The sequence below is a fragment of the Bradyrhizobium sp. CSA112 genome (genome assembly GCF_029051645.1).
Taxonomy (GTDB): domain Bacteria; phylum Pseudomonadota; class Alphaproteobacteria; order Rhizobiales; family Xanthobacteraceae; genus Bradyrhizobium.
The window spans coordinates 113,977-338,773 of sequence record NZ_JAACFS010000004.1; the positions used below are offsets into that span (position 1 = coordinate 113,977).

Sequence of the window (224,797 nt, forward strand, 5' to 3'; positions counted from 1 at the left end):
GTGCACGGGAATGCGGATGGTGCGGGCCTGGTCGGCGATCGAGCGCGTGATCGCCTGCCGGATCCACCACGTGGCGTAGGTCGAGAACTTGTAGCCGCGGCGGTACTCGAACTTGTCGACCGCCTTCATCAGACCGATGTTGCCTTCCTGGATCAGGTCGAGGAACTGCAGGCCGCGGTTGGTGTACTTCTTGGCAATCGAGATCACGAGGCGAAGGTTGGCCTCGACCATTTCCTTCTTGGCCTGGCGCGCCTCGCGCTCGCCCTTCTGCACGCCGTGCACGATCTTGCGGAATTCGCCGATCTCAAGACCGGTGAGGGCTGCCAGCGACTGGATCTCGTGGCGCAGATCCTTGATGCGGTCCTTCTCGTGATGGACGAAATTCTTCCAGCCTTTGGCTGACAGCTTCGACACACGGTTGAGCCAGCGCGGATCGAGCTCCGAGCCCTGGTAGTTGCGCAGGAAATCCTCGCGCGCGACGCCGTGGCTGTCGCCGAGGCGCAGCAGGCGGCCTTCGAAGGAGACCAGCTTCTTGTTGATGTCGTAGAGCTGCTCGACCAGCGAATCGATGCGGGCCTGATTCAGGCGCAGCGACTTCACCTCGACGATGATCTCGTCCTTCAGCTTCTTGTACTTGCGCTCCTGCGAGGGCGAGAGCGACTCGCTCTGAAGCTGGTTGGCGATGTCCTGTTCCTGCAGGCGGCGCAGCTTCTTGTATTCGGAGGCGATCTTGTCGAACGTCTCGACCACCTTCGGCTTCAGCTCGGCCTCGATCGCGGCGAGCGACATCTGGTTCTCGAACTCGTCGTCTTCCATGTCGCCTTCGGCGGCGGCTTCGGCCGGATCCTTCTCCTCGCCGTCGCCATCGGGCGCGGTGCGGAACGGGGTCGCCGACGGGGGAGCAGCCGGCGGCGCTACATGCGCGGGCGCGGCAGCCGTGCCGTTGGCGACGGGCTGGCCGTCGGCGCCGGCGGGCGCGCCGATCAACGCCGGGTTCATGTTGTTCTTGGCGTCAGGGCCGGCATAGGTGGCTTCGAGATCGATGATGTCGCGAAGGAAGATCTTTCCTTCGTTCAATTCATCGCGCCAGATGATGATGGCCTGGAAGGTCAGCGGGCTTTCGCAGAGGCCTGCGATCATCGCCTCGCGGCCGGCCTCGATGCGCTTGGCGATCGCGATTTCGCCCTCGCGCGACAGCAATTCCACCGTGCCCATCTCGCGCAGATACATGCGGACGGGATCGTCGGTGCGCTCGCCGGGCTCGGACTTCTTTACTTCGGTGACGGCCTTCTGCGTGACCTCGACAAGCTCGTTATCGGTGTCGTCGTCGGCCTCTTCCTTCTCGGCCTCCTCGTCGGCCTCTTCGGCTTCGGAGACGTTGATGCCCATGTCCGAGAGCATCGACATGATGTCCTCGATCTGTTCGGGCGAGGTGGTGTCGGACGGCAGCACTTCGTTGAGCTGATCGAAGGTCACGAAGCCGCGCTTCTTGGCCTGCTTGATCATCTTCTTGACGGCGGCATCGGAGAGGTCGAGCAACGGCGACGGCGCGTCGGCAGAATCCTTCTCCGGGGCGTCCGCTGCCTTGTCGTCTTTTTCCTTGTCCTTAACCTGCAGCGTCTTTGCCTTGGTGGCCATTCATCAAGCTCCCGAAACGCGCTCGTGCGGAATGGCGTGCAACGCCATCCGCCACTGAATTACTGAAGTCGTCAGCGGGGTGTCTTTTGTTTGAAAAGCCAACCCGCTAGATCCTTGCTCTTAGCGCGCGATCCTTTTCGGAAAATTGATTCCACTTTTCCGGATCACGCTCGTGCCCCTGAGTATTCGCATCCTCACGACGCGCAAAGGGCGGCGCAGACCGTCGCCACCCCTTAACCCGCCATCGTCGGTGTTATGCCAACAGCCCTTGGGTGCCTATATGTGTAACCTTCGGACTGTTAAGCTTCGCTTAACCCTGTTTTTGCCGCCAAACCAAGGATTTGGCGAGTCTTTTTGCGGGCTCGGCCGCCGCCGTCCGCATCATTTTTCTTTTCACACGCTCTTCCGGAACCGGCCCGAAAGCTCGCCAAAACCCTCGATCAAGGCCTCGGTGCCGTCGAGCGACTCCAGACGGGCGCTGACATCCTTCAGCCATGCCAGATTGGCTTCACTGGACTCATCGCCCAACGCCAGCTCGGCATCTTTCTTCTCCCTAAGTAGGGCGTGCGTTTTCTGATGCAAGACAACGAGTTGCTGCCAAGTGGCCAAAACGTCTTCGCGCGCTGCGCCGGGCTTGGCGCCCCAGACCGCCGCGGTCGTGATCGCCCGCTCAACCCTTTGAAGAACCTCGCCTAATCCGCGCGCTTCGAGATCGGCGCGCATTTTCTCGGCCTGCTCTTCGACGTCGGGGGAATGGTGATGGTCGTTGGCGAAGGCTGCGATGACGGCGGCGCGGAGCTTATTGGCTTCGGGATGGGCCAGTTCCAGGGCGGCCACTTCCTCCAGATGGTCGTGCAACAGCCAGGGGTGGTTAATCAGGGATTGCAGGATCAGGGCCTCGCGGCGGGACATGGCGCTGCGCTGGCCGCGCATGATCGGACTGGTCGCAAGCTGGGGGCTCGCCGCCTGGTAGGGGCCGGAGCTGATTCCCGGACCCGCTCCCGGCGGGCGGTTGCCGCGGGGGGCGAATCGGCCGGCCGAGCCGCTCGGGAAGGTCCCGCGAGGGGCAAAACGGCGGGGTGATTCGCCCTGCCCGCCCCCACGGAAATTGCCCCGGCCGTAGCCGCCGCGCCCGGCGTCGGGTGCAAAGGTGCGCTGCAGCCGCTCGGCCAGATCCTGGCGATAATAGCGGCGCACGACCTCGTCGCGGATGCCGTTACTGAGTTCGTTGATTTTGGCTTCCAGCGCCGCGCGCCGCTCCGGCGTGGCGAACGTTCCGCCCTCGATCTCGCGCGACCAGATCATGTCGGCGAGTGGGCGCGCCGCCGAGATCACTTCCTCGATCGCGACGCGGCCGCCGGTGCGGGCGAGATCGTCGGGGTCCTGCCCTTCGGGCAGCAGCGCAAAGCGCAGGCTCTTGCCGGGCAACAGATTCGGCAGCGCGAGATCGGCGGCGCGATAGGCGGCCTTCTGTCCGGCGCGGTCGCCGTCGAAGCAGAGGATCGGCTCGTCCGCCATCTTCCAGAGCAGCGCGAGCTGGTTTTCGGTCAAAGCCGTACCGAGCGGGGCCACCGCGCCGGCAAAGCCCGCGGTGACCATGGCGATGACGTCGACATAGCCTTCGACCACGATCAGCGGGCTGCCGTTATGCGTGGCCTGCCGCGCGGTTGCGAGGTTGTAGAGATTATCGCCCTTGTGAAACAGCGGCGTTTCCGGCGAGTTTAAATATTTGGCCGGAACGTCCTTTTCCAGCGCGCGGCCGCCGAAGGCGATGACGCGGCCCCGCGCATCGGTGATCGGAAACATCACGCGATCCCTGAAGCGATCGAACGGAACGGGCTTGTCCTCCCCCGCCACCAGCAGCCCCGCTTCCACCATGTCCTCGGTCGAAATGCCCTGCGCGCCCAGATATTCCTTCAGCGCGAAGCGATCGGGGGGCGCATAGCCGAGGCGAAACTGGAGCTGGGTCGCCGGCGAAATGCTGCGGTCGCCGAGATAGCCGCGCGCCTTGGCGCCGTTGCGCGACGCCAGCGTGTCGGCAAAGAATTTTGCCGCGAGTTCCATTACGTCATGCAGCGTCTTGCGCCGCTGCTCGTGCCGCGCGGCGTCAGGGGTCGCCGCCGGCAGCGGCAGGCCGGCCATGGCGGCGAGGCGCTCGACGGCCTCCGGAAACGAGACGCCTTCGGTCTTCATCACGAAATCGAAGATGTTTCCGTTCATGCCCGACGAGAAGTCGAACCACCCCTGCTTCTGATCGTTGACGAAGAAGGATGGCGTCTTCTCCTGCTGGAACGGCGAAAGCCCCTTGAACTCCTTTCCTGCCTTCTTCAGCTTGACGCGCCGGCCCACGACTTCCGAAACCGGAAGCCGGGCGCGCAGTTCGTCGAGGAATTGGGGCGTGAAGCGCATGGGTGATTTGGGCCTTAAGTCGCGGCGCGGTTGCCAACCGATCATGGATATAGATGGGCCGGGCCTGAAAGCGAAGTTTATCTGGCTTCTTGCCGCTATACACAGGGGCCGTCATTCCGGGGCGATGCGTAGCATCGAACCCGGAATCTCGAGATTCCGGGTTCGCTACGCGCCCCGGAATGACGGCGAATAACTTGATCCGAACCCGGTTCCGCGCTTCCATGTCGGCATGTTCACGGTTTTCCGGGGCGGCAGGAGCGGGGCGTGGCGGGTGACGCGGTTTGCGCCAGTGAAGGGCGCGTCGCTTTCGCCGACGCCGGCCCTGTCGGTCGTGCATTCGCTGACGATCGCGCTGCCAATGATGCCCTCGCCGACCTCCTGGCGCCTGGCCGGCGTCGCCAGCCATCTGCGCTATGCCGAGCGCGCCGAAAAGAAACAGCTTGACGCCTCACCCGCCGAGATCGGCCGGCCGGAGAGGCAACCTATGCCGCGCTGATCCCGATCAAGAAATCGGCGGCGTGGTGGGAATTGACGCAGGAAGAGCGGCGGCAGGTCTTCGAGGACAAGTCGCACCACATCGCGAATAGCCTGAAATATCTGCCGGCGATCGCCCGCCAGCTCTATCACAGCCGCGATCTCGGCGAGCCCTTCGACTTCCTGACCTGGTTCGAATACGCGCCCGCGCATGCGGACGAGTTCGAGGAACTGGTCCGCACGCTGCGCGCCACCGAGGAATGGCGCTATGTCGAACGCGAGGTAGATATCAGGATGGAGCGCGAACGGCTGGATGCGGGGTGATCAGCTCTCGTGCCCCGGATGCTGCGCAGCGCGAAAGTGCTGCGCTGCTAAGCCAGGGCCTATGGCTGCGATATAACACGTCGGGCATGGGTCCCGGCTCTGCGGTGCAACGTACCGGACGATGCTCGCATCGCCAGGGAACGCTACGCCGCGTCCGGGACAAGAGATTCATTTCTCCAGAAATTTCCCAGAGGCGATCTGCGGCAGGCCGGTGACGGGCCAGTTGTAGACATAGGTCCACGCCTCGCCTTCCGCGCCGTCCACCTGCGTCACGGTCAGCATGAGACGGACATATTCGGTCGGCTCCGGAAAGCCGGCGCCGCAGGCTTCATACATGTCGAGTTCGCCGAGCAGCGCGTCGCGGTCGCGCAAGCGGTACAATTCGCCGAACACGATGTCGGCAGGTTCATCCGACAGCACCAGCCCCGGATAATGCTTGATGAGATAGAGCCGGCCGCGGCAGGTGGCGTTCCCCAAAAAATCCGCGCTGCGCGACAACAATTGCGCCATCGGATGGTCGAAGCCGCGCATCAGCGTGCCGTAGACGAACAGTCGATCTGAAATCATGGGCTTCCTATGTCATTGCGAGCCAACGGGTCGCGCGAATGCGCGCCCGATGACAGGCTCCGCGAAGCAATCCATAGGCTGCACGCGGGGACATGGATTGCTTCCGGCTTCGTGAGTTGCGGCTGACAAGTCGTCGCTAATGCCATGGTCAAACCTTCTCCGCTTTCTGCTCCGCCTTCGCTTCACCAACCGAAACGACGTTGATGTCGACCTCCATCCCGGCGAACGCGTCCGGAGAGCCGAGATAAGTGCCATGCAGCGGGATCGCCTGGCGCGGGTCGCGCGCCACGGCGACGCGGATCAGGTCGCGGGTGCCGACGATGCCGTTGGTCGGATCGAACTCGATCCAGCCGGCGCTCGGCAGATAGACCTGCACCCAGGCGTGCGTAGAGCCGCCGCCGACATAGCCATGCGCGCTGTCGCCGGGAATGAAGACATAACCGGAGACGAAACGCGCAGCGATGCCTAGCCGGCGCAGCGCCTCGATCATGAACAGCGCATAGTCGCGGCAGGTCCCGGAGCCGGTCTGCAGCGTGTCGAGCGGATGCTGGGTGCCCTGCTCGTACCGTTTGCGGTAGTTGAAGGCCTCGCGGATGCCATGCGTCAAGCCGCTTAGAATACTGAAAGTCGGCGTTGGCCCCTCCGCGTCGAGAAATTTCCGCGCCCATGCCGACAACTCGCCATTGGGATCGCCATACTGCGGCGTGATGAACTGCAAGAGATCGGGGAGTTCCTCATCATCGTAGAGGAATGGATAGAAATAGGCGGGATCCTCGGCGGTCAGCGCAAACTCCTCCGCCGGATTGTGCTCGACGGTGGCGGTCGCGGTGAACGAGAGCGTATCGGCGCGCTCGTCGAAAGTCGCGATCGCGACGCTGTTGCCGAACACGTCGTGGATCCAGCGGAGTTGCATCGGCTGCGGCTCGATCGCGAGGTGGCTCGTGAGGATGCGCAGATCATGTCCCGGCAGCGGCCGCAACATGATGCGATGTTCGCCGAATGCGACCGGGCGCGTATAGCGATAAACGGTCTTGTGATGGATGGTCAGGCGCGGCATCGTCAGACAATCATCGATTCTGCACTAAACATCCAGACGCCCCCTGCCCAATTCCGGATCGGTATGCCGCTTCGCTAGGCACTGCTTGAAGGAAAATGCTTTGGACGACGCCACCGATACTGCCCTGCTTCTTAGCGCCGAAGACGTTCCTCCGGTCCGCGAATTCAACGCAGCGGGGCGGTCGCCGTTCCTGTTGACCTGCGACCATTATGGACGGCTGATCCCGCGCGCGCTCGGCGATCTCGGCCTGCCCGAGAGCGAACTGGTGCGGCATATCGCCTGGGACATCGGCATTGCCGGCGTCGCGGAGGCGCTCTCAAGACATCTCGACGCCCACCTGATCGTGCAGCGCTATTCGCGGCTCGTTATCGACTGCAACCGTCCGCCCCACGTCGCAAGCTCGATCCCGCGCATCAGCGAGGCCACCACGATTTCAGGCAATGAGGGCATTTCGCGCGAGGCCGCCGCGATACGGCGCGCGCAGATCTTCGATCCCTACCACCGGCGCATCGGCGAGATCATCGACCAGCGCGGCAGCGCTGATATGCCGACGGTGCTGCTGTCGCTGCACAGCTTTACGCCCATCTATGCCGGAATCGCGCGGCCCTGGCACATCGGCACGCTCTATCATCGCGACACGCATCTGCCGCCGCTGCTGCTGCAATCGCTGCGCGCCGAGGGCGATCTCGTGGTCGGCGACAACGAGCCTTATGCGGTCAGCGACGAGACCGACTACACGATCCCCGTGCACGGCGAGGCGCGCGGGTTGATGAATACCGGGATCGAAATCCGCCAGGACCTGATCTCGGATCAGGCGGGTGAGCAGGCATGGGCGGAGCGGCTGGCAAGGATTTTGGGTGAGATTGAAACCATGATGCGGGCGCAGCAATTGTTGTCGGCCTAGCCTTGAACGGCGGCGTAATACGCCACGCCCCAAATCGCTGCAGCGGCGAGCCATATCACCCACACAAACCCGGCATGCGGCTCCAGCGTCGCCTGCGCCGGATTGTCGGGATTGACCCAGACCTTCACGGTGGCACCGTTGTGGTAATCAGTCGTGGATTTGCGGACCAGCCAGATCGAGTTGGAAGCGACACTGCTTGCAAGCGTCGCATGCGTGTTGGTGTAGGTGAGGTTGTTGTACTTGTAGGTGTAGGACACCCGGCGCTGGTACATGACCTGCCCGCGCGACCTCCCCTCCGTCGGCGCGGCGCAGTACTCCTCGATATCGGAGAGTTTTATCGTGCCCGTCACGACAGGCCATTTCATGGCCAGCGACGCCTGCCGGTGCAGGATAAGCGCAAACAGCGCCACTACGGTACCGAACGCACCGAAGGCAACGGATGCGGCGGCGTTTCCTTGAAGCGGAATTCGCGCCGTCACGAATTCGGTGATCTTGTGCAGGCCGATGGCCGAGCCGAACACGATCGCCAGCACGATTGCCGTGCCGATCCCAAGACACCCCCACATGCCCTTGGGCAGCTCGCGCTCCAGCACCGCCTGATCCGGATGCAGCGGATTGTAATAGACGGTGACAACGGCGCCGACCGGATATTTGGCGATGGTTTCGGCAAGCTGGAAATCGCCGCGGTCCTCGCCGATGCTGACGCGGTTGTTGCGCAGCTTCTGTCCGGCCACCGAATATTCGTAAATGACGTTGGCGAAGTTGCGCTGCTCCATCCGAAAGCCGTCTTCGCGCTCGCTGTCGATGACCTTGACCTCGCGTACCTCGGCTTCCGAGGCCACTACCTTGCCGGCGATCGACGGCCACTCGCGCGCGGCGCGCACCTGCAAGGTCTTGTAGACGGCAGCCCCGAGGATCAGCCCGAGGGGGGCCAATAGCATCAGATAGACGAACCACGGCAGGTCGGGCAGCACGGCTTGTTCCCCAGAGACGGCTGGCGGTTAGACGCGACGCCGCCGCCCTGGGTTCAACAGCGCATCCGGATTTACTTCGCCCGCGTCAGCGCCAGCCAGATTCCGCCGCCGATCATGAAGCCGCCGGAGATGCGCGACAGCAGCCGCGTCCGCTGCTTGGAGAAGAACAGCCGCGCCCGGCCGGCGAGCAGCGCGTAGACCGCATCGGTCGAGGCGGCGATCACCATGAAGGTGATGCCGAGCAGCGCCACTTGCGGCAAGTGGGGCTTCTCCATGTCCATGAACTGCGGAATGAACGCGCCGAAAAACACCAGCACTTTGGGGTTAGAGAGCAGCACCAGAAAGCCCTGCAGGAAGAAGCCGCCGCGCGGCGGAGGCGGCGGTTCATCGGCGTTGACGCCTTCGACTGGGGACCGGATCAGCTTGATGCCGAGCCAGATCAGGTAGGCGGCGCCTGCAAAGCGCACCCAGTCGAACCAGTAGCCCATGGTCGCCATCAGCGAAGTCAGGCCGACCGCGACGATGCCGATCACGATCGCGAGGCCGGTTTGCGCGCCGGCGCAATTGATCAGCGCCGCGCGTGTGCCATGCCGCAGACCGTTCGCGATCAGAAGCGTCACCACCGGACCCGGCAACAGAGCTAGCGCAATGCAGGCGGCGACAAAGGCGAAATAGGCTTGAAGGGACATGAGGAGATTCCGGTGAGAGGGCGATTGGCGTCATTATGCATGTGAGGGGATGAGATGGAAGCTGTGCTTCCTCATTCACGACTGCTTCTGCTCCTTCTCCCCGCACTTGCGGGGAGAAGGTCGGGATGAGGGGCGTCTCTCCGCGAATGCTGTGGTCGTTGATAGACCTGTACCCCCTCTCCCGCCGCGCAAAGAGCGCGGCGACCTCTCCCCGCAGGCGGGGCGAGGTAAGAAGGCAGCAAGCTACCGACCTTCCATCGCAGCCGTCATCCAGCGCGTCATTTCGCTACTCGCCAGAAACGCCAGAGCCGCGCGCCGCATCTCGGGTGCATCGGCCCTGCCGTGCGCGAGCGCAACGAGGAGATCGCAGCGGCGCGAGACCGCAACGCCGACGGCGATGTGCGGGGAACCGTTAGGCATTTTGAGGTCATAGGCCCTGATCCGTCCGGGCATATCGCCGAGCCGGACCGTCTGGCCCGGCGCCAGCGCCGCAAAATGCTGGCTCATCAGATCGAGATCGGCGACGCGATCGACCTCATCGTCGTCGGCGACGCCGCGGTCGCAATTGCAGAAACCCATCTTCGGCCGCACGTAGAGCTCCACCTCGCCGCCGCACGCCGCCGCACGACAGCGGAACGCCTTGCCTGCGGGCCAGCCATCGCGGGGAAACGGCCAGGCGATTTCCTGCCACGCGCCATTTCCTTCGTGCTGGCGCGGTGCCGCATGCTGATACGCCGCAGCGCCTGACAACGCGCCGAGCGCCACGACCGCAAATGAAATGACCGGCCAGCGACGCATCGCGCGTCCTCACTGAATGCCTGCGACGGCGCGCGCCGGTCCGGCCAGTTCCAGAATGTGCAGGCCGGTATTGGCGCGATCGACGATGTAGATGTAGCCGCGCTCGTCGGTTTCGACATTGTTGGTCTGGATTGCGACCTTGCAGCGATCCTTGCCGTCGACCTTGACGCAGCGCTTGTCGGTCGCCGCCGTGATCGCCGGAATGAAATAGCCCACTTCCAAGGGGTGATAGGGATCGCGAATGTCGAGCGCGCGCACGCCGGCATTAAAGAAGGATATGAACGCCATCTTCTTGTAGAAGACCGGCGCCATGCTCTCGTTGGAGGAATGCGCGCCGAACCGCCCGCCCCGCTCGCAGAACGATCCGCTCGCCTCCGGCACCGTATAGTTCGAGATGATCATCGGCCGGTTCTCGACCGTGACATCGGCGAACCACACCATCTGCCGCGGCTCGTTGCATTCGTTCAGGATCGCCTCATCGACGATCATGACGATGTCGCGGGTCTTGCCGTCTTTATCTTTCGCGAATTCCGCAATCGGCATGCCCGGCATTGGAAACGTCGTGTGGGCGCCGTTGAATGCCGACATCGTCAGCCGCGCAATTTCCGGGATGCGCAGATTGTCCGGCGTCGGCTCCCTGGGACCATCAAGCAGTTTCTCGCGATCGACGATCTGCAGGATTCCGCCCTTGTTGGTGCCGTAGCCGAAATAGACCCGGTTGCCGGAAGGACCTGTCGAGATCGGTCCATGCAGCTCGGTCGGCACCGCACCTGTCGAGCCGGGCTCCTGGCCGGGAAGGCCGAAGTCACGGATCTTCTGCGGGTGCGCGGGATCGGAGAGATCATAGACTTGCGTCATGCGCCGCGTGCGCCAGTCGGGCGCGCCCGACACCAGGAAGCCAATGCCGGTGTCGCACTCCCACCAGCTCTTGTGCGTGTCCTTTAATCCCGCGATCCGCGTCACCGGCACGGGATTGGCGGGATCGGCGACGTTCCAGATCTCATGCGCCGCGCCGCCAAAGGTCCGCAGCATGTAGACCGCATTGCGATCGCCCTTCGGCAAGGCTTTGCCGTCACAGATCCGCACCATCTGCGCGCCGCCCGCTTCATACTTGCCTTCCTGACCCGGGAGATGGCGCAAATATCTGGGCTGCGAGGGATCGGTGACATCGACGATCGACGTGCCGTTCGGCTCGGCCTTGCCGGTCTGCGGATTGACCGGCGCCGGAATCTCGTCGCTGCCGCCGTGATGGCCGATATAGGCGATCCAGCGGTCGCCCTGGTGATGGATGGTGGGCTGATAGGCGCTGCGCGCCTGCAGGTCGCTGGTTCCAACCAGCTTCATGTTGAGCGCTTCGGGCGGCGCGCCGATCACTTGCTGCTGCGCGCTCGCGATGCCTGAGCCTGCGAGGAGATAAATCGAGAAAAGGGCTGCGAGTTTGAGGCGACCGCTCATGTTCCACCCCGACTGTTCAAGGCCAATCTGCGCTGGCTGAACGCACGATAACACAGGATGTGGGCCGCGCCCAACACACGCCCTTGACATGCAACCATTTGGTTGCCTATTATCCAAGCCATGGATGAAGTCTTCAAAGCGCTTGCCGATGCGTCGCGGCGCTCGCTGCTCGACAGGCTTCACGCCAAAAACGGACAGACGCTGAACGAGCTCTGTGACGGCCTCGCCATGACAAGGCAGGCGGTTACAAAACACCTTGGGGTTCTCGAAGCGGCCAACCTCGTCACGACGCTGAGGCACGGCCGGGAGAAGCTGCACTACATCAATCCGGTTCCGATCCATCAGATCGGCGACCGCTGGATCAAGAAATTCGAGCGCGGGAAACTTGGCGCCCTCAGCGAGTTGAAACGAAAGTTGGAGAAGCGTGATGAGTAAGCCGGAATTTGTCTACGTCACCTATATCGAGACCACGCCGGAGAAATTGTGGGAGGCACTGACGTCCAGCGAATTCTCCAAACGCTACTGGTTCGGCACCGAGCTGAAATCCGACTGGAAGGTCGGCTCGCCTCTGGCGCTGGTCATGAACGGCACCACGACCGATACCGGGGAGATCCTCGAGGCCGACCGGCCGCGGCGGCTCTCCTACACTTTCAAGCATGTGACCAATGAGGCGTACCGCAACGAGAAGCCTTCGAAGGTCGTGTTCAATATCGAGCAGCACGGCAAATTCGTGAAGCTGACACTCACGCATGAAGGCTTTGCAGAGGGCAGCAAGCTGTTGGACGGCATCTCCAAGGGATGGCCGGCCATTATGTCCAGCCTCAAGAGCCTGCTGGAATCTGGAACCGCGCTGGAAATTCCGGTTTCCGCGCTCGGCATCGAGGGCGTGTCATGAACATAGAGAATTTCAAGCCCGCCATTGTCTACACCATCTACATCGCCTCCACGCCGGAGAAGGTATGGGAGGCTCTGACCAGTGCCGAGTTCAGCCGAAAGTATTTTTCCGGCCATTCGGTCGAAGTCGATCAGAGGATCGGCGGCGCCTTCATCATGCGCACACCTGACGGCGCCCTGCATATTTCGGGCGAGGTGATCGAATGCGAGCCGCCAAGGAAGCTCACCGTCACCTTCAACGTCAACTGGCCGGCGCTGGTGGAAAAGCTCGGGCCGACGCTCGTCACCTACGAGATCGAACCGGCGGGCCAAGTGGTGAAGCTGACGATGCTGCAGTCGCACGATCGCGAGATCAGCGACGATATCTTGTCCGGCGGCCGCACCGGCTGGCCGGCGATCCTCTCCAGCCTGAAGAGCCTCCTGGAAACCGGCAACGCACTGACGATCCAGATGCAGCCGCCGGAGCGGATGCTGGCCGCGCTGAAGAAAATGGGGATCGGAACGCCGTAGGCAATTGTCGTCCCTGCCCAGTGCGCAGTTGCGCACGGGCGCAGGGACCCATACTCCGCGGCAGTCGTCGTTGGAAAAGACAAGATAACAACTGGCCTGCAAAACAATTGCCGCCGGTGGTTATGGGTCCCTGCGTTCGCAGGGACGACATTGGGAAAGGCCAGAACCCATCAGGTCGTCGCCCCTGCGAACGCAGGGGCCTATACGCCGCGGCTGGTGTAATGGGCAGGGAGGGAGACGGCTTTGCCTCAGCGATCTGCGGCGGTCGTTGGCTAACGCCGAGTGTCCGCGATCCGCTCTTCCTCGATAGATCACGCGGTATGGGTCCCTGCGTTCGCAGGGACGACGGCGAGAGTTTGCGACGACGGTGAGGCCTGCCCTACCCCAACGCCCTTAGCTCGCGCCGCAGCACCTTGCCCGTCGCCGTCATCGGCAGCGTCTCGGCGAACTGCACGAAGCGCGGGTATTCGTGGGCGGCGAGCTGCACCTTGACGAACTCCTGGATCTCGCGCGCCAGCGCGTCGCTTGCCGCAAAGCCCGGGCGCAGCACGATCCAGGCCTTGATGGATTCAGTGCGGATCGGATCGGGAATGCCGACCACCGCCGACATCGCCACCGCCGGATGCTTCATCAGCGTGTGCTCGATCTCCGACGGGCCAACGCGATAACCGGCGGTGGTGATGACGTCGTCCTCCCGGCTGACATACCAGAAATAGCCGTCCTCATCCTGCACGCCGAGATCGCCGGTCAAAAGAAACTCGCCGGCGTATTTCTTCGCGGTTCCTTCCGGATTGCGCCAATATTCGATCATGGTGCACGGACATGGCTGGCGCACGCCGATGATGCCGCGCTCACCCCTCGGCAACTCCTCGCCCTTGTCATTGACAATACGGACGTCGAAGCCGGGCGTCGCCTTGCCCATCGAACCGGGCCGGATCGGAAACAGGTTCGAGTTGCTGCCGATCACGAGATTGCATTCGGTCTGGCCGAACACTTCATGCGCGTCGATGCCAAAGGTTTCGCGCACCCAGCCCAGCAATTCGCCGCCGAGCGACTCTCCGCCGGTGAAGATGCTGCGCAGCTTGACGCCGGCATTTTTCACGCCGGCCTGCCGCATCAGCTTCAGCGCGGTCGGCGGCAGGAAGGTATTGCGGATGCCGAGCTCGGCCATCATCGCCATCGCCGCCTGCGGCTCGAATTTGCGAGCGCGGTGGCCGACCAGGGGAATGCCGTGATACCAGAACGAGAGCAGGCCGTTGATCAGCCCGCCGATCCAGGCCCAGTCGGCCGGCGTCCACATCAGGTCGCCCGGCTTGGGGAGAAAATTGTGGCACATCTCGACGTTCGGCAGATGGCCGAGCACGACGCGATGGGCGTGCAGCGCGCCCTTGGGATTACCCGTGGTGCCCGAGGTGTAGATGATCAGGGCAGGATCGTCCGCCGAAGTATCGACGGTCGCAAAATCCGGCGACGCCGCCTTCAACGACGTCCAGAACGGTTTTGCCTCGGCGGGCGCGCGATCACCGATCACGTAGATGTTCGATAGCGCAGGAAGACGATCGCGAATTTTCTTGAGCTTCTCCCAGCCGCTTTCGTCGGTAACGACGGCCTTGGCCTCGGAATTCGACAGGCGGAATTCCAGCGCGTCCTCGCCGAACAGCGCGAATAGTGGAATCGAGATCATGCCGGAGCGGAACGCCGCAAGATGGGCGATCGGCAATTCCAGGGATTGCGACAGGAACACCGCGACGCGGTCACCGCGCGAAAGGCCGTCGGCCTTCAGCACGTTGGCGAAACGGCGCGACTGCTCTGCGACCTCGTCGAACGAGGTGCGCGCGGTGGCGCCGTCCTCGTCGACATAAACAAGCGCGAGCCGGCCGGAGCCATCGGCGTGACGGTCGCAACACGCGGTCGCCATGTTGAAGCGCTCGGGAATGTCCCAGCGGAAATTGCGGTAGAGCTCGTCGTAGGTTGAAGCTTCGGTGAGCATGACCCTGATCGTTCCTCGTCATGGCCGGGCGTGTCCCGACCATCCACGTCTTTGCTTGTTTGCTTGTCGATAGTTTAAAGACGTGGATGCCCGGGACAAGCCCGGGCATGACGAGGAGAGACGTTTTTGTTACCCTGACTTAAAGTAACAGCGCCTTCTCCATCGCAAGCTCGGCCCCGAGGCTTGCGATGTCGCGATAGATCGAGGCGACGGCGAGCACGCGGCCGTTGCGCTTGTACTGGAGCAGGCAATCCCTGCCGGCGATGTTGCCGTCCACGGCTATCTCGTCCCATTTCTCGGCGTGGCCGACATAGTTGATCGGCACATCGTAGTGCTGGCTCCAGAAGAACGGCACGGCATCGAACGGCTCGCACTGCCCGAGCATGTTTCGCGCGGCGGTCTGGCCCTGACGCTCCGCCACCACCCAATGTTCGACCCGAATGTTCTCGCGGGAATGCGGATCGGGCCAGCGCGCGATATCGCCCGCGGCATAGATGCCGGGCACGCTGGTTTCGAGATAGGCATCGACGGCGACGCCGCGATCGATCGCCAGCTTCGCTTTCTCGGCCAATCCGAGGCGGGGGCGCACGCCGACGCCGACCACGACGATATCGGCCTCGATCGCGCCGCCGCTTTTCAGCGTCGCGCGCTTGCCGTCGATCGCGGTGACGGTATCGCCGAGATGAAAGATGACGCCGTGCTCTTCATGCAGGGCGCGGACGAAGTCGCCCATCTCGGGCCCGAGCACGCGCTCCATCGGCCGCTGCTCGAGGCCGACGACGTGGACCTCGACATTTCTGGCGCGCAACGACGCCGCGGCCTCTAATCCGATAAAGCTCGCGCCGATCACAACCGCGCGCCGCGCGCCATCGGCCGATGCAGTGATCGCGCGGGAATCGGCAAGCGAACGCAGCACGTGAACATGAGGCTGGTCCATGCCCGGTATTGGCAGGCGCACCGGCTCGGCGCCGGTTGCCAGCAGCAAGCGGTCGTAGGAGATGGTCTCGCCGCCTGCGGTGACGACATGGCGCGCGTTGACGTCGATTGAGGTGACCTCGATGTTGAGCCGCAGGTCGATCTTCGCCCCGGCGTAGAAATCATCCGGCCGCAGCGGCAGCCAATCCTCCGGTGCGCTGCCGGCGAGATAGTCCTTGGAGAGGTTCGGCCGGTCTACCGGCGCCGCGGCCTCGTTGCTCAGCATCACGATGCTGCCGCGATAATCCTGCCGGTGCAGCATCTCGGCTGCGGCAAAGCCGGCCGCGCCGCCGCCGACGATCACGATTTGGCCGGGCCCGTCGGCGGCGCGCTTCACCTGCGGGTTTGGCGCCTCGCGCTTTTCCCGAACGAAGACGCGGTCACCTTCCAGCTCGACCTTCCAGACCGCGACCGGGCTGAGCGCGGGCACCCGAGTGGCTTCGCCGGTGCGCAGATCGAAACAAGCGTGATGCCAGGGACAACGGATGCTCTCGCCGGTCACGAGGCCTTCGGCGAGCGGCCCGTGATAATGGCTGCAGTGGGCGCCAATCGCAAAAATCTCCGATCCCGACCGCACCAGCACAACTTCATCGTCGCCGACATGAGCAAGCAAGGTCTCGCCCGTGAATTCGGACAGGGATACGCCCTTTGACAGATCGGGACCGGCGGGCGGAGCTTGCTGATCGGCCATCTCGTCCTCCGCTCTCGTTGCGCCATGTCGCCATTTCCAAAAATTTGCTTTGATAATCACGCCGACGCCTTGCGGTTCCAGGACGTCAACAAGCAGCGTTGTGGCCTGAGCTTGGCTGAAGTGCTAAAATGAGACATTCAACAAAGCACCGCACGATCATGAAGACGTTGCTGTTGCTAGTGCTTTCCATGATTGCCGCCGCGCGGGATGCGACGGCACAGGACACAGAGTGTGTCCGCGAGCGCGCCGCCATGGTCGAAACCATCAAGGCCTACGCCCGGTCCCACGCCAATGTTGTGGTGCAGCAGGGCCTGTCGGATCGGGTCCTTGAGGCCATGGGGCAAACGAAACGCCATCTGTTCGTTCCCGAGCGATCTTGCTCCATCGCATATGCGGATAGGCCTCTACCGATCGGCCTCGGCCAGACCATATCGCAGCCGTTCATCGTGGCCTTGATGACAGAGTTGGCCGAGGTCGCGCCCGATCATGTCGTGCTCGAAGTCGGCACGGGTTCGGGATATCAGGCCGCCATCCTTGCGCGCCTGGCGCGAAAGGTCTGCACCATCGAGATTGTCCCGCAACTGGCTGAGACCGCCACGAAAACACTCAAAGACCTCGCGTATGACAATGTGAGCGTCCGGCTGGGCGACGGCTATGCTGGCTGGCCCGAATGCGGTCCTTTCGACGCCATCGTGGTGACCGCCGCGCTCGGGCAGGTACCGCCGCCGCTGATCGAGCAGCTCAAAGTGGGTGGTCGGCTCGTCATGCCGGTGGGAGCCGAGTACGGCACTCAGCACCTCACGGTCGTCGAGAAAATCGCCCCTGACAAGACGACAACTCGCGCCGTTGTCCCCGTGCGCTTCGTGCCCTTCACGCGTTCACAGGGCCGATAACGATCTGGTTCTTGAGGAGCAGGAACAGGCCAGACTTATCGCCCATGGAACCCTCGGTGTTCTTGCTCGTTGAACCTCCAAATCAAGCCAGGGAGGACCCCGCATGATGAAGATCGCTCTTGCCGTGGCGACAGCCGCGGCTGTGCTGACGACTGCCCCGCTCGTTACTCCGGCCAAGGCCCAAGACGTCAAGCAAGGCGTCAAGATGGCCCAAGTCGATGTTCAGGTCGGGCGGGACCGCGATGACCGCTATTATAGGGACCGTCGCCGGTACGATTCCGACACTACAGTTGGCGTCGGCCCTGGTGGTGTTACCATCGGCCCGCGACAACGTTGCCACTGGGAAACTAGGACGATTGAACGGGACGACGGCCGCAGGATCACGCGCAGGGAGCGCGTCTGCGACTGAAACCGCGAGCAACACAGAGATAATTGTTCGGATCTCGCGCGACGTCTGCTTGCAGTGCCGTAGCCTGGATGGCGCGAAGCGCAATCCAGGAAGGTGCCGGTACGGATCAAGAGCCCCGGATTTCGCGGAGTTCCATGCGGGCTACGGAAAGCAAGCTCATCCCGTCAGCGCCGCCTTGACCATGCCGCTGGCCTTGCCGAAATCCATCTGGCCGGCGAATTTCGCGCGCAACACGCCGATCACCTTGCCCATGTCCTTCATGCCGGCAGCGCCGGTCTCGGCGATCGCGGCCGTGATCGCAGCCCTAACCTCGTCCTCCGACATCTGCTTGGGCAGATAGGCGGAGATCACCGCAATCTCCGCGCGCTCCTGCGCGGCCAGTTCGGCGCGGCCGCCCTTGTCGTAAAGCTCGACCGATTCCTGGCGCTGCTTGATCATCTTCTGAAACACGCCGAGCAGGTCAGCGTCTGATAGCGGCGGCTTGCCCTGCCCGCGCGCCTCGATGTCAGCATTCTTGATGGTCGAATTGACCATGCGCAGCGTGGAGAGCTTGCGTTCGTCCTTGGCCTTCATGGCCTCCTTGACCGCATTGTTGATGTCATCGCGCAGCATGGTTGCCTCACTAAAATGGTGCCGCCGGAAGGCATTTGGTCTATCGGAAGATTCCGCGTCTATATAGGGGCTGCGCGCGCCACGCCACTGGCATCATCGGGTGATCCGCCGGCCGGCTGACGAGCCAAGAACGGCTATGGGCATCGAATTGGTTAAGCCGGGGGCCCGCCCGATTCGGCTCGATTTGGCCAAAAACCGCTGACGCGGCGGAACCGGTTGTCAAATATGCGGCAAACGCATGTGAATCCCGCGCTTTTCCTGGGCTTCCGGCTTTGACGCGCGGGGTCGCTTGCGACTATGAAGTGCGCTCATGACAACATCTGTAAACGCCTCAGCCTGGCCGGACCTCAAACCGACCGCGCTCCTCGTGCTTGCCGACGGTACCGTGCTGGAGGGTTTTGGCCTCGGCGCGGAAGGCCACGCCGTCGGCGAGGTCTGCTTTAACACCGCGATGACCGGCTATGAGGAGATCCTCACCGATCCCTCCTATGCCGGGCAGCTCATCACCTTCACCTTCCCGCATATCGGCAATGTCGGCACCAACGAGGAAGACATCGAGACGGTGAACATGGCTGCGACGCCAGGCGCGCGCGGCGTGATCCTGCGCACCGCCATCACCGATCCCTCGAACTACCGCGCGACAAAGCATCTCGATCAGTGGCTGCGGGCCCGCGGCATCATCGGCCTATCAGGCATCGACACCCGTGCGCTCACCGCGCTGATCCGCTCCAAGGGCATGCCGAATGCGGTGATCGCCCATTCGAAGAACGGCGCGTTCGACCTGCACGGCCTGAAGGAAGAGGCGCGCGAATGGCCCGGCCTCGAAGGCATGGATTTGGTGCCGATGGTCACATCAGGCCAGCGCTTCACCTGGGACGAGACGCCGTGGGCCTGGGAAAAGGGTTTTGGCCGGCAGAGCGAGCCGGAGTTCAACGTGGTCGCGATCGACTACGGCATCAAGCGCAATATTTTACGGCTGCTCGCCGGTGAAGGCTGCAAGGTCACGGTGGTGCCGGCGACGACGTCGGCCGAAGACATCCTGGCGATGAAGCCGGACGGCGTTTTCCTGAGCAACGGTCCGGGCGATCCGGCCGCGACCGGCAAATACGCCGTGCCGGTCATCCGTGAGGTGATTGAATCGGGCACGCCGACCTTCGGCATCTGTCTCGGCCACCAGATGCTGGGCCTCGCCGTCGGCGCCAAGACCATGAAGATGCATCAGGGCCATCACGGCGCCAATCATCCGGTGAAGGACGAGACCACCGGCAAGGTTGAGATCACCTCCATGAACCACGGCTTTGCCGTGGACCAGGCGACGCTGCCGGAGGGCGCGATGCAGACCCACATCTCGCTGTTCGACGGCTCCAATTGCGGCATCGAGCTCAAGGGCAAGCCGGTGTTCTCGGTGCAGTACCACCCCGAAGCCTCGCCGGGCCCGCGCGACTCGCATTATCTGTTCAAGCGCTTTGCGGATCTGATGCGGGCGAATAAGCGAGCGTAGGGCGTTCACTTGTCATTGCCGGGCTTGACCCGGCAATCCATCTTTTCTTGAAGAGTGATGGATGCCCGGATCCCGGCTCCGCCAAGGCTTCGCCGCGGCTTTCTCCGTTGGCGCGCCGAAGCTTTAGCGGAGGCGGCAAGTCCGGGCATGACATACTGCCATGTGGCAAGCCTACTGGCTCAGTCAAACGTCCTTTGGTATGATAATCATCATCATAAATCAGGATGCATGGTCATGGACGCCAAGCCTATCGTTCCCGCGGTCGAATACGGCGTGACGCCCACCCATGTCATGGCGTCGATGTCAGGCCTCGACTTCGTCCGCGCCATCTTCGACGGCAGATTGCCCTGCCCGCCGATCATGCAGAACGTCGAGCCGTTCGATTCCACCGCCGAGACCGGCCACGTGGTGTTCCACAGCGTGCCGGGATTCCGGCATTACAATCCGATCGGCTCGGTGCATGGCGGCTATGCCGCGATCCTGCTTGATTCCGCGATGGGGCTTGCGGTTCACACCGCGCTGCCCGCCGGCACCGGCTACACTACGCTCGAATTCAAGATTTCCTTCATCAAGGGCATGACCAAGGATACCGGCCCGGTCCGCACCGAGGGCAAGACGCTCAGCGTCGGCCGCCGCGCCGCGACCGCAGAGGCGCGCATCACCGACGCCAAAGGCCGGCTGCTCGCGCATGCGACCACGACGTGCCTGGTCTTCGAGATTCCGAAGGGAACGTGAAGCGCTGACTTTGGTTTGAAGGGGTGGTGCCAGACCAGGAGCGGCGTCTTCGCCGCGTCTCGAAGGATGAATGGCACCAGCGGGGCCTCGTGGTTCGAGACGGCGCGGAGCCTGTCATCGGGCCGCGCTACGCGCGGACCCGTTGGCGCCTCCTCACCATGAGGGTTTAATGGTTACGACGATTGCGGAGAGCCACATGTCCGTCGTCAGCACCGATATCGAACCGCTCACCTTCGTCTTCGAGGACGATGGCCTCGTACCAAATAACCCGATGCCGTTCCTGGTCTACAAGGGCGCGGTCGACGTCGCGAACGATCACCCGGAAAAGACCATCGAGGGATTGTTCGGCGCCAATGGCTGGGGCGCGATGTGGCGCGACGGCGTCTATGATTATGCGCACTACCACGCCACCGTGCATGAGGCACTCGGCGTCGCCCGTGGCCGCGCGCGTGTCCGCTTCGGCGGTAACAGCGGCCAGGAGCTCGAGATTGCGCCCGGCGACGTCGCCATCCTGCCGGCCGGCACGGGGCATCAATGCGTATTCGCCAGCCCCGATTTCTGCGTGGTCGGCGCCTATCCGCCGGGACCGCCGATGCAGATCACGCGGCCGACGCCGGAGAATCATGCGAAAGCGTTGAAGACGATCCCGGAAGTAAAGCTGCCGAAGACCGATCCGGTCAGGGGCGCGGATGGCCCGCTGGTCAGGCTGTGGAAGCGCAGCCGAGCCTAAGTGAACCGCCACTCACCGGGGCGGCCGCAATTCACTGTTGATCCAGCCGAAGGCGTCGGACCGGAGTGGATCGGCGGCCAGCGTCATGGTTTCGGTGCGGCCGCATATTGCGCATTGGAACGTGCGTTGCTCCAGGCCCTCCGGTCCATCCGAAACAGCGGATGTGATCATCCGCGCCTGGCAATCGGGACAACGCGGACGGCTTATTGGCAAGAGTTCTGGAGGTGGTCTTTCCGTGCCGAACATGACATTCACCCGGTGTTGGGGTGGAACCTGTCGGCGGGTCGCAAATGTGAACGCCGACGGCCATTCACGAGGCCGGAACTGTGGGGCCTCGATCGCCCGCTTCCGGCGCTCAAGGTTACAAACACATTCCCTCGCAAATATATCCCTCGAACTGTCTGGTACCCGACTATCAGCCCAGAATTAATTAGCTATTGCCGGTACTTGCGCCCACTGTGGGTCTATCGCCGGATCTCTTCCCAGGCATCGGTGACAGAGAGAGTTGAAGCTCCCGCCTAACTTGCGTTGGAGCTCCTCGTGGCCGCTGAAAATCACCTCCTGCGTTTACTGGATGCCTCAGCACTGGCCCTGCTGAAACCACACATGCGGACGATTACCGTTGAACATGGCGAGTTGCTCCACAGCTCATCTTCCGACATCGAGTTCGCCTACTTCCCGCGTTCCTGCATCATTTCCGTCCTCGCCACTACCGAGCAGGGTGCGACCGCCGAGACCTCCATCGTCGGCCGCGAAGGAATGATCGGATCGTCGACTATCCACGGCATCACGACGTCGTTTGCGGATTCGATCGTGCAGGTCGCCGGCGAAGCGGTTCGCATTCCCGCCGCGGAAGTTCATCGCGTCGGACGGGACAACGACGGCTTTCGAAAAACCGTTGCGCTGTTCGATCTATCGTTGCTCGCGCAGTCGCAGCAATCGACCGCCTGCCAGGCGTTGCACCAGGTGGAAAACCGCGCCGCGCGCTGGCTCCTGCAATGCAGGAAGCGGCTGGGCAGCAACGACATCCGCCTGACCCAGGAGTTCTTCGGGCAGATGCTCGGGGTTCAGCGCACCACCATCAACCTGGTCGAGCGCACCCTGCAGAATGCCGGCCTCATTCAGATCGGGCGCGGCCGCATCTCCATCCTCGACGCCGAGGGACTGCAGGACGTCGCATGCGACTGTTACGATCGCATCGAACGGCGGTATGAGGAGCTATTGGGCCCTCTCGAGTAATTCAACGGCGACTGGCGATCGGCAAGTTTGAACTGGCTGAATCCGGTATCGGCTCACCTGAAGACAGCCGCATCGCGGCGACCCTGGCGACGAAAAGCCCGATGACGAGATTTGCCCGCTCGGTCTCCAGCTTGTCGCGGATCGGCCCGTTCGGCTCGGTCGCGCACATCGTCTTGATGCAATCGAGGGTGCGGGACAATGAATCGACCACCGCCAGGATCGGTTCTATGGATGGCGGCGCCGCCGCCGGCTCCGACGCGGCTTCAGACTTCGCGCCCCGCAATTCAATTACCTTCTGCATCGCTCGATTTCCAAACCTGAAGAGCTGTGGCACACAACCAAGTTGGACCCGCATCGTTCTGGTCGGGATCATTGGCCGCCACCGATCATACCGGCGCCTCCCACATGCTCGCTTAAATTGATTATCGGAATCTTGCAGCGCAGCATCTATGCGCAGGCTTTTTTCGACGCTGTTGAGCCGGCGCGGCGCCGATCCGTTTCATCGGCGAGACGGACCGCTGGCAAAACTGAGAAAGTGCGGCTGACCGTTTTGCCAGTTGGCGCATGGCATCCCAACTCATGCGAAACAATTCAAAAGCGCACGAAATTTAGCGACAATCAATCCATCCGCGAGCACTCGGTGCGACGAGAAAACAATGCATCTTACTGGACATTGTGCTAGAGTGTTCCCGTGGAGGTAGTCAGCAAGCCGCGCTTCTGCAATTGACTCGATAGCATCTCATTTCAGCACCTTTGCCTCCATTCTGCAGACGCCATGCGGCGTTTTATGCAGCTGATTTTGTACGTCCTCTTGCATGCGTGACTTCCCGATCGCGAAGTCGGAAGGCACCAACAGTGGGGAAGACCAAACCAGCCACAAATCACGACAGCCACATCAGTAGAGGAGCGTTCTATATGTTTCGACGGATGATTCTGACGTTGACATTGTCCCTTTGCCTTGGCGCGGCGGCTGCGCCCGCGGTGCAGGCCCAGTCCGCACCGGCAATCACCGAAGAGGAGGCGCACGCTATCGCAGTGGACGCCTACGTTTACTTCTACCCCATCATGTCGATGGACGTGTCCCGCAAGCAATTTACAAACGTCGAACAAGGCAAGGAATCCTTCAAAGGCCCGATGAATACGTTCGTCAATGTGCGCGAATACCCGCCGGCGGACTTCAAGGGTGTCGTGCGATCCAACTTCGACGCGTTGTATTCCGCCTCATGGCTGGACATGACCAGGGAGCCCGTCGTCATTTCCGTTCCGGACACCAATGGACGCTACTACCTGTTGCCGATGCTCGACATGTGGACCGATGTCTTTGCGTCACCAGGCTGGCGGACGACGGGCACCAAGGCCGGGACGTTCCTGATCACTCCCCCGGGCTGGAGGCCGGATCTGCGCGAAAGATTTGCCGAGGAGTTCAAGCTTCCAAAGGACACGCAGCGGATCGAAGCGCCAACGCCCTATGTCTGGGTCATTGGGCGCACCAAGACGGATGGCCCGGCCGACTACGCTGCGGTTCACAAGATCCAGGCCGGCTACAAGGTCACCCTGCTTTCAGAATTCGGCAAGACGCCGAAGCCGGTCGAGATCAAGATCGACCCGAGCGTCGACATGAAGACGCCGCCGAAGGTCCAGGTCGATACAATGTCGGCAGGCGTGTATTTCGCCTATGCCGCCGAGTTACTTAAGCTTCATCCGCCTCATATCACCGACGAGCCGATCATCGCGCAGATGAAGAGGATTGGTATCGAGCCCGGCAAGAGCTTTGACATCGGTAAGCTCGATCCGGTCGTGCAAAGGGCGCTGGAGACCGCACCGCAGGACGGGCAAAAGCTGATGGCCTGGAAGGTGCCGACGCTGGCGCGAGTCGCCAACAACTGGTCCATGAACACGGACACAATGGGTGTTTACGGCAACTACTACCTGAAGCGAGCCATTGTCTCGCAACTGGGGCTCGGTGCAAACCTGCCTGAGGACGCCATCTATCCGCTCAATCTCGGCGACGAATCCGGCAGGCCGCTCGATGGCGCGAACAAATACACCATTACGTTCGAGAAGGGCGCCGCCCCGCCGACCAATGCGTTCTGGTCGATCACTCTCTACGATCCGGAAGGCTTCCAGGTCGGCAACGTCCTGAACCGCTTCGCCGTCTCTAGCTGGATGCCGTTCAAATACAATGCCGACGGCTCGCTCGATCTGTATTTCCAGAACCAGAGTCCGGGCAAGGACAGGGAAGCCAACTGGCTTCCGGCGCCGAAGGGAGCCTTCAACCTGACCATGCGTCTCTACAGTCCAAAGTCCGAGGCGCTGACCGGAAAATGGAATCCGCCGCCGGTTGTGAAGTCGCCGACGACGGTGGGCCTGTCGGCCCAGTAAGAGTGACAGAACGTCGGCGGCCGACCTTTCGCCGGCCGCCGGATTGCAACGCTTCAGACTTGAAATCTCAAACCCGATTTCCGGATGAGGAGAGGTCAACTCGCGCTCACGCCGTGTCAGCTACTCATGGAAAATCACATCGGGCATTTCATCTGGCCCACTGCCCCAACTGGAGGCATGTCTGCAAACTGACATAACTTGGCGTGCCGCCGATGCTCTCTTGCGAGATGCAGCTTGCCCGGCTTGGCGCGGTGAATTTCGACCATTGGCTTGCGAGCTGCCGCTTCGCTTTCTGTTCATCGTTCACGCAGCTCTTTGTCGACTGGTCAACGGAGAGGCCGGCGGTGGCGGCGACGTCGAGCTTGCAGCTCCGGGCGATGTCGAATTTGGGCACACCGTCTGCGACCGCGACGACCAACTGCGAGCTCAAAACGATCATCGAGAAAGAGATAGGCATCTCCGGCCTCCTTCCGATCGCAGCCAAGCTTCCGGGCTGCCGCTTCTATTTAAAGCTGCAGCGCCAGTCTATGCCAAAACCGGGCGGGACGCGACCGAGAATGTCAATCGGAAGGCAGTCGCCGCAGAACGCAGGGACGGCAAAGCCCGCCCTGCGAATCCGCGAACGCATATGCGCACTCACGCCGCGTTGGCGCCTTCCTGGCGGCTGGCCTCGAACAGGAACCAGGTGCGGCGCTCGGTCTCGTCGATGAAGACTTCGAGCAGGCTTGCGCTGCCGGAATCCGCATGATCGTCGCAAAGCTTGTGGGCTTTGCGCATCGCCGCCGCCATGTGCTTGTTGTCCTGCATCAGTTCGCGGAGCATTTCGCGCGGCGGCACATAGGCCTCGTTGTTGTCCTGGATGGTCTGCAGCTTGGCGATCTGCCCGATCGAGCGCAGGGTGGTGCCGCCGAGCTTGCGCACCCGTTCGGCGAGCTGGTCGGTGGTGGCGAAAATCGCCTCCGACTGCTGGTCCAGCATCAGATGATAGTCGTTGAAGTGCCGGCCGCTGACATGCCAGTGAAAGTTCTTGGTCTTCAGATAGAGGGCGAATGCATCCGCCAGCAACGAATTGAGCGACGCCGAGATCTTGTCCACCGCGGCCTGCGGCAGGTCGGTCGGCGTATCGAGTTCGGGGGATACCTTGTCGGATTTGTTGTTGGTTTTGCTCACGTTGCACCTTCCTGTTAGGAACCGGATAGCGACGGCGGTGGACATCGGCCGTCGGACGACCTAACGCATCACCTTCAGGCTGGTTCCGATGTCGGAACCCGCCGCTTTGCCGGACGCGCGCATGGATGAATGGATCGACTATTACGATTCCACGCATACGATTTATGCGAGCAAGCTGCATCGCGACCTGCATTTCCAGATCATCGCGCGTGACATTATCGGCTACATCTCTTCGCCCGATTCCGTGGTGCTGGACTATGCCTGCGGCGAGGCGCTGTCCGCTGCCAAGGTGGCGGACGCCTGCGCCAAGCTCTACCTGGCCGAGCCTGCCCCCGGTGTCCGCGGCCGGCTGATCGCGCGCTTTGCGCCAAACACCAAGATCCGCGTCCGATCGCTCGAGGATCTCACGCGAATGGCGGAAAGCTCAGTCGATCTCGTCATCATGAACTCGGTCGCGCAATATATGACGCCGGCGGAACTGGATTCCGCTTTTATCGTCATCCGCCGGCTGTTGAAGCCCGCCGGGCGGCTGGTACTGGGCGACATCCTGCGGCCGGAAGTCGGCATGGCCAGGGACGTGCTGGCGCTCCTGAAATTCGCCGCCTCCCACGGCTTCCTGAAAGATGCCCTCTACGGCCTCGCGAGCACGGCGCTATCGGACTACCGGCAGTTGCGGACCCGCGTCGGGCTGCAGCGCTACGGCGAAGCCGAGATGATCGAGAAGCTCGCCGCTGCGGGCTTTTCAGCCTCGCGCGCCCCGTTCAATATCGGCCACAACCCATGGCGGATGACCTTCGTGGCGCGGCACGCTTTCCAATGCAGTTGAATGCCAGCGCACGCTGAGATTGTTAACCCTAAGGTGCGGTAGGTATGGTTCACCGCGCCGTGATCGGCGATGATGACCGCGGCCCGGTGGCGGAAGCGACGACGCGAGAGCAGTGCAATGCTCTTTATCCTGGTTCAAATCCAGGCCGGGCCTCCAGCCTTCGCTGCTCCGCAGCTTCGGCTCGGCAAGCCAGCGGTGGCGAAGGCTGTCGCGCCGTAGCGGAGCGAAGGCGGACCTCGGCTCGGCAAGCCCTATCGTAGCGAAGCCTGCCGCGGCGTAGCCCAAAGGGCGAAGCCGGGCCTCGGCAAACACACCCCCTGATTTCCCCTAAAATCGCGGTTGATGGGGGGCTTTTGGGGGTTTCGCGGGTGCGGAATCTGGTCTAAAGACCACCCGCGCGCGAGGGTGACCCGCGCTCTTGGCTTAGGGGACGCGCGGCATGCGCGCCCTTTTTTTGTGCCCAATTTCCAGTCTGAGAGCTGATGCCCAAAAGAACAGATATCTCCACCATCCTGATCATCGGCGCCGGGCCCATCGTAATCGGCCAAGCCTGCGAATTCGACTATTCCGGCACCCAGGCGGTGAAGACGCTGAAGGAAGAGGGCTACCGCATCGTCCTCGTCAATTCCAATCCGGCCACCATCATGACCGACCCGGAACTGGCGGACGCCACCTATATCGAGCCGATCACGCCCGAAATCGTCGCCAAGATCATCGAGAAGGAACGCCACGTCATCCCGGGCGGGTTTGCGCTGTTGCCGACCATGGGCGGCCAGACCGCGCTGAACTGCGCGCTGTCGCTGCGCCGGCAGGGCACGCTCGACAAGTTCGACGTCGAGATGATCGGCGCCACCGCCGACGCCATCGACAAGGCCGAAGATCGCCAGCTCTTCCGCAACGCGATGGAGAAGATCGGCCTGCAGACGCCGAAATCGCGGCTCGCCAACGCCTCGGCGCTGAAGAAGTCCTATCGCGACAAATACCTCGCCGATCGCGAGAAGCTGTCGGGCGAGGCGCTGGAAGAGTGCGAGCGGCAATGGACGCTCGGCGAGAACGAGCGCCGCAAGCGCTACCAGGAGCACGCGCTCGGCGAGGCGCTGATGGCGCTGTCCGAAATCGGGCTGCCCGCGATCATCCGCCCCTCCTTCACCATGGGCGGCACCGGCGGCGGCATCGCCTACAACAAGGAAGAATTCCTCGACATCATCGAACGCGGCCTCGACGCCTCCCCGACCAACGAAGTGCTGATCGAGGAATCCGTGCTCGGCTGGAAAGAGTTCGAGATGGAGGTTGTGCGCGACAAGAAGGACAATTGCATCATCGTCTGCTCGATCGAGAACCTCGATCCGATGGGCGTGCACACCGGCGATTCCATCACGGTGGCGCCGGCGCTGACGCTGACCGATAAAGAATACCAGATCATGCGCGACGCCTCGATCGCGGTGCTGCGCGAGATCGGCGTGGAGACCGGCGGATCCAACGTGCAGTTCGGCGTCAACCCCGACGATGGCCGCATGGTCGTGATCGAGATGAACCCGCGCGTGTCGCGTTCCTCCGCACTGGCCTCAAAAGCCACCGGCTTTCCGATCGCCAAGGTCGCCGCCAAGCTCGCGGTCGGCTACACGCTCGACGAAATCGGCAACGACATCACCGGCGGCGCCACGCCCGCCTCGTTCGAGCCGACCATCGACTATGTCGTCACCAAGGTTCCCCGCTTCGCCTTCGAGAAATTTCCCGGCGCCTCCACCACGCTGACGACGTCGATGAAGTCAGTCGGCGAGGTCATGGCGATCGGCCGCACCTTCCAGGAAAGCCTGCAGAAGGCGCTGCGCGGGCTCGAGACCGGACTGACCGGGCTCGACGAGATCGAGATCGAGGGCCTCGGGCGCGGCGACGACAAGAACGCGATCCGCGCCGCATTGGGCACGCCGACGCCGAACCGCATCCTGCAGGTGGCGCAGGCGATGCGGCTCGGCTGGTCGGACGAAGACATCTTCAATTCCTGCAAGATCGATCCGTGGTTCCTCGCCGAGATGCGCGGCATCATCGAGATGGAAGCGAAGATCAAGGCGAACGGCCTGCCGCCGAACGGCTACGGCATGCGCATGCTGAAGGCGATGGGTTTTTCCGACGCGCGGCTTGCCGTGCTGTCAGAGTCTACCGAAGCGGAGATCACCGCGAAGCGTCATGCGCTCGGCGTGCGCCCGGCGTTCAAGCGCATCGACACCTGTGCGGCCGAATTCGCTTCCCCCACCGCCTATATGTATTCGACCTATGAAGCGCCGTTCGCCGGTGCGCTGGCGGATGAAAGCGCGCCGTCGGACAAGAAGAAGGTCGTCATCCTCGGCGGCGGCCCGAACCGGATCGGCCAAGGCATCGAATTCGACTATTGCTGCTGTCATGCCTGCTTCGCGCTCGACGACGCCGGCTACGAGACCATCATGGTCAACTGCAATCCGGAGACGGTGTCGACCGACTACGACACCGCCGACCGGCTCTATTTCGAGCCGCTCACCGCCGAGGACGTGCTGGAGATCATCGCCACCGAACGGCAGAACGGCACGCTGCACGGCGTGATCGTACAGTTCGGCGGCCAGACCCCGCTGAAACTCGCACGCGCGCTGGAAGCGGCCGACGTGCCGATCCTCGGCACCTCCCCCGACGCCATCGACCTTGCCGAGGACCGCGACCGCTTCAAGCGCGTCCTCGACAAGCTGAGGTTAAAGCAGCCCAAAAACGGCATCGCCTATTCGGTCGAGCAGGCGCGGCTGGTGTCGGCTGATCTCGGCCTGCCGCTGGTGGTGCGCCCGTCCTATGTGCTGGGCGGCCGCGCGATGCAGATCATCCGCGAAGAGACCCAGCTCGACGATTACCTGCTTGGCACCCTGCCCGAGCTGGTGCCGTCCGAGGTCAAGGCGCGCTACCCCAACGACAAGACCGGGCAGATCAACACGGTGCTCGGCAAGAACCCGCTGCTGTTCGACCGCTATTTGTCCGATGCCACCGAAATCGACGTCGACTGCATGTGCGACGGCAAGGATACCTTCATCGTCGGCATCATGGAGCACATCGAGGAAGCCGGCATTCACTCCGGCGATTCCGCCTGCTCGCTGCCGCCGCATTCGCTGGACGGAAAGATGATCGAGGAGCTCGAGCGGCAAACCCGCGAGCTCGCGCTCGGCCTCGACGTGGTCGGTCTGATGAACGTGCAGTATGCGATCAAGGACGGCGAGATCTACGTGCTCGAAGTCAATCCGCGGGCGTCGCGCACCGTGCCGTTCGTCGCCAAGGTCGTCGGCATGCCGGTGGCGAAGATCGCCGCCAGAATCATGGCCGGCGAGAAGCTTGCGGATTTCAAGCTGAAGAAGAAGCAGCTCGGCCATGTCGGCGTGAAAGAGTCTGTCTTCCCCTTCGCGCGCTTTCCCGGCGTCGACACCGTGCTCGGTCCGGAGATGCGATCGACCGGCGAAGTCATGGGCATCGACCGCTCGTTCGAGATTGCCTTTGCCAAGAGCCAGCTCGGCGGCGGCACCCGCGTGCCGCGCAAGGGCACCGTATTCGTCTCGGTGCGCGAGACCGACAAGCACCGCATCGCGGAGGCTGTCCGGTTGCTGCACTCGCTGGGCTTCAAGGTGATGGGCACATCGGGCACCCAGCGCTTCCTGACCGACAAGGGCATTCCGACGGAAAAGGTCAACAAGGTGCTGGAAGGACGGCCGCACATCGTCGACGCCATCACCAATGGCGACATCCATCTCGTCTTCAACACGACCGAAGGGCCGCAGGCGCTGGCCGACAGCCGTTCGCTACGGCGGGCTGCCCTCTTGCATAAAGTGCCGTATTACACCACTCTTTCGGGTGCTGTGGCGGCCGCCCAGGGCATCCGCGCCTATCTGGGCGGGGACCTTGAGGTCCGCACGCTGCAGAGTTACTTTTCCGAAAACTGATCGTTAGTCGGGCGCAAATGCCCGCTAAACGATTGGTAACAAAGCCGTATGGCCGGAACTCACCCGCGCGCCTGGATGAATCGGCCCTTGAACGGGCCGAAAATCAATAGGCTGGCGGGCTCGCATTGGGCCATGAAAGCCCGAATCGAAATCTAAAAAATGCCTCGTGCGCACGACGCCCCGGGCGGCTCGCACGATGGAAGGACGGAAAAGATGATGGAAAAGGTTCCGATGACAGCGGGTGGCTATGCCGCCCTGGAGGTCGAGTTGAAGCAGCGCCAGTCGGTGGAGCGTCCGCGCATCATCGAACACATCGCCGAGGCGCGCTCGCATGGCGACCTTTCGGAGAACGCGGAATATCACGCCGCCAAGGAAGAGCAATCGCACAATGAAGGCCGCATCGCCGAGCTCGAAGACAAGCTCGCGCGCGCCGACATTATCGACATCTCGAAGCTCTCCGGCGACACCGTCAAGTTCGGCGCCACCGTCACGCTGATCGATGAGGACACCGAGAAGAAAGCCGTGTGGCAGATCGTCGGCGAAGTCGAGGCCGACGCCAAGAAGGGCCGCATCTCCATCACCTCGCCGCTCGCCCGCGCCCTGATCGGCAAGAAAAAAGGCTCGACCGTGGAAGTCGTGGCGCCCGGCGGCGCCAAGGCCTACGAGATCACCAAGGTCGAGTGGCGCTAGTCACCTGCAAGTTACTGTTGCGACAAAGCCGCGTTTCGACGCGGCTTTTTTGTTGCCGCCCTGCTGACAGGATTGTGAGTGGCGGCGCGGCAGGCTTCCGTCGTACGCAATTTTTGTAATTGGTTATGCAATATAACTAAGCGTGCATTGTTCATTCGGCAAGGCGCGCAGAGGCGGGCTCTGGTGTGTCGCCTGAAGTACTTGCTGCGCTGCAATCACGGCAACCCTTTGCCACACGGTGACGCGCGACGGGAATGATTCAATTTCAGGGGTGTTGTGTCAGCATCACACGCGATCTGCCAACACTGTGTAATCTGGTCACGCTAAGTTCTAGCGTGCCAAACAAGGGGGACGATGACATGGACCAAATCGACAAGATGCTCGCGAAATGGCAGCCGACGGCGCTGAGCCTGTTTCGTTTCATCACCGGGCTTCTGCTGTTTCAGTACGGTGTCGCGAAGATTCTGAAGTTTCCGACAATTCCGGAGGGTAACGCTTACGCCTTCCTCAACAAGGTGCAATTGATGTCGCTACCGGGAGTCGCCGGTGCGCTTGAGTTGATTCTGGGCGGGCTTTTGCTGCTCGGACTGCTCACGCGGCCCGTCGCCTTCATTCTTGCCGGCGAGATGGCCTTTGCCTATTTCATCGGTCATGCGCCGAGGAGCTTTTTTCCGCTCATCAACGGCGGCACGCTCGCGATCCTGTTCTGCTTCGCCTGCCTTTATCTTTCGACTGCAGGCGGCGGACCGTACAGCCTCGACGCCATGATGCGGAAGAAGTGAGCTGAAGCGAGCGCCTTCACTCAACGTCATTCCGGGGCGCGTCGAAGACGCGAACCCGGAATCTCGAGATTCCGGGTTCGATGCTTCGCATCGCCCCGGAATGACCTACGAACTCACCCCGCCACCTTCGCATCGAGCGGCACCGCCGCTTCATATTTCGAATTGTGCAGCACCAGCGACGTCCGCACATTGCGAACGTGCGGCGCCGCGGTCAGGTGCGTGACGAAATCCTGAAACGTCGCCATGTCGGGCGCGACGCATTTGAGGATGAAATCCACCTCGCCCGACAACATCCAGCATTCCCGCACCAAGGGCTCGGCGCGGACGAATTCCTCGAACGCGCGCAAATCCGCATCCGCCTGGCTCGACAGATGAACGGAAGCAAACACGGTGACGTCGAAGCCGAGCCGGCGCGGATCCAGGAGGCCGCGATAGCCCTGGATATAGCCTTCCTCCTCCAGGGTGCGGACCCGGCGCAGGCAGGGGGGCGGCGAAATACCGACGCGTTTGGCCAGTTCCACATTGGTGATTCGGCCATCGGCCTGGATTTCGGCGAGAATTCTGAGGTCGATTTCGTCAAGATTCTTCGACACGCGCGTCGGGTTCCCTAATTTTTGCTGCGCTTAAGCCGGCTGCTGGCAACTCTTTAGCGCACGCCGCGCGGATTGCGCAATTTTATTGCGCGTGCATCGCCACATTTCCGATTATTACTTCTGTTCCGGGGAAAATTCGCTGGGATGAATTGCAATTCTTGCATAGCTACCCAGATATCTTAGACTTGGATTTGACACTTTCAGCGCCGTCGCGACGTCCTTCCAGGCGCTTTCTGCTTAAGTCACGAACAAACCCCCGAATAAGAGAGGGATCCGCCGATGCCCGCGCCTATCCATGCCAAGGTCGTCATTATCGGTTCCGGCCCCGCCGGTTACACCGCGGCGATCTACGCGGCGCGCGCGATGCTTGAGCCGGTGCTGATCCAGGGCATCCAGCCCGGCGGACAACTCACCATCACCACCGACGTGGAAAACTATCCGGGCTTCGCCGACGTCATCCAGGGGCCCTGGCTGATGGAGCAGATGGAGAAGCAGGCGGCGCATGTCGGCACCAAGATCGTCACCGACCACGTCAACAAGCTCGAACTCGGGCAGCGGCCGTTCCGCCTGACCTGCGACTCCGGCGATGTCTATCTCGCCGAGACGGTGGTGCTCGCGACCGGCGCGCAGGCGCGCTGGCTCGGCATCCCCTCCGAAGAAAAATTCAAGGGCTTTGGCGTCTCGGCCTGCGCGACCTGCGACGGCTTCTTCTACCGCGGCAAGGAAGTGATCGTGGTCGGCGGCGGCAACACCGCGGTCGAGGAAGCGCTGTTCCTGACCAACTTCGCCTCGCAGGTGACGATCGTGCATCGCCGCGATCATTTCCGCGCCGAGCGCATCCTGCAGGATCGCCTGTTCAAGAACCCCAAGATCAAGGTGGTCTGGGACTCAGCGATCGACGAAATCTGCGGCGTCGAGAACCCAAGCAAGGTCACCCATGTGCGGCTGAAGAACGTCAAGACCGGCACACGTACAGAAGTGCCGGCGGACGGTGTCTTCATCGCCATCGGCCACGCGCCGGCAACCGACCTCGTCAAAGGCCAGATCAAGCTGAAACCATCCGGCTATGTCGAGGTGGCGCCGAACTCGACCGCCACCTCGATCCCCGGCCTGTTCGCTGCCGGCGACGTGGCTGACGAAACCTACCGGCAGGCGGTCACGGCGGCCGGCCTCGGCTGCATGGCGGCCCTCGAGGCCGAACGTTTCCTGGCTTTGCGCGCGAGCGATCGCGCGGCGGCAGAATAATCATGCCTCGAATGCGCAACGGATCAACGGACATGGATTGGGACAAGCTGAAAGTCTTTCACGCGGCGGCGGAAGCGGGAAGCTTCACCCATGCCGGCGAGCAACTCGGGCTTTCGCAGTCGGCGGTATCGCGACAGGTCAGCGCGCTGGAGCAGGAGCTCGCGGTGTCGCTGTTCCACCGCCACGCGCGCGGGCTGATCCTCACCGAACAGGGCGACCTGCTGTTCCGCACCGCGCATGACGTGTTCATGCAGTTGCAGGCGGCGCGCGCCAAGCTGACCGACAGCCGCGAGCGGCCGAGCGGCGACCTCAAGATCACGACGCCGCCGGCGCTCGGCATCAACTGGCTGATCCCGCGGCTCGACGAGTTCACCGCGCTCTATCCTGACATCCGCATCTCGCTGATCGTCACCGACGAGGATCTCGACCTGTCGATGCGCGAAGCTGACGTAGCGATCCGGACCCGCAAGCCGACCCAGCCCGACCTGATCCAGCGCAAGCTGTTCTCGATCGGCTTCCATGCCTATTGCTCGCCCGAATACATCAAGCGCTTCGGCACGCCGCGGACGCTCGACGACCTCGACTCGCACCGCATCATCATGCTGGGCGATGCGCAGGTTCCGCCGCATCTGCAGAACCGGAGCTGGCTGATCGACGCCGGCCGCAACGGCTCGGGCCCGCGCGAAGCCTATTTCAAGGTGAATAATATCTTAGGGCTGGTCCGCGCTTGCCAGCAGGGGCTCGGCATCGCCGCCCTGCCCGACTATCTGGTCGAGGAAAACAACCGCCTGGTGCAGCTCTTCGGCGAAACCGACTCGATCGCGATCGACACCTACTTCGTCTATCCCGAAGAGTTGAAGACCGTCGCTCGCGTGCAGGTGTTCCGCGATTTCGTGGTGAGCAAGGCGCAGCGCTGGCCCTCATAGAGCATGATCCGGATCCGAAGGGCGGGCGTCAGCGCAAAGCGGGTACCGGTTTTCCGAAAAGATCATGCTCAAATCAAAGAGATAGAGCGGGATGACACTCGAAGAAAAGTCATCACGCTCTATGAGCGGAGTGACGTTTCATCGTCCCGCTTTTCCGAATTAGCCGATTTTATAGAGGGCCCGCCCACCGCATGACTGACATGCGGCTCGGACGGTTGCTGCAAGCCACTGATGGGGATCATAGTGCTCAAATGCTGAGCGGCCGCGTCGCGCATATGTCCTCCTCCTCCAGTGGCGCGGCGGTTCAGTAATCCCTCTTGGAAGGTGATTGTGTCGGCCTCACGTGGCCAATACCTCAAGCCGGGCTCTTTCGGGCCCGGCTTTTTTTTGTGCCCAAGTCTTTTTCATACCCAGGTCTTTTTCATACCCAGGTCTTTTTCATACCCAAGGCTTTTTCTTTTTCATCGACACATCATGTCGCTGCGCTGATTGACATCGAGGCCCTCCACAACCATGATCCGCAAATGATCACGAGTTCGTGCGCAGCTTTGTCGTCGAAAAAAGGTCCCCACCTGGGGACCCGAGATCGACGCGCGCACTAGACTGCCGCAACCCGCGATCCCGAAAAGCCCCGCCGTTTGGACGGGGTTTTTTTATTGGTCCCGTCTCCGGCTTACCCCATGAGGAGATGGAACGATGACTGACCATTCGACAACCGATCTAGCAAGCCGCTTGCAGGGCCTGTGGCTGCCGCTCATCACGCCGTTTCGCGATGGCGAACTCGACGAAGTGTCGTTACGCCGGCTCGTCGGGCACTATGCGGCTCGCCCGGTCGACGGCTTCATTCTCGCGGCGACATCGGGCGAAGGCATGTCGCTCCGCGCGGGCGAGCTCGAGCGGCTGGTGACGGTGACGCGCAGCGAGCTGTTGGGCATCGGGCGCCACATGCCGATCCTGCTCGGCCTGTCCGGCGCCTCGACCGCGAAGATGATGGATGCGCTGGACGAGACGGCGGCCTGGCCGATCGACGGCTATCTGATCGCAAGCCCCTATTACATCCGGCCGTCGCAGCGCGGCCTGGTGCAGCATTTCACCGCGCTTGCCGATCACGCCTCACGGCCGATCGCGCTTTACAACATTCCCTACCGGACCGGCGTCAGCCTCACCAACGAGACGTTGCTGCAGCTCGCTGCGCACCCGAACATCGTCGGCATGAAGGATTGCAGCGCCGACCGTGCGCAGTCGATCGATTTCTTAAGCAGACGGCCGCCCGGTTTTCGCGTGCTGACCGGTGAAGACGCGCTGTATCACGAAGCGCTCACCGACGGCGCCGACGGCGCGATCCTGCTGTCGGCGCATCTGGAGACCGAGGCCTTCGCATCGGTACAGACGCTGTTGAAGCAGGGCGACCGCGATGGCGCGCGCGCGTGCTGGAAGGCAATTTCTGTTCTGACCCGGCTGTTGTTCGCCGAGCCGAGCCCGGCACCCGCGAAGTATTGGCTGGCGCGCGGCGGACTGATCGACAGCGCCGAGGTTCGCCTGCCGATGGTGGAAGTGAGCGCGGAACTGGCGGCGTTGCTGAACGAGGAAATCGAGCGGTGCAGGCCGCCGCTGCTGCGGCGGGCCTGAACGGCGCAAAGAGAGCAAGCTGCCTAGCTGACCAGCACGCGATAGGTCATCACGGGAGCAAAGCCGAGCAGCATCGCCCAGACAGCAAATGACGACGCCAGCAGGACGTCATGCGTGCTCTGGGCGTACTCGCCGATCGGAAATTTCTTGCCGTGCGCGGCCATTGGTATCCCCCCGTTGTTTTTCTGAGAGGAGGTCCATACGCATAAAATTCTAACGTTGCGGACAAGCCTTCGCTCGACTTTGACGCCATGCAGTCACCAGGCGTTAACCAGGCTATCGCGGTGGTTAATCCGTGGTAGCACGTGTGGTCAAATGCAAACGAAATCGCAACCGGGTTCTTAAAACCGATCGCGTAACCAAGATGTCAGGAGCAACAAAAAACGCGGGGGCGCGTCGTGCATTTCGAAAACAACAATACCATTTCTAAACAACAAGGCTTCAGCACCGAAGACATTCTCTGGGCCGTCGGTATCTGGTCGGTGATCCTGACGCTGTCGCCGGTCGTCGTGCTCTACGTGCTGATGGTGGCGTAAGGGAAGCTGTCATTCCGGGGCGATGCGAAGCATCGAACCCGGAATCTCGAGATTCCGGGTCTGGTGCTAACGCACCATCCCGGAATGACGGAGACAATAGTTCACAAAAAAGAAAAACGCGCGGAGCGCCGCGCGTCTTTGTCAGTCCCGGAAAAGAAAGCGGCGTGTTACGCCGCCTGCTTGTGCATGGCGCCCGATGCCGAAGCCGTTCCGCGGATCGCCTTGATCGAACGTTCGATCGCGCCCCACAGCCTGGCGATCTCCGCCGCAGCGCGGCCTTCGGCGTAATATTCGCGGGCGCCTTCGCCCTGACTCAGCGCCATGATCAGATCGGCGCGATTGGTGATCTGGCCGCTCCACACCGGCGCACGGAATTTCGCCAGGGCTTCGCGTGCAATAGTGACGATGCGGCTCTCGGCGCCGTCACGCTCGGCAGGTGCGCCGTTGACCACGACCGCGTAGGGCTTGCGCGCCGAGCGGCAGGTCTGAATCGTTTCCTGTACCGCGTTGACGTCGAACACGCCCGGCCGCGCCGGGATGATCACCATCGTGGCGTTGCGGATCGCGTCGTCGACGACGGCCGACAGGTTAGGCGGCGTGTCGATGAACACCCATTCGATGCCGTCGCGCTTGGCGGCAGCGACGATGCCGCTGACGGAATTCACCGCGGCCTTGATCGGCGGCTCGTTGGTGCCGCGCAATTTATGCCAGAGAGTAAGCGATCCCTGCGGGTCGGCATCGACCAGAAGGATGGGCTTCGTTGCCTTGTGAACATGGGCAGCGAGGTGAGCAGCCAGGGTACTCTTTCCCGAGCCCCCCTTACGTGATGCGAAAACAATTACGTTCATACCTTGGCCTCCGGTTGACCCCAGAAGCTGAAAATGAATCAGCGCGGTGATTCGTGAAAGAAAAATTTATCGTGTGCCGCGATGAAGCCACTTAATTGCCAAGAAGGCTGGTTTTTGAGTCACACCGTGCGACCCCGGTGACCGAACGGGAATCGGCAAGGCCGCCTTGCAGGACAGCCTTGAAAGGCCGCCCTAATTGGCTCATTGCGCGCTTTTTGCGCGCTCGCGTTCGAGTCTTGCACGCTCACGTTCGAGCCACTTGCGCTCGATCCATCCGAGCCCTTGCGCCATCGGCTTCTGCAGCGGCGGCACGTCCTGCGCGAACAAAAGGAGGCCGAGCGGCAGCATCCAGAGTCCGAGCACTGGCAGGAAGCTGAGAAAGCCGCCGACAACCAACAGAAACGCGAGCGGAATACGGACGTAGATCGATGTCGGCTTGCGTACCCAGCTAACGAACTTCGCCGGCCCCGGTGGCAGCTTTTTCTCAAACCAGGCAAAATGCCGGTCGAGCTCCTTTTGATGTGCGCTCAATGAACCCTCTCCTCTTGCCCAAAGCAGATGTTCATTGCAGACGGCGTAAACAAGGCGTCAGTCTGCCGCGTAGGAACCTTGAAATTTCGTAATGCGCGTCAGGCCGCCCGCGCCGTCAGGCCGCCCGCGCCGTCAGGTCGCCCGCGCCGTCAGGTCGCGCGTTTCGCCGGCTTTTTGGTTTTGCGCGACTTGGCGCTCACGGCCTTGCGCGGCGTTGCGGGCCGAATGACCGTCGGCCGGCCCACGGGCCCGGCCGCGGCCGGCTCGGGATCCGGCCTGAAATGCGCCCGGCAGGCCGGAGAGAGCTGGGGCGGAATGAAAGATGGTACAGTTGGGTGGGCTCGAACCACCGACCTCCTGTTCCACAGACAGGCGCTCTAACCAACTGAGCTACAACTGCATCCTGCGCGGGGCCCCTTCCAAAGGGGGCCTGCGAATGGGCCGGAAACTAGGTGCAACGCCTCGCTTTGGCAAGGCCGCGGAGTGACTGATTGTAGTCGTCCGCAAGGCGTTTTGCGTTCAATCGCCGGGAGCCTCGGGCCGGTCCGGCAGCCGGTAAAATCGTTGCCGGCAGCAAAAAGCCCGGGTCGACCCACCCGGGCTTTTCGTCATCAATCCCGGAGCGGTCAGGCGGCCGGCTTGTAGAACTTCGAGGCGGAAGCCTTGATCGGTTCGACGGTCTCGGTCGCGACCTTCTGGCCGAGCTCGGTGAGCTCCTTGGCCTGGGCGGTGAAGGTCTCGTACTGCTTGCGGGCATGCGAGGTCCACAGCTCCAGCGCGGCGGCCGGCGTCTTCACGCCGAACAGCTCCTGCGCGAAATCCAGCTCGGCAGAGGTGTTGGCCTTGAAGAACTCGATCAGCTTGGCGGTGTACGCACTGGTGCCCTTGCTGGCCGAGGTGAACACGGCCTCGATGGTGCCGTTATGGGTTTCGGCCGCATCCTTGAACTTGGCGTAGCTGTCGCGGGCCTGCGAAACGCCCTTTTCAGCGAGCGCACGCATCTGCTCGGGGACTTCGAAGGGAATGATGGAGGCAGAGAAGGGATCGGTGGAGCTGGTCAAGGCTTGCATCCTTCACAATGGGGTTAAACGATGTTCCCCTTGCGGACGCCGGGCGGGCAATCGGCCGAGACGCCGAAGGGATCACTTACACACGCACTCACGGAAGTGCCCATCCACGGGCTCGCCTAATAAGCACCCATATCATGTCAAATTTGTGCAACGCAATGCAATCTCTGGTGCGATGCCACATGCCACCGCACACCGGGTGCACGTGCAGCCCAGATTTCCCATTGGTTGTACCCTGCCAGGGCGGCAGGTCAGGTTTTCGGCTTCGCCGCGTCCAGGGCGGCCTTGGTGACGGCCTGGCCCATCTCGCTGGCCTGCTCGGCCAGCGACCGCATCAAGCCTTGCACATATTCGCTGTGCAGCCGCGTCACTTCGGCCACATCCTTGGCTTTCAGCAGCGATTGCGCGTGGTCGAGGGAAGTCTGCACATTCCTTTCGGCATTGGCGATCGCCTTGCCGCTGATCTCCTTGGCACCGGCGCGAACTGTGGCATTGCGCTCCTCGATCGAGCCGGCGGCAGCCTGCGCGGAGGCGACGAATTTCTCAAAAGCCTGACGGGCTTGCTCGAAGCTTGCCTCCGCCATCGACCGCATTTCCTTGGGTATCTCAAAACGGTCTCGCACTTCGCTCATGGTGCGCTCCCTTTGTGTTGGCAGGGATTGGTGTCCAGATCCCGCCAAGGCGCCCCGCCGGAACGATACGGCAGCCGGGGAAGTTCCCCGTCGTCGGCCTTGGCCGGTTACAACCACCCAACGCGGCGAGAGGGCCAAGGGTTCAACCGGGTTAATGTTATCCTCGGCTTTAGTGAGGTGCGCCCGGCCGGGCCGTGGACCTGCCGCGCAGCGCTTGCGATAGTAACGATTCATTAAGGCTGTCATTGGTTTGAAGGCTGTCATTGGTTTAGCTGCCGGTTTGGCGACGGACGGTGCTGTAGTTGCGATGAATGACGCGGAATTTCAGCCTGGGGTGATCCGCGATCCGCGATTGGCGGCCTATGCTGCGAGCCCCCTGCCCGCATGGTTGTGGACGGCCGACGGCAGGCGGATCCTGTGGGCCAATCCCGCCGGCGCCCGCGTGTTCGGCGCAGCCAGTGCCGCAGCCCTTGCCGAAAGAACCTTCGGACCGGCTGACCGGCACCGGCGGCAGATCGCGCGGCTCGCGGGCCGGTTGATCGCAAACGGCGCCATCCGGCTGGAGCGCTTGCAGGGATTTGGCGCTGCGCCCGGCGGGCTTGCGACCTGCGGCTGTTCGCGGTTCGACTTTCCCAATGGCAGCCACGGTGTTCTGATCGCCGCCGGCAACATCGCGCTGATCGCGCCGCGACCGGCACAGGCGCATGCGCTGCCCGGCAACGAGATGCGGCCAGACATCCCAGCAGCGCCAGCCTCGCAGCCAAGCGCGCCTGTCAAGCCCGTCATGGAGGAACCGGTCGCTCTGCAACCGCCTCCCGATTACGAACAGCCGGCGCAATCGGGCGAAGCGCCCGCGGAGTTCGCGCTGTTCGACGCTTTTGCCGAGCCTGCCGCTGCCGAGGAACCTGCGGTCACGGAGGAGCCGCCTGCGGCCGAAACCACTTTCCGCGCGCCATTCTCTTCGCTCGAAGCATTTGGGCTCGAAGCATTTGGGCTCGAAGCATTTTCCGGCCAGCACGCGCGCCGCCTGCCGCTGCGCTTCACCTGGCAGATGGACCCTGAAGGCCGCTTCTCGCTCGGCACCGACGAATTCACCGGCTTGATGGGCCCGCGCACCACGGCCGTTTTCGGCCGGCCCTGGCGCGAGATCGCCGAGACCTTCGGATTCGATCCCACCGGCCGGATGATGCAGGCATTTGCGACGGGCGCCACCTGGAACGGCATCACGCTGAACTGGCCGGTCGATGGCGGCGATACGTTGCCGGTCGAACTGTCCGGCTTGCCTATCTTCGATGGGGCGCGGAATTTCATCGGCTATCGCGGCTTTGGCGTCTGCCGCGATTTCGATCGTTTGGCGCGGCTCGCCGCGCTGCGCTTGGCGGAATTGTCCGGCGAGGTGGCAGCGCCGCAAGAGACGCCGCAAGAATCGCCCGCCGCGCCATCTCCCGATCCGACCGGCGTTGCATCGCCTTCATCAGACCAATTGCCTGAACCGATTGCGGCCGAGACTTCACATCAAAGAGATTTGGAAACGCCCGTGGAACCTCCCAAGGAAAGCCTAGAGGAAAACCAGCAAAGCCTCGAGGAAAGTGTTGAGGAAAGCGCGCAAGAAAGCGCCAAGGAAAGCGCCAAGGAAAGCGACAAGGACGCGGTGACTGAAACCGCAACGGAATTGCCGGCCGACCCACTCCAGAACGTCGTGCCGTTCCGTGTCCCCGGCGAGGCCAGGCCGCAATCGCTGACGCCGGTTGAAAACAGCGCCTTCGACGAACTCGCGCGGCAATTGTCGGCGCGGCTCGACACCGAGAACGGCAATGAGCTGGACGCCACCGGCGAAACCATCTTCGAACCGCTGGCCGCATCGCCTGCACGCGAAGCGGCTCACGCGCCGCCGGAGTGGCTTGCGCAGCCCGAGCCGCCCGCCCGCGGCGAAACCGCGCGCGACAAGGCGCTGCTCGATCTTCTGCCCGTCGGCATCCTGATCTACCGGCTCGACCGGCTGCTGTATGCCAACCCGGCCTTCCTGACGCAGATGGGCTATCCGACCCTGCATGCGCTGGAAGATGCCGGCGGCCTCGACGCGCTCTACGTCGAACCCGGCGCCTCCAACGCCTCCTCGACATCGGACACCGGCAGACCGGTGACGATTTCCGCTAGCCTGCCTGGGGATGCCGATGCGCAATCATCGGCCGCCGACGCCCGCCTCTACACCATTTCATGGGACGGCGATTCCGCCCTCGCCTTGATCTTCTCGGGCACGCGCCATGAAGGCGCGGCGATCGCGGCCGCCATCGCGCGAGCCGAGCCGGCATCGGCGCCTGACGTCTTTGAACCGGAGCCTGACACTTCCGAACCGCCTGACGTCGGCCATGCCAACGCCGAAGACCTCGCCGCCATCCTCGACACCACGGCCGAAGGCATCCTGATGTTCGACGCCGAGGGCAACATCAATGCGGCCAACCGCAGTGCCGAAGCGCTGTTCGGCCATGACGGCGACGAACTCGCGCGACGTAATCTCGCCGATCTCTTTGCGCTCGAAAGCCAGCACGGCGTGTTCGAATATCTCGCCGGCATCAAGGCGTCCGGCGTCGCCAGCCTGCTCGATCACGGGCGCGAGGTGCTGGGCCGCGAAAGCAGGGGCGGCATCATCCCGCTGTCGATGACCATGGGCCGCACCCGCCCCGACGGCCCGAATTTCTTCGCGGTGTTCCGCGATCTGTCGCACGCCAGGAAGACCGAGAGCGAATTGCGCGAGGCGCGGCGGCTGGCCGAACGCGCAACCAATGCCAAGGCCGACGTGCTGGCGCGGATCAGCCACGAGGTGCGCACGCCGCTGAACGCCATCATCGGCTTTTCCGAAGTGATGATCGGCGAGCGTTTCGGCGCGCTCGGCAACGAGCGCTACCTCGAATACATGAAGGACATTCGCGCCTCCGGCGAACGCGTGGTCGCCATCATCAACGACCTGCTCGATCTATCAAGGATCGAAACCGGCAAGCTCGATCTCGCCTTTACCAACCAGAACCTCAACGAGCTGGTCGAAAGCTGCGTCGCGGTGCTGCAGCCGCAGGCCAACCGCGAGCGCATCATCATCCGCACGTCGCTGGCGCACACGCTGCCATCAGTGGTCGCGGATGCGCGGGCGCTGCGCCAGATCACGCTCAACCTGATCGGCAATTCGATCCATCTCGCCAATGCCGGCGGACAGGTCATCGTTTCGACCGCTTTGTCCGATTTCGGCGAGGTGATGCTGCGGGTCCGCGACACCGGCCACGGCCTCAACGATAATGAGGTCGCCGCCGCGCTCGAGCCGTTCCGCACGCGGGCGCCGTCGGATCAGGCCGAGAGTTCGAGCTTCAGCCTGTCGCTGACCAAGGCCCTTGTCGAAGCCAATCGCGCCAGATTCCAGATCAAGACCGGCGGCCGTTCCGGCACGCTGATCGAGATCGTGTTTCCGCACGCGATCGCGCGGGCCTGACCGAACTAAAGCATGATTTGATTGCGACCACGAAGAAGGTGCGCTCCCTCTCCCGCTTGCGGGGGAGGGCTGGGGCGGGGGTATCTCCGCGGGCGACACTGCCCGAGTGGAGAGAGCCCCCCGGCGCTTCGCGCCGACCTAAGAGCGAGCTTCGCTCGTCTCCACCCCGCAAGCGGGAGAGGTGAAGCGCGTCTGCGGCCAAGTCGATCTAACCAAAAATCATCATGCTCCAAGGCGCGTGCCCGCGGCATCGATCACGTCGCTTTTGACGGAAGAAATGCCGGAACGCTGAGACCCTGGCCGCGCAAGTAATCGGCCATCGGTCCGACGACCTTGAGGACGGCCGGTCATGCCGTCATGCGCTGCCGCCATTGCAGAAGCCTCGGCGTTTCGCTGGTCATGTCGGCGCCCCAGCGCGCGCCGAACAGCTGGGCCATATAGAACGCGATATCGGCAAACGAATACGCGCCGCCGAGAAACTCGCGCTCATCAAGCACGCTCTCCATTGTTCGATAATAGGCGGCAGCGCCAGCGCGCGCGAGCTCTGCGGCGGGATCGAGCGGCGTCTTCCAGAGCTGCATCAACTTGATGATATGAGGAAAATAGACCTCATCCGACTCATGCTCCAGCCGGCGAGACCAGGCCCGTGCTGCAGACGTCGCAGGCCACAGCGCAGGCTGCGGCTTGATGTCTTCAAGATACTCGAAGATCTGGGTGGAATCGAATATCTCGAGGTCACCGTCGATCAGCACGGGGACCTGTCGTTTCGGATTGATGCGCAGCACTTCCGGATGCTTTGGCGCGTAACCCTCCTTCATGGTGAAGGGGACCATGACCAGTTCGAAATCGATGTTCTTCTCATGCGCCGCGATCTGGACCTTTGCGCCGAACATGCTCAGGGGGCCGGAGAACAGCCGGATTTTGCGGTTGCTGCTTTGATGCGCTTCTTGATCGGATCGAACATTCTCGGGCATCGATTTTCCCCACTCTACAACCATCACATTACGCTAAAACAAACAGGTTGCCCTGTTTTTGTCAATTCGATAGATAGCTCTATGCCGACAGCGGTGGGAGTCCTTCATGACCAAAAAGCCGGCCAGCGGCCGCTCGCGAACCAACGATCCCGCCGGAGTGAGAAAACGCATCCTGGATGCAACAGCAGACGCCTTCCAGAAGCGTGGCTATCACTCGACCAGCACGCATGACATTGTTCGCGCAGCCGGTGTGACAGCGGGCGCCCTCCACCATCATTTCCCCACGAAGAAGGCCCTTGCGCTCAACGTCATCCAGGAGCGCGTCGCACAAGCCGTCGACAAGCATTGGCTCGAGCCGGTCAGGTCCGCACGCGGCGCGGAGGAAGGGATACGCACGGCGTTCGAGCAGATCGCATCAAGCCTCGATCGGTCCAGGACCATTCTGGGATGCCCACTCAACAATCTGGCGCTTGAGCTTTGCGCGGCAGATTCCGAATTTCGAGAGGCGATCGAGGGCATCTATGACAATTGGCGCAAGGTGATTGCCGACAAACTGCGGGCGGATTTCGCCGGCGCTTTCGACGCCGAGGCCTTGGCCACCTTCGTCATTGCGTCTTATTCAGGCGCTATCGCCCAGGCCAAGGCCAAGCAAAGCACGGCTCCTCTTCGAACGTGTGCCGCGCAATTGGCGCTTCACTTTCGCTCAAGGCAAATGCCGAAGGCGAAAGGTGCGCGCGCTTCAAAGCCGTAGCGAAATTTTCCGGATCCGGTTCGGACAACTATAGGTCCTTCTGGACAGCGACGCCTTTTCCGGCTGATATGCGGCGAATTGACACACAGCTCTGTGTGAGCCTGGAGGAAATCCCATGATCCCGTTTCATACGCGCCTGTTCGGCGCGGTCGTCGCGCTGACCCTTGCAGCAGGCGGCCCTGCCCTCGCGCAGCAGCTCGAGCTCAAGATAATGGCGCCCGCCGCACCCGGCGGCGGCTGGGATCAAACCGCCCGCTCGATGCAGCAGGCGCTGGTCGCCGCCAAGATCGCCCGCAGCGTCCAGGTGACGAACGTTGCCGGCGCCGGCGGCAGCGTCGGCATCGCGCAGTTCGTCAACGGCGCCAAGGGCGACGGCAACCAGATGATGGTGAACGGCTTCGTCATGGTGGGCGCGCTCGCCATGAACAAGTCGCCGGTGACGCTCGAACAGGTGACGCCGATTGCGCGGCTGACCGAGGAAATCCAGGTGATCGTGGTGCCGGCGAATTCACCGATCAAGACGGCGCAGGATCTCGCCGCCGCCGTGAAGGCCGATATCGCGAAAGTGACCTTTGCCGGCGGCTCGGCCGGCGGCGTCGACCATGTGATGGCGGCGCTGTTTGCGGGCACGATCGGCGCCGACGCGAAGAAGATCAACTACATCCCGTTTTCCGGAGGCGGCGAGTCGCTGGCGGCGATTCTCGGCGGCAAAGTCACTGCCGGCATTTCCGGACTGAGCGAGTACGAAGGCCAGATCAAGTCAGGCAAACTGCGCGCGCTCGGCGTGACGTCGGAGAACCGCATCGCCGGCAGCGACATTCCGACCTTCAAGGAGCAAGGCATCGACCTCGTGCTCGCCAACTGGCGCTCGGTCGTCGCGCCTCCCGGCATCACGCCGGAACAGCGCAAGACCCTGAGCGATGCGGTCGAGAAGATGGTCAAGTCCGACGCCTGGAAAGATATCCTCAAGCAGAAGGGCTGGGATGACGCCTATCTCGGCGGCGATGCGTTCACGGATTTCCTGAAGAAAGAAACGACGCGCGTCACTGACGTCTTGAAGTCGGTCGGCCTCGTCAAATCATGACGGACCTTCCGCGGGGGCCGGCGGCGCGGCGCGTCGATCGTGCCGGCGTCGTCATTGCGCTCGCGCTCGCAGCACTTGCCGCGGTGCTGGTATGGGACTCGCGTCAACTGCCGGCGACCACGATGTACGGCATGGGGCCCGAGGTGATGCCGGTCGTCATCGCCATCGGGCTTGGCCTTCTCGCGATCGGCAATCTGATCGACGCGCTGCGCGGTGACCTGCCGCCGCGCGAGAGTGCCGACCCCAGGGCGGTACTTTTGATCTTCGGCGGGCTGGTGCTGCTGATCGCCATCATCGGCCTCGGCGGCGGCTTCATCCTTGCGACCTCGGCATTGTTCGTCACCACCTCGGCAGCCTTCGGACGACGCGCCATCCTCGCCGACTCCGCCATCGCCGTCGTGATGAGCACCTTGATCTATCTCGCTTTCGATCGGCTGCTGACGTTGAGCCTCCCCGCCGGGCCTCTGGAAAGACTGCTGTAATGGAAACTTTCGCCGCGCTCGCGCATGGCATGGCTGTCGCCGTGCAGCCGATGAACCTGCTCTACGCGCTGGTCGGCGTGTTCCTCGGCACTGCGGTCGGCGTGCTGCCCGGCATCGGTCCGGCGCTCACCGTCGCCTTGCTGTTGCCGGTGACCTACAAGCTCGATCCCGGCGGCTCGCTGATCATGTTCGCCGGAATTTATTACGGCGGCATGTACGGCGGATCGACCACCGCTATCCTGATCAACACGCCCGGCGAGAGCGCATCGATGGCGACCGCGCTCGAGGGCAACAAGATGGCCAAGGCCGGGCGCGGCGGTCCGGCGCTTGCGACCGCGGCGATCGGTTCGTTCGTCGCGGGCACGCTCGCGACCATCGGCCTCGCCTTTCTGGCGCCGTGGCTGGTCGATTTCGCGGTACGCTTCGGGCCTGAAGATTATTTCGCGTTGATGTGCGTGGCCTTTGTCACGGTGTCGGCAACCTTCGGGGATTCGCCAATCCGCGGACTGACCAGCCTGTTCATCGGGCTGACGCTCGGGCTTGTCGGCATCGACAAGCTCACCGGCCAGGCGCGGCTTGCGTTCGGCATCCCCGAGCTGCTCGACGGCGTCGAAGTGACGACGCTCGCGGTCGGCCTGTTCGCCGTCGGCGAAGCGCTCTACGTCGCCTCGCGGCGCCATCACGCCGAGGAGAAGATCGAGCCGGTGCGCGGCTCGCTGTGGATGACGATGGAAGACTGGAAGCGGTCGTGGAAGGCATGGCTGCGCGGAACGATGTTCGGTTTTCCGATCGGCGCGCTGCCGGCCGGCGGCGCCGAAATTCCGACATTCCTGTCCTATTCCACCGAGAGGCGGCTGTCGAAACATCCGGAGGAATTCGGCAAGGGCGCGATCGAGGGCGTCGCGGGACCGGAAGCCGCCAACAACGCCTCCGCCGCCGGCACCCTGGTCCCGCTGCTGACGCTCGGGCTGCCTACCTCGGCCACGGCGGCGATGATGCTGGCGGGCTTCCAGCAATACGGCCTGAATCCCGGACCGCTGCTGTTTGCCGAGCGGCCAGATCTGGTGTGGGGCCTGATCGCCAGCCTGTTCATCGCCAACGTCATGCTGCTGGTTCTCAATCTGCCGCTGGTCGGCCTGTGGGTGAAACTGCTCGCGATCCCGCAGCCGTGGCTGTACGCCGGCATTCTCGTGTTCGCGACCATGGGCACCATCGCGGCAAAACCCTCGGTCGTCGAGCTGTCGATGCTGGCAGGTTTTGGCGTGCTGGGCTTTCTGATGCGCCGGTTCGATTTTCCGATCGCGCCTGTTGTGGTCGGTCTCATCCTGGGTCCCATCGCCGAAAGCCAGTTGCGCCGGGCGCTCGCGATCAGCCTCGGCGATCCCCTGGTGCTGCTGCAAAGCCCGATGTCGGCGACGCTGCTTGGCATTGCACTGATCGCGCTATTGGCGCCCTTCGTGCTGAAGGGTCTCGACCGGTTCAGGGCGAGCGAGGATTAGGGCGTGGACTCATTGGCGCGCAGCCAAATTCGGATTGAGGCGAGTTTGAATTGACTTCCGCGTTCGACGTCGCAGCGGACATGGCTGAACTTGCCGCTGGGTCGCCGCTGTAGCGAATGACCCAAAGCCGCTGGTCGGACAATTGAAAAGCAGACGTTCGGGTCGATTAACGAATGAGTTCAGTGGCGCGGGGCTTTTTGCGCGTCCATTGGAGCGACGGGATGGACGATTTTCTGCAAGGCATGGAAAATGAAAAATAATGCAAGAGCGAGAAGGGCAACACTTGGCCAGAAGTAGAGGGCGTGCGCTTCATAGTAGCGGCCAGGCACATATGGGAATTCGCCTTGCAGTAGAAAGGTGCCGATTATGGCAATTGGAAACGTGTAGATTGCAATCCAAATATTGGCAAGGCCATCAGGGTTCGATCTAAAAAAATCCAGCCAGATCACTATTGCTCCCGCGATGTAGAGGGCGGGCACGATAAGTTTCATTACCATCAACAGTCTAGACAAGAACATTCTCATGTTGTCGCCCAACGACCGAGTTGAGCGGCCGGCCACCACCGCTGTGCCGCGGTCAGACGCGGCCCACGATGCTTCACGGTCCGCTCGAATGCGTTGTTAGAAGGCAGCACGTTTACCCCTCACCAGTCGCGCCAATCCCCATACTGGCACTGCAAGAACAGCACCCCAAAGAATGCTGTTTCCAAGAACGACCGCCCACTGTAGCGGGGACGATAACCCCTTGGTTTGGACGTGTGAGATGGGCGAAAGGAGCGTGTCCGAAAGCGCCGTGGCCAAACTTTCGAGTTGGCTCATATCGCCACCCGAGTCGAAGCGCCCCATTCCCAAGGAAAAACTGACGAGAAGAGAACTCAACGCCAACAATAAATGAACGGTTGCCAAAACTGCGGCAATCGTGAGGTATCTCAGGCGATTCATGCCGCCTCCTAACGCCCTGGTTGACCGGCGGCAAAATTAAACGGGCTCATGAACATTCGTACCTTTCCTTGTTTGCGGCAGTCGATAGGACATCATACAACTTGTCTCCGCCGATCACGCCAAGCCGGTCAATCGATCGCGGGCGGGCGAGAACGACTGCTTTGGAGAAAAGGCTCGAACTTCCGATTTTGGCACTTAGCGTCGTTTCGCTGAGATGCGGCATTTGGTCCGCCATCGGCGCATATCGGACATCGAGTAGCCATCAAGCTCGATTTATGGGTGCGCGCCCTGATCCTTTCAGCGGGGGAGCGATCCCGTCTGAACATCAGGGTCGGCACAATTCTTGCTCGAATCCAGTCTGCCTGAGTGCATCCGCCTGCGGATCGCCTGTTTTCCGGGCATTTTGGATTTGATTCTTATGCGTTGCCTGGTCGTTGCCGATTTACATTATTCATTGCCGCAGTTTGACTGGCTGCTTGCGGCAGCGCCGCAATTCGACGTCGTCATTTTCGCCGGCGACGCGCTCGACGTCGGATCGTTCGTCGATTTCCGCGCGCAGATTCTGGTGGTGAAGAAATATCTGTCGCTGCTGTCCCAGGTGACGCGCGTCATTCTCTGCTCCGGCAATCACGACCTCGACGAGCGCAGCGCGGAAGGCGAAAAGATCGCGCGCTGGGTCGGCGAGGTCCGTGAACTCGGCGTCGCCTGCGACGGCGACAGCCTCACCGTCGGCGATACGCGCTTCACCGTTTGTCCGTGGTGGGACGGGCCGCTGGTCAAGGGCCGTATCGAAGCCCAGCTTCGCGACGCTGCGGCGGAACGGGCGCAGCGCTGGATCTGGGTGCATCATGCGCCGCCGGCAAATTCGCCGACGAGCTGGGGCGGCAAGCGGTTCTTCGGCGATGTCGAGTTGGTGCAATGGATCGCACAGTACCAACCGTCCATGGTGATCTCAGGCCACGTCCATCAATCGCCTTTCATCGCCGACGGCTCGTGGTTCGACCGCATCGGCACGACCTGGGTATTCAATGCCGGCCTGCAGCACGGCCGTCCGCCGGTCTGCATCGTGCTCGACTTCGATGAGGGTGCGGCGTTCTGGATTGCGGCCGGCGAAGCGCAACGTATCGACCTGTGCGCGCCCTTGCTGCGGCCGGCGGCGGGAATCGAGAACCCGCCGGCCTGGCTTACATCCTTGGGTCGGATTGCCGATCCGAGCCTGGCGAGACCTGCGACGGCGGCAGGTTGATCATGCTCTGCAGGAGTTCGCCGACCATCGAGAGATGGTTACCGTGGTCGCCATACTGATGCATGAGATCGGCGAGATAGGTGGTCGCGACATTGAGGCGCTGCGCCAGCAACCGCGCGATCAACAGCGCCACCGCCGGCTGGTCACGCAGGAACGCCGCGGCATCGTCGAACTCATAGACCACTGAATCGGAAGCCGCGCGCACGGTTGCCGTATGGGGCTGCTGGAGCAGCACCGACATTTCGCCGAGCATCGCCCCCGGCTCGCTGAGGACGGCCACGACGCTGTCGCCCTTGACGACTTCCAGCCGCCCCCGAATCAGGACAAACAGATGCCCGGTCTTGCCGCCCTCGTGAATGAGAATCGTGCCGGCCGGCACCTCCCGTTCCACTCCTCCGGTGCAATAGTCCAGTACCGCGCGCATTGGCATCATCTCCGCTTCAGCCGAGACTAGGCACTCATGATGCCAAGGTCGAACGGATAAGGTGCGCTTCGCTGCTCAAAATGTCAGCACGGAGCGCCCAGCGTCGGCGCGCGCTGGCGCAGCCCACGACCGAGCATCAGATCTTTTCGAGCATGGCGGCTTTCAGCTTGGCGATGCGCGCTTCATCGCGCTTGTAGAATGTCCACTGCTTGACGCGCTTGGCGCTTACCAATCCCGCCTGCGACAATATCTTCAGATGCTCGCTCACGGTGGGCTGGCTGACCCCGAGCTTCTCGGCAATCAAGACACCGCAGACCCCGTCCTTGACAAGGTCGCCGTCGATCTGCGGACGAAAATGCGCCCGAGGACGTTTCAGCCATTCCAGGATCAACAGCCGGCGATCGCTGGCGAGCGCGCGAAAAGCAGACTCGACGTCATCCTCGAAAGAAGCCATATTGCTAATTAGCTAAATGACTAATTTCTGTCAATCGGGCCCGTCTCGGCTTGGGCTTATCGATTTCGCCCTGTTCGATTTCGCCTTGTTCGATCTTGCTTGGGAGTGCGTTGCAATGGATGCGTCAGCGGATGCCGTAACGTCGGAAATGATCGCGCGATGCGAGCGGCTGATCCGGCCCTTTATCCGGCGGACGCCGGTGGTCGAGCTCGATGGCGCCGAGTTCGGTCTTCCCGGCCATCCCCTCACGCTCAAGCTCGAGCTTCTGCAGCATTCCGGCTCGTTTAAGGCGCGCGGCGCTTTCGCCAATTTGCTGACCCGCGACGTGCCGAAGGCCGGCGTGGTGGCGGCGTCCGGCGGCAACCATGGCGCGGCCGTCGCCTATGCGGCGATGAAGCTCGGCAAGCCGGCCAAGATCTTCGTTCCCAGCGTCTCTTCGCCGGCGAAGGTGCAGCGTATCAGGGACTACGGCGCCGACCTCACGATCGAGGGCGAGCGTTATGCCGATGCACTCGCCGCCAGCGAGGCATGGGCGCAACAAACCGGCGCATTGCCGGTGCCGGCCTTCGACCAGAACGAAACCATCATGGGACAGGGAACGCTCGGCCTCGAGCTCGCCGGCCAGGCGCCAGATATCGATACGCTGCTGGTGTCGGTGGGCGGCGGCGGACTGGTCGCAGGACTTGCCGCCTGGTACGCCGGCCGTATCAAGGTAGTCGGCGTCGAGCCGCTTGCATCGCCGACGCTGACGCGGGCTTTTGAGGCCGGCCGTCCGATCGATGCGGAGGCCGGCGGGTTGGCGGCGGATTCACTGGCGCCGAGACGCGTGGGTGAACGGGTTTTTCCGATCGTCCGGAAATACGCCCGACAAACGGTGCTGGTTTCCGACCCCGCAATAGCCGACGCACAGGCGACGCTTTGGCGCGCCCTGCGCATCGTGGCAGAGCCGGGTGGCGCGGCTGCGTTTTCCGCGATCCTGTCGGGCGCGTACAAGCCCAGTGCGGACGAACGAATTGCGATCATCGTCAGCGGCGGCAACACCGCCGCTGTTGATTTCGATCGCACCCGTTGATTGCCCGTGACCGCTTGCTTCCGGCCCCGGAAGCCCGCCACATTTGGAATCACTCTAAATCAGATACTGGAATCGCTCTAAATGAAGCCGTTCGCGACATCCGGTCGCTGACGGCACGGTGGTCGCTGCGCTACTGAAATCGGCACCTCAACCATCTGCCGGGCAGCTTTCATGATGAACTTTCGCGCTACCGCCGCAACCGCAGCGTTGCTTTGTTTCACCGCGTTTGGAGCGTCGCCGGCGTCCGCCGACGGCGAAGTCAACGTCTACACCTATCGCGAAGCCAAGCTGATCCAGCCGCTGTTCGACGCCTTCACCAAGGACACCGGCATCAAGGTCAACGTCGTCTCGGCGAGCTCGGGGCTCGAGCAGCGCATGAAGACCGAAGGCGCCAACAGCCCCGCCGACGTGCTGCTGACGGTCGACATCGGCCGCCTCGACGACGCCGTGAAGGCCGGCGTCACCCAGCCGATCAAGTCGGTGGTGATCGACGAGATCGTTCCGGCGCAATATCGCGATCCCGACGGCCACTGGGCCGGCATCTCCATGCGCGCGCGGGTGATCTACGCCTCGAAGGATCGCGTCAAGCAGGACAAGATCACCTACGAAGAGCTCGCCGACCCCAAATGGAAGGGCAAGATCTGCATCCGCTCCGGCCAGCACATCTACAACAACGGCCTGTTCGCGGCCTACACGGCCAAGTACGGCGAGGCCAAAGCCGAGGAATGGCTGAAGGGCGTGAAGGCCAACCTGGCGCAGAAACCCTCCGGCGGCGACCGCGAAGCCGCGCGCGACGTCGCGGCCGGCAAGTGCGACATCGGCATCGGCAATACCTATTACTGGGCGCTGATGATGAACAACGACCCCGAGAAGAAGCCGTGGGCGGAAGCCACCAAGGTGATCCTGCCGACCTTCGAAGGCGGCGGCACCCACGTCAATCTCTCCGGCGTCCTCCTGGCGAAGAACGCGCCGAACAAGGCCAACGGCGTCAAGCTGATCGAGTGGCTCGTCGGTGACAAGGCGCAACAGATCTACGCCGATTCCAATTACGAATACCCGGTTCGATCAGGCGTCGCCGTCAACCCGACGATTGCGGGTTACGGCAAGCTCACAGCCGATCCGCTGCCGATCGCCAAGATCGCCGCCAACCGCAAGGCGGCCTCGACGCTGGTGGACAAGGTCGGATTCGATAATTGATCGCGACCGTCGGCGAAGCATTAGAACCGTGATCGCGCGCCGTACACAACTGCGTCCCCTCCCCCCTTGCGGGGGAGGGTTAGGGAGAGGGGTAAGCCACACGGGCAGTGTCGCTCGTGGCTACCCCTCTCCCCCGCCCTCCCCCGCAAGGGGGGAGGGAGCTCACCTGCGGAAGCGGATAAACCTCGGCTCATCTCGCCGACGTGTGCGGACGTGAGTCCCGTCACGCGCTCGGGCCGCATCGCCGCGGCCATCGCGGTTGCCACCGCCATTCTCGTCGCAGCGCCCGTCATTTCCATCATTGCGCTGGCGATGCAGCCCGCGCCCGACGTCTGGCCGCACCTCATCGATTACGTGCTGCCGCGCACGCTTCTTGACACTACACTCCTGCTCGGCGGCGTCGGCGCCCTGTCGCTTGCGATCGGCACCGGCACGGCGTGGGCGGTCTCGCTGCATGAATTCCGCGGCCGGCAAATGCTGCTATGGCTGCTGCCGCTGCCGCTCGCGATCCCCACCTACCTCGCGGCCTACGTCTATGTCGACCTGTTCGAGCCGCTGGGCCTGGTCCACCGGACGCTCGCGCTCTGGCTTCCGTTGCAGGATGCGGTGCGCGTGCTTCCCAATCTGCGCTCGCTGCCCGGCGCCATCATCGTGATCGCGCTGGTGCTTTACCCTTACGTCTATCTTTCAGCGCGCACGATGTTCCAGTTCCAGAGCGCGGAGTTCGCCGAGGCCGCGAAGACGCTTGGCGCCGGCCGCTGGACCACTTTCTGGCGCGTCTCGCTGCCGATGGCGCGGCCGGCGCTGGCGGTCGGCGTTGCGCTGGTGTCGCTGGAAACACTGAACGACATCGGCGCCAGCGAATATCTCGGCGTCCGCACGCTCACGGTGTCGGTATTCACCACCTGGCTCAACCGCGGCAGCCTTGCCGGCGCGGCGCAGCTGTCCTGCTTCATGCTCGCCATCGTGGCCGGGCTGATCGCGATCGAGCGTTACGGCCGACGCAATGTCACGACGGAATTTTCCGCCGAAAGCCCGCGGCTCACGCAACGGACCTCGCTCACCGGCCTCAAGGGCGCTTGCGCCTTGGCCGCCTGCCTGCTGCCCGTCTGCCTCGGATTTCTGGTGCCGCTTTTGTATCTCGCGCATCAGAGTTTCAAGCGCGGGCTGTTTGCGAATTTCGACATGGCGCTGTGGCGCGATGCCTTCAACTCGGTCGCGTTCGCGAGCCTTGCGACGCTGACCGCGCTGCTGCTGGGATTTGCGACCATCCTGGCCTGGCGCTGGCGGCCGAATACGCTGCGCTTCGTCGCGATGAACATCGCACAGACCGGCTACACCTTGCCCGGGCTGGTGCTGGCGCTCGGGCTGCTTGCGCCGGTGCTCGCCATCGACAACGCGCTGAACACGCTCGCCGGATGGCTCGGACGTTCGCTTCCGGGACTGATCATCGTCGGCTCCGGCGCCGCCGTTGTCATCGCCTATGTGATCCGGTTTCTGGCGGTGCCGACCGGATTCATCAAGGCAGGCTTTGAGCGGATTCCGCGCGACTACGACGACAGCGCACGCGCGGTTGGCGCCGGCCAGACCACGACGATGCGGCTGATCCATCTGCCGCTGCTGCGCCCCGCCATGGTCGGTGCCGTCATCGTGGTGTTCGTGGATTGCCTGAAAGAGTTGCCGGCGACGCTGCTGCTGCGGCCGCTCAACGTCGAAACGCTGGCAACCTCGATCTACCAGTACGCCAGCCGCGGCAGCTTCGAGGAAGGCGCGCTCGCGGCGCTGTTGATCGTCGCCGCCAGCATCGGCCCGGTAGCGTGGCTGACACGGTTTTCGGACATCCCGAGCGGGCCGGCGTAGGTTGAACGACACTCTCGTCGTCCCTGCGAACGCAGGGACCCATAACCACCGGCCGTTGTTGTTACGAAGGCAACTGGCTCCAGCGCCCAAAAAAGAAAGGCCGCGGAGTATGGGTCCCTGCGTTCGCAGGGACGACAACAGTTGTAGGGTGGGCAAAGCGCAGCGTGCCCACCATTCAGGATCGAGATCGAGGATAGATGGTGGGCACGGCGCAAGCGCGCCTTTGCCCACCCTACGAGACTGCCTCACATCGCGCGCGCAAAGCGGCGGAAGCCCGGCGAGCCCGTGATCGCTTCGAACGCGGGATCGCGTTTCTCTTCGGCGAATGCGAAGCCGGCTTTGGCATAACAGCGCTCGGCCGCCTCGTTGCCGATCAGAAACGAGATCGAGGCCTGCTCGAACCCTGCCGCCCTGCCTTTGGCCAGCGCGTGATCGATCAGCGCCTGCACCAGCCCGCGGCCGCGATACTCCGGCAGCGTCGCGACATGCTCGATCAGCCAGTCGCCCTCACCGCCCTGCACCCAGCAATTCGCTCCATAGGCGCCACGCCGGAGAATCGCCTTCAGATCGGTGGCGCTCATCCCTATCGCGGTCGCCACCTCCTGGATCGCCGCCCGCGCGGCGGCCTCGGTGCCTTCAGCGGGCAGCGCGCAGAGCGATGCCGCCGGCTCACCCTCGACTTCAGCGACGATGAATTGGGTGATGTGCCACCACGATTGCGTTGGCGCGATCGCGATGCATTCTACGAACGCAAGGCATTGCGGCTCGTCCCAGCCAAGCGCGATGTCGAACCAACCGCGCGGGAACGGGCCGCGCTGCGAGGACAGGATATTGCGGGCAATGAAGCTTGCGTCGTCGAGACGCGCTGGACGGATCGCAGGTCGCGACCGCCCCGCCATCATGTCAGGCATTCTTCAGCGCGACGCGGAACTCGGCTTCGGTCTTCGCCTTCACCTCGTCCAGCGTGACGCCGTCGGCGAGCTCGATCAGCGCCATGCCGTCCTTGCCGTGCTTGTCTATGGTGAAGACGGCGAGATCGGTCACCACCATGTCGACGACGTGCTCGCCGGTCAGCGGCAGGCTGCACTTCTTCAGAAGTTTTGGGCCGTCCTTGGCGGAGTGCTCCATCACGACGACGACGCGCTTGACGCCGGCGACGAGATCCATCGCGCCGCCCATGCCCTTCACCATCTTGCCGGGGATCATCCAGTTGGCGAGGTCGCCGTTCTGCGCCACCTGCATTGCGCCGAGGATCGACAGATCGATATGCCCGCCGCGCACCATGCCGAAGGAATCGGCCGAGGAGAAATAGCTGGTCGACGGCAATTCGCTGACCGTCTGCTTGCCGGCATTGATAAGGTCGGCGTCCACCTCATCCTCATAGGGGAACGGGCCCATGCCGAGCATGCCGTTCTCGCTCTGCAGGTTCACGTCCATGCCCTCGGGGATGTAGTTCGAGACCAGCGTCGGAATGCCGATGCCGAGATTGACGTAATAGCCGTCGCGCAACTCTTTCGCGGCACGAGCGGCCATCTGTTCACGTGTCCAGGCCATGTCAGTTCTCCTGTGTCGCGTAATTATAGTTGGCGCATAATCTGATCGGAAAACCGGCTTCCACTTTTCCGGACCATTCGCTAAGCGGCGGGCCGCGGGCGGGTGTTGCGGAACTCGATCCGCTTCTTGCCGGCGCCGACCTCGATGATGCGTTTGACGAAAATGCCGGGGGTGTGGATGTGGTCGGGATTGAGTTCGCCGGCGGGAACCAGATGCTCGACCTCGGCCACCGTGATCTTGGCGGCGGTTGCCATCATCGGGTTAAAATTGCGCGCGGTCTTGCGATAGATCAGGTTGCCGGCGGTGTCGCCCTTCCAGGCATGAACGATGGCGAGGTCCGCGAACAGGCCGCGCTCCATGATGTATTTCTCGCCGTCGAATTCCTTCACTTCCTTGCCTTCGGCGATCAGCGTACCGACGCCGGTCTTGGTGTAGAAGGCCGGGATACCGGCGCCGCCGGCGCGGATGCGCTCGGCCAGCGTGCCCTGCGGGTTGAATTCGAGTTCCAGCTCGCCGGCAAGGTATTGCTGGGCAAACAGCTTGTTCTCGCCGACATAGGACGAGATCATCTTTTTGATCTGCCGCGTTTCCAGGAGCCGGCTCAGGCCGATGCCGTCCACGCCGGCATTGTTGGAGACAACCGTCAGATTCTTGACGCCGGAATCGCGGATCGCGTCCGACAGGGTTTCGGCGATACCGCACAGACCGAAACCGCCCGACATGATCATCATGCCGTCCTTGAGGACGCCATCGAGTGCCGATTTGGCGTCAGGGTAAACCTTGTTCATGGATGTTTGACCTGATGGAGGGAACGGCCGAATGCCGGCATTGTCGGGATTATTAGGCGAATTTTTCGCGGTGCGTCAATGCGCTCAGCCGCCAATAACGCCCTTCAGACCGGCATACAGGGACCCGGCCGCGGTCCCCACGATACCCACCATGGGCCCGGCCGCCGTCATCAGGTCCTGAATGATGCGAGCGCGGCGGCGCAGGTGCTCCGGGCCGACATGCCGACCGACGAGCAGGCCTGCAGCCTTGTAGGCGAGCGGGTTGGGCTTGCCGCCGCCCTGCGTCACCGTTTTCGGCAGCACATCGACAATCAAGAAGCCGAGAATGTTGCCGGTCACGAAAGCCAGCGCGATGCTGGCGGTATATTCGATCACCTCTCGCCATTCGACCCAGGGCCCGGGCACGACCGGAACATTGTCGTTGATGCCGGTCACGGTGAGCATGCATGTCACGGCGATCGCTGCCGTCAAAAACCCGACCGCAATGGCGCCGCGCCACCCGATTTTCAGATGCGAATGAATCAGGAAGCCGAACGGCAGCGGAATGATTACCGAAGCCAGCCGGAGATAGAGCGGGGTAATGTCCAGGATGATGGTGATGAGGATGTGAGCGGCCACCAGCAGGATGACCGGGATCAGGACATAGGCGAGCGAATGAACGCCGTAGTATCGCAAGGGGGAACGAATCCGCTCGATGCGCGCATTGGTCCGATCGAGTTCACGCTGCAGGGCGTCGAGTTCGATGACGATTTTCTCGATCTCGATGATGACAGGGCGTACGATCCGCAGATCCCGCGAGCAATGTTTGCAGACGACCGCCTCATCCTTGATCGTTTCGGCGCAGAACGGGCATTCCATCAGGCTGACCGATTTTTTCTGCGGCGCCTGAGCGCCTCGAGTTCGCTCTTCGCCCGCTCCAGTTCGAGCCGCAGCGTGTCGCGCTTGCGCGCCAATTCGTTACGCTCCGCCATCAGCGACTCCGGCACCGCGATCTCCCGCGAGCAGGAGCCGCACGCCAGCGCTTCGGGTGGATTTTCCCTCGCGCAGTATGGACAGGCGGCGCTCAGGGGACGACTTTCAGGATGAAGCTCGTAGTCCCGACACGCCCGTCGGTGTCCTTGACGTCGACCCGCACCATGTGCTCGCCAGCCGGCAGTTCGACCTCCGGCATATCAATCCCGCGCGGCCCAGCGAAGGATTTGACCCGCGACGTGAGATCGACGTTCGGGGTCCGCAGATAGGTCATCTTGACCGAATCCGGATCGATCTTCGCCCCGCCATAGGGTTCGAATTTGAGCTGAAGCCGCATCGGAGACCGGAGCTGCCCGCCGCCGGTCAGGAGATCGACCTTGGGTCCCCGCGTGATTCCGCGCCGCTCGGCCGCCACCGCGCCTTTCGGCGGCGGCAGCGCGGCTTCCTCGGCCGTGATCAAAACCTGCGCCGCTTCCGCCGGCATCGCTCCGGCGGCGATAACCGCAATACTTCCCAACAGAAGCCCCAAGCCGCAGATACGCACGATCGTTCTCCCCCTGCCCTTCAACATTATCTCACGCCGCCATCGCCGATGATGGTGTACGGCGCCCAAAACAACGGATGCCCGTAGGCGAATTCGGTCTTGCCGTCGGCACCAGCGTAGCCGGGGCCGTCCGCCAGAGCCATCATCGCCTGCCGCAGCGCTTCGCCCCGCGTCAATTTCGGATCCTGCGCTTGGCGCCTGAACAGATCGGTCACCAGTTTACGCGCCGACTGCGAATGGACGGACCAGTTGGTCACCAGCAGCGCGCGGGTGCCGGCGTAGAAAAACGCGCGGCCGAGGCCTGAGGCGGCTTCGGCGCCGGCGCCCGCGCCGGTACCGGTGTTGCACGCCGATAGCACGACCCAGTCGGCGTCGAGCTTCAGCCCAAGGATTTCCTCCATCGTCAGCAGGCCGTCGCCCTCGCCGCCGGTGACGGTGGGCGATGACAGCGCCAGCGCCGGCTGCGACAGGCCGTTCAGCTCGCCGGGCACGAGGCCATGGGTGGCGAACGCCAGCACCTTGAAACCCGAAAGATCCATCGTCTTGACCGCCTGCTCGCTGGCCTGCTTGCCTAGGTTGAGGACTTTCGAGGGATCGGCCTGCAGCGCCAGCGCGATCGATTTCAACTCGTCCGACGTATCGGGCAGCCGCGGCAACATCGCCAGTTCGGCGCTGTCGACGCCATCGAGTTTCGGGCTGTTGCGCCGCTTCAACGGACCGCCTCGCGTCGTGTTGCCGGAAGCATCGGCGACCCTGACCTTGTCGGCGTTGTCAGCCTCGGCTTCCTGTTCCTTGCTGAAGTAAGGATCGCCGAACGCGATCAGTTCGCCGCGGCCCGGCTTGCCCGGCGGCAGTTGACGCAAGGTGCGCAGCGCCGCGGCCGAAGGCACGGTCGTGACCGCGTGCGTCCGCGCCAGCCACGGCACATCCTTGTAGCTTGCAAACAGCGGATCGTCGTCGCTGCGGATCTCGGCCGGCGCCGTTGGCAACAGCGACAATGGCAGCAGGCCGAGCGCGCCATTGGTCACCAGGATCAGGTTCCTGGCTGGCTTCCATCCGCTCTCGACCGGCTGCAGCAGCAGCGAATAGAGCTCATGCGCGAGCTTGAGATCGAACGGCGGAATGTCCGAGATCATCGCCGCCTGCGGCTCCAGCGCCTCGCGCAGCTTGCGAACCTTGCTCTCGAGATCGCCGCTTGTCGCCTTGATCGCGGCGAACGCGACCGGGCCGTTCTTCGGAACCGCCCAGACGAAGCTGCTGGTCTGTCCGAAATAGAATGACAGCATGGCCTCGCCGTCGGCCAGTGTGGCCTTGATCTGCTCGACCGATGGCGGCTTTGGCGAGATCAGGTCGGCATAGGCCGGGAAGCGCCGGCTGATTTCCTGCCGCGCCTTGGTGCGATCGGCGCGCAGGGCGTTGATCGACGCATTGATCGCCTGAACGCCTTTCTCGTCCCGCTCGTGCGACGGCAGCGACAACACGTTGGTGAGCGTTCCGAGCTGCGCATTCACCTGCTTGCCGAGGTCCTGTTCTTTCCGCACCAGTTCGGCCAGCGCCGGATCCTTGGCGGAGGCACGCGCACTCGATGCCGCCAGCGCCTGCTGCACGGAGCGGCCGCGAATGGCATCGGCAAGGCTGAAGGTCTCAGTGCCGACATCGCCGGATGCATTCTTCTCCCGCGCCAGCATGTTCAGATACGCCTCGACGATGCCCTGCAGGCGCTGGCTGCGCGCCGCAACCGCGGTTGTATTGTCGTCATCGGCGTTCTCGCGCGAGGAAGCCATCAGGATCGGAATCGCCGCCCTGAATTCGCGGATCGCGTCCTGGTCGCGTCCGGCCCGCATCAGGCCGATCGCCAGCGTACCGCGGGCCGAGGCGGTATCGAAATGATTTTCGCCGACGCGGGAAATCTGCTTCTTCACAAGCTGTTCGGCCGCCGCGATGCCGGCCTCGAGCTGCCCAGAGGCATAGAGCGAGGAAATCCGCCCGCCGTTGAGTTCGAAAGCCTCTCGCCGCGCCGGCTCCCACTTCGCGATCGCATTGTCGATCTGCGCAAAGACCGCGATCGCATCCCGGCCCTTGCGCTGCAGATTCAGGATGCCGCCGAGCTGCGACAACAACTGCACATTCGAGAGAGAATCTTCCGCGACGCCAACGGTCCGGGCGATCTCCAGGGATACCCGCGCCAGTTGCTCTGCTTCGACGTAGCGGCCCTGCCCGACGAGAATGTCGGCCAGCCCCCCGATGAAGCGTGGCGTGACGGGACTGTACTTGCCCTGATTTTTCAACTGCGACAGCAGCGCACGGCGGGCGTCGACCTCGGCCTCCGCGAACCGTCCCTGCCGCGCCTTCACGCGAGCTTGGCTGAGTACGGTAAAGTCAACAGCGAGCACGAGGCTGGACTCGGAAGGCGGATGCTCTGAACCTAACAGGCCTTTGATCCCGGCTCGCCTGCGCAGTTCGCCAAGTTTGAACGAGGCCTCGGCCTCGCGGAATTGCCCCCGCGCTTCGAACAGCATGGCGCGGCCGAGCTCGATTTCGGCCTCCCAGTTCTGGCCGTAGTTATTGTAGGCCTCCCGCTTGACCGGATGGCCGGTGGTCCGGAATTCCTGAATCTGCGGCTGGCTGCGGCGCAGGTAGGCCTCCGCCTGCGCGATATCGCCCATCTGGATCAGGAATCCCGCAATCGCGCGGTTGGCGCCGTACAGGAACCCCCTGGCCCCCTTCTGGTTGGATGTCTCGCGAAGCAGCCGCTGATACAGTTCAAAGGCCTTCTTGGGATCGCCGGCCGCGGAGTATTGCTGGGCAGCGAGCGAAATCAACCTTCCCATCAAGAGGGCGGAAACCGCCCCACGTCCGACTTCAATGGCCTTGTTCGCGTCGGCGATGGAATCGGCGAGCCGGCCGAGTTGTGCCCTGGCGTTGCCGCGATCGAAATAAAATTGCGCGAGATCTTCGCGCGATTCCTTGCCGGTCGGCTTTGCGTCTGCCTCGGCCTTCAGCTCCTCGATCGTCTTGAGATCGGCTTTCTCGCTGTCCAGGATCGCGGTGATATCGGTGATCGTTCTCGGCGGCGCGACGAATCCAGCGGGCAGCGCGCTGCCGGGAGCAACTTTCGGTGCGGCTTCGGTCGGAATGGCGACCGCGACATTGGCGCGGCCATTGGCCTTGTCCAGGGCGGCCATCACACAGGCGCGGACTGGGGAGAAAGCCTTGGCACGACATGCTTCCAAGTTTCCCGCCCCGCCGGAGGCTCGCATGCAGGCCTGAACGATCGGCCGGCCGACCGTCATCCGGCAGCTTTCCTGGGCGGCCTCGACGCTGAGCGCCTGCGCCGCCGGCGCGGTTACCGCAAGCACCGCCGTCGCGATGACCCATCTTGACGTAGCGGCTTGGATTGCAAGGAAGTTGGCAGGCCTAAAACGCAGGCGAGAATTAGTATGCGAGGACATTTAATGACCCCCAGTAAATATTCACAATGAGCAATAAGGAAATACTAGCAAGCCGGCCCAAGGCTGTCATGGAATTCCAAGGCCGGGCATCCAGGGGCTTCTGGTCGCATCCGGAATCGTACGGGTTTTGGGCGGAGCGGGCTGTAAAGGCCTGTGATCTCCACCCAGGAACCGGCGTAGTCGGCCTTGAAAGCGTCAAGAAAACCCTTCAAGTTGCGTGGGTTGGCACGGGCTTACCAGTGCGCCGCCCGCCCTGATCAAGATAGACCCTTAATCAACAAGTCCCTGTAGCAGCAACCCGAGTTCGGTTTAGCCAGATCCGGATATGTCATTGACGATGGCCCAAGGAATGAAGCGCCTCGGGATGCCGATCGCGGCGCTGTTTGGCGTGGCCGTGCTCGCCCTGATCGGCACCTCCTGGTTCCTCAACCGCGACGCGCTGCGGCAGGCGGTTGAGGCGCAGATCCGCGCGGTCACCGGGCTCGATCTGGTCGTGTCAGGCGCGATCGACGTTTCGGTGTTTCCGGGGAGCTACGTTTCCTTTCACAATGTCGGGCTGAAGGGCGGCGGCACCACCGACCCCGCGCTGCAGGTCGATGTGCTGACCGCGAACCTGCGCCTGCTGCCGCTGTTGCTGCGCCGCTTTGAAATCGCAGATGTCATGATGCTGCGGCCGCACATCCGCGTCGTCAGGGAAGCGGGCGGCGAGAGCAACTGGACACCGTTCATCGAACGGATCGCGCGCACAATGAAGCCCGGCGCCGAGAACCAGGTCTCGTTCTCTGAAATCCGAATTCAGGACGGCGTGATCAAATACGAGGACGCCACCAACAACGTCAAAGAGCAGCTTGGCGATATCGATCTCTCGCTGGCATGGCCGTCGATTTCGCGCTCGTTCGCGGCGACCGGACAGTTCGACTGGCGCGGCGAGCGCGTGGACGGATCGATCTCGGCCAGCGACTTCGTTGCGATGCTGTCGCGCGACCGCTCGGGCCTGAAAGCGCGGCTGGTCAGCGCGCCCGTCAAGCTCGCGTTCGACGGCTCGGTCGCCAACCGCACCAGCCTGATGATGGAAGGCACGGTGACCGCTGACAGCCTGTCGCTGCGCAATGCGCTGCGCTGGATGGGACAGGCGGTGCCCGGCAGCGGCGGCTTCGGCCGGTTCGCGTTGAGGGCCCGCGCCAATGTCGTCGGCGCCTCGGTTGCGCTCACGAACGTGAATGTCGAGCTCGACGGCAATGTTGCCGAAGGCGTGATGACGGTTGCCAATAACGGCCGCCAGACGCTGCAGGCAACGCTGGCGGCCGGCGCGCTGGATTTCACGCCCTACATCTCGACCTTCCGCCTGCTGGCGAGCGGCGCGCGCGACTGGAACAGGCAATTGTTCGACCTGACGTCGCTTTCCGCCACCGACCTCGACATGCGCCTGTCGGCGGCGCGGGTGACGGTCGGCGGAACCAAGCTCGGCCGCACTGCCCTTGGCGCCAACCTGCGCGGCGGTGCGCTGGCGCTCTCGGTCGGCGAAGCGCAGATGTATGGCGGCATTGCCAAGGGGTCGTTCGGGATCGCGCGCCTGGACACGGTGGCCGACGTCAAGGCGCAGTTGCAGTTCACCGATGTCGATCTGCAGGCCTGCGCCAATGAATTGTTCGGCATCACCAAACTGTCCGGCCGCGGCAATCTCGGCCTCTCGCTGGTGGCGTCGGGCGCGAGCCCGTTCGGGCTCGCCTCCTCGCTCGACGGCACGGCGACGATGACCGGTCATGATGGCGCGATCGCAGGCTTCAATGTCGAGCAACTCCTGAAGCGGCTGGAGCGGCGGCCGTTGTCCGGCGGCGGCAACTTCCGCAGCGGTTCGACGCCTTACGACAATCTCTCGGTTTCGGTGCGGTTCAACGACGGCATCGCCACCGTCGAGGATATCCGCGTCGACGGACCGACGACGCGCCTGACCCTGACCGGCACCGCCTCGGTGCCGAGCCGCGAATACGACCTCAAGGGCGTCGCCAGCCTGACCTCAGCCGCCGGCAGCGGCGACAAGGGCTTTGAACTGCCCTTCGTGGTGCAGGGCCCATGGGACGATCCGCTGGTGTTTCCCGATCCCGAAAGCCTGATCCGCCGCTCGCCGGGCGCAGCGCCGCTGCTGGACGCCGTGAAAGACCGCAAGACGCGCGATGCGGTGCGCTCGGTGATCGAGCGGTTTACGGGTGGCGGACCGAGGCCGGCGGCGGCGGATGGGGCGGCTGGGGCGAAGGCGAACTAGCCTGGTCGCGGTCGCGTAGCCCCGATGAGCGGCAGCGACATCCGGGATTTGTCTCCCGCATATCGCCCTGCGAATGCGAGCTACATGCCACGGGCTAGTTGGACAAGACTGACGATATCGATCAGTGTGGCGGCTGCTGCCGCAAAGACGATCACGAAGGTGAATGCGTGAAGGAGATACTTCTTATATGGAGGTCGTTTTTCACGCTCAGCAGCAAATTCTCTTGCGAACGGCTTTGAGAAGATGAGAATCGATGCGGCAGCCAGGCTTAGGACCGCCATCGTAATCGCCCAGACGACGCCGACGTGCATTGGTTTGGCAAAGCTCCACAGCGCGAAGACGACAGTCCCTGCAAAGAAAATATACAATGCTGCGCCGGCGTATCGCGCAATCCTGCTCAGCAGCCAAAGGCCTATCAAAATTATCAACGCTTCCAGGCCTTGAAACGCACTGCCGTAGCTGAGGTGTGGCAAATACCACTGCGAATATAGGAAAAAGCCGCAATTCAAGACCACTATCAAAGCTGAAAGATAAAGCGCCGCCCTGTAACCGCATCGCTCAAGCATGCAACCCCCTCTAAACTGTCACGCTCAATTCACTGAGTCGAAATCATAAGCGCGCTGAGCAGACGATCACGGGACGTCATTGCTCCGACTACCCCCGACACCATACGGCTTGTTGAGAAAGTAACTCCGGTTACCCAGCGCCGCTTCGGCATACTGATCGATTGCAACGATGATCGCCTGGACGTGGGCGTGGCACCAGCCTTCCCGCGTCGCCCGGATGCGCACCTCCGCCAGGGCTTTTATCCATGGCGGGTTGTCCGCGTTGGGGTCGTACCATCTGAGCGGTCCGGACATAGCTGGCCCCTGTCGATGAAGTCTTTCAGCTCCGCTCGCATGCGCGCGAGCAGGAGCTGCGCCCGCGCATTGTCCAATCCGGAGTGATCGAGCTGACGCATGAGCTTGTCCAGTTCGACGATCCGTTGGCGCAGCGATTGAATCGGGTCATCGCTCACGGCGGCCTCGAGCCTTTTCCGTTCCGATAAAATCGGAACGGGGCTCTAGATTCTTGATTTGACGCGTTTCCTTGACGCGAACCGGTCCCCACCCCGGATCAAGTCCGGGGCTGGCTTTCGCTGGAAAACGCATCGGCGCCCCGTTCGAAGGCTTCCTGCAGACCGCGCGAACGTCCAGCTTTAGCCGCTCATCGACGTTGAGCAGCCGTTCTTCGCCGCCGAGCCGGTTCCGCTCGCTGATCAGGCCGACCATGGTGACCCGCATGGACATCAGGTGAACAGCGGCTGCCGAGCAGTCCTCATCCCGGTTGATCTGTTTGCGGATATTATCCTCCGCACTCAGCATCTCCGCCCGCAAGAACCTGATTTTTCTACGAATTTCATTCAATTTGTTGTCCATGGGCCACCTCGCTAGGGTTGAACTCCATAAAGAACAAATAAAGAACAAATTTCAAGTTAAGAGTCGGCTCCCGAGCAAAGATTCTTTGGAGCTGCCCGATGTCCCGCCTACCCGACCAGGTGGACGCCCCGAATGACACCCCGCCAACTGGCAACGCTCCGCACCTACCAGCCAAAACTGTTCGAGAAGGATTTGACGGCCAGGGAAGCCGAGCGACGGATTGCGGTGCTGAAGGCGGAGATTGAGTTGGCGAATTCGTTCTGAACGGTCGGCTGTTGCATCATCAAGATAAGCAAGCCCTTGAAACGATATCTGGGCCATCCATATACCATCCATACAGACGCTATATGGATGGTGCAATTATGGCAACTAACGTCCGGGAACTTCGACCCAAGCCGCCTGAAACAGAGAAAATCACGATCAATCTTGGTTATGTCGACCTTGGTCACGTCGATCTGATGGTTCAGGAAGGGTTCTACTCGAACCGCACCGATTTCATTCGAACAGCGATCCGGAACCAACTCGAACGTCATGCCGACGTCGTAAAGCAGTCAACGGTCCGAAAAAGTCTGGACCTCGGACTGCGAAACTACAGCCGCGAGGACCTCGAAGCCGTGCGGCGAGCGGGTGAGATGCTGCACATCAATGTTCTGGGCCTTGCCAGCATCGCCCAAGACGTCACGCCTGAGCTTGCTCGCGCCACCATTGCCTCAGTCTCCGTGCTGGGCGCATTGCATGCCAGTCCAGCCGTGAAGGCCGCCCTCGCCGACAGGACACGGTGAAGGCGATGCTGAACCAGGACATAATTCGGGAGGCGACACGCCTCACGCGCGCGGGCCAACTCGTTGAGGCCACCGCGCTCCTTCAGCGCATGCTTCGCGGCGAGAGCGCGCCAGACGCGTCATCGGATACCGACGGTCGCATCGCTCTTCCAGGACGCAAACCGCTCATCATTGACGCGAAGGCCGATGCTGTTGAGGAGAAGACCGATAGTCATCCGAAATTAGAGCCAGCCCCCTCCGCACAACCGCGCATGCCCCGCGCGTTACTGGATCGCAAAGAGGCGCGCTCTGGGATCGAACTGCGGGGTGTGATGAAGCGCGCCCCGCTGTCCACGCCGGACATCGTGCCGGAGGGCGCCCGGTTCATTGAAAGGACGTACAGCAGTCCCGCGGGAAGCCGTGCCTACAGGCTCTTCATCCCGAGCCGCTATCGGGAGCAGCCGCTTCCCTTGGTCGTCATGCTTCACGGCTGTACTCAGTCGCCGGATGATTTCGCCGCCGGCACGAGGATGAACTTTCTCGCGGAGGAACAGAATTGCTTCGTGGTCTATCCGGCTCAGCCCAGCCAGGCAAATCAGGCGAAATGCTGGAACTGGTTTCGCACAGCCGACCAGCAGCGAGGCAGGGGCGAACCCTCGCTTATCGCAGGCATCACTCGCCAAATCATGGATGACTATTTGGTTGATCGAAAGCGCGTCTACGTGGGTGGACTGTCGGCCGGAGCTGCCGCCGCGGCTATCATGGGAGCGACATACAACGATCTGTACGCGGCAATCGGTATACATTCTGGCCTCGCGTGCGGAGTTGCCACCGACCTTCCCTCTGCGCTTGTCGCGATGCGACAAGGCGGGTCCGATCTCAAGGCAATCTTAGGTGACCGGCCACCTGTCCCAACCATTGTTTTCCACGGCGATCGCGACGCTACCGTGCACCCAAACAATGGCGGTCAAATTCTTGAACAATCTGTGAGAGCGATGAGCACACAAAAGAAGGTGCATCGCGGGAAAGTACCCGGAGGGCATGCCTATACCCGAACGATCCTGAGCGACGCGAGCGGACGCGGAATGTTGGAGCACTGGAATATCCACGGAGCCGGACACGCATGGTCCGGAGGCAGCCCTGCGGGGTCCTACACTGATCCGCGAGGACCGGACGCAACAAGGGAAATGCTTCGTTTTTTTCTCGAGCATTCGCTCCCAGAGGAGTAAGGCCGCCTCAGTCGGCGGCCGATCTCGCGATGTCGCCTGTTGGGCACTGAGACGACATCGCCCGGCCGCCAAATGTCCGCTTTGCGCCGGAAGCAGCAAGCGTGCAACATCTGGGACGTTATCTTTGATCCCGCATATTGCATGCGCTCATGCGGGCTACGCTTGCTGCGTTTTCGACCCCAGACCCGTTGCGCCAAAAAACTAATTTGCTCAACCAAATCAACCTGATTTCACTCGTCCAGTCCTCGCCAAAAAAAATATTCCCCTTCCCGTTTCCCCCAAATCACCCCCATAACTCCCGCACCTCATCCCCTTGAACGAGGGGCGTATCGCGATCGTCACGAAACGTTGGGATGGGATGCGGTGGACGCGGCAGCGTTGGGCGCGCAGGCATGTTCGCAGGGCGGTTTTCCGTGAGCGATCGACAGCGTGTAGACGAACGGCGCTTGAACGCCTCCGCCAAAACTTTGGCTGGTCGCATATGGCTGGTCGAATGGTTTGGTGAAGGAAGCTGCGTACGGCAAAACCGTGTGGTCCTGGCACCCGTGGCTGGTGCTAAATCGGCGGAGGTTGTTCGAGCCCAACCGGGTTTCGATCGACCGCTAATTCGTCGATGACGGAGGCAAGAGGAATTCGTCTCCGGGGAGAGCACGGCATAAGCCGTAAAGCCATTGCGCAGGGAAGGCCGGATGCTCTCCGCTGGACCTGTATGCTCGTGTGCGCACTTCTTTGTGCACATTGCACACGAGACCGCGGGTGCAGCGCGCACCCGGTCTTCCCTGCGCCCTCGTTGGGCGAGAGCTTCGGTCAAGCCTCGGGCGCATCGCGCCGCGAGATCGCGGGTTCGCGCCGTTCTCCCCCGGCTTTCGGTATCCGAGGGCGCAAATGATTGAACCAAAATGATTGAACCAAATGCCGAGGCGCAACCGTGTGGTTTGCCGCATTTGCGCCCGGAATGTCCCCCTACAGAAGTCTGCCTTGCCCCATCTGGATCGCGTCGCGCGCATGGGCTAAGTGTTTTATCCAACCGGTTAACAAGCCGGCGTTTTCAGGGAGAACAACGTGATATCCAAGAAACTAGGTGGGCTTTCACTCGCGGTCGCAGCCGTCGGGCTGTTTTACGCCACCGCACCCGCGCTGGCCCAGCAAAAAACCATCACCGTCTGGTTCGGCAAGGGCTTTTACAAGTCCGAGGACGACGCACTTTTGGAGGCGATCAAGAAGTTCGAGGCCAAGACCGGCATCAAGGTCGAACTGTCGCAATACGCCATTCAGGACATGATCCCGAAGACGGTGGCGGCGCTGGATTCCGGCACCGTGCCCGATGTCGCCTATTCCGACAGCTATGACGTGCAGGCGCAGGGCAAATGGGCCTATGAGGGCAAGCTCGAGGATCTCGGCGACATCCTGCTGCCGATGAAGTCCGCGTTCGCGCCGAACACGCTGGAAACCGCGCTGCTCTATAACGACGTCGCCAAGAAGAAGGCCTATTACGGCTTTCCGCTGAAGCAGCAGAGCATGCACGTCCAGATCTGGCAGGACATGCTGGAGCAGGCCGGCTTCAAGCAGAGCGACATCCCGACCAAATGGGAAGACTACTGGTCGTTCTGGTGCAACAAGGTGCAGCCGGCGATCCGCAAGGCCACCGGCCAGCGCGTCTACGCCGTCGGCCAGCCGATGGGCGTTGAATCCACCGACTCGTTCCAGTCGTTCTACACCTTCATGGACGCCTACAACGTCAAGCTGGTTGATGACGACGGCAAGCTTACGGTTGACGATCCCAAGGTGCGCGAGAACCTGATCAAGGCGATGAAGGATTACACCGACACCTACATCAAGGGCTGCACGCCACCCTCCTCCACCACTTGGAAGGATCCGGACAACAACGTCGCTTTCCACAACAAGACGATCGTGATGACGCACAACTTCACGATCTCGATCGCGGCGAAATGGCTCGACGACGCCAACAACCCGGCGCTGACGCCGGAACAGCGCGCGCTCGGCAAGAAGAACTATGACGAGACCATCATCACCGCGTCGTTCCCCAACAAGCCGGACGGCACGCCGATCAAGTACCGCTCGGACGTCAAGACCGGCTTGATGTTCACGGTCGCCAAGAACAAGGCCGAGGGCAAGGAATTCATCAAATTCCTGCTGCAGGAAGAGAACGTGCGGCCCTATATCGAGGGCGCGCTCGGCCGCTGGTTCCCGGTGACATCAGCCAGCCAGCAGAGCCCGTTCTGGCAAGCTGACCGCCATCGCAAGGCTGTGTACAATCAGTTCACCGGCGGCACCACGCCGTTCGACTTCACCAAGAACTGGAAGTTCACGATCCTGAACAACGAGAACGTCTGGGCCAAGGCGATGAACCGCGTGGTGAGCGAGAAGGTTCCGGTCGACAAGGCCGTCGACGAACTGATCGCCCGCATCAAGCAGGTCGCGGGTTGATGTAACGATGCCGACCGCCGCGAGAGTATGGTCTTCGTCGTCCCTGCCTAGTGCGCCGTTGCGCACGGAGCAGGGAGCCATACGCCGCGGCGGCCGCTTTTGAAAAATGCCCCGGTCGACGGCCTTGCGCAACAACAACGGCCTGTGGTTATGGGTCCCTGCTTTCGCAGGGACGACGGCGTAGCTGCGGCCGGCATCCCGTTCCAAGAGTAAACGTATGGCAATCACGCTTTCGGGCGATCACGCAATAGCAAGCCCGCCGCTCTCAGCCCGGCTGACCACACCGCAGGTCTGGGGCATCGTGCTGCTCGCGCCCTATATCCTCGTGTTCCTGGCCTTCGTGGTCTATCCCGTCGGCTACGGGCTGTGGCTGGCGCGGCATCCGGCGAGCTATGTCGCGCTCTATCACGACCCGATCTTCGCGCGTGCTGCCGTCAACACGCTGATCTTCCTGCTCGTCGGCATCAATCTCAAGATGGCGATCGCGCTGTTTTTGTCCGGCTTCTTCGCGCAGCAGCGCACCTGGATCAAATGGCTGTCGGTGCTGTTCATCCTGCCCTGGGCGGTGCCGTCGATCCCGACCATCCTCTCCGTGCGCTTCATGTTCAATCCCGAATGGGGCGTGATCAACCAGTTGATCTTCAAGTTCACCGCCGAGGACGGCCCGAACTGGCTGAACGATCCGACGGTGGCGCTCGCCATGGCGATCGGCGTGCACATCTGGAAATCGCTGCCGTTCTGGACGCTGATCCTGATGACCGGGCGGCTTGCGATCTCGCACGATCTCTATGAAGCTGCCGAGGTCGACGGCGCGAGCTGGTCGCAGAAATTCCGCTACATCACCTGGCCGTCGATGCAAACGCTCTACGTCACCTGCACGCTGCTCTCGATGATCTGGACGCTCGGCGATTTCAACAGCGTCTATCTGCTCACCGGAGGCGGCCCCGCCGACCTCACCCACGTGCTGGCCACGCTCGGTATCCGCTATCTCCGGCTCGATCAGCTCTCGCTCGCGATGGCCTCCATCGTCTGCGCGCTGCCGTTCGTGCTGCCGCTGGTCTATTTCATGATGAAACGGTTGTCGCGATGAAGCTGCCCACCCTCCGCGAAATCGGCACCGAAGCAAAACTGCTCTTGATCGGCATCCCCGTGCTCATCTGGACGCTGGTGCCGATCTACCACATGTTCCTGTTCGCGATCTCCCCGAAGGAAGACGCGTTCTCGGGAAAACTCTGGCCCACGCATCCGACGCTGAACAATTTCAAGATCGTGTTCTACCAGGAGCACTACTTCCTGCGCGATTTCTGGATCCAGTTCTTCAATTCGGTGGTGATCGCGCTTTCGGCGGGCGCACTGACGTTGATGATCGCGACCGCGGCCGCGTTCTCGATCTCGCGGCTGCGCGTCCCCGGCGGCCGCTGGGTGATGAATCTGGCGCTGTTCACCTACTTCATCCCGGCGGCCTTCCTCGCCGTGCCGATGTACCGGACCATGGGCAATTACGGCCTGCTCAACAATCACTGGTCGCTGATTCTCGCGATGGTGACGATCGCCTCGCCTTACGCGATCTGGGTCTTGAAGCAGGCCTCCGACAAGCTGCCGGTCGAGCTCGACGAGGCCGCCACCATGGACGGCGCCACCACGCTGCAATTGTTCCGCCTGGTCTATGTGCCCTTGATGATGCCCTCGCTGGTCGCGATCGGCACCTATGCGATCCTGCTCGCCTGGAACGAATATCTCTACGCCTTCCTGCTGCTCTCGAAGGACACCGAGATCACGCTCCCCGTCGCGCTCGGCAACTTCCTGGCCGCGGACGACTCGCCGTGGGAACTCTTGATGACCACCGGCTTCATCTACGCGCTGCCGCCGGCCGCGATCTATTACGCGTTCAAGCGCTACATGGTGGGCGGGCTGACGGCCGGCGCGGTGAAGTCGTGATTGTGCCGTCATTCCGGGATGGTGCGCTAGCACCAGACCTCAGGTGCGCAATTGCGCACCGGGGAATCTCGAGATTCTCAGGGGCGCAAGGGCGCCCCATAGTTCGATGTTTCACATCGCCCCGGAATGACCGGGCTACTATAGCGGCGCCGCGCTCTCGGCCTTCGCGCTCGACAGCTTCGAGGCGAGCGAAGCGATCACGATCACCACCGCGATCAGCGCGATCACCATGGTGCAGATCGCGTTGATCTCGGGCTTCACGCCCAGCCGCACTTCGGAATAGATCCGGATCGGCAGCGTCGCCGAACCGGGCCCCGTCGTGAAACTTGCGATCACGACATCGTCGAGCGAGAGCGTGAACGCCAGCATCCAGCCGGCGGCGATCGCCGGGATGATCAGCGGCAAGGTCACCGAGAGAAACGCCTGCACCGGATCGCAGCCGAGATCCATCGCCGCCTCTTCGAGACTACGGTCGAGCGAGGCGAGACGCGACTGCACCACCACGGTAACGAAGCACATGGTCAGTGTGGTGTGGGCGATCGTCACCGTCCAGAAGCCGCGTTCGGCGTTGAGCGCCACGAACAGCAGCAGCAGAGAAAGCCCCGAGATCACCTCCGGCATCACCAGCGGCGCATAGAGCATGCCGGAAAACAGCGACCGGCCCCTGAAACGCTCGCCGCGGACCAGCCCGACGGCCGCCAGCGTGCCGAGCAGCGTTGCGATCGTGGCCGACACCGCGGCGACACGAAGGCTCATCCAGGCCGCATCCAGCATGGCGCGGTCGTTGAAGAACTCCTGATACCAGCGCAGCGACCAGCCGCCCCACACCGTGACCAGCCGCGAGGCGTTGAAGGAATAGATGACGAGGATCATGATCGGCAGGTACAGGAACGCCACCCCGAGCGCGAGCGCGGTGACGTTGAATGGCGACAGCCTGTTGACCTTGCGGGCCATCAGCGTCCGCCCTCCAGGGTGCGGCGCTGCAGCCGGTCGTAAAGCAGTAGCGGCAGCACCAGCAGCACCAGCAATGCGACGGCGGCGGCGGCAGCGACCGGCCAGTCCTTGTTGGTGAAGAATTCCAGCCACAGCGTCTGGCCGATCATCATCGAGCCGGACCCGGCCAACAGATCGGGGATCACGAACTCGCCGACGATCGGGATGAAGCACAAAAGCGCGCCGGCGCCGACGCCCGGCAGGGACAGCGGGAACGTCACCAGCCAGAACGCCTGCTGCGGCGACGCGCCGAGATCGCTTGCGGCTTCCAGGAGCGCGGGATCCATCTTGGAGAGCGTCGCGTAGAGCGGCAGGATCATGAACGGCAGATAGGAATAGACGATGCCGATATACATCGCGGTATCGGTCGAGAGCCACACCACCGGCGCCGAGACCAGATGCAATGCGAGCAACACCGTGTTGAGCAGGCCGTCGTGCTGCAGGATATTGATCCAGGCATAGATGCGGATCAGGAACGAGGTCCAGAACGGCACGATCACCAGCATCATCGCAATCGCCTGCCAGCGTTGCGGCAGCCGCGCCATGCCATAGGCGATGGGGTAGCCGATCAACAGCAGGATCAATGTTGACGCGACAGCTACGATGAGGCTGCGCAAATAGGAGCTGAGGTAGAGATTGTCCGAGACCAGCAGCCTGAAATTATCCATCGAGAGCTGCGCGAAGGCCGCGTTGATCGCCGCCCATCCTTCGGCGAAATCGAACACCGGCACATAGGGCGGCTGCGCGATCGCGGTCTGCGACAGGCTGATCTTCAGCACGAAGCCGAACGGCACCAGGAAGAACAGCACCATCCACAGATATGGTGCGATGGCGGCATAGCGTGCCGGCTGGGCGAAGATGCGGCGCGTGCTCATTGTTCCAGCACCACGCAATCATCCGGCGTGAACCACGCCACCACGCGCTGGCCAGCGCCAAGGGTATCGATATCGAGCCGCGCGGTATTGGCCATCGACGAGCGCACTACCGCGCCGGAATCGAGCTTGACCTTGTAGACGGACGAGCCGCCGAGATAACCGACGTCGGTGACGACGCCTTCGAGCCGGTTGATCGGCTGCGCATTGGCCGCGTCCGACACCGGGCCGGGGCGCGACAGCCTTACCTTCTCGGGACGGACCGCGACCGAGACCGGGGACTTGGCGACGAGCTGACGCGGCACCGCGACCACGATGGCTCCGCCGTCCCGGGTCGCAATGGTCAGGCGATGATGTTCGTGCGACGTGACTTCACCGTCGAACAGGTTGACGTCGCCGACGAACTCGGCGACCCAGCGCGAGGCTGGCGCCTCGTAAAGGTCGCGGGGGGTCGCGACCTGTTCGAGCCGGCCGGCATTCATGACGCCGATTCTGTTGGCCATCGTCATCGCCTCTTCCTGGTCGTGGGTGACGACGATGAAAGTCATGCCGAGGCGGCGCTGCAGCTCCATCAACTCCTGTTGCGTGCTCTCACGCAGCTTCTTGTCGAGCGCGGCCAGCGGCTCGTCGAGCAACAGGACCTTGGGCCGCCGCGCCAGCGAGCGCGCCAGCGCCACGCGCTGCCGCTGGCCGCCGGAAAGCTGGTCCGGCTTACGCTTCTCCATGCCCTCCAGCTTGACCAGCGCCACCATCTCGGCGAGGCGGGTGTCGATGGCAGCGCGCGCCATCCCCGCGCGCTTCAGCCCGAACGCGATATTGTCCCGCACCGAAAGATGCGGGAACAGCGCATAGTTCTGAAACATCATGTTGACGGGCCGCTCGTGCGGCAGCACCGGCGCGATGTCGCGGCCGCCAAGCAGGATGCGGCCCTCGTCGGGCGTCTCGAAGCCGGCCAGCATCCGCAGCAGCGTGGTCTTGCCGCAGCCGCTCGGGCCGAGCAGCGCAAAGAACTCGCCTGCCCTGATGTCGAGCGAAAGGCGGTCCACGGCGGGGAAACTGCCGAACGTCTTCGAGACCCCCTGAATGCGGAGCAGCGGGATCTCTTCGGCCGGCGGCACGGGCTTGGCCGGTGCCGCCACCGCATCGATCTTCGGCGTGTCGATATCAGGCGATCTTTCGGTCATGTCGCTGTGAGCCCCGTCGTCGCTGCACGCTACCGGTGGAACGCGATCCACTCAACCGCAGCGCAACACCAGCCACAATATTATGAGTGCCGCTGCCGGCGTCTCTGGTAAGTTCTGGGTCTCACAAGGGCGCCGTTGCTCGCGGTATACAGACGTTTGCGGAGAAGCATCATGACCGTTCGGAATCTGCTGGCTGCGGCAATTCTTTCGCTGTGCGCCAGTTCCGCTCCCGCCGAAGAGGCGCTCGTGACCTACAAGTCGCTGAGCCCCGATCTGGCGCTCGATGTGGCGCACGCCACAATGGCGGATTGCCGAAAACGCGGCTTCCAGGTGACGGTCGCCGTCGTCGACCGGTTCGGAGTCACGCAGGTATTGCTCCGCGACCGCTTTGCTGGCGCCCATACAGTTTCGACCGCTTCGGGCAAAGCATGGACGGCGGTGAGCTTTCGCACCAGTACAGCCGAGCTCGTCGCCAATAGCCAGCCCGGGATGATGCAGTCCGGAATCCGCGATCTGCCGGGCGCTGTCATCATCGGAGGCGGATTGCCGGTCGAGGCCGGCGGATCGCTCGTCGGTGCCGTCGGCGTCTCCGGTGCCCCTGGAGGCGATGCAGACGAAGCCTGCGCCAAGGCCGGTATCGACGCCATCCGCGACAAGCTCGATTTCTAGCGAGGCCTAGTATCTCGGCCGATGATCTGCCACCCATCGGCGGGCGTGCTCGACGGGCTTTCCAAGGTGAGGCATCACCATCGCGCGCACAGCCATAACGCTCGGCAGTGCCTCCATGGCCGCACGCCAAGCTGCAATGCGTGGTTTGCCGCTGAGCATCTGCTGTCCTTCCGGCGTGAGGCTAAGGCTCGCCATCGTCGGCAACATGAAGAAGTCGGCGAGCGTTGGCCGGTCATTGACCAGGAACTTGCGATCGGGATCGAGGTCATTCTCCATGACATCAAGGCCGATCGCGATCTTCGGCAGCGCCGCAGCAACGACTTTTTCGTCCGGCGCGATACCGAGAACCGGATAGATCAAACGCTCATGGCTGAGATGATAGGCAATGTAGGGATAATAGTAGTTGTTCAACGAGCTGATCCACTGGTTCATCCGAGCCCGCTCTCGCAGGTCGTCGGGCTGAAGCTTCGGGCCGTCGAACGCCTGATCGATATAGGCTGCAATTGCGGAGGTTTCGTAGAGTACGAACCCGTCGTGATCGAGAATCGGGACGCGGTTGAACGGATGCAGCGCGAGATGGCGTGAGCTACCCATCTCCTGCTCCAGATCGAAGAATGTGAACGGCACACCCTTCTCGGTCAGGACGAGCCGGACGATATTCACGGAAGTGCTGACCGGAAAGCCGTAGACAACGACGTCGATCATGGGTGCCGCCTCAACGCCAAAACGGCTTTTCCGCTTCGCGCAATGCCTCCTCCCGGGACACACCGATGTCCTTGAGAAGATAGTCGTTCAACTCGGCCAATTCGCCGAGTTGTTTTCGTTGGCGGCTCCGGTCGATCCAGAATTCCAGCGTGCGCAACCAACCGCCAGCCGAACTTGATGAGACAGATTGTTGACGAAAGGTCCGCATGCCGGCGGGTTCGCGCGGCAAGGCCAATCCCTGCCGAGAGTAATTTGACATGACTAATGGCTCCAGAATGCGCCGGAGGATTTCGGGCTCCGGCGAGAAGCCAGAAAAATAGAACCAGGCAAGGCTTGCGCGCAAAGCATGGTTTCTCTAGCCTGACCGAGTTTTTCTCATGAAGGTCAGGTCATGCTTCGCCGCCTGCCGCCGCTGAATGCGCTCAAGGCCTTCGAGGCCGCCGCGCGGCATGAGAGCTTCACCCGCGCCGCCGAAGAACTATGCGTCACGCAGGGCGCGGTCAGCCATCAGGTAAAGGCCCTGGAAGTGGAGCTCGGCATCAAACTGTTCAACCGCGAACGCCAGCGCCTGGTCATCACCGGCGCAGGCCGCGACTACCTCACCGTCGTGCGCGATGCACTGGACCGTATCGCCGTTGGCACGGAGCGCTTGATGCAGCGCCAGAGTTCGGGCGTTCTGACAGTCAGCACCTCGCCGGACTTCGCGGCCAAGTGGCTGGTGCACAGGCTCGGCCGTTTTTCCGAATCCCATCCCGAAATCGATTTGCGAATTTCGGCGACCATGCACCACGTGGACTTTGCACGGGAGGATGTCGATCTTGCCGTCCGGCACGGGGACGGCAACTGGCCGGGACATGACGTGATACGGCTGTCTCCCGAGCAACTCTTCGCCGTCTGCAGTCCCAAGCTCCTTGTGGGGCGTCACCGTTTAGTCCGGCCTTCGGATGTCGTGAAGTTTCCCCTGCTCCACCTTGACGATCGCAAGGCGTGGACAAGGTGGCTCGAAGTTGCCGGCGTTGCGGACGCAGAGCCTTCACAGGGTCGGTGTTGAACCGCGCCAGCATGGTTATCGATGCGGCGGTCGACGGCCAGGGAATAGCACTCGCTCGCACCACGCTTGCAGCGTGGGACCTCATCTGCGGGCGCCTCGTTCGGCCGTTCAAGGATGCAAGTCGGCTTTCCAGGACCTATTGGATCGTCTGTCCGAAGGCCACGTCCGACCTTCCCAAGATCAAGCTGTTTCAGGATTGGTTACTGGCCGAAGCGGCGCACGACCATCGGCATTTGCAGAAACTCGGAACGAAAGTGGCTTAGCTGCCATGCCAGTACCCCCTCAACGGAACAAGAAAATGAACCGGGACAGATATGACCTGCCGCTGACGACCACCTCGGACCGAGCCGCGGCGCATTATCGCGACGGCGTTGACTGCATGCTGTCGGCCTGGCACGGCGCCGAGGACGCTTTCGACAAGGCGATTGCTGAAGACCGGGGCTTCGCGCTGGCGCACATCGGCCGCGCGCGGCTGCATCAGCTCAACATGGAAGGCGGCAAGGCGCGCGCCATGGCAGCACAGGCCCGCGAGCTTGCCGCCAGCGCAACGCCGCGCGAGAAGAATCATGTCGAGATCATCGCCGCGGTGATCGAGAGCAAGCCGAAACTCGCCGTCAGCGGCGCCGAATCCCATCTCGATGAATATCCCCGCGACGCGCAGGTGTTGTCGATGCTGCTCGGCGCATTCGGCCTTTATGCCTTTTCGGGACGCGCCGACCACGACGCAGCGAAGCTTGCGATCTGCGAGCGCCATGCGCCGCATTATGGCGAGGACTGGTGGTTCATTAGCTATCTCGGCTGGTCGCATACCGAGGCGGGAAATCTCTCCACCGGTCGGGCGCTATCCGAACGTGCAATGGAGTTGCGATCGGCCAACGCCAATGCCGCGCACGGCCTCTCGCACGCGATGTTCGAACAGGGCGATATGGACGCCGGCCGCAGCTTCCTGTCGCAGTGGATGCCCGCGCATGACCGCCAGAGTTTTCTGCATGGGCACCTCGCCTGGCATGTCGCGCTGACCGCGCTCGACGCCGGCGATCTCGACGGCGCGCTTGCGATCTACGAGCAGCATATCAAGCCGGCCGGCCGCCCCTACCCGCCGCTGAACATCTTCACCGACGGCGCCTCGCTGTTGTGGAGGCTTTCGCTGGCCGGCCAGATCGGACTGGAGCCGCATTGGCGGGACGTTGCGGCCTACGGCGAAAAGTACTTTCCGCAAGCGGGAGCGCATTTTGCCGACGTTCATTTTGCACTGGCTACGGCGATGACCGGCAGCGATGCGCTGAATATTCGACTGGCGCAACTCGAAGCACGCGACGCCGACGGCAAGCTGATGCCGGGCCGCGCCGCCATCGACCTCTGCCGCGGCATTCGGGCATTTGCTGAAGGCGACAATGCGGGCGCGATCCGCATGCTCGAACCTGCCCTTGCTGACCTCGCGCGGATTGGCGGCAGCCACGCCCAGCGCGAATTGTGGGAGGATACGCTGATCGTCGCATACCTGCGCGCCGGTCAAGGAGACAAGGCGGCCCGATGCATCTCGGCCCGGCTCGACCGCAGGCCTTCGGCACGCGACGAGGCGTGGTCGCGGCAGGCGGAGCGAAACCAGAGAAACTGATAGCGATGGTTCACAACTTGCGCCGGTTGCAGAGAGATAGAGATCAGATACGCCGCTCGACGGCAAATACCTCGATGGCAGCGGCCCGGCCCCGCAAGCGAATCTCTCCAAGCCCTTCGATAGCGAAGGTCGGCTTGAGCTTCATGTGGCGCAACAGGTCGGCAGACACCAGCAAATTCCGACCGGCCTCCTTGCAGTGCTCCTGCAGCCGTGCCGCCACATTCACCGTATCGCCGAAATAGGCAAGCTGGCGGCGTGAGCTGCCGCACTCGCTGATCACCACATAACCGGCATGCAGGCCGGCGCGGAAGCTCGGCACTATGCCGAACTCCTGCCGGTATGAGTCGGCCCTTTCCGCGATGCTGTCGGCAATCGCAAAGAAGCAGTCGATGCAGCGTCCTTCCGACATCCGGGCATCGAGCGGCCACGTCACAATCACCTCGTCGCCGACATAGGCGTGAACCTCGCCGCCATGCGCGACGATCGCGCCGTCGATGTCGAAGAAGAACCGGGTGAGCAGGCCTTGCACGCGCAATTCTCCCATCGACTCGGCAAGCGAGGTCGAGCCTGCCAGGTCGAGGAACATCAGCACGCGGGCTTCCCGCACCGGGCTTCGGTATCGCCCGAGCGCTATATTGAAAAGCACGCGGCTGCCGACCAGCCGAGTTAACTCGAAGGCTGATCCGACGAGCATAGCTCCGACGAAGCCAATCGCAACGATCAAGGGAAACTGTTCAATCAGCCACTTGGTCTCGATCCATTCCCAGTATAGTACGACTTGCAAGACCAGCGCCACGCTCGCGACAACGACGGCCATGGTCGCGGAGCGCACCGCCAGATCCATCAGCAGCGGCCATCTGCTGACCCACTCACTTCGGCGCGACGTGAAGTAGAGATGAACGCCCCATCCGGCCAGCGTCATGCCCATTCCGTGGAAGCTGCTCCGGAGATAGTTTGGCAACGTAGCTTCGATCGGATCATTGACGAGGTAGCGGTAGGCCAGTCCTGCGATTAGGCCACCTATTGCCAGGAAGAATGTTGGCAAGATCGCGTACCGCATATCGATCCATTTCCTCACATGGCCGCCGCCATGAACGTCGCCAGCGCGTCGCGGTCCGCGGGCGGCATGGTGAGGCCAAGCTTCGTGCGCCGCCACAGGATGTCGTCCGGAAAGCGCGCCCATTCCTTTTGCATGAGGTAGCGCACCTCGGCGCCCGTCAGTTCCGCTCCAAAGGCCGGGCCGAGGTCACTGCGCTCCCTGGCGTCGCCAAGGATCTCCTTGACCTTCGACCCGTAGGCGGCGACCAGGCGCTTTGCTTCTTCCTCGCCGAGAAACCGCCAGCGTTCGCGCACTTCGTCGACCTCGTTGTCGAAGCGGTCCCAGGCAAAATCGCCGCCGGGCAGCGGTGCCGTCGCGGTCCAGCGTGCCGACATCGGATAGAACGGCGTCAGCTTGGAGACCGCCCGCTCCGCGCGCAGCCGCGAGGTCGTGACGTCGCCGCCGAAAACCGTGATCAGCGGCGCCTTGCCGCGCCCGTGATCGAGCGTCATCGTCCCGTCGCGCTGACGTCGCCTGCCCGCGGGGCTCGGCACCATGTTGGCGCCGGAAAGCGTACGCACCACGTCGACGGTCTCGATCTGTTCGCGAAAATAGCGGTTCGCCGCGTCGCAGAGATAGGCGACGTCGCTGGCCGCCATCGCAACGATGGCGGGATCGCCCTTGAAGGCATGGCTGGCGGTGCCGATCAGGGTAAAATCGCGCTCATAGGGACTTGCGAAAATCAATCGTCCGTCGCTGTTCTGGAACACATAGATGTTGTCGCTGTCGAACAGGCGGCGGACGACGATCTGGCTTATCTGCACGGCGGCCACCTTCGGCGGCGATGTACGCAACACCGTCTCGGCGACGGACGGCGTCCAGGCGCCTGTGGCGTTGGCGACCGCCCTTGCCGTGATCACCTGGCGATAGCCGCGATCGATCGTCACCAGTCGCCACTCCCTGCCACGTTCGCCCCGGGTGCAGCGCGCGCCGGTGCGGATCACGGCGCCGCGCGCCGCGGCATCGACGGCGGTGAGGATCACCAGCCGGGAATCGTCCACGACACAGTCGGAGTACTCGAAGGCGGTACCGAACGGCCGCTTTAGCGCGTTGCCGACGGGATGATGCGTGACGTCGACGGTGGCCGAGGGCGGCAGACCGCTGCGCGAGGCCAGCCGGTCGTACAACAGCAGCCATGAGCGCAACTGCCAAGCCGTACGTTCGTCCGAATGGGCGGGGATGGCAAAGCGCATCGGACGCACCAAATGCGGCGCGATCCTGAGCCAGATATCGCGCTCGGCGAGCGCTGAACGGACGCGAAGGAAATGCCGGCGCTCCAGATCAGCGAGATCGCCATGGATCAACCGCGGCGAGGCCGAAGAGGCGCCCGTACCGAGATCGCCCTGCTCCAGCAGGATGACGCGCAGGCCGCGTCCGGCGGCGTCGCGCGCGATGCTGACGCCGTTCAACCCGCCGCCAATGATCGCGAGATCGTAGTCCGCCATACGCAAGGGCTACTGGTGAGAAGCTGACTTCACTACACTAGGTCATGATGGCCAAAAGTGGATGTCGCTCCTGGAAATGGATCAAGTCCGGACAAGAACCGGGGAGCCATCCTTAGCCGGTTGCGCCGATCGATGCGAAGAAGCGCTCTGGTCCTTCCAGCTCTACCAGCTTCTTTTTTTCGATCAGCCAGAACCGGTTTCCCACCGTTCGCACAAAGTTCCGGTCGTGTGAAACCAGCAGGCAGTTCGCCTGATGCTCCAGCAATTCGTCCTCCAGCGCCTCCTGTCCCTCGATATCCAGGTGATTGGTCGGCTCATCGAGCAGATAGAAGTTTGGCTGGGCAAGCCGCAGCAAGAGCATACCGAGGCGCGCCTTCTGGCCGCCGGAAAGCCGGCCGATCGGACGGCTCTGCATCGCAACGGGCACGCCTGAGCCGGCGAGCAATGCGCGCGCACGCTGATCGCCGACATCGAAGCTGCTGACGATCGTGTGCATCGGCGTATCGGTATCGGAAAGATCGGCAAGATTCTGTTCACAATAGCCGAGCGCAAGCGACTGCGAGACCTTGATGCCGGCTTGCGTGGGCACCGGGTTTTCGATCGCTTGACGCAGCATCGCCACGAACCGGGTCTTGCCAGCCCCGTTCGGCCCCAACAGCACGATCCGGTCTCCCTTGCAGATGAACTGCTTGCCGGTCTTGAACAGCAACCTTCTGTCCGGTGCCGCAACGTCGGCATCGTCCAGCGTAATCAGAACTTTGGCATGCGTTCCGCGGTTGGCCAGCTTGATCGTCCCGGCGGATCGTTCCAGGTGCGCAGGCTTTGCCGCATCTTCCAGCTTCTCGGCGCGCTGCTTCAGTTGCTTCGTCTTCTGCAACAGAAGATCGCTACCGGAATTGACGCCGATATTGTTGAGCTTTGCAGCGTGCTGGCGAAGCTGCTCGGCAGCCTTCAGGTCACGCCGGTAGCGCCGTTCATCCGATGCATCCGCCTCGCTGAGCGCGGCGCGGGCCCGCGTATAGGGCAGCGAAAATATTTGTGACCGCTCGGGCCGCAAAAATACCGTGCGGTTCGTGGTTGCGTCGAGAAAGGCGCGGTCATGGCTCGATATCATAACCGGCATATCCCGTGGCAGCGCGTTCAGCCAGGCTTCGAGCTGACAAATCCTGGCGAGGTCCAGGTGATTGGTCGGCTCGTCGAGCAACAGCACATCGGCCTCGGCCACCACGATGCGGGCAAGCATGGCAAGCCGCTGCCAGCCTCCGCTCAGTTGCTTCAGCGGCCTCTCCCGCAGCGCCTCGGGCACTTCCAGCGATTCCAGCGCAACGTCGACCCTCCAGCTTTCACTTGCCCGTCGTTCAACGGGAAGCATGTCGAGTACCGCCGCATAGAATGGCGTATCCGCGAGCGCGGACGGCACATCCTGCTCGACATAGCCGATGGTCAGCCCTCGCGATCTGGCGATCTCGCCATCGCTTGGTTCCGAGATGCCGGCAATGCAGCGGAGTAACGTCGACTTGCCGCGTCCATTGGCTGCGACGAGCCCGATGCGGTCACCGGCATTGACGGAAAGGTCCAGTCGGGAAAACAGCGGAGCGTTCAGCGTCACGCCAAGATTGCGAATATTGATAAGGGTCACGATCGTTCCCTGGTCTTGCCGGCCAAACACGACTCCGGGGCATGCAGCCATCATCGGACGTTGGTGCTGGAGCGCGGCGAGCTACTGAAATGCGGGCGCGAACGATCAGACGTTCGACGCCGCATTGCCACGGGGGCAGACCAGGAAGAGATTTATGAAAGAGTCTCTGGTCAGCCCTGCAAACTCATTTGCAAGGCGTTGACAGGGCCGTGCTGGCGGTAGTGCCGGAAAAACGTCGTCACCGCGCAGCCCTCCCTATCTCGATCAGGTATGGCGGCAAAAATAGCCGGGCCTTCGAGGGAAGGCAAGCCAAGGCCTCGTCGAAATCAATCGCGAAGGCCCGAGAGGTCGCGCATGCCGTCGCATCTTTGGGCCTTGCTGCCGCAGCGCGGCGCGATTTCGCGAAATCAGGCGCTCGCGAGCTTACGCGCGGTTTCGACGTCGTTGGCGGCGCTGCGGCCGACCAGCGCGGCGTAATGCCCGATCGGCTGGGGCTTGCCGAGGAAATAGCCCTGCACCGCGTCGCAGCCTTCGTCCGCGAGGAAGCCGAGTTGCTCCTGGGTCTCCACACCTTCGGCAACGATCGACATTTCGAGGCCGTGGCCGAGATCGATGACGGCGCGAACGATCGCCGCCGACTGTGGATTGCGACCGAGATTCATGACGAAGGCGCGGTCGATCTTGATCTTGTCGAACGGGAACGCCTGCAGATAGCTCAGCGAGGAATAACCGGAACCGAAATCGTCCATCGAGATCCGCACGCCGAGTGACTTCAGCCGCCGGAGCAGCGCGAGACCGCGGTCAAAATCCTCGATCAGCACGCCTTCGGTGATTTCAAGCTCAAGCCGATCTGGTGCCAGGCCGGTCTCGAGCAGGATCGAGTGCACCAGGCTGACCACATCGCCGTGCATGAATTGCGCCGGCGACAGGTTGACGGCGATCTGCATCGGTACAGGCCAGGAGGCGGCCTCCCGGCAGGCTTCGCGCAGGATCCAAACTCCCATTTCGACGATCAGGCCGCTTTCTTCCGCCAGCGGAATGAATTCGCCGGGCGAGACGAAGCCGCGCACCGGATGGTTCCAGCGCGCCAGCGCCTCAAAGCCGATGACCCTGCTGGCGCCGACGGTAGGACCCGCCGCGGCCTGCGGCTGGTAGTACAAGGACAATTCGCCGTTCCTGATCGCCATCGAGAGGTCCTGATGCAGCACGCGGCGGTCGCGGATCTGCTGGTCCATCTCGGGTTCGAAGATGCTGATCGAGCCGCGCGACTTCTGCTTGGCGCGAAACAACGCCGCGCCGGAATTGGCAAGCAGCGAAGCGGCATCCGAACCGTTATGCGGAAACACCGAGATGCCGGTCGTCACCCCGGTCCGCACCGACTTGCCGTCGATCACGAACTCGTCCGACAGCGTTTGCGCGAGTTTTTCGGCGAGTGCCTTGCCCGCCTCCGGCTGCTTGCCGTCGATGATCAGGCCGAACTCGTCGCCGGAGAGCCGGGCCACCACGCCGCCACGGGCGCAGGACTGGATGCGGCCGGCAACCTCGATCAGGAGTTTGTCGCCCATCGCATGGCCGAACACGTCGTTGATTTCCTTTAAGCCATCGAGGTCGACGCAGAGCACTGCGAATTCCTCGTCCGTGCCGGCGCAGGCTTCGATCATCTGGGCCAGCGCCTGCAGGAAGGCAGCGCGGTTCGGCAGATCGGTCAGGCCGTCATGATAGGCCATGTGCGCCATCCGCGATTCGGTCTGGCGGCGATCGGTGACGTCCTCGTGGGTCTTGATCAGATATTGCGGCTCGCCGGCCTCGTCGAGCACCGTCATGCGGCGGGTCAGGAACAGCCGCAGCCCGTCCTTGGTGGAAATCGGGTGCTCTTCGGTGAGCAGGCCGCGTTTCTTGATCGCGGCCTCGTCGCGCGCGATGATCAATTTGGCTTCGCGCGGATTGAAGATGTCGGCGGCGGTCAGGCCGGTGGCATCCTCGCGGCGGCGATTGAGAATGGTCTCGGCGCTGCGGTTGGCGAGCAGGTAGCGCCCGTCGCTGACGCGCTCCACGATCAGCGACACCGGGATGTTGTCGACCACCAGTTCGAGAAACTTCTTGGTGTTTTCAAGCTCGCGCGACAGCGACCGCCGATCGGTGACGTCGTCGAACAGAGTGATCAGGAATTCCGGCTCGTCGTTTTCGTTGCGGGCGACCACGCGGTTGGCGGAGAGAATGCGCCGGTCATCGCCCCGTTCGACGGTGTATTCGTTGCGATGATAGCCTTCCAGCGCCGTCAGCGCCGCGTGATCCGCGGCCTCGATGCTTTTGGCGGTTTCCAGGCGGAATATCTCGTCTGCACGCTTGCCGATGATGTGATCACGGGAGAAGCGGGAGAAGCGCTCGAACGCCCGGTTGGCGAAAATATATCGGCCGTCCTCGATGTTCTTGGCGGCGACGCAGACCGGAACGTTGTCGAGCACCGATTCCAGAAATTTGGTGGTCGATGCCAGCTTGCGCGACAGCCTGCGCTGCTCGGTACAATCCTCGTGTGTTCCGATCGTCCCGCCATTGGGCAAACGAAAGATCTTTGAAAGCACCGATCGTCCGCCCGGCAGTTCGGTGACGACGCCTTCCGGGCGGCGGGCAAGCTTGCTGAACTCTTCGACGGTGAGATTGAGCAGTCCCCGTGCGCGCCGCAGTTCGAGCAGTTCGCGGCCGGTCATCGTGCTCGAAATCTCGGCACGGCTGAGCCCGTACATTTCGAGAAAGCGGTCGTTGCAGAAGACCACGCGGTTCTGCGCGTTGGTCATCATCACGCCCTGGTTGAGCGTATTGAGCGCCGAGCTGATGAATGCGCTGCGTTGCAATTGGGCGCGCTTGGCCCCGCGCAACGCCGCCAATATCCAGATGCTGATCGCAGCCAGGAAGGAGGCGACGACAATCCCCCCGATCAGGAACTCCCAGACCAGATTGGGATCGAATTCGCCGATATAGCTCGCCGGTGCAAAGCCCGAGGAAGGCGCGGCTCCCCACGCCAATCCGCACGGCGCAGCACTGGCGAGCAGACAGACGAGGGCCTGCGCCGGAATCGAATTCTTCCGTCCTGCCTGCCGGTTTCTGTCAGCCATTACCCACCCGAGGTTTGCGGGCGGAGTGTCTGGCTTGACGGGTTTGGATCGGGTAAACGACTACCCGTACAATTCTAAAATGTGACCCAAATTACGGCAATTGGCCCGACATGATTAATGCTTCACTAACGAGACCGCGCTCGAGGCGTATTTCAAAGCAAACCAACGGGTTGTTCGAATACTGCGCCAGACGAAACGCTGATGACCGAGCGCGGCAAACGCTGATTTTCACGCCAGATTCCCAGGCCCGAAGCTGACATGGACAAGGTCGATTGCGTCGTCGTCGGAGCGGGGGTGATCGGGCTCGCGATCGCACGACGCCTGGCCCAGGCGGGCCGCGAAGTGATCGTGCTCGAGGCCGCCGAGGGCATCGGTACCGTCACCTCCTCGCGCAACAGCGAGGTGATCCATGCCGGCATCTATTATCGCGCCGGCAGCCTGATGGCGCAGATGTGCGTCAACGGCAAGCGCGCGCTTTACCGATATAGCCTCGACCACGGCATCCCCCATCGCAACTGCGGCAAGCTGATCGTGGCAACGACACCAAGCGAAACCGAAAAACTGCAATCGATCCGGGCGCATGCCGAAGCCAATGGCGTCGACGACCTGCAGTTGCTCACGGGCGAGGCGGCGCGGGCACTGGAGCCGGCACTCAACTGCGATGCGGCCCTGCTCTCACCATCCACCGGCATCATCGACAGCCACGCCTACATGCTGGCGTTGCGGGGCGATGCGGAGGAAGCCGGCGCAGCCTATGCATTTCATACGCCGCTCTTGCGCGCCCGGGCCGCTGGCGGCCGGATCGAAATCGAGGCCGGCGGCAACGCGCCGATGACACTTTCATGCGACCTGCTCGTCAACGCGGCGGGGCTGGGAGCGCCTACGGTGGCGCGCAGCATCGAAGGTCTGCCGGTCGGGATGATCCCCTGCGCTTATCTCGCCAAGGGCAATTATTTTAGCTGCAGCGCGCGGGCCCCGTTTTCACGCCTGATCTATCCGGTGCCGGAGCCCGGCGGGCTCGGCGTGCACCTGACGCTCGACATGGCGGGACAGGCACGGTTCGGCCCCGACGTCGAATGGGTCGAGAGCATCGACTATGCGGTGGATCCTGCCCGTGCCGAGCGCTTCTATCCCGCGATCCGGCGCTATTGGCCGACACTGCCGGATGGCGCGCTGATGCCGAGCTATTCCGGAATCCGGCCTAAAATCGTGCCGCCGGCCGTCGCCACGCAGGATTTTCTGATCCAGGGCCCCGCCGATCACGGCATCGCCGGACTGATCAACTTGTTCGGGATCGAATCGCCGGGACTGACGTCGTCGCTCGCGATCGCCGATCATGTCGGCACGCTGGCAGAGCTTTGACGGCGGCCTCAACGTTTCCTGCGGACGGATGAGCGCATCGGCGCCCATCCGGTCGCGTGGGGATTTCGATACTCTGCTGGACTGGTTAGTGGAGGGTTTCTTCGGCGGTATGCTTCAACCGCTCGATCTGATCCTTGACCATCAACTTGCGGCGCTTCAACTCGACAATTTGCAGATCGTCTGTGGAAAGGTGCACGAGCGCTTCGTGCAATTCATTCTCGAGAATCTTGTGTTTACGTTCAAGTTCAACAAGATGCGCCTGTAGTGCCATACGAAATCTCCTCGGTGGGTGAAACCTCAGATTCGATCCGGGCGAGGGAGTGTACACCAGCCGACGAATCTGTCGATGGTTATCCAGAATCGCGCCTCTCATATTTTCCAATTTATCTGTAACCAATCGTGAGTATGGGAACCCAGTCAGCTTGCGGACCGGCCTTGCAGAGACGATATTCACCGCCAGCCGAGGAAAATCCGTTCACAACCTCATCGCGTTATCAGCTAACGTACACCATGACCGACGATGATGAGCGCGAGCTTGAAAACGAGCTCGCCCGCCTGCAGCAGGAACATCGCGATCTCGATGCAGCGATCGACGCGCTGCATCAGTCGCCGGCGCCGGATTTGCTGCGGCTGCAGCGGTTGAAGAAGCGCAAGCTGCAATTGCGCGACCGCATCGCCTTCATCGAAGACCAGATCACGCCTGACATCATCGCCTGATCGTCAAGTGTGCCGGGTTCGGCAAATTCGGTTCGCCAAAACCGTGCGCCGTTCGGGCAGATTCTTATCCCCGACATCCACACATCTCGACGTTGCGGCGGCCTTTGCCGCGGCGGGCCTGCTGGAAAACAGGCTTCCGGTTTACGGAAGCGGCTTGACTCGAAGAGAACAAAAGAGGAACATACTTTTCTGCCGCCAGCCTCGGGAGTTCCGCCATGTCTGCCACGCCATCCCCGTCCGACAACAGCCGCTACGAGCAGGCCTGCGATCAGGCCATCGCGATGTGCGACGGCAATCTGCGCTCGACCATCAAGGCGCTGATCATGGCGAACGAGTATCTGGAAATCGAGCTGGAGGAATTGCAGGCCGCGGTCGCCGCCGGCTGCGTACCGTCGCAAGCGTTTTCAGGCGAAGCGGGTGCCGGCTCGCGTGAAGAGAACACGTCGAAACGACAACCGCACGCAAGTAGCAACGCTGCCTGAATCCGGATCGATCACACGGGAGCGATACAAATGGCCGATGTCACCTATTACGTCGCAATGCCATTCCTGCAGGACGATAGCGGCTCGCCGGTGGCGGGCGCCGCGGAAGAATGCCAGAGCCCGACGACGGCGTTGCGGCGCGCCGAGACGATGTCGCGGATGGCCGGCAGCATCGGCGCCATAGCCTTCAGCCGCAGCGGCGATCCCATGATCGGCGAGTTCGGTGATGCGAAACTGCTGCGCAAATTCGGCAATGTGCCGGACGATCTCAGCGGGCTTTAAGAATCGCCGTAGGCCCACCATCATGCTCGCCAGAGAGACGGTGGGCACGGCGCAAGCGCGCCTTTACCCACCCTACAAGATCTCCCGCCCTTTTCACGACGCCTCATGCCGCCGCAACGCCTTGCGCACATACATGGCGCTGTCGGCCGCTTCCAGCGCACGGCCGGCTTCGGAGTGGGTGTCGAGAACGGCGACGCCGGCGGAGGCGCCCGCGGTAATGCTGCGGCCATCGAACATGAAGGTGAGGCGATCGATCGCTTCCTCCAGCGCGGCCGCCTTGGCCCGGGCGTCGGTCTCGCTGAGGTTCCATAACAGCAGCGCGAACTCGTCGCCGCCAAGCCGGCCGACCACGTCGGAAGATCGCACCTGCGCGAGGAGTGTCGCGACGATGGCCTTGAGCACCTGGTCGCCTGCGGCGTGCCCGAAGGCGTCGTTGATCGGCTTCAGACGATCGACGTCGAGCAAGACCAGGGCGCCGGAGGCGCGATAGCGTTTGATGTAGGCAATCGCACGGTTGAGCTCGCGCTCGAAGCCGCGCCGGTTCGGGATGCCCAGCAGGAAGTCGGTATCGGCGGACGCCTGAAGTTCCTCGATCTGCGCCTGCGTCCTGGCCAGTTCCGCCTTCAGCCGGCGAATCGTCGCCTTGGTGCCGTTGGATGCCACGGACGGCCGGGATCCCGGTTCGGCCGACCGCCGAGGTGCGACCTTTCGCCCGGAAACCGCGCTTTTGGGGCGTTTTCCGGCCCTGGAGACGGTCGCGCTGGTTTTCTTCTTCATGGCCTTCCCTGTGCAGGTTCGCTTATGAAGGCTTGCCGGGATTCACCAAGACAGGATAGTCCATTCCTGATCCCTTGCCACGCCTTGGATGAGCCCCTGGCCGACCTTATAATCCGGCCTATGTTTCTGGATTCCCGAACAGAATTGACGAGATGACCGCACCGATCGCCATCATTATGGGTAGCCAGTCCGACTGGGAGACCTTGCGCCACGCCGCCGAGACGCTGGCGGCACTCGGGATCGATTGCGAAAAGCGCATCATCTCGGCCCACCGGACCCCGGACCGGCTGTTTGCCTTCGCCAAGGGCGCCAAGGCCCACGGCTTCAAGGTCATCATCGCCGGCGCCGGCGGCGCCGCGCATCTGCCTGGGATGGCGGCTGCGTTGACGGAACTCCCGGTGTTCGGGGTTCCCGTCGAATCCAAGGCGCTATCGGGGATCGATTCGCTGTACTCGATCGTGCAGATGCCGGCCGGCGTTCCCGTCGGCACGCTGGCGATCGGAAAGGCCGGCGCCATCAATGCGGCGCTGCTCGCGGCAAGCGTGCTCGCGCTGAATGACGCTCCGCTCGCTGCACGGCTCGCCGCCTGGCGCAAGCAGCAGACGGACGCGATCAAGGAGCGCCCGGAGGAATCGACGTGACAGCTTCAGGCACGGTGAAGCTGAAGCCGGGCGACACCATCGGAATTCTCGGCGGCGGACAATTGGGCCGGATGCTGGCCATGGCGGCAGCGCGCCTTGGCCTCAGATGCCAGGTGTTTTCGCCGGATCCGGACTCGCCCGCCTTTGACGTGGTGCTGAACGCGACCTGTGCCGAATATGCCGACGTCGAAGCGCTCGAGCTGTTCGCCAACGATGTCGACGTCATCACCTATGAATTCGAGAACGTGCCGGCCGCTACCGCGATGGTGCTGGCTGCGCGGCGCCCCGTATTGCCGGCGCAGAAGATTCTCGAAACCACGCAGGACCGGCTGATCGAAAAAAACTTCATCAAGCGGCTCGGCATCGACACCGCCGACTATGCCGACGTGTCGTCGGCGGAAACGCTGCAGAGCGCCATCGCGCGCATCGGCCTTCCCGCCGTGATCAAGACCCGCCGCTTCGGTTATGACGGCAAGGGCCAGGCGATCATTCGCGAGGGCGACGACCCCGCTCAAGTCTGGGAAGAGCTCGGCACCAAATCCGCGATCCTCGAAGCCTTCGTGCCATTCGAGCGCGAGATCTCCGTGATCGCCGCGCGATCGGCGGATGGCCATGTCGAATGCTACGACGTCACCGAAAACGAGCATCGCGATCACATCCTGAAATTCTCGCGCGTGCCGGCGGCGATATCGGATGAGCTGGCCACACAGGCGCGAGCCGTTGCCGAGAAGATCGCCCATGCGCTCGACTATGTCGGCGTGCTCGGGGTCGAGCTGTTCGTCGTTGCCGGAAACGGCGGACCGCACGTGTTGGTCAACGAGATCGCGCCGCGGGTGCATAATTCCGGGCACTGGACGCTGGACGGCGCCTCGATCTCCCAGTTCGAGCAGCACATCCGCGCGATTGCCGGCTGGCCGCTCGGCAAGCCGGTTCGTCACGGCCAGGTCACCATGACCAACCTGATCGGCGACGATATTCTCGACTGTGAGCAATGGCTGACGGTTCCCGGCGCTACGGTTCATCTCTATGGCAAGGGCACACCGCGGCCGGGCCGCAAGATGGGCCATGTCACTGAGGTGGCTCCGGCAAGCCAGAAGTAGCTCGCCCGCCAGGCACGTTTGCAGGTCAGGCTGTCTTCAGGCCTTCCACGATGCCGGCCGGCTCCTCGCTGAGCCAGCGGTAGACCGCGCCGCCGAGCGCACCGCCGATCAAGGGCGCAACCCAGAACAGCCAAAGCTGCACCAGCGCCCAGCCGCCGACGAACACCGCGGGCCCTGTGCTGCGCGCAGGATTCACCGACGTGTTGGTGACGGGAATGCTGACGAGATGGATCATCACCAGCGCCAATCCGATGGCGAGCGGCGCAAAGCCTGCAGGCGCCTTGCCGTGGGTAGCACCCATGATGATGAACAGGAACATCATGGTCATCACCACCTCGGTGATGAAGCAGGCCACCATGCCGTACTGGCCAGGCGAATGCGCGTCATAGCCGTTGGAGGCAAAGCCCTTGCCGAGATCGAAGCCGGGCGCGCCGCTTGCGATCACATAGAGCAGCGCCGCAGCAGCTACCGCGCCGATCACCTGCGCGATCACGTACGGCAAAATCTGCGTCGCCGGAAAACGCCCACCCACGGCGAGACCGACCGTGACCGCGGGATTGAGATGGCAGCCTGAGATGTGACCGATCGCATAGGCCATGGTCACGACGCTCAGGCCAAACGCCAAGGACACACCGACCAGGCCTATGCCGACTTGCGGAAAGCCGGCGGCGATGACCGCGCTGCCGCATCCCGCAAATGTGAGCCAAAATGTACCGATCGCTTCAGCCGTATATTTTTTGGTATTCATTGGGCGACTCCCGCATGTTTTGCGTTGCCGGATGCTAGGGAAGCGCCGTGAGGGGCTCGTTATTTTCGGAAATCGGGGTCATGCCGGCCGAATCTCGCCTATTTTCATGGTTTTCCGGGCCGAAAACCGCCTTCTCAGGTGGACATGAGCGGTTTTGTCTGCTACATGCCCGCGCTCAGGGTTAAGGGCCAGGCCTTTCGTCGGCTCTTCACTTCACCAGAATTCCTATCCGATCAATTGAAAGAGGATGCCGCGTGCAGGTTCTCGTCCGCGATAACAACGTCGACCAAGCCCTCAAGGCGCTGAAGAAGAAGATGCAGCGCGAGGGTATCTTCCGCGAGATGAAGCTCCGCGGCCACTACGAAAAGCCGTCCGAGAAGAAGGCCCGTGAAAAGGCCGAAGCCGTGCGCCGCGCGCGCAAGCTGGCCCGCAAGAAGCTGCAGCGCGAAGGCCTGCTGCCGATGAAGCCGAAGCCGGTGTTCGGCGCCGGTCCTGGCGGCGACCGTGGTGGCGCTGGCGGCCGTGGCCCGGGCGCAGGTCCGCGCGGACCGCGCTGAGCGCATTCTTAAGAGATTTGAATTGAAAACGCGGGCCTCGGGTCCGCGTTTTTTGTTTCTGCAGATCCGATGGAATCTGATAATCGGCGCGGGTGCGCACGGCGTGCTCGATCACTTGCTCGATCACTTGCACCTCCTTCGCCGGCCTTGCGGCCATTTTGACCGATGCATTTTACGGCCCGTCGCGCTACCTATGCCGCATTGAACGCGAGAGTATTCCGCTGCATGGCCGTTACGGATTGCAATGCCCTCCCCCGCGCTTCGCGCTTCACGACCGTCTCCATCGCGGTGCTCGCGATTGTTCTCACCGTTCCTCTCGGCGGCTGTTCGTTCGACCTGGGGTCATGGGGATCGGACAAGGAAAAGCCACAGGCCGTCGAGCAGAAGCCGACCGGCACGATCAGCGGACAAAGCGTCAACGACGCTCAGGGCAATGCTGCGCGCGGCCAGGCTCTCGCCAAATCCGGCAAGACCGAAGAAGCGCTCGCAGAATTCGAGCGCGCGCTCGCCCTCGATCCCTACAACGTGCCGGCCCTGTACGGCCGCGGGCTGATCTATCAAGCTGACAAGCAGCATGAGCAGGCGATCGCGGATTTCACGGCAGCCAACGGCCTGACGCCGCAACGGGTCGAGCCGCTGCTGGCCCGTGCAACCAGCTACCTCGCTATCGACAAGGCGAAGGAGGCCGCGTCTGATCTCGACGAAGCGGTGCAGGCCGACCCCAACAGCGCGCCGGCCTGGTCGGCTCGCGGCGTCACCTATGAGCGGCTCGGCGACAAGGCCAAGGCGTTCACGTCCTACGGCCGTGCGCTCGCGCTACGCCCCAAGGACGAAACCGCGCGAAGCGGCCTCGCGCGCACCGGCGGCTAGGCCGCCCCGGTTTCGATTGAATTGGATCTGGCTTCAGCTCTGCGTGATGCGCCTTCTTCGCCTAGCGCGGAAGCCACCCCGGATCAATCCAAGGGCAGCCACGTCTCGAAGACGCCATCAACTATTTCGGTATCACCGCGTGGAAGATCGACTTGGCGGTCGACAGCGCGTCCTCGGCAGCCGCCGTGGCGCGTTCGCGCACGGAAGGCTCCGCAACTTCGGCACGCAGATCGAGCGGGCGAGAGACCGGAATCTCGGCGGGCGGGGTTGGACGGTTCGGGTCGACGGCCTCGGCATAAGGCGGCCGCGCCCGCGACGAAGCCTGACCAAAGGGCTCGCCGGCCGGCGAGCCCGAGACCATGATCGGCGGCGGCAGCGGACGAAGCGCAGGCGCATTCACGGCGGCAGGCGCATTGGCAACCGCGGGTGCATTCGCTACCGCCGGTGCATTCGCTACCACGGGCGCACTCGCAACCGCGGGCGCACTCGCAACTCTGGGCGCCTCAGGAGTGCGGGCGGTCTCGGAGGCCCGCGGCGAGGTTTCGCGCAGGCGCTCGATCGCAGCGCGCGCCAGATCGTTGGCATCGCGGCGTTCATCCGGCGCAACCGCACTCTCGACCGGGGGGGCGGGTGCTGCCGCGGCAACCGGAGCCGTCGAGGACGATGCCACGGGCTGCACGGGCGACGGCAGTATGACCCTGATCTTTTCCTTTTCGCGCGGCGCTGCGGCATGGCGGCGCTGGTCGGCCGGATTGCCCGCGGCATCGGCCGGGCTTTCGGCCGATTTCACGTCGGACTTGGTATCGGCGGACTTGGTATCGGCGGACTTGGTATCAGCCTTCTCTCTCGAGTCAGCCTTCTTAGCGTCAGCCTTCGCTTCGGTTTTCGCGTCGGCTTTTTCCTGGGCCCTTTCAACCACCGCCGGCCGTTCGGCAGCGGTCTTGTCCATGATGGCCTTCTCGGAGATTCCCCTTGCCTTGACGCCGGCGGCCGGAAGATTGCTGACACTGGCCGTGGCCTCGCCCGACTTGGTGTCCGGCGCCGCGTTGGCTTCGGATTTGGCTTCAGCCTTGCCTTCCCCCTTGGGGTTGGCTGCCGACACCGCGGCGGCGGGTGCGTCCGTGCCGGGCTTGGTCACGATGTAGTGGTTGACGATGTACGCCCCGATGACCGTCGCGGCCACCGAAGGGAAGATGTCCACCGCAAATTTCTTCAGGTAATTCAGCATTCCGGCCACTCCCCGCGGCCCTTTAATTGCTGGAACTTTGAGGCACATTGAGGGATCAACTGCGACGGATCGGTGGCAATTCAGCAGTTCCCGTGCAGGTCGGACGATATGGGCTTGGGATCGGCTAAAATTGCCTGATCAGTCCCGGCCAGGGCGAGGCCGGAAACGGCCTGGAACCCGCGGCTAGGTGGTCACGGGCTTCAGTTCGACCTCCAGAAACACGATCTCGCTTGCCGTCTCGTTGAGCACGTCGTGCTGGACGCCGGCTTTCCGGAAATAGGATTTGCCGGCCCCGAGCTGCGCCTTGGTGCGTTCGCCGCTCGGCGCCACGATGGTCATCTCGCCCGAGGTCACCGGCACGATCACGTAATCCATCTCGTGGGTGTGATGGCCGGTGGCGCTGCCCGGCGCCAGCCGCCATTCGGTGACGCGGACTTCTGATGTGTCGACCTGAACGTCGGATTTGGCGGCAAGCATTTCATTCGTCTCCGATTACGGCACGAACACCATAAACACGAACACGGCAAACACCACCATGTGCACCAGCCCGAACAGGATGTTGGTACGGCCGGTGCCGAAGGTGAGCATGCTCAGGAAGAACGTGAGCAGTAGCAGTACCATGCCCTGACCGTTGAGGCCGAGCACGAGTTCCTTGTCGAGCACGGCGGTGGCCAGGCCGACCGCGGGAATAGTCAGCCCGATGGTCGCCAGCGACGATCCGAGCGCGAGATTGATGCTCTTCTGCAGATCGTTGTTGCGCGCGGCTGCAATAGCGGTGACCCCCTCCGGAAGCAGGATGAGGACCGCGACCAGCACGCCCGCGAACGCCGGTGGGGCGCCGATCATCGCGGTTACGACATCGACCACGAGCGAAAATTTCTTCGCCAGAAGCACCACGGCAAGCAGGGAGATAAGCAGCAGCGCGACGCTGAGCGCCAGCATCCGGTTCGACAGGGATGAGGTTTCGGTAGCAGCATCGGCGCCTCCCTTGATGAAATAGTCGCTATGCCGGATCGTCTGGGTATATAGGAACACGCCGTAGAGCATGAGCGTGACCAGGTCTACAAAGCCAAGCTGCGCCGACGAATAGATCGGCCCGGGCGCCGTCAGCGTATAATTGGGCATGATCAGCGTAATGGTCGCCAGCACGAACAGCACGCTGAGATAAAGGTTGGCGCCGGAGACCTGGAAATCCTGCTCGCGGTAGCGCAAGCCCCCGATGAAGATACACAGGCCCACGAGGCCGTTGCACACGATCATCACCACCGCAAACACCGTATCGCGCGCCAACGCGGGCTGCGGCTTTTCGCCGAGCATGATGGTGGCAATCAGCGCGACCTCGATGATGGTGACCGCAAGCGTCAGTACCAGCGTGCCGTAGGGTTCGCCGATCCGCTCGGCGATCACCTCAGCATGATGCACGGCTGCGAATACGGTGCCGAACAGGATCGCCAGCAGCACGGCCGCGAACAACAGCCCGCCAACTGACGGCGTAAAGCTGAGCTCAAGGCCGGTGGCCGCGCCGAACAGCAGCATTGCCAGCGCCGGGAATATCCAGGCCGATTTCGGCATCGGTCCGTGTGCGCTCATGCAGTCAACTCCCCAATGGGTCGTGGGACACAAGATGCGTCCACGAGGGCATCCATCACCCCCTTGCAAGGTTGATGAAATTTCGTGCGATTTCAATCGCGCCGAAATTGTCCAGATCGTTGTGACCGCCGCGGGCAAGGCGGACAAACCGTTTCGGCTCGTTCGCCAGCGCAAACAGCCGTTCACCGAACGTAACAGGTATCGTGAGATCGAGCGCGCCATGCATCACGAGCAGCGGGACCTTGACCCTCGCGATCTGCGCGTCGGAACGGAACTGATCCCGCATCAATAGACGCACCGGCGCGAACCAGTATGCCGACGCGGCGACGTCCACGATCGAGGTGTAGGCTGATTCCAGAATCAGCTTTCCGATCGGCTGTTCAGCCGCCAGCGAAACGGCAACGCCGGTACCGAGTGAGAATCCCCATGCGACGATTTTGTCCGCGCGGTATCGCGCGGCTGTGAAGGCATAGGCTGCCGCGGCGTCCTGCAGCAATCCTTCCTCGCTCGGCTGCCCGCTCGAGCCGGCATAGCCACGATAGGAAAGCGCGACGATGCCCATCCCGTCGGCGATCAGGTCGCGAAAGCGGCCGAAGAAGCCGGCGAGATAATCGCCGTTGCCGTGAAAATAGAGAATGACCGGACGGCCCGGCTTGGCCGGAACGTGCCAGACGATGACCTTCTCGCCGTCAGCCGTAGTCAGGGTGTGCTCTTCCGCTTCCGGAAAGCCGGCCGTTAGTGGCGTCGTGCGAGCGGTCGTCGGGGCAGGAAACAGCACTGCGCGTTGCGCGAAGAACAGCGCAAGCAGTCCGCAGACATAACCGGCTGAGACGATGATGAGCAGCCATTTCAAGGTGGTCATGACTCTGCGATGCTTACAGGCAACATTGCCTATCGGCCAGTGTGATCTCGCAGGTTACTACAACACGCTCGCTAGCACGACTTCACGGATCACCCGGATCGGCGGCATCCACTGATTCCCGTCATTGTAGTTACCAGCCGTAATAGCTAGCGAAAGGTCGAGTTCAGGAAACACGAATAGTCTCTGCCGCCAGTGCTAGGCCGTAAAGCAGACGGAGAACGCTCTTGGTGACGGAGCGCAGATCGTGCAGCGTATCCGGCCCGAACGTGACGCGGCCGATGGAGCGACCCCAGTTTTCGTCTTCGCCGTCGAAATAGCGCTCGAACACCAGCTTGCCGCGACGCGCGACAACAACACTGTGCAAACCCCAAATGCGCCGGTCGGCAATCAGTCCATCGAGGCGCGATTCGATATCGGGAGCAAAGCCTGTTTCAGTTGGCGGTGCCTTACGCCATTCGAATGCCACTGCCGAGAGCGGACAGATGACGGCACTGCCGACAGTCGCCGCGGCGCCGATGATCATCTGACGACGCGCGAACATGGTGCCCCGGTCCGTTACATCCCCTTGACGATGTTCTCGGTGACCTTCTTGGCGTCGCCGAGCAGCATCATGGTGTTGTCGCGATAGAACAGCGGATTGTCGATGCCGGCATAGCCTGATGCCAGCGAGCGCTTGATGAACATCACGGTGCCGGCCTTCCAGACCTGCAAGACCGGCATGCCATAGATCGGCGAGGTCTTGTCTTCCTCGGCGGCCGGGTTGGTGACGTCGTTGGCGCCGATCACGAAGGCGATGTCGGCCTGCGCGAATTCGGAGTTGATGTCCTCGAGCTCGAACACCTCGTCATAGGGCACGTTGGCTTCCGCCAGCAGCACGTTCATGTGGCCGGGCATGCGGCCGGCGACCGGGTGGATGGCGTACTTCACCTCGACGCCCTCCTTCTTCAGGAGGTCGCCCATTTCGCGCAGCGCGTGCTGGGCCTGCGCCACCGCCATGCCGTAGCCGGGCACGATGATCACCTTCTGCGCGTTCTTCATGATGAAGGCGGCGTCGTCGGCCGAGCCGAGCTTGGCGGGCTTCTGCTCACCGCCGCCCCCGCCGGCCGCGGCAGTTTCGCCGCCGAAGCCGCCGAGGATGACCGAGATGAAGGAACGGTTCATCGCGTGGCACATGATGTAGGACAGGATCGCACCCGAGGAACCGACCAGCGCGCCGGTGATGATCAGCGCGGAGTTGCCGAGCGTGAAACCGATGCCGGCGGCGGCCCAGCCGGAATAGGAGTTCAGCATCGAGATCACGACCGGCATATCGGCGCCGCCGATCGGGATGATCATGAGCACGCCAAGCACCAAGGCGATGATGGTGATCAGCCAGAAGTCGAGCGCGCTGCCGGAGCGGACCAGGCCGAAAATGAAGAACACCAGCGCCAGCGCCAGCGCGATGTTGATGATGTGCCGGCCGGGCAGGATGATCGGCGCACCGCTCATGCGTGCGGAAAGCTTCAGGAACGCGATCACGGAGCCGGTGAAGGTCAGCGCGCCGATGGCGACGCCGAGCGACATTTCGACCAGGCTGGATGCGTGAATGGCGCCGGGCTTGCCGATGTCGAAGGCCTCGGGCGCGTAGAACGCGCCGGCGGCGACCAGCACCGCGGCCATGCCGACCAGCGAGTGGAAGGCCGCGACCAGTTCCGGCATCGACGTCATCGGCACCCGCCGCGCGATCACAGCGCCGATGCTGCCGCCAATGGCGATGCCGAGCACGACCAGCAGCCAGGCCACGCCGTCAGCCGGCGGATGGCTCGCGAGCGTCGTGCCGATCGCGATCGCCATGCCGATCATGCCGAACAGATTGCCCTGGCGTGACGTAGCGGGGCTGGACAGTCCGCGCAGCGACAGGATGAAGAGCACGCCCGCCACGAGATAAAGAACTGCTGCCAGATTGGCGTTCATCTCAGGTCCCCATTGTCTTCGTCACCCGCGAGGTGCACGCCGTCATTTCACTTGGCCTTCTTCTTGTACATCGCCAGCATGCGCTGGGTGACAAGGAAGCCGCCGAAGATATTCACACAGGCAAAGATCAGCGCGATGAAGCCGAAGCCGCGTGCCCAGCCGCTGCCGCTCGAGATCATCGGCACACCGACCGCCAGCAGCGCGCCGACCACGATCACCGAGGAGATCGCGTTGGTCACCGACATCAGCGGCGTATGCAGCGCTGGCGTCACCGACCAGACCACGAAGTAGCCGACGAAGACGGCGAGGACGAAAATCGACAGCCGGAAGACGAAGGGATCGACGGCCTGCGCGATATGATCCATGGCGGCTCTCCTTATTTCGGCTGGAAGTTCGGGTGGATGACGGCGCCGTCCTTGGTCAGCATGGTGGCTTTCACCAGTTCGTCATCCCAATTGACCGCGAGCGACTTGTTGGCCTTGTCGACCATGGTCTCGATGAACGAGAACAGGTTGCGGGCATAAAGGCTGGAAGCCGACTGCGCGACGCGGCCGGCGACGTTGGTGTAGCCGACGATCTTGATGCCATCGACATCGACGACCTCACCGGCCTTGGCGCCCTCGACGTTGCCGCCGCGCTCGACGGCGAGGTCGACCAGCACCGATCCCGGCTTCATCGACTTGACCATCTCGGCGCTGACGAGCATCGGCGCCGGCCGGCCCGGGATCAGGGCCGTGGTGATGACGATGTCCTGCTTCTTGACATGCTCGGCGGTGAGTGCCGCCTGCTTGGCCTGATACTCTTTCGACATTTCCTTGGCGTAGCCGCCGGCGGTCTGCGCGTTCTTGAACTCCTCGTCCTCGACCGCGAGGAATTTGGCGCCAAGGGATTCGACCTGCTCTTTGGTGGCCGGGCGCACGTCGGTTGCGGTGACGACGGCACCAAGCCGGCGCGCGGTCGCGATCGCCTGCAGGCCGGCGACGCCGACGCCCATCACGAACACCTTCGCGGCCGGAACCGTGCCGGCCGCAGTCATCATCATCGGGAAGGCGCGGCCAAAGGATTCGGCCGCCTCGATCACCGCGCGATAGCCGGCGAGGTTCGCTTGGCTGGACAACACGTCCATCACCTGTGCGCGCGTAATGCGCGGCATCAATTCCATCGCAAACGCCGAGACACCGGCATCCGCGATCGTCTTCAGCGCCGCTTCATTGCCGTAGGGGTCCATGATCGCGATGACGAGCGCGCCGCGCTTGTACTTGGCAAGCTCGCTGGCCTCGGGCCGCTTCACCTTGATGATAATGTCGGCGTCCTTCAGCGCGTCCGCGCTGACGGTGGCGCCGACAGCGGTGAATTCGGAATCCGGCAGGCCCGACTTGATGCCCGCACCCGGCTCGATCGCGACTTCGGCGCCGATCGCCTTATATTTCTTCACGGTGTCGGGGGAAGCGGCGACTCGCGGTTCAGACGGATCGATTTCCTTGGCAACGGCAATCTTCATGAGCCCTCCCCGCTGCGCGGCAGGCGCGCGCAAGCAAACTAGCGTCTTTTTCGCTTAGCTGGATACCGGTTTCGCAACCGGCATGCGTGCAATTTCCGGCCACCGCCCGATATCGGCGGTGCGGGCAGTGAGGTGTCAGGTGAGGAAGTAGCCCATCAGGGCGACGATGATCACGACGGCGACGGTGCCGTATTTAACCAGCATGATGAAACCTTCATAGGTCTGCTCATGGGCCTCGTAGTCGTTGCCGTCAGCGGTCGTGTAGGCCACTTCGTTATGGTCTGCCATCGGTATCCCCAGTCAAAATCCGCGTTTCTCGCGTGCAATTACCGCAAAGCGTTTGGGAGGGCAACGGCCCCCTGCCTATCGGGTCATTCGGAAGGCCAATTATCCCGGATCCAGCGGGTCAGGCTTTCTTCGCTGACCTCGCCTGCAGCGAGGGAGAGGATGATGGCCGTCGCATGCGCCGGGTCGGGCGCAAAGGGTATGTCATTGCTGCGCAGGAAAACCATCATGGCGTGGAACGCGATGCGCTTGTTGCCGTCCACGAATGCATGGTTGCGGGCAAGACCGAACGCATAGGCGGCGGCGAGTGCAGCCATATCCGTCTGCCCGTCATTCCATCGGTTAGCTGACCGCAAAACCGCCAACTCGAGAAGGCCACGATGCCGAATGCCTTCTGGTCCACCGAATATCGCCAGTTGCTCGGCATGCATGTCGATGATTTCATCGACATCGAGCCGGATTGGCTCACTCATTTTGCAAGCGCTGCAAACGTATCGCGATATTCGTGCATGACCTGGCGGGCGATTTCCATGGTTCGCGCGTGCTTTGGGTTGAATGGCGAAAGCCGCAGACTGCCGTCCGGTTGCTCGACCGGATAGAACTTGTCCCCCTCCTTGAGATTAAGCCGGGCAAGAAGCTCCTTCGGCAGGATGACACCAACCGAATTGCCAATCTTCCGAATTTGAAGGGCGGTGTCCTCCAGCTTGTAGTCGCGAGAGGCCTCTTCCATGCCGCGAGGGGTTTTGTTCATAGCACCAGCTCCGTTATACGATATGTATAACAACCTCTGCCGATCCGTTCAACAAATGTTTTACGCCCAGTTCCCGCGGGACCGCCGGATCTTCAGCAGGATTTCGCTGGAGCCGGCGGTTACCGGCCTCGCTTGAAAGCGCTATCCGAGCACGAAGTCGAAACGCCCGGCGAGCCAGCCGGCGTTCTTGGCCGTGCGCACCAGCAATTCCTTGCGAAACAGGCCGTCAGTGCGGTTCAGCGCTTCGCCCGGGAAATAGAGCTGGGTGGTCAGCACGCGGCCGCCACCCGGCTGCACCTTCACGTGGATATGGCGTGTACGGCCGACATAGGCGCCGGGCACGATGCTGCGCAACCGGTAGCGCCCTTCCGCATCAGCGAACTGGTGACCGCGCAAGCGAAAACCGGAATTGTCATATCGGCCCTTGTCGTCGGCCTGCCAGAAATCCAGCAAGGCTCCGGCGATTGGTTTGCAGGCACGGGTAAGAACGAAGCCGACCAGCTCGATCGGCTGCCCGGCCATGCCTTCTTCGAGCAGTTCGATCCGCTCAGGCGATGACGGCTTGAAAAATGGCCCTTCGGTCTGCGGCAATGTTGCCGCTTCGCCATCATGGCATTCGGGCGTGGGTGCAAGCGGGGCCTGGGCCATGCTGCCATCGACCATGAGCAGCGAACCGGCTGCGAAGACGCCCGCTCCAAGTACAACGCGCCGCGTCGGGGTGTCGATCATGGGGCACTCCCCTTCTGTCGTCACCGTCATCATGTAGGGCGACGGCGGCAAAAATTGTGTCCGCGGCTCATCACAAATCCGTTTGGTGGCCGCCGGCGCCCCGGTTAGCCCATCGCTTCCAGTTCGTCGATCATGCCTGCGATGACCGACAGCCCGCCGTCCCAGAATTTGGGATCCCTGGCATCGAGCCCGAACGGCTTCAGCAGTTCGGAATAGTGCTTGGTGCCGCCGGCCGAGAGCATGGCGAGATAGCGCTCGGCAAAGCCTTCGGAGGCGTTCTCGTAGACCGCGTAGAGCGAGTTCACCAGGCAGTCGCCGAACGCATAGGCGTAAACGTAGAACGGCGAATGGATGAAGTGCGGAATGTACATCCAGAAATTCTCATAGCCCGGGCGGATATCAATGGCCGGGCCAAGGCTTTCGCCCTGCACGCTGAGCCAGATCTGGCCGATACGCTCCGCCGTCAATTCACCGTTCTTGCGTTCGGTATGAATGGCCCGCTCGAACGAATAGAATGCGATCTGCCGCACCACGGTGTTGATCATGTCCTCGACCTTGCCGGCGAGCAGCGCCTGGCGCTGTTTGGCGTTCTTGGTCTGCGACAACAGCCGCTTGAAGGTCAGCATTTCGCCGAACACGCTCGCAGTCTCCGCAAGCGTCAGCGGTGTCGGCGCCATCAGCGCACCGTTTTTCGCCGCCAGCACCTGGTGCACGCCATGGCCGAGTTCGTGCGCCAGCGTCATCACATCGCGCGGCTTGCCCTGGTAATTCATCAGCACATAGGGATGCGCGGACGGCGTGGTCGGGTGCGAGAACGCGCCCGGCGCCTTACCCGGCCGTACCGGCGCATCGATCCAGCGATCGTTGAAGAAACGCTCCGCGATCGCGGCCATTTCGGCGGAGAAGCCGCGATACGCCGTCAGCACCATTTTCTGCGCCTCGGGCCAGGCGATCGTGCCGGTCGCAGCAAACGGCAGCGGCGCATTGCGGTCCCAATGCGCGAGCTTCTTCTTTTTGAACCAGCCGGCCTTCAGATTGTAATAGCGGTGCGACAGCCGCGGATAGGCCGCGCGAACCGAGCCGACCAGAGCATCGACGACCTCGCGCTCGACACGGTTGTTCAGGTGGCGCGAATCCGCGACATCCTGGAAACCGCGCCAGCGATCGGAAATCTCCTTGTCCTTGGCGAGTGTGTTGGTGATGAGCGCAAAGGTCCGCTCATTTTCCTTGAACGTCTTCGCCAGCGCTTGGCCGGCGGCCTTGCGCTTTTCCGGCGCGCGGTCCTGCAGCAGGTTGAGCGTCGGCTCGATCGCGAGCTCCTTGCCGGCGACCTTGAAGCGCAGGCCGGAGATGGTCTGGTCGAACAGCCGATTCCAGGCGGCATAACCGCTCTGGGACTTCTCGTGAAACAACTGCTCGACGCGATCCTCGAGCTGATACGGCTTGTCCTTGCGCAGATCCTCGATCCACGGCCGGTAATGCCCGAGCTCCGGCGTCTGCATCGCGCGCTCGATGACGGCATCGTCGATGCGATTAAGTTCGAGCGCGAAGAACAGGAGATGCAGCGAGGCCGCCGTCAGCCGCTCGGAGACGTCGCCATAAAACTTGGAGATCGCGGGATCGACGCTGTCGCCGGCATGAACAAGGCCGGCATAGGAGCCGAGCCGGCCGGCGAGATCGTCGATCGCCTCGTAACGCCTGACGGCTTCGGCGAGCCAGCGGCCGCCATCGTCCTCAGCGAGGCCTTCCGCCAACTTGCCCTTGTAGTCCGTCTCAAACGCAACGCAGTCGGCATCCATCTTTTGCAGATCGCGGGCGATCTCAGACGCGGCGATACCGGAATAGAGATCGGACAGGTTCCATTCCGGCAGTTTGCCGGTTTTGGATTTAGCTGTGGTCACCTTGCTGCTGGTGGCGGGCTTGCGGGACGACTTGCCGGCTCGGGAGGTCGCAGATTTTGCGCGCATGACACTTTCAAAATTCGGAGGTGATCAGGAAATCGGCGGGAAGATTCAGGCGAAAGCCACAAGCTGCGGTACAAACTGGACGAACAACTCTTCGCCCTCAGCGAGCAGGTCTGCTTTTTCGTGGATCGTAGTGCGGATCGCACACCACAATGTGATCACCCGTACCATAAGCCAGGAGGTCGAAGGGACGGCGGCCCTTGCGTGCAGCGCAACAAGGTCCAGGTTGCGGTGCTCGAACAGAAGCCGTCCGAATCCGTCCTCCAGGATGTAACGTCCCCTGATTCGGGATACGCACAACTCACAGGCCTGATCCGGCAGCGGGCTCAGCAGATAGAACTGGGCGTCGCCGTTCTCTGTCATGCCGGCTTCCCATTCGCGTCCGGTCCCCGGCGCAGTCGCCGGCCTCAGCGCCGCCAAGATGGTGCTCAGCTCTCTTTCACTCCATTCGCCGGTGTTCTGTTTGCGCTCGAACGCCACGACGCTCATTTGCTTTCCGCTCCGAACAGCAGCCGGTGCAATTCCGGCTCGTAGTACATTAACAAATGCTTAGCGAAGGCTGTTTGTTCAATGCCTAGTTCGTTGGCCCATGCCCCCATGATTTCAATTGGAACTCGGCTGAAGCCGTTCTCGACCTGTGAGATGAAAGTGTAGTACTTCAGGCCAAGACGTACAGCGAGATCTGCCTGCGACAATTCGGCATCCGCCCTGCGCTGCTTGAGCCAATCCCCAGCCAGTTTCCGCAATTGCTTGGCGTCCGGCGCAGCCTTGCCCGCAAGACGTTCAGCGAAAACGTCTTGATGTTTTCCTCGTTTCATGATTACTAAACTATCTAGAGTGAATGCCCGGGTAGGTGATGTTCCCTACCACAATCTCAGCTCGCGAATAAGAATCCCGATGGCTTTCTTAGACCGCAGTCAGCTTGTTGAGACAAACGCCCGGCCCCCCGCGGCTCGCGGCAAGGAGTTGTTTGCCGGCATCCTGCTTGTGGCGCTGCTAGCGACTGTGGGAATCCGGAACGTGGTGCCGGTGGATGCCTTGGCACCCGCGATCGTCACCCTGCTCTTTGGCGTTGCCGCGTTGACGGCCGGCTTCGCGCTGCTCTGCCGGCGCGACCGATTCCGCATCATGTGGTTCGACCTGGCCGGAAGCCTGACCTTCATCGGCGTCGTCCTGTCCGTTCTGATCGAGCCGGACCAGATGGTCAGGCTCTTCGCCCTCTCGGATCAACCTGAGTAACGGGAAAGCATTTTTCCGCAGTCTGACTGCGTCTTTTTCTACGCACATCCAAGCCCGGGCCCCTCTGGCAGTTCAAGCGAACTGCGATGTCGGATTGGACCTTCAACGGAGTGGCCCGGATGCTGGAACTAATCTCCTCAGAACACCTGACAGCGCTTTTCCAAGTCATCATGATCGACCTGGTGCTCGCTGGTGATAACGCGATCGTCATCGGGCTTGCAGCCGCAGGCCTCCCCGAGGGCCAGCGCAAGAAGGCGATTCTGATTGGCATATTGGCGGCCACGGCGCTGCGCATCGGCTTCGCCTCCGTCACGGTGCAGCTGCTGCAGATCATCGGACTGTTGCTCGCCGGCGGCATTCTCCTGCTCTGGGTGTGCTGGAAGATGTGGCGCGAACTGCGTGCGTCGCATCATCACGAACCGAAAATCCAGAGTCTCTCAGCCGCAAGCGCGATGGATGCGTCAGCCACGGGCGGCCATCACAAGACACTCGGCCAGGCCGTATGGCAGATCACGCTCGCCGACGTGTCGATGTCACTCGACAACGTGCTCGCCGTCGCGGGCGCTGCGCGCGAGCATCCGATGATTCTGATATTCGGCTTGATGCTTTCCATCGCGCTGATGGGGCTCGCCGCCAACTTCATCGCGCGCCTCCTGGAGAAGCAGCGCTGGATCGCCTATGTCGGCCTCGCGATCATCCTCTATGTGGCCCTGGACATGTGCTATCGCGGCGCGCTGGAGGTATGGCCCCACCTCAACGTCTAGCTGCTCCTCAACTTCGCCGTTCTCAACGATTAAGGGTGCGTTAATCGGCATCGGCGAAAGTGCCCCGATTCGATACAATTCAGTAGCGTGCGGGGAGAGCCATGGCTGCCACCATTTTGATTGCCGACGACGACGCAGTGCAGCGCCGTTTGGTTGAAAACATGGTGCAGAAGTGCGGCTATGAGCCCCTCGCCGTCGATAGCGGCGATGCAGCCGTGGCATTGCTGACCGCTCCGGATGCGCAGGCGATCGACGCGGTCGTGCTCGACCTCGTCATGCCCGGCCTCGACGGGCTCGGCGTGCTGGCAAAAATGCGTGAAGCCGGCCTCAGCATCCCCGTCATCGTGCAGACCGCGCATGGCGGCATCGACAACGTGGTTTCGGCGATGCGCGCCGGCGCGCAGGATTTCGTGGTCAAGCCGGTCGGCTTGGAACGGCTGCAGGTGTCGCTGCGCAACGCGCTCAACGCCTCTGCGCTCAAGGGCGAACTGCAGCGCATCCGCCATAGCCGCGAAGGCCGGCTGACCTTTGCCGACATCATCACGCGCAGCGAAACGATGGCGGCCGTACTGCGCACCGCGCAGAAGGCGGCCACCTCAAGCATTCCGGTACTGATCGAGGGCGAGTCCGGCGTCGGCAAGGAATTGTTCGCCCGCGCCATCCACGGCTCCGGCGACCGCAAGTCCAAGCCCTTCGTTGCGGTCAATTGCGGCGCCATCCCCGACAATCTCGTTGAATCGATTCTGTTCGGTCACGAGAAGGGCGCCTTCACTGGCGCCACCGAACGCCACATGGGCAAGTTCGTGGAAGCCTCAGGCGGCACGCTGTTTCTCGACGAGGTCGGCGAGTTGCCGCTGGCGGCGCAGGTAAAGCTGCTGCGCGCGCTGCAGGAAGGCACGGTCGAGGCGGTCGGTGGCCGCAAGCCGGTGAAGGTCGACGTCCGCATCATTTCCGCGACCAACCGCAAGCTGCTTGACCTCGTGAAGAGCGGCGCATTCCGCGAGGATCTGTTCTACCGGCTTCACGTGCTGCCGCTGACGATCCCGCCGCTGCGGATGCGGCGCGAAGACATTCCGCATCTGCTGCGCCACTTCCTGGCGCGCATTGCCGCCGAGGAAAACCGCATCATCACCGGCATAAGCGGAGAGGCGGTGGCCCATCTCGCGCAGCTCGATTGGCCCGGCAACATCCGCCAGCTCGAGAATACGGTGTATCGCGCCATCGTCATGAGCGAGAGCGACCAGCTCAGCCTGTCGGATTTCCCGCAGACAGTTGGCCAGGCCGTTCCGGACGGCCAGCTCCCGCACAGCGAACCGTTGGTCGTCGCGCCGTCGACAGCGCCCGCGATGGTTTCGGGTAGCGAAATACCGATAGCCCCGCTCGCAAATGCCGGCAACCTCGTGATGCTGACGGCGACCGGCGAGGTGCGGCCGCTCGAAGACATGGAAAACGAGATCATCCGCTTTGCGATCTCGCATTATCGCGGTCAGATGTCGGAGGTCGCGCGACGGCTCAAGATCGGCCGTTCCACGCTCTACCGCAAGCTCGATGAGGCGGCGGCCAACGACTCGGCCGAAGACGGCGCGCAGGACGCGAACTGAAACGCGGACGGGCATCGGGCGATTATGGCGCCGACGTGGCAAAGATCGTGGCAAACCAACGACATAAATCATTAGGAAGCTTTTGAACCGTGGCTTGGCGGTGACAGACAAATAGCGGGGAGCGTGGCAAAAACGCGTGACCCGGGTGCAAACGGGTAGTTTGAGGTCAGTTTGTCGTGAGTTGTCCCGCATGGCGCTGGCTGCATGAAAGGGGCACATGTATCGTCTGCTTTAATCGTGGCGTGCAGGCGTACGAGAACCAGTCGAGGCCGGCGCTTTTTCCCGCGCAAGCTATGACGAGCGATACCAACGACTGTTCCATGCCGGGGCAGTTTCGCCCAAGGGGGTGTGACGATGCGTGACTGTTCGATCAATCGTGCAGGATTTGACCGCGTGCTGATGGCAGTCGCGGCAACCTTCCTCACGGTGTCCGCGACCTCAGCGCTGGCGGCCCAGTCGACGACGCCGCGCGCCAGCGCCGCCGAGCTCGCGATCGACGCAGCAGTTCCCCGTCCCGAACCCGCCAACGTCCCGCCCCCGACCATCGGCGACTTCAAGATGGACTCCACCGCCTCGGTGCCTGACCCAGCCAAGGCAACCGAAAAGCCGGCCGAGCCCAGCCCGGCCGCAAAGGCAACCGAATCCAAACCGGTCGAGATCCCAGCGCCTGCGACCAACGTCAACGACGCCGCAACCGCCGCGCCGCCGGCTGCGACAGCGCCCGCTCCCGAGCCTGCCAAGGAACCGGTGAAGGTAAGCACTGTCGCACCGGCCGACCAGCCGGTCGCCGACAGGCTGCGCGACATGCTCGGCGCCAAGTCGCTGCGCTATTTCGACCGCAAGAACGAGCGCGCCGCCGTCGAGAAGTTCTATTCGGCGCGCGACTATGCGCCGCTATGGACCCAAGCCGGCACATTGACCGCCGGCGGCAAGGGCGTGATCGCCCGCCTGAAGGACGCCGCCGCCGAAGGCCTCAATCCGGCCGACTACCCGGTGCCGGATTTTGCGGCCGCCGCTTCACCGGACCAGCTTGCAGAAGCCGAACTGAAACTGACCGCGAGCATGCTCGACTATGCGCGACAGGCCCAGAGCGGCCGGATGCACTGGTCGCAGGTCGCTTCCGACATCCTCTATCCCGAGCACCCGACCGATCCGGCGGAAGTGCTCGCCAACATCTCGGCCGCCAAGGACGCTTCCGCAGCGCTTGACGGCTACAACCCGCCGCACAAGCTCTACAAGGACCTGAAGGCCAAGCTCGCCGAGCTGCGCGGCCAGGGCGACGGACCCATGATCCACATCGCCGAAGGGCCGGCGCTGGCGTTCAGGGCCGCGACCAAGAAGCAGGGTGAAGTTGCACCGGAAGATTCGCGCGTGCCGCAACTGCGCGCCAAGCTCGGCGTCGCCGAGAACCCCGACGGTACTCACTACGACGCCAAGGTTGCCGCCGCCGTGCGCAAGTTCCAGGAAAGCGTCGATCTCAAGCCGACCGGCGTGCTCGACGATCGCACGGTCAAGGCCATCAACAGCCCGAAGCGCGACCGGCACATCGACACCGTCCTCGTCAATATGGAGCGCTTGCGCTGGCTGCCGCGCCAGCTCGGCGCGGCCTCGCTCGGCAATGCCTATGTCATTCTCAACGTCCCCGACTTCACGCTGAAGGTGATGCAGAACGGCGCGCCGGTCTGGACAACGCGTGTAGTGACTGGAAAGCCCGGAAAACATGCGACGCCGATGCTGACGGAAACGATGAAGTTCATCACCGTCAATCCGACCTGGAACGTACCGCCGTCGATCATCTACAACGAATACCTGCCGGCCCTGCAGCAGGATCCGACCGTGCTGGACCGCATGGGTCTGAAGCTCGAGCGTCGCCGAGACGGCAGCATCCACATTTCGCAGCCGCCGGGCGAGGCCAACGCGCTCGGCCGCATCCGCTTCAACTTCCCGAACAAGTTCCTGGTCTATCAGCACGACACGCCGGACAAGCATCTGTTCGCCAAGGAAGAACGCGCGTTCAGCCATGGCTGCATGCGGGTGCAGAATCCGGATCAATACGCATCGACGCTGCTCAACATCGTGATGCCGAACGAGCGCTACTCGCCGGAAAAGATCCGCAGCATGTACGGCCGCAGCGAGATGGACCTGAAATTCCCGACGCCGATCCCGGTCAACATCACCTACCAGACCGCGTTTGTGGATGACGCCGGCAAGCTGCAGATCCGCAAGGACATCTATGGCCGCGACGCCGCGATGATCGCCCTGCTCAAGAACGGCCGTAGCAGGGACCTGGAGGCCATGGTCGCCCATGCGCAGCCGAGCTATTCGCGGCCGAAGGACGGTTTGCCGGCCGGCGTCAGCTTTGCCAGCGACAACACCTACTCGTCCGGTCCGTCATTCTTTGAGCGCCTGTTCGGGGGACCGTCGACCGTCACGCCGCCGGCCCCGATTGGCCGCCGGCCCCAACAGCGGTTCACCCGGTAACCCGCGCCGAGCGAGATTTCCGAACAAAATCAGCGATCTCGCCCTGAGGGCGGGTTCGTTTACGTTAACCACTATCCATGCCGGATTCGGCCGGGCACTTTTTCGCCACAGTCCACGCGTTAGGTTAAGGCGTGCTTGGGGGCGGGATGGTAAACTTCGGTTAACCTTCCCGCTTTAAGAAAGCGTTCACCCTCTTTTGCCGGGGTCTGCAAAAGAACACTGTGAACGCTGGTCGACTGGGTGGGCTCATACGTGCTGGCTGGTTTCGCGCGCCAATTCAATCCGCTTGCTCTGCCAAAGGCCGGATATCGGATCGGCTTAACTTCGCTGTTGCTGCTCGCAGGCGCCGGCACGGTACATGACGCGACAGCGCTGAACGAAACCCGCACCCTTTCTTTCCACCACACCCATTCCGGCGAAGACCTCACCGTCACCTTCAAGCGCGACGGGCGCTATGACGAAGAGGCGCTGAAGAAGCTCAATCATTTCCTCCGCGACTGGCGCAGCCAGGACCAGACCACGATGGATCGTCAGCTCTTCGACATCCTCTGGGAAGTCTACCGCGACGTCGATGGCAGGAAGCCGATCCAGATCATCTCCGCCTACCGCTCCCCCGCCACCAACTCCATGCTCCGCCGCCGCTCCTCGGGCGTGGCGCGCTTCAGCCAGCACACGCTCGGCCACGCCATGGACTTCTACATTCCGGACGTGCCGCTCGAGCAGATCCGGGCCGCCGGGCTCCGGTTGCAGCGTGGCGGCGTCGGCTTCTATCCGACCTCAGGCTCGCCGTTCGTCCATCTCGATACCGGCAGCGTCCGTCACTGGCCGCGCATGACCCACGATCAGCTCGCCAGGATTTTCCCGGACGGACGCACGGTGCATTTGCCCTCCAATGGCGGTCCGCTGAAGGGCTATGAGCTTGCCCGCGCCGACCTCGACCGCCGCGGCAATGGCAGCGACGCCACCACTGTCAAGATGCCGAACCTGTTCGCGGCGCTGTTCAGGGGCGGCAAGTCGACCGAAGAGGATGACGAGGGCGCCAGCGCTCCGCTCAAGAACGAGAAGCCCGCACCGGCCAGCGTGGCGGCCGCGAAATCCGCCGATCCGGTGCCGACACCGCGCGCAAAGCCGGTCGGCGCGACCATTCAGCTAGCCTCGGCCGACGCACAGATCGTAGCGGCGCCTAAAGCCAAGGCTGAGGCGAAACCGGCTGCGCAGGCCTCCGCTGACAAGGCCGAGCCGAAACTGCAGACGCCGGCCGATATCATCAATTCCCGCGGCTTCTGGGACGACGTGCCGTCCGCAGCGAATCAGGCCACCCCCGCCCAGGTCGCAGCACTCCGGGCACGCCAGATGCTCGCCGCCACCACCGATCCGCAGCCGACCGCCAGCGTCACCGAAGCGTTCAACAAGGCGATGGCCTACGCGCCGGCCGCTTCTTCGCCGGTCGACCGTACGAACATCGTCGCGGCCTCCGCGGCGATCCCGCGTCCCGCCCGTCCGGCGCGCAACGCCGGTGCCGCCGCGACCGAAATCAATACCGTGGTCGCCAAGGGAGCCCAGGGCCAGGACAGCGTGGTCGCAACCTCGACCCGTCTCGCCGCCGCCCAGGGCAACAGTATCTGGATGCGGGTCGTGATGCTGGCGCCGAGTGCAAGCAGCGCGATGTCGACGACGGTGCTCGGTGATACCGAAATGACCCAGATGCGCAGCCACTTCGTCAAGCCGCGGGCCGCGATCGCCATGACCTTCTCGGAAGACCCGATGATGGGCATGACCTGCGACCGCTTCACGGGATCGGCGACCGCGCAACTGCCGACGCAGTCGTTCGTGCTGCGTACCGCCGCGCTGCGCTAGGGTTCGCTGTCGCCGCACACTCGACACGACAGTAGCCCGGATGGAGCGAAGCGAAATCCGGGATCAGTCGGGCCGTGTTGTGAGATGGCCCCGGATTGCGCTTCGCTCCATCCGGGCTACGCGAAGCGTGTGCCTCACAGCATCCCGAGCGCCTGCATATAGGTTTCCAAAATGGTTTCCTGCTCGGCGCGCTCGTTGGCGTCCTGCTTGCGCATCCGCACGATGGTACGCAGCGCCTTGACGTCAAAACCGTTGCCCTTGGCTTCGGCATAGACGTCGCGGATGTCGTCGGAGATCGTCTTCTTTTCTTCTTCCAGACGCTCGATGCGCTCGATGATGGCCTTGAGCTGGTCTTTGGCGAATCTTGTCGCGGGCTCGTCCTGGACGGCGGCGGCGGAAGTGGCCATCGGGTACTCCTGAATGGGAACTGACGGTGAAGCTGAAAGATCAAGCGCCGCACGCGTTACCGCGCGGCGCTTTTTTCAGGATTGACCCTCAAGATCGGGGGGCCCTGCGTCAAGGAAACATCGCGCTCATCCACAGCGCGCCCACAGGAGATCGGGCAGTACTATTTGAGGCCGTCATTCCGGGGCGATGCGCAGCATCGAACCCGGAATCTCGAGATTCCGGGTCTGGTCCTTCGGACCATCCCGGAATGACGGAGCAACTTGCGCTCAATGCCCGGGGTGAACTTTCTTCATCGCGGCCAACTGCTCCGGGGTGGCCGTGCCCTGATGTTTGGCCTTCCACTCCTCATAGGGCATGCCATAGACCGCCTCGCGGCTCTCATCCTTGCTGACGGCGACACCCTTGGCGTCGGCCTCCTCCTTCATCCAGTTGGAGAGGCAGTTGCGGCAGAAGCCGGCCAGATTCATCAGATCGATGTTCTGGACATCGGTACGGGTGCGCAGGTGGCTGACCAGGCGCCGGAAAACGGCGGCTTCCAGTTCTGTTCTGGTTTTGTCGTCGATCGTCATGGCCTTGGGTCCTGCGTCACGTGGTGCCGAGCATATTGATATCAGGTGGGAATTGTCACAGATTTTGCCATATCTGCGCGCAAAATTGGCAAACCTTCACAAGGAGCCCGGTTTCCCGTAGCGCGGGAAAGGCGTTCCCCTTCCGTTGACAGGCCCCGCCTGGTCACGCGAAATCGTCAATGATTTGATATAGCTTCGCTGCATGACCGCAAAAGATTCGCGCTGCCTGACCTCCCTCTCCGATCGCATGACCGCTGGCCTGGCGCCGGTGCTTGCATTGGCGGCAGCGTGTCTGTGGAGCAGTCCGGCGGCGGCCGATTTCCGGCTCTGCAACAATACTTCCAGCCGGGTCGGCATCGCGCTGGGTTACAAGGACGCCGAGGGCTGGACTACAGAAGGCTGGTGGAACGTGTCATCGCGTAGTTGCGAGACGCTGCTGCGGGGAACTCTTGTCGCACGTTACTATTACATCTATGCGCTCGACTATGACCGCGGCGGCGAATGGTCAGGGCAAGCCTTCATGTGTTCGCGCGACAAGGAATTCACCATCAAAGGAACCGAGAATTGCCTGGCGCGGGGCTACGACCGCACCGGCTTTTTCGAGGTCGACACAGGCGAACAGCGAGCGTGGACCGTGCAACTGACCGAAGCCAACGAGCAGCCCGCGCAGCGCGTGCCGGGAATTCCGGGCACAATGGGACCGGGCGGACCCGGCGGGGTACCCGGCCTGTCCAATCCGCCGGGCGGACCGGGTCTGCCGCCAGCCCCGGCGCCCAAGCAATGAGACGGCTCCGTCGTATCAAGATTCTCGCGACCCTCGGCCCGGCATCGTCAGACAGCGCGATGATCCGGAAGCTGTTCGAGGCCGGCGCGGACGTGTTCCGCATCAATATGAGCCACACCCCGCACGACAAGATGCGCGAGCTGGTCAACACCATCCGCAATGTCGAGAGTAGCTACGGCCGTCCGATCGGCATCCTGGTCGACCTGCAGGGACCGAAGCTGCGGCTCGGCGCCTTCGCCGAAGGTTCGACCCAGCTCAAGAACGGCCAGAGCTTCGTGCTCGATTCCGACAAGACGCCCGGCGACAACAACCGCGTGCAGTTGCCGCATCCGGAAATTCTCGCAGCGCTTCGGCCGGGCCATGCGCTGCTGCTCGACGATGGCAAGGTGCGCCTGATTGCCGAAGAGACTTCGAGCGAACGCGCGGTGACGCGGGTGGTGATCGGCGGCAAGATGTCGGACCGCAAGGGCGTCAGCCTGCCCGATACGGATCTGCCGGTATCGGCGATGACGCCGAAGGACCGCGCCGATCTGGAAGCGGCGCTGGTGACCGGGGTCGACTGGATCGCGCTCTCCTTCGTGCAGCGCGCCGAGGACGTCAACGAAGCCAAACGGATGATCCGCGGCCGCGCCGCTGTCATGGCCAAGATCGAGAAGCCGCAGGCGATCGACCGGCTCGCCGAAATCATCGACGCTTCCGACGCGCTGATGGTCGCGCGCGGCGACCTCGGCGTCGAGCTGCCGCTGGAGCGGGTGCCGAGCCTGCAGAAGCAAATGACGCGGATGGCGCGTCGCGCCGGCAAGCCGGTGGTGATTGCAACCCAGATGCTGGAATCGATGATCCAGGCGCCGGTGCCGACGCGCGCCGAAGTCTCCGACGTCGCAACCGCCGTCTATGAAGGTGCCGATGCCATCATGCTGTCGGCCGAATCCGCCGCCGGCAAATTTCCGGTCGAAGCGGTCTCGACCATGAACCGCATCGGCGAGGAAGTAGAGCGCGATCCGACCTACCGCTCGGTGCTGTCGGCGCAGCGGCCCGAGCCGGAGAATACGGTCGGCGACGCCATCGCGGACGCCGCGCGGCAGATTGCCGAGACGCTGGACTTGTCGGCGATCATCTGCTGGACCTCCTCGGGCTCTACCGGCATCCGCGTGGCGCGCGAGCGGCCGAAGCTGCCGGTGGTCGCGATCACGCCCAATCTTGCGACCGGCCGCAAATTGTCGGTGGTGTGGGGCGTGCATTGCGTGGTGGCCGAAGATGCCCACGACCAGGATGACATGGTCGATCGTGCCGGCTCGATCGCGTTCCGCGACGGCTTCGCCAAGGCCGGCCAGCGCGTGATCATCGTCGCCGGCGTGCCGCTCCGCATCCCCGGCACCACCAACATGGTGCGCATCGCCACTGTCGAGCCGGAGGGCGCGGCGGAGAAGTGACGGGTACCGTCATTCCGGGGCGGCGCGAAGCGACGAACCCGGAATCTCGAGATTCTCAGGTGCGCAATTGCGCACCATAGTTCGATGCTCCGCATCGCCCCGGAATGACGCTGACAGTTACTGCAACGTCGCGTCCAGCGTGATCTTCGTATTCAGCAATTTCGATACCGGGCAGCCGGCCTTGGCCTTGCCCGCCAGCTCCTCGAACGTCGCCTTTTCCGCGCCTGGGATCTTCGCATTCAACGTCAGATGAACCGAGGTGATGGCAAAGCCATCGCCCTGTTTTTCCAGCGTGACGTCAGCCTTGGTTTCCATGTGTTCGGCGGTGAGTTTGGCTTCTCCCAAAATCAACGACAGCGCCATGGTGAAGCAGGCGGCGTGCGCGGCGCCGATCAGTTCTTCCGGGTTGGAGCCGGGCTTGCCCTCGAAGCGGCTGGAAAAGCCGTACGGATAATCGTTCAGCGCGCCGCTCTTGGTCGAGATCGCGCCCTTGCCGTCCTTGATGCCGCCCTGCCATTTGGCCGATCCTGATGTCGTCGTCATCGCATGCCTCCTGATCACGGTTGATCGGTCGATAAGCCGCAGCGTGGCAAATGGTTGCGACAAAGTCGTGTCGCGAACAGGATGGAGGGTCCTACGCCCCGACCAGCGCCTTCGCCGGCAGCACCGCCTGCACTACGAGGCCGCGGGCACGGGCATCCATCACGCCGACGGCACGCAGCGCCAACAATGTGACGGTTTGCACGGCGTCGCGCAGCCTCGCGGGATCATCCAGATTCTCGGGCGCCAGTGGACCGACCAGCGATTCATGCAGCGCGCCGAGCAGCGCGGTGGCGGCGAGCGCTGTGTCCTGAGCGGGGAGATGTCCGGCGCGCACCGCGGCATCGATTCTGGCAGCAATCTCGCCGGAGATTTCGCGGCGGCTGGCGAGCCGCGACACCGAGACGTCGACATCGACGGGCTCGGCCAGAATGCCCCAGGCGAGCTTGCGCTGCGACAGCACATGCACGGCAACCGTGGTGACGGCGGCGGCCAGCGCCGAGGACGGCCCCGGAGCGGCATCCGCCGCCCGGCGGATCGCGGCCAGTTCGTCGCGCGAGACCTCGGCGATCAGTTCGGAAATCAGCTCCGCCTTGGAGGGGAAGTAACGGTAGACGGTGCCGGCCGCGACATTGGCGCGGACCGCAACGGGGGCAATCTGCACCGCCGCCATTCCGCCCTCGGCCGCAGCGTCCCTTGCGGCCGCCAGAATCGCGCTACGCCGCGCCGCCAGCCGCTTTACGACCTGATGGGTTCGCCGATACACCATCGCGCGTTCCGTCCCCGGCGCGCCCTCGAGCCCCGTGGAGCCTGCCAGAACGCGCACACCTTCAATGTCTTGAGCGATAAGCGTACTCATCGCATTGAAGAAGTGAACTACTATTCAGGCCCGATGACAAGACGGTTTTGCAAACGCGGATGAAACATCCGCAAAAGGCCCGCTGCCGGCACGATCGGAAATGACGGCCGCAACCCTGACGATCGCGTGCGACGGCGCCGCCATCATCTCGCGTGATTCACGCGCCGGCCGCGACGAGTTTCGGCACCGGCTCATGCTGCCACCACGATCCGGCGCGGCGCAGGATCAGCGCGGACACGACCAGCGTGGCGCCAAGGCCGGTCGGAATGCCGGTGAACATGTAGCAGACGATGAGGGCGACGACGGTGCCCAGCGCCGGAAGCTCGTAGGCGCGAAAACCGGTCTTCAGTCCGGCGCGGACCAGGAAGCCGATCGGGATCGCCAGCACCATCATGTCGTACATGAACAGATAGGGCGTGGTCAGCAGCGTGCCGGCGGCAAGTGCGGCGGCCTTCACGGTGTACGGCACGCGGCTTCGCCACATCAGTGCCAGCACCACGGCGACTGAAGCAGTGAGAACCCACTGGAATGCCCAGCCAAGCGGCTCGCTGCCGCCGAAGTAACGCACCATCGAGAAGATGCTTTGCAGCTTCCACCATGTCGCCTTGCCCTCGGTCAGGAAGGCTTGAGAGAATTTCGGCATCCAGTGGAAGAACGCCAGCCAGCTTTCGATGCCGAAGGCGAGCCAGGAAGCTGTGGCCAGCACGATGGCGGTAACGCCGGCGCTGATGAACACGCGCCAATGCCCGGCTGCGATCAGCACGATCGGAAACAGTAGCCCGTATTGTGGCTTGTACGTCAAAAGCCCGAGGCAGATGCCTGCCAGTACCGGCCGTATCGGGATCAAATAGAGCGTGCCGCCGATCAGTGCCGCGGTGAGGAATCCGTTCTGCCCGACCAGCGCATTGATGCACGCCATCGGAATGGCGAGCGCGAGCAGATAGCCAAAGGTGCGGCCGACGATCGCACGCATCGCGACAAGAAAGGGCAGGAAGCTGACCACAACCCAGCCGACAAAGGCGAGTTGATAGGGAAGCTGTGCCAGCAAGGAAGCGACGAACAGAAATGGCGGTGGATAGTGCCAGGCAAAATAGCCGACGAAATCCTGGCCGAGTTTTGCGACCTCGACCTGCTTCTGGATGTCCCAGTCATATGCCTGCGCTGGGAGGCCATCGAGCACCAGGCGGCCGGCAGCCCAGACGTTGATGAAATCGGTCGGGATGCCGAGACCCTTCGGATCGTAAACCCACCAGTGTGAGAAATACGCCGCCCCGCAAAGGGTCAGGTTGGCAACCGCCAGCATTAAGCAGCCCCTGACGAGCCACGCGGGAATTAAGGTTTGCTCCGGTGCGGACTTGAAGGTGGAGTGAAAGGCAGCCATGCAAGATCCTTGCTCGGGCGCCTGTCCCAAAGCGCACACCCCCAAGAAATAGGCCGGACTGAATTGAGGAAATCTTAAGTTCTTGCGCTGCAACGGCGGGAATTTCTGTCGTCCCTGCGTTCGCAGGGACCCATAGCCACCGATGCTGGTTGCTTCAGGTCGGCGTCTCCCGCCGTGCCTCATTGATGGATCACGCGGTATGGGTCCCTGCGTTTGCAGGGACGACGGATACGGGAGTAAGCCGTTCCCTACTCCCAGCTCAGCGCGCCGCCGTTCTGATACTCGATCACGCGTGTCTCGAAGAAGTTCTTCTCCTTCTTCAGGTCCATCGCCTCCGACATCCACGGAAACGGATTCTCGGTTTCGTCGAACACCCGCTGTAGCCCAAGCTGCGCGCAGCGGCGGTTGGCGATGAAGTGCATGTAGCTCTCGCACAGCGCCGCATTCAGGCCGAGAAAGCCGCGCGGCATGGTGTCCAGCCCGTAGGCCGCCTCCAGTTCAGCCGCCTCACGCACCATCGCGCGGACTTCGTCCTGAAACGCTTTGGTCCACAGATGCGGATTCTCGATCTTGATCTGGTTGATGACATCGATGCCGAAGTTCAGATGAATCGATTCATCGCGCAGGATGTACTGGTACTGCTCCGCGATGCCGACCATCTTGTTGCGGCGGCCGAGCGAGAGGATCTGGGCAAATCCGGTGTAGAACCACATGCCCTCGAAGATGACGTAGAAGGCAACGAGATCGCGCAGGAACGCCTGATCAGCCTCCGGCGTCCCGGTCCTGAAATCGGGATCGTCGAGATGCTGGGTATGTTTCAGCGCCCACGCCGCCTTGTCGGTGATCGACGGCACCTCGCGGTACATGTTGAACAGCTCGCCCTCGTCCAATCCCAAACTCTCGACGATGTACTGGAAGGTGTGGGTGTGAACAGCCTCCTCGAAGGACTGCCGCAGCAGGTACTGCCGGCACTCCGGATTGGTCAGATGGCGGTAGATTGCCAGCACGATGTTGTTGGCGACGAGACTTTCAGAGGCCGCGAAGAAGCCGAGGTTGCGCTTGATGGCGCGGCGCTCGTCCTCGGTAAGGCCGTCGCGCGATTTCCATAGCGCGATGTCGGCCTGCATCGACACTTCGGTCGGCATCCAGTGATTGTTGCAGCCGGCGAGATATTTCTCCCATGCCCATTTGTATTTTAGCGGCAGCAATTGATTGACGTCGGCGCGGCAATTGATCATCCGCTTGTCGTCGACGGATACCCTGCCGCCGCTTCGGTCGATGGTGCCGAGGCCGGTTTGATCGGCCGCTACCGCGGTTTGCGCCACCTTGGGGGGCGGCATCCGGCGCGAGGGCGCAGCGGGTTCGGACCAGTCGAGCATTGTCATTTCCTTGCTTCTTGTCTGCTTACTGGCAGGCTTCGCATTCGGGATTGTCGATGGAACACGCGACCGCGCCGGACAGGTCAGGCGCCGTGATCGCCAACGGGACGATGATCGGGGCAGCGACCGACGGCTCAGGCGCGGCCGCAACGGCGTTGAGCTTGCCGTCGGTGCCCCGCAGCGTGGACTTTTCGACATGCGTCGCGCTGCGCGAGCGTAAGTAATAGGTCGTCTTCAGACCGCGCACCCAAGCCAGGCGATAGAGCGCATCGAGCTTCTTGCCGCTGGGGTTGGCGATATAGAGGTTGAGCGACTGCGACTGATCGATCCATTTTTGCCGCCGCGAGGCCGCCTCGATCAGCCAGGCGCTATCGATCTCGAACGCGGTGGCATAAAGCGCCTTGATATCGCCTGGAATGCGATCAATCGCACCGACGCTGCCGTCGAAATATTTGAGGTCATTGACCATCACCTCGTCCCATAGCCCGCGCGCCTTGAGGTCGCGCACCAAAAACTCGTTCACCACGGTGAAGTCGCCGGACATGTTGGATTTGACATAGAGGTTCTGGTAGGCAGGCTCGATCGACTGAGCCACGCCGCAGATGTTCGAAATGGTGGCCGTCGGCGCGATCGCCATCACGTTCGAATTGCGCATGCCGGTCGACTTGACGCGCTCGCGTAAGGTGCCCCAGTCGAGCGTCACGCCGCGGTCCATCGCGAGACCCTCGCGAGCTTCGGCCAGCAGTTCGATCGAATCGATCGGCAAAATGCCCCGGCTCCACAGTGAGCCGTCGAACGACGGATAGCGTCCGCGCTCGGCGGCGAGATCGACGGAGGCTGAGATTGCATAGTAGGAAATCACCTCCATGCTGGTATCGGCGAAGGTAACCGCCGCATCGGAGGCCATCGCAATCCGCATCGCCTGCAGCGCGTCCTGAAATCCCATCAGCCCGAGGCCGACCGGGCGGTGCCGCAGGTTGGAGCGCCGCGCTTCGGGGATGGTGTAGAAGTTGATGTCGATGACGTTGTCGAGCATCCGCATCGCGGTGGTCACGCTGCGCTTCAGCCGCTCCTCATCCAGCCGCCCTTCCCGCACATGGTTGAGCAGATTGATCGAGCCAAGATTGCAGACGGCGGTTTCGTCGTCGGAGGTATTGAGCGTGATTTCGGTGCAGAGGTTCGAGGAATGGATGACGCCGGCATGGCGCTGCGGCGAGCGCAGATTGCAGGGATCCTTGAATGTGATCCAGGGATGCCCGGTCTCAAACAGCATGGTCAGCATCTTGCGCCAGAGATCGGTTGCGCGGACCTGCTTGAACACGCGGATTTCGCCGCGCGCCGCCTTGGCTTCATAGGCCGCGTAACGCTCGGCGAACGCCTGGCCGTAGAGGTCGTGCAGGTCGGGCGTTTCGTCCGGCGAAAATAGCGTCCATTCGCCGTCAGCCTCGACGCGCTGCATGAACAGGTCAGGCACCCAGTTCGCGGTGTTCATGTCATGGGTGCGGCGGCGGTCGTCGCCGGTGTTCTTGCGCAGATCGAGGAATTCCTCGATGTCGATGTGCCAGGTTTCGAGATAGGCGCAGACCGCGCCCTTGCGTTTTCCGCCCTGGTTGACGGCGATCGCGGTGTCGTTCGCAACTTTCAGGAACGGCACCACGCCCTGGCTCTCGCCATTGGTGCCCTTGATGTGGGCGCCGAGCCCGCGCACGCGGGTCCAGTCGTTGCCGAGCCCGCCGGAATACTTCGCCAGCAGAGCGTTGTCCTTGACCGACTTGAAGATGCCGTCGAGATCGTCGGCAACGGTGGTAAGGAAGCAGGACGACAGTTGCGGCCGCAGCGTGCCCGAATTGAACAGCGTCGGCGTCGAAGCCATGAAGTCGAACGAGGACAGCAGATCGTAGAATTCGATGGCGCGCGCCTCGCGGTCGATCTCGCGGATCGCCAGACCCATGGCGACGCGCATGAAGAACGCCTGCGGCAGTTCGATGCGCTTGCCGCGCTCATGCAGGAAATAGCGGTCGTACAGCGTCTGCAGCCCCAGAAACTGAAACGCCAGATCGCGCTCCGACTTCAGCGCCGCGGCAAGCTTTTTCAGGTCGAAGCGCGCCAGATCGCGATCGAGCAGTTCGGCCTTGATGCCGGTCTTGATGTAGGCGGGAAAGTATTCGCCGTAGCGTACCGCCATGTCGGCCTGCGACGCGCTGGTCGGCGCCCCCTCCACAAACGACAGCACCTCGGTGCGCAGCTTGTCGAGCAGCAGCCGCGCGCTGACATAAGCGTAGTTCGGCTCCTGCTCTACCAGCGTGCGCGCAGCCATCACCGACGCCAGCGCCAATTCGTCCTCGCCGATGCCGTCATAGAGATTGCGCTGCGTTTCGGCGAGCACGGCCGCGGCGGCCACGCCCTCGAGACCGGCGCAGGCCTCTTCGATGATCAGCGTCAGGCGCGCGCTATCGAGCGGAGCCTGCACGCCGCTCGCCAGCGTGACGCGCAGCGCGGGCTCTCCCGACAGCTTGGCGGCATTGGCCGCTTCCTGCCCGGCGCGTTGACGGGCGCGCTCCTCGCGATACAGCACATAGGCGCGCGCGACCTTGTGGTGCTCGCTGCGCATCAAGGCCAGTTCGACCTGGTCCTGCACGTCCTCGATATGAAAGGTGCGCCCCTCGCTCATCCGGCGCGACAGCGCGCCGACGACTTCCGAGGTCAGTTGCTCGACGATTTCATGGACGCGGCGGGAGGCGGCCGCAGTATGGCCCTCGACCGCGAGAAACGCCCTGGTCATCGCGACCGAGATCTTGCTGGCATCGAATTTCGAAACCGTGCCGTTACGGCGGATCACCTGCATCGGAGGCTGCGCTGTCGGCCCGGCTGATGATTCGGGACGCAGGTGGATGAATGGAGCGGTAGCGGCTTCGCGATCGAGAGAGAGTGACATCAAGAGACCCCGTGATGTTGTTGGGGGCTGGATGTCAGGGAGGACGCTGCTTCAAATGCGCGGGCGGGAAACACCGGCATGAGTTTGCAAGCGCCGCCGGGACACCCCGCCCGTGGACGTTTTTTCGGTGTCGCGGCAGGTCTCCTGGCTCGCAGGTCGCCGTTACTCCCTGTCTTCCCAATGCGATGCCGCATCAGTGACGTAAGATTCGGGAACAACTCACTGCTTACAGTTGGGGGGGCAGCGCCGGATTCTCGCGCACTTTGGCGCGACCACCGGCTTCCCTCTTAGCCACCAAATCTTGCGATCCGGCGGACCGTGACTGGCTACATGTGGTGATATTCGCTACGAGGTGTCAATGGCCCATTCGAGACATACGCACGAAATTTACATCGCTGCCCTAGCGCGAAGTCGCGTACGGAGCAAAATAGGACCGCGTCTCATCGACGTTGAGGGCGCGGCCGACCGGTGGAAACGCGCGCTGCGGACAATTCGGCCGTTCGCACACCTTGCAGCCCATGCCGATCGGCGTCGCTAGTGACGGATCAATCTTGAGGCCCTGCGAATAAACGATTCGCTCGGCATGGCGAACATCGCATCCCAGGGCGACGGCAAACGTCTTGGCGGGCGCGCCGTATCCCCCTCTGCCATGCGACACCGTTCGGGCAACCCAGAGGTAGGTTCGCTCGTCAGGCATCCGCGCTAGCTGCGTCAGGATACGCCCGGGGTTGGCGAAGGCTTCATAAACGTTCCACAGCGGACAGGTGCCACCGACCCGCGAAAAATGGAAATCAGTCGCCGATTGGCGCTTCGATATGTTTCCGGCGCGATCGACGCGGATGAAGAAGAACGGCACGCCCCGCGCATTGTGGCGCTGCAAGGTGCTCAGCCGGTGACAGATCGTTTCAAAGCCGACGCCGAATCGGTGACTGAGCAATTCGATGTCGTAACGGCACCTCTCCGCCTCATTGAGGAAAACGGCGTAAGGCAAAATCAGCGCGCCGGCGAAATAATTCGCAAGGCCGATGCGGGCAAGGCCGCGCGCTTCGTCGCTGGTGAACTTTGCCTTGTCGACGATCGAACGTATCGCCGCGTCCAGCTCCAGAATGGCGATCTGCGTCGCGAGCTGGAACGCCTGCTGTCCCGGATCAAGGCTTGGCGACAGCCGTAGCGTTCGTGTGCGGCCATCGAACAGGCGCTGCGTTCCCGAGCCCAACTCGTCGCTCGCGTCGATCACGACGGTCACGCCATGCCTGCTTTCGAGATACGACACCAGGTTTGGCGTCATCCGTCCGATTGGCAATTCCATCCGGCCAGCGATCGCTTCTGCCGCATCGTCGAGCTCGGCAATGTAGTTGTGCTGCACATAGAAGAAGTCGCGGACTTCCTCGAACGGCGTGGACGGCAGTACCGCTGCCGACGCCTGACGGTCCTCGCCGAGCCGCGCGGAAAGCGCCGCATATTGCTCGGCGGCATGGCGATATTTGCGGTTGAGATTGACCAGCGCACGCCCGACCGCGGGCATGCTCTGCGCGAGTTCGCGAAGTTCGGCGACAGCGATTGTCTCACCCAACGAAGGATCCGCCAGCGCTTCGCGCAAGTCCGAGATCAAGCGGGCTTCGTCGCCCTCGGCGAACGACTGCACATCAAGGCCGAACACCGAATTGAGCGCCAGCAGCACCGGCACGGTGAGTGGACGCTGATTGTTTTCCAGTTGGTTGAGGTAGCTCAGCGATATCCCGAGCTTGCCGGCAAGCGCTGCCTGCGTCAGGCGCTGCTCCTCGCGCAGTCTTTTCAGCCGCACGCCCATGAAGGTCTTTTTCATCGCATCACCTTCGCAAACTTTGCAAACCAACCGGCTTTTCTTCGCAAGACTATACTTTTTCAGCCATTTCGACGGTGCACGTTTGTAGATATTGCGAAGTCGGTACCGAATGACAAGTCGTCCGGAGCAGGAAAATGCATGCAGCGGCGTCGCCAAACCTTCGTCCCGACGAAACCCGGTTCATGGAGATGGTGTTTCCGGAGCAGGCCAATCACTACGGCACGCTGTTCGGCGGCCATGCCCTGAGCCTGATGGGCAAGGCAGCATTCGTCACGGCCACGCGGCGCGTGCGCCAGAGCGTCGTCATGGCGACCTCGGACAAGATCGAATTTCACGAGCCGATCCATGTCGGCGAACTCGTCGAGCTCGTTGCTCAGGTCGTACGCGTCGGCTGCAGCTCCATGACGGTCGCGGTCGACATGATCCGCGAGGACCTGATCAGCGGAAGGCGACAATCCGCCGTGCGCGGAACGTTCGAGATGGTCGCGGTGGACGAATTCGGCCGTCCGGTCCCGATCACGCAACCAGGCATGACCGATCCAATCCAGAAGGAAGCTGCATCTTGAAACAGCATAGCGTTCGTACTTTCAAATCAGCCGATCATCTCCCACGCGCGAGCCAACTGGCCTGGAAGATCGCCGAGGTGGCCGCCGACACAGTCGCGGTCGAGAGCGATGTGGTGGAAATGCTGGGCAACCGCATCATCGACAACGCCGCCGTTGCCGCAGCCTCGGTCGCTCGGCGTCCCGTTGTCAGCGCGCGAACGCAAGCCGAGGCGCATCCATTTCAGCCGGGGGCCACCGTGTTCGGATTGACGCGGTCGCAGCGGATTTCGCCGGAATGGGCCGCGTGGGCCAACGGCGTCGCCGTCCGCGAACTCGATTTCCACGACACGTTCCTGGCCGCTGACTATTCGCATCCCGGCGACAACATTCCGCCGGTGTTGGCTGTCGCCCAGCACTGCGGGCTAGCGGGTGCAGACCTCGTGCGCGGGCTGACTGCGGCCTACGAGATTCAGGTCGATCTCGTGAAGGGCATCTGCCTGCACGAGCACAAGATCGATCACATCGCCCATCTCGGCCCGTCCGCCGCCGCCGGGATCGGCGCGCTGCTCGGATTGCCTGCCGAGACGATTTATCAGGCCGTTCAGCAGGCGCTCCACGTCACCACGACGACGCGGCAATCGCGCAAGGGCGAGATATCGAGCTGGAAGGCCTATGCGCCGGCTTTCGCCGGCAAGATGGCGATCGAATCCGTCGATCGCGTGATGCGCGGCGAAGGCGCACCGTCACCCGCCTATGAGGGCGAAGACGGCTTCATCGCCTGGTTGCTCGGCGGTCCGGCTGCGGAATACGCGGTGCCCCTGCCGGAAAAGGGCGAGCCCAAGCGCGCCATCCTCGACACCTACACCAAGGAGTACTCGGCCGAATATCAGAGCCAGGCCTTGATCGACCTCGCGCGCCGGCTCGGACCGAAAATCGGCGATCTCTCGAAGATCGAAAGCATCGTCATCCACACCAGCCATCACACCCACTACGTCATCGGTACCGGCGCCAACGACCCGCAGAAGATGGACCCGAAGGCGAGCCGCGAAACGCTCGACCATTCGATCATGTACATTTTCGCGGTCGCGCTGGAAGACGGCGGCTGGCATCACGAGCGATCCTATGCCGCAGAGCGCGCGGGCCGCGACACGACGATCGCGCTGTGGCGCAAGATCTCGACCGTCGAAGATCCCGCATGGACCCGCCGCTACCACAGCCACGATCCGAAGGAAAAGGCTTTTGGCGGCCGCGTCGTCGTGAAGCTGAACGGCGGCTCCGTCTTCAGCGACGAAATTGCGCTGGCTGACGCACATCCGCTGGGCGCCCGCCCGTTCAGGCGGCCGGACTACATCCGGAAGTTCCGCAACCTGGCGGAAGGCGTGATCAGCGCGGCTGAGCAGGATCGCTTCATCGCAACGGTCGAGAGATTGGCCTCGCTCAAAGCAGGAGAGCTGACCGACCTCACCTTCACGGTCGATCCAAAATTCCTCGGCAGGGCGTCAACGCACGGCATCTTCGATTGGCGTGACGCCGCCCCGGTTGCGGTCCAGCGCGCTGCCGGCAATCGATAAGGGAGATTGAGATGACGGACATCAAGCCCGCCCCCAAAAAATCGGTTGCGCTCTCCGGCGTCATTGCCGGCGACACTGCGCTGTGCACGGTCGGCCGCACCGGAAACGACCTGCATTATCGCGGCTACGATATTCTCGATGTCGCGGAAAGCTGCGAATTCGAGGAGATCGCGTATCTTCTCGTTCACGGCAGCCTGCCCACCCTGTCCGAGCTCAGAAACTACAAGGCCAAGCTGAAGGCGCTGCGCGGGTTGCCGCTCGCAGTGTTGCAGACGCTGGAGTTGCTGCCCGCCGCCGCACATCCGATGGATGTCTTAAGAAGCGGCGTCTCCGCGCTCGGCTGCATCCTGCCGGAAGCCCATGATCACAATCAGCCCGGCGCGCGCGATATTGCCGACCGGCTGATGGCGTCGCTCGGATCGATGCTGCTCTACTGGCACCACTACGCCCACCACGGCCGCCGGATCGACGTCGAAACCGACGACGATTCGATCGGCTCGCATTTCCTGCATCTGCTCCATGGCAGGAGGCCGCCGCCGTCGCACGAGCGCGCGATGCATACCTCGCTGATCCTCTACGCGGAGCACGAGTACAACGCTTCGACGTTCACCGCGCGCTCGATCGCAGGCACCGGCTCAGACCTCTATTCCGCCATCACCGGCGCGATCGGTGCGCTGCGCGGGCCGAAGCACGGCGGCGCCAATGAGATCGCCTTCGAAGTGCAGAAGCGCTACGGCGATATGGAAGAGGCGGAAGCCGATATCCGCCGCAGGGTCGCGGCAAAGGAGGTCGTCATCGGCTTCGGTCACCCGGTCTACACCATTGCCGATCCGCGCAACAAGGTGATCAAGGAAGTCGCGCGTCGCCTCAGCATCGAAGGCGAAAGCACCCGGATGTTCGAAATCGCCGACCGGATCGAGGCTGTGATGGCCGACGCCAAGAAGATGTTCGCCAATCTCGACTGGTTCAGCGCGGTCTCCTACCACGCGATGGGGGTGCCGACCGCGATGTTCACGCCGCTGTTCGTGATTTCACGGACGTCCGGATGGGCGGCGCATGTGATGGAGCAGCGCATCAACAACAAGATCATTCGCCCGGCCGCGAACTATGTCGGCCCGGAGAACCTGAAGTTTGTGCCGCTGCACGAGCGCGGCAAAGCCTCCGTCGCCCCACGCGCCGCGTAAGGAAGCAACAATGGTATATCTCCTGGGTGCTGATCTCGCCGACAAGCCGGCCGGGGCTCGCTTCCGCGACCTCCTGGACGCGCCAGGCATTCTCCAGATGCCGGGCACGCACAACGGAATGGCCGCGTTGCAGGCCCGCGACGCCGGATTTTCCGCGCTCTATCTGTCGGGTGCGGCAATGACGGCTTCGATGGGGCTGCCGGATCTCGGCATTATCACGATCGAGGAAGTTTCCTTCTTCATCCGCCAGGTGGCGCGCGCCAGCGGCCTGCCCGTTCTGGTCGATGGCGACACTGGTTATGGCGAAGCGCTCAATGTCATGAACATGGTGCGCACCTTCGAGGATGCCGGTGCGGCGGCCGTTCACATCGAGGACCAACTTCTTCCGAAGAAGTGCGGCCATCTCAACGACAAGAAGCTGGCGGATGCGCGCGACATGGCAGCCAAGATCGCCGCCGCCGCGAAGGCGCGGCGTCATCTCTATCTGATCGCAAGAACCGACGCCGCGGCCAGCGAAGGCATGGACGGCGCGGTGGCGCGCGCCAAACTTTATCTGGAAGCGGGAGCCGACGCGATCTTTCCGGAAGCGATGGTTTCGCGCGAGATGTTCCAGGAGTTCGTCACGCGCGTTCCCGGTGTTCCATTGCTCGCGAACATGACGGAGTTCGGCAAGACGCCCTTCTTCACCGCATCGGAGTTCGAGGCCATGGGCTATCGTATGGTGATCTGGCCAGTGTCGTCGCTCCGCGTCGCCAACAAGGCCCAGCAGACTCTGTTCACCGCCCTCAAACGCGACGGCAGCACCTGCAAGATGCTCGACCAGATGCAGACGCGCGCCGAACTCTACGCAACGATGGGGCTGCACGACTACGAGGCGCTCGACGCCTCCATCGTCAAAACCGTCGTTCCCACAGGCATGCCGCAGAGGTGAATTATGTAGGTATCGCAGCTTCGATCGGAATGGCGTTCTTCGAATGAAGACGGAGAGCCTTGCGGGGGAACGACCGATCTCATGTTGACTGAGACCGCCATTGACCTTAACTGAATCCGTCGTGGTTCTTCGGGCTGGTTCGGCCCGAAGCTAAGAGGGAAGCCGGTGCGGCCGAAAAGCCAAAGCCGGAGCTGCCCCCGCAACTGTAAGCGGCGAGCCGCTGTCCAACAAAGTCACTGAGACCTTTCGGGGTTTCGGGAAGGCCGGACAGCAGCATTGACCCGCGAGCCAGGAGACCTGCCTCGACAACATACACGTCCTCGGGCGGGGTGTCCCGGTGGTGCGGTTGCGATTCCGCGCGCGCTCCGCCGCACGCGGAATCCAGGCGTGTCACTTCGGCCTTTGCCCCCAACTTTTGGGGTTAAGCCAATGTCTTCTACATCGCCATCTTCTGCATCGTCTACTTCCACAATCTCCACTTCATCGCTTCCCGTTGCCTCCCTCGGCACGCCACGTATCGGCCCGCGCCGCGAGCTGAAATTCGCGCTGGAAAGTTTCTGGTCCGGCGCGACCGACGAGAAGGCGCTGATCGAAACCGGCGCCGGGCTTCGCGCTGCCAACTGGGCGCGCCAGAAAAGGCTCGGCGTCAGCGTGATCCCGTCGAACGATTTCTCGTTCTACGACCAGATGCTCGATACATCAGTTATGGTCGGTGCGATTCCAGAGATCTATCGCTGGAACGGCGGCCCGGTCCCGCTCGCGACCTATTTCGCGATGGCCCGTGGTGCACAGGGCAAAGCGCAAGAGGCGAGCTGCGGCCATATCAATCACGGGCGCGACGCCGCGCACGGCGTGCCGGCGCTGGAAATGACGAAATGGTTCGACACCAACTACCACTACATGGTGCCCGAATTGGCAAGGGACCAGAAATTCACCCTCGCCTTGCGCAAGCCGATCGAAGAGTACGAGGAAGCCAAAGCGCTGGGCTATCAGACCCGCCCGGTGCTGGTCGGCCCGGTCACGTTTCTCAGACTCGCCAAGAGCAAGGATGCCGGTTTCAATCCGCTGTCGCTGCTCGACCGGTTGCTGCCGGTATACATCGAGGTCCTGCGCGAACTGGCCCACCGGGGCGCCGAATGGGTGCAGATCGACGAGCCATGTCTCGTGCTCGACCTCGATATCGTCGGGCAGCAGGCGCTGCATTACGCGTATACGGAAATCGCGAGCGCGGTGCCGCAGCTCAAGATCATGCTGGCAACCTATTTCGGCGGGCTGGGCGGCAACCGCGACACCGCACTGGCGCTGCCCGTCGCCGGCCTGCATCTCGACCTGGTCCGCGCGCCTGAGCAGATCGACGGCCTCGCCGACTTTCCAACGGACCGCGTGCTGTCGCTCGGCATCATCGACGGCCGTAACATCTGGCGTGCTGATTTGAGCCGGGTTCTCGACCGGATCGAGCCCGTGATCGCGAAACTCGGCAAGGACCGTGTGCAGATCGCCCCCTCCTGCTCGCTGTTGCATGTCCCGATCGACTTGGCGCTGGAAACGGGGCTCGATTCCGAAATCAAAAGTTGGCTGGCGTTTTCGGTGCAGAAACTCGAGGAACTGTCGACGCTCGGGGCGGCGCTCGCCGGTGGGCGCGGCGCCGCGGAAGCCAGCCTGCGCGCCTCGGACGATGCCGCCGCCGCGCGCAAGGCTTCGCCGCGGATTCACGATGCGAAGGTAGCGGCGCGCATTGCCGGCATCGATGACGCCATGCGTCGCCGCGCCAGCGCATTCGCCGAGCGCGCCGGCGTTCAGCACAAGCGCTTCAACCTGCCCGCGTTCCCGACCACGACCATCGGCTCGTTCCCGCAGACGGCCGAAGTCAGGAAAGCTCGCGCCGCGCACGCCAGCGGCGCGCTGACGGATGAAGTCTACAAGGTCTATCTGCAGGACCAGACTGCCCGCGCGGTGCAGTGGCAGGAAACCATCGGTCTCGACGTGCTCGTGCACGGCGAGTTCGAGCGCAACGACATGGTGCAGTATTTCGGCGAACAGCTCGCGGGCTTCGCCTTCACCACGCACGGCTGGGTGCAATCCTACGGATCGCGCTACGTCCGTCCGCCGGTGCTGTTCGGCGACGTCTCGCGCCCGAAGCCGATGACGGTCGAGTGGTGGCAATACGCCCAGTCGCTGACGAAAAAGCCGATGAAGGCGATGTTGACCGGTCCCGTCACCATCCTGAACTGGTCATTCGTCCGCGACGATATTGCGCGCAGCGAGGCCTGCCGGCAGATCGCGCTCGCGATCCGCGACGAGGTCGCCGATCTCGAGGCTGCCGGCGCCGGGATGATCCAGATCGACGAGGCGGCGCTGCGCGAGGGATTGCCGCTACGCCAATCGGAATGGAAGGCGTATCTGGACTGGGCCGTCGACGCCTTCCGTCTCTGTTCGTCCGGCGTGCGCGACGAGACGCAGATCCACACCCACATGTGCTACTCGGAGTTCAACGACATCATCGATGCGATCGGCGCAATGGACGCCGACGTGATCTCGATCGAGACCTCGCGTTCGAAAATGGAGCTGCTCGATGCGTTCAGGAACTACCGTTATCCGAACGAAATCGGCCCGGGCGTCTACGACATCCACTCGCCGCGGGTACCGGAGATCGAAGAGATGACCGCCCTGCTCAGGCTGGCGCGGATGCGGCTCACCGATGCCCAGATCTGGATCAATCCGGATTGCGGATTGAAGACGCGCAAATGGGAAGAGGTGCGACCCGCGCTCGTCAACATGGTAGCGGCGGCCCGCGAATTGCGGGCACTGTCGTAACGCCTTCCGTCGGCAGCAACGAGCCCGCGTAGGGTGGGCAAAGGCGCACTTCGCGCCGTGCCCACCATCTATCCGAAGCGATCGATCGGGGCGGCGGATTTGGTGGGCACGCTTCGCTTTGCCCACCCTACGACTATCTTTATGATCACCGTGAAAGATCGAAGGAGACCGCGATGCGCTTCTGGATTCAATGCACGAGGTTCGAGACGGGGCAACCGATCCACATCAATATCGCGCTCGTCGGCAGCATGTCACGCGACGGCGAGCGCACCGTTCTTGCCTTTGTCGGTGGCGACGGGGAGACGATCGAAGTGGTAGAGACGCCGGAGCATATCCTGGCCGTGCATCTCGGCGCTCCGGCGAAAGCATAACTCACCTCGTGGCGGCAACCCCGTCACAATTGCGAGCCAACGGGGCGCGCATTCGCGCGACCCGTTGGCTCGCAATGACGATAGCGCGCACAAAAAAACGCGGCGTTTCCGCCGCGTTTCTTGTTCGAGATGGCAATCCGCTTACGCCTGCGGTTGCGGCTCCAGACCCGGGTCCGGATCGGGGCGCGGGCGCGGCTTGCCGGCGGGCGGCACGGCGGAAGCGCGCGGCGTGCTCGGCTCCAGCACCGACTCGCGGTTGGGTTTCTTGCCCTTCAACAGGTCGATGATCTCGTCGCCGCTCAGCGTCTCGAATTCGAGCAGGCCCTTGGCCAGCATCTCGAGATCGTCGCGCTTCTCGGTGAGGATTCGCGTGGCCTCGTTGTAGCCTTCCTCGACCAGCCGCTTGATCTCCTTGTCGATCTTCTGGACGGTCGCTTCAGAGGCATTCTGCGTGCGCGACACCGACATGCCCAAAAACACCTCGTCCTGGTTTTCGCCGTAGGACACGGTGCCGAGCTCTTCCGACAGACCCCAGCGCGTCACCATCATGCGCGCCAGGCGCGTCGCCTGCTCGATGTCGGAGGCGGCGCCCGAGGTGACCTTCTCGCGGCCGAAGATCAGTTCTTCCGCGACGCGGCCGCCCATCATGATCGCCAGCCGCGACGTCATCTGCTCGAGCGACATCGACAGCTTGTCGCGCTCGGGCAGTTGCATCACCATGCCGAGCGCACGGCCGCGCGGGATGATGGTCGCCTTGTGGATCGGATCGGTCGCGACGACGTTGAGGCCGACGATGGCGTGGCCGCCCTCGTGATAGGCCGTCAGCAGTTTCTCTTCCTCGGTCATGACGAGCGACTTGCGCTCGGCGCCCATCATCACCTTGTCTTTGGCTTCCTCGAACTCGGCCTGCGTCACCATGCGCTTGTTGCGCCGGGCAGCGGTCAGCGCCGCCTCGTTGACAAGGTTCATCAGGTCAGCGCCGGAGAAGCCCGGCGTGCCGCGCGCGATGGTCTTGAGGTTGATATCCGGCGCCAGCGGCACCTTGCGAACGTGAACCTTCAGGATCTGCTCGCGGCCGACGACGTCCGGGTTAGGCACCACGACCTGGCGGTCGAAGCGGCCGGGACGCAGCAATGCGGGATCCAGCACGTCGGGACGGTTGGTCGCCGCGATCAGGATCACGCCTTCATTGGCCTCGAAGCCGTCCATCTCGACCAGCAACTGGTTGAGCGTCTGTTCGCGCTCGTCATTGCCGCCGCCGAGGCCGGCGCCGCGATGACGACCGACCGCATCGATTTCATCGATGAAGATGATGCAGGGCGCATTCTTCTTGGCCTGCTCGAACATGTCACGGACACGAGAGGCGCCGACGCCGACGAACATTTCGACGAAGTCGGAACCGGAAATGGTGAAGAAGGGCACGTTGGCTTCGCCCGCGACCGCGCGCGCGATCAGCGTCTTGCCGGTGCCGGGAGGGCCGACCAGCAGCACGCCGCGCGGAATCCGTCCGCCGAGGCGCTGGAATTTTCCGGGGTCGCGCAGGAATTCGACGATCTCCTGCAGGTCCTGCTTGGCTTCGTCGACGCCGGCTACGTCCTCGAAGGTGACGCGGCCGTGGGCCTCCGTCAGCATCTTGGCGCGCGACTTGCCAAAGCCCATCGCCTTGCCGGCGCCGCCCTGCATCTGGCGTGACAGGAAGATCCACACGCCGATCAGCGCGATGAAGGGCAGCCAGGAGACGAGCAGCGACACGAACCACGGCACGTTGTCGCCGGGCGGCTTCGCGGTGATCGAAACCTTGCCGTCATAGAGGCGCTTCACCAGCGTGGGATCGTTGGGCGCATAGGTCTGGAACGAGGATCCGTTGGTGAAGGTGCCGTGGATTTCCGGCCCCTGGATCACGACGTCGCGAACGCGGTTCTGATCGACCTCGCTCAAGAGCTGCGAAAACGAGATGTCCTGCGAGGACGTGCGCTGACCCGGATTCTGGAAAAGCGTGAACAATGCCAACAGCAGCAAAACAATGATGACCCAGAGGGCGAAGTTACGCAGATTGGCGTTCATTGATCTTCCTTCGTGGTCGCGCGGATCGCGGCCTTATGTCCTTGGCAGTAACCCTAGAGTATTCCTTGGGTAGTGAGGCGAGAATCCCCGGTCCACTACATCCAATCTAGGTGGCGCCCCGGTCAATGCCAAGGGAACCACACGGGACTATTTAACGCATCTTAACGCGATTTCCCGGTCCAAAAATGGCGCAAAAGCCGGGGCTTTTGCGGGGTGGTTAAGGCTCTCCGTCCAATACCACGGATATTGCGATATGGGGACGCTTCTCACGCACGGCTACCCCGCCGCGGCGGCGCCGGATCGACATGAATTCGCCCCCCCGCCAAGCTGATCGCAGCCCCGGCAAGCGTCTGTTTCAGCCTTGTCTGCTTCTGACCGTTCGCAATGGCCCGGTCAAGCACCGCCAGTAGCGCCTCGACCTTGCCAAGTTCCGCGGGCCCTTCGTGACCGGCCCGGTCGATCGCGCGCTTGAGCAGCCGAAGCCGGATTTCCTCGGGCAGACCGGCAAACGCCCCTGCATCAAATCCGAAGCGCGAGGCATCGTCGCGATCTCTCAAGGCGAGGTAGCGCTCGGCACCGTCGGTCAGCACTTCGATCGCGGCATTGGCCCGCGCCAGCCTCGATGCCAGCCGCGCCAGGTTCCGGCTGTCGCCGCCCTCCCCGGCCAGAGCCGGCATCAACGCGCGCAGCCGCGGCCGCGTGAAGCTCATGTCGCGATTGGTGACATCGTCGGCAAAGGCAATCTTCGCCTTGCCCAGCGTCGCAACGAGCCGGGATTTCGGGATGTCCAGCAACGGCCGCGCCAGCCACACGCCATCGCGCTCGGTCTCGCGCGCCATCGCCGCGAGACCGGCGATACCGCTGCCGCGCAGCATCCGCATCAATAGCGTCTCGGCCTGGTCGTCGCGGGTATGCGCGGTCAGGATATGCGTCGCGCCACTCGCCCGTGCGGCTTTCGCCAGCAGGCGATAGCGCGCCGCGCGCGCTGCGGCCGGCAGGCCGGTCTTCGGTTTGGGCCCGCTCCAGCGCAGCGTGCGATGGGGCAAATCGAGCGTGCGTGCGAGACGCTTGACATCGCGCGCCTCGCATGCGGCCTCCGGTCGCAAGCCGTGGTCGATGGTGACAGCGATCAATCGCGGCCCGCGCGAAAGCGCCCGGCGCCAACGCGCCGCGAGCCACATCAGGGCAAGCGAATCCGGGCCGCCGGAGACCGCGAGCACGATTGCGGGCGCGGCCTTCCAATGTGCGAACAGATCTTTCGCTTGCTGTACCGAGATCGGCGCGTGGTCGTCGTCAGGCACGTTCTCAGGCATTGGCATCGCCAGTCTATTCGAGGCCGATGGCGGCCTCGACCGGCTTCCGCTTTAGCACTTAACCCGCTTCTGCTCACGATCGACGGCGGCCTTCACGCCGGCAGATGCGCGCGGATATTTCCGCGTTACCTCGCCGAGCGCTGCGCAGGCGGCTTCCTTTTCCTTCAACGCCGCCAGCGATTGGCCGAGCCGCAGCAGGGCGTCGGGCGCCTTGCCCGACTTGTCGAACTTGGTGGTCACGCCGAGGAACGCTTCGGCGGCGTCGCGATATTGCTGGCGCTGGAAGTAGCTTTCGCCGAGCCAGTATTGCGAATCCGCGACCAAGGGATCGCTCGGATATTTCTGCGCAAAGTTCTTCATCGTCTCTTCGGCCAGCGCATAGTCCTTGCGCTGCATGTAGCCGATGCCGAGATCGAATTCGTCCTTCGACGTGGCCGAGGGCGGCAACGGGGTCAGCGCGGCGCTGGCGCCGGGCCCGGGGCCGCGGGGTGGCGGTGCGGCTGCAGCGGGCGGCGGCAAGGCGCCACCGGGATCGCGCGGGCCACGACCGAGATTGAGCGGCTCGCCCGGACCGCGCCCACCGGGCGCCCCGACTGCCGCTTCGTTCGATAGCGGCATCTGGCCACCGCCGAGCGCGCGGGGCGCGCCCGGAGCGTTGGGATTCTGGGTCGGGTCGAAGGCATCGCCGCGGCGCCGGCCGCCGGCCGCGGAGGCCCCTGGCTCCTGCACGATGGGCGCGGGTGAGGCGATCTGCGGCTGCTGGTCATAGCCGGGTTGGGCCTGCGGATAGCCCTGCTGCTGGCGCGCCCCCTGCTGCGGATAACCTTGTTGCGGATAGCCCTGCGGCCCCTGCGGCGGGCCGGGCTGAACTGGAGGCGGCGCCGCGGCCACGTTGGGCTGCTGCGCACCCGCGGGCTGGCCACCCGGCGCGGGCGGTGCAGCGCCAAGCTGACGCAGCCGATCCTCAAGCTGGCGGTTACGGTATTGCAGTTCCTCGTTCTGGCCGGTCAGTTGCCGGAGCTGGTTTTCCAGCCGTTGGATCCGCATCTCCAGATCGGCGTCATCGGACTGCGCCTGGACCTGCGGGGGGCCTTGTGGAGAACGCTCCCACGGGAACGTGATCTGTGCGGACGAGGTCTGCACAGACAAGCCCAGCATCGTGGCGACCGCCGCGGCACCGGTAGCATTGAGGAATCTGGAAGACATTTTGCCCTGACGACGAAAATCACGTGTCAAACGAAAGCAGAACACTATTGAGATAGGGAGTACGCCAGAATTGTGACTGGCATTTCCGAATCGGTTCGCTGAACTCCGGTATGGTTTAGTATCCGCTGCAAAACAAGCCGCCCGGACCGATGGGCCGTTCACAAATCGAGGGAGTTCACCGCATGCACGTGTCTGTGAACGGGGTGCGGCTGTTCTTCGATGTCGAGGGCGCGAAATTCGTCCCCGACGGCCCGGTGATGCGGGAAAAGCCGGTCCTGCTGATGCTGCATGGCGGTCCCGGCTTCGACCACTCGATCTACCGGCCGGCCTATTCCGCCCTGGCCGACATTGCCCAGGTCGTCTATCTCGACCACCGCGGCAACGGCCGCAGCGAGGACGGCCCGCGCGAGAGCTGGAATCTGGCGCAATGGGGCGACGACGTGCGCGGGTTCTGCGACGCGCTCGGCATCGTCGATCCGATCGTGCTGGGCGCCTCGTTCGGCGGCATGGTCGCGCTCAGCTACGCCACGCGCCATCCGGCGCACCCTTCCCGGCTGATCCTGATCAGCACTGCAGCCGCCGGCCACGAGTATCTGGAACGGCGCGCGGAGCTGTTCGAACGCTTCGGCGGCCCAGAAGTCGGCGCGCTGGCGCGGCGGCGCCTTCTGGAGCAGCGGGGACATCCCGATCAGGCCTCGGTTGCTGCCTGGGCGCGGCTGGCCATGCCGCATTACACGCGCGTCCCGCGCGACCCGGACATGGCGCGCCGTGCCATCAACCGGCCGGAGGTGCTGCAATGGTTCACGCGGCCCGGCGGCGAAAGCCATAGCTACAACTTCTTCCCCGCCTCGATCGCATCCAGTGCCCGACGCTGGTGCTCGGCGGCGAAGACGACCCCATTCACCCGATCGAGAGCCAGGCAGACATCGCCGCCGCCCTGCCGCCGTATCTCGTTCGGTTCGAGAGGTTTGCCGACTGCCGGCACGCCTGCATACAAGACGCACCTGAGCACACGCTGGCAGCGATCCGCCGCTTCATCATGAGCCCAAAATAAAACCGGCGCCCAAAGGCGCCGGTTTCGAAAATTCAGGAATGGCGATCCGCCTCAGGCGCCGGCGTTCAGCACCGTGACGGCGCGGCGGTTCTGCGACCAGCAGGAGATGTCGTTACATACCGCAACCGGACGCTCCTTGCCGTAGGAGATCGTGCGCATGCGGTTCGGGTCGATGCCGCGCGAGGCGAGATAGCTCCGTACCGACTGGGCGCGGCGCGCACCGAGCGCGATGTTGTACTCGCGGGTGCCGCGCTCGTCGGCATGGCCTTCGATGGTGAAGGAATAGCGGTTGTAGGTCTGCAGCCACTGCGCCTGCTTCTCGAGGGTCGCGATCGCCTGTGGGCTCAGATCGGTCTGGTCGCTCTCGAAGAACACGCGGTCGCCGACATTGACCACGAAATCCTGCTGGCTCCCCGGGCTTGCCGCGCTCGCCATCGCGCCGTCGGCACCGACGTTGTTCTTGGCGCAGGCGCCCATCGACAGCGCCACCGCGACCACAGCCGCCAGCTTCCATCCCTGGAGGATACGCATCTGATATTTCATTCCGGAGCCTCCACGCTCACGTTTTTCGACTGTTATCCGGTCTACAGGTCGATGGTTAAGCGAACGTTCCGTCAACCTTGATGGAACCTTGCCAGAGCCGATCAAATGCCGACAAACCGTGAAAAGCGACTGCGATAGTTAATGGTTTGTAAATGTGGCGCGACGGTGAAGGCAAGCACCAATCGGCCAAAAACCCCAGAGTGAGTTGGGGTTTCAACCAAAATCCGCGTAGCGCGGGGGTTCAGACGTTCGGCACAATCGAGGGCCGTTCGAAGGATCTAACGACCGCGCTCGGAAAGAATGGGCGCTCAGCCGGGCGCTCGAACAACATCCGTCGCTCAAAAGCGCTCGACCGCATAATGGGAAAACGGGTCAAGACCCGTTCCCGCACTGCTGGAAAATCGCAGGCCATCAGTGCCACTTTTTTCAATACGTTCGGAAACGAACGCGGTTCGGCAATGGTCTCCTGCAGAAAGACCCGGCGGTAAAACGCCTGATGCTCGCCACGAACTTGCGCGAGCCCGGTATCGGCGTTGAAATACTCACATGCCAGATAGGCCAGCCGCACCGTCAGATAGGGGAGTTCGGGAAACCGCTGGGCTTTTTCGGGATCTGCAACGAATCGAGCCGGGTCGATAATAACTTCGCCTCGGTCGAGGCGAGGATGAAGAACGTCGCCGAACAATTCGGTTGCATAGGACGTCCTCGATTCCTGCGTCAGGACATGGACGCGGAGAGAACTGCAGAGTTCGCCGTCAACATAGATTCCGAATGTCCAGGCGTTGGGCGCATCGTCATAACGATCGCTGACGCGCTGAGACTCTGACGGCAGGATCAATCCGCCATGCAGATAGGCTCTGTAACGCATCAAATAAAGAGCGTCCCTTTCCTCGGGAGTTTCGATGACTCGGTAGTCGACGCGATCAAATAGCCCTGCCCCCCGCACAAAGAGCGGCTTGCGCGGTTCGGCTCCAGCCTTCATCGGATGCTCCTAGCCTTCCAACAACTTCCACGAGTGAGAGAAAAGATTAACGCCTCCTTAACAAAATTGCAAAGGCTTAGCCAGGTTAAGGTTACCCCTGCGGGCCCGCAAAAACCCGGAGAAGCCGTGTCGAGAGCACGGACAAAGCGGGACTGATTAGCTTGAAGTCAGGCGATCGATCGCGAAGAAACCGCGACGATCTGGTCGTCCGGCGGGCGACGGCCGTGCGAGGCATTGAGCAACTGGCGAACCCGCACCGCGGGCACCGGCGGGCTGAACAGATAGCCCTGCGCCTCGGTTACCGCACCGTCGGCGCTGATCAATTCAAGCTGCTCGTTGGTCTCGATGCCCTCCACCGCGACGGACATTCCAAGGTCGGCCGACAGTCGCGCCACCCCGCGCAGAAGCGTCAGCGGACGATCGCTGTCGATCCCCTCCAGGAAGGAGCGGTCGATCTTCACCTTCTGCAATGGGAAGTTGTGCAGGTAGCTGAGGCTCGAATAGCCGGTGCCGAAATCGTCGAGCGAGATCCGCACGCCGAGCGAATGCAATTGCGACAGCACGTCGTGCGTCAACTGCGTGTTACGCAGCAGCGAGGATTCGGTGATCTCGATTTCGAGCCGGTTCGCCGGCAGACCGGAGACCTCGAGCGCGTAGCGGACTTCGCTCAGCACGTCGCGCTGATGGAACTGCTGTGGCGAGAAGTTGACGGCAACGCTGACGCCTTCGGGCCATTTCATGCATTCCATGCAGGCCTTGCGCAAGATCCAGCGGCCGAGATCGACGATCAGGCCCATGTCCTCGGCAATCGGAATGATATCGGTCGGCGACACCGTGCCGCGAACCGGATGATTCCAGCGCAACAGCGCCTCGCACGTCGATATCCGTCCCGACTTGAGATTGACCAGCGGCTGGAAGAAGAGTTCGAACTCCTCGTTGGCCAGCGCCTTGCGCAGGTCCAGCTCGAGGATGCGGCGGGATTCGACGACCTGCGCCATTTCCTCCCGGAAGAAGCAGAAGGTGCCGCGGCCGTCGGCCTTGGCGCGATACAGCGCCATGTCGGCGTTCTTGAGCAGCGTGTCGGCGCTGACGCCGTGCGAGGTCATGGCGATGCCGACGCTGGCGCCGATCTCGACCAGATGATTGTCGATCTTGTAACGCTCGCTCAGGCGATCGACGATGCGCCGGGCGAGGCCGGCAGCGTCGTCGGGGGAATGGATGTTCTGCTGGAATACCACGAACTCGTCACCGCCGAAGCGAGCTACGAAATCCTCGGGCCGCAGCATTTCACGCAGGCGACCAGCCACGGCGCACAGCAACTGGTCGCCGCAGGGATGACCGAGCGTGTCGTTGACCTGCTTGAACTGGTCGAGGTCGATGAACAGCAATGCCGATAGCTGTTCGGCGCCCTGCTGGGCCGACAGAAGATGTCCGATCTCGTCGCGGAAATTGACCCGGTTGGGGAGGTCGGTCAGTTCGTCGTACCGCGCCAGATGACTGATCTTGGCTTCGGAGGTGCGCCGCTCGGTAATGTCTTCCAGGAGCACGACTGCGCCGCCGCCAGCCATCGGTTGGAAGGTCCAGGATAGCGAACGGTTTCTGGTTAGGTCGGGGTCGGCGGTGACAATGTCCTTGGCCTGCGAATTCTCGATTTCGGCGAGGATCATTTGTCCACTCGCCGCCGAGATCGATCCGGCACTCACGCAGCCGGCGATGATGTCGACCGCGTTCGCGCCCCGCTGCACGAGATCTTCAGACAGATCCATCATTTCGCAGAAGCGGTGATTCATCACCGCAAGTTCTCCGTCGCCGCGGAACATGCACAGACCGTGGGGCATGTTGTTCAAGGCAGTGTCGAACTGTCCGGCGAGCGCCGCCTCGCGCTCGCGCGCCAGAAGCGCCCGCAAGAATATGCGGTGCAAATTGGCCGACATCTGCATGACAACGACAAGGAATGCGGCGGTGATAACCGACATAGCGAGGTAATAGGGCGTGCCACGCAGCGCCAGCGCGATCACGGTCGGACCGAAGGCAATTGCAGCCTGCAACTGGAATATCCATTGGCGTCCGTAGGCCCTGCCTGCACCTCCCGACACGACCCCGGTAATGACGGACAAACAAATCATGTGGGCGACGGCATCGTCGCTGCTCAGCATGGTGACGGCGCCCCATATGCCGATTGCAGCGGCTTGGATCATCGCCCCGATCTGATATCGCTTTTTCCACCGCTCAGCTTCTTCGGCCGTGAGGCTCGCTTTGCGCGCTTGGTACCGCTGCAAATCGAAAGCCCGGATCGCTCCGGCCATCAGGAGCAGTCCGACACACGCCCAGATCAGATTTTCGTCGGTCCTCAGCGCGGTCAGGCTCGCCGCGACCGCCAGGAAGAAGATGCCGACATGCACCGGACCTTGAGTGTCGAAGAGCGAATCGATCAGCGCCGCCGAAATCTTCGGCGATATCTGTCGCTGATCAGCCTCTCCGCTCTGGCTTGCGAGCTGCATATCGGGAACGCGCGTCCTGTTAGGGTGCGTAGTTCTACCCTTCTCAGATGAAGCCTTTCTGAGGGAACATCGTTACCGATAGGTTGATTTCGCTTCTCGCAGCAGAAATTTGCTCGAAAAATCAGCAGCCTAGGCAATGTTTGCCGATTAACGGCTGCGCCTCGGGCGGCCGGGTTCCATCACGACAATAACGGCGACCATGCCGGATCGGACGCAAAACCGGGCGTTGGTACCCGCAATTCGTTACGACCAGAGATATCGACCGTGTAGAGGGACGGGCCGCCGCTGCCGCCGGGATCGCGGAAGAACATGACGACCCGGCCGTTCGGCGCAAAGGTCGGCCCTTCATTATGGTAGCCGGAGGTGAGGATCCGTTCGCCCGAGCCGTCGGTCTTCATGATGCCGATCGCGAAGGCGCCACCGCCCTGCTTGGTGAAGGCGATGTAGTCGCCGCGCGGCGACCAGACCGGCGTCGAGTAGCTGCCCTCGCCGAACGAGATGCGCTGCGCCCCTCCGCCGGTGGCCGCCATCGTGTAGATCTGCGGCTTGCCGCCGCGGTCGGATTCGAAACAGATGCGGGCGCCGTCGGGCGAATAAGACGGCGAGGTGTCGATCGCCGGCGTATCGGTCAGCCGCGTCATCGATTTCGAACGCAGATCCATCACGAACAGGTTGGAGTTGCCGCCCTGCTGCAGGCTCATGATGATGCGCTGGCCGTCCGGCGAGAATCGCGGCGAGAACGACATGCCGGGAAAATTGCCGACGATCTCGCGCTGCCCGGTCTCGATGTTGAACAGATAGACGCGTGGGTCGCCCTGGCCGAATTCCATATAGGTGATTTCCTGGGTCGACGGCGAGAACCGCGGCGTCAGCACCAGATCGGAGCCCTTGGTCAGATACCGGACATTGGCGCCGTCCTGATCCATCAGCGCGAGCTGCTTGACTCGCCGCTCTTTCGACCCCGTTTCGTGGACGAACACGACGCGGCTGTCGAAATAACCCTTCTCGCCGGTCAGGCGCTCGTAGATCTGGTCGGAGATGATGTGGGCGATCCGCCGCCAGTATTCCGGCGAGGTGAAGTATTGCTGGCCGGCAAGCTGCTGGGCGGTGTTGACGTCCCAGAGGCGGAATTCGGCCTTGAGGCGGCCATCGCCCTGCCGCGTCATGCGGCCGGTCACCAGCGCCTGCGCGTTGATCTGCTTCCAGCTCTGGAATTGCGGCGCCGTGTCGATATTGGAGATTCGCTCGATGAACGCGGCCTGATCGATCGGCGCGAACAGCCCGCTGCGCTTGAGATTGTTGGTGATGACCTGCGACACGCCGACGCCGACCTCGGCGTCACCCGGGGTGCCGGCCACGAAATTCGGGATCGCGATCGGCAGCGGTGTGAACTCGCCCTCGGGAACGATGATGCGCTTGGGCGCTTGGGCGGACGCACCGCCGACGTGAGCGCCCATCAAGAGGCCGGTCGAGGCCATTCCGGCAATAACCTGCCGGCGGCTCAGGCGGAACGGCATATCAGGCAATTCATCTTTGTCAGTCATTGCTTCAAACTCATGATCGGAGCGCTCTCAGGTCGCTCGCTCCTGGAACACCGGCTCAAAACTTTTCCATTCATCGAAGAGCGCCGCCGGCAGTTTGTAAGGCTGGCATTCGATGATCGCACGCAACGCGCTCTCCTGATAGACGCGCAGATACGGCGTTGCCGGCGTTCCTATCGGAACTGGCGCGCCTTCGAGGCTGCCATCGCGCTTCAGGCGAATAGCGAAGATGGCCTCGGGCTTCTGCGACTCGAGGGCGCCATAGGGCTTTTTCCAGCAGCGCGCGACCTGCTGTTTGAACATCGAGCCCCAAGTTGCGGAATTGTCCGCAGCCGCGCCCTTCGACAGGCCGAGCGCGGCATTGGAATTCAGCGTGTCGCCGGTCGCGGCCTGACGCGACGGGTCACGCTTGTCGAGCAAGGCCGCGATCTGGTGCTGATCGAAGTGCCGTTCCACAATCCTCTGCTTCTGCGGCTCGGGCGGCTTGGCGGCCTGCACCGGCTTCGGCGGCGGCTTCTTCTCTTCCTTCTTGAGGGTTTCGCCGATCGGGTCGACCTTCGGCGGATCAGGTTTTTTCTCGACCTGCTTCGGCTCTTCCTTCGGCTTCTCGACGACCTTCGGCGGGTCGGGCTTCTTCTCGACCGGCTTCTCCTCGGCCTTCGGTTGCGGCGGTGGCGCGGTCTCGGTTACAACAGGCGCTTTCTCGGTGATCTTGCCGACGGCGTCATCGACCGGCTTGGCTTCGGCGACCTTCTCGACCAGTGGCTTCGGGTTTTCCTTCTTGCCGGTCTTCATGCCGGCCATGACCTTGGCAAGCTGATCGGGAGAGATCACATCGACCGCCACCGAATCTTCCGGCGGCATTTCGAGGGCCTTAGTCGAGACAGACACCATCGCCCACCCCAGCACGAGGACGTGCAGGGCGACCGACGCAACCAGTGTCTTGTCGACGTCCTTGATCTTCACTTGAGCTTTCCCGCTCTGCGTTCAGCCGTCGCGCACCGCATGACTCAAGACCCCTGCTCCGGCACGATGACGATATTGGCCTTGAACCCCGCCGTCCGAATATACCCCAAAAGCTTCATCATATCCGTGTAACAGACGTCCTTGTCGCCGCGCAGGTATACCACGCTCTCGGCCTCCGACCGGGTCTCCCGGATCGCCTTGATCTTGGGCAGCAGGTCGTTGGCTGAAATCAGCGTATCCCCGAGATAGAGTTCGACGTTCGAGTTGCAGGCCCCGCCGGTGCGCTTGACGGAGAGCGTCAGCGGCGGCGCATTGGCCGCGATCTGCTTGCCGCCGCCGGCGACGGGCAGATCGATATCGATCGTCGACGTCATCAGGGGCGCCGCCACCATGAAGATGATGAGCAGCACCAGCATCACGTCGACCATCGGCGTGACGTTGATCTCCGCCATCACGGCGGCGCGACGCCGGCCGCGGCGTCCACCGCCACCGCCCGCCGAACCTGCCATGTTCATCGCCATGATCTTGATCTCACGATGCGCTCGTCATTTGCCGTTCTCACGCCCGCTCGTCGATCTGGCGGGACAGGATGGCTGAAAACTCGTCGGCGAAGCCTTCCAGCCGCTGCGCCTGCCGGTTCACCTCGGACGTGAACTTATTGTAGAAAATGGTCGCCGGAATGGCGGCGATGAGGCCGATAGCGGTAGCAAACAGCGCTTCCGCAATGCCGGGCGCCACCACCGCGAGCGAAGTATTTTTCGAGGCCGCAATCGACTGGAAGCTCGACATGATGCCCCAGACGGTTCCGAACAGGCCGACGAACGGCCCGGCCGAGCCGACGGTCGCGAGCACCAGGAGCCGCCGCTCCAACCGCTCGACCTCGCGGGCGATGGAGACGTTCATCACTTTCTCGATCCGCATCTGCAGGCCGGCAAAGGAGCGCGACTGGCTCTCGAACGATCGCTTCCACTCGCGCATGGCCGCGACGAAACACGCCGCCATCGATTGCGTCGGCTTCGCCGACAGCGCGCGATAGAGTTCCTCGATCGACTGACCGGACCAGAACGCCTGCTCGAAGCGGTCCATGGCCCGCTTGGTGCGCGAATAGAGGAAAATCTTGTCGATCGCGATCGCCCAGACCCAGACCGAGCAAGCCAGCAAGCCGAGCATGACTGTCTTGACGACCCAATGGGCCTGCAGGAACAGCGCTATCAGCGACACGTCGGCGGAGACCAACGGCAGGGCTGCCGGAGTCACGTCGGCCGGATTCATGAGCGGTATCCTCTCAACGCAAGTGTCCCTATTTCCTCCGGGAGCAAATGGCTGCCGGTCCACAGCCGCGCGTCGGGCGCGGCGATTTGCGCCAGCGCGAAAGCCTCTCTTTTGTCGCGTGGGGGGCCCGCCGAAAGCCGGGCATTGCTTCCCCTGCCAACATGTCAAAACGAGGGCTGTCAGCGCGTCATTCCGTCCCTAACCAGACGCTAAGCTTGGTTAACACTAGGTTACTAAAGGGAAATGTGGCTGCCGTAAATCGAGGCAGGCCGGGCGGTTACGGATGCTCAGGTCCGGGTTCCATGCCCGGGTAGGTGGTCATGGCCGGAGGCTTCGCCCTTCATGCAGTCTCGTAGGATGGGTGGAGCGCAGCGATACCCATCGCCATGTGCACAGGCATTGATGGGTATCGCTTCGCTCCACCCACCCTACGCATAACTAAGCGATCTCGCGGCGCATTGCACCCGAGGTATGCCTAAAACTTCCCGCCCTCTCCAATCAGAGGGCGCAGGGAAGACCGGGTGCTTGCTGCACCCGCGGTCTCGCGTGCGATTTGCGCAAACAAAACTGCACACGAGCATACAGGGCAGCGGGAGCATTCCGGCCTTCCCTGCGCAATGGCTTTACGGCTTACTTCGTTGCTCCCTGGTGAACGGGTTTCTTGCCACCGTCGTCACGCAGAAACTTCCGCGCAACTTAACGCCAGCAACGCGGCGTCCGGACCACACGACTTCGCCGAACGCCGTCGGGCAGCGGAACAAATTTTGCGACGCCGGACAACCGTCCTGCTCCCACGCTCGCCTTGTCGCTCGGACGGGCGTGATCTAAACATGACGCTAACAATAATAAGCGTGCGGGCCTGATCCGCATTCAAGGGAGAAGACCATGAAGGCATTCATGATGGCCGCGGCGGTTGTTGCCGGCATCGCTGCCAATGCGGCGAACGCCGCGCCGCTGCCCGAGGCAAAGCCGGATGACGTTGGATTTTCGCAGCAAGGACTGGCCCGCCTGGACGATTTTTTCGCCCGCGAGATCGCCGCGAAACGTGTGCCCGGCGCCGTGGTTGCGATAGCTCGCGATGGAAAGCTGGTTCAGTACAAGGCCTACGGCCAGCTCGATCCGACCAAAGGCACGCCGATGCTGCTGGATGCCGTGTTCGCGCTTGCCTCCATGACCAAGCCGATGGCCGCCGTCGCGGGCCTGACACTTATGGAACAGGGCCGCCTGGCGCTTCAGGCAAAGCTTGCCGATTACTATCCCGCGTTCGCCGAGATGAAGGTCGGCGTCCCGCAGGCGGATGGTTCGCTGAAGCTCGACGCGCAGGTTTCACCGATCTACATCCACGATCTTTATCGACACACATCCGGCCTGATGTACGGAGGACGCCCGGACAGCTCGAGCCCAGTAGCGCGTCAGTACCCGGAAGGGACGGCGCCGGCGATCGAAGGCGATACGCAGGCGTTCATCGATCGCATCACGAAGCTGCCGCTGGCGCACCAACCGGCGACGGCTTTCGAGTACGGTTTCTCGATCGATGTGCTCGGCGCGCGCTCGTCTTGCGCGGCCATTTCCCAATGACCCGCTGACGGGCAAACCGCAGGCGATCAAACTTCTCGATACACCAACGAAGTTCGACTGCGGTGGCGCCTGCGCGTTTGCAACCGTGGGCGACTACGTACGCTTTGGGCAAATGCTGCTCAATGGCGGCGAACTCGACGGTCAGCGCGTTCTCGGGCCCAAGACCGTGCATCACATGATCTCCAACCACCTTGGACCGGAGATCAAGAACAACGTAGCCAACGTGGAGCCGCATCGCGGTGGCTTTAGCTTCGGCCTTGGAGTGGCCGTGCGTACGAACGAGGGTCTGTCCTCGGTTCCGGGCAATCCCGGCGAGTTCACCTGGAATGGCGCCTATGGCACGCAGTTCTTCTGCGACCCGAAGGAGCGCCTTGTCGTCGTCGTAGGAACGGCGGCGCCCGGCGAACTTCGGAAGTACTATCGTGAGCAGGTCCAGGACATCGTCTACGGCGCGATGGTGCGGTAACTTTTCTCGCAGACTTTGGCGTGCACGGCCCCGGCGTCAGGCTGGGACCTCTGTCCCCCGCTTTGCGCCGAGCGCCTCTACTTTGTTGCCTCGTCGGTTATGTCGCTCAACGTCTTTGCGAACGCCGAATAATTGGGTGGCGCTTCCAGTCCATGCCGTGGGTAAATTGTCTTATACAGATAGTCGGCTGAATTATAGGACAGCCATACCTTGCCTTGATCATCCTTCCAAATCAGAGCCTTCGGAGGATTGTCGATCGCCAGCAATGGCGTCTTTGCCATTACCGGCGTGCCGAGTTTGGGATTTCCAAATATGACCACTGTACGAGGCCGCATATCGATGCCGAACTTCTTTCCCGCGGCAGCGTGGTCGATTTCGGTGAACACAATCAAGCCGGCGCCTTCCCTTGATTTCACGGCCGCCTCAAAGCGCGAGATCGTTTCCTTCACCGAAAAATTGCTGGGTTTGGTGATGATGCCGTCGTTCGCGCAAGCCGGCGCCGCGATGACTAGTGCCAAGAAAGCCAACATGAACTTCATCGGAACTTCTCCCTAGCTGGATTTCAAAGTCCTCAAGCAAGCAACTGGCAATTCGTCCGAGGGGCCCTGCAAGTATGAGCCTCTAAAAGCTATGAGCCTCTAAAAGCGCGTGGTCAGATTAGTCAGCCATTCCGGCGAAACGTCGACCAGGAAGGTTTCAAGCGCCTTGTCCGCTCCGGAAATGATGAGGATGCCGATGACAAGGAGCAGAAGGCCGAGCATGGATTTCATTCCGCCGCCCGCGGCCAACAATCGGCCCCGCCAGCGCGCCATCGTTTCCCGGGAAAGCCATCCCAATCCCACCAATGGGAGCGCCGCGCCGACACCGAATGCAAGCATTGTCAGCGCTACCTGACCAAGGTCCTTGCCTTGGGCGGCAAGCAAAGACGCGGTTCCAAGTGTCGGCCCGACGCATGGGCTCCATACGGCTCCCAGGAGCGCGCCGATCCAAAACTGTCCGGCAATGCCGTTGGTGCGGCTCGTCGCCAATCTGCTGTCGGCCCAGTTTCCGATCGGGCCCGCCGCCACCGCGATTTGCGCCTGTAACCGCGGCACAACAAGCACGACGCCGACGAGCATCATCAACGTCGCCGCAAGGTAGCGAAGTCGGTCCGCGTCCAATCCTATCGAGTGGCCGATCGTCGCCACAAATAATCCAATGCCGACAAACGAAAGGGACAGCCCGGCAGCCAGTGCCAAAGGCCCCTGACGATGGTTCGACGCCGCGCTGCCCAGGACGATCGGAAGTAGAGGGAGCACGCAAGGCGAAAGGATCGAAAGGATTCCTGCGAGGAATGCCAACAACATAGTGCCGATCGTCATCGCGGGTTTCCCATCTCTAAATTGCCTTTGCTGGCGCGCTCAAACTTTCCGCAGCTACTACCTCCATATCGACGAAGAGGTCAGATCGCTTTCCCGACCATCGCAAATATCGCGTCCCGCTTGGTATCGCCGACCGAGCGCGCCGCTTCCTTTTCGCCCTTGAAGGCAATCAGGGTCGACTGCGTGCGGACGCCGAAGCGATTGAGCAGATCTTTCTGGCTGTCGAAATCGATTACGAAATAGACGAGATCCCTAAACTTGGGATCGGCCCTTAGATCGCTCAGGATCGGCTCCTGCGCCTTGCAGGTCGGACACCACGGGGCGTGGACCGCAATCAGAATTGGCTTGCCGGCCTTCTGGGCTGCGGCGAACGCCTTGGCATCGAACGCAGCGGCGTTTTCCGCAACCGCCGGCGAAGCGGCGAGAATTCCGGCAACGAGCGTGGCACCCAGAATGGAACGGCGGGTCAGCATGATTTTCTCCTTGTTGATCTGAATGTAGTTCGTTTCGGAGGCCGCAAACGTTACGCGCCCGCGCCAGCAGCGGCATGGACTGCGCAGGGTTCCCGACTGGAAGTTCGAGTTGGCCGCGGCAAAGGTTACGGGTCTCTGCGGAAAATTCTTTTCTGTCGTCGCCGAGGGGGCGGGCCTATCGAACAGGGCATCGGTCAGGAGAACGCAGTCAGGATGCCGGGTTGCAGTAAGGAAAGTTCCCATACCACGATACTCCCTGGCTGACGGTGGTTCGCACGCCTGCGCCGATCCCGGCAGGCTTCACAGGGGCAATGGTCGATGCTTATGGCGCGAGCCCAAGATGGTACCGGGCGACCGGTACAAAACAAACCGCCCACCTGCTTTCGCAGATGGGCGGCTGTATCGCCATCAGGCGTCATGGGGGCATCACGCCTGAGGCTGAATGCCTGTCCCGAGGTCGAACCTCAGCCCTGCTGCGGCTGGTCGTTCGGCGGGGTGGGACGCTGCTTGTGCTGCGCCATGAACTGGTCGAACTCTTCCTTGTCCTTGGCGTGACGCAGGCGTTCGAGGAAATTCTTGAACTCGACCTGCTCTTCCTCGAGCCGGCGCAGGGTTTCCATGCGGTACTCGTCGAAGGCGCGGTTGCCGCTCGAAGGCGGGCCGAAGCCGAAACCGCCAAAGCCGCGGCCTTCCATGCGATTCCGCATCCGGTCCATCTTGTACTGCATCCGCTCCATCTTGTTCTGCCAGCGGTCTCCGTTGCTCCAGCAACCCATTTTTCTGCTCCCTAGTGTGAAAAAGAGGAGGGCAAGGCCGATCGGCCACCAGATGATGAAGCCGAGGATGGTCACCACGATCCAGCCGGGGTGCCAGGGGCTCTCAAGCATATGCGGGCGATAGTTCTCTTCCCTCGGGCCGCGCCATCGATTGACATCTGCGGTGTAGGCCATTTCCCTCTCCATGACGGCGATCACGCCGTTGTGAATGTAAATAACATTTACATACCTAAACCAATCCGCGTTTTTGTCAAGCGGGCGTCTCGCCGCGCCTTCGAAATTATTTTCGGTTCCCCCAAGGGCCAGACGGCGCATCGCCGGCGGGCGGCACCGGCGGCGGGCCTGGCGGTTTTGGCTCAGGCCGGCGGTCGGTCGGGAAGCCGAGGCCGCGCAGGTAAATCAGCACTTCGGCTTCCAGCAGTTCTTCCGGCGACATCGGCAGTTTGCGTCGTGCCGCATCGCCGCGGCCGAACAGCGAGGCCACGCCGTGCGACATCGACCAGATATGCAGCGCCATCATCATCGCCGGCGGCCGCGGCATGCCGGGCGGCGCCAACGCCGCAAGTCGCTCGGCAGCTGCGCGAATGATCGCGAAAGCGCGCTCGCTGGCCGCCATTAGTGTAGGGTTTAGATCGACCGGAATGCCGGATTCGAACATCGCCGAATAGAACGCGGGCTCGTTGCGCGCGAAGGCAAGGTAAGCCTTCCCCACCCGTTCGAACGCCGTAACCGTGTCCGGGCGGCCGTCGTCCCAGGCCTGCGTCAGCAGCGCTTCGAACTGTTCGAAGCCGCGTTGGGCGATCGAGGACAGCAGTTCGTCGCGGTCGCGGAAATGCCGGTAGGGCGCAGCGGGGCTGACACCGGCCATCCGCGCGGCGTCGGCAAAGGTGAAACCGGCCGCACCTTTTTCGGCGATCAGGCCAAGCGCCGCTTGCAGCAGCGCCTCTTTCAGATTGCCGTGGTGGTAGCCGCGCTCGCTGCGGCCTTGGTCCTTTCGCCAGCTCATGTGAAAGGCTTTTACATGAGCCGGGTGCAAAGGTCACTTATTTTGAGTGTTCAGGAAGGTTAACGGTTGGTCACTCCGCTCCCTCTCCCGTCCTTCACGGGGAGAGGGCTGGGGTGAGGGGCTGCTTCCGCGGGCTTATCTCTATCGACTGACCTATAGCCCTCACCGGATCGCATCGCTCTCACGACCATCTCATCTGCAGAGAGAGGCCCCTCACCCCGACCCTCTCCCCGTGAAGGACGGTGAGAGGGAGCAGAGCGAGAGCGGGGCGAGGTTCAAGTGCCTCACCTTGCCTTGTGCGCATTTCCCTTCTGCAACTCGTCGAAGCCTTTGGCTGCCTGCTGCACCTCCTCCGAGAAATCTTCGATCTCCTGCACCTGGCGGATTTCGATGATCTCGTTCTCGGAGGCCGGGCACTTCTTCGCCCAGGCGATCGCCTCTTCGCGCGACTTCACGTCGATCATCCAGTAGCCGCCGAGTACTTCCTTGGCCTCGGTGAAGGGGCCGTCTGTGACAACGGGCTTGCCGGTGGCGAAGGAGACCCGCGCGCCCATCGACGGCGGATGCAGCCCGTCGAGCGCGATCAGCACGCCGGCCTCCTTGAGCGCCTCGTTGTACTTCATCATCGCCTTGACCCGTTCAGGGTCGAGCTGGACGTCCGGCGGCGCGGTCTCATAGCCCAGGGGGATCATCAGCATCATGAATCGCATGGTGGGTGTCCTTGTTTCGATGTCATTCCGGGGCGATGCGAAGCATCGAACCCGGAATCTCGAGATTCCCCGATGCGCAATTGCGCATCTGAGGTCTGGTCCTTCGGACCATCCCGGAATGACGGGGAGTTATTTCTTCGCGGTCTGCGCGCGCAGCCGCTCTTCCTGTTCGCGCAGTTCGGGGGTGAGTGCTTCGCCAAAATCCTCTGTCGTGAACACCTGACGGATTTCGATCTCGTCGCCATCGAGGAACGGCGCGCGCTTCATCCACTCGATCGCTTCATCGAGCGATTTGGTGTTGATCAGCCAGAAACCCGCGACGAGATCGCTGCTCAGAGCGAACGGACCGCGGCTGACGCTGCCCTGCCCGCTGCCATACCTGATCCGCGCGCCCTTCGAGGTCGGGTGCAGGCCTTCGCCCGCCTCCATCACGCCGGCCTTGACCAGCTCCTCGTTGAACTTGCCCATCGCGGTCAGCAGTTCCGTGCTTGGCATGACGCCGGCTTCCGTATCCTTGCTGGCCTTCACAATCACCATGAACCGCATCGCCATTCTCCGTTTTGATCTACTTGGGCCGGCAGCTGTCGCGCCGGCCTTCGTCAACAAGACGAGCGGGTTTTTACGCCGCCGACATGTCAGTGGAAATTATTTTAGATCTAATTTGACCGCCGGCCATCAATCGTCGATCGCCTGATAGGCGCAGGTCCAGAAATCGGTCATCACCCGCGGCGGTTGCGGCGATTCCATCATCCGCTGCGTCAACAGGATCCCGGTAAGACTTTCCCGCGGGTCGGAATACCACGAGGTTCCATAGCCGCCGAACCAGCCGAAACGGCCCGGTACGCTGCAGAGATCGTCACGCCCGGTGCACACCGAGAGCCCGAAGCCCCAACTTTTAACGTCGCCGAAGAACAGCTCGGAGCCCTGCTTCTGCGCGGGCGTGAGGTGACCGGCCGTCATCAGTTCGATCGACGGCCGCGACAGGATGCGCTCTTTTCCCAACCGCCCGCCGTTCAACATCATCTGCGCAAAAGCGTTGAAATCATCGGCGGTCGAAACCAGTCCGGCGCTGCCGTTCTCGAACACCGGCGGCTTTGCCCATTTACCGGTGGCGGGATCGTCGAACACCTTCAACTCGCTGGTTGCGGGGTCTCGCGCATACGCGGTCGCGAATCGCGCGCGGTTAGCTTCGCCCACGTAAAAGCCGGTATCTTTCATGCCGAGCGGCGCGAAGATGCGATCCTCGAGGAATTTCGCAAGCGTCGTGCCCGCGGCGCGCGCGATCAGCACGGAGAGGATGTCGGTGCCACTGTTGTAGAGCCAGCGTTCGCCCGGTTGATAGATCAGCGGCAGCGTGCCGTAGCGCCGCATCAATTCATCTGGAGGAAACGACGGAAATACCGGTCCCGGCGCAAAACCTGCCTCCGCAATCGCCTTCTGGATCGGATAGCGATCCGGAAACACCATCAGCATGCCGAGGCCGAGACGGAAGGTCAGGAGATCGCGCAGCGTGATCGCGCGGCGCGCGGGCACGGTGTCGTCGAGCGGCGCGTCGACGGCGCGCAACACCTTGCGGTCGGCCAGTTCCGGCAGAAAGGGGTCGACAGGGTCATCGAGCCGCAATCTGCATTCCTCGACCAGGATCATCGCGGCAACCGCCGTGACCGGCTTGGTCATGGAGGCAATGCGGAAGATGGTGTCGCGCTGCATCGGCGCGCCGCCGATCGTCATTCTGCCGATGGCATCGACGTGAATCTCGCCGCGGCGGCTTACCAGCGTCACCATGCCCGGGATATCGCCGCTGGCGACATGGCCGGCCATGACGTTGTGCATGCGCTCAAGACGCGGCAGCGAGAGAGCGTCGCTCATTCTTCGTTCCTTTCAGATATATCATCTGACGCAGGACGAACCGGCCGGCGCCAAACCGACACTCCGGTCAGGCCGGCGGCTGTTTGACGAATACGCCGTTCTGGTAGGCCGCGCCGAAATAGACGTCGATGCGCTTTACCTTGTCGCCATCGAAGACGAGGAACTCGGTGTTCCGAAACGTCTTGCCGTCTTTGGCCACGCAACGGTAGGTGACGAAGGCTTCGTCGCCTTCGACGAAAATTCGCTCCAGCTCATGCCGTTCGATCCAGTCGCTGCCATTCCAGCAGCGTTCGAAATAGGCCGGCTTGTCGATGTTATCGTCATAGGGGCTGGTGAAGCGGAAATCATCGCTGAACGCATTCTCGACGAAGGTGCGATCGTTGGCCAGATATGCTGCAAAGATGGCGCGGATCGTATCCGCCTTGCTTGCATGAGCCATTCAACACTCCTCGTCAGGATTCCCTGGGCACCATCTGGAAATAGGGCTCGGCCTCCTTCAGCACGCGCGCGAATGAGGAGCGCGCCTTCAACCGATCGAGATAGGCCGCGAGATTCCTGTGCACGCCGCCGAACGGCTCGGCCATGTTGCCGTAGAACAGCGACGGCGCCGCGGCGCAATCGGCAAGGGTAAAGTCGTCGCCGATCGCCCAGCCGCCGCTGGCCATCTGCTGATCGATCATGGCGTAGGACGTCCGCAGTTGCGCTTTCGCCTCTTCTACGCCGTGCGGATCCTTCTTGTCTTCGGGCCGCAGCCGGTCAAGCATGATCTTCTGCATCGGCAGGTGCACATAGAGGTCGTAGAAGCGGTCGCGGAGCCGCGTCTGCAAGGCGCGGCCGGAATCATCGGGAATGAACCGCGTCCGGCCGCCGTAGTTCCGGTCGAGATATTCGATGATGATGCTGGACTCCGGCACGGTCTCGTTCCGCGCCGCGTCGCGCAGCACCGGAAATTTTCCAATTCCCCACAGCTTCACCAGCGCGGCGCGCTCGGCCGGATTGCCGAGATCGACCAGATTCGGCGTGAACGGGATGTCGTTCTCGTAGAGCGCAATCAGCGCCTTCCAGCAGAACGAGGCCAGCGGGTGGAAATGCAGCGTAAGCGACATGGAAATCTCCAGTACTGACGGGCCTTGCCGGCAAGACGACCAGCGTGCGGGCACGCCGACATTTGCCGCAGATTATCGTGCCGCTGCCGGCACGTAGCGCAGGATCACGATGCCGGTCGACAATGGCCGGCTGTCGATCAGCTTCAGCTTGACCTTTTCGCCCGGCTTGAACAGCGGCGTTCCGCCGCCGAGAATGATCGGGTTCACCGCGATGCGGAATTCGTCGATCAGTCCGTGCGGGATCAGGCTCGCGGCGAGATCAGCGCTGCCGAACAGGAAGAGATCCTTGGCGCTGTCGCGTTTCAGCCTGGCGACGGTCTCGGGCACGTCAGCGCTGAACATCTGCGTGTTGTTCCAATCGGATTTTTTCACCGTGCGCGAGAAGACGTATTTCGGCGCGGCATTCATGAAATCAGCGACTTCTCCGGTCGCGCTCGGCCAGTGATTTGCCATCAGTTCGTAGGTGACACGGCCGAACAGCAATCCGCCGGCAGCATTCAACTGCTCGATCGACAATTGCTCCAGTTCTTCGCCCCAGACGTCGGAATGCCAGGAAATGTCGCGGTTCGGGCCTTCGACGAAACCATCCAGCGTCATCAGGTTCCACATGATCAATCTGGCCATCGTGCCTCTCCTCAAACTGCTTGCGATTTGCAACTGGTTGTATCCTGAGGCAACTGGTGCAATATTGCAAGCAGTTTTTTTGAGGGCGCCTTCACCCGCCCGTATGGAACCGAACATGACCGACATCAGCCGCTCCGGCTGCCCGATCAATCTCTCGCTGGAAGTGCTCGGCGATAAATGGAGCCTGCTCATCATCCGCGACATGATGTTCGGCAACCGGCGGCACTTTCGCGAGCTGTTGACCAAATCGGAGGAAGGCATTTCCTCCAACATTCTCGCCGACCGGCTGAAGACCCTGCTCGACGAGGGGATCATCACCCGCGAGGACGATCCCACGCACAAGCAGAAGGGAATCTATTCGCTGACTGAACAGGGCATCGAGTTGCTCCCGGTTCTCGCGCAGATGGCGTCCTGGGGTTACAAGTATCTTCCCATCAGCGAGGAGCTCGGTATCCGCGCGCAGCTGCTCAGCGAGGGCGGCCCGAAACTATGGGCGGATTTCATGGACGAGTTGCGCGAGACTCACCTCGGCACGAAGCGACGCAAGCGAACGGGACCGTCCGTCGGCGAGCGATTGCAGGCGGCATATGAGAGCATCGTGAAGCGGAAGTAAGCCGAATACGATTCATCGCGGCGGTGGGCGATGCGCTCGCACAGCGCGTACCGCACACGAAGACATCCTTAAGATCGGCGTTATGTTGCGAAGATATCCGTCATCTTACGGAGAACAGCGTTAACGCATTCTTTCTTCTTCACGTCAAATGTCGAACGCTAGCAGCGAGGCTGGATGGCGTTGGTCGGCGGCCTCATCATGTTACCGCCATTTGGATGAGGTCTTCGTGTTCCAGTTTCTCAAGGGCTCCTCGACAGAGAAGGCGCTTGCCGACGCCATCAGCCGCTCGCAGGCCGTGATCGAATTCGGCACGGATGGGACCATCCTCACCGCCAACGACAATTTCCTCAAAGCCCTCGGCTACACGCTCGGCGAAATCCGGGGCAAGCATCACAGCATGTTCGTCGATCCGTCGGAGCGCGACAGCGCGTCGTATCGTGAGTTCTGGGCGGCGCTCAGGCGCGGCGAGTACCAGGCCGCCGAATACAAGCGGATCGGCAAGGGCGGCCGAGAAGTCTGGATCCAGGCGACCTACAACCCCGTTTTGGATGCCGGCGGCAAGCCGGTCAAGGTGGTGAAATTCGCGACCGATATCACCGCGCGCAAGATCAAGAGCATGGAGGATGCCAGCCAGATCGCCGCGATCAGCCGTGCGCAGGCGGTCATCGCGTTCGAGATGGACGGTACTATCGTCTCCGCCAATGAAAACTTCCTGAAGGCGCTCGGCTACACGCTTGCCGAAATCAAGGGTAAGCATCACGGCATGTTCGTCGAACAGGCGATGCGCGACAGCGCGGCCTACCGCGAGTTCTGGGCGCGCCTCAACCGCGGCGAACACCAGTCGGCCGAGTACAAGCGGATCGGCAAAGGCGGCAGGGAGGTCTGGATCCTCGCATCCTACAACCCGGTGTTCGACGACAAGGGCAAGCCGTTCCGCGTGGTGAAGTTCGCCACCGACGTCACCAGCCAGAAGCTTGCGACCGCCGACCTCGCCGGCCAGATCGCGGCCATCAGCAAGGCGCAGGCCGTGATCGAATTCAACATGGACGGCACCATCATCGGCGCCAACCAGAACTTCCTCAACGCGCTCGGTTACGCGCTGGACGAGATCCGCGGCCGGCACCACAGCATGTTCGTCGATCCGTCCGAGCGCGACAGCGCAGCCTACCGCGAATTCTGGGCAGCGCTCAACCGCGGCGAATATCAGGCCGCCGAGTACAAGCGGCTCGGCAAGGGGGCTAAGGAAGTCTGGATCCAGGCGTCCTACAATCCGATCCTCGATCTCAACGGCAAGCCGTTCAAGGTCGTCAAATACGCCACCGACACCACCGCGCAGGTGCTGGTGCGCCTGGGCAACGAGCGCGTGCGCGGCATGATGGAATCGGTGGCCTCGGGCGCGGAGGAATTGAACGCCTCGGTTCGGGAAATCTCTGAAGCCATGACCAAGTCGCGCGAAACGGCATCGACCGCGGTCGGGCGGGTCGAGGCGGCCGACGCCCAGGCCAAGCGCCTGAACGAAGCAGCGCAGGCCATGAGCGGCATCGTGGAACTGATCGGCAACATCACCGGCCAGATCAACCTTTTGGCGCTGAATGCGACGATCGAATCGGCGCGCGCCGGCGAGGCGGGCCGCGGCTTCGCCGTGGTGGCGTCCGAAGTCAAGAACCTCGCCACCCAGGCCAAGCAGGCGACCGACAAGATCGGGCAGGAGATCGGAAATCTCAACAACATCTCCGGCGACGTCGTGGGTGCGCTCGACAGCATCAAGCAGGCGATCCAGGGCGTCAGCGAGTATGTCACGGCCACCGCAGCCGCGGTCGAGGAGCAGAGCACCGTCACCGGCGAGATGTCCTCCAGCATGCAGCGCGCCGCCGCGGAAGCGAAGGCGATCGCGCAGCGCTAGCGGTTCTATCGGCCCTCGGATGGATCCGATACGGGATGACTGCCCGTATCGGATTTCGCATGCAGCCCTGCTGACTACCGCATCATTGTCGCCGGGACATCGGACAGGGCTTGGGTTATAGGAGCGGGAAATCTCATCTCTCGCAAACGGACCCGCCCATGCCCTCCTTCCCGCAAAAAGCTGCTCTCGTCACCGGCGCCGCGCGCGGCATCGGGCTTGCGACGGCGAAACGCTTTCTCGCCGAGGGCTGGCAGGTGGCGATGCTCGACATCGAGGGCGAATTGCTGCGCGACGCAGTCGCGGGCCTCGCGAAGCCCGACAACACGCTGGCGCTGCATTGCGACGTCTCCGATGCCGAGGCGGTGGCGAACGCGATGGCGACGATGAACCGGCGCTTCGGCCGGCTCGACGCGCTGGTCAACAATGCCGGCATCGCGGTGTTCGCGCCGCTGCTCGACACCTCGGATGACGACTGGAGCCGCATCCTGCAGGTCAACCTCACCGGGCCGTTCATATGCACCAAGGCGGCGGCGCCGCTGATGCGCGAACATGGCGGCGGCGCGATCGTCAACATCACCTCGATCTCGGCGGTGCGCGCCTCCACGCTGCGCTCGGCTTACGGCACCAGCAAAGCGGGCTTAGCGCATCTCACAAAACAGCTCGCGGTCGAACTGGCCTCGCTCGGCATTCGCGTCAACGCCGTGGCGCCCGGCCCGGTCGAGACCGCGATGGCGAAGCAGGTCCACACGCCGGAAATCCGCGCCGATTATCACGACGCCATTCCGCTGAATCGTTACGGCCTCGAGGAGGAACTGGCGGAAGCGATCTTCTTCCTGTGCAGCGACCGTTCGAGCTACATCACCGGGCAGATTCTCGCCGTCGACGGCGGCTTCGACGCCGCCGGCATCGGCCTGCCGACGCTGCGCGGCGCGCGGCGGAACGGGTAAAATCCCTCGTCCTCCCCCTCCCCGCCCTTGCGGGCCTCTTGCGGGGGGAGGGTTATGGCAACTTTCACGGAGGCCGGCGTCTCCGGCGCGGAATTGACGAAACCTTGCCACATATCTCAGCGTAACTGGGCCGGAGGGCAGTGCTGACGAAGGAGTCGCGCATGCGAATGGCGGTCATCAAGGTAGTCGTTGCCGTAGCCGCGCTGTTCGCGGCAATCGTACCGGTCCGGGCCGAGATTCGTATTCTCGCCAGCCCCGGCGGACAGGTCGGACCGTTTCTCGAGCTGTTCGATCGGGTGCGCCAATCCGGCGAGCGGGTGGTGATCGACGGGCCATGCCTGTCGGCCTGCACGCTGGTGCTGATGACGATACCGGAGGAGCGGATCTGCGTAACCCGCCGCGCGGTGCTGGGATTTCATGCCGCGCGCTCGATCGACGGCCGCGGCCGGATCTACGCCGAACCGGAAGCCTCGCGCGCGGTGCAGGCAGCCTATCCGGAGGCGGTGCGGGACTGGATCAGCCGCCGCGGCGGACTGACCGCGCGGCTTCTGCTGTTGCGCGGACGCGAACTCGCCGCGATCTATCCGCGGTGCAGGTAAAATTTGGTAGGGTGGGCAAAGGCGCTCTTCGCGCCGTGCCCACCATCTTTTCGCGAGGCATTAGTGGTGGGCACGCTTCGCTTTGCCCACCCTACTCGCATCACATGTCTTCCTTCGGGCAGTTCACCATCCAGGGAATGCCGAACTTGTCGACGCACATGCCGAACCCGTTGGAGAAGAAGGGTTTGCCGAACGGCATCCGGATCGTGCCGCCTTCGGCGAGCGCGTTGAACCGGCGCTCGGCCTCGGCGGGATCCTCGACCTGCAGCGAGACGGCAAAGCCCTGCGGCTGTTTGTAATCGCCGGGCATGGCGTCCGCCGCCATCAACACCTCGCCATCGACCATGATGCTCGCGTGCATGAGCTTCTTCTTCCAGTCGGGCGGGGTCGGCATCTCGGGCGGCGCGCCCTCATAGGGAAACGTCGCACCGATCTGGGCGCCGAGCGCCCTCTCGTAAAATTTCAGCGCTTCCTCGCAATTGCCGTTGTAGAACAGATAGGGATTGACCTGCATCGCAGCCTCCTTGGGGTTATCCAATCAGTGTCTATCGCGTTCCCCGGATGCTGCGCAGCGCGTTAGCGGCGCGCTGCTGTTCCGGGGTCCATCGATGGGTCCCGGCTCTGCGGTGCATCGTGAAGAACGCTGCACCGCGTCCGGGACACGATAGAGTGGTCGCACTCATTTCTCGGTGATCTTCTTCAGGTTGGCTAGACCAGCTTCGAAATCCCGACCGATCATGCGATCCAGGTTCATGAACACCTGGATCAGCCTGGACATGAAGTTTGCCGGACCATGCATCACCCATGTGACATCGGTGCCATCGCCCTGCGGCAGCATTGTGAACTCGGCGGTGTTGTGCCCTTCGAACGGCTTGAAGAAATCGAGCTTGATGACGATTTTCGACGGCGGCACGGCCTCGAGAATTTCCATGCGGCCGGAACCGACATTCTTGTCGCCGTCCCAGGCATAGGTAGCACCCTTGCCGCTCGCCGCACCGCCATAGGTACGCTTCATCGCCGGATCTTTCTGCTCGTAAGGTGACCAGGTCAGCCACTGATGAAAGTCTGAGATCAGCGGGAAGATCCGTTCCGGCGCCGCCTTGATGCTGACCGAGCGCTGCACACGCAGGGTATTCGACTTGGTCGCGGCGAGTACAAAGACCGCGGCGATGGCAATCGCCAATATGACGGCCATAATGACAATGACTTCGAACATGACCGGCTCCGTGGGAATGAACGTTGAAGTACATCAGCGGCGGAACGGAAACAGGCTGCGTAGGTTCCGGTCGCGCAGCCACAACCCGCCCCATACCATCAGGCCGAGATAAAGCCCAAACAGCGTATGCGTGAACAGGGGACTATCGATCCGGACATGCGAAGCGATCGCGCCGCCGAGATAGCCCGTGAGCAAGATCGCCCCGAGGATCGAGGTCGGCGGGATGGCGTAGAGCACCGTGCAAATGATGGTGATGGCGCCAAGGCCGCGCATCAGTGCATCACTCGAACCATAGCCCATTCTGTCCATGGTTTCGGTGACGACCGGCCACGGCACCAGCTTGATGGCGCCGTCGATCATCAGGAACACGATGACGAGGCCGGAGAGGATGCGGCCTGTCCAGCGCGCGGGCTTTGAGGCCGGAAGAGTCTCGGCGATGACAGTCATGATCTTGTCCCTCGTCTTGAATGGCTGTTCGATTTCAAGACGAACGAGGGGAGAGGAATCCGACAGGGCAGCGAATTATTTTCGAGTCGTGATGGCGGGGTTCTTCCCTTCTCCCCTTGTGGGAGAAGGTGGATCGAATGAGCGTCCGCTCATTCGAGACGGATGAGGGGTCTGTCTCCGCGGAGAGAACCCCCCTCATCCGCCCTCGCTTCGCGAGGGCACCTTCTCCCACAAGGGGAGAAGGAAGGAAGCAAGGGTGAGAAGAAAGCGCGCTACTTCCCCGCCTTTTTGCCGCGGGGCTGGCTGTCGCGCTGCAGGCGGTCGAGATGCATGCGGATGTGGGCGGCTTCGGCCGAGGTGTTCGCCAGCGCGATGGCGCGGTCGAAAGCCGTGCGGGCCTCGTCGTTGCGGCCGAGTTGCATCAGGAAGGCGCCGCGCACGCCGAAGAAATGAAAATAGTTCGACAGCCGCGGCGCCAACGGCTCGATCATGTCGAGCCCGGCCTGCGGCCCTTTTACCTTGGACGCTGCAACTGCACGGTTCAGCGTCACCACCGGCGACGGCTGCATGATCTCGAGCGCGCCATAGAGCAGATCGATCTGGGTCCAGTCGGTATCTTCGGGCTTTTCGGCACGGGCATGCAGCGCCGCGATCGCGGCCTGCACCTGGTAGGGCCCACTGCGGCGATGACGCATCGCCTTGTCGATCAGCGCCAGCCCCTCGGCGATGAGAGCCTTGTTCCACTTCGAACGGTCCTGATCGTCGAGCAGGATCACCGCGCCATCGTCGTCGAACCGCGCCGCAGAGCGCGCATGCTGCAGCAACAGCAGCGCGGTCAGCCCCATGATCTCTGGCTCGCTCTGGAACAGCCGCAGCAACAGCCGCGCCAGGCGAATGGCCTCCTCGCACAAGGGCGCTCGAATCTCGGCTGTATCGCCGCTCGCCGAATAGCCCTCGTTGAAGATCAGGTAGATCATCGCGGCGACCGAGGCGAGGCGTTCAGAGCGCTCCACCGCATCAGGCGCTTCGAACGGCACATTGGCATCGGCGACCCGTGCCTTCGCCCGCGTGATGCGTTGCTCCATCGCGGCTTCCGAGACCAGGAAGGCGCGCGCGATCTGCTTGACCGATAGCCCTGAGACGATGCGCAAGGCGAGCGCGATCTGCTGCGTCGCCGGCAGATCCGGATGGCAGCAGATGAACAAGAGCCGCAGAATGTCGTCGCGGTAGCGCGAACCGTCGAGCCGCTCGGCAAGCTGTTCCTCGGCGTCGTCGAGATCGGAGATCGCCTCGTCCTCAGGCAACGCCTCCTGCTTCTTGCTCCGCCTGATATCGTCGATCGCAACGTTGCGCCCGACCATGATCAGCCACGCCGCGGGATCGCGCGGCGGGCCGTTCTGCGGCCAGCTCTTCAGCGCGCGGAGGCAGGCGTTTTGAAAGGCTTCCTCGGCGGTGTCGAGATTGCGGAAATAGCGCAATAGCGCGCCGACCGCCTGGGGGCGAGCCGAGGTCAGCGCGGCATCGATCCAGGCGGTGTCGGTCACGGCTGCACACTCCCCGGCACAAACTGGCCGACGGGGCGGATCTCATAAGCGCCGCCGGGATTGGCCGCACCGAGATCGCGGGCGACGTCGAGCGCCTCGTCCAGGTTCTTGCAGTCGACGAGATAGAAGCCGAGCAACTGCTCCTTGGTTTCGGCAAAGGGCCCGTCCAGCACCAGCGGCGGGTCGTCCTTGCGCAGCGTGGTCGCTGCCGTCGTCGGCAAGAGCCGCGCGACCGGACCGAGCCGGCCCTGCTTGGTCAGTTTATCCTGCACGACGGCAAGTTTCTTCATGACCGCGGCGTCCTGTTCCTTGGTCCAGGAACCGACGGTGTCTTCGTCGTGATAGCAAAGGATGGCGTAAAGCATGAGGGCTGACATCTCCGTTGTCATGATGACGAACGATTATGCCCGCTGCCGACAGGTGCGTCGAAGAAATTTTGGATTGTTCCGTCGCCGGTCAGGGACCGATGATCGGAGGCGGTGGCGGATTGAGGTGCCGGTAGGTGTGGACGACCGCCTTGGAACAAAGGCTGCACACGGCGACGGCCAGAAAGATGATCTTCATCTTTCTTCGCATGTGAAGGTCTCCCTTGTTGGACCAAAGGAGGCTAGAGAAACGGTTCGATCGGCAATGTGAGGCGGGTCACGCCAAGTGGCCTACGAAAGGAATGGCAATGAACAAGGGGGCGCTCGCGCTGCTGGTGCATGGCGGAACAGAAAACTGGTCGCCGCAACGCTGGAAGGCCCGGTTCGACGAGGTCTGCCCTGACCGATCCGTGCTGCTGTTGCCGGATGCGTCGTCCGATCCGGCGGAGGTGCATTACGCCGCGGTGTGGAAGCCGCATCCGGGTGAACTTGCCGCCTTTCCTAACCTGCGTGTGATCTTCAACCTGGGCGCCGGCGTCGACGCGTTGATGGCGGACCGCTCATTGCCCGACGTGCCGCTGGTGCGCGTGGCCGTCACCGACCTCACCGCCCGGATGACGGAATATGTCGTGCTGCATGTGCTGATGCACCACCGGCAGGAGCCCTACTTGCGGGAATCCCAGCGTGAAAAGCGCTGGGCGCCGAAATCGCAATGGGCGGCGGGCGCTGTTACGGTCGGCATCATGGGGCTGGGCACGCTCGGCGCTGACGCGGCCGACGCGCTCAGGCGTCTGGGCTTTCGCGTCGTGGGCTGGAGCCGCAGCCCCAAGCAAATCGAGGGCGTCACATGCTTTCACGGCAAGTTGCAGCTCGATGCTTTTCTGGGTCGCATCAACATCCTGGTCTGCCTCCTCCCGCTTACCCTGAACACGCGACAGATTCTGAATCGGGGGCTGTTTGAGAAACTGAATCGCACGAGCCCGCTTGGCGCGCCGGTCGTGATCAATGCCGGCCGCGGCGGCCTGCAGAACGAGGCCGACATCCTGCAATGCCTCGACGACGGCACGCTCGGCGGCGCCTCGCTCGACGTCTACGCCACCGAACCGCTGCCCGTGGACAGCCCGTTCTGGACCCATCCAAAAGTGGTGCTGACCCCGCACAACGCCGCCGACACCGATCCCGACGAGATATCCAAATATGTCGCCGAGCAGATCAGACGTTTCGAGGCCGGCGGCGCGCTAGAAAATGTAGTGGATCGCAACCGGGGGTATTGATGATTTGGTCGTCCCTGCCTAGTGCGCAATTGCGCACGGGCGCAGGGACCCATACGCCGCGGCTTCTCGTTTGTCGCTGGGGCTAGTTGCCTTCTTAACACAACGCCCTGTGGTTATAGATCCCTGCGTTCGCAGGGACGACGTTGGAATTTGCTGCCCTCATCCCTTCACGAGCATTGCCCCAGGTTGCACGGCCGGCGCCATTCACCCAAAATTAGCAACGTTTCGGTATTGCTGCTGGATGGCCAGCACAGCAAGAAACGCCTTCTCCCGACGCTTCAATCTGGGACTCAGGACCCGGATCACCGCCGCCCTTGCGCTCGCCTCGGCGGGGACCGCGGTCTTCGTCGTCATCGGCGCGATGTGGATCATCTCAGGGATCGTCGATCGCGCCGACGAGCGCGAATTGCGCAGCCACTACGACGCGCTGCAGTCGAGGCTGGGCCAGGAGGCGCGCCGGGCGGCCGCGATGAGCGCCGTTGTCGCAACCATACCCGCGGTTCAAGAGGCGATGGCGCGCGACGACCGCGATGCCCTGATGGGACTGTTCGGTGCCGGATTCGCTGCGCTGAAATCCGACTACGGCGTCGACCAGTTCCAGTTTCATACGCCGCCGGCAATATCGTATCTCCGCGTCCATCAACCCAAGAAATTCGGCGACGACCTCTCAAGCTTCCGCAAGACGGTGGTCGCAGCCAATCAGCAGCGCAAGCCGATCGTTGGCCTGGAAGGCGGCGTCGCCGGGCTCGGCATCCGCGGCGTCGTTCCCGTCGCACATGCCGGCAAGCATCTGGGTTCCGTGGAGTTCGGCCTGACCTTCGGCCAGCCGTTCTTCGACGAATTCAAGCGCACCCGCGGCGTCGATGTCGCGTTTCATCTTTCGGCTAGCAGCGACTTCAAATTGTTCGGCGGAACGCTGGACGGCCGCAGCTTCTTCGATCCGGCCGACTATGGCCGTGCCCGCGACGGCGGCTTCGCTATCCGCCAGGGCAAGCTCGGCAGCACGCCGGTTGCCGCCTTGCTCGGTCCGATCAAGGATTTTTCCGGCAACTCCATCGGCGCCGTCGAAATCGTGATGGACAACAGCGAGTATGTCACATCGCTCGATCGCGCGCGTCAGTTCGCCATCGGCATGGCGCTGTTCGGAGTAGCCATCGCGGCCGCCGCCGGATTGCTGATTGCCCGCGGCATTTCACGCCCGATTCTTTCGATTACGGCGGTGATGCGCGATCTCGCGCGTGGCAAGCTGGAGTTCGAGTTGCCCGTGCATCAGCGGCAGGACGAAGTCGGCGAAATGGCGCGGGCCGTCGCGGTGTTCAAGGATAATGCCGTCCGCATGCAACGGATGCAGGCAGATCAGGCGGAAACGAAGGCTCTGTCCGAAGCGGAAAAACGCCGGGCGTTCGCGGCGCTGGCCGACAGTTTCGAGGCCAGCGTGCGCGGCGTGGTCGAGCGCGTGTCCGCGGCTGCGACCGAAATGCAGGCGACGGCACAGTCGATGTCCTCCATCGTCGAGCAATCGCGGCAGCAGACGCTGACGGTTTCGACGGCTTCCGAGCAGGCATCCGACAACGTCCAGACCGTTGCCGCGGCCGCCGAGGAATTGTCGTCGTCGATGGACGAAATCGGCCGCCGGCTGACGCATGCCTCCACCGTCGTCGGCAAGGCCGCGAACGACGGCCAGCAGTCGAACAACCGCGTCCAGAGCCTCGCCGCCGCAGCCCAGAAAATTGGCGAGGTGGTGTCGCTGATCAACCAGATCGCCAGCCAGACCAACCTGCTCGCGCTGAATGCGACCATCGAGGCCGCGCGTGCCGGCGAATCCGGCCGCGGCTTTGCCGTCGTCGCCAGCGAAGTGAAGACGCTGGCGACGCAGACCGCCAAGGCGACCGAGGAGATCCGGGCCCAGATCGCGGCAGTGCAGAGCGAAACCGCCGCGGCCGTCGACGGCATCCAGTCGATCTGCACGACGATCCAGGAGGTCGACGAAATTTCCGCGGCGATTGCCGCAGCCGTCGGCCAGCAGGGCTCGGCGACGCAGGAAATCGCGCGCAACGTGCAGCAGGCCGCGGCCCGCACCGGCGAGGTCTCGCGCAACATTTCCGGCGTGACGACGGGCATCCGCGCTACCGGCGACGCCGCGCAGGAAGTGCTCTCATCGGCGGGCGAACTGGCGGAGCAATCGAGCAAGCTTCGCAGCGAGGTCGACCGCTTCCTCGCCCACATCAGGGCGGCCTGAGGCGGGCATTCCTTAACTGGGAATGCCGCCGATCGGAGGCCGGGTATTAATGATCTGGTCGTCTCTGCCGGTGGTGCATGGCGGCTGGAGCGCAGCCTCATTCAGGTTTGATGTTGCCAGCAGTGACAACGTGGCGCCATTTCTCGATCGAAGCATCGATATGGGCAACGTATTGCTGCGGTGTGGAACCGATCGGTTCGTAGCCGATCTCGTCGAGGCGCCGACGCAGGTCGTCGGACTTTAGTGCCGCCTGTGCCACCGTGCCGAGTTGAGTGACGATGGCTTCCGGCAGATTGGCAGGTGCAATGATTCCAAAGTCGGGCGCTGCGTCTACCTTCTGCAGACCGGCCTCCGCCATGCTGGGCACGTCGGGCAGTTGCGGGATCCGTCCCGTCGTGCTTCCCAACGCCCGCAACTTGCCGTCGCGAACATGCTCGAGAACGGCGGGGATCGTGCTGAAAGTGAAATCGACCTTCCCGCCGAGCAGATCGATAATGGATGGCCCGCCGCCGCGATAAGGTACCGGGACAACGTCGATGCCGGTCTCCTGCCGGAATTGTTCGCAGCCGAGATGAACAGCCGTGCCGAGGCCCGCGGTCGCCATGCTCAGCGTGCCCGGCTTCGACTTCGCGAGCGCGATCAGCTCCTTTACGTTGCTGACTGGAAGAGATTCCGAAACGACCAGCACCAAAGAGGTGCGGGCCAGCAGGGATACCGGCGTGAAATTCTTTTTCGTGTCGTACGGCAGTTTGTTCCCGAATAGGCTGGGATTGATCGTGAACGCGCTGTCGACGACGCCGATCGTGTAGCCGTCGGGCGCGGCAGTCGCAATCGCCTGGGTACCGATGATGCTCGCACCGCCTCCCCGGTTGTCGATAAAGAGTGATTGGCCGAGCTTCTCGCCCATCACACCGGCGACGAGGCGTGCGACGATGTCCGATGCGCCGCCGGCGGCGTAAGGGACGACGACACGGATGGGGCGCTGCGGATATTGTTGCGCCTGTGCACGTCGTCCAGCGAGCGATGTGGCCGCGACGGACGTCAAGCCGGCCAAAAGAGAGCGTCGATCTATACGGATCATGATTTTCGTGTCCCGGTTTCTGATCAGTCGTCAGGCGCGATATTGATCGATGAGGTCCATATCCGGATCGCCGCCGAGACCCGGCCCATCGGGAATATCGATGAAACCGTCCGCAATCGGAGCGGTGCTGCCGCAGGGATCGAAGGCAAGATCGCAATAAAATCTTTCCAGGGCGCTCGCTTGCTTCTTGGCTGCCAGCACCTGGATCGTCGCGAGATAGCCCGGGCCGAAGAATGGCGAGTGGGGGACGCAAGTTGCTCCGGCCGCCTCCGACTCGGTGCAGATCCGCCAAAGCGGCGTGAGGCCGCCGATCTTGATCACGCTGGGTTGAACATAGTCGACGCAATCATCTGCGAGCATTTTTTTGAAATCGAGAGCATTGCTGGCGTTCTCTCCGATGGCGGTCGCAACGCCAGTCGAATGCCTTAGCGCGGCAAGCGACGCGAAATCCTCCGGCGGCCAGATCGGTTCTTCGATCCACAGAAGATCGGATGGCGCCATTTCGTTAACAGCATCGACTGCATCCGCGGGAAGCCACGCACAATTGGTATCGACCATCAACGGCACGTTGGGGCCCGCCACGTCGCGGGCCGCTGCGACCGCTTCGGCCGTGCGCTCGTGCAATTTGATCTGTTGAAAACCGTCACCGAGTGCGCGGTCGAGGATGCGTCGGACCCGTTCCAGGTCGCCATTGTACTGCAGCAGGGACGCATAAACCTCGATGCGATCGCGCCTGCGACCGCCAAGCAAAGTCGAAACCGGCACTCCGGCAAGTTTGCCTCGGATGTCCCATAGAGCGATGTCGAGACCGCTGATGGCGTGAATGGTGGCGCCCGCGCGACCCAGATTGTGCAGAGTTCGCTCAATCCGCGCCGGCAACTCCACATCGTCGACTTTCTGGCCAATCGCCAGTGGAGCGACCCATTGGTCGATCGCCGGAACGACCGCCGACCAAAAGCCGCCATAGGCTTCGCCCCAGCCCACCGTGCCACGATCGGTCGTGACCCGTACCAGAACGGTATCGAGCGTGGTGCGTGGCTGGCCCGCGAAGGCCGGTGAAGGCCCCCAATGGTCAAATGGAATTCGCAGCGCGAATGCCGTGATTGCCGCGATTCTTGGTGCGCTCATGGAAAGCAACCTTCGACGATCCGGCTTGCCCTTTGATGACCTGAGGCCGGCAAATACCGCCTGTTTGGCCGCCCGAAGCCATTGTCGCCGCAACAGGTATGTGTTCAAAATACCAAAAGCTGCACTAATCATGTCCTGGGATTATGATGTTGAGCGTTCGGGAGTTGGAGGTCTTTCGCCGCGTTATGGAGTTGGGCACCGTTACCGCGGCCGCCGAGGCACTTCATATTTCCCAACCGGCCGTCAGCCGGACCCTCCAGCAGGCGGAACGACGGCTCGGATTCTCGCTATTTTTGCGCCGGAAGAAGCGATTGCTGGCAACGCCGGAGGCCCAGTCGTTGTTTTCGGAGACAGTCAGGGCGTTCGCCGCCTTCGATGTCGTCCAGAAGCGCGCTGCCGACCTCGGAGCAGGGCGTGCGGGCGGGCTCAATATCGCGGCGATTTCGGCCTTCGCAAATGCGTTGCTTCCGAAGGCCGTTGCAACATTCTGCAAATCGCGGCCTGATGTCGTTATCACGCTTCAGTCGATGAGCGCCCTGCAAGTCGCTACGCACGTCGCCAATCACCAAGCAGATCTGGGGTTCGTCATCGATTCCATCGCGGCGCCGGGCGTGTCTGTGAGCGATCTCTGGGCCACCGACTTCGGATGCGTCATGCCGCGCACGCATCCGTTGGCGTCGAAGCTTCATGTAGTGCCCGCTGATCTCGAGCATGAAAGGTTGATATGTCTGAGCAGGCAGCTCCCTTTGGGGATCCTCGCAATACGCGTTTTTGCAGATGCAGACGTCCCGTTGTCGACTGCAATCGAGGTATCACAGTCCACAGTCGCATGCGCGCTGGTGCGAGCCGGTGCAGGTCTGGCGTTATTGGATGGGCTCGGAACGATGGGGATGCCGGCAGCAGATCTGGTCATGCGGCCGTTCCATCCTTCCGTCAAGGTAATGTGCAGGATCGTGCGACCGCGCCACCTGCTGCAGTCTCGGTTGACCCGCGATTTTATCGACAATCTGAGTGACGTCATAAAAGCGCAGGATAGTTGCGCCGACAGCGTCACGATATCCCGGGCCGTCAGCGAGAAGAATTCGTAAGGTTGGCGCTTCCCAGCCTGGGCACAACGCTCGAGGACAAGATCCCATCATCCCGTCCAGCGTGATCTCGCCGCTTGCGAGACTAGTGCGCAATTGCGCACCAGTCGGGGACGAAATTGAAGTTTGCCAGCATCACCCCTTCGCCGGCAGATCGTGCGAAAAACTCCAGGAATGGCCGAACGGGTCCATGATGCGGGCGTAGCGCGCCCCCCAGAACGAATCCCACGGCTCCAGCGTGACGGTCGCGCCGGCGTCCCTGGCGCGTTTCACCGCCGCGTCGCAGTTTTCGACTTCGAGATGCACGGTCACCGACGTGCCCTTGATCTGGTCCGGCGGAAACACCGCGTCCACGCCATGGGAACCACGGTGCTCGGGAAAGTCGTCCATAACGAAAATCCGCGCGCCGTTGACCTGAATTTCCGAATGCATCAGCCGCTTGCCGTCCTCGGCCGGCATCCGGACAGTTTCGGTCGCGCCGAGCGCCTTCTTGTAGAATTCGAGGGCTGCGTTGGCGTCGCGGACGACGAGATGAGGGGTGACGATCTGGATGGGGTCGGCCATGTCTTTAGCTCCTGATTTCGGACAACGTCATGAGGACGGGCGAGGAAGCCGGAAACCGACAGCGATCAGAAAAGAAAGATCGTCCCGAAAAAGATCGTGTCCCGGCCTTGAGCCGGGACCCAGAGCCACCGGACATGATCGCGATGGAACGGGACTGCCACTTCGCTAAAGAGAAATCGCGGGGGCATGGATCCCGGCTCAAGGCCGGGACACGAAAGGGAAGCAATGGGACTAGGCCCTGAGCATCACATCGAGCGCTCCGTTCACGATCGCGTCCAGCTCCTTGCGCGGCATCCCGGCGCGGGCGCGGATGGCGATGGTGTGGATGGTGGCGGAGGCGAGTTGGGCCAGCACGACCGGATCGGCGTTTTCGGATAGCTCGCCCTTCTCCTTGGCGAGCCGGAAGCACGCCGCAAAAGCTTTGTCGAGTTCTGTAAAGCCTTCCAGCACCATGGCGCGGATATCGGGATCGTGCACGGCCTCGGAGGCTGCGGTCATCACCGTGAAGCAGCCGCGCGGGCCGGATTCGCCGGACAGATAGATGTCGAGCGCCACCGCATAGATCCGTTCGAGCCGCCGGCGGATCGGAAGCTCGTCCCGAAAAATGCCCCCCATCGCAACCCGCGCGTCTTCGCGATAGCGCCGGTAGCTCTTGATGAACAGCTCGCGCTTGTCGCCGAACGCCCCATAGAGGCTCGGCCGGTTCATGCCGGTGGCGGCGGAGAGATCGTCCAGCGACGTCGCGGCGAAGCCATCCTTGCGAAACAGGTCGAGCGCCTTGCCCAGCGCCACGTCCGGCTGATAGGCGCGCGGCCGGCCCCGCCGCTTGGGCGGCACCGGAGCGTCGATCTTCGTAACCGGCGGCTTCTTACTTTTTTGTACCATTTCGCAAAAAATTCCTTGACCGACTTTATATTATGCGAGACGGTATAAAAATCAACCGCCCATCGCCTTTGCGCCGGCGCGGTCGATCAACCGCCAAGGAGGCTAACCATGGATCTCTATTTCTCGCCGCTCGCCTGCTCGCTGGCGACCCGGATCGCGCTGTATGAAGCCGGCGTTGAGGCCAACTATTTCGAGGTCGATCCCAAGACCAAGGTGGTGCAGAAGGACGGCTCGGATTTTCGCGCTGTCAACCCGCTCGGGCTGGTGCCGACGCTGCGCACCGACGACGGGACGGTGCTGACCGAGAACGCGGCGATCCTGCAATATGTCGCCGACCGCTTTCCAAATGCCGGCATCTCGGCCGTATCGGGCGAGGAGCGCAGCCGCCTGCATCAATGGCTCTGCTTCATCGGCACCGAACTGCACAAGGCGCTGTTCGTGCCGCTGCTCGACAAGACGGCGCCGCAGGACGCGAAGACCTATGCGCTAAACAAGAACCTGTCGCGGCTCGACTATCTCGAGAACTACCTGAAGGGCCGCGAATTCCTGCTCGATCACTTCAGCGTGGCCGATGCCTATCTCATCACCATTATCAACTGGACGATGGCAACGCCGCCGATCGAGTTGGCGAAATGGCCGAACGTGAAGGCCTATTACGAGCGGCTGCGCGCCCGCCCCAGCATCGCGAAGGCGGCCGCCGAGGAGTTCGAATTGTACAAGGCCGAACTCGCGCGGCATAAGGCGGCGGCGTAACGAAGACTCGTGTCCCGGACGCGGTGCAGCACCCCCTGGGTGATGCACCGCAGAGCCCGGACCTATTTCGTCGCAAGCAGGTGAGGTGGACCCCGGCATAGCAGCGCACCGCTGCGCGCTGCGCAGCATCCGGGGAACGCAACAGCAGCCGTAAGCCCTATGGCGCCAGCAGCCTCTTCGCCAGCTCCGTCAACGCCCGGCGAAATACCCCGCTGTCATTGCGCGCCCGCGCCAGCACCAGCGCGCCCTGGATGGTGAGTAACGCATCTTCCGCGCGGCGCTGCGCCTGGCTTCTGTTCAATCCGGATCGCCGCAAAAGCTGGGCCAGCGCGACCTGCCAGCGCGCAAAATAATCATCTACGCTTGCAGCGAACGTGTCGCGCGCCGCCCCGAGCGCCACCATGCCGACCAGGCAGACGCGATCGCCCGAACGAAAATACTGGTCGACGCCCGCGATCATCGCAGCGATCGCACGCGCGGGATCATCGGCATCGCGCAACGGCGCATAGATGTTGAGTTCGAACCAGGCGTCGATGTCGGCCAGCACCTCCGTGGCCATCTGCTCCTTGCCACCGGGAAACAGATGATACAGGCTGCCCTTGCCGAGCCCGGTGGCCTCCGTGATCAGCGACAGCGACGCGCCTTCATAGCCATGCGCGCGAAACACCTCGCCGAGCGCCCGCAACACTTCCCTGCGTTCGACGCCCTTCTTCAACATCGCGTCACAGCGGGTTCTCGCTGAGCCCCGCAACATCGGCCGGACGCGGCCCCGGCGCCGGCCAGTGGAAACGGCGCTCGCTCTCCTTGATGGCGATATCGTTGATGCTGGCCTCGCGCCGCCGCATCAGGCCATGTTCGTCGAACTCCCACTGCTCGTTGCCGTAGGAGCGGTGCCACTGCCCGGAATCATCGTGCCATTCATACTGGAAGCGCACGGCGATGCGGTTCTGATCGAACGCCCAGAGATCCTTGATCAGGCGATAGTCGTGCTCCTTCGCCCATTTGCGGGTGAGGAATTCGACGATCGCCTCGCGGCCCTCAAGGAATTCGGAGCGGTTACGCCAGCGACTATCCTCGGTATAGGCGAGCGACACCCGCACTGGATCGCGCGAATTCCAGGCGTCTTCCGCCATGCGCGCCTTCTGGGCGGCGGTTTCGCGGGTGAAGGGCGGCAGCGGCGGACGCGACATGAGATTTCTCCGGGTTGACGACCCGGCGAGATTGTACCGATCGGTACAGATAGTCAATCCGCAAAATTAGTCCGGGGCCAGATCGGCCTTCATCAACTGCCGCAGCGATTTCGGGATCGGTTTCGCCCGCCCCTCGCTGATGAAGGCGACGCGTACCGCCGCCTTGACCAGCACCTCGTCCCCTCGCCGCACCTCCTGCGCCAGCGTAATCGAGGCGCCCTTCACCGCGACCGGCCACGTCACGACGTCAAGCACGTCGTCCATCCGCGCCGGCCGCAGAAAATCGAGCTCCATCGAGCGCACCACGAAGGCAAAGCCCGGCGTCTCCTCTTGCGCCTGCTCGAATAGCGCATGCTGCGAGGCGCCCATCAGCCGCAGATGATTGGTGCGCCCGCGCTCCATGAAGCGGAGATAGTTGGCGTGATAGACGATGCCGGAAAAATCGGTGTCTTCGTAGTAGACACGGACCTGCATGTGATGGCGGCCGTCGCGGATCTCGCCGTCGAGGGAGAAGGTCATTTTGACTCAACATTTGCGCGTGCGCGCGCCTGGTAGAGGAACTCCTCCAAATCCCATGGGACGACACGACCTGCTTCCACGTCAGCCATCCCTTCGTCGATAGCTGCCTTGAGCTCGCAGAATCTCTCAGTGTTTTCGACGGCTGAATCCATCCGGAAATATTAACATCTCTGACAGTGAGATGCACAAGCCACGTGCGATCATGTTGACAAATGTCCGGCTAAGCCACCGCCGGCCGCGCCGCCCCCAGCGTCACCAGCACGATTTCGGGCGGCACCCCGAGACGGAACGGCATGATGCTGCAGCCGAGGCCGCCGGAGACGACGACGTCGCAGTTCATGCGGATGTGGCCGTAGGCGAGCTGCTGCCCGGACGGCGAAATCGGCGACCAGCCCAGCATCCGCACCTGGCCGCCATGGGTATGGCCGGAGAGCTGCAACGCGACGCGCGAGGGCACGCGTTTGGCAACGTCGGGCTCATGCGCCATCAAAACCACCGGCGCGTCGTCGGTGATTTTCGCCAGCGTCGCGCCGAGATCGTCGACGCCGATCCGCTTGAGCGGCCTGAAGCGGCGCGCCGGTATGTAGGCGAGCTGGTCGCCGAGGCCGGCCAGCCAGAACGAATGGCCGTTCTTGCTGAGTTTCCTGGCGTCGTTTTCGTAAACCGGAATGCCGACATTCTCCAGCGCGCGGCCGGCGGACGGCAATCCCTGCCCTTCCCGCTGCACAGTCTTGTCTTCCCACCAGTCGTGATTGCCGAGCACCGCATGCACGCCGAGCGGCGCCTTCAATCCGGCCAGCGCTCCCGCCCATTCGGCATCGGGAATGAAGCGCGTCACCTTGCGATGTCCGGCCACGTAGTCGCCGAGCATGACGACGATGTCAGGCTTCAGCGCATTGGTGCGGTCGACGATCTCACCGATATGATCGAGCGACATCCAGGGATCGCAGGCGTGGAGGTCGGCGATGGCGGCGATCCTGAGCTTGAGACCTGCCGGCCATTGCGGCGGCGAGATATTGTACCGCACGACGCGAAGCCGGACGACCGGCGCGCTGAAACCGTAAGCGGTGGTCGAGGCGCCCAGCGCGCCCAATCCACCCATGGACTTCAAGAAATGACGACGTGTTAACATGTGATCCAATCGTGATGCAGCGCCAACATGGTGGCGGATTGGGCCCGAATTGGGGTACGTTTGTGCAGAACGTTAGCAGACCTCCAGCAGCTTCTCACCAGCGATTCTGCCGTACCAGCGCGTCCAGGCGCGTCTTCAGCTCATCCGGCGCGCCGGCTATCTTGCCCTTAGTGCACCGCTGGAAGGATCGGGTTCGAACGCTCAGTCGTCGCTATCGCCATTGCCGAACAGACCGAACTGGGCGGGATCGCGCGCGGGTTCGGCGAGGCCGAGATGGCGGAAGGCGTGCGAGGTCAGCAACCGGCCGCGCGGGGTACGCTGGAGGTAGCCGCACTGGATCAGGAACGGCTCGATGATGTCCTCGATGGCATCGCGCGGTTCCGACAGCGCCGCCGCCATGGTCTCGACGCCGACCGGCCCGCCGCCGTAGTTCAGCGCAATCGTCGTGAGATAGCGCCGGTCCATGGCATCGAGGCCGGCGGCATCGACTTCCAGAGCGCTCAGCGCGTGGTCGGCGATGGCGCGGTCGACGGAACTGGCGTCGGCTGCGGATGCGAAGTCGCGCACGCGCCGCAGCAATCGTCCGGCGATACGCGGCGTGCCGCGGGCGCGGCGCGCGATCTCGTTGGCGCCATCCGGCGTCATGCCGATGTTGAGCACGCGAGCGCCGCGGCTGACGATCTTCTCCAGCTCTTCCTCGGTGTAGAAGTTCAGCCGGATCGGAATGCCAAAGCGGTCACGCAGCGGATTGGTCAACAACCCTGCGCGCGTCGTGGCACCGACGAGGGTGAATTTCGCTAGATCGATCTTCACCGAACGCGCCGCCGGCCCCTCGCCGATGATGAGGTCGAGCTGAAAGTCCTCCATCGCGGGATACAGCACTTCCTCGACCGCAGGGCTGAGCCGATGGATTTCGTCGATGAACAGCACGTCGCGCTCTTCGAGATTGGTCAGAAGTGCGGCGAGATCGCCGGCCTTGGCGATGACGGGACCGGACGTGGCGCGAAAGCCGACGCCGAGCTCGCGCGCCACGATCTGCGCCAGCGTGGTCTTGCCGAGGCCGGGAGGCCCGACGAACAGCACGTGATCCAGCGCCTCGCCCCGCTTGCGCGCCGCCTCGATGAAGATCGACAGATTTTTTCTTGCCTGCGCCTGGCCGACGAACTCGGACAGCAGTTGCGGGCGCAGCGCGGTGTCGCCGACATCGTCGGAACGGCGCTCGGGGGTGACGATGCGGGAGGGCGGATTCACCCGTTGCCCCTCCGGTACTTGTTGGGCAAGAGTTCGCCTATGGTGACGACCTTCGGCTCGCGGCCATTGTCGGGAACGATGACCCGCGCCTTTGCATCGTAATCGTGGATCAGCTCGCGACAGATGCCGCAGGGCGAGACCACCGCGATCTTGCCAGGCTCATCGGGCTTGGGGTGACGCACGGCGACGATGGTTTCGATGCCGTGGTCGCCGCTTTCGGTGATGGCGCGGCCGATGGCGATCGCTTCGGCGCAGACCGCGATCCGGCCGATATAGGCGTCGATATTCACGCCAGTGACGATACGGCCATCGCGGGTCCGCATGGCGGCACCGACCTCCTGCCACTTGTTGCGATAGCGCTGGCTGATGGCTTCGGTCGCGACGGCGATCAGCTCCTCGTCCTTGTTGCTCAGCATGATGGAGAATGCGTTCCTTCGTCAGTCAGTGGCCAGCCGATGGCAGTCTATTTCGACAATTCCTTCAAGCCCAGCCGAATGAGCTGTGCGGTCTCCGCCTTTTCGCCCGCACTGCGGGAGGCGGCAGCAATCGCGGCGGCGGCCTGCGGCTGGCCGTAGCCGAGATTGACCAGCGCGGAGATCGCGTCCGTAACCGGTCGCGGCGCGCGGTGATCGTCGACCGCGCCGGCAAGGTGCACCACGGACGGATCGACATTGGCGAAGGCAGGCGCCTTGTCCTTCAATTCGCTGACGATGCGCTCGGCGACCTTGGGCCCGACACCCGGCGTGCGCGACACCGCGGCCTTGTCGCGCAGTGCGATGGCGTTCGCAAGTTCGGCCGGTGGCAGCGTCGAGAGCACGGCGAGCGCGACCTTGGCGCCGACACCCTGCACGGTCTGCAGCAGGCGGAACCATTCGCGCTCGGTATCGGTGCGGAAGCCAAACAGCTTGATCTGGTCCTCACGTACATATGTCTCGATCGACAGCACCGCGGCCTCGCCAGGTGACGGCAGCGCCTGCAGCGTACGCGAGGAGCAGTGCACCTGATAGCCGACACCGCCGACGTCGAGGATCACGTAGTCCTCGCCGTAGGAATCGATCAGGCCTTTGAGCTTGCCGATCATAGGCTCGCCACTTTCAACCGCAGCGCGGCGCCCTGGCGGTGATGGGCGTGGGTAATCGCGATCGCCAGCGCGTCGGCGGCGTCGGGGGATTTGGGCTCGGCTTTCGGCAGCAATATTTTCAGCATGACTGCGATCTGGTTCTTGTCGGCGTGACCGGCGCCGACCACGGTCTTCTTGACCTGGTTGGGCGCGTATTCCGCAACGGCGATGCCGAACATCGCGGGCGCGAGCATGGCGACGCCGCGGGCCTGGCCGAGCTTCAGCGTCGCGACGCCGTCCTTGTTGACAAAAGTCTGTTCGACCGCGGCCTCCGCCGGCCTGAAATCGCCGAGGACTGTGGCAAGCCCTTCGTGGATTGCCAGCAGGCGGCTGGCCAGCGGCAGACCGTCCGGCGGCTCCACCGAGCCGCAGCCGATGAAGACGAGCCGGTTGCCCTCGGTCTCGATCACGCCCCAGCCGGTGCGGCGCAGGCCAGGGTCGATGCCGATGATCCGGACGGGGTGGCGAATCGGTGGGGATGTCATGGCGTAGTGATAACGCCAGAGCCGAATGAACGAAACATAAAGAGAACGGAAATCCCCCGGGGATGCGCGCCCCGGACGCAGCGCGGCACGAAGTGACGCGCTGCAGAGCCGGGGCCCATCTATAGGCTCGGTGTTTAGTGGCATGGGTCCCGGCTCTGCGGAGCAGCGTTACACGCTGCACCGCGTCCGGGACACGAAGTCGCCCCTACCCGCCCATCTTGGCGACCAGCGCGTCGGAAATCTCGAAATTGGCGTAGACGTTCTGGACGTCGTCGTGCTCGTTCAAGAGGTCCATCAGCTTCAACAGCTTCTCGCCGGTCTCGTCGTCGACCGCGACCGTGTTCTGCGGCTTCCAGGTCAGCGCCGCCTTGCGGGCTTCGCCGAACTTCGCTTCCAACGCCTTCGCGACCTCGCGAAAGGTCTCCTGCGAGGCGTAGATCTCGTGGCCGCTCTCGCTGGACACCACGTCGTCGGCGCCGGCTTCGATCGCGGCTTCCAGCATCGCGTCGTCGGAGGCTGTGCCGGCGTCGTACTCGATGATGCCGGTGCGGTCGAACATGAAGGCGACCGAACCGGTTTCGCCGAGATTGCCGCCTGATTTGGTGAAGTAGGAACGGATGTCGGAGGCGGCGCGGTTGCGGTTATCCGTCAGCGCCTCGACGATGATGGCGACGCCGCCGGGGCCGTAGCCCTCGTAGCGGATCTCGTCATAGCTCTCGCTCTCACCGCCGATCGCCTTCTTGATGGCGCGCTCGATATTGTCCTTCGGCATGTTTTCCTGGCGCGCCGCGATCACGGCCGCGCGCAGCCGGGGGTTCATCGCCGGGTCCGGCGTTCCAAGCTTGGCGGCGACCGTGATTTCGCGCGCCAGCTTGCTGAACAGCTTGGACTTCTGGGCATCCTGCCGGCCCTTGCGGTGCATGATGTTCTTGAATTGGGAATGGCCGGCCATGCGGGGTCTCTTGGATTCGTCCAGGGGATGTGGGTGAAGCGCGGCCTTATAGGCCGATAATCGGCCGAAATCAAAGATTTGCAGCCCCCTCGGGTATATCAGTACTGCCGCGCGCCGAAATATCAGGCAGTTGTTAACCACGACTTCACGCTCGGATGAGAGGATTTCGCACCGATCCTCAACTTTCAAGAGACGTCATGGCCTTCGGTTTGTTCAAAAAGCAGGTGCCGGAACCGGCCTTGCCTGCCGTCCAGCCCAAGGTTCAGACGGCCGTTCAGGCGGCCCCTGCCGCGGTGGAAACGGTCTCCGGCGACGGCGATTCGGCGAAGGCCATTCTCGAACTGCTGGAGCTCGAACTCGGCGCGATGATCCGCCAGCTCGAACGGGCGGCCAATTCGGTCGCCGGCGGCGCCGAGGCAACGGCCGCGACGCTTTCCACCATCCGCCAGCGCACCGACGCCCTGACGAGCCGCACCAGCGCCGCACAGGGCACCGCGACGACCTTCTCGCAGGCCGCCGACAAGTTCACCCAATCGGCGCAAGGGATCGGCTCCCAGGTGCGCGACGCCGGCAAGCTCGCCGACCAGGCCAGCGACGCCGCCCGCGAAGCCAGCGCCAATGTCGACCGCCTGCGGGAATCCTCAGCTGCGATCGGCAACGTCGTCAATCTGATCGCCCAGATCGCGCGGCAGACCACCCTACTGGCGCTCAATTCCACCATCGAGGCCGCGCGCGCCGGTGAAGCCGGGCGCGGCTTTGCCGTGGTCGCCACCGAGGTGAAGGCGCTCGCGGTGCAGACCCAGAACGCAACAGAGGAAATCACCAGGAAGATCGAGGCGCTGCAGCGTGACGCCGCGGGCTCGGTCGACGCCGTGCACCGCATCTCGCAGGCGATCGAGGCGATCCGGCCCGTGTTCGACAACGTCAACGGCGCGGTCGCCGAGCAGAACGCGACAACGGGCGAAATGGCCGACAATGCGGCTTCCGCTTCCAGCTTCATCGCATCGGTCGGCGACAGCGCTACCGAAATCGACAGCGCGACCAAGGAAGCCGAAGCCCATGGCGAAAGCGTCGCCAACGCCGGGCGGGCCGTCACCTCCTTTGCGCAGAAGCTCAAAGCCCGCTGCGCCGTGCTGCTGCGGCAGGGAGAAAAGGAAGGCGCACGCGAGGATCGCAGCAAACAGCAGAAGCTGCCCTGCAGCCTCAAGGTCGAAATCCAGACGCCGCGCGGCGTGATATCTGCACCGGTCTACGAAATTTCGATGGATAGCATCCTGGTCAGCGGGGCTGACGCTGAAAGACTGGCGCAGGGCCAGAGTTTTGATGCGACGCTGCAGGACGTCGGCGCATGCCGGATTCGTATCGGCGAGCGGTCAAAGGCCGGAACACAGGCGCGCTTCGAACGGCCCAGCACGGCGCTGACCGAGAAGATCGAAGACAAGATGTGGTCGATCCAGGACGACAACACCGAGGCAGTCACCCGCGCGATGGAAGCCGGCGCTGCGCTGAAGAAGATTTTCGAGAACGCCGTCGACAGCGGCGCCATCTCGATCGAGGATATGTTCGACACTAACTATGTCGAGATACCAGGCAGCAACCCGGTGCAGTACCGCACCAGGATCCTGGACTGGGCCGATCGCGCTTTGCCGCCGTTCCAGGAAGCGTTCCTGGCCAGGGACAAGCGAATGGCGTTCTGCGCCATGATCGACACCAACGGCTACCTGCCGGTGCACAACAAGATCTATTCGCACCCGCAGCGGCCGGGCGACGTCACCTGGAACACCGCCAACAGCCGCAACCGCCGCATCTTCAACGATCCGGCCGGGCTTGCCGCCGGGCGCAACCAGCGCGCCTACCTGATCCAGAGCTACGCCCGCGACATGGGCAACGGCAACACCGTGATGATGCGCGAGATCGACGTGCCGATCCGCGTCAAAGGCCGCCATTGGGGCGCCTTCCGCACGGCCTACAGGCTGTAGCCACACTCGCCTGACGGACACGTATCGGCGTTCAGTCGCGCGCGACGGCGCCGAAGGCTGCGCTGAAAGTGCGCCGTGAAGCGGATGCGCATATCGCGCCTTCGCTTTGAACCTTCCTTGTTCGAACTGGTTGATAGGCAGGCTTGGAACCGCGGCTGACGAGGCCCATCAGCGCCCTACGTCGGCAGGCTCGATCGTGTCCCGAGCACCAGCTCAGGCAGGCGGAGATCAACATGGCGCGATCTGGCACAGCAAAGCTGACAACGCGGACTGCCTCGGTGCCGGAGAAAATTCCGATCCGGCTAACCGTCAACGGCAGTCAGATGGAACTCAGGGTCGCGCCGTGGACGACGCTACTGGATGCGCTGCGCGACCATCTCGACCTGACCGGCACCAAGAAGGGCTGTGACCACGGGCAATGCGGCGCGTGCACCGTGCTCGTCGACGGCCGGCGGATCAACTCCTGCCTGACACTGGCCGTGATGAAGGAAGGCGCCGAAATAATCACGATCGAGGGCCTTGCGCGCAACGGTGAGCTGCATCCGCTGCAGCAGGCGTTCATCGATCAGGATGCGTTCCAGTGCGGCTACTGCACGTCGGGACAGATCTGCTCGGCCGCCGGGCTGCTCGCCGAGGGCAAGGCAAGAACGCCCAACGAGATCCGCGAACTGATGAGCGGCAACATCTGCCGCTGCGGCGCCTATCCGAACATCGTGGCGGCGATCCTGCAGGCGATGGAGCGATCATGACCCCATTTCAATACGCGCGCGCCAACGACGTCGCCGATGCCATCAAGCAGATCGCCACAGATCCTTCCGCGAAGTTCATTGCGGGCGGCACCAACCTGATCGACCTGATCAAATACGATGTCGAGGAGCCCACTCGGCTGATCGATATTTCGCACCTCCCGCTCAGGAGCATCGAGCAAACCTCAACCGGCGGCGTTCTGATCGGAGCAATGGTGCCGAATACCGACCTCGCCTACCATCCGATAATCGAACAACGCTATCCGCTGCTGGCACGCGCGATCATGTCCGGCGCGTCGCAGCAATTGCGCAACATGGCCTCGACCGGCGGCAACCTCCTGCAGCGGACGCGCTGCTTCTATTTCTACGACACGGCGACACCGTGCAACAAACGCGAGCCGGGCAGCGGCTGCTCGGCGATCGACGGTATCAACCGCATCAATGCGGTCCTCGGAACCAGCCAAGCCTGCATCGCCACGCATCCTTCCGACATGTGCGTCGCGCTCGCAGCGCTCGAAGCCACGGTGCATGTCGCAGGGCCCGCCGGGGCGCGCACCATCGCGTTTGCGGATTTCCATCGGCTGCCCGGCAACACGCCGCAGCGCGACACCAACCTCGAACCCGATGAGATCATCACGGCCATCGAGCTTCCGCCGAAGGGTTTTAGCGCGAACTATTCCTACCTGAAGATCCGCGATCGCCTGTCCTATGCGTTCGCACTGGTATCGGTGGCGGCGGCGCTTGAACTTGATGGCGACACGATCAAGGAAGCTCGCCTGGCGCTCGGCGGCGTTGCGCACAAACCATGGCGCAGTTCCGCGGCCGAAGCGGCCCTGCTCGGACAGCGCGCCGAGGCGACCGCATTTGCACGAGCCGCGGATTGGCTGCTGCACGGCGCCAAAGGCTACGGACACAACGACTTCAAGATCGGCCTGGCGCGGCGCGCCATCGTGCGGACGCTCGGTCAGGCTGCGCGGGGCACACCGCAGTCGTTGTCCGACAAGAAAATACGGTGAGCGCCATGGCATCCTATATCGGATCAGCGACATCCCGCGTCGACGGCAGGCCCAAGGTCACCGGCGAAGCCAGATATGCCGGCGAGTTCAACGTCCCCGGCCTGGTCCATGGCTATGTCATCGAGTCGACGATACCGAAGGGGCGGATCGTGCGCATCGACACCAGCGGGGCATTGGGCGTTGATGGCGTGATCGACGTGCTCACGCATCAGAGCCGGCCGCCAATGGCCGACAAGGATAACGCCTACAAGGACGAAGTCGCGCCGGAGGAGGGCTCGCCCTATCGCCCGCTCTACGACGACAGGATCCTTTTCACCGGACAGCCGGTCGCTCTGGTGCTGGCGGAAGATTGGGAAACCGCGCGCGTCGCCGCCTCAATGGTGAAAGTCGAGTACCAGAAGGAGCCGCACGTCACCGACTTGCACGCAGAGCGCAGCAGGGCGTTTGCCATCGACGCGCCGGAGAAGCCGCGCGGCGATGCCGCAAAAGCGTTTGCGTCCGCCGCTGTGCGCCACGCGGCCGAATATTTCATTCCGACCGAGCATCACAATCCGATGGAATTGTTTGCCTCGACCGCGATCTGGGAAGACGGCCGGCTCACGGTCTACGACAAGACGCAAGGCGTGCAGAACGTGCAAAAATATCTTTGCGGCGTGTTCAAGATGAAGCCGGACGAGGTGCGCGTGATGTCGCCCTATATGGGCGGCGGCTTCGGGGCCGGCCTGCGCCCGCAATACCAGGTCGTGCTGGCGGTGCTCGGAGCAAGCGCGCTGAAGCGCCCGGTGCGCGTCATGCTGACGAGAGCGCAGATGTATGCGCTCGGCTACCGGCCGGCGAGCATCGAACGGCTTGCGCTCGGCGCGAGCAGCGGCGGCACGCTCGAATCCGTGCAACATGAAGCCATCGCCGTGACTTCGCAGTTCGAGGAATTCGCGCGCAACGATACCGGATGGGGCAACCTGCTTTACAGAAGTCCCAACGCGAAATTCGAGCACAGGCTCGTGAAGCTCGACCTGCCGACATCCTGCGACATGCGGGCGCCGGGCGCTGCGACCGGTGTCTATGCGCTGGAATGTGCGATGGATGAACTCGCCATCGCGCTCAAGACCGATCCGGTGCAGCTACGGTTGCAGTGCTACTCCGAGCGCCACCAAGGGGAGGATGTACCCTATACCAGCAAGCAACTGCGCGAATGCTACCGACAGGGTGCGGCGGAGTTCGGTTGGGACCGGCGTAATGCCGAGCCCCGCTCGATGCGCGAGGGCAGCGAACTGGTCGGCTGGGGCATGGCGTCAGGCGTATGGGAAGCGCTGCAAATGCCGGCCACGGTCCGTATCGTGCTGACGGCAAACGGCCATGCGGAAGTGGCGACCGCGGCCTCCGATATCGGCACCGGAACATATACGATCATGGCGCAGGTTGCGGCCGACATGCTCGGCCTGCCCATCGACAGTATCAGCGTCAAGCTTGGCGATTCGACGTTGCCGCAATGTCCGCTGGAGGGTGGCTCGTGGATCGCGTCCTCGGTATGCAACGCCATCGCGAATACCGCCCGCGCGGTTCGCGGCGACTTGCTGGAGCTTGCCAAGGAAATGAAGGATTCGCCGCTGGCAGGCGTCGGCGTGGACGATGTCGCGCTGATCGACGGCAAGATCGCCAGCAAGCGGGATGCGACCCGCGCTGTGCCGATCGCGAGCGCCATGCAATCAGGCAATGCCGAGCGCATCACGCGCGAGGAAGCCAACAAGGTCGACGAAGACAAGTCTCACGCGCGCAATGTCCACTCAGCGATCTTCGCAGAGGTCAAGGTCGACGAAGAGCTGGGTGTGATCCGCGTGACCCGCGTGGTCAATGCCGTCGCGGCCGGCCGCATCCTCAATCCCAAGACCGCCCACAGCCAGGTCATGGGCGGCGTGGTCTGGGGCATCGGCATGGCGCTGCACGAGGAAACGCTGTTCGACCATCATTTCGGCCGCGTCATGAACGCCAACATTGCCGAATACCACGTGCCTGTTAATGCCGACATACACGACATCAAGGTCATCTTCGTCGAGGAGCCCGACGAGATCGTCAATCCGCTCGGCATCAAGGGCCTTGGCGAGATCGGCATTGTCGGCGTGGCCGCGGCGATCGCCAACGCGGTCTATCACGCCACGGGAAAGCGCGTGCGCGACCTGCCGATCACGCTGGACAAGGTCATTCAGTTTGAATGAGGGACTTCCTCAGGCCCAAAAGCCCGGCAGAGTAGGCTCCAGCCTTCCACCGATCCGCACCGGCGCGACGCGCAGCGCGAGGCCGGTCGCATCGTCGGTCTCCACCGCAACGCCGCTGAGTGTCGCAACGCCCGACGCCGGTTCGAAGCGGCCCGAGGGAATGCCCGTCGTGAAGCGCCGCAGCGGCTCCTCCTTCTGCATGCCGATGATCGAGTCATAATCGCCGGTCATGCCGGCATCGGTCATGTAGGCGGTGCCGCCGGAAAGAATCTGATGATCGGCGGTGGGCACATGGGTATGAGTGCCGACGACGAGGCTGGCACGGCCGTCGCAGAAGAAGCCGATGCCCTGCTTTTCGCTCGTTGCCTCGCCGTGGAAATCGACCACGATCGCGTCTGCCGCCTCGCCGAGCGGACAGGCCTCGAGTTCGCGGTTGAGAATCTGGAACGGATCGTCGAACGGCGTCATGAAGACGCGGCCGATGGCATTGACCACGAGCGCGCGCTTGCCGTTCTTGGTATCGACCAGCGCAGCTCCCCGGCCCGGCGTGCCCTCCGGATAATTCGCAGGGCGGATCAGCTTCGGGGCGCGCTCGATGAATACCAGCGCCTCGCGCTGATCCCAGGCGTGATTGCCAAGCGTGATGGCATCCGCGCCGGCGTCTAGAAGTTCCTGATAGATCGTCTCGGTGATGCCGAAGCCGCCCGCGGAATTCTCACCATTGACGACGACGAGGTCGAGAGCCCAGTCGCGGACCATGCCGGGCAGATATTCCGCGATCGCGGTGCGCCCTGCCCGGCCGACCACGTCACCCACGAATAGAATACGCAAAGTTTCAGCTCCGGAAATCGAACACTTTCTTTTCCGTTAGCACATAATCCAGCGCCACGTCGTGCGGCAGCGCAGGAACCGCTTTTATTTCCTGCACGGACAAGGCGGTGCCAACTGCCGTGATAGCCTTCGCCTTGCGCAGATGGGCGAGCGTGAAGTCGTAATGTCCGGCGCCATAGCCGATGCGATGGCCCTGGCGGTCGAACGCCGCCAGCGGAATCAACATGACATCGGGAATGAGTTCTTCTGCCGCCGGCGACGGCTCGAGAATGCCGAGCGGCCCGAGCATCAGCCGGTCGTCGGGCGACCACGCACGAAACGCCAGCGATTTTCCGCGCGACAGAACCGCGGGTAGCGCCAGCTTGGCGCCCTGCTCCGCGAGCTTGCGCATCAATGGCGCAGGATCGATCTCGCTGCGGATCGGCGAATAGCCGGAGACGACCATGCCAGGCCCAATCGCGAACGGCACACCACGCTTTGCCATGGCCTGCGCCGCGGCCGCGCGTTGCTCGTCGCTCAACGCATCGCGCTTCGCCAGCGCGGCGGTGCGGAGGTCGGCTTTCGACAGGTTTGCGGTCATGCGATTTTCTCGGTGTCATCACCCGCGAAAGCGGGTGATCCAGTATTCCAGAGACGTTCGGGAATCAAACTGCGGAGCCGCGGCGTACTGGATACCCCGCATTCGCGGGGTATGACGGAACGTGCGGGGTAGATAAAATCGCACAAAACAACAAACAAAAGTGCGAAGCCGCGAACGCCGTTGAAGCACTCGATCCCGGAGTTCCCTACGAAAGTAGGTGGGCACCATATGTCCGGATCCACGGACCCGGCCAGGGACAGTTCCCTAAAGGATCGATAAGGCCCCGGGGATATATGGCTCCTGACGCACGACGCAGCTTCGCGGAACACAATGTAAGGGTTACGGGTGGAATTCGCCAGCGGTTATCAACTTGTGCTCGCCCTTAGATTGCGCTTTTCTTCACCCTCCCCTGGAGGGGGAGGGTCGTTCGCACTCGGCGATGCGCAGCAGCGCCGAGTGCAAACGGGGTGGGGTGATCTATCCGCGAGCGAGATCGACATGGTTACAACGGCAATCCGCCGCGCAGCAGCGAAGAAGCTGCGGGCGAATACCACGCCGCACGAGCGCATCCTTTGGCGCGCGCTAAAAGAACTACCGGTAGAAGGCACACATTTCCGGCGACAGGCGCCGATCGGTCCCTATGTCGTGGACTTCTTCTGTCCAGCAAAGCGTCTCATCATTGAACTCGATGGCGGTCATCACAATGACGATGCGATCGCCAAGCGCGATAGCGACCGGCAAGCCTGGTTGGAACAGGAAGGATACCGTGTTGTCCGCTTCTGGAATTCGGATGTTACTGGTGATCTCAGTGCGGTGATGGAGAAGATTTACGTGGAGGTGTACGGGTCGCGTGACGCAGAGGCGATGCCACTGAAACACCTCCGACGACGATAGACTGTCACCCCGCCCCGCCGCTGCGCGGCGACCCTCCCCCTCCAGGGGAGGGTAAAGAACGAGCGGCAACAGCCGGGCTTCACCCGATCGCGACGCCGCTGCCGATGGTGCGGTTGATGACTTGCGTGGTCTTCTCGATGCGGTCGGCGGCGGCGTTGAGTGCATTGGCGACCGCCACCTGGGTGGCCTTGGCGCGGTCGGCAGCGGCGACCCGCACGTTGCGCAAGGTTTCGAGTTCGCCCTCCAGCGCGCGGATGCGCGCGTTGGCATCCAGCAGTTCGTCGCACACCGTCAAAGCGGCCATCACGGTGAGGCGCGCGTCGCCGATCTCGCCGAACTTGCCGCGCAACTCTCCAACCCGCGATTCCAGGCTTTCGGCGAGCTTCAGGAGCCGCACTTCCTGCCCCTCCTCGCAGGCCATGCGGTACTGCCGGCCGTTGATGGTGACGTTGATGTGGCTCATTCACTCTCTCCGGCATCGAGTACCGCACGGATGGTGCCGATCGCGACATCCAGTTTTTCGGCGATCTCGCGGTTGGTGCGCTCCAGCCGCCGCGTCTTCACCAGCGAGCCGTCGAGTTCGTCGGCGAGCCGTGAGCGATCGGCGCCGAGCGCCTGGATCCGGCTCGCCAGTTCGTTCTCGTCGCGGTCGGCGTCGCGCCGCCGCTCGGCCGCGGCCTCGAGGGCATCGAGCGCCATCATCAGGCGCCGAGTGGCGGCGTCGATGTCGGCATAGACCGGCTCGGCATTGCCGGCCCCGTTGGTGTGACGATCGCTCATGGGAGGCAGCGCGCACCTTCGCGTAGGCCCGCCGCACGGCAGCAAAATCCGCGGTTCGGCAAGCGGTTAGAGCACGAAATTTACGTGGCAAGCGAGCCGAGTGCAACGCCGACGCGAAGCTATGCACTGCTAAGCAACTTTTCGGACCGGAAGGGCGTTTCCCCGCCTTGGACTCACGGGGATTGTGGTGCTATCCAGCCCCAACTTTCCCTTATGCCACCCCCGTATTGCGGCCTCGCCCGGTACGTACCTACAACCAAGCACCTCATTTCAGGCGGATTTTCATCATGACGCAGGTCGATCATACCCGTATGGCCAATGCGATTCGCGGGCTTGCCATGGATGCCGTCGAAAAGGCGAAATCCGGCCATCCCGGCTTGCCGATGGGCGTCGCCGACATTGCGACCGTGCTGTTCACGCAGTTCCTCAAATTCGACGCCAGTGCTCCGAACTGGCCGGACCGCGACCGCTTCGTGCTCTCGGCCGGACACGGCTCGATGCTGCTCTATGCCTTGCTGTACCTGACCGGCAACAAGGACATGACGCTCGAACAGATCAAGTATTTCCGGCAGCTCGGCTCCAAGACGCCGGGGCACCCGGAAAACTTCGAGACCAGCGGCGTCGAGACCACGACCGGCCCGCTCGGCCAGGGCATCGCCACCTCGGTCGGCATGGCGCTGGCGGAAAAGATGCTGGCGGCCGAGTTCGGCAAGAAGGTGGTCGCGCACCATACTTACGTGGTCGCCTCCGACGGCGACCTGATGGAGGGCGTGTCGCAGGAAGCGATCGCGATGGCCGGGCACTGGAAGCTCAACAAGCTGATCGTGCTGTATGACGACAACGGTATCTCGATCGACGGCCCGACCTCGCTCGCCGATTCGGTCGATCAGGTGAAGCGATTCAAGTCCGCCGGATGGGCGGCAGAGCTGATCGACGGCCACGATCCGAAGGCGATCGCAGCGGCGATCACCCGCGCGCAAAAATCCAACAAGCCATCGCTGATCGCCTGCAAGACCACCATCGGCTACGGCGCGCCGACGCGGGCCGGCACGGCGAAGGCCCATGGCGAGGCGCTCGGCGCCGACGAGCTCAAGGGCGCCAAGGAAAAGCTCGGCATCTCGCTCGAAGCCTTTTCAGTGCCCGATGACGTGCTTAAGGCATGGCGCGCGGCCGGCAGCCGCGGCGCTGCCGCGCGCGAGGAATGGGAAGGCCGCTTCGCCGAACTCGGCAGCCGCAAGCGCGCCGAGTTCGAACGGCGCATGCGGCACGAGCGGCCGGCGTCGCTTTCGAAGGCGCTGCGGGCTCACAAGAAGGCGCTACTGGAAACGCCGCAGAACGTCGCCACGCGGAAATCATCGGAGTCCGCGATCGAGGCAATCGCAGCCGCGATGCCGATGGAATTCCTCGCCGGCTCCGCCGACCTCACCGGCTCCAACAACAACAAGGCAAAGTCGGCCGTGGCGTTTTCCGCCAAGACGCCGAAGGGCCGCTTCATCCATTTCGGCATCCGCGAGCACGGCATGGCCGCGGCGATGAACGGCATTTTCCTGCATGGCGGCTTCGCGCCGAACGGCGCGACCTTCCTGGTGTTCACCGATTACGCCCGCCCGGCGATGCGGCTCGCCGCACTGATGGGCACGGGCGTCGTCTACGTGATGACCCATGATTCGATCGGGCTCGGCGAGGACGGACCGACGCATCAGCCGGTGGAGCACCTCGCCGCGCTGCGTGCGATTCCCAATATGCGCTTGTTCCGCCCCTGCGACGCCGTCGAGGTCGCGGAATGCTGGGAACTGGCGCTCAACCGGATCGACGGCCCGACGGTTCTGGCGCTGACCCGCCAGAACCTGCCGCAACTGCGCACCAACGCGCCGAACGATAACCCCTGCGCCCACGGCGCCTATGAGCTGGTCGCCGCCCAGGGCGACGCCAAAGTGTCGCTGTTCGCCTCGGGCTCCGAGGTCGAGGTCGCGGTGGCCGCCCAGAAGCAGCTGACTGAGCGCGGCATCGCGTCGCGGGTGGTCTCGGTGCCCTCGCTCGAACTGCTGCTGGCGCAGCCGGCGGACCGGCAGAAGGCCATTATCGGCAACGCCCCGGTCAAGGTCGCGATCGAGGCCGCGGTGCGCTGGGGCTGGGACGCGGTGATCGGCCAGGATGGTGAATTCGTGGGCATGCACGGTTTCGGCGCAAGCGCACCCGCCAAGGACCTTTTCAAGCACTTCGGAATTACCGCCGAGGCTGCGGTTAACGCTGCCCTGAAGCGCTTGGGCTGAAGGTTGAGATTACTGGGAAAAAGGACTACCTAGACCCCCATCTTGACCGTTCCCGCCCGGCCGAACCGGGCGTTCCGCCGTCAGCACCTCCGTGGAACGTCTCCGCGGGGCCGGCACCGGCTATTAGAGGAGAGATCAGCATGGCAGTCCGCGTCGCGATCAACGGATTTGGCCGCATTGGCCGCAACGTGTTGCGGGCGATTGCGGAATCTGGCCGCACGGATATCGAGGTGGTCGGCATCAACGATCTCGGCCCGGTCGAGACGAACGCCCACCTGCTGCGTTTCGATTCCGTGCATGGCCGCTTCCCCGGCACGGTGACCGTCGACGGCGACTCGCTCAGTCTCGGCAATGGCAAGATCAAGGTCTCCGCCGAGCGTGACCCATCCAAGCTGCCGTGGAAGGCGCTCGGCGTCGACATCGCGCTGGAATGCACCGGCATCTTCACCGCCAAGGACAAGGCCTCTGCGCATCTGACTGCCGGCGCCAAGCGCGTGCTGGTCTCGGCTCCCGCCGACAGCGCCGACGCCACCATCGTCTTCGGCGTCAACCACGACACGCTGACCAAGGATCACCTGGTCGTCTCCAACGGCTCCTGCACCACCAACTGCCTGGCGCCGGTCGCCAAGGTGCTGAACGACACGGTCGGCATCGAGACCGGCTTCATGACCACGATCCACGCCTATACCGGCGACCAGCCCACCCTCGACACCCTGCACAAGGATCTCTATCGCGGCCGCGCGGCGGCGATGTCGATGATCCCGACCTCGACAGGTGCTGCGAAAGCCATCGGCCTGGTGCTGCCGGAACTGAAGGGCAAGCTCGACGGCGTCGCGATCCGCGTGCCGACCCCGAACGTCTCGGTGGTCGATCTCAAGATCGTCGCCAAGCGCGCCACCGACACCAAGGAAATCAACGCGGCGATGAAGCGCGCCTCCGAGCAGCAGCTCAAGGGCATCCTTGGCTACACCACCGCGCCGAACGTCTCGATCGACTTCAACCACGACCCCCACTCGTCCACGTTCCACGAGGATCAGACCAAGGTGTTGAACGGCACGCTGGTGCGGGTGATGTCCTGGTACGACAATGAATGGGGTTTCTCCAACCGCATGGCCGACACGGCCGTGGCGATGGGGAAGCTGCTGTAAGTCTCGTGTCCCGGACGCGGCGCGGCACGAAGTGACGCGACGCAGAGCCGGGACCCATCCAGTGCAGGTCCCGGTTCAGCACAGCGGCACTTCGCGCCGCCGTGCGCCCGGGACAAGAGAGCGCCAATGTCGAAATCATTCCGCACCCTCGATGACATCGACGTGAAGGGCAAGCGCGTGCTGCTGCGCGTCGATCTTAACGTCCCCATGGAAAACGGCCGCGTCACCGACGCGACGCGACTCGAGCGCGTCGTGCCGACCATCACCGAAATTTCCGACAAGGGCGGCAAGGTCATCCTGCTCGCCCATTTCGGCCGGCCGAAGGGACGCGACGTCAAGGATTCGCTCAAACCCGTCGCGGCGGCGCTGGGACAGGTCATCAAGAAGCCAGTCGCCTTTGCTGACGACTGCATCGGCGAGGCCGCGGCCAAGGCCGTGGCTGCGATGAAGGACGGCGATATCCTCTGCCTGGAGAACACCCGCTTCCACAAAGAGGAAGAAAAGAATGATCCGACGTTCGTAGCCGAACTGGCAAAGCTCGGCGACATCTGGGTCAACGACGCGTTCTCGGCCGCGCACCGCGCCCACGCTTCCACCGAAGGCCTCGGCCACAAGCTGCCCGCCTATGCCGGCCGCACCATGCAGGCCGAACTCAACGCGCTTGAGAAGGCGCTGGAAGCACCGACCAAGCCGGTCATCGCTATCATCGGCGGTGCCAAGGTTTCCACCAAGATCGACCTGCTCGAAAACCTCGTCACCAAGGTCGATGCGCTGGTGATCGGCGGCGGCATGGCCAACACGTTCCTGCACGCACAGGGCGTCGGCGTCGGCAAGTCGCTGGCGGAGAAGGACCTCGCCGCCACCGCGCTGCGAATCCTTGAGAAGGCTACTGCCGCGAACTGCGCCATCATCCTCCCCGTCGATGCCGTGGTCGCCTATCACTTTGCGGCCAACTCGCCTTCGCACGCCTATGGCCTCGACGCCATTCCGGCCGACGGCATGATCCTCGACGTCGGCCCGCAATCGATCGCGCGGATTCATTCCGCGATCGACGATGCCGCGACGCTGGTCTGGAACGGCCCGCTCGGCGCGTTCGAAATGACGCCGTTCGACCGCGGCACGGTCGTTGCGGCCAAGCACGCGGCGGCGCGCACCAAGGCGAAGAAACTGGTCTCTGTCGCCGGCGGCGGCGATACCGTCGCGGCGCTGAACCAGGCCGGCGTAGCCAACGAGTTTTCCTATGTTTCGACGGCGGGCGGCGCGTTTCTTGAGTGGATGGAAGGCAAACCGCTACCCGGCGTCGAAGTTCTGAAATCACGCTAATCAAGACCAGTCGGGCGCCAGGGGCGCTGCAAATACAGGGAGAATTTGAATGGCTCGCATTACCTTGCGTCAACTGCTCGATCATGCGGCAGAGCACGATTACGGGGTGCCGGCGTTCAACATCAACAACATGGAGCAGGCGCTGGCCATCATGGAGGCCGCCTCCTCGGTCGACGCGCCCGTCATCATCCAGGCCTCGCGCGGCGCGCGCTCCTACGCCAATGACGTGATGCTCAAGCACATGATGGACGCCGTCACGGAAATCTATCCGCAGATCCCGGTCTGCGTGCATCTCGATCACGGCAACGAACCCGCAACCTGCATGACCGCGATCCAGGCCGGCTTCACCTCCGTCATGATGGACGGTTCGCTGAAAGCCGACGGCAAGACCCCCGGCGATTGGGACTACAATGTCGGCGTGACGAAGACGGTTACCGACATGGCTCATCTCGGCGGCATCTCGGTGGAAGGCGAGCTTGGCGTGCTCGGTTCGCTGGAAACCGGCATGGGCGACAAGGAAGACGGCCACGGCGCGGAAGGCAAGCTCTCGCACGACCAGTTGCTCACCAATCCCGACGAAGCCGTGAAGTTCGTCAAGGAGACCAAGGTCGACGCGCTGGCGATCGCGATGGGCACCTCGCACGGCGCCTACAAGTTCACCCGCAAGCCGGACGGCGACATCCTCGCCATGAACGTGATCGAGGAGATCCATCGCAAGCTGCCGAACACGCATCTGGTGATGCATGGCTCGTCCTCGGTGCCGCAGGATCTGCAGGAGATCATCAACGCCAATGGCGGCAAGATGAAGCCGACCTGGGGCGTGCCGGTTTCCGAAATCCAGCGCGGCATCAAGAACGGCGTGCGCAAGATCAACATCGACACCGACAACCGCATGGCGATGACCGGGCAGATCCGCAAGGTCTTCAAGGACAATCCGGAAGAGTTCGATCCGCGCAAATACTTAAAGCCGGCGATGGAAGCCATGGCCAAGCTGTGCAAGCAGCGGCTGCAGGAATTCAATACCGCAGGCCAGGCCAGCAAGATCAAGAAGGTGCTGACGACGGCCGAAATGGCCAAGCGCTACACCAAGGGTGAATTGGACCCGCGGGTTGCCTGAACCGGCACCCGCGCCTCGCAATCACCCCCGGTGCGACGAACGTTTTCTAGGCAATTGCCCGAGAACCGCCTATTTTGGTGCGCAAGGGCATGATGTTTTCCGGAGAACGTTCCCATGAATCTTGCTGATCTCAACAAGGTTGCCCTCGCCATGGTCACCCCGGGCAAGGGCATTCTCGCCGCCGACGAATCCTCGGGCACCATCAAGAAGCGTTTCGACGCCATCAAGGTCGAATCGACCGAGGAGAACCGCCGCGACTATCGCGAGATGCTGTTCCGCTCCACCGAGGCGATGAGCAAGTACGTCTCGGGCGTCATTCTTTACGACGAGACCATCTGGCAGAACGCAAAAGATGGCACGCCGCTGATCAGGCTGATCGAGCAGTCCGGCGCGATCCCCGGCATCAAGGTCGATGAAGGGACGCAAGCGCTGCCGCAATGTCCGGGCGAACTGGTCACCGTCGGTCTCGACAAGCTCGCCGAGCGCCTGAAGAAATATTACGAGCGCGGTGCGCGCTTCGCCAAATGGCGTGCCGTGATCGATATCGGCAGCGGTATTCCCACACAGACGGCGATCCACGTCAACGCGCATGCGCTGGCGCGCTACGCCGCGCTGTGCCAGGCGGCGCAGATCGTGCCGATCGTCGAACCGGAAGTGCTGATGGACGGCGATCACGATATCGACCGCTGCTATGACGTGACCCAGCATGTGCTGAACAAGACGTTCCAGGAATTGCTGATACAGCGCGTCGAGCTCGAAGGCATGGTGCTGAAGCCCAACATGGCCATCTCGGGCAAGAAGTGCGTGAGACAGGCTTCCGTGGAAGAAGTCGCGGAGAAGACCGTGCGGCTGCTGAAGGCGTGCGTTCCCGCAGCCGTGCCCGGCATCGCCTTCCTCTCCGGCGGGCAATCCGATGAGGAGGCGACCGCGCATCTGAACGCCATGAACCGGATCGGCGGCCTGCCCTGGCGGCTGACATTCTCCTATGGCCGGGCGCTGCAGGCGGCGCCGCAGAAGGCCTGGTCGGGTAAGGCCGAGAACCTCGCCGCAGGCCAGCGCGCCTTCACGCACCGCGCGCGGATGAACGCGCTGGCAAGCAAGGGCGAGTGGGAAACCGGCCTGGAAAAGAAGGTCGCCTAGACTTGGCCAATAAACCTGCTCCGCCGCGCCCGGCGCCGCGGCTCTATCTCGCGACGCCTGAGGTGGACGATCCGTCGCAGCTCGCGACCCATCTTCCGGAGCTACTGGCAGCGGCCGACGTCGCCGCGGTGCTGCTGCGGCTGAAGCAGACTGATCAGCGCACCATGATCGCGCGCGTGAAAACGCTTGCGCCCGCGATCCAGAATGCCGGCGCGGCGCTCCTGCTCGACGGCCATGTCGAACTGGTGGCGCGCGCAGGCGCCGATGGCGCGCATCTGAACGGCCTTGCCGCGCTGGAAGATGCCTTGCCGTCGCTGAAGCCGGACCGCATTGCCGGCGTCGGCGGCCTTGCCACGCGGCACGATTCGATGGCCGCGGGCGAAGCGGGCGCCGACTACGTGCTGTTCGGCGAGCTGGATGCCAAGGGCCAGCGGCCCTCGACCGAGGCGATCGCCGAGCGCCTGCAATGGTGGGACGAACTGTTCGAGCCGCCTTGCATCGGCTTTGCCGCCTCGCGCGAGGAGGCGTCCGAATTCGCCGCCGCCGGCGCAGATTTTGTGCTGGTTGGCGATTTCATCTGGACCGACCCGCGCGGCGCAAAGGCGGCGCTGATCGATGCCGGGCAGGCGATCGCGCAAGCGCACGACGCAGCGTTCGGAAAGGCCAAGTCCGGCCCTGACAAGTCTAGCCCTGATAAGATCGGCCCTGATAAGACCGGGCACGGATAACGCCGGATATGAAACTCCTGCGTCCCATATCGCTGCTTGCGGGCCTGCTGATGACGGTAGCCGGCGCCTCCGCGCAGGTCTCGCTGACGCCGCCTGCCGCGCAACCGCCCGCAAACCCTCCGGCTGCGAAAAAGGAGGCGCCCAAACCAAAGGCTCCGCCCGCAGCGAAAAAGCCCGCCGCGACACCGGCGCCGACAGCAGCGCCCAAACCGGCAGCAACGCCCACGCCGGCGCCCTCCCCCTCGCCGACGGCCGCCTTCGAGGATCCGAACGCCGATCTCGTCTACGGCGCCTATCAGCGCGGCCTCTACAAGACCGCGCTCGATCTCGCGACCACGCGCGCGCAATATAACGGCGACCCCAAGGCGATGACGATGCTGGGCGAGCTCTACGCCAACGGGCTCGGCATCAAGCGCGACTATGCGAAGGCCGCCGATTGGTACCAGCGCGCCGCCGATGCCGGCGACCGCGAGGCCATGTTCGCGCTCGCCATGATGCGGCTGTCCGGCCGCGGTGGCCCCACCAATCGCGAGCAGGCCGTCAAGCTGCTGGCCTCCGCGGCCAAGCTCGGTAGCCCCAAGGCGGCGTACAATCTGGCGCTGCTCTATCTGGACGGCAACACGCTGCCGCAGGACCTCAAGCGCGCCGCCGAACTGCTGCGCACTGCGGCGGATGCCGGCAACCCGGAGGCGCAATACGCGCTCGCCACCTTCTACAAGGAAGGCACCGGCGTGCCGAAGGACATCGACAAGGCGGTGCGGCTGTTGCAGGCGGCCACGCTCGCCGACAATGTCGACGCCGAGGTCGAGTACGCGATCGCGCTGTTCAACGGCACCGGCACGCCGAGGAACCAGGCTGCGGCGGTCGCGCTGTTGCGCAAGGCCGCGCGGCAGAACTCGCCGATCGCGCAGAACCGCCTCGCCCGCGTGCTCGTGAGCGGCCTGGGGGTGCAGATGGACAAGATCGAAGGCCTGAAGTGGCACCTTGTCGCCAAGACCGCCGGCAAGGGCGATCCCGAGCTGGATGAAGGGCTCTCGGAGCTCAGCCCCGAGGATCGCGCCAAGGTTGAGGCGGCGGCGCGGAAATGGACCGGTACCGCCGACAAATCACGCCTTGACGGCGGCATATCAGCAGGGCACCCAGTCCCTAAACCCTGACGGCATTGCGCCGTTCCCTCTCACTATAAGCGCTCGCATCATGCTGTATTCAGCCCTTATCAACGTCATGGTGAAAGCTGCGCGCCGCGCCGGCCGCAGCCTCAAACGCGACCTCGGCGAGATCGAGCATCTGCAGGTATCGTTGAAGGGGCCGGCGAACTTCGTCACCAAGGCCGACAAGCGCGCCGAGGAAATGCTGTACGAGGATCTCGCCAAGGCACGGCCCGGCTACGGCTTCATCGGCGAGGAAGGTGGAACGCGCGAGGGCGCCGACAAGACCCACACCTGGATCGTCGATCCGCTCGACGGCACCACCAACTTCCTGCACGGCATCCCGCAATTCGCGATCTCGATCGGCCTGCGGCGCGAAGACACCGTCATTGCCGGCGTGATCTACAATCCCGCCAATGACGAGCTCTACATCGCCGAACGCGGCAAGGGCGCCTTCCTCAACGACCAGCGGCTGCGCGTCGCCGGGCGCCGCCAGCTCAACGAATGCGTGGTCGCCTGCGGCCTGCCGCATATCGGCCGCGGCGACCACCAACTGGCACTGAACGAAATGGCCGCGCTGCAGAACAAGGTCGCCGGGTTCCGCCGCTTCGGCGCCGCCTCGCTCGACCTCGCATTCGTTGCTGCCGGCCGCCTCGACGGCTACTGGGAACGCAATCTCTCGCCCTGGGACATCGCCGCAGGGCAGATCATGGTGCGCGAAGCCGGCGGGACGGTGAGCGGCATCGAGGGCAAGGATGATGCGCTGAAGACCGGGCACGTAATCTGCGGCAATGAGTTCGTGCACGGGGAGCTGGTGAAGATACTGGGGCCGCTGGGAAAATAGGGCGACGGTTCCAAGCCACGCGCCGTCGCTTCATCCGCGATCGGGTGATGCAGCCTTCCGGAGGCGGCGGAAGCACACCGAGGAGCCGCGGCTCTCCCAGCCAAAAATATTGAAAACAACCCCATGCACAGTAGCCGGCACTCGCCGGGTGCCGAAGTAGACATTTGACACGTCGGGCAAATCAGCGAGACAAGACCATCATCCACCGAACGAAGCGATTGTAACAAGTCGTGCGGGGACCATAGGTCGCGGGCCGGTCGCGCCATGACGCACCTGAACGCAGGACCCGAACGATGCCATCGAGCACGCGGCGGTCATCTACCCGCCGAACGCCGCGCGGCTTGTTCGGCAACATCGGCTTAGTGGCGGTCCACTCATGTTCGCTGAATTCGCAGCGCATGATTCGAGGCTCCGATTTCGAAGCTTGAATGACGTCCAGGGTAGCTAGCATCCGTGGCTAGAGTCAGCCGCGCGGCTGGAGCCGCGATATGTTCTCGAGCAACCGCTGACTGGTCAGCACAACAAAGTAATAACCGAATTGCGGATTCTGAAAATAAATTTCGAGCAGCTTTTCATAGGTTATGGTCATCACCTGCCCATCTTCAATGCATTCGACGGTCGCGGTTCGCCGTTGATTTGGAGTAAGGAAACCAAGTTCGCCCACGAGACGTCCCGGCGGAATCTCGACGTTGATTTCCTTCACCAAAAACTTTCCCGTGACCGTCAGGAACATTTCGGTAGCGACATCATCCTTCTTGCATAATTTATCGCCGCGGCGATATTTGCGCTCGGTCATGTAAGGTTTGAGCCATTCCAATGAGGTGTCGCCCTCCGTCGCGATACGTGCCCTTTTGATCAGGTTGAGCATCTGACGGAGGCGGATTGCATTGATCGGCAACAACAACAGATAGAGTAAGAAAGCCCCGACATTTCCCGAGAGCGCGCCATAGGCGACGAAGAACATACAGCCGACCATGTTCGCGACGCGCAGCGGCACTATTGTATGCATCAGCAAGGTAGCGACAAGAAAGATGGCGCCAACCAGGGCGAACAGATTAGCAAGCGTGATGTTGGCCAGCACAATTTCCAGCAGCCGGTTGAATAGTGCGTCGTAGGTGATGTTGTTCGGATCGAGGCCCATCTGAACCAGAATCTTTGCGATCCTGAGATTGTCCGCCGCTGTATCAAGTATGCGGTCTAGTATCGTCGAAAGATCTGCAAGGCTGGACTCCATCGGATCATCCTCCGCGCACAGCCGTCGCCAGCGGTCTTGGTGCAATCGACGGATTTTACCTCGGGCGGTGATTTCGGCAATTGCCCGCTCCTAGTTGGTTTTACCGTCGTATCTGCCGCTGAGCTGACGAGAGGTAACGCCGGCTCATAGGCGGCTTTCGCAAGTGGGGAGCAATCAATAGTGTCGCAAAAAGTCGGGATGTCCAAGTCTGGCTTTGGCACATAGCGTCGTTTCGCTGCTATGCAGTAGCCGGCTATCGGGGCATAGCGGACTCTGGCGCGGCGTCAGCCCGGCAAATTCAAGAGTCCATGGACTGGATGCATCGGCCGCCGCCTGCGCCAAGGCTTCTCGACGGCCCGAGGCCGCAAGTCCCGGCGAAGCCCTGGCGTCGCGGGTCACGGAGCAAGACAACGTCTATCACTTCACCGGCGCCGGCGGGCCGACCATTTCGGCTCCCGCGGCCTCCTCCAGCTTCTCCCGATCCCCCGCCAGCACGCGCTGCACTGAGACGAAGAACACCGGCACCATCAACAGCGCCAGAATCACCACCGCGATTTTATCGTATCCCTGCGAAGTCGTCGGGGGCCCAAAAGGCGGAATCTGCTCGCTATCGATATCTTAGGAGTCTGGAACGAAACCGCACGTAGGGCATCGGTGCGTTTCAATTCGGTCGCGACACGAAAGCCGCGATCGAGAAATATCTGTCGAGCACAACGAGCGGACGCCGGGGTTAACAATGTGCTTGGCGAGGGCACGAGTCCAAAACTTCGCTCGCTCCGTGCACGCTTCCTATGCGCTCGATCGGAAGTCCAGGAAGTCGGCTCTTGCTCATTTCCTTGGACTGATCAAATCCGCGGCGGCGGGCAGCTTACCAGCCTGATCGGTTTACGCTTCGCCAAATAGATCGACTTGCCATTTCACAAGCCGCTCATGATCATTTTCCCGACCGCCCACTCGCTCGCGAAGTAGCCGCTGTATTTGGGCAAGCTATCGGGCATGTCCAGCACACGGCGGTGATAAAATATATCCATCCGAACCGGCGGCAGCCCGGCCTCGGGCCCGAAATTGCTGGCCGGGATGAACATCACCTTGAACGGCCCGACGCCCGCAACCTCCACAACGGGCTTGTCGCAAGTCCGGCAAACCCCGCGATTGAAGTTCGGCGGCGGACGGTGTTTCCTGAATGAGATATTGCCGGCGTTTTTCAGCACGACATCCTTGGCGCGAACGGCGACCACATCCGCGAACGGTTTGCCGTTGAACGCCTGGCAGATCAGGCAGTGGCACCGGAACCTGGCTTTCGGCGACGTATGCACCTCGAACGAGCAGGCGCCGCATTCGCATGAGCCGCTTAGCGGCAACGATGTGTCGGTGGTCATGTGCTGAAACTCCTGAGCTTGATTTGATGACGGCGTACTGGTCACCGGAGCATCATGTTGAGGATGATATCGATCGGCTGTCTGAAGGGCGCGCGCAGAAGGTTGGAGAGGTTCCAACGGCCCTGCTCATAGATCCCTTTGGCATGGCTGAGAGTACGGAAGCCTTCGATGCCATGGTATGCGCCCATGCCGCTGGGACCGACACCGCCGAAAGGCAGGTCATCCTGGGCGATGTGCATGATCGTCCCGTTGATAGTGACGTTGCCGGAGGTCGTTCGGCTCAGCACCATGCCTCGGTCTTCATCATCGGCACCGAAATAGTAGAGCGCGAGCGGCCGGGGCCGGGCGTTCACGTAGGCGATCGCATCGCCAATATCGCGGTAGGGAAAGATCGGCAGGACCGGACCGAAGATCTCCTCGTGTGCGATGCGCATGTCGTCTGTGACGCCGAGGACGACGGTCGGCGCCAGCGTGTTGGGGCGCAGAGACGCCTCACCGGGCCGGTTGCCGACCTCGATGATCCGCGCTCCTTTGGAGCGGGCATCGTCGATCAGGCTCTGAAGCCGGGCATGGTGCCGCTCGTTTATGATTGAGGTGTAGTGTTCACTCGTCGGACCGTCCGCATAGAAGGACGCCACTTTTCGGTCATACGCCCCGACGAACGAGTCGACATCGTCTTCGTGGACGAGTGCGTAGTCCGGGGCGATGCAGGTCTGGCCTGCGCTGAGCAGCTTTCCGTAGGCAATTGACGCCGCCGCTTGGTCGAGGGCGTGGCCCTTGGCAACGATGCTAGGCGACTTGCCCCCGAGTTCGAGCGTAACCGGAACGAGGTTGTCGCTTGCAGCCTTCATCACCGACCGCCCTACTGCAGTGCTCCCGGTGAAGACCAAGTGGTCGAACGGCAAGGCCGAGAAAGCCGCCCCTACGGCCGCATCGCCGGTCACGATCGCGAACTGGTCCTCGGGGAACATCTCGCCCAGCATCTTCGCGAGTATTGAATTCGTGACGGGCGTGAACTCCGAGGGCTTCAGCATAACTCGGTTTCCGGCTGCGATGGCCGTGACAACCGGCATCAGCGCGAGGTTCACCGGATAGTTCCACGGCGACATGACGCCGACGACACCAAGTGGTTGATATTCGACGCGGGCCTTGCCGGCCTGCATGTGTAGCGCAACGTGTCGGCGGGTTGGCGCCATGAATTTGTGAAGGTTGCGGATCAGATATTTTGTGCCCTCGGCGACCCCTCCAACCTCCATGATCGCCGTCTCATACCTCGAGCGATGCCCGAAATCGGCATTGATGGCGTCTTCGATCGCCTTGCGATGCTCGATGATCGCGGCTCGGAACTTGGTCAGATCGGCGCGTCGCTGCGCCAGCGAAGGCGCTCCCTCACGCAGGAAGGCAGCACGTTGGCTGGCGAGGAGGCCGCCAAGCCGATCAGCGTCGGTGATTTTTGCGATGGCACTCATGGCCCACTCCGATGTAGACAGGAGAAACTTACGCCCTTGACATAGGCGCTCAAGTAGCCACTGTCAACAATGTATCCATAAGAAACTTTGAGGCACCATGCAGGACGCACCGAACCGCCCCTATCACCACGGTGATCTCCGTCGTGCGGTTATAGAGACGGCGTTGGATATGCTTCGGGAGGAGAAGGGCTGGCAGTTCACGCTGCGGGAGGTCGCCCGCCGGGCTGGCGTAAGCCACGCGGCCCCCTACAAGCACTTCCCTGATAAGGCCGCGCTGCTTGCAGAACTCGCCATGATTGGCTTCGACCGGCTGCGCGACACCCTATCGGCAGCGAAGTCTGAAGCGCCCAACTCTTTGCGCGACGAAATCACTACGATAGCTCGTGCCTACGTCACGTTTGGAACGGACAACCCGGCTCTCTACCGCCTGATGTATAGCGCGGAGGACGGGCAAGCGGTGGGAATACATCTCAATGAGCGGGCGCTGGCGGTGTTCGATGTTCTCCTCGAAATCCTCCGGCGCGGCCAGGCCGCGGGGAGCATTCGCAAGCGGCCGATAGAAGGTCAGGCGGCAGCCGGCTGGGGGCTCGTCCACGGCATGACCATGCTTGCGATCGATGGGCTCTTGGTGCCCGAGAAGGTGGGATCGGCCCCCTTGGATGCCGCCTTAAGCGCGCTGGTGGAAGGGCTGGGGAGCCCAGCAACATGACACTAAATTAATGCTCTGAATTTACTTCGGAGGCATAGCCGACATGGCCGGACTTGCCGCTGGGTCGCCCGTGTAGCGATTGACCCCATAGCGGCTGTCGTCCGGCCCACCGGAGCGGGCAACGCGTGCCAGATTTGTTCGTATTCGTTAAGTACTGCGTTCGACGTGCTGCGCCAGTTTCTCGAGGGTCTGATAACCGAATTCGACCGCGCCGAATCCGATCCCCGCGTCGCGCTGAGCCTTCGTCGGATGCAACTGCCGCAAAGTGATGACGGTCTTGCCGTCGCTCTGCTCATCGAACGTGATGGTAGTGCGGAATATGCCAGGATCGTTGTCTTTGTCGGCGCCATGATCGAACTCGATCAGGTGCGGCCTCTCGATGCGCCGGAATTGCATCCGATTCGTATATCGCTTGCCGTCGGGAGCGATCATATCGAACCGCCATTCGCCGTTGACGCGAATATCCATTGACTTTGTCTCGACCCTAAAACCGGCCGGACCAAACCATTGGGGGAGATGGCGCGGATCAACCCAGGCGGAGAAAACCAACTCTCGTGGCGCGTTGATCACGCGCGAGAGGACGATCTCTCGATCGAGCGCCCAAGTGGACAGGGGCGTTTCATTTTGACTTGCGTTTGCGGGCATTGGACTTCTTCTCCTTCTTCAGTTTCTCAACGTACATTTCCAGTCGATCCAGTCGTTGCTCCCAGATCTCCCTTTGGGCCGCCAACCAAACCTCGACGGTTGCGAGAGCTTCCGTCCGCAATGAGCACATCCTGACGCGACCGGTCTTCTCGGACGCAACGAGGCCGCTGCTCTCCAGAATGCGGATGTGTTTCATCAGGCTCGGCAGCGCCATTTCGAACGGCTTCGCCAGTTCTCCGACGGATGCCTCGCCATCACACAGTCGCATGACGATCGCACGACGGGTCGCGTCGGACAGGGCCCCGAAAACGTGGTCGAGTTGCATTGATTGGTTAGCCATAAAGCTAACTATAGTGGAGACACAAACGTGTGTCAATAAAAGTTAGCCATACGGATAACTAATAGGTAGTGAGCACAGCGTCGTCGATCGAGTTCGCCAACTTATGAAGAGAGAGTGCGTCGCTGCGAAAGTGTCAGTCCACTTTTGCGAGGTGCCAACCGGCGCGGAGAGCGTCTACTTATCGGGGTAGACCGGAAGTGGTCGGCCTAAATTTTTGGGTCGCTGATTTCACGACATATTGGTCGACTTCTCTCCCGTAAAGGCGCACCGTTCCTGTGACGCTTGAACTGAAGCGTCCCAACGTTTGCGTAAACTTATCTAAACCACACTCAAGGCGGCCTAACATGCGCGCCCCAGACGCCGTCGTAACGTTTATTGTAGTCCTCGCAATCGGCCTTGCCGCTGGCTTTCTGTACGACCGGCTTGTGGGGCCGTCATGGCTTGCTCGTCAGTTCTCCGGATCAACCCGCGGCATCGTCACAAGCGCATTGGTGGGTACGGCTGGCGCGTTGATTGGCTATCACATCGCGGTGCTTCTCGCGCTCGGCGGCGGGATAGTGACGTCGGCAATTGCAGCAGCGCTCGGAGCGACTGTGGTGCTGTTCGCTTGGCGGATGACGAAATAGTAAAAATATTTCTGCTCGTGGTACTTTCGAGACATGCCGACCGACGCGGAACGCCCTCGATATCGGCGCCGATGCGCTGCGTGAGCGGCACCGCCGTTTCGAGCGTGGATTGCATGGCCGGGGTGTTTTGGGTTGGTACCAAAATCGTCTTCGTCGTCAGCCCCGCTCGTTGCAAATGAACGAAAGTCCCACGCAGCCAAGACGGCACTGACTTTCGACAGGCTAAAATCTTCGAGGCAAGACCGCCAAGACTTCGGCCTAAGGTTCCGTCGGCGTTGCTTGTGACCCCAGCCGAGGTGATCGAATAAACGGGAGTGATGTCGCTTATTGGCCGGCTCGAGAGCGCCGCGCTGCAGCATTTCGCTCCCGCAAACCGACCGTCCCCTCGCGCCTTTTGATGATCAGGGCTATTCTTTCTCTCCGATCGTGGTTTCGGCGAAGCGCGTGAATGGCAAGAAATGAGCCGCACAGCTTTCGTTTGGTGATCAAATGGCGCACAGCGGCCAAAAGGGCTTCGGCATGACCAAGCACGGCCGATCAGGGCACGCGACCCGATCGCCGCGTTTCCGCTTCCTGCAGAAGCTCGAAGCACAAAAGAACGATCGCAGGGACCGCTCTCGGATCAAGGACCCGAAACGGTCCGTCGAAGAGCTATTCCATCCCCGGAAGCCAACACAAACCTGACGAACTAGCAAAGTCCGGGTCTGTGTCGGTTGCTGGAGGAAAAACGGACTACGTTTGCGCTGCTAGAGACTTCCGAGTCTGACCCCATTGCAGACGCGCGCGGCCTATTGCTGCGATCTGCGTTCAAGCAACCGGTCGCGGACCTCCTCCGACACAAAGCGCTCCGCCCGCTGCCATGCCTCGTCATTGTCACCGCGGAACTGGAAGTACTTTCTGAACACGACGCGCTGGGCTGTTGTATCGATGGCAACAATCCGCACAACTTGCACCAGCGTGCTTAGCTTGTGAACGATGCCAATAATCAGGATCTGCGTGCCGGCCTGTGACGCCGCGCGCAGCCGATCGCGCAACGCCGGTCCGTCGGTCGGACAATCTAGCGCGCAGGAGGAGGGCACGAGCTCAAAACGCCGGTCTGCCGTGACGTCGTCCCGCAGCGCGGTCATGAAAGCCCGCAATCGCTTTTCATGTACGACCGTCTGATCGGCGGGCTCGTTCGACGTGTCGATATAATTGAAATCGTCGACGGAGACGGCCAAGGCGTGGCTGGCAGTCCCGGCGGATGCATCTGAGATGAGGCTGGATCCCAGGAACAGACCGGTGAACAGGCCGGCTGTGGCGAGAGCGTGCAACAGGGAGTCGTGGCGCATGGCGAGGGCTCGATTGCGGTGCGACTATAACCCCTTCCAAGCATCAATTGCTGCATTCCCTGCGGCTATCCGGCACCGTCGTTCAGACCAAGTCGCGCCAAATGTCCAAAGCGGATTTGACCAGAACATTAGAGGTCGCCAGCGGAAAGTCAGCTTACAAGTTAGTCATTCAAGGCTGATTGAAGTGCTCGCATTGCAAGCGCCGAAAAAAGGCGCAGTTTGCTGCAACGCATGAGTCCGCTTATGGACGTCGGAGAACTCGCCCTCGAATGTGGCGGCGAGCGAAATTCCGCTGACGAATTTCGCCGCGGCTGAAGTGTTGAACTCCGACGCCACGGAGTACTGGATGCCCGCCTTCGCGGACATGACGACCGAGGTTGCGGATACGGGCGGCGCACGGTTTTACGGCTTCAGCGCTTCCGGCGCCGCCTGCGGCTCATCCACCACCGCCTCCTCCACCTTCTCCCGGTCCCCCGCCAGCACGCGCTGCACTGAGACGAAGAACACCGGTACCATCAACAGCGCCAGAACCACCACCGCGATCATGCCGCCCATCACGCTGGTGCCGAGCGCCTGCTGGCTGGCGCCGCCGGCGCCCGTAGCAATGGCCATCGGCAGCACGCCGCAGACGAAGGCGAGGCCGGTCATCAGGATCGGGCGGAAGCGCAGCGAGCAGGCTTCCACCGTCGCCTCGACCAGCGGCTTGCCCTGCGCGCGCAGATCCTTGGCGAACTCGATGATGAGGATGGCGTCCTTTGCCGCCAGGCCAATAATGGTGATCAGACCGACGGTGAAATAGACGTCGTTGGGCAGCCCCCGCATCGTGGCCGCAATCACCGCGCCGCAGATGCCGAGCGGCACCGTCAGCAGCACGGCGAGCGGAATGGTCCAGCTCTCATAGAGGGCGGCGAGCAGCAGGAACACCACCAGCACCGAGAGACCGAGCAGGAACGGCGCCTGCGAGCCCGACAGCTTTTCCTGCAGCGACTGGCCGGTCCATTCGTAGCCGAAGCCGCGCGGCAGCTTGTCGGCGAGCCGCTCCATCTCCGCGATGGCGTCGCCGGAGGTGAAGCCGGGCCTCGCCTCGCCCGAGATGCGCACGGCGGGATAGTAGTTGAAGCCGGCGATCTGGGTCGGCCCCCTCGACCACTGAACCGTGGCGAAGGCGGAGAACGGCACCAATTGCCCGCGGCTGTTCTTGACGTTGTAATTGAGGATGTCGTCCGCGTTCATGCGGCTGGCGCGGTCGGCCTGCACGATCACGCGCTGCATCCGCCCGCGGTTCGGGAAGTCGTTGATGTAGTTCGAGCCGAGATTGGTCGAGATGGTCTGGTTGATGTCCTCGAAGGTGACGCCGAATGCGCCGGCCTTCTCGCGGTCGATCACCAGATTGACCTGCGGCGCCGGCGGCAGGCCCTCGACATAGACCTTCTGCAGCACACGGCTGGCATTGGCTTCGGCGATCAGGCGATCGGACGCAGCGACCAGCGCCGGATAGCCCTTCTGCCCGCGGTCCTGCAGGCGGAACGAGAAGCCCGAGGAATTGCCGAGATTGTCGATCGGCGGCGGCTGCAGCGCTGAAATCCTGGCGTCGCGGATCGAAGACAGCTCGCGGTTGATGTCGGCGACGATCGCCGCAGCGGAATCCTTTTTGCCCCGCTCCGACCAGTCCTTCAGCGTGATGAAGGCCTGCGCGGTGTTCATGCCCTGGCCGAGGAAGCTGAAGCCGGTCAGGAACGTGACGTCCTCGACGCCGGCGCGCTCGCGGAGATATTTTTCGACCTGCTCGACCGCCGCCTCGGTGCGGGCATAGGAGGAATCGGACGGCGTCTGCACGTCGGTGGTGATAAAGCCCTGGTCGTCGACCGGCAGGAAGCCGCCGGGCAGCCGGACGAAGGCCCAGCCGAGGCCGATGAACAGCACCGCGTAGATTGCCATCAGTCGGCCGGTGCGCTTCAGCGATCCCTTGACGGTGTGCGTGTAGCCGCTGCGGCCGCTATCGAGCACACGGTTGAACCAGCCGAACACGCCCTTCTTCGCATGACCATGGCCGGCTTCGACCGGCTTCAGCAGCGTCGCGCACAGCGCCGGCGTCAGCGAGAGCGCCAGCAACGCGGAGAAAGCGATCGCGGAAACCATGGTGACCGAGAACTGCCGGTAGATGATGCCGACCGATCCCGGGAAGAACGCCATCGGCACGAACACCGCCATCAGCACCAGCGTGATGCCGATGATGGCGCTGGTGATCTGCGACATCGCCTTGCGGGTCGCCTCCTTCGGCGGCAGGCCCTCCTCCGCCATGATGCGCTCGACGTTTTCGACCACGACGATGGCGTCGTCGACGAGAATGCCGACCGCCAGCACCATGCCGAACATCGTCAGCATGTTGATCGAATAGCCGGCCGCCATCAGCATCGCGCAGGTACCGAGCAGCGCCACCGGCACCACGATGGTCGGGATGATGGTGTAGCGGATGTTCTGCAGGAACAGGAACATCACGATGAAGACCAGCACCACCGCCTCGACCAGCGTCATCAGCACCTTGTTGATCGAGGCCTTGACGACGGGAGTGATGTTGTAGGGAATTTCGTAGCCGATATTGGCCGGGAAGAACTTTGACAGTTCCTTCATCTTGGCTTCGACGGCGCTGGCGGTGGCGAGCGCGTTGCCGGTCGGCGACAGCAGCACCGAAAGACCCGCGGTCGGCTTGCCGTTGAGCCGCGTGTTGAACTGGTAGCTCAAGCCGCCGATCTCGATACGGGCGACGTCGCGCAGCCGCACGGTCGATCCGTCCGCGTTGGCGCGCAGCGTAATCGCGCCGAACTCGTCCGGCGAGGCGAGCTGACCCTTGACCAGCACGAGCGCGGAAATCTTCTGCTCCGGCGTGCTCGGCTCGGCGCCGACGCTGCCGGAGGCGACCTGCGCGTTCTGCGCCGTGATCGCCTTGTTGACGTCGTCGGCGGTGAGGCCGTAGCCGACGAGTTTTGCGGGATCGACCCAGATCCGCAGCGAACGTTCGGTGGAATAGAGCGTGGCGCGGCCGACGCCGGGAATGCGCCTGATTTCGCCGAGCACGTTGCGGATCATGAAATCGCCGAGGCCGATTTCGTCGAGCGAACCGTCGGTCGAGTTCAGCGTGATGATCTGCAGCACGGCCGAGGAAGCTTCCTCGACCAGGATGCCTTGCTGGATCACCGCGCGCGGCAGCCGCGCCTCGACGCGCTTGAGGCGGTTCTGCACCTCGACCGATGCCGCGCCGGTTTCGGTGCCGGGCACGAAGTTGGCGATGATTTCGACCTGCCCCAGGGAGTCGCTGGTGGATTCGAAATTGAGGATGCCGGAGGCGCCGTTGAGCTCCTCCTCGATCAGTCGCGTGACGCTGTTGTAGAGGTTCTCGGGCGATGCGCCGGGATAGCTGGTCGAGATCGAGATCGAGGGCGGCGCGATGATCGGATATTGCGCGACCGCCAGGAGCGGAATCGAAATCGCGCCGACCAGGCAGATGAAAAGCGCGACCACCCAGGCGAAGATCGGCCTGTCGATGAAGAAACTAGGCATCTCCCGATCTCAGCGGGATGCTTGGGTCGCCGGTGGTCCCGGTATTGTACCAACCGAGGCATCCGCGTCGATCCACGCCTTCGCCTTGACCTTGTCGCCCGGCACGAATTTCTGGAATCCGTCGACGATGACGCGGTCGCCTTCCTTCAGGCCCTCGCTCACCAGCCACAAGCCGTCCTGCACCGCGCCGGTACGGACCGGCTGCGTCGCCACGCGGCCGTCGTCCTTGACCACGAAGACTTCGCTGCCGCCGCCGGCATCGCGCTGAATCGCCTGCTGCGGCACGGCGATGGCGTCGGAATCGATACCCTGCTCGATCAGGACGCGGACATACATGCCCGGCAACAGTTCGCGATTCGGATTCGGAAACTGTCCGCGCAGCGTGACCTGTCCGGTGTAAGCATCCACCTTGGCTTCGGAAAACAGCAGTTTGCCGGGAATCGGATAGAGCGTCCCGTCGTCGAGCACGAGGCGGACCTTGGCCGCGTCGGGAGCGATCCGATCGAGATCGCCATTGTCAAAGGCACGGCGCAGCTTGTTCATTTCCGACACCGATTGGGTGAAGTCGGCGTAGATCGGGTCAAGTTGCTGGATCGTGGCGAGACTGGTGGTCTCGTTCTGCACCACCAGCGCGCCTTCGCTCACCAGCGCGGCGCCGATGACGCCGCTGATCGGCGCACGGATCGTTGCATAATCAAGGTTCAGCCTGGCGCGCGCGACTTCGGCCTGGCGGCTGCCGACCTCGGCTTCCGCCTGACGCTGGGCCGCGATGGCTTTTTCGTTCTCCGCCTCCGGCGCCGCGCGCTGGCTGGTCAGCGTCGCGATGCGCCGCGCGTGCTGTGCGGCTAGATCGAGCGCAGCCTCTGCCTTGTCCAATGCGGCTTCGCTCGCCTGCAGTTCCACCTCGAACGGCTTGGGGTCGATCCGGTACAGGGGATCGCTGGCTTTGACCTCGGTGCCCTGCTGGAACAGGCGTTCGACGACGATGCCTGAGACCCGTGCACGAACCTCCGAAACCCGGGTGGGCGCGATCCGGCCGGGCAATTCCCGAACGATGGCGCGGGACTGCGAGCGCACGGTGAAGGTGCCTACTTCAGCTTCAGGCGGTTTTGCCGCGGCGGTCGCGGCAATCGGTTCATTGCAGCCAGCCAAAAGCGGCGCCATCGCAGTCAACATCAAAACGATGCATGCCGATTGCGTTCGAAGTCCGGACATTGAAAGCATTGCCCCAGTTCAAAGTTGAAGCGCGAATTGAGCATTCGCGACGTTGTCGTAGGAGATCGTGGGAACTCACGGTTGATGGCATATAGGATAGGGAACGCCTGCTGCGACGCAATACGGTGTCGCGGCGGCCCAATGTCACACAATGCTATCGCGCTGAATTAGCGTCCATTTTTCCGGACTCACTCTATTGTGAGCCGGTTCCATTGAGGCGTTTGCGGGTAGCCCGGATGGAGCGAAGCGCAATCCGGGTCGGGTGCATGTGGTGATTCATCCTCGATGCCCCGGGTTTCGCTACGCTTCACCCGGGCTACGGCTCTCCAGCTCAGCGGCCGCCTTCATCCGGTAATGGCTAACGCCCCACTCGCTGCCATTGGCGTAACCGAACAGGCCTGCGGTGGCGAGAAGGAACCAGCGCCAGCGCCGCATCCACAACGCGGTCTCGCCGCCGTAAACCTTGCGGAGCACGCCTTCGATTTCGTCGCGATGCGTATCGAAATTGTTGAGCCAGTCCTCGGCCGTGCGCTGATAATGCGTGCCGCTCCAGCGCCATTCCTTTTCGACCTCGAGCAGATCGGCATATTGCCGGATCAGATGGTGGCTTGGCATCACGCCGCCGGTGAAGAAATGTTGGGCGATCCAGTCCTGCCCATTGCCGCGATCGAACAGATAGGCGCCGGAGCGATGGGTGAAGATGTGCAGGAAGAAGCGGCCGTCGGGTTCCAGCCATGTGCGCAGATGCGTCATCAGTTCGCGCCAGTTCACCATGCGCTCGAACATCTCGATGGAGACGATGCGGTCGAACCGCGCCTCCGGCGCGAACCGGTTGATGTCCGATGTGATGACGCGCAGATTGGCCAAGCCGCGCTTTCCGGCTTCGCCCTCGATATATACGCGCTGCGCATTCGAGTTGGAAATCGCCGTGACTTGCGAATGCGGGAATTGCCGCGCCATCCACAGCGACAGCGAACCCCAGCCGCAGCCGAGCTCGAGGATCGATTGTCCGCCGACGAGATCGGCGTGCTCGACGGTCTGGCGCAGCGCTTCCTCCTCGGCCTCCTGCAGGGTCGAGGACGCCTCCCGGTAGAAGCAACAGGAATATTTTCTGTTAGGACCGAGCAAGCGGGCAAAGAACTCGGCCGGTACCTCGTAGTGCTGGACGGCGGCCTCGTCGGAATACTCGGCGATGGCGCGCGCCGCCATTTCGTCGGCGAGCCAGGCATCGCTTTCCGCATTCCCGGTGGCGAGCCTGGTGGCGGTGCGTGAGCAGAGCTGGTGGATTGCGGCCCGGATAATGGCGTCGGGCAGCGGCACGCGCTCGGCGGTGGCCATGATCGTGGAGACGAAGCTCATGTGACCACTCCCTCTTTAAGCACGATGCTTTGCGAAACCGGGTCCCCACTCTGCGCTGACCCGATCCCGGGGGTCGGGATCATGCCGGCGGCGGCTGCGGGAAGAACGGGCTGGTGCGCAACCGGCGGTCGCGATAGCACCATTGCCGGGCATTGGGCGGGGCGCCTCCGTCCGGCCGCAAGGCGGAAAGCGACGCAGCATTTGCCGCCAGCACCTCGAGATGTAAGACCGTCATGAAAAATCCCGGTTGGACATCGAAGCGTTCCAAAATACGCTGATGTCAAAGCCGGGTTTCGGGAAGAGGTTCCACCATCCTCTGCCCGAAATCGCGGCTTCCCAGCTTTTTTCTCCGGTCCGCTGTGCCATATTGGCCTCCAGCGCGGCCTTTCGTAACGGATGACACCCCGCAAATGCCCTCAGGCCACTCCTCCCGCTCCGAAATGGAGATCGAACTGAGCAAACTGTCCTCGCCCCGCATTTTCCTGGTACGGATGCTGGTGTTCCTGGTGCTGTGCGCGCTGGTCATGGTCGTGCTCTACAAGCAGATCATCGTCGCGTTCTTTGCCAATCCCGGCCTCAACGCGCTGATCGGCGGGGTGCTCCTGATCGGCATCATCCTGTCGTTCCGGCAGGTGGTTCGGCTCTATCCGGAAGTGGCCTGGGTCAACAATTTCCGTATCGCCGATCCCGGGCTGGCGATCGAACGTCGCCCGACCTTGCTGGCGCCGATGGCGGCGATCCTCGGCGGCGAGCGCTCGGGGCGGATGACGATCTCGCAGCAGACCATGCGGCACCTCCTGGATTCGATCGCGACGCGGCTGGATGAGGCCCGCGATATTTCCCGCTACATGACGGGCTTGCTCGTCTTTCTCGGCCTGCTCGGCACCTTCTGGGGCCTGATCGAAACCGTCGGCTCCGTCGGCAAGGTGATCGACGGTTTGAAGGTCGGCGGCGATGCCGGCTCGCTGTTCGACACCCTGAAAGAGGGGCTGGCCGCGCCGCTCGGCGGCATGGGCATTTCGTTCTCGTCCTCGCTGTTCGGCCTCGCCGGCTCCCTGATCCTGGGTTTCCTCGACCTGCAGTCGAGCCAGGCGCAGAACCGCTTCTATACCGACCTCGAGGACTGGCTCGCCTCCACGGTGCGCGAATATGGCGACGGCTCCGGCGTCAGTGGCGAACTGCAGCATGCGATGGATCGCATACGCACCGTGGTGGAAGAGAGCGGCGGCAGCCGCAACACCACCGCGGCAATGGCCAATCTCGCCGAGGCGATCCAGGGCCTGGTCGCGCATATGCGCACCGAGCAGCAGATGATCCGCGAATGGGCCGACGGTCAGGGCGAGCAAAATCGCGAGATCAAGAAGCTCCTGGAGCGGATCGCCAAGCAGCCCGAGAAGAGCTGAACAAGAGCGCGCGCCCCGACGCAGTGCAGCACGAAGTGCTGCGCTGCAGAGCCGGGGCCCATCGAAGATAGGTCCCGGCTCTGCGGAGCAGCGTTAGCACGCTGCACCGCGTCCGGGACACGAGAAGCGGAGAATTTCCAATGGCTCTCGCCCGTGCCCGCCGCAACGAATCCGGTTTCAACTACTGGCCGGGTTTCGTCGATGCGCTGTCGACGCTGGTGCTGTCGATCGTGTTCCTGCTGTCGGTATTTCTGGTGGTGCAGTTCTTCCTGTCGCAGGAAGTCACCGGCAAGGACAAGGCGCTCGAGCAGCTCAACGCCAAGATCGCGCAGCTCAACGACCTGCTGTCGCTGGAAAAGCTCGGCAAGATCACGCTCGACGATCAGCTCGGGCAATTGCGTGCCGGTCTTGCCGCCGCGGAAAGCGAACGCGACCGCATCAAGGGGCTTTACGAGGGGCTGGCCGGCGCCGGCGGCGACGCCCAGGGCCGCGCCAACGAGCTCAACAAGGCCCTTGAATCGGAAAAGACGGTTTCCTCCCGCGCGCTCGCCCAGATCGAGGTGCTGAACCAGCAGATCAGCGCGCTGCGCCGCCAACTCGCGGCGCTCGAGGAAGCGCTGGAAGCCTCCGAAAAGCGTGACAAGGAATCGCAAGGGAGGATCGCCGATCTCGGCCAGCGCCTGAACGTCGCGCTGGCGCAGCGCGTGCAGGAATTGTCGCGCTACCGTTCGGAATTCTTCGGCCGCCTGCGCGCCATTCTGGGCAACCGCCCCGATATCCGGATCGTCGGCGACCGCTTCGTGTTCCAGTCGGAAGTGTTCTTCGATACCGGCCAGGCGCTGTTGCTCCCCGAGGGCCGCGCCGAACTCGACAAGCTCGCCGCCGCGCTGATCGATCTCGACAAGCAGATTCCGGCCGAAATCGGCTGGGTGCTGCGGGTCGACGGCCACACCGACATGCGGCCGATCAACTCGCCGCTGTTCAAGTCGAACTGGGAATTGTCGTCGGCGCGCGCCATCTCGGTGGTGCAATATCTGGTCTCGCTCGGCGTACCCGCACAGCGGCTGGTCGCCGCCGGCTTTGCCGAATTCCAGCCGCTCGATGGCGCCCCGACCGAGGAAGCCTACAAGCGCAACCGCCGCATCGAGCTGAAGCTGACGGAACGGTAGTGGTGATTGTTTCAAAAAAGTCGTCATTGCCGGGCTTGACCCGGCAATCCATCAAAATGAGATTCTCACGAAGTGGATGGATGCCCGGGTCAAGCCCGGGCATGACAGTCCCATCTGTATGAGCACCGCCTTCCACCTCCGTCCCTACCGCGCCGAGGACGAGGACGCAGCGATCGAGCTGTGGCGGCTGACGTGGCAGCAGGCCTACCCTTCAATCGATTTCACCGCGCGCGTACCGTGGTGGCGCGAGCGCTGGCGCAACGAACTGGTGGCGAACGCGCAGATCATCGTCGCCGAAGAGGCGGATAGGCTGATCGGTTTCGTGACTATCGACGGGAACGGCTATCTCGATCAGCTCGTCGTCAGCCCGGATCACTGGGGCTCGGCAATTGCCACGGCACTGGTCGATGAAGCCAAGCGCCTGTCACCCGCTGGCGTCACGCTGCTGGTCAACAAGGACAATGCCCGCGCCATCCGCTTCTACGAACGCAACGGCTTTGCGCATGCCGGCGAGGACGTGAACCCGACGTCGGGCAAGCCGGTGCTGAAATTGGTGTGGAAGCCCTGATAGCGGTCCCGTCATTGCGAGGAGCGTAAGCGACGAAGCAATCCATCTCTCCTCTGCGGCGCTATGGATTGCTTCGCTTCGCTCGCAATGACGAAGTGGCGCGCGTTCGTGCCAATCTTACACGCCCTCGAACTGCAGCCGCGCCAGCCGCGCGTACAGCCCGTTCGCCGCGACCAGCTCCGCATGCGTGCCCTGTTCGACGATCCTGCCCTGGTCCATCACCATGATGCGGTCGCAGGACAGCACCGTGGCGAGGCGATGCGCGATCACCAGCGTGGTGCGGCGGCGCATCAACTCTTCCAGCGCGGTCTGCACCAGCGTCTCGCTTTCCGCATCGAGCGCGGAGGTCGCCTCGTCGAGCAGCAACAACGGCGCATCGCGGAGGATGGCGCGTGCGATCGCGATGCGCTGGCGCTGGCCGCCTGACAGCGTCACGCCGCGTTCGCCGAGCTGCGCCTCGAATCCGTCGGGCAGCCGGCGCAGGAATTCGCTGGCATGGGCGAGATCGGCGGCGCGCTCGACTTCGGCATCGCTCGCATCCGGCCGGCCGAAGCGGATGTTTTCGCGCGCGGAGGCAGCGAACACCACCGAGTCCTGCGGCACCAGCGCGATGCGCGCGCGGACATCGACCGGATCCGCCGACTTGATCGGCACGCCATCGAGCGAGATCGTGCCGCGCGCGGGGTCGTAGAAGCGCAGCAGGAGATGAAACAGCGTGCTCTTGCCCGCCCCTGACGGTCCGACGATCGCGACCTTCTCGCCGGCCTTGACCGAGAGCGAAACATTGTCGATCGCGAGCACATCCGGCCGCATCGGATAGGCGAAGCTAACATTCTCGAAACCGACGTCGCCGCGCGCCGGCTGCGGCAGCGCGACCGGCTGCGGCGGCGCCGTGATCTGCGATCTGACACGCAGGATCTCGAACAGGCGCTCGGCGGCGCCGGACGCGGCCGAGACTTCGCCCCAGACCTCGCTGAGCTGACCGAGACCGGTTGCCGCGAAGGCCGCATACAGCACGAACTGGCCGAGCCGGCCCGGCGTGATCTGCCCGGTCAGCACGTCGTGCGAGCCGACCCAGAGGATCGCGACAACGCTGGAGAACACGATGAAGATGATGATCAGCGTTAGCACCGCGCGCGCCCGCGTCGAGTTGCGCGCCGCCTCATAGGCCTGCTCGACCTCGCCGCCGAAGCGCGCCGTCGCCATCCGCTCGCTGGTATAGGCCTGCACCGTCCTGATCGCGCCGACCAGCTCGGAGGCATAGGCGCTGGCATCCGCCAGCGTATCCTGGGCGTTGCGCGACAGCCGCCGCACCCAGCGCCCGAACGCGACAAGCGGAATCACGATCAACGGGATCGCCAGCAGCACGAAGCCCGACAGTTTCGGGCTCGTGATCACCATCATGGTGGTGGCGCCGATGAACAGCATCATGTTGCGCAGCGCGATCGACACCGAGGCGCCGACGGCCGACTTGATCTGCGTGGTATCGGCGGTCAGCCGCGACACCAGTTCACCCGAACGCGCGGAATCGAAGAAGGCGGGCGACAGCGAGACCAGATGCGCGAACACGTCGCGCCTGAGATCGGCGACGATGCGCTCGCCGATCGTCATGACGAGATAGTAGCGGGACGCGCTTGCTGCGGCGAGCACCGCGACGATCGCGATCATGACGCTGAAATAGCTGTTGATCAGAACGATGCCTTCGGGGCTGAAGCCGAAATCGATCATGCGCCTCACTGCAATCGGCACGACCAGCGTGGTGATCGCAGCCACCGTCAGCGAGACGAAGGCGAGCAGCGCGCGTCCGCGGTAGCGGGCGACGTATGGCACCAACGCCAGGAGCGGCCGCAGCCTGGCGCCGGTTTTGGCCGGCGACTGCGTCAACTGGCGCTCGATGAAGGCCTCTTCCTCGAGCAGGGCGTCGCGCGGCGGCGTGCCGCGAGAGGCTTCAATCTGTTCCACTGCGCTCATGAAATCCGACCCGTTTTTCCGCCCCCAGATAGGCCCCCGCGGCCCCCTCTGGCAAATCCGGGAGATTCCCAATCAGGGCTTATACGTAGCTTGTTTTGACGGGCGGCTTACGTTATAGAGCCGCCAAATCCCGTATCCCCTGACTTTTGAGACGGGCGCCGGCGCGCCGAAGGATATGCCATGAAAGCCGAAATTCATCCAAATTATCATATGATTACGGTCGTGATGACCGACGGGACCGAATACCAGACCCGCTCCACCTGGGGCAAGGAAGGCGACAAGCTGAACCTCGATATCGACCCCAAGTCGCATCCGGCCTGGACTGGCGGCTCGCAGCAGCTCCTCGACCGCGGCGGCCGTGTGTCGCGCTTCCAGAAGAAGTTTTCGGGCTTCCTCAAGAAGGACTGAGGGGTTTCGGACCCCTCCTGTACTGCCCAGACATGCAAAAACGCCCCGGTTTGCCGGGGCGTTTTTTGTTGCGTGCTTTCGCTGCCGTCATTCCGGGATGGTCCGAAGGACCAGACCCGGAATCTCGAGATTCCGGGTTCGATGCTCACGCATCGCCCCGGAATGACGATTGTTCGATTTACTGCTCGAACGCCGCTTTCAGGCGGTTGAGCTGCGGCACCAGCGGGTTGCCGATCGGCGCCCGTTCCGCTGATGGCGCGTGGATCGTGGTGTCGAGCCGGCGGACCCGCGCCTGCAGGCTCATCGAGCGCGCAATCAGATCCTGCAGTGGCAGCGGCAGCTTTGCGATCATCTCCTCGGACCCTGGATCGGCGGCGGTGAGCTTGACCTTGGTCTTTTCCCGGTTGGCCTGGCTCAGCGTCATCTCGCCTTCCTTGACCGCGCGATGCAGCAGCAGCCAGGACGCGAGCTGCATCAGGCGGGTGGTGAGGCGCATGCTTTCGGTTGCGTAAGTGAGGCTGACAGAACGTTCGAGCGCCTTGGCATCGGTGCGGCCGTCGCCGTCGAGATAGGCAGCGGTTTCCTCGACCAGATCCATACCTTCGCGAAACAGGACTCCGAACGCTGCGGAATTGGTGAGCCGCTCGCTGAACTGAACGAGCGCGGATTCGCTTTGCGAACGGTCCGCCATGGTTAACGCCCTCACGCCACTATTTGCCCCACCGGCTGTGAACCACCGGCTTATGATGAACAAATCATTGCTCGGGCGAGGTCGAGAGTCCAGCGGCAACCGGATTTATGGTTTCCAGCTCGTGGGGGCACAAAATAGCCGTGCTGCGCACAAAAAAGAGCCGCCGTTTCCGGCGGCTTTTGAAGTTGATAACAGGGAGGCGTCAAACAGAGTGGACAGGAGCCACTCGGTGTCCAAACGAGGACGATGACAGTCATAATCGAGAAAGCTTAATTGTTCGTAAATGAGCGATTTTCTTTAGGGATTATTTGCCATGTCGGTCATTGGCCGAGTTTGAGATTGACTCGGCCGCTCGTCGTCCCTGCGAGCGCAGGGACCCATAACCGCCGGCGGTGATGATTGAGGAAAGTCGGCCAGCGGCCTGCCACAAGATGGGCCGCGGCGTATGGGTCCCTGCGCCCGTGCGCAATTGCGCACTAGGCAGGGACGACGTGCTGAGAGATCGCGTTCGAAGATCTTACGTCTTGAAGAAGCTGTTCGCTGCATCCTTTGACGCGCGCTTCTTGGTGACGGCCTGTTGCAAACGTTCGATTTCCGAATTCATCAGCGCGATGCGCTCGGTCAATTCCTCGACCGACAGCAGCGACAGGTCCTGGCCGATCTCATGAGTGATCTTCTTCCGCGGCTTGTCGTCATCCTCGATCGCCATGCGCTTCCTCCTTCCGGGCCATTCTCGCGGGCGCGGCGGCCCTGAAGCGGTTGCCAGCCGGAGCCGGGCTGGCTAATCAGGGGCCGCCTATTTTCAGCGTTTCGCAAGGACAAATCATGGAAAAGCTGCCCGCGCAAATGACCGTCGTCGGCATCAGCAAGCCCGGCGGCCCGGAAGTGCTGTTGCCCGAAACCCGCGCAGTGCCGACACCCGGTCCGGGCGAAATCCTGGTCAAGGTGATGGCCGCGGGCGTCAACCGCCCCGACGTCGCGCAACGCTCCGGCGCCTACCCGCCGCCGCCCGGCGCCAGCGACCTTCCCGGCCTTGAAATCGCAGGCGAAGTGGTTGCCCTCGGCGAAGGCGCCACCAAGCACAAGCTCGGCGACAAGGTGATGTCGCTGGTGGCGGGCGGCGGCTACGCCCAATATTGCATTGCGCAAGACGCGCAGGCGATGGCGGTGCCGCCGTCGCTCTCGATCCAGGAAGCCGGCGCGCTTCCGGAAACATTGATGACCGTCTGGCACAATGTATTCGAGCGCGGCGCGCTGAAGCCGGGCGAAACCTTGCTGATCCACGGCGGCTCGTCCGGCATCGGCACGATGGCGATCCAGCTCGCCAAGGCATTCGGCTCCAAGGTGATCGTGACAGTCGGCTCGCAGGACAAGATCGACGCCTGCCTGAAACTCGGGGCCGACCGCGCGATCAACTACAAGACCGAAGATTTCGTGGCCGTGGTCAAGGCGGAGACCAACAATGTCGGCGCGAACCTGATCCTCGACATGGTGGCCGGCGACTATGTCGATCGCAACTATGATGCCGCCGCGGTCGACGGCCGTATCGTGCAGATCGCCACCCTCAACGGACCCAAGGTCAACGTCAACATTGCCAAGGTGATGGTGAAGCGGCTGACCCATACAGGCTCCACGCTGCGCCCCCGTACTAATGCGGATAAGGCGGCGATGGTGGCCGCGATCGAGGCCAAGGTCATGCCACTATTGCGCGAGGGACGCGTAAAACCGCTGATGGACAGCTCATTCCCGCTGGAAAAGGCCGCCGACGCGCACCGGCGGATGGAGACCAGCGCACATATTGGCAAAATTGTGTTGGCGGTTTAACCGATCGCGAGTGGAGCGAAGGCGGAAACCCTTTGATTCGCTTCGCTTTCATGTCATTTATCGCGGATAACGCCGGGCCATTCGCAGGTCCGAGAGGGTCGTTGTTCGCGGAGTACTGACATTGCGTCTGATCAGGCGCCTTGCGCTGGTTGCGCTGGGCCTCATGATTATTGCGGTCGCGCCGGCGGCGCACGCCATTGACGCGGTCAGCGTCCGCAGTGACGCGCCTGCCATCGATTTGACCGCAGTGCTCGATCATCAGCGCAGCGAAACCGATCGTATCCAGGTTTCGACAGCGCCGGGAACCGACGGCATCGTCCGCCGCATCGAGGTGCGCGCCCGCGAAGGCGGACAGAACTGGGTGGTGTTCGCGCTTGCCAACAATACCGACGACCAGCTCGATCGTCTGATCGTCGCGCCGCACTATCGGATCGTGTCATCGGGCCTGTTGTGGCCCGACCTCGGCCTGTCGCGCATCGCAACCATCACGCCGTCGACCGGCGATCGTCCCGAGCGCCAGGAAAGCGCGACCGCCGACATCTTCCGCATTACGCTCGACCCCGGCGCCGTCATCACCTTCGTGGCGGAACTGCGAACCGACAAGCTGCCGCAGCTCTATCTCTGGGAACCCGACGCCTACAAGGACAAGGTCAACTCGTTCACGCTCTACCAGGGCATCGTGATCGGCATCTCCGGCCTCCTGGCGCTGGTGCTGACGATCCTGTTCGTGGTGAAGGGCAGCATCATGTTCCCTGCCGCCGCCGCGCTGGCCTGGGCGGTGCTGGTCTATATCGGCGTCGATTTCGGCTTCTGGGGCAAGGTGCTCGACATGTCGAACAACGCCGAGCGCGTCTGGCGCGCGGCGGGCGAGGCGATTCTCGCGGCGACGCTGCTGGTGTTCCTGTTCGCCTACCTCAATCTCAGCCGCTGGCATGTGCGCTATTCCCACATCACCGTCGGCTGGCTGGCTTTCCTCGGTTCGCTGGTGGCGCTGGCGCTGTTCGATCCCGCAGTCGCCTCCGGCATTGCGCGCATCTCGCTGGTGCTGATCGCCTTCGCCGGCTTTGCGCTGATCGTCTATCTCTCGACGCATGGTTTCGACCGCGCGGTGCTCTTGATCCCGACCTGGTTCCTGCTTGTGGTCTGGGTGATCGCGGCCGGCATGACGGTGGCAGGCTCTGTCACCAACGACATCGTAGGCCCCGCCCTGCTCGGCGGCCTCGTGCTGATCGTGATGCTGATCGGATTTACGGTCATGCAGCACGCGTTCGCCGGCGGCGGCGCGACCACCGGCATTGTCTCCGACATCGAGCGCCGTGCGCTGGCGCTGACGGGCTCCGGCGACCTGATCTGGGACTGGGACGTTTCCGCCGACAAGGTATTCACCAGCCCGGAGACCGAAAGCCTGCTCGGGCTGAAGCGCGGCACGCTGGAAGGTCCCGCCGCCAAATGGCTGGAGGTGCTGCATCCGCTCGACCAGGATCGCTTCCGAGCTGCGCTCGACAGCGTGCTCGACCAGCGCCGCGGCCGGCTGGTGCAGGATTTCCGCCTGCGTACCCCCGACGGCCACTTCATGTGGTTCGCGCTGAAGGCGCGCCCGGTGGTCGGCTCCGACGGCGAGGTATCCCGCGTGGTCGGCACGCTGACCGACGTCACCGACATCAAGAACGCCGAGGAGCGCATGCTCCACGACTCCGTGCATGACAACCTTACCGGCCTGCCGAATCGCAGGCTGTTCATCGACCGCCTCGGTGCCGTCGCCAATTTCACCAAGGCCATGCCGAACCTGCGGCCGACGCTGATGGTGATCGACCTCGACCGCTTCAAGCAGGTCAACGATTCCGTCGGCATCGCGGTCGGCGATTCCATCCTGCTGACGCTGGCGCGGCGGCTGACGCGCATCCTGAAACCGCAGGACACGCTGGCGCGGCTGGCCGGCGACCAGTTCGGCCTGATCCTGATGTCGGAGCAGGACCCGGCGCGCATCACCGCCTTTGCGGAAACCATCCGCAAGACCATCCGCGCGCCGATCGCCTTCAACGACCGCGAGATCTTCCTGACCGCTTCCATCGGGCTCGCGCTGTCGGATCCGCAGGCGCAATTGTCTGACGAGATCATCAAGGACGCCGAGCTTGCGATGTATCATTCCAAGCGCATCGGCGGCGACCGCATCGACGTCTACAAGCCGGCGATGCGCGCGCGCAAGACCGACCGCCTGACGCTGGAAAGCGAACTGCGCCGCGCCATCGAGCGGCAGGAAATCACCATTCTGTACCAGCCGATCGTGCGGCTGGAAGACCGCTCGATTGCCGGCTTCGAGGCTCTGGCGCGCTGGGACCATCCCAAGCTCGGCCGGATGTCGCCCTCCGAGTTCATCTCCGTTGCCGAAGAGATCGGCCTGATCGTCGATCTCGGCATGTTCGTGCTGGATCAGACCGCGCGGCAGCTTTCGGTGTGGCAGCGCGCGATGCGCTCGCGCGAGCCGATCTTCGCCTCCGTCAACGTCTCCTCGCGGCAATTGCTGCGGCACGACCTGATCCACGACATCCGCACCGTGCTGTCGCGCTCGTCGGTCGCGCGCGGCACGCTGAAACTGGAGCTGACGGAATCGCTCATCATGGAGAATCCCGAGCATGCCGCGCAGATGCTGACGCGCATTCGCGAGCTCGGCACCGGGCTGTCACTGGATGATTTCGGCACCGGCCATTCCTCGCTGGCCTATCTGCAGCGTTTTCCGTTCGACACCATCAAGATCGACCAGTCCTTCGTGCGCACCACCAGCCGCGGCACGCGCCCGGTGATCCTGAAGTCGATCATCGCGCTCGCGCACGACCTCGGCATGGACGTGGTGGCGGAAGGCGCGGAGACGGATTCGGATGCGGTCGAGCTCTATCAACTCGGCTGCGAATACGCCCAAGGCTTCGCCTTCGGTGAGCCGATGGATGCGGATGCCGCGATGCGGCTATTGACCGAAGAACGGCTGGAAGCGGCGAGCTAATTTCGCATAGACAACTCACATGCCTCGCCATGCAGTTCCAAGCGCCGTCATTGCGATTGAAGCGAAGCAATCCAGAATTCCACGAAGATAACAGCCAGGATTGCGCCGTCGCTCCTCGTCGCTCATGAGGCTCAACTCACCTTGCGTAGAGCAAAATCAGGCTGGTCGCTTCGAGCGACCTCATGATCGAAATCTTCCTCAAGTCATCTCAAGCACGTTGTACGCCGCTATGGGACGACGCAATCCCTTGAGCGTCAGTTCACCCACGGGCTCCGTAGTCGCCCTGTCGTCGAGCACCTCATGCACTTTGCTATCGACCAAAATCTGACCATCGCGCGCCTCCGCGCAAAGACGAGCCGCGAGGTTTACCACGGTCCCGATCGCACTGTACTCAGAGCGGCCCTCGAAACCGATAGCGCCGAGCGTCGCATATCCATATGCAATGCCGACTCCAAAGCCGAGCTCGTGTCTTTCGCGCCGCCACTTTTTCGATAATTCCGATAGGTGGCTTCGCATTGCAAGCGCCATTTGAACAGCTCGCTCGCACGGATCTGGACAAGGGATCGGATCGCCGAAAATCACCATGATTCCGTCGCCCAGAAATCTCTCCAACGTGCCTTCAAACTCGTGGACGAGGGAGCCCAAGGTTGCATGATACTCCCGCATCACCGCCATCACCTCCTCGGGCTCGGCGATTTCTGCGAAGGCGGTGAAACCTCGCAGGTCACCGAAGAATATTGTCACTCGCCTGCGGTGGCTCGCCAAAGGCTCATAGGTCGAGGAAGAAAGAATCAATTCCGCTATCTGCGGCGAAAGAAAACGCTTTAAACGGCTAACCCGTTCAATCTGCACAACTTGGTCCGCAACGCGTTGCTCAAGCATTCTATTCCATACAGCGAGCTCGACCGCCTGGGCTTCAACTCGATCATGCAATTCCTTGAAGCGGAGCATAGAGCGCACACGCGCAACGAGGGCTGCATGGTCGATCGGCTTGGTCAGATATTCGTCGGCGCCCGCGTTAAGTCCCGTGACGACATCCTTTGAGTCAGTTCGCGCCGTCACCATAATGATTGGAACA

At 62.9% G+C, this 224,797-nt stretch carries 219 protein-coding genes, 2 tRNA genes, 1 other RNA gene, 3 pseudogenes and 2 riboswitches (2 of these 227 running past the window's edge); of the genes and pseudogenes, 93 read left to right on the forward strand and 132 right to left on the reverse strand.

Annotated elements, in window-relative coordinates; translation table 11 throughout:
- A protein-coding gene (rpoD, locus tag GWE18_RS10510) for an RNA polymerase sigma factor RpoD (RefSeq protein ID WP_057901109.1) crosses the window boundary here: on the reverse strand, window positions 1-1,638 show its 5' portion. The gene continues 477 nt to the left of window position 1, outside the view; 1,638 of the gene's 2,115 nt are visible here — the first part of the coding sequence; the start codon lies at window positions 1,636-1,638; the stop codon falls past the left edge of the window.
- A 393-nt stretch (window positions 1,639-2,031) separates the two neighbouring features.
- Window positions 2,032-4,047 (reverse strand): DNA primase, encoded by a 2,016-nt coding sequence (gene dnaG, locus GWE18_RS10515; RefSeq protein ID WP_275185698.1) that lies wholly within the window; start codon window positions 4,045-4,047, stop codon window positions 2,032-2,034.
- Between the two features lie 229 nt (window positions 4,048-4,276).
- Between dnaG and GWE18_RS10520 the strand changes: the two are divergent.
- A pseudogene (locus GWE18_RS10520) lies at window positions 4,277-4,845 on the forward strand (chlorite dismutase family protein).
- Window positions 4,846-5,013: 168 nt separating this feature from the next.
- On the opposite strand, the gene GWE18_RS10525 reads toward GWE18_RS10520, so the two are convergent.
- Together GWE18_RS10525 and GWE18_RS10530 are read right to left on the reverse strand one after the other, a co-directional pair.
- Window positions 5,014-5,412: a gamma-glutamylcyclotransferase family protein gene (locus GWE18_RS10525; protein WP_275185699.1), complete on the reverse strand. Its 399-nt coding sequence runs from the start codon at window positions 5,410-5,412 to the stop codon at window positions 5,014-5,016.
- 148 nt (window positions 5,413-5,560) lie between these two features.
- Complete coding sequence (locus tag GWE18_RS10530; protein WP_275185700.1) at window positions 5,561-6,469, reverse strand: transglutaminase family protein; 909 nt, start codon at window positions 6,467-6,469, stop codon at window positions 5,561-5,563.
- 100 nt (window positions 6,470-6,569) lie between these two features.
- Here GWE18_RS10530 and GWE18_RS10535 point away from each other — a divergent pair, with 100 nt between their 5' ends.
- Entirely contained in the window at window positions 6,570-7,373 is an 804-nt protein-coding gene (locus GWE18_RS10535; RefSeq protein ID WP_275185701.1) for an N-formylglutamate amidohydrolase, read from the forward strand.
- Here the strand turns inward: GWE18_RS10535 and GWE18_RS10540 are convergent.
- The 4 genes from GWE18_RS10540 to GWE18_RS10555 form a co-directional block, all read right to left on the reverse strand.
- On the reverse strand, window positions 7,370-8,347 hold the full coding sequence (locus tag GWE18_RS10540) for a DUF3592 domain-containing protein (protein WP_275185702.1): 978 nt from the start codon (window positions 8,345-8,347) through the stop codon (window positions 7,370-7,372). The genes GWE18_RS10535 and GWE18_RS10540 overlap by 4 nt on opposite strands.
- Window positions 8,348-8,418: 71 nt before the next feature.
- A complete protein-coding gene (locus GWE18_RS10545) occupies window positions 8,419-9,036 on the reverse strand; it encodes a LysE family translocator (RefSeq protein ID WP_275185703.1) in 618 nt (205 codons plus the stop codon).
- A 243-nt stretch (window positions 9,037-9,279) separates the two neighbouring features.
- Entirely contained in the window at window positions 9,280-9,834 is a 555-nt protein-coding gene (locus GWE18_RS10550) for a hypothetical protein (protein WP_275185704.1), read from the reverse strand.
- A 9-nt stretch (window positions 9,835-9,843) separates the two neighbouring features.
- Window positions 9,844-11,289, reverse strand: coding sequence for a hypothetical protein (locus tag GWE18_RS10555; protein ID WP_275185705.1), 1,446 nt, complete (start codon window positions 11,287-11,289; stop codon window positions 9,844-9,846).
- Between the two features lie 120 nt (window positions 11,290-11,409).
- Here GWE18_RS10555 and GWE18_RS10560 point away from each other — a divergent pair, with 120 nt between their 5' ends.
- The 3 genes from GWE18_RS10560 to GWE18_RS10570 are packed head-to-tail and all read left to right on the forward strand — an operon-like array spanning window position 11,410 to window position 12,693.
- On the forward strand, window positions 11,410-11,724 hold the full coding sequence (locus GWE18_RS10560) for a helix-turn-helix domain-containing protein (RefSeq protein WP_275185706.1): 315 nt from the start codon (window positions 11,410-11,412) through the stop codon (window positions 11,722-11,724).
- A complete protein-coding gene (locus tag GWE18_RS10565) occupies window positions 11,717-12,184 on the forward strand; it encodes an SRPBCC family protein (RefSeq protein ID WP_275185707.1) in 468 nt (155 codons plus the stop codon). Before GWE18_RS10560 ends, GWE18_RS10565 begins: the two co-directional genes overlap by 8 nt.
- Window positions 12,181-12,693: an SRPBCC family protein gene (locus GWE18_RS10570; protein WP_275185708.1), complete on the forward strand. Its 513-nt coding sequence runs from the start codon at window positions 12,181-12,183 to the stop codon at window positions 12,691-12,693. Before GWE18_RS10565 ends, GWE18_RS10570 begins: the two co-directional genes overlap by 4 nt.
- Window positions 12,694-13,072: 379 nt before the next feature.
- Here the strand turns inward: GWE18_RS10570 and GWE18_RS10575 are convergent, their stop codons facing one another.
- Entirely contained in the window at window positions 13,073-14,683 is a 1,611-nt protein-coding gene (locus GWE18_RS10575) for an acyl-CoA synthetase (protein WP_275185709.1), read from the reverse strand.
- Window positions 14,684-14,822: 139 nt separating this feature from the next.
- Window positions 14,823-16,349 carry an FAD-dependent oxidoreductase gene (locus GWE18_RS10580; protein ID WP_275185710.1) on the reverse strand — a complete coding sequence of 509 codons (1,527 nt, stop codon included), beginning with the start codon at window positions 16,347-16,349 and terminating at the stop codon, window positions 14,823-14,825.
- 158 nt (window positions 16,350-16,507) lie between these two features.
- On the opposite strand from GWE18_RS10580, the gene GWE18_RS10585 reads away from it, so the two are divergent.
- Window positions 16,508-17,242 carry a protein-L-isoaspartate(D-aspartate) O-methyltransferase gene (locus GWE18_RS10585; RefSeq protein WP_275185711.1) on the forward strand — a complete coding sequence of 245 codons (735 nt, stop codon included), beginning with the start codon at window positions 16,508-16,510 and terminating at the stop codon, window positions 17,240-17,242.
- Window positions 17,243-17,345: 103 nt separating this feature from the next.
- Entirely contained in the window at window positions 17,346-17,651 is a 306-nt protein-coding gene (locus GWE18_RS10590; RefSeq protein WP_275185712.1) for a hypothetical protein, read from the forward strand.
- 156 nt (window positions 17,652-17,807) lie between these two features.
- Here the strand turns inward: GWE18_RS10590 and GWE18_RS10595 are convergent, their stop codons facing one another.
- A complete protein-coding gene (locus tag GWE18_RS10595; RefSeq protein WP_275185713.1) occupies window positions 17,808-18,263 on the reverse strand; it encodes a GatB/YqeY domain-containing protein in 456 nt (151 codons plus the stop codon).
- A gap of 310 nt (window positions 18,264-18,573) precedes the next feature.
- Between GWE18_RS10595 and carA the strand changes: the two genes are divergently transcribed.
- The 4 genes from carA to GWE18_RS10615 all read left to right on the forward strand — a co-directional run bounded on the left by carA (window position 18,574) and on the right by GWE18_RS10615 (window position 22,468).
- Window positions 18,574-19,764, forward strand: a complete 1,191-nt coding sequence (gene carA / locus GWE18_RS10600) for a glutamine-hydrolyzing carbamoyl-phosphate synthase small subunit (protein ID WP_275185714.1) — start codon at window positions 18,574-18,576, stop codon at window positions 19,762-19,764.
- Between the two features lie 234 nt (window positions 19,765-19,998).
- Complete coding sequence (locus GWE18_RS10605; RefSeq protein WP_275185715.1) at window positions 19,999-20,499, forward strand: PaaI family thioesterase; 501 nt, start codon at window positions 19,999-20,001, stop codon at window positions 20,497-20,499.
- 196 nt (window positions 20,500-20,695) lie between these two features.
- Window positions 20,696-21,229 carry a cupin domain-containing protein gene (locus GWE18_RS10610; RefSeq protein ID WP_275185716.1) on the forward strand — a complete coding sequence of 178 codons (534 nt, stop codon included), beginning with the start codon at window positions 20,696-20,698 and terminating at the stop codon, window positions 21,227-21,229.
- 606 nt (window positions 21,230-21,835) lie between these two features.
- Window positions 21,836-22,468 (forward strand): Crp/Fnr family transcriptional regulator, encoded by a 633-nt coding sequence (locus tag GWE18_RS10615; RefSeq protein ID WP_275185717.1) that lies wholly within the window; start codon window positions 21,836-21,838, stop codon window positions 22,466-22,468.
- 1 nt (window position 22,469) lies between these two features.
- Here GWE18_RS10615 and GWE18_RS10620 read toward each other — a convergent pair whose 3' ends face one another.
- Window positions 22,470-22,769, reverse strand: a complete 300-nt coding sequence (locus tag GWE18_RS10620) for a hypothetical protein (protein ID WP_275185718.1) — start codon at window positions 22,767-22,769, stop codon at window positions 22,470-22,472.
- Window positions 22,770-23,383: 614 nt separating this feature from the next.
- Between GWE18_RS10620 and GWE18_RS10625 the strand changes: the two genes are divergently transcribed.
- Window positions 23,384-24,850, forward strand: a complete 1,467-nt coding sequence (locus GWE18_RS10625) for a DUF1254 domain-containing protein (RefSeq protein WP_275185719.1) — start codon at window positions 23,384-23,386, stop codon at window positions 24,848-24,850.
- A gap of 148 nt (window positions 24,851-24,998) precedes the next feature.
- Here GWE18_RS10625 and GWE18_RS10630 read toward each other — a convergent pair whose 3' ends face one another.
- Window positions 24,999-25,334: a hypothetical protein gene (locus tag GWE18_RS10630; protein ID WP_275185720.1), complete on the reverse strand. Its 336-nt coding sequence runs from the start codon at window positions 25,332-25,334 to the stop codon at window positions 24,999-25,001.
- Between the two features lie 152 nt (window positions 25,335-25,486).
- Window positions 25,487-26,020, reverse strand: a complete 534-nt coding sequence (locus GWE18_RS10635) for a DNA starvation/stationary phase protection protein (protein ID WP_275185721.1) — start codon at window positions 26,018-26,020, stop codon at window positions 25,487-25,489.
- A 121-nt stretch (window positions 26,021-26,141) separates the two neighbouring features.
- On the opposite strand from GWE18_RS10635, the gene GWE18_RS10640 reads away from it, so the two are divergent.
- From GWE18_RS10640 to GWE18_RS10660, 5 genes are all read left to right on the forward strand, one after another.
- Window positions 26,142-26,846: a class I SAM-dependent methyltransferase gene (locus GWE18_RS10640; protein ID WP_275185990.1), complete on the forward strand. Its 705-nt coding sequence runs from the start codon at window positions 26,142-26,144 to the stop codon at window positions 26,844-26,846.
- 80 nt (window positions 26,847-26,926) lie between these two features.
- Window positions 26,927-27,002: transfer RNA gene (locus tag GWE18_RS10645), tRNA-OTHER, on the forward strand.
- Between the two features lie 326 nt (window positions 27,003-27,328).
- Window positions 27,329-30,793: a carbamoyl-phosphate synthase large subunit gene (gene carB / locus GWE18_RS10650; protein WP_275185722.1), complete on the forward strand. Its 3,465-nt coding sequence runs from the start codon at window positions 27,329-27,331 to the stop codon at window positions 30,791-30,793.
- A gap of 216 nt (window positions 30,794-31,009) precedes the next feature.
- Window positions 31,010-31,483, forward strand: coding sequence for a transcription elongation factor GreA (greA, locus tag GWE18_RS10655; RefSeq protein ID WP_156437986.1), 474 nt, complete (start codon window positions 31,010-31,012; stop codon window positions 31,481-31,483).
- A gap of 368 nt (window positions 31,484-31,851) precedes the next feature.
- Window positions 31,852-32,265, forward strand: a complete 414-nt coding sequence (locus GWE18_RS10660; RefSeq protein WP_275185991.1) for a DoxX family protein — start codon at window positions 31,852-31,854, stop codon at window positions 32,263-32,265.
- A gap of 113 nt (window positions 32,266-32,378) precedes the next feature.
- Here GWE18_RS10660 and GWE18_RS10665 read toward each other — a convergent pair whose 3' ends face one another.
- Window positions 32,379-32,858, reverse strand: a complete 480-nt coding sequence (locus tag GWE18_RS10665) for an Lrp/AsnC family transcriptional regulator (RefSeq protein ID WP_057848743.1) — start codon at window positions 32,856-32,858, stop codon at window positions 32,379-32,381.
- A 279-nt stretch (window positions 32,859-33,137) separates the two neighbouring features.
- On the opposite strand from GWE18_RS10665, the gene trxB reads away from it, so the two are divergent.
- From trxB to dapA, 3 genes are all read left to right on the forward strand, one after another.
- Window positions 33,138-34,103, forward strand: coding sequence for a thioredoxin-disulfide reductase (gene trxB, locus GWE18_RS10670; protein ID WP_275185723.1), 966 nt, complete (start codon window positions 33,138-33,140; stop codon window positions 34,101-34,103).
- Window positions 34,104-34,105: 2 nt separating this feature from the next.
- A complete protein-coding gene (locus tag GWE18_RS10675; protein WP_275185724.1) occupies window positions 34,106-35,029 on the forward strand; it encodes a LysR family transcriptional regulator in 924 nt (307 codons plus the stop codon).
- A gap of 696 nt (window positions 35,030-35,725) precedes the next feature.
- On the forward strand, window positions 35,726-36,658 hold the full coding sequence (dapA, locus tag GWE18_RS10680) for a 4-hydroxy-tetrahydrodipicolinate synthase (protein ID WP_275185725.1): 933 nt from the start codon (window positions 35,726-35,728) through the stop codon (window positions 36,656-36,658).
- 23 nt (window positions 36,659-36,681) lie between these two features.
- On the opposite strand, the gene GWE18_RS10685 is transcribed toward dapA, so the two are convergent.
- Window positions 36,682-36,822, reverse strand: a complete 141-nt coding sequence (locus GWE18_RS10685; RefSeq protein ID WP_275185726.1) for a hypothetical protein — start codon at window positions 36,820-36,822, stop codon at window positions 36,682-36,684.
- 234 nt (window positions 36,823-37,056) lie between these two features.
- Here GWE18_RS10685 and GWE18_RS10690 point away from each other — a divergent pair, with 234 nt between their 5' ends.
- Entirely contained in the window at window positions 37,057-37,194 is a 138-nt protein-coding gene (locus tag GWE18_RS10690) for a hypothetical protein (protein WP_275185727.1), read from the forward strand.
- A gap of 167 nt (window positions 37,195-37,361) precedes the next feature.
- On the opposite strand, the gene GWE18_RS10695 is transcribed toward GWE18_RS10690, so the two are convergent.
- The 5 genes from GWE18_RS10695 to GWE18_RS10715 form a co-directional block, all read right to left on the reverse strand.
- Complete coding sequence (locus GWE18_RS10695) at window positions 37,362-38,042, reverse strand: ParA family protein (protein WP_057901113.1); 681 nt, start codon at window positions 38,040-38,042, stop codon at window positions 37,362-37,364.
- 201 nt (window positions 38,043-38,243) lie between these two features.
- On the reverse strand, window positions 38,244-38,573 hold the full coding sequence (locus tag GWE18_RS10700) for a hypothetical protein (RefSeq protein WP_275185728.1): 330 nt from the start codon (window positions 38,571-38,573) through the stop codon (window positions 38,244-38,246).
- 323 nt (window positions 38,574-38,896) lie between these two features.
- Window positions 38,897-38,973, reverse strand: a tRNA-His gene (locus GWE18_RS10705).
- A 226-nt stretch (window positions 38,974-39,199) separates the two neighbouring features.
- Window positions 39,200-39,634, reverse strand: coding sequence for a phasin (locus GWE18_RS10710; protein WP_275185729.1), 435 nt, complete (start codon window positions 39,632-39,634; stop codon window positions 39,200-39,202).
- A 257-nt stretch (window positions 39,635-39,891) separates the two neighbouring features.
- Window positions 39,892-40,272 (reverse strand): phasin family protein, encoded by a 381-nt coding sequence (locus GWE18_RS10715; RefSeq protein ID WP_275185730.1) that lies wholly within the window; start codon window positions 40,270-40,272, stop codon window positions 39,892-39,894.
- A 307-nt stretch (window positions 40,273-40,579) separates the two neighbouring features.
- Here GWE18_RS10715 and GWE18_RS10720 point away from each other — a divergent pair, with 307 nt between their 5' ends.
- Window positions 40,580-43,750, forward strand: a complete 3,171-nt coding sequence (locus GWE18_RS10720) for a PAS domain-containing protein (protein WP_275185732.1) — start codon at window positions 40,580-40,582, stop codon at window positions 43,748-43,750.
- Between the two features lie 347 nt (window positions 43,751-44,097).
- Here the strand turns inward: GWE18_RS10720 and GWE18_RS10725 are convergent, their stop codons facing one another.
- The gene (locus tag GWE18_RS10725) at window positions 44,098-44,724 is read right to left on the reverse strand and encodes a glutathione S-transferase family protein (RefSeq protein ID WP_275185733.1); all 627 of its coding nucleotides are present in this window, start codon (window positions 44,722-44,724) and stop codon (window positions 44,098-44,100) included.
- A 106-nt stretch (window positions 44,725-44,830) separates the two neighbouring features.
- On the opposite strand from GWE18_RS10725, the gene GWE18_RS10730 reads away from it, so the two are divergent.
- From GWE18_RS10730 to GWE18_RS10745, 4 genes are all read left to right on the forward strand, one after another.
- Window positions 44,831-45,475, forward strand: a complete 645-nt coding sequence (locus GWE18_RS10730; protein ID WP_275185734.1) for a TetR/AcrR family transcriptional regulator — start codon at window positions 44,831-44,833, stop codon at window positions 45,473-45,475.
- 115 nt (window positions 45,476-45,590) lie between these two features.
- Window positions 45,591-46,559 carry a tripartite tricarboxylate transporter substrate-binding protein gene (locus GWE18_RS10735; protein WP_275185735.1) on the forward strand — a complete coding sequence of 323 codons (969 nt, stop codon included), beginning with the start codon at window positions 45,591-45,593 and terminating at the stop codon, window positions 46,557-46,559.
- Window positions 46,556-47,041: a tripartite tricarboxylate transporter TctB family protein gene (locus GWE18_RS10740; RefSeq protein ID WP_275185736.1), complete on the forward strand. Its 486-nt coding sequence runs from the start codon at window positions 46,556-46,558 to the stop codon at window positions 47,039-47,041. The genes GWE18_RS10735 and GWE18_RS10740 overlap by 4 nt, the downstream gene beginning before the upstream one ends.
- On the forward strand, window positions 47,041-48,540 hold the full coding sequence (locus tag GWE18_RS10745; RefSeq protein ID WP_275185737.1) for a tripartite tricarboxylate transporter permease: 1,500 nt from the start codon (window positions 47,041-47,043) through the stop codon (window positions 48,538-48,540). The genes GWE18_RS10740 and GWE18_RS10745 overlap by 1 nt, the downstream gene beginning before the upstream one ends.
- Window positions 48,541-48,719: 179 nt before the next feature.
- On the opposite strand, the gene GWE18_RS10750 is transcribed toward GWE18_RS10745, so the two are convergent.
- Complete coding sequence (locus tag GWE18_RS10750) at window positions 48,720-49,019, reverse strand: hypothetical protein (protein ID WP_275185738.1); 300 nt, start codon at window positions 49,017-49,019, stop codon at window positions 48,720-48,722.
- Window positions 49,020-49,160: 141 nt separating this feature from the next.
- Complete coding sequence (locus GWE18_RS10755) at window positions 49,161-49,481, reverse strand: hypothetical protein (RefSeq protein WP_275185739.1); 321 nt, start codon at window positions 49,479-49,481, stop codon at window positions 49,161-49,163.
- 418 nt (window positions 49,482-49,899) lie between these two features.
- Between GWE18_RS10755 and GWE18_RS10760 the strand changes: the two genes are divergently transcribed.
- Window positions 49,900-50,727, forward strand: coding sequence for a metallophosphoesterase (locus GWE18_RS10760; protein WP_275185740.1), 828 nt, complete (start codon window positions 49,900-49,902; stop codon window positions 50,725-50,727).
- On the opposite strand, the gene GWE18_RS10765 is transcribed toward GWE18_RS10760, so the two are convergent.
- On the reverse strand, window positions 50,666-51,151 hold the full coding sequence (locus GWE18_RS10765; RefSeq protein ID WP_275185741.1) for a cyclic nucleotide-binding domain-containing protein: 486 nt from the start codon (window positions 51,149-51,151) through the stop codon (window positions 50,666-50,668). The two genes, GWE18_RS10760 and GWE18_RS10765, sit on opposite strands and share 62 nt — an antisense overlap.
- A gap of 136 nt (window positions 51,152-51,287) precedes the next feature.
- Window positions 51,288-51,605 carry a metalloregulator ArsR/SmtB family transcription factor gene (locus GWE18_RS10770; RefSeq protein ID WP_275185742.1) on the reverse strand — a complete coding sequence of 106 codons (318 nt, stop codon included), beginning with the start codon at window positions 51,603-51,605 and terminating at the stop codon, window positions 51,288-51,290.
- Between the two features lie 115 nt (window positions 51,606-51,720).
- Between GWE18_RS10770 and GWE18_RS10775 the strand changes: the two genes are divergently transcribed.
- The 3 genes from GWE18_RS10775 to GWE18_RS10785 all read left to right on the forward strand — a co-directional run bounded on the left by GWE18_RS10775 (window position 51,721) and on the right by GWE18_RS10785 (window position 55,734).
- Entirely contained in the window at window positions 51,721-52,677 is a 957-nt protein-coding gene (locus GWE18_RS10775; RefSeq protein WP_275185743.1) for a threonine/serine dehydratase, read from the forward strand.
- Between the two features lie 171 nt (window positions 52,678-52,848).
- Window positions 52,849-53,874, forward strand: a complete 1,026-nt coding sequence (locus GWE18_RS10780) for a Fe(3+) ABC transporter substrate-binding protein (protein WP_275185744.1) — start codon at window positions 52,849-52,851, stop codon at window positions 53,872-53,874.
- Between the two features lie 213 nt (window positions 53,875-54,087).
- On the forward strand, window positions 54,088-55,734 hold the full coding sequence (locus tag GWE18_RS10785; protein ID WP_275185745.1) for an iron ABC transporter permease: 1,647 nt from the start codon (window positions 54,088-54,090) through the stop codon (window positions 55,732-55,734).
- A 245-nt stretch (window positions 55,735-55,979) separates the two neighbouring features.
- Here the strand turns inward: GWE18_RS10785 and GWE18_RS10790 are convergent, their stop codons facing one another.
- The 6 genes from GWE18_RS10790 to GWE18_RS10815 all read right to left on the reverse strand — a co-directional run bounded on the left by GWE18_RS10790 (window position 55,980) and on the right by GWE18_RS10815 (window position 62,951).
- Window positions 55,980-56,645: a GNAT family N-acetyltransferase gene (locus tag GWE18_RS10790; RefSeq protein WP_275185746.1), complete on the reverse strand. Its 666-nt coding sequence runs from the start codon at window positions 56,643-56,645 to the stop codon at window positions 55,980-55,982.
- Window positions 56,638-57,288, reverse strand: a complete 651-nt coding sequence (locus tag GWE18_RS10795) for a 3-oxoacid CoA-transferase subunit B (protein WP_275185747.1) — start codon at window positions 57,286-57,288, stop codon at window positions 56,638-56,640. Before GWE18_RS10795 ends, GWE18_RS10790 begins: the two co-directional genes overlap by 8 nt.
- An 80-nt stretch (window positions 57,289-57,368) precedes the next feature.
- On the reverse strand, window positions 57,369-58,076 hold the full coding sequence (locus tag GWE18_RS10800; RefSeq protein WP_275185748.1) for a CoA transferase subunit A: 708 nt from the start codon (window positions 58,074-58,076) through the stop codon (window positions 57,369-57,371).
- Window positions 58,077-58,160: 84 nt separating this feature from the next.
- Window positions 58,161-58,934, reverse strand: a complete 774-nt coding sequence (locus GWE18_RS10805) for a hypothetical protein (RefSeq protein WP_275185749.1) — start codon at window positions 58,932-58,934, stop codon at window positions 58,161-58,163.
- A gap of 205 nt (window positions 58,935-59,139) precedes the next feature.
- The gene (locus GWE18_RS10810; protein ID WP_275185750.1) at window positions 59,140-59,592 is read right to left on the reverse strand and encodes a hypothetical protein; all 453 of its coding nucleotides are present in this window, start codon (window positions 59,590-59,592) and stop codon (window positions 59,140-59,142) included.
- Between the two features lie 26 nt (window positions 59,593-59,618).
- Window positions 59,619-62,951: a CHAT domain-containing protein gene (locus GWE18_RS10815; RefSeq protein ID WP_342804248.1), complete on the reverse strand. Its 3,333-nt coding sequence runs from the start codon at window positions 62,949-62,951 to the stop codon at window positions 59,619-59,621.
- Between the two features lie 430 nt (window positions 62,952-63,381).
- On the opposite strand from GWE18_RS10815, the gene GWE18_RS10820 reads away from it, so the two are divergent.
- Window positions 63,382-65,307: an AsmA family protein gene (locus GWE18_RS10820; protein ID WP_275185993.1), complete on the forward strand. Its 1,926-nt coding sequence runs from the start codon at window positions 63,382-63,384 to the stop codon at window positions 65,305-65,307.
- An 80-nt stretch (window positions 65,308-65,387) separates the two neighbouring features.
- Here GWE18_RS10820 and GWE18_RS10825 read toward each other — a convergent pair whose 3' ends face one another.
- The 3 genes from GWE18_RS10825 to GWE18_RS10840 form a co-directional block, all read right to left on the reverse strand.
- Entirely contained in the window at window positions 65,388-65,873 is a 486-nt protein-coding gene (locus tag GWE18_RS10825; RefSeq protein WP_275185751.1) for a hypothetical protein, read from the reverse strand.
- Window positions 65,874-66,112: 239 nt separating this feature from the next.
- Entirely contained in the window at window positions 66,113-66,325 is a 213-nt protein-coding gene (locus GWE18_RS10835; RefSeq protein ID WP_275185753.1) for a hypothetical protein, read from the reverse strand.
- Window positions 66,315-66,725, reverse strand: a complete 411-nt coding sequence (locus tag GWE18_RS10840) for a hypothetical protein (RefSeq protein WP_275185754.1) — start codon at window positions 66,723-66,725, stop codon at window positions 66,315-66,317. The genes GWE18_RS10835 and GWE18_RS10840 overlap by 11 nt, the downstream gene beginning before the upstream one ends.
- A 132-nt stretch (window positions 66,726-66,857) precedes the next feature.
- Here GWE18_RS10840 and GWE18_RS10845 point away from each other — a divergent pair, with 132 nt between their 5' ends.
- From GWE18_RS10845 to GWE18_RS10870, 6 genes are all read left to right on the forward strand, one after another.
- Window positions 66,858-66,989 carry a hypothetical protein gene (locus tag GWE18_RS10845; protein ID WP_275185755.1) on the forward strand — a complete coding sequence of 44 codons (132 nt, stop codon included), beginning with the start codon at window positions 66,858-66,860 and terminating at the stop codon, window positions 66,987-66,989.
- A gap of 98 nt (window positions 66,990-67,087) precedes the next feature.
- A complete protein-coding gene (locus tag GWE18_RS10850; protein ID WP_275185756.1) occupies window positions 67,088-67,507 on the forward strand; it encodes a CopG family transcriptional regulator in 420 nt (139 codons plus the stop codon).
- Window positions 67,508-67,512: 5 nt separating this feature from the next.
- The gene (locus GWE18_RS10855) at window positions 67,513-68,715 is read left to right on the forward strand and encodes a PHB depolymerase family esterase (protein ID WP_275185757.1); all 1,203 of its coding nucleotides are present in this window, start codon (window positions 67,513-67,515) and stop codon (window positions 68,713-68,715) included.
- Window positions 68,716-69,777: 1,062 nt separating this feature from the next.
- Window positions 69,778-71,163, forward strand: a complete 1,386-nt coding sequence (locus GWE18_RS10860) for an ABC transporter substrate-binding protein (protein ID WP_057851916.1) — start codon at window positions 69,778-69,780, stop codon at window positions 71,161-71,163.
- A 217-nt stretch (window positions 71,164-71,380) separates the two neighbouring features.
- Window positions 71,381-72,253, forward strand: coding sequence for a sugar ABC transporter permease (locus GWE18_RS10865; protein WP_275185758.1), 873 nt, complete (start codon window positions 71,381-71,383; stop codon window positions 72,251-72,253).
- Complete coding sequence (locus tag GWE18_RS10870) at window positions 72,250-73,101, forward strand: carbohydrate ABC transporter permease (RefSeq protein ID WP_057851914.1); 852 nt, start codon at window positions 72,250-72,252, stop codon at window positions 73,099-73,101. The genes GWE18_RS10865 and GWE18_RS10870 overlap by 4 nt, the downstream gene beginning before the upstream one ends.
- A 138-nt stretch (window positions 73,102-73,239) precedes the next feature.
- Here GWE18_RS10870 and GWE18_RS10875 read toward each other — a convergent pair whose 3' ends face one another.
- From GWE18_RS10875 to GWE18_RS10885, 3 genes are read right to left on the reverse strand one after another with little or no spacing between them, the layout of a single operon-like run.
- The gene (locus GWE18_RS10875) at window positions 73,240-74,055 is read right to left on the reverse strand and encodes an ABC transporter permease (protein ID WP_275185759.1); all 816 of its coding nucleotides are present in this window, start codon (window positions 74,053-74,055) and stop codon (window positions 73,240-73,242) included.
- On the reverse strand, window positions 74,055-74,969 hold the full coding sequence (locus GWE18_RS10880; RefSeq protein ID WP_275185760.1) for an ABC transporter permease subunit: 915 nt from the start codon (window positions 74,967-74,969) through the stop codon (window positions 74,055-74,057). Before GWE18_RS10880 ends, GWE18_RS10875 begins: the two co-directional genes overlap by 1 nt.
- Entirely contained in the window at window positions 74,966-76,150 is a 1,185-nt protein-coding gene (locus GWE18_RS10885; protein ID WP_275185761.1) for an ABC transporter ATP-binding protein, read from the reverse strand. Before GWE18_RS10885 ends, GWE18_RS10880 begins: the two co-directional genes overlap by 4 nt.
- Window positions 76,151-76,321: 171 nt before the next feature.
- On the opposite strand from GWE18_RS10885, the gene GWE18_RS10890 reads away from it, so the two are divergent.
- Window positions 76,322-76,819: a heme-binding protein gene (locus GWE18_RS10890; protein WP_275185762.1), complete on the forward strand. Its 498-nt coding sequence runs from the start codon at window positions 76,322-76,324 to the stop codon at window positions 76,817-76,819.
- Between the two features lie 6 nt (window positions 76,820-76,825).
- Here the strand turns inward: GWE18_RS10890 and GWE18_RS10895 are convergent, their stop codons facing one another.
- Both GWE18_RS10895 and GWE18_RS10900 read right to left on the reverse strand, forming a co-directional pair.
- Window positions 76,826-77,524, reverse strand: coding sequence for a glutathione S-transferase family protein (locus GWE18_RS10895; protein WP_275185763.1), 699 nt, complete (start codon window positions 77,522-77,524; stop codon window positions 76,826-76,828).
- Between the two features lie 10 nt (window positions 77,525-77,534).
- Complete coding sequence (locus GWE18_RS10900) at window positions 77,535-77,867, reverse strand: DUF1127 domain-containing protein (protein ID WP_275185764.1); 333 nt, start codon at window positions 77,865-77,867, stop codon at window positions 77,535-77,537.
- A 48-nt stretch (window positions 77,868-77,915) separates the two neighbouring features.
- On the opposite strand from GWE18_RS10900, the gene gcvA reads away from it, so the two are divergent.
- From gcvA to GWE18_RS10915, 3 genes are read left to right on the forward strand one after another with little or no spacing between them, the layout of a single operon-like run.
- Complete coding sequence (gcvA, locus tag GWE18_RS10905; protein ID WP_275185765.1) at window positions 77,916-78,575, forward strand: transcriptional regulator GcvA; 660 nt, start codon at window positions 77,916-77,918, stop codon at window positions 78,573-78,575.
- Window positions 78,569-78,838, forward strand: a complete 270-nt coding sequence (locus tag GWE18_RS10910) for a LysR substrate-binding domain-containing protein (protein WP_275185766.1) — start codon at window positions 78,569-78,571, stop codon at window positions 78,836-78,838. Before gcvA ends, GWE18_RS10910 begins: the two co-directional genes overlap by 7 nt.
- Before the next feature lie 35 nt (window positions 78,839-78,873).
- Window positions 78,874-80,193, forward strand: coding sequence for a tetratricopeptide repeat protein (locus tag GWE18_RS10915; protein ID WP_275185767.1), 1,320 nt, complete (start codon window positions 78,874-78,876; stop codon window positions 80,191-80,193).
- A 43-nt stretch (window positions 80,194-80,236) separates the two neighbouring features.
- Here the strand turns inward: GWE18_RS10915 and GWE18_RS10920 are convergent, their stop codons facing one another.
- The 4 genes from GWE18_RS10920 to GWE18_RS10935 all read right to left on the reverse strand — a co-directional run bounded on the left by GWE18_RS10920 (window position 80,237) and on the right by GWE18_RS10935 (window position 87,489).
- Window positions 80,237-81,253: an adenylate/guanylate cyclase domain-containing protein gene (locus GWE18_RS10920; protein WP_275185768.1), complete on the reverse strand. Its 1,017-nt coding sequence runs from the start codon at window positions 81,251-81,253 to the stop codon at window positions 80,237-80,239.
- 14 nt (window positions 81,254-81,267) lie between these two features.
- The gene (locus GWE18_RS10925; protein WP_275185769.1) at window positions 81,268-82,737 is read right to left on the reverse strand and encodes a glycerol-3-phosphate dehydrogenase; all 1,470 of its coding nucleotides are present in this window, start codon (window positions 82,735-82,737) and stop codon (window positions 81,268-81,270) included.
- Window positions 82,738-82,849: 112 nt separating this feature from the next.
- The gene (locus tag GWE18_RS10930) at window positions 82,850-84,376 is read right to left on the reverse strand and encodes an ABC-F family ATP-binding cassette domain-containing protein (protein WP_275185770.1); all 1,527 of its coding nucleotides are present in this window, start codon (window positions 84,374-84,376) and stop codon (window positions 82,850-82,852) included.
- 407 nt (window positions 84,377-84,783) lie between these two features.
- Window positions 84,784-87,489, reverse strand: a complete 2,706-nt coding sequence (locus tag GWE18_RS10935) for an EAL domain-containing protein (RefSeq protein WP_275185771.1) — start codon at window positions 87,487-87,489, stop codon at window positions 84,784-84,786.
- Window positions 87,490-87,747: 258 nt separating this feature from the next.
- On the opposite strand from GWE18_RS10935, the gene GWE18_RS10940 reads away from it, so the two are divergent.
- The gene (locus tag GWE18_RS10940; protein ID WP_275185772.1) at window positions 87,748-88,851 is read left to right on the forward strand and encodes an NAD(P)/FAD-dependent oxidoreductase; all 1,104 of its coding nucleotides are present in this window, start codon (window positions 87,748-87,750) and stop codon (window positions 88,849-88,851) included.
- 85 nt (window positions 88,852-88,936) lie between these two features.
- Here GWE18_RS10940 and GWE18_RS10945 read toward each other — a convergent pair whose 3' ends face one another.
- Window positions 88,937-89,122: a DUF465 domain-containing protein gene (locus tag GWE18_RS10945; protein WP_082646108.1), complete on the reverse strand. Its 186-nt coding sequence runs from the start codon at window positions 89,120-89,122 to the stop codon at window positions 88,937-88,939.
- Window positions 89,123-89,361: 239 nt separating this feature from the next.
- Between GWE18_RS10945 and GWE18_RS10950 the strand changes: the two genes are divergently transcribed.
- The 3 genes from GWE18_RS10950 to GWE18_RS10960 all read left to right on the forward strand — a co-directional run bounded on the left by GWE18_RS10950 (window position 89,362) and on the right by GWE18_RS10960 (window position 90,332).
- Window positions 89,362-89,568, forward strand: a complete 207-nt coding sequence (locus GWE18_RS10950; RefSeq protein ID WP_057851906.1) for a DUF465 domain-containing protein — start codon at window positions 89,362-89,364, stop codon at window positions 89,566-89,568.
- Window positions 89,569-89,783: 215 nt separating this feature from the next.
- A complete protein-coding gene (locus GWE18_RS10955) occupies window positions 89,784-90,050 on the forward strand; it encodes a hypothetical protein (RefSeq protein WP_275185773.1) in 267 nt (88 codons plus the stop codon).
- A 30-nt stretch (window positions 90,051-90,080) separates the two neighbouring features.
- A complete protein-coding gene (locus GWE18_RS10960; protein WP_057851904.1) occupies window positions 90,081-90,332 on the forward strand; it encodes a hypothetical protein in 252 nt (83 codons plus the stop codon).
- A gap of 93 nt (window positions 90,333-90,425) precedes the next feature.
- Here the strand turns inward: GWE18_RS10960 and GWE18_RS10965 are convergent, their stop codons facing one another.
- Window positions 90,426-91,109, reverse strand: a complete 684-nt coding sequence (locus GWE18_RS10965) for a GGDEF domain-containing protein (protein WP_275185774.1) — start codon at window positions 91,107-91,109, stop codon at window positions 90,426-90,428.
- Between the two features lie 152 nt (window positions 91,110-91,261).
- Here GWE18_RS10965 and purE point away from each other — a divergent pair, with 152 nt between their 5' ends.
- Window positions 91,262-91,750, forward strand: a complete 489-nt coding sequence (purE, locus tag GWE18_RS10970; RefSeq protein WP_275185775.1) for a 5-(carboxyamino)imidazole ribonucleotide mutase — start codon at window positions 91,262-91,264, stop codon at window positions 91,748-91,750.
- On the forward strand, window positions 91,747-92,850 hold the full coding sequence (locus GWE18_RS10975) for a 5-(carboxyamino)imidazole ribonucleotide synthase (RefSeq protein ID WP_275185776.1): 1,104 nt from the start codon (window positions 91,747-91,749) through the stop codon (window positions 92,848-92,850). The genes purE and GWE18_RS10975 overlap by 4 nt, the downstream gene beginning before the upstream one ends.
- A 25-nt stretch (window positions 92,851-92,875) precedes the next feature.
- On the opposite strand, the gene aqpZ is transcribed toward GWE18_RS10975, so the two are convergent.
- Window positions 92,876-93,598: an aquaporin Z gene (gene aqpZ / locus GWE18_RS10980; RefSeq protein ID WP_275185777.1), complete on the reverse strand. Its 723-nt coding sequence runs from the start codon at window positions 93,596-93,598 to the stop codon at window positions 92,876-92,878.
- A 254-nt stretch (window positions 93,599-93,852) separates the two neighbouring features.
- Between aqpZ and rpsU the strand changes: the two genes are divergently transcribed.
- Both rpsU and GWE18_RS10990 read left to right on the forward strand, forming a co-directional pair.
- On the forward strand, window positions 93,853-94,155 hold the full coding sequence (gene rpsU / locus GWE18_RS10985; protein WP_028350145.1) for a 30S ribosomal protein S21: 303 nt from the start codon (window positions 93,853-93,855) through the stop codon (window positions 94,153-94,155).
- 225 nt (window positions 94,156-94,380) lie between these two features.
- Window positions 94,381-95,025: a tetratricopeptide repeat protein gene (locus GWE18_RS10990; RefSeq protein ID WP_275185778.1), complete on the forward strand. Its 645-nt coding sequence runs from the start codon at window positions 94,381-94,383 to the stop codon at window positions 95,023-95,025.
- A 121-nt stretch (window positions 95,026-95,146) separates the two neighbouring features.
- Here GWE18_RS10990 and GWE18_RS10995 read toward each other — a convergent pair whose 3' ends face one another.
- The 15 genes from GWE18_RS10995 to GWE18_RS11065 all read right to left on the reverse strand — a co-directional run bounded on the left by GWE18_RS10995 (window position 95,147) and on the right by GWE18_RS11065 (window position 106,706).
- The gene (locus tag GWE18_RS10995; protein ID WP_275185779.1) at window positions 95,147-96,253 is read right to left on the reverse strand and encodes a hypothetical protein; all 1,107 of its coding nucleotides are present in this window, start codon (window positions 96,251-96,253) and stop codon (window positions 95,147-95,149) included.
- Between the two features lie 183 nt (window positions 96,254-96,436).
- Window positions 96,437-96,730, reverse strand: a complete 294-nt coding sequence (locus GWE18_RS11000) for a cupin domain-containing protein (RefSeq protein WP_275185780.1) — start codon at window positions 96,728-96,730, stop codon at window positions 96,437-96,439.
- 15 nt (window positions 96,731-96,745) lie between these two features.
- Window positions 96,746-97,843, reverse strand: coding sequence for an ionic transporter y4hA (locus GWE18_RS11005; RefSeq protein ID WP_275185781.1), 1,098 nt, complete (start codon window positions 97,841-97,843; stop codon window positions 96,746-96,748).
- A gap of 55 nt (window positions 97,844-97,898) precedes the next feature.
- The gene (locus GWE18_RS11010) at window positions 97,899-98,705 is read right to left on the reverse strand and encodes an alpha/beta hydrolase (RefSeq protein ID WP_275185782.1); all 807 of its coding nucleotides are present in this window, start codon (window positions 98,703-98,705) and stop codon (window positions 97,899-97,901) included.
- A 163-nt stretch (window positions 98,706-98,868) separates the two neighbouring features.
- Entirely contained in the window at window positions 98,869-99,228 is a 360-nt protein-coding gene (locus GWE18_RS11015) for a hypothetical protein (RefSeq protein WP_275185783.1), read from the reverse strand.
- Window positions 99,229-99,260: 32 nt separating this feature from the next.
- On the reverse strand, window positions 99,261-100,658 hold the full coding sequence (locus GWE18_RS11020) for an NAD(P)(+) transhydrogenase (Re/Si-specific) subunit beta (protein WP_275185784.1): 1,398 nt from the start codon (window positions 100,656-100,658) through the stop codon (window positions 99,261-99,263).
- A gap of 47 nt (window positions 100,659-100,705) precedes the next feature.
- Window positions 100,706-101,023: a proton-translocating transhydrogenase family protein gene (locus GWE18_RS11025; RefSeq protein ID WP_212207652.1), complete on the reverse strand. Its 318-nt coding sequence runs from the start codon at window positions 101,021-101,023 to the stop codon at window positions 100,706-100,708.
- An 11-nt stretch (window positions 101,024-101,034) separates the two neighbouring features.
- Window positions 101,035-102,159 (reverse strand): Re/Si-specific NAD(P)(+) transhydrogenase subunit alpha, encoded by a 1,125-nt coding sequence (locus tag GWE18_RS11030; RefSeq protein WP_275185785.1) that lies wholly within the window; start codon window positions 102,157-102,159, stop codon window positions 101,035-101,037.
- Between the two features lie 135 nt (window positions 102,160-102,294).
- Window positions 102,295-102,447, reverse strand: coding sequence for an aa3-type cytochrome c oxidase subunit IV (locus GWE18_RS11035; RefSeq protein WP_057851891.1), 153 nt, complete (start codon window positions 102,445-102,447; stop codon window positions 102,295-102,297).
- Between the two features lie 83 nt (window positions 102,448-102,530).
- Complete coding sequence (locus GWE18_RS11040) at window positions 102,531-102,917, reverse strand: type II toxin-antitoxin system death-on-curing family toxin (RefSeq protein WP_275185786.1); 387 nt, start codon at window positions 102,915-102,917, stop codon at window positions 102,531-102,533.
- Complete coding sequence (locus GWE18_RS11045; protein ID WP_057851889.1) at window positions 102,914-103,174, reverse strand: AbrB/MazE/SpoVT family DNA-binding domain-containing protein; 261 nt, start codon at window positions 103,172-103,174, stop codon at window positions 102,914-102,916. Before GWE18_RS11045 ends, GWE18_RS11040 begins: the two co-directional genes overlap by 4 nt.
- Window positions 103,175-103,336: 162 nt before the next feature.
- The gene (locus tag GWE18_RS11050) at window positions 103,337-103,957 is read right to left on the reverse strand and encodes an intradiol ring-cleavage dioxygenase (protein WP_275185787.1); all 621 of its coding nucleotides are present in this window, start codon (window positions 103,955-103,957) and stop codon (window positions 103,337-103,339) included.
- Window positions 103,958-104,028: 71 nt separating this feature from the next.
- Entirely contained in the window at window positions 104,029-105,891 is a 1,863-nt protein-coding gene (locus GWE18_RS11055) for a M3 family oligoendopeptidase (RefSeq protein WP_275185788.1), read from the reverse strand.
- A gap of 45 nt (window positions 105,892-105,936) precedes the next feature.
- A complete protein-coding gene (locus GWE18_RS11060; RefSeq protein ID WP_275185789.1) occupies window positions 105,937-106,377 on the reverse strand; it encodes a hypothetical protein in 441 nt (146 codons plus the stop codon).
- On the reverse strand, window positions 106,374-106,706 hold the full coding sequence (locus GWE18_RS11065; RefSeq protein WP_275185790.1) for a helix-turn-helix transcriptional regulator: 333 nt from the start codon (window positions 106,704-106,706) through the stop codon (window positions 106,374-106,376). The genes GWE18_RS11060 and GWE18_RS11065 overlap by 4 nt, the downstream gene beginning before the upstream one ends.
- A gap of 79 nt (window positions 106,707-106,785) precedes the next feature.
- Here GWE18_RS11065 and GWE18_RS11070 point away from each other — a divergent pair, with 79 nt between their 5' ends.
- The 5 genes from GWE18_RS11070 (at window position 106,786) to GWE18_RS11090 (ending at window position 113,830) form a co-directional block, all read left to right on the forward strand.
- Window positions 106,786-107,127: a hypothetical protein gene (locus GWE18_RS11070; protein ID WP_275185791.1), complete on the forward strand. Its 342-nt coding sequence runs from the start codon at window positions 106,786-106,788 to the stop codon at window positions 107,125-107,127.
- Window positions 107,128-107,246: 119 nt separating this feature from the next.
- Entirely contained in the window at window positions 107,247-107,891 is a 645-nt protein-coding gene (locus tag GWE18_RS11075) for a TerC family protein (RefSeq protein ID WP_275185792.1), read from the forward strand.
- Window positions 107,892-107,992: 101 nt separating this feature from the next.
- Window positions 107,993-109,492 (forward strand): sigma-54 dependent transcriptional regulator, encoded by a 1,500-nt coding sequence (locus tag GWE18_RS11080; RefSeq protein ID WP_275185793.1) that lies wholly within the window; start codon window positions 107,993-107,995, stop codon window positions 109,490-109,492.
- A 354-nt stretch (window positions 109,493-109,846) separates the two neighbouring features.
- The gene (locus GWE18_RS11085) at window positions 109,847-111,973 is read left to right on the forward strand and encodes a L,D-transpeptidase family protein (RefSeq protein ID WP_275185794.1); all 2,127 of its coding nucleotides are present in this window, start codon (window positions 109,847-109,849) and stop codon (window positions 111,971-111,973) included.
- A 252-nt stretch (window positions 111,974-112,225) separates the two neighbouring features.
- Window positions 112,226-113,830, forward strand: coding sequence for a DUF882 domain-containing protein (locus GWE18_RS11090; RefSeq protein ID WP_275185795.1), 1,605 nt, complete (start codon window positions 112,226-112,228; stop codon window positions 113,828-113,830).
- A 134-nt stretch (window positions 113,831-113,964) separates the two neighbouring features.
- Here the strand turns inward: GWE18_RS11090 and GWE18_RS11095 are convergent, their stop codons facing one another.
- Window positions 113,965-114,237 (reverse strand): DUF2312 domain-containing protein, encoded by a 273-nt coding sequence (locus tag GWE18_RS11095; protein WP_057851880.1) that lies wholly within the window; start codon window positions 114,235-114,237, stop codon window positions 113,965-113,967.
- Window positions 114,238-114,504: 267 nt separating this feature from the next.
- Complete coding sequence (locus GWE18_RS11100) at window positions 114,505-114,807, reverse strand: DUF1244 domain-containing protein (protein WP_275185796.1); 303 nt, start codon at window positions 114,805-114,807, stop codon at window positions 114,505-114,507.
- Between the two features lie 247 nt (window positions 114,808-115,054).
- On the opposite strand from GWE18_RS11100, the gene GWE18_RS11105 reads away from it, so the two are divergent.
- Both GWE18_RS11105 and pyk read left to right on the forward strand, forming a co-directional pair.
- Window positions 115,055-115,591 carry a DUF1036 domain-containing protein gene (locus GWE18_RS11105; RefSeq protein ID WP_197423159.1) on the forward strand — a complete coding sequence of 179 codons (537 nt, stop codon included), beginning with the start codon at window positions 115,055-115,057 and terminating at the stop codon, window positions 115,589-115,591.
- Window positions 115,588-117,024, forward strand: coding sequence for a pyruvate kinase (pyk, locus tag GWE18_RS11110; RefSeq protein WP_275185797.1), 1,437 nt, complete (start codon window positions 115,588-115,590; stop codon window positions 117,022-117,024). The genes GWE18_RS11105 and pyk overlap by 4 nt, the downstream gene beginning before the upstream one ends.
- 117 nt (window positions 117,025-117,141) lie before the next feature.
- On the opposite strand, the gene GWE18_RS11115 is transcribed toward pyk, so the two are convergent.
- The 6 genes from GWE18_RS11115 to GWE18_RS11140 all read right to left on the reverse strand — a co-directional run bounded on the left by GWE18_RS11115 (window position 117,142) and on the right by GWE18_RS11140 (window position 125,943).
- Window positions 117,142-117,567, reverse strand: a complete 426-nt coding sequence (locus GWE18_RS11115; RefSeq protein WP_275185798.1) for an OsmC family protein — start codon at window positions 117,565-117,567, stop codon at window positions 117,142-117,144.
- Window positions 117,568-117,658: 91 nt separating this feature from the next.
- Complete coding sequence (locus tag GWE18_RS11120) at window positions 117,659-118,333, reverse strand: TetR/AcrR family transcriptional regulator (RefSeq protein ID WP_057851941.1); 675 nt, start codon at window positions 118,331-118,333, stop codon at window positions 117,659-117,661.
- Window positions 118,334-118,580: 247 nt separating this feature from the next.
- A complete protein-coding gene (locus tag GWE18_RS11125) occupies window positions 118,581-119,804 on the reverse strand; it encodes a glycosyltransferase family 87 protein (RefSeq protein ID WP_275185799.1) in 1,224 nt (407 codons plus the stop codon).
- Between the two features lie 248 nt (window positions 119,805-120,052).
- The gene (locus GWE18_RS11130; protein WP_275185800.1) at window positions 120,053-121,183 is read right to left on the reverse strand and encodes a ribonucleotide-diphosphate reductase subunit beta; all 1,131 of its coding nucleotides are present in this window, start codon (window positions 121,181-121,183) and stop codon (window positions 120,053-120,055) included.
- Between the two features lie 25 nt (window positions 121,184-121,208).
- Window positions 121,209-124,118 carry a ribonucleoside-diphosphate reductase subunit alpha gene (locus tag GWE18_RS11135; RefSeq protein ID WP_275185801.1) on the reverse strand — a complete coding sequence of 970 codons (2,910 nt, stop codon included), beginning with the start codon at window positions 124,116-124,118 and terminating at the stop codon, window positions 121,209-121,211.
- A 116-nt stretch (window positions 124,119-124,234) separates the two neighbouring features.
- Window positions 124,235-124,454: riboswitch (cobalamin riboswitch) on the reverse strand.
- A 64-nt stretch (window positions 124,455-124,518) separates the two neighbouring features.
- The gene (locus GWE18_RS11140; protein ID WP_275185802.1) at window positions 124,519-125,943 is read right to left on the reverse strand and encodes a short-chain fatty acyl-CoA regulator family protein; all 1,425 of its coding nucleotides are present in this window, start codon (window positions 125,941-125,943) and stop codon (window positions 124,519-124,521) included.
- 134 nt (window positions 125,944-126,077) lie between these two features.
- On the opposite strand from GWE18_RS11140, the gene GWE18_RS11145 reads away from it, so the two are divergent.
- The 6 genes from GWE18_RS11145 (at window position 126,078) to GWE18_RS11170 (ending at window position 133,359) form a co-directional block, all read left to right on the forward strand.
- The gene (locus GWE18_RS11145) at window positions 126,078-126,509 is read left to right on the forward strand and encodes an acyl-CoA thioesterase (RefSeq protein ID WP_275185803.1); all 432 of its coding nucleotides are present in this window, start codon (window positions 126,078-126,080) and stop codon (window positions 126,507-126,509) included.
- Entirely contained in the window at window positions 126,506-128,059 is a 1,554-nt protein-coding gene (locus tag GWE18_RS11150; protein WP_275185804.1) for an MmgE/PrpD family protein, read from the forward strand. The genes GWE18_RS11145 and GWE18_RS11150 overlap by 4 nt, the downstream gene beginning before the upstream one ends.
- An 11-nt stretch (window positions 128,060-128,070) precedes the next feature.
- Window positions 128,071-129,243, forward strand: a complete 1,173-nt coding sequence (prpC, locus tag GWE18_RS11155) for a 2-methylcitrate synthase (RefSeq protein ID WP_275185805.1) — start codon at window positions 128,071-128,073, stop codon at window positions 129,241-129,243.
- A gap of 10 nt (window positions 129,244-129,253) precedes the next feature.
- The gene (prpB, locus tag GWE18_RS11160) at window positions 129,254-130,174 is read left to right on the forward strand and encodes a methylisocitrate lyase (RefSeq protein WP_275185806.1); all 921 of its coding nucleotides are present in this window, start codon (window positions 129,254-129,256) and stop codon (window positions 130,172-130,174) included.
- A 105-nt stretch (window positions 130,175-130,279) separates the two neighbouring features.
- A riboswitch (cobalamin riboswitch) is annotated at window positions 130,280-130,494 on the forward strand.
- Between the two features lie 109 nt (window positions 130,495-130,603).
- A complete protein-coding gene (gene metE, locus GWE18_RS11165) occupies window positions 130,604-132,988 on the forward strand; it encodes a 5-methyltetrahydropteroyltriglutamate--homocysteine S-methyltransferase (RefSeq protein ID WP_275185807.1) in 2,385 nt (794 codons plus the stop codon).
- A 173-nt stretch (window positions 132,989-133,161) separates the two neighbouring features.
- The gene (locus GWE18_RS11170) at window positions 133,162-133,359 is read left to right on the forward strand and encodes a hypothetical protein (RefSeq protein ID WP_275185808.1); all 198 of its coding nucleotides are present in this window, start codon (window positions 133,162-133,164) and stop codon (window positions 133,357-133,359) included.
- Between the two features lie 141 nt (window positions 133,360-133,500).
- Here the strand turns inward: GWE18_RS11170 and ftsH are convergent, their stop codons facing one another.
- The 3 genes from ftsH to ybgF form a co-directional block, all read right to left on the reverse strand.
- Entirely contained in the window at window positions 133,501-135,423 is a 1,923-nt protein-coding gene (ftsH, locus tag GWE18_RS11175; protein WP_275185809.1) for an ATP-dependent zinc metalloprotease FtsH, read from the reverse strand.
- A 266-nt stretch (window positions 135,424-135,689) separates the two neighbouring features.
- Window positions 135,690-136,724 carry a tRNA lysidine(34) synthetase TilS gene (gene tilS, locus GWE18_RS11180; protein WP_275185995.1) on the reverse strand — a complete coding sequence of 345 codons (1,035 nt, stop codon included), beginning with the start codon at window positions 136,722-136,724 and terminating at the stop codon, window positions 135,690-135,692.
- Window positions 136,725-136,787: 63 nt separating this feature from the next.
- Window positions 136,788-137,942, reverse strand: a complete 1,155-nt coding sequence (ybgF, locus tag GWE18_RS11185; protein ID WP_275185810.1) for a tol-pal system protein YbgF — start codon at window positions 137,940-137,942, stop codon at window positions 136,788-136,790.
- Window positions 137,943-138,124: 182 nt separating this feature from the next.
- Between ybgF and GWE18_RS11190 the strand changes: the two genes are divergently transcribed.
- Window positions 138,125-138,985, forward strand: a complete 861-nt coding sequence (locus GWE18_RS11190) for an alpha/beta hydrolase (RefSeq protein ID WP_275185811.1) — start codon at window positions 138,125-138,127, stop codon at window positions 138,983-138,985.
- Window positions 138,986-139,047: 62 nt separating this feature from the next.
- Here the strand turns inward: GWE18_RS11190 and pal are convergent, their stop codons facing one another.
- The 7 genes from pal to tolQ all read right to left on the reverse strand — a co-directional run bounded on the left by pal (window position 139,048) and on the right by tolQ (window position 146,801).
- A complete protein-coding gene (gene pal / locus GWE18_RS11195; RefSeq protein ID WP_028351332.1) occupies window positions 139,048-139,539 on the reverse strand; it encodes a peptidoglycan-associated lipoprotein Pal in 492 nt (163 codons plus the stop codon).
- Window positions 139,540-139,780: 241 nt separating this feature from the next.
- Window positions 139,781-140,521 carry a hypothetical protein gene (locus GWE18_RS11200; RefSeq protein WP_275185812.1) on the reverse strand — a complete coding sequence of 247 codons (741 nt, stop codon included), beginning with the start codon at window positions 140,519-140,521 and terminating at the stop codon, window positions 139,781-139,783.
- A 167-nt stretch (window positions 140,522-140,688) separates the two neighbouring features.
- Window positions 140,689-143,022, reverse strand: a complete 2,334-nt coding sequence (locus tag GWE18_RS11205; RefSeq protein ID WP_275185813.1) for an EAL domain-containing protein — start codon at window positions 143,020-143,022, stop codon at window positions 140,689-140,691.
- Window positions 143,023-143,201: 179 nt separating this feature from the next.
- Complete coding sequence (tolB, locus tag GWE18_RS11210) at window positions 143,202-144,566, reverse strand: Tol-Pal system beta propeller repeat protein TolB (RefSeq protein ID WP_275185814.1); 1,365 nt, start codon at window positions 144,564-144,566, stop codon at window positions 143,202-143,204.
- 27 nt (window positions 144,567-144,593) lie between these two features.
- The gene (locus GWE18_RS11215) at window positions 144,594-145,457 is read right to left on the reverse strand and encodes a protein TolA (RefSeq protein WP_275185996.1); all 864 of its coding nucleotides are present in this window, start codon (window positions 145,455-145,457) and stop codon (window positions 144,594-144,596) included.
- A gap of 116 nt (window positions 145,458-145,573) precedes the next feature.
- A complete protein-coding gene (locus GWE18_RS11220; protein ID WP_057850190.1) occupies window positions 145,574-146,050 on the reverse strand; it encodes a biopolymer transporter ExbD in 477 nt (158 codons plus the stop codon).
- Between the two features lie 37 nt (window positions 146,051-146,087).
- Window positions 146,088-146,801, reverse strand: a complete 714-nt coding sequence (gene tolQ / locus GWE18_RS11225) for a protein TolQ (protein WP_057850191.1) — start codon at window positions 146,799-146,801, stop codon at window positions 146,088-146,090.
- Between the two features lie 885 nt (window positions 146,802-147,686).
- On the opposite strand from tolQ, the pseudogene GWE18_RS11230 reads away from it, so the two are divergent.
- Window positions 147,687-148,845 (forward strand): annotated as a pseudogene (locus tag GWE18_RS11230) (serine hydrolase domain-containing protein).
- Between the two features lie 77 nt (window positions 148,846-148,922).
- On the opposite strand, the gene GWE18_RS11235 reads toward GWE18_RS11230, so the two are convergent.
- The 11 genes from GWE18_RS11235 to GWE18_RS11285 form a co-directional block, all read right to left on the reverse strand.
- Complete coding sequence (locus tag GWE18_RS11235) at window positions 148,923-149,384, reverse strand: DUF302 domain-containing protein (protein ID WP_275185815.1); 462 nt, start codon at window positions 149,382-149,384, stop codon at window positions 148,923-148,925.
- A 99-nt stretch (window positions 149,385-149,483) separates the two neighbouring features.
- Complete coding sequence (locus GWE18_RS11240; RefSeq protein WP_275185816.1) at window positions 149,484-150,206, reverse strand: cytochrome c biogenesis CcdA family protein; 723 nt, start codon at window positions 150,204-150,206, stop codon at window positions 149,484-149,486.
- An 80-nt stretch (window positions 150,207-150,286) separates the two neighbouring features.
- Window positions 150,287-150,922 (reverse strand): thioredoxin family protein, encoded by a 636-nt coding sequence (locus GWE18_RS42265; protein WP_342804249.1) that lies wholly within the window; start codon window positions 150,920-150,922, stop codon window positions 150,287-150,289.
- Between the two features lie 221 nt (window positions 150,923-151,143).
- Window positions 151,144-151,629 (reverse strand): DUF2852 domain-containing protein, encoded by a 486-nt coding sequence (locus tag GWE18_RS11250; RefSeq protein WP_275185998.1) that lies wholly within the window; start codon window positions 151,627-151,629, stop codon window positions 151,144-151,146.
- 106 nt (window positions 151,630-151,735) lie between these two features.
- Complete coding sequence (locus tag GWE18_RS11255) at window positions 151,736-152,461, reverse strand: TetR/AcrR family transcriptional regulator (protein WP_275185817.1); 726 nt, start codon at window positions 152,459-152,461, stop codon at window positions 151,736-151,738.
- Window positions 152,462-152,745: 284 nt separating this feature from the next.
- On the reverse strand, window positions 152,746-153,171 hold the full coding sequence (locus GWE18_RS11260; protein WP_275185818.1) for a YciI family protein: 426 nt from the start codon (window positions 153,169-153,171) through the stop codon (window positions 152,746-152,748).
- 129 nt (window positions 153,172-153,300) lie between these two features.
- Window positions 153,301-153,717 carry a YciI family protein gene (locus GWE18_RS11265; RefSeq protein WP_275185819.1) on the reverse strand — a complete coding sequence of 139 codons (417 nt, stop codon included), beginning with the start codon at window positions 153,715-153,717 and terminating at the stop codon, window positions 153,301-153,303.
- A 129-nt stretch (window positions 153,718-153,846) separates the two neighbouring features.
- Entirely contained in the window at window positions 153,847-155,040 is a 1,194-nt protein-coding gene (locus tag GWE18_RS11270) for a serine hydrolase domain-containing protein (RefSeq protein ID WP_275185820.1), read from the reverse strand.
- Between the two features lie 67 nt (window positions 155,041-155,107).
- Window positions 155,108-155,479 (reverse strand): nuclear transport factor 2 family protein, encoded by a 372-nt coding sequence (locus tag GWE18_RS11275; protein WP_275185821.1) that lies wholly within the window; start codon window positions 155,477-155,479, stop codon window positions 155,108-155,110.
- A 13-nt stretch (window positions 155,480-155,492) separates the two neighbouring features.
- Window positions 155,493-156,146: a glutathione S-transferase family protein gene (locus GWE18_RS11280; RefSeq protein ID WP_275185822.1), complete on the reverse strand. Its 654-nt coding sequence runs from the start codon at window positions 156,144-156,146 to the stop codon at window positions 155,493-155,495.
- Window positions 156,147-156,218: 72 nt separating this feature from the next.
- A complete protein-coding gene (locus GWE18_RS11285; RefSeq protein WP_275185823.1) occupies window positions 156,219-156,770 on the reverse strand; it encodes a dihydrofolate reductase family protein in 552 nt (183 codons plus the stop codon).
- A gap of 115 nt (window positions 156,771-156,885) precedes the next feature.
- On the opposite strand from GWE18_RS11285, the gene GWE18_RS11290 reads away from it, so the two are divergent.
- The 4 genes from GWE18_RS11290 to GWE18_RS11305 all read left to right on the forward strand — a co-directional run bounded on the left by GWE18_RS11290 (window position 156,886) and on the right by GWE18_RS11305 (window position 160,832).
- Window positions 156,886-157,383 (forward strand): helix-turn-helix domain-containing protein, encoded by a 498-nt coding sequence (locus GWE18_RS11290; protein ID WP_275185824.1) that lies wholly within the window; start codon window positions 156,886-156,888, stop codon window positions 157,381-157,383.
- A 226-nt stretch (window positions 157,384-157,609) separates the two neighbouring features.
- Complete coding sequence (locus GWE18_RS11295) at window positions 157,610-159,286, forward strand: PAS domain-containing methyl-accepting chemotaxis protein (protein ID WP_275185825.1); 1,677 nt, start codon at window positions 157,610-157,612, stop codon at window positions 159,284-159,286.
- A gap of 158 nt (window positions 159,287-159,444) precedes the next feature.
- Window positions 159,445-160,233: an SDR family oxidoreductase gene (locus GWE18_RS11300; RefSeq protein ID WP_275185826.1), complete on the forward strand. Its 789-nt coding sequence runs from the start codon at window positions 159,445-159,447 to the stop codon at window positions 160,231-160,233.
- A gap of 161 nt (window positions 160,234-160,394) precedes the next feature.
- Window positions 160,395-160,832: a hypothetical protein gene (locus tag GWE18_RS11305; protein WP_275185827.1), complete on the forward strand. Its 438-nt coding sequence runs from the start codon at window positions 160,395-160,397 to the stop codon at window positions 160,830-160,832.
- Between the two features lie 100 nt (window positions 160,833-160,932).
- On the opposite strand, the gene GWE18_RS11310 is transcribed toward GWE18_RS11305, so the two are convergent.
- The 5 genes from GWE18_RS11310 to GWE18_RS11330 all read right to left on the reverse strand — a co-directional run bounded on the left by GWE18_RS11310 (window position 160,933) and on the right by GWE18_RS11330 (window position 164,404).
- On the reverse strand, window positions 160,933-161,346 hold the full coding sequence (locus GWE18_RS11310) for a VOC family protein (RefSeq protein WP_275185828.1): 414 nt from the start codon (window positions 161,344-161,346) through the stop codon (window positions 160,933-160,935).
- Window positions 161,347-161,511: 165 nt separating this feature from the next.
- Window positions 161,512-162,048 (reverse strand): SRPBCC family protein, encoded by a 537-nt coding sequence (locus GWE18_RS11315; protein WP_275185829.1) that lies wholly within the window; start codon window positions 162,046-162,048, stop codon window positions 161,512-161,514.
- 33 nt (window positions 162,049-162,081) lie between these two features.
- The gene (locus GWE18_RS11320) at window positions 162,082-162,495 is read right to left on the reverse strand and encodes a DoxX family protein (protein ID WP_275185830.1); all 414 of its coding nucleotides are present in this window, start codon (window positions 162,493-162,495) and stop codon (window positions 162,082-162,084) included.
- A 272-nt stretch (window positions 162,496-162,767) separates the two neighbouring features.
- A complete protein-coding gene (locus GWE18_RS11325) occupies window positions 162,768-164,039 on the reverse strand; it encodes an RNA polymerase sigma factor (RefSeq protein ID WP_275185831.1) in 1,272 nt (423 codons plus the stop codon).
- On the reverse strand, window positions 164,036-164,404 hold the full coding sequence (locus tag GWE18_RS11330) for a YciI family protein (protein ID WP_057853977.1): 369 nt from the start codon (window positions 164,402-164,404) through the stop codon (window positions 164,036-164,038). Before GWE18_RS11330 ends, GWE18_RS11325 begins: the two co-directional genes overlap by 4 nt.
- Before the next feature lie 308 nt (window positions 164,405-164,712).
- Between GWE18_RS11330 and GWE18_RS11335 the strand changes: the two genes are divergently transcribed.
- Both GWE18_RS11335 and GWE18_RS11340 read left to right on the forward strand, forming a co-directional pair.
- Window positions 164,713-165,678 carry a glyoxylate/hydroxypyruvate reductase A gene (locus tag GWE18_RS11335; protein WP_275185832.1) on the forward strand — a complete coding sequence of 322 codons (966 nt, stop codon included), beginning with the start codon at window positions 164,713-164,715 and terminating at the stop codon, window positions 165,676-165,678.
- A 241-nt stretch (window positions 165,679-165,919) separates the two neighbouring features.
- Window positions 165,920-167,917 carry a cache domain-containing protein gene (locus GWE18_RS11340; RefSeq protein WP_275185833.1) on the forward strand — a complete coding sequence of 666 codons (1,998 nt, stop codon included), beginning with the start codon at window positions 165,920-165,922 and terminating at the stop codon, window positions 167,915-167,917.
- A gap of 97 nt (window positions 167,918-168,014) precedes the next feature.
- Here the strand turns inward: GWE18_RS11340 and GWE18_RS11345 are convergent, their stop codons facing one another.
- Together GWE18_RS11345 and GWE18_RS11350 are read right to left on the reverse strand one after the other, a co-directional pair.
- Window positions 168,015-168,998: a tripartite tricarboxylate transporter substrate binding protein gene (locus GWE18_RS11345; protein ID WP_275185834.1), complete on the reverse strand. Its 984-nt coding sequence runs from the start codon at window positions 168,996-168,998 to the stop codon at window positions 168,015-168,017.
- 30 nt (window positions 168,999-169,028) lie between these two features.
- Window positions 169,029-170,126 (reverse strand): mandelate racemase/muconate lactonizing enzyme family protein, encoded by a 1,098-nt coding sequence (locus GWE18_RS11350; protein ID WP_275185835.1) that lies wholly within the window; start codon window positions 170,124-170,126, stop codon window positions 169,029-169,031.
- Between the two features lie 149 nt (window positions 170,127-170,275).
- On the opposite strand from GWE18_RS11350, the gene GWE18_RS11355 reads away from it, so the two are divergent.
- On the forward strand, window positions 170,276-171,214 hold the full coding sequence (locus GWE18_RS11355; protein ID WP_275185836.1) for a LysR family transcriptional regulator: 939 nt from the start codon (window positions 170,276-170,278) through the stop codon (window positions 171,212-171,214).
- 132 nt (window positions 171,215-171,346) lie between these two features.
- Here GWE18_RS11355 and GWE18_RS11360 read toward each other — a convergent pair whose 3' ends face one another.
- Window positions 171,347-171,775, reverse strand: coding sequence for a VOC family protein (locus tag GWE18_RS11360; RefSeq protein ID WP_275185837.1), 429 nt, complete (start codon window positions 171,773-171,775; stop codon window positions 171,347-171,349).
- Window positions 171,776-172,006: 231 nt separating this feature from the next.
- The gene (locus GWE18_RS11365) at window positions 172,007-172,660 is read right to left on the reverse strand and encodes a TetR/AcrR family transcriptional regulator (protein WP_275185838.1); all 654 of its coding nucleotides are present in this window, start codon (window positions 172,658-172,660) and stop codon (window positions 172,007-172,009) included.
- A 108-nt stretch (window positions 172,661-172,768) separates the two neighbouring features.
- Between GWE18_RS11365 and GWE18_RS11370 the strand changes: the two genes are divergently transcribed.
- Window positions 172,769-173,413: a glutathione binding-like protein gene (locus tag GWE18_RS11370; RefSeq protein ID WP_275185839.1), complete on the forward strand. Its 645-nt coding sequence runs from the start codon at window positions 172,769-172,771 to the stop codon at window positions 173,411-173,413.
- 157 nt (window positions 173,414-173,570) lie between these two features.
- On the opposite strand, the gene GWE18_RS11375 is transcribed toward GWE18_RS11370, so the two are convergent.
- From GWE18_RS11375 to GWE18_RS11415, 9 genes are all read right to left on the reverse strand, one after another.
- Window positions 173,571-174,131, reverse strand: a complete 561-nt coding sequence (locus tag GWE18_RS11375) for a TetR/AcrR family transcriptional regulator (protein WP_275185840.1) — start codon at window positions 174,129-174,131, stop codon at window positions 173,571-173,573.
- A gap of 4 nt (window positions 174,132-174,135) precedes the next feature.
- Window positions 174,136-174,603 carry a nuclear transport factor 2 family protein gene (locus GWE18_RS11380; protein WP_275185841.1) on the reverse strand — a complete coding sequence of 156 codons (468 nt, stop codon included), beginning with the start codon at window positions 174,601-174,603 and terminating at the stop codon, window positions 174,136-174,138.
- A gap of 66 nt (window positions 174,604-174,669) precedes the next feature.
- Window positions 174,670-175,122 (reverse strand): tol-pal system-associated acyl-CoA thioesterase, encoded by a 453-nt coding sequence (gene ybgC / locus GWE18_RS11385; RefSeq protein ID WP_275185842.1) that lies wholly within the window; start codon window positions 175,120-175,122, stop codon window positions 174,670-174,672.
- Between the two features lie 220 nt (window positions 175,123-175,342).
- Window positions 175,343-176,254: a metallophosphoesterase gene (locus GWE18_RS11390; protein ID WP_275185843.1), complete on the reverse strand. Its 912-nt coding sequence runs from the start codon at window positions 176,252-176,254 to the stop codon at window positions 175,343-175,345.
- A 201-nt stretch (window positions 176,255-176,455) separates the two neighbouring features.
- Window positions 176,456-177,505 (reverse strand): Holliday junction branch migration DNA helicase RuvB, encoded by a 1,050-nt coding sequence (gene ruvB / locus GWE18_RS11395; RefSeq protein WP_275185844.1) that lies wholly within the window; start codon window positions 177,503-177,505, stop codon window positions 176,456-176,458.
- On the reverse strand, window positions 177,502-177,921 hold the full coding sequence (locus GWE18_RS11400; protein ID WP_275185845.1) for a cytidine deaminase: 420 nt from the start codon (window positions 177,919-177,921) through the stop codon (window positions 177,502-177,504). Before GWE18_RS11400 ends, ruvB begins: the two co-directional genes overlap by 4 nt.
- Window positions 177,922-177,968: 47 nt before the next feature.
- A complete protein-coding gene (ruvA, locus tag GWE18_RS11405; protein WP_275185846.1) occupies window positions 177,969-178,586 on the reverse strand; it encodes a Holliday junction branch migration protein RuvA in 618 nt (205 codons plus the stop codon).
- Entirely contained in the window at window positions 178,583-179,110 is a 528-nt protein-coding gene (gene ruvC, locus GWE18_RS11410; RefSeq protein ID WP_275185847.1) for a crossover junction endodeoxyribonuclease RuvC, read from the reverse strand. Before ruvC ends, ruvA begins: the two co-directional genes overlap by 4 nt.
- A 205-nt stretch (window positions 179,111-179,315) precedes the next feature.
- A complete protein-coding gene (locus GWE18_RS11415) occupies window positions 179,316-180,062 on the reverse strand; it encodes a YebC/PmpR family DNA-binding transcriptional regulator (protein ID WP_275185848.1) in 747 nt (248 codons plus the stop codon).
- 197 nt (window positions 180,063-180,259) lie between these two features.
- On the opposite strand from GWE18_RS11415, the gene GWE18_RS11420 reads away from it, so the two are divergent.
- The 4 genes from GWE18_RS11420 to GWE18_RS11435 all read left to right on the forward strand — a co-directional run bounded on the left by GWE18_RS11420 (window position 180,260) and on the right by GWE18_RS11435 (window position 186,016).
- Window positions 180,260-182,041: a methyl-accepting chemotaxis protein gene (locus GWE18_RS11420; RefSeq protein WP_275185849.1), complete on the forward strand. Its 1,782-nt coding sequence runs from the start codon at window positions 180,260-180,262 to the stop codon at window positions 182,039-182,041.
- 233 nt (window positions 182,042-182,274) lie between these two features.
- The gene (locus GWE18_RS11425) at window positions 182,275-182,790 is read left to right on the forward strand and encodes a (2Fe-2S)-binding protein (RefSeq protein ID WP_275185850.1); all 516 of its coding nucleotides are present in this window, start codon (window positions 182,275-182,277) and stop codon (window positions 182,788-182,790) included.
- The gene (locus GWE18_RS11430) at window positions 182,787-183,803 is read left to right on the forward strand and encodes a xanthine dehydrogenase family protein subunit M (protein ID WP_275185851.1); all 1,017 of its coding nucleotides are present in this window, start codon (window positions 182,787-182,789) and stop codon (window positions 183,801-183,803) included. Before GWE18_RS11425 ends, GWE18_RS11430 begins: the two co-directional genes overlap by 4 nt.
- A gap of 5 nt (window positions 183,804-183,808) precedes the next feature.
- Entirely contained in the window at window positions 183,809-186,016 is a 2,208-nt protein-coding gene (locus GWE18_RS11435; protein WP_275185852.1) for a xanthine dehydrogenase family protein molybdopterin-binding subunit, read from the forward strand.
- A gap of 9 nt (window positions 186,017-186,025) precedes the next feature.
- On the opposite strand, the gene GWE18_RS11440 is transcribed toward GWE18_RS11435, so the two are convergent.
- The 3 genes from GWE18_RS11440 to ssrS all read right to left on the reverse strand — a co-directional run bounded on the left by GWE18_RS11440 (window position 186,026) and on the right by ssrS (window position 187,749).
- Window positions 186,026-186,847 (reverse strand): TIGR00282 family metallophosphoesterase, encoded by an 822-nt coding sequence (locus tag GWE18_RS11440; protein WP_275185853.1) that lies wholly within the window; start codon window positions 186,845-186,847, stop codon window positions 186,026-186,028.
- A 4-nt stretch (window positions 186,848-186,851) separates the two neighbouring features.
- A complete protein-coding gene (locus GWE18_RS11445; RefSeq protein WP_275185854.1) occupies window positions 186,852-187,427 on the reverse strand; it encodes a 5-formyltetrahydrofolate cyclo-ligase in 576 nt (191 codons plus the stop codon).
- 161 nt (window positions 187,428-187,588) lie between these two features.
- Window positions 187,589-187,749, reverse strand: a non-coding RNA gene (gene ssrS / locus GWE18_RS11450) — 6S RNA.
- 23 nt (window positions 187,750-187,772) lie between these two features.
- Here ssrS and GWE18_RS11455 point away from each other — a divergent pair.
- Window positions 187,773-188,321, forward strand: coding sequence for an endonuclease domain-containing protein (locus GWE18_RS11455; RefSeq protein ID WP_275185855.1), 549 nt, complete (start codon window positions 187,773-187,775; stop codon window positions 188,319-188,321).
- Window positions 188,322-188,400: 79 nt separating this feature from the next.
- On the opposite strand, the gene GWE18_RS11460 is transcribed toward GWE18_RS11455, so the two are convergent.
- Entirely contained in the window at window positions 188,401-188,784 is a 384-nt protein-coding gene (locus GWE18_RS11460; protein WP_057853871.1) for a cell division protein ZapA, read from the reverse strand.
- Complete coding sequence (locus GWE18_RS11465) at window positions 188,781-189,101, reverse strand: DUF4164 domain-containing protein (protein ID WP_057853870.1); 321 nt, start codon at window positions 189,099-189,101, stop codon at window positions 188,781-188,783. Before GWE18_RS11465 ends, GWE18_RS11460 begins: the two co-directional genes overlap by 4 nt.
- Window positions 189,102-189,388: 287 nt before the next feature.
- Here GWE18_RS11465 and tkt point away from each other — a divergent pair, with 287 nt between their 5' ends.
- From tkt to GWE18_RS11505, 8 genes are all read left to right on the forward strand, one after another.
- Window positions 189,389-191,374, forward strand: a complete 1,986-nt coding sequence (gene tkt, locus GWE18_RS11470) for a transketolase (RefSeq protein WP_275185856.1) — start codon at window positions 189,389-189,391, stop codon at window positions 191,372-191,374.
- A gap of 140 nt (window positions 191,375-191,514) precedes the next feature.
- A complete protein-coding gene (gene gap, locus GWE18_RS11475) occupies window positions 191,515-192,522 on the forward strand; it encodes a type I glyceraldehyde-3-phosphate dehydrogenase (RefSeq protein WP_275185857.1) in 1,008 nt (335 codons plus the stop codon).
- A 126-nt stretch (window positions 192,523-192,648) separates the two neighbouring features.
- Window positions 192,649-193,845, forward strand: coding sequence for a phosphoglycerate kinase (locus GWE18_RS11480; RefSeq protein WP_275185858.1), 1,197 nt, complete (start codon window positions 192,649-192,651; stop codon window positions 193,843-193,845).
- 49 nt (window positions 193,846-193,894) lie between these two features.
- Complete coding sequence (gene fba / locus GWE18_RS11485) at window positions 193,895-194,962, forward strand: class II fructose-bisphosphate aldolase (RefSeq protein ID WP_275185859.1); 1,068 nt, start codon at window positions 193,895-193,897, stop codon at window positions 194,960-194,962.
- Between the two features lie 114 nt (window positions 194,963-195,076).
- Window positions 195,077-196,102, forward strand: a complete 1,026-nt coding sequence (locus GWE18_RS11490) for a class I fructose-bisphosphate aldolase (RefSeq protein ID WP_275185860.1) — start codon at window positions 195,077-195,079, stop codon at window positions 196,100-196,102.
- 2 nt (window positions 196,103-196,104) lie between these two features.
- On the forward strand, window positions 196,105-196,830 hold the full coding sequence (locus tag GWE18_RS11495) for a thiamine phosphate synthase (protein ID WP_275185861.1): 726 nt from the start codon (window positions 196,105-196,107) through the stop codon (window positions 196,828-196,830).
- An 8-nt stretch (window positions 196,831-196,838) separates the two neighbouring features.
- Window positions 196,839-197,987 carry a tetratricopeptide repeat protein gene (locus GWE18_RS11500; protein WP_275185862.1) on the forward strand — a complete coding sequence of 383 codons (1,149 nt, stop codon included), beginning with the start codon at window positions 196,839-196,841 and terminating at the stop codon, window positions 197,985-197,987.
- Between the two features lie 40 nt (window positions 197,988-198,027).
- Entirely contained in the window at window positions 198,028-198,822 is a 795-nt protein-coding gene (locus GWE18_RS11505; RefSeq protein ID WP_275185863.1) for an inositol monophosphatase family protein, read from the forward strand.
- 202 nt (window positions 198,823-199,024) lie between these two features.
- Here the strand turns inward: GWE18_RS11505 and GWE18_RS11510 are convergent.
- From GWE18_RS11510 to GWE18_RS11530, 5 genes and pseudogenes are all read right to left on the reverse strand, one after another.
- Window positions 199,025-199,222: pseudogene (locus GWE18_RS11510) on the reverse strand (transposase); the annotation flags it as partial.
- 63 nt (window positions 199,223-199,285) lie between these two features.
- Window positions 199,286-200,056, reverse strand: coding sequence for a cyclic nucleotide-binding domain-containing protein (locus GWE18_RS11515; RefSeq protein WP_275185865.1), 771 nt, complete (start codon window positions 200,054-200,056; stop codon window positions 199,286-199,288).
- 417 nt (window positions 200,057-200,473) lie between these two features.
- Entirely contained in the window at window positions 200,474-200,605 is a 132-nt protein-coding gene (locus tag GWE18_RS11520) for a hypothetical protein (protein ID WP_275185866.1), read from the reverse strand.
- 368 nt (window positions 200,606-200,973) lie between these two features.
- Window positions 200,974-201,435: a GFA family protein gene (locus tag GWE18_RS11525; protein WP_275185867.1), complete on the reverse strand. Its 462-nt coding sequence runs from the start codon at window positions 201,433-201,435 to the stop codon at window positions 200,974-200,976.
- A gap of 41 nt (window positions 201,436-201,476) precedes the next feature.
- Window positions 201,477-202,904 carry a coniferyl aldehyde dehydrogenase gene (locus GWE18_RS11530; protein ID WP_275185868.1) on the reverse strand — a complete coding sequence of 476 codons (1,428 nt, stop codon included), beginning with the start codon at window positions 202,902-202,904 and terminating at the stop codon, window positions 201,477-201,479.
- A gap of 97 nt (window positions 202,905-203,001) precedes the next feature.
- Here GWE18_RS11530 and GWE18_RS11535 point away from each other — a divergent pair, with 97 nt between their 5' ends.
- Window positions 203,002-203,613, forward strand: coding sequence for a TetR/AcrR family transcriptional regulator (locus GWE18_RS11535; protein ID WP_275185869.1), 612 nt, complete (start codon window positions 203,002-203,004; stop codon window positions 203,611-203,613).
- Window positions 203,614-203,760: 147 nt separating this feature from the next.
- Here the strand turns inward: GWE18_RS11535 and GWE18_RS11540 are convergent, their stop codons facing one another.
- Window positions 203,761-204,258 carry an SRPBCC family protein gene (locus GWE18_RS11540; protein ID WP_275185870.1) on the reverse strand — a complete coding sequence of 166 codons (498 nt, stop codon included), beginning with the start codon at window positions 204,256-204,258 and terminating at the stop codon, window positions 203,761-203,763.
- Complete coding sequence (locus tag GWE18_RS11545; RefSeq protein ID WP_275185871.1) at window positions 204,233-204,598, reverse strand: metalloregulator ArsR/SmtB family transcription factor; 366 nt, start codon at window positions 204,596-204,598, stop codon at window positions 204,233-204,235. The genes GWE18_RS11540 and GWE18_RS11545 overlap by 26 nt, the downstream gene beginning before the upstream one ends.
- Before the next feature lie 344 nt (window positions 204,599-204,942).
- On the opposite strand from GWE18_RS11545, the gene GWE18_RS11550 reads away from it, so the two are divergent.
- The gene (locus GWE18_RS11550; RefSeq protein ID WP_275185872.1) at window positions 204,943-205,224 is read left to right on the forward strand and encodes a transglycosylase; all 282 of its coding nucleotides are present in this window, start codon (window positions 204,943-204,945) and stop codon (window positions 205,222-205,224) included.
- 788 nt (window positions 205,225-206,012) lie between these two features.
- On the opposite strand, the gene GWE18_RS11555 is transcribed toward GWE18_RS11550, so the two are convergent.
- The 7 genes from GWE18_RS11555 to GWE18_RS11585 form a co-directional block, all read right to left on the reverse strand.
- On the reverse strand, window positions 206,013-206,555 hold the full coding sequence (locus GWE18_RS11555) for a DUF2380 domain-containing protein (RefSeq protein ID WP_275185873.1): 543 nt from the start codon (window positions 206,553-206,555) through the stop codon (window positions 206,013-206,015).
- 165 nt (window positions 206,556-206,720) lie between these two features.
- On the reverse strand, window positions 206,721-206,921 hold the full coding sequence (locus GWE18_RS11560) for a hypothetical protein (protein WP_275185874.1): 201 nt from the start codon (window positions 206,919-206,921) through the stop codon (window positions 206,721-206,723).
- A 36-nt stretch (window positions 206,922-206,957) separates the two neighbouring features.
- A complete protein-coding gene (locus GWE18_RS11565) occupies window positions 206,958-210,113 on the reverse strand; it encodes a multidrug efflux RND transporter permease subunit (RefSeq protein ID WP_275185875.1) in 3,156 nt (1,051 codons plus the stop codon).
- Window positions 210,114-210,122: 9 nt separating this feature from the next.
- A complete protein-coding gene (locus tag GWE18_RS11570; protein WP_275185876.1) occupies window positions 210,123-211,328 on the reverse strand; it encodes an efflux RND transporter periplasmic adaptor subunit in 1,206 nt (401 codons plus the stop codon).
- A 300-nt stretch (window positions 211,329-211,628) separates the two neighbouring features.
- Window positions 211,629-212,687, reverse strand: coding sequence for a cyclopropane-fatty-acyl-phospholipid synthase family protein (locus GWE18_RS11575; protein WP_275185877.1), 1,059 nt, complete (start codon window positions 212,685-212,687; stop codon window positions 211,629-211,631).
- Between the two features lie 79 nt (window positions 212,688-212,766).
- Entirely contained in the window at window positions 212,767-212,922 is a 156-nt protein-coding gene (locus GWE18_RS11580; RefSeq protein WP_275185878.1) for a hypothetical protein, read from the reverse strand.
- On the reverse strand, window positions 212,919-213,053 hold the full coding sequence (locus GWE18_RS11585) for a hypothetical protein (RefSeq protein WP_275185879.1): 135 nt from the start codon (window positions 213,051-213,053) through the stop codon (window positions 212,919-212,921). Before GWE18_RS11585 ends, GWE18_RS11580 begins: the two co-directional genes overlap by 4 nt.
- A gap of 44 nt (window positions 213,054-213,097) precedes the next feature.
- On the opposite strand from GWE18_RS11585, the gene GWE18_RS11590 reads away from it, so the two are divergent.
- The 3 genes from GWE18_RS11590 (at window position 213,098) to GWE18_RS11600 (ending at window position 215,827) form a co-directional block, all read left to right on the forward strand.
- Window positions 213,098-214,090, forward strand: a complete 993-nt coding sequence (locus tag GWE18_RS11590) for a flagellar motor protein MotA (RefSeq protein WP_275185880.1) — start codon at window positions 213,098-213,100, stop codon at window positions 214,088-214,090.
- A 140-nt stretch (window positions 214,091-214,230) separates the two neighbouring features.
- Complete coding sequence (locus tag GWE18_RS11595) at window positions 214,231-215,259, forward strand: peptidoglycan -binding protein (RefSeq protein WP_275185881.1); 1,029 nt, start codon at window positions 214,231-214,233, stop codon at window positions 215,257-215,259.
- Window positions 215,260-215,377: 118 nt separating this feature from the next.
- Entirely contained in the window at window positions 215,378-215,827 is a 450-nt protein-coding gene (locus GWE18_RS11600; protein ID WP_275185882.1) for a GNAT family N-acetyltransferase, read from the forward strand.
- 117 nt (window positions 215,828-215,944) lie between these two features.
- Here the strand turns inward: GWE18_RS11600 and GWE18_RS11605 are convergent, their stop codons facing one another.
- A complete protein-coding gene (locus GWE18_RS11605; RefSeq protein WP_275185883.1) occupies window positions 215,945-217,798 on the reverse strand; it encodes an ABC transporter ATP-binding protein/permease in 1,854 nt (617 codons plus the stop codon).
- A 180-nt stretch (window positions 217,799-217,978) separates the two neighbouring features.
- Here GWE18_RS11605 and rpmE point away from each other — a divergent pair, with 180 nt between their 5' ends.
- Window positions 217,979-218,206, forward strand: coding sequence for a 50S ribosomal protein L31 (gene rpmE, locus GWE18_RS11610; protein ID WP_025588166.1), 228 nt, complete (start codon window positions 217,979-217,981; stop codon window positions 218,204-218,206).
- A gap of 178 nt (window positions 218,207-218,384) precedes the next feature.
- Here rpmE and GWE18_RS11615 read toward each other — a convergent pair whose 3' ends face one another.
- Both GWE18_RS11615 and GWE18_RS11620 read right to left on the reverse strand, forming a co-directional pair.
- Entirely contained in the window at window positions 218,385-218,897 is a 513-nt protein-coding gene (locus GWE18_RS11615; RefSeq protein WP_275185884.1) for a DUF1465 family protein, read from the reverse strand.
- Between the two features lie 517 nt (window positions 218,898-219,414).
- Window positions 219,415-219,606, reverse strand: a complete 192-nt coding sequence (locus GWE18_RS11620; protein WP_025588173.1) for a DUF1192 domain-containing protein — start codon at window positions 219,604-219,606, stop codon at window positions 219,415-219,417.
- A gap of 116 nt (window positions 219,607-219,722) precedes the next feature.
- Between GWE18_RS11620 and GWE18_RS11625 the strand changes: the two genes are divergently transcribed.
- Both GWE18_RS11625 and GWE18_RS11630 read left to right on the forward strand, forming a co-directional pair.
- Complete coding sequence (locus tag GWE18_RS11625) at window positions 219,723-220,721, forward strand: NAD(P)H-quinone oxidoreductase (protein ID WP_275185885.1); 999 nt, start codon at window positions 219,723-219,725, stop codon at window positions 220,719-220,721.
- 121 nt (window positions 220,722-220,842) lie between these two features.
- Entirely contained in the window at window positions 220,843-223,719 is a 2,877-nt protein-coding gene (locus tag GWE18_RS11630; RefSeq protein ID WP_275185886.1) for an EAL domain-containing protein, read from the forward strand.
- Between the two features lie 198 nt (window positions 223,720-223,917).
- Here the strand turns inward: GWE18_RS11630 and GWE18_RS11635 are convergent, their stop codons facing one another.
- A protein-coding gene (locus GWE18_RS11635; RefSeq protein WP_275185887.1) for an adenylate/guanylate cyclase domain-containing protein crosses the window boundary here: on the reverse strand, window positions 223,918-224,797 show its 3' portion. 206 nt of this gene lie beyond the right edge of the window; 880 of the gene's 1,086 nt are visible here — the last part of the coding sequence; the start codon falls outside the window, past its right edge — the gene reads right to left on this strand; it ends in the stop codon at window positions 223,918-223,920.

What these genes read in the sequence shown, in the direction of transcription:
- GWE18_RS11135 (WP_275185801.1), bottom strand. Translation starts at nt 124,118, where the DNA reads ATGTCACTCTCTCTCGATCGCGAAGCCGCTACCGCTCCATTCATCCAC.
- GWE18_RS11105 (WP_197423159.1), top strand. Translation starts at nt 115,055, where the DNA reads ATGACCGCTGGCCTGGCGCCGGTGCTTGCATTGGCGGCAGCGTGTCTG.
- GWE18_RS11585 (WP_275185879.1), bottom strand. Translation starts at nt 213,053, where the DNA reads ATGGCACAGCGGACCGGAGAAAAAAGCTGGGAAGCCGCGATTTCGGGC.
- GWE18_RS11020 (WP_275185784.1), bottom strand. Translation starts at nt 100,658, where the DNA reads ATGAACGCCAATCTGGCAGCAGTTCTTTATCTCGTGGCGGGCGTGCTC.
- GWE18_RS11515 (WP_275185865.1), bottom strand. Translation starts at nt 200,056, where the DNA reads ATGGAGTCCAGCCTTGCAGATCTTTCGACGATACTAGACCGCATACTT.
- GWE18_RS11310 (WP_275185828.1), bottom strand. Translation starts at nt 161,346, where the DNA reads ATGCAGGTCAATCCCTATCTGTTCTACAACGGCAATTGCGAGGAAGCG.
- GWE18_RS10945 (WP_082646108.1), bottom strand. Translation starts at nt 89,122, where the DNA reads ATGGCACTACAGGCGCATCTTGTTGAACTTGAACGTAAACACAAGATT.
- rpmE (WP_025588166.1), top strand. Translation starts at nt 217,979, where the DNA reads ATGAAAGCCGAAATTCATCCAAATTATCATATGATTACGGTCGTGATG.
- GWE18_RS10550 (WP_275185704.1), bottom strand. Translation starts at nt 9,834, where the DNA reads ATGCGTCGCTGGCCGGTCATTTCATTTGCGGTCGTGGCGCTCGGCGCG.
- tolQ (WP_057850191.1), bottom strand. Translation starts at nt 146,801, where the DNA reads ATGAATCCGGCCGACGTGACTCCGGCAGCCCTGCCGTTGGTCTCCGCC.
- GWE18_RS11425 (WP_275185850.1), top strand. Translation starts at nt 182,275, where the DNA reads ATGGCGCGATCTGGCACAGCAAAGCTGACAACGCGGACTGCCTCGGTG.
- GWE18_RS11460 (WP_057853871.1), bottom strand. Translation starts at nt 188,784, where the DNA reads ATGAGCCACATCAACGTCACCATCAACGGCCGGCAGTACCGCATGGCC.
- ruvC (WP_275185847.1), bottom strand. Translation starts at nt 179,110, where the DNA reads ATGACATCCCCACCGATTCGCCACCCCGTCCGGATCATCGGCATCGAC.
- GWE18_RS10855 (WP_275185757.1), top strand. Translation starts at nt 67,513, where the DNA reads ATGCTGAACCAGGACATAATTCGGGAGGCGACACGCCTCACGCGCGCG.
- GWE18_RS10545 (WP_275185703.1), bottom strand. Translation starts at nt 9,036, where the DNA reads ATGTCCCTTCAAGCCTATTTCGCCTTTGTCGCCGCCTGCATTGCGCTA.
- GWE18_RS11625 (WP_275185885.1), top strand. Translation starts at nt 219,723, where the DNA reads ATGGAAAAGCTGCCCGCGCAAATGACCGTCGTCGGCATCAGCAAGCCC.
- GWE18_RS11280 (WP_275185822.1), bottom strand. Translation starts at nt 156,146, where the DNA reads ATGTCGCTTACGCTGCATTTCCACCCGCTGGCCTCGTTCTGCTGGAAG.
- GWE18_RS11535 (WP_275185869.1), top strand. Translation starts at nt 203,002, where the DNA reads ATGCAGGACGCACCGAACCGCCCCTATCACCACGGTGATCTCCGTCGT.
- GWE18_RS10890 (WP_275185762.1), top strand. Translation starts at nt 76,322, where the DNA reads ATGACCGTTCGGAATCTGCTGGCTGCGGCAATTCTTTCGCTGTGCGCC.
- GWE18_RS10820 (WP_275185993.1), top strand. Translation starts at nt 63,382, where the DNA reads ATGGCCCAAGGAATGAAGCGCCTCGGGATGCCGATCGCGGCGCTGTTT.
- GWE18_RS11040 (WP_275185786.1), bottom strand. Translation starts at nt 102,917, where the DNA reads ATGAGTGAGCCAATCCGGCTCGATGTCGATGAAATCATCGACATGCAT.
- GWE18_RS10840 (WP_275185754.1), bottom strand. Translation starts at nt 66,725, where the DNA reads ATGGACAACAAATTGAATGAAATTCGTAGAAAAATCAGGTTCTTGCGG.
- GWE18_RS11480 (WP_275185858.1), top strand. Translation starts at nt 192,649, where the DNA reads ATGTCGAAATCATTCCGCACCCTCGATGACATCGACGTGAAGGGCAAG.
- GWE18_RS11220 (WP_057850190.1), bottom strand. Translation starts at nt 146,050, where the DNA reads ATGGCGATGAACATGGCAGGTTCGGCGGGCGGTGGCGGTGGACGCCGC.
- GWE18_RS11205 (WP_275185813.1), bottom strand. Translation starts at nt 143,022, where the DNA reads ATGCAGCTCGCAAGCCAGAGCGGAGAGGCTGATCAGCGACAGATATCG.
- GWE18_RS10895 (WP_275185763.1), bottom strand. Translation starts at nt 77,524, where the DNA reads ATGATCGACGTCGTTGTCTACGGCTTTCCGGTCAGCACTTCCGTGAAT.
- GWE18_RS10790 (WP_275185746.1), bottom strand. Translation starts at nt 56,645, where the DNA reads ATGCCTGACATGATGGCGGGGCGGTCGCGACCTGCGATCCGTCCAGCG.
- pyk (WP_275185797.1), top strand. Translation starts at nt 115,588, where the DNA reads ATGAGACGGCTCCGTCGTATCAAGATTCTCGCGACCCTCGGCCCGGCA.
- GWE18_RS11595 (WP_275185881.1), top strand. Translation starts at nt 214,231, where the DNA reads ATGGCTCTCGCCCGTGCCCGCCGCAACGAATCCGGTTTCAACTACTGG.
- dapA (WP_275185725.1), top strand. Translation starts at nt 35,726, where the DNA reads ATGACTGACCATTCGACAACCGATCTAGCAAGCCGCTTGCAGGGCCTG.
- GWE18_RS11615 (WP_275185884.1), bottom strand. Translation starts at nt 218,897, where the DNA reads ATGGCGGACCGTTCGCAAAGCGAATCCGCGCTCGTTCAGTTCAGCGAG.
- GWE18_RS10585 (WP_275185711.1), top strand. Translation starts at nt 16,508, where the DNA reads ATGAAGACGTTGCTGTTGCTAGTGCTTTCCATGATTGCCGCCGCGCGG.
- GWE18_RS10770 (WP_275185742.1), bottom strand. Translation starts at nt 51,605, where the DNA reads ATGGCTTCTTTCGAGGATGACGTCGAGTCTGCTTTTCGCGCGCTCGCC.
- GWE18_RS10685 (WP_275185726.1), bottom strand. Translation starts at nt 36,822, where the DNA reads ATGGCCGCGCACGGCAAGAAATTTCCGATCGGCGAGTACGCCCAGAGC.
- GWE18_RS10955 (WP_275185773.1), top strand. Translation starts at nt 89,784, where the DNA reads ATGTCTGCCACGCCATCCCCGTCCGACAACAGCCGCTACGAGCAGGCC.
- GWE18_RS10590 (WP_275185712.1), top strand. Translation starts at nt 17,346, where the DNA reads ATGATGAAGATCGCTCTTGCCGTGGCGACAGCCGCGGCTGTGCTGACG.
- GWE18_RS10990 (WP_275185778.1), top strand. Translation starts at nt 94,381, where the DNA reads ATGGCCGTTACGGATTGCAATGCCCTCCCCCGCGCTTCGCGCTTCACG.
- GWE18_RS11605 (WP_275185883.1), bottom strand. Translation starts at nt 217,798, where the DNA reads ATGAGCGCAGTGGAACAGATTGAAGCCTCTCGCGGCACGCCGCCGCGC.
- GWE18_RS10995 (WP_275185779.1), bottom strand. Translation starts at nt 96,253, where the DNA reads ATGCTGAATTACCTGAAGAAATTTGCGGTGGACATCTTCCCTTCGGTG.
- GWE18_RS11315 (WP_275185829.1), bottom strand. Translation starts at nt 162,048, where the DNA reads ATGTTCGAAGTCATTGTCATTATGGCCGTCATATTGGCGATTGCCATC.
- aqpZ (WP_275185777.1), bottom strand. Translation starts at nt 93,598, where the DNA reads ATGAATACCAAAAAATATACGGCTGAAGCGATCGGTACATTTTGGCTC.
- trxB (WP_275185723.1), top strand. Translation starts at nt 33,138, where the DNA reads ATGCCCGCGCCTATCCATGCCAAGGTCGTCATTATCGGTTCCGGCCCC.
- GWE18_RS11275 (WP_275185821.1), bottom strand. Translation starts at nt 155,479, where the DNA reads ATGGCTCATGCAAGCAAGGCGGATACGATCCGCGCCATCTTTGCAGCA.
- GWE18_RS10560 (WP_275185706.1), top strand. Translation starts at nt 11,410, where the DNA reads ATGGATGAAGTCTTCAAAGCGCTTGCCGATGCGTCGCGGCGCTCGCTG.
- GWE18_RS11320 (WP_275185830.1), bottom strand. Translation starts at nt 162,495, where the DNA reads ATGACTGTCATCGCCGAGACTCTTCCGGCCTCAAAGCCCGCGCGCTGG.
- ruvA (WP_275185846.1), bottom strand. Translation starts at nt 178,586, where the DNA reads ATGATCGGCAAGCTCAAAGGCCTGATCGATTCCTACGGCGAGGACTAC.
- GWE18_RS11010 (WP_275185782.1), bottom strand. Translation starts at nt 98,705, where the DNA reads ATGACCACCTTGAAATGGCTGCTCATCATCGTCTCAGCCGGTTATGTC.
- GWE18_RS10715 (WP_275185730.1), bottom strand. Translation starts at nt 40,272, where the DNA reads ATGAGCGAAGTGCGAGACCGTTTTGAGATACCCAAGGAAATGCGGTCG.
- GWE18_RS11530 (WP_275185868.1), bottom strand. Translation starts at nt 202,904, where the DNA reads ATGAGTGCCATCGCAAAAATCACCGACGCTGATCGGCTTGGCGGCCTC.
- GWE18_RS11035 (WP_057851891.1), bottom strand. Translation starts at nt 102,447, where the DNA reads ATGGCAGACCATAACGAAGTGGCCTACACGACCGCTGACGGCAACGAC.
- GWE18_RS11255 (WP_275185817.1), bottom strand. Translation starts at nt 152,461, where the DNA reads ATGAGCTGGCGAAAGGACCAAGGCCGCAGCGAGCGCGGCTACCACCAC.
- GWE18_RS10775 (WP_275185743.1), top strand. Translation starts at nt 51,721, where the DNA reads ATGGATGCGTCAGCGGATGCCGTAACGTCGGAAATGATCGCGCGATGC.
- carB (WP_275185722.1), top strand. Translation starts at nt 27,329, where the DNA reads ATGCCCAAAAGAACAGATATCTCCACCATCCTGATCATCGGCGCCGGG.
- GWE18_RS11190 (WP_275185811.1), top strand. Translation starts at nt 138,125, where the DNA reads ATGCACGTGTCTGTGAACGGGGTGCGGCTGTTCTTCGATGTCGAGGGC.
- GWE18_RS11305 (WP_275185827.1), top strand. Translation starts at nt 160,395, where the DNA reads ATGCGAATGGCGGTCATCAAGGTAGTCGTTGCCGTAGCCGCGCTGTTC.
- GWE18_RS10640 (WP_275185990.1), top strand. Translation starts at nt 26,142, where the DNA reads ATGGATGAATGGATCGACTATTACGATTCCACGCATACGATTTATGCG.
- GWE18_RS11260 (WP_275185818.1), bottom strand. Translation starts at nt 153,171, where the DNA reads ATGCGATTCATGATGCTGATGATCCCCCTGGGCTATGAGACCGCGCCG.
- GWE18_RS11045 (WP_057851889.1), bottom strand. Translation starts at nt 103,174, where the DNA reads ATGGAAGAGGCCTCTCGCGACTACAAGCTGGAGGACACCGCCCTTCAA.
- GWE18_RS10730 (WP_275185734.1), top strand. Translation starts at nt 44,831, where the DNA reads ATGACCAAAAAGCCGGCCAGCGGCCGCTCGCGAACCAACGATCCCGCC.
- ybgF (WP_275185810.1), bottom strand. Translation starts at nt 137,942, where the DNA reads ATGTCTTCCAGATTCCTCAATGCTACCGGTGCCGCGGCGGTCGCCACG.
- GWE18_RS11050 (WP_275185787.1), bottom strand. Translation starts at nt 103,957, where the DNA reads ATGATGACGGTGACGACAGAAGGGGAGTGCCCCATGATCGACACCCCG.
- GWE18_RS11370 (WP_275185839.1), top strand. Translation starts at nt 172,769, where the DNA reads ATGGATCTCTATTTCTCGCCGCTCGCCTGCTCGCTGGCGACCCGGATC.
- GWE18_RS10880 (WP_275185760.1), bottom strand. Translation starts at nt 74,969, where the DNA reads ATGAGCACGCGCCGCATCTTCGCCCAGCCGGCACGCTATGCCGCCATC.
- GWE18_RS11055 (WP_275185788.1), bottom strand. Translation starts at nt 105,891, where the DNA reads ATGCGCGCAAAATCTGCGACCTCCCGAGCCGGCAAGTCGTCCCGCAAG.
- GWE18_RS10885 (WP_275185761.1), bottom strand. Translation starts at nt 76,150, where the DNA reads ATGACCGAAAGATCGCCTGATATCGACACGCCGAAGATCGATGCGGTG.
- prpC (WP_275185805.1), top strand. Translation starts at nt 128,071, where the DNA reads ATGACGGACATCAAGCCCGCCCCCAAAAAATCGGTTGCGCTCTCCGGC.
- GWE18_RS10580 (WP_275185710.1), bottom strand. Translation starts at nt 16,349, where the DNA reads ATGGCCGATCAGCAAGCTCCGCCCGCCGGTCCCGATCTGTCAAAGGGC.
- GWE18_RS10780 (WP_275185744.1), top strand. Translation starts at nt 52,849, where the DNA reads ATGATGAACTTTCGCGCTACCGCCGCAACCGCAGCGTTGCTTTGTTTC.
- GWE18_RS11420 (WP_275185849.1), top strand. Translation starts at nt 180,260, where the DNA reads ATGGCCTTCGGTTTGTTCAAAAAGCAGGTGCCGGAACCGGCCTTGCCT.
- GWE18_RS11115 (WP_275185798.1), bottom strand. Translation starts at nt 117,567, where the DNA reads ATGACGACGACATCAGGATCGGCCAAATGGCAGGGCGGCATCAAGGAC.
- dnaG (WP_275185698.1), bottom strand. Translation starts at nt 4,047, where the DNA reads ATGCGCTTCACGCCCCAATTCCTCGACGAACTGCGCGCCCGGCTTCCG.
- GWE18_RS11555 (WP_275185873.1), bottom strand. Translation starts at nt 206,555, where the DNA reads ATGCGCCACGACTCCCTGTTGCACGCTCTCGCCACAGCCGGCCTGTTC.
- GWE18_RS10870 (WP_057851914.1), top strand. Translation starts at nt 72,250, where the DNA reads ATGAAGCTGCCCACCCTCCGCGAAATCGGCACCGAAGCAAAACTGCTC.
- GWE18_RS10925 (WP_275185769.1), bottom strand. Translation starts at nt 82,737, where the DNA reads ATGGCGGACTACGATCTCGCGATCATTGGCGGCGGGTTGAACGGCGTC.
- GWE18_RS11565 (WP_275185875.1), bottom strand. Translation starts at nt 210,113, where the DNA reads ATGCCTAGTTTCTTCATCGACAGGCCGATCTTCGCCTGGGTGGTCGCG.
- tolB (WP_275185814.1), bottom strand. Translation starts at nt 144,566, where the DNA reads ATGACTGACAAAGATGAATTGCCTGATATGCCGTTCCGCCTGAGCCGC.
- GWE18_RS11290 (WP_275185824.1), top strand. Translation starts at nt 156,886, where the DNA reads ATGACCGACATCAGCCGCTCCGGCTGCCCGATCAATCTCTCGCTGGAA.
- GWE18_RS10795 (WP_275185747.1), bottom strand. Translation starts at nt 57,288, where the DNA reads ATGGCCTGGACACGTGAACAGATGGCCGCTCGTGCCGCGAAAGAGTTG.
- GWE18_RS11140 (WP_275185802.1), bottom strand. Translation starts at nt 125,943, where the DNA reads ATGAAAAAGACCTTCATGGGCGTGCGGCTGAAAAGACTGCGCGAGGAG.
- GWE18_RS10725 (WP_275185733.1), bottom strand. Translation starts at nt 44,724, where the DNA reads ATGCCCGAGAATGTTCGATCCGATCAAGAAGCGCATCAAAGCAGCAAC.
- GWE18_RS11550 (WP_275185872.1), top strand. Translation starts at nt 204,943, where the DNA reads ATGCGCGCCCCAGACGCCGTCGTAACGTTTATTGTAGTCCTCGCAATC.
- GWE18_RS11300 (WP_275185826.1), top strand. Translation starts at nt 159,445, where the DNA reads ATGCCCTCCTTCCCGCAAAAAGCTGCTCTCGTCACCGGCGCCGCGCGC.
- GWE18_RS11075 (WP_275185792.1), top strand. Translation starts at nt 107,247, where the DNA reads ATGCTGGAACTAATCTCCTCAGAACACCTGACAGCGCTTTTCCAAGTC.
- GWE18_RS11000 (WP_275185780.1), bottom strand. Translation starts at nt 96,730, where the DNA reads ATGCTTGCCGCCAAATCCGACGTTCAGGTCGACACATCAGAAGTCCGC.
- GWE18_RS11060 (WP_275185789.1), bottom strand. Translation starts at nt 106,377, where the DNA reads ATGAGCGTCGTGGCGTTCGAGCGCAAACAGAACACCGGCGAATGGAGT.
- GWE18_RS10850 (WP_275185756.1), top strand. Translation starts at nt 67,088, where the DNA reads ATGGCAACTAACGTCCGGGAACTTCGACCCAAGCCGCCTGAAACAGAG.
- tkt (WP_275185856.1), top strand. Translation starts at nt 189,389, where the DNA reads ATGACGCAGGTCGATCATACCCGTATGGCCAATGCGATTCGCGGGCTT.
- GWE18_RS11200 (WP_275185812.1), bottom strand. Translation starts at nt 140,521, where the DNA reads ATGAAGGCTGGAGCCGAACCGCGCAAGCCGCTCTTTGTGCGGGGGGCA.
- GWE18_RS11540 (WP_275185870.1), bottom strand. Translation starts at nt 204,258, where the DNA reads ATGCCCGCAAACGCAAGTCAAAATGAAACGCCCCTGTCCACTTGGGCG.
- GWE18_RS11085 (WP_275185794.1), top strand. Translation starts at nt 109,847, where the DNA reads ATGCGTGACTGTTCGATCAATCGTGCAGGATTTGACCGCGTGCTGATG.
- GWE18_RS11065 (WP_275185790.1), bottom strand. Translation starts at nt 106,706, where the DNA reads ATGAAACGAGGAAAACATCAAGACGTTTTCGCTGAACGTCTTGCGGGC.
- GWE18_RS11620 (WP_025588173.1), bottom strand. Translation starts at nt 219,606, where the DNA reads ATGGCGATCGAGGATGACGACAAGCCGCGGAAGAAGATCACTCATGAG.
- GWE18_RS11560 (WP_275185874.1), bottom strand. Translation starts at nt 206,921, where the DNA reads ATGTCCGCGAAGGCGGGCATCCAGTACTCCGTGGCGTCGGAGTTCAAC.
- GWE18_RS10675 (WP_275185724.1), top strand. Translation starts at nt 34,106, where the DNA reads ATGCCTCGAATGCGCAACGGATCAACGGACATGGATTGGGACAAGCTG.
- GWE18_RS11435 (WP_275185852.1), top strand. Translation starts at nt 183,809, where the DNA reads ATGGCATCCTATATCGGATCAGCGACATCCCGCGTCGACGGCAGGCCC.
- purE (WP_275185775.1), top strand. Translation starts at nt 91,262, where the DNA reads ATGACCGCACCGATCGCCATCATTATGGGTAGCCAGTCCGACTGGGAG.
- GWE18_RS10950 (WP_057851906.1), top strand. Translation starts at nt 89,362, where the DNA reads ATGACCGACGATGATGAGCGCGAGCTTGAAAACGAGCTCGCCCGCCTG.
- GWE18_RS10620 (WP_275185718.1), bottom strand. Translation starts at nt 22,769, where the DNA reads ATGCAGAAGGTAATTGAATTGCGGGGCGCGAAGTCTGAAGCCGCGTCG.
- GWE18_RS11575 (WP_275185877.1), bottom strand. Translation starts at nt 212,687, where the DNA reads ATGAGCTTCGTCTCCACGATCATGGCCACCGCCGAGCGCGTGCCGCTG.
- GWE18_RS10940 (WP_275185772.1), top strand. Translation starts at nt 87,748, where the DNA reads ATGGACAAGGTCGATTGCGTCGTCGTCGGAGCGGGGGTGATCGGGCTC.
- GWE18_RS10740 (WP_275185736.1), top strand. Translation starts at nt 46,556, where the DNA reads ATGACGGACCTTCCGCGGGGGCCGGCGGCGCGGCGCGTCGATCGTGCC.
- prpB (WP_275185806.1), top strand. Translation starts at nt 129,254, where the DNA reads ATGGTATATCTCCTGGGTGCTGATCTCGCCGACAAGCCGGCCGGGGCT.
- GWE18_RS11335 (WP_275185832.1), top strand. Translation starts at nt 164,713, where the DNA reads ATGAACAAGGGGGCGCTCGCGCTGCTGGTGCATGGCGGAACAGAAAAC.
- GWE18_RS11430 (WP_275185851.1), top strand. Translation starts at nt 182,787, where the DNA reads ATGACCCCATTTCAATACGCGCGCGCCAACGACGTCGCCGATGCCATC.
- GWE18_RS10845 (WP_275185755.1), top strand. Translation starts at nt 66,858, where the DNA reads ATGACACCCCGCCAACTGGCAACGCTCCGCACCTACCAGCCAAAACTG.
- GWE18_RS11025 (WP_212207652.1), bottom strand. Translation starts at nt 101,023, where the DNA reads ATGGATCATATCGCGCAGGCCGTCGATCCCTTCGTCTTCCGGCTGTCG.
- GWE18_RS11600 (WP_275185882.1), top strand. Translation starts at nt 215,378, where the DNA reads ATGAGCACCGCCTTCCACCTCCGTCCCTACCGCGCCGAGGACGAGGAC.
- GWE18_RS11580 (WP_275185878.1), bottom strand. Translation starts at nt 212,922, where the DNA reads ATGACGGTCTTACATCTCGAGGTGCTGGCGGCAAATGCTGCGTCGCTT.
- GWE18_RS10605 (WP_275185715.1), top strand. Translation starts at nt 19,999, where the DNA reads ATGGACGCCAAGCCTATCGTTCCCGCGGTCGAATACGGCGTGACGCCC.
- GWE18_RS11005 (WP_275185781.1), bottom strand. Translation starts at nt 97,843, where the DNA reads ATGAGCGCACACGGACCGATGCCGAAATCGGCCTGGATATTCCCGGCG.
- GWE18_RS10800 (WP_275185748.1), bottom strand. Translation starts at nt 58,076, where the DNA reads ATGAACAAGGTTTACCCTGACGCCAAATCGGCACTCGATGGCGTCCTC.
- GWE18_RS10695 (WP_057901113.1), bottom strand. Translation starts at nt 38,042, where the DNA reads ATGAACGTAATTGTTTTCGCATCACGTAAGGGGGGCTCGGGAAAGAGT.
- pal (WP_028351332.1), bottom strand. Translation starts at nt 139,539, where the DNA reads ATGAAATATCAGATGCGTATCCTCCAGGGATGGAAGCTGGCGGCTGTG.
- GWE18_RS10570 (WP_275185708.1), top strand. Translation starts at nt 12,181, where the DNA reads ATGAACATAGAGAATTTCAAGCCCGCCATTGTCTACACCATCTACATC.
- gap (WP_275185857.1), top strand. Translation starts at nt 191,515, where the DNA reads ATGGCAGTCCGCGTCGCGATCAACGGATTTGGCCGCATTGGCCGCAAC.
- GWE18_RS11380 (WP_275185841.1), bottom strand. Translation starts at nt 174,603, where the DNA reads ATGTCGCGTCCGCCGCTGCCGCCCTTCACCCGCGAAACCGCCGCCCAG.
- fba (WP_275185859.1), top strand. Translation starts at nt 193,895, where the DNA reads ATGGCTCGCATTACCTTGCGTCAACTGCTCGATCATGCGGCAGAGCAC.
- GWE18_RS10565 (WP_275185707.1), top strand. Translation starts at nt 11,717, where the DNA reads ATGAGTAAGCCGGAATTTGTCTACGTCACCTATATCGAGACCACGCCG.
- GWE18_RS11365 (WP_275185838.1), bottom strand. Translation starts at nt 172,660, where the DNA reads ATGGTACAAAAAAGTAAGAAGCCGCCGGTTACGAAGATCGACGCTCCG.
- GWE18_RS11250 (WP_275185998.1), bottom strand. Translation starts at nt 151,629, where the DNA reads ATGGCCTACACCGCAGATGTCAATCGATGGCGCGGCCCGAGGGAAGAG.
- GWE18_RS10765 (WP_275185741.1), bottom strand. Translation starts at nt 51,151, where the DNA reads ATGCGCGCGGTACTGGACTATTGCACCGGAGGAGTGGAACGGGAGGTG.
- GWE18_RS10610 (WP_275185716.1), top strand. Translation starts at nt 20,696, where the DNA reads ATGTCCGTCGTCAGCACCGATATCGAACCGCTCACCTTCGTCTTCGAG.
- GWE18_RS10625 (WP_275185719.1), top strand. Translation starts at nt 23,384, where the DNA reads ATGTTTCGACGGATGATTCTGACGTTGACATTGTCCCTTTGCCTTGGC.
- GWE18_RS11170 (WP_275185808.1), top strand. Translation starts at nt 133,162, where the DNA reads ATGCGCTTCTGGATTCAATGCACGAGGTTCGAGACGGGGCAACCGATC.
- GWE18_RS10915 (WP_275185767.1), top strand. Translation starts at nt 78,874, where the DNA reads ATGAACCGGGACAGATATGACCTGCCGCTGACGACCACCTCGGACCGA.
- GWE18_RS11590 (WP_275185880.1), top strand. Translation starts at nt 213,098, where the DNA reads ATGCCCTCAGGCCACTCCTCCCGCTCCGAAATGGAGATCGAACTGAGC.
- GWE18_RS10865 (WP_275185758.1), top strand. Translation starts at nt 71,381, where the DNA reads ATGGCAATCACGCTTTCGGGCGATCACGCAATAGCAAGCCCGCCGCTC.
- GWE18_RS11095 (WP_057851880.1), bottom strand. Translation starts at nt 114,237, where the DNA reads ATGGCCACTTCCGCCGCCGCCGTCCAGGACGAGCCCGCGACAAGATTC.
- GWE18_RS10760 (WP_275185740.1), top strand. Translation starts at nt 49,900, where the DNA reads ATGCGTTGCCTGGTCGTTGCCGATTTACATTATTCATTGCCGCAGTTT.
- GWE18_RS10755 (WP_275185739.1), bottom strand. Translation starts at nt 49,481, where the DNA reads ATGAATCGCCTGAGATACCTCACGATTGCCGCAGTTTTGGCAACCGTT.
- GWE18_RS10745 (WP_275185737.1), top strand. Translation starts at nt 47,041, where the DNA reads ATGGAAACTTTCGCCGCGCTCGCGCATGGCATGGCTGTCGCCGTGCAG.
- GWE18_RS11030 (WP_275185785.1), bottom strand. Translation starts at nt 102,159, where the DNA reads ATGAAGATTGCCGTTGCCAAGGAAATCGATCCGTCTGAACCGCGAGTC.
- GWE18_RS11070 (WP_275185791.1), top strand. Translation starts at nt 106,786, where the DNA reads ATGGCTTTCTTAGACCGCAGTCAGCTTGTTGAGACAAACGCCCGGCCC.
- gcvA (WP_275185765.1), top strand. Translation starts at nt 77,916, where the DNA reads ATGCTTCGCCGCCTGCCGCCGCTGAATGCGCTCAAGGCCTTCGAGGCC.
- GWE18_RS10805 (WP_275185749.1), bottom strand. Translation starts at nt 58,934, where the DNA reads ATGGAATGCCCGTTCTGCGCCGAAACGATCAAGGATGAGGCGGTCGTC.
- GWE18_RS10875 (WP_275185759.1), bottom strand. Translation starts at nt 74,055, where the DNA reads ATGGCCCGCAAGGTCAACAGGCTGTCGCCATTCAACGTCACCGCGCTC.
- GWE18_RS11390 (WP_275185843.1), bottom strand. Translation starts at nt 176,254, where the DNA reads ATGTTAACACGTCGTCATTTCTTGAAGTCCATGGGTGGATTGGGCGCG.
- greA (WP_156437986.1), top strand. Translation starts at nt 31,010, where the DNA reads ATGGAAAAGGTTCCGATGACAGCGGGTGGCTATGCCGCCCTGGAGGTC.
- GWE18_RS11500 (WP_275185862.1), top strand. Translation starts at nt 196,839, where the DNA reads ATGAAACTCCTGCGTCCCATATCGCTGCTTGCGGGCCTGCTGATGACG.
- carA (WP_275185714.1), top strand. Translation starts at nt 18,574, where the DNA reads ATGACAACATCTGTAAACGCCTCAGCCTGGCCGGACCTCAAACCGACC.
- GWE18_RS11270 (WP_275185820.1), bottom strand. Translation starts at nt 155,040, where the DNA reads ATGAGCGACGCTCTCTCGCTGCCGCGTCTTGAGCGCATGCACAACGTC.
- GWE18_RS11120 (WP_057851941.1), bottom strand. Translation starts at nt 118,333, where the DNA reads ATGGTGTATCGGCGAACCCATCAGGTCGTAAAGCGGCTGGCGGCGCGG.
- GWE18_RS10935 (WP_275185771.1), bottom strand. Translation starts at nt 87,489, where the DNA reads ATGGCTGACAGAAACCGGCAGGCAGGACGGAAGAATTCGATTCCGGCG.
- GWE18_RS10555 (WP_275185705.1), bottom strand. Translation starts at nt 11,289, where the DNA reads ATGAGCGGTCGCCTCAAACTCGCAGCCCTTTTCTCGATTTATCTCCTC.
- GWE18_RS11345 (WP_275185834.1), bottom strand. Translation starts at nt 168,998, where the DNA reads ATGATCCGTATAGATCGACGCTCTCTTTTGGCCGGCTTGACGTCCGTC.
- GWE18_RS11490 (WP_275185860.1), top strand. Translation starts at nt 195,077, where the DNA reads ATGAATCTTGCTGATCTCAACAAGGTTGCCCTCGCCATGGTCACCCCG.
- GWE18_RS11525 (WP_275185867.1), bottom strand. Translation starts at nt 201,435, where the DNA reads ATGACCACCGACACATCGTTGCCGCTAAGCGGCTCATGCGAATGCGGC.
- GWE18_RS10530 (WP_275185700.1), bottom strand. Translation starts at nt 6,469, where the DNA reads ATGCCGCGCCTGACCATCCATCACAAGACCGTTTATCGCTATACGCGC.
- GWE18_RS10615 (WP_275185717.1), top strand. Translation starts at nt 21,836, where the DNA reads ATGCGGACGATTACCGTTGAACATGGCGAGTTGCTCCACAGCTCATCT.
- GWE18_RS11545 (WP_275185871.1), bottom strand. Translation starts at nt 204,598, where the DNA reads ATGGCTAACCAATCAATGCAACTCGACCACGTTTTCGGGGCCCTGTCC.
- GWE18_RS11505 (WP_275185863.1), top strand. Translation starts at nt 198,028, where the DNA reads ATGCTGTATTCAGCCCTTATCAACGTCATGGTGAAAGCTGCGCGCCGC.
- GWE18_RS11100 (WP_275185796.1), bottom strand. Translation starts at nt 114,807, where the DNA reads ATGACGATCGACGACAAAACCAGAACAGAACTGGAAGCCGCCGTTTTC.
- GWE18_RS11080 (WP_275185793.1), top strand. Translation starts at nt 107,993, where the DNA reads ATGGCTGCCACCATTTTGATTGCCGACGACGACGCAGTGCAGCGCCGT.
- GWE18_RS10575 (WP_275185709.1), bottom strand. Translation starts at nt 14,683, where the DNA reads ATGCTCACCGAAGCTTCAACCTACGACGAGCTCTACCGCAATTTCCGC.
- GWE18_RS11145 (WP_275185803.1), top strand. Translation starts at nt 126,078, where the DNA reads ATGCATGCAGCGGCGTCGCCAAACCTTCGTCCCGACGAAACCCGGTTC.
- GWE18_RS10960 (WP_057851904.1), top strand. Translation starts at nt 90,081, where the DNA reads ATGGCCGATGTCACCTATTACGTCGCAATGCCATTCCTGCAGGACGAT.
- GWE18_RS10720 (WP_275185732.1), top strand. Translation starts at nt 40,580, where the DNA reads ATGAATGACGCGGAATTTCAGCCTGGGGTGATCCGCGATCCGCGATTG.
- GWE18_RS11375 (WP_275185840.1), bottom strand. Translation starts at nt 174,131, where the DNA reads ATGTTGAAGAAGGGCGTCGAACGCAGGGAAGTGTTGCGGGCGCTCGGC.
- GWE18_RS11400 (WP_275185845.1), bottom strand. Translation starts at nt 177,921, where the DNA reads ATGCTGAGCAACAAGGACGAGGAGCTGATCGCCGTCGCGACCGAAGCC.
- GWE18_RS10965 (WP_275185774.1), bottom strand. Translation starts at nt 91,109, where the DNA reads ATGAAGAAGAAAACCAGCGCGACCGTCTCCAGGGCCGGAAAACGCCCC.
- GWE18_RS11340 (WP_275185833.1), top strand. Translation starts at nt 165,920, where the DNA reads ATGGCCAGCACAGCAAGAAACGCCTTCTCCCGACGCTTCAATCTGGGA.
- ybgC (WP_275185842.1), bottom strand. Translation starts at nt 175,122, where the DNA reads ATGACCTTCTCCCTCGACGGCGAGATCCGCGACGGCCGCCATCACATG.
- GWE18_RS11235 (WP_275185815.1), bottom strand. Translation starts at nt 149,384, where the DNA reads ATGAAGTTCATGTTGGCTTTCTTGGCACTAGTCATCGCGGCGCCGGCT.
- GWE18_RS10525 (WP_275185699.1), bottom strand. Translation starts at nt 5,412, where the DNA reads ATGATTTCAGATCGACTGTTCGTCTACGGCACGCTGATGCGCGGCTTC.
- GWE18_RS10920 (WP_275185768.1), bottom strand. Translation starts at nt 81,253, where the DNA reads ATGCGGTACGCGATCTTGCCAACATTCTTCCTGGCAATAGGTGGCCTA.
- GWE18_RS42265 (WP_342804249.1), bottom strand. Translation starts at nt 150,922, where the DNA reads ATGGGAACTTTCCTTACTGCAACCCGGCATCCTGACTGCGTTCTCCTG.
- GWE18_RS11415 (WP_275185848.1), bottom strand. Translation starts at nt 180,062, where the DNA reads ATGGCCGGCCATTCCCAATTCAAGAACATCATGCACCGCAAGGGCCGG.
- GWE18_RS10735 (WP_275185735.1), top strand. Translation starts at nt 45,591, where the DNA reads ATGATCCCGTTTCATACGCGCCTGTTCGGCGCGGTCGTCGCGCTGACC.
- GWE18_RS11125 (WP_275185799.1), bottom strand. Translation starts at nt 119,804, where the DNA reads ATGGCTGCCTTTCACTCCACCTTCAAGTCCGCACCGGAGCAAACCTTA.
- GWE18_RS11445 (WP_275185854.1), bottom strand. Translation starts at nt 187,427, where the DNA reads ATGACCGCAAACCTGTCGAAAGCCGACCTCCGCACCGCCGCGCTGGCG.
- GWE18_RS11265 (WP_275185819.1), bottom strand. Translation starts at nt 153,717, where the DNA reads ATGCGGTTCATGGTGATTGTGAAGGCCAGCAAGGATACGGAAGCCGGC.
- GWE18_RS11350 (WP_275185835.1), bottom strand. Translation starts at nt 170,126, where the DNA reads ATGAGCGCACCAAGAATCGCGGCAATCACGGCATTCGCGCTGCGAATT.
- GWE18_RS11130 (WP_275185800.1), bottom strand. Translation starts at nt 121,183, where the DNA reads ATGCTCGACTGGTCCGAACCCGCTGCGCCCTCGCGCCGGATGCCGCCC.
- metE (WP_275185807.1), top strand. Translation starts at nt 130,604, where the DNA reads ATGTCTTCTACATCGCCATCTTCTGCATCGTCTACTTCCACAATCTCC.
- GWE18_RS11285 (WP_275185823.1), bottom strand. Translation starts at nt 156,770, where the DNA reads ATGGCCAGATTGATCATGTGGAACCTGATGACGCTGGATGGTTTCGTC.
- GWE18_RS11570 (WP_275185876.1), bottom strand. Translation starts at nt 211,328, where the DNA reads ATGTCCGGACTTCGAACGCAATCGGCATGCATCGTTTTGATGTTGACT.
- GWE18_RS10595 (WP_275185713.1), bottom strand. Translation starts at nt 18,263, where the DNA reads ATGCTGCGCGATGACATCAACAATGCGGTCAAGGAGGCCATGAAGGCC.
- GWE18_RS11215 (WP_275185996.1), bottom strand. Translation starts at nt 145,457, where the DNA reads ATGGTGTCTGTCTCGACTAAGGCCCTCGAAATGCCGCCGGAAGATTCG.
- GWE18_RS11015 (WP_275185783.1), bottom strand. Translation starts at nt 99,228, where the DNA reads ATGATCATCGGCGCCGCGGCGACTGTCGGCAGTGCCGTCATCTGTCCG.
- GWE18_RS11465 (WP_057853870.1), bottom strand. Translation starts at nt 189,101, where the DNA reads ATGAGCGATCGTCACACCAACGGGGCCGGCAATGCCGAGCCGGTCTAT.
- ftsH (WP_275185809.1), bottom strand. Translation starts at nt 135,423, where the DNA reads ATGAACGCCAATCTGCGTAACTTCGCCCTCTGGGTCATCATTGTTTTG.
- GWE18_RS11240 (WP_275185816.1), bottom strand. Translation starts at nt 150,206, where the DNA reads ATGACGATCGGCACTATGTTGTTGGCATTCCTCGCAGGAATCCTTTCG.
- GWE18_RS11330 (WP_057853977.1), bottom strand. Translation starts at nt 164,404, where the DNA reads ATGCTTTACGCCATCCTTTGCTATCACGACGAAGACACCGTCGGTTCC.
- GWE18_RS11360 (WP_275185837.1), bottom strand. Translation starts at nt 171,775, where the DNA reads ATGGCCGACCCCATCCAGATCGTCACCCCTCATCTCGTCGTCCGCGAC.
- GWE18_RS10825 (WP_275185751.1), bottom strand. Translation starts at nt 65,873, where the DNA reads ATGCTTGAGCGATGCGGTTACAGGGCGGCGCTTTATCTTTCAGCTTTG.